Annotated in this window: 202 protein-coding genes, 1 tRNA gene, 1 other RNA gene and 1 riboswitch (1 of these 205 running past the window's edge); of the genes, 122 read left to right on the top strand and 82 right to left on the bottom strand. The window is 63.8% G+C overall.

The features are described 5' to 3' along the window. Nucleotides 1-394 precede the first annotated feature (394 nt). From hemA to IZU87_RS01245, 5 genes are all read left to right on the top strand, one after another. Complete coding sequence (gene hemA, locus IZU87_RS01265) at nt 395-1666, top strand: glutamyl-tRNA reductase (RefSeq protein ID WP_043335883.1); 1272 nt, start codon at nt 395-397, stop codon at nt 1664-1666. After that, a complete protein-coding gene (gene prfA, locus IZU87_RS01260; RefSeq protein ID WP_213113433.1) occupies nt 1663-2748 on the top strand; it encodes a peptide chain release factor 1 in 1086 nt (361 codons plus the stop codon). Before hemA ends, prfA begins: the two co-directional genes overlap by 4 nt. A gap of 1 nt (nt 2749) precedes the next feature. Further along, nucleotides 2750-3598 (top strand): peptide chain release factor N(5)-glutamine methyltransferase, encoded by an 849-nt coding sequence (prmC, locus tag IZU87_RS01255; protein WP_213113432.1) that lies wholly within the window; start codon nt 2750-2752, stop codon nt 3596-3598. Nucleotides 3599-3899: 301 nt separating this feature from the next. Then, nucleotides 3900-4400: an Lrp/AsnC ligand binding domain-containing protein gene (locus tag IZU87_RS01250; protein ID WP_043335877.1), complete on the top strand. Its 501-nt coding sequence runs from the start codon at nt 3900-3902 to the stop codon at nt 4398-4400. Nucleotides 4401-4472: 72 nt separating this feature from the next. After that, the gene (locus IZU87_RS01245) at nt 4473-5231 is read left to right on the top strand and encodes a HesA/MoeB/ThiF family protein (RefSeq protein ID WP_213113431.1); all 759 of its coding nucleotides are present in this window, start codon (nt 4473-4475) and stop codon (nt 5229-5231) included. Nucleotides 5232-5325: 94 nt separating this feature from the next. Here the strand turns inward: IZU87_RS01245 and gatB are convergent, their stop codons facing one another. The 3 genes from gatB to gatC form a co-directional block, all read right to left on the bottom strand. Further along, nucleotides 5326-6780, bottom strand: a complete 1455-nt coding sequence (gene gatB, locus IZU87_RS01240) for an Asp-tRNA(Asn)/Glu-tRNA(Gln) amidotransferase subunit GatB (RefSeq protein WP_043332582.1) — start codon at nt 6778-6780, stop codon at nt 5326-5328. After that, the gene (gatA, locus tag IZU87_RS01235; RefSeq protein ID WP_153635165.1) at nt 6780-8258 is read right to left on the bottom strand and encodes an Asp-tRNA(Asn)/Glu-tRNA(Gln) amidotransferase subunit GatA; all 1479 of its coding nucleotides are present in this window, start codon (nt 8256-8258) and stop codon (nt 6780-6782) included. The genes gatB and gatA overlap by 1 nt, the downstream gene beginning before the upstream one ends. A 130-nt stretch (nt 8259-8388) precedes the next feature. Continuing rightward, nucleotides 8389-8676, bottom strand: a complete 288-nt coding sequence (gene gatC / locus IZU87_RS01230; RefSeq protein ID WP_213113430.1) for an Asp-tRNA(Asn)/Glu-tRNA(Gln) amidotransferase subunit GatC — start codon at nt 8674-8676, stop codon at nt 8389-8391. Nucleotides 8677-9005: 329 nt separating this feature from the next. Here gatC and IZU87_RS01225 point away from each other — a divergent pair, with 329 nt between their 5' ends. From IZU87_RS01225 to tldD, 7 genes are all read left to right on the top strand, one after another. Next, a complete protein-coding gene (locus tag IZU87_RS01225; protein WP_043332576.1) occupies nt 9006-10043 on the top strand; it encodes a rod shape-determining protein in 1038 nt (345 codons plus the stop codon). A gap of 64 nt (nt 10044-10107) precedes the next feature. Further along, complete coding sequence (gene mreC / locus IZU87_RS01220; RefSeq protein ID WP_268750727.1) at nt 10108-11085, top strand: rod shape-determining protein MreC; 978 nt, start codon at nt 10108-10110, stop codon at nt 11083-11085. Then, nucleotides 11085-11567, top strand: a complete 483-nt coding sequence (mreD, locus tag IZU87_RS01215) for a rod shape-determining protein MreD (protein ID WP_043332574.1) — start codon at nt 11085-11087, stop codon at nt 11565-11567. The genes mreC and mreD overlap by 1 nt, the downstream gene beginning before the upstream one ends. A 209-nt stretch (nt 11568-11776) precedes the next feature. Further along, on the top strand, nt 11777-12442 hold the full coding sequence (locus tag IZU87_RS01210; protein WP_213113429.1) for a Maf family protein: 666 nt from the start codon (nt 11777-11779) through the stop codon (nt 12440-12442). 185 nt (nt 12443-12627) lie between these two features. After that, nucleotides 12628-14091, top strand: coding sequence for a ribonuclease G (rng, locus tag IZU87_RS01205; protein WP_043332570.1), 1464 nt, complete (start codon nt 12628-12630; stop codon nt 14089-14091). Between the two features lie 80 nt (nt 14092-14171). Then, nucleotides 14172-18455, top strand: a complete 4284-nt coding sequence (locus IZU87_RS18020; RefSeq protein WP_213113428.1) for a YhdP family phospholipid transporter — start codon at nt 14172-14174, stop codon at nt 18453-18455. Further along, nucleotides 18452-19912 carry a metalloprotease TldD gene (tldD, locus tag IZU87_RS01195; protein WP_153635168.1) on the top strand — a complete coding sequence of 487 codons (1461 nt, stop codon included), beginning with the start codon at nt 18452-18454 and terminating at the stop codon, nt 19910-19912. The genes IZU87_RS18020 and tldD overlap by 4 nt, the downstream gene beginning before the upstream one ends. Before the next feature lie 122 nt (nt 19913-20034). On the opposite strand, the gene yjgA is transcribed toward tldD, so the two are convergent. Then, entirely contained in the window at nt 20035-20538 is a 504-nt protein-coding gene (gene yjgA, locus IZU87_RS01190) for a ribosome biogenesis factor YjgA (RefSeq protein ID WP_043332563.1), read from the bottom strand. 76 nt (nt 20539-20614) lie between these two features. On the opposite strand from yjgA, the gene pmbA reads away from it, so the two are divergent. Next, nucleotides 20615-21985, top strand: a complete 1371-nt coding sequence (gene pmbA / locus IZU87_RS01185) for a metalloprotease PmbA (protein ID WP_213113427.1) — start codon at nt 20615-20617, stop codon at nt 21983-21985. A 106-nt stretch (nt 21986-22091) separates the two neighbouring features. On the opposite strand, the gene mgtE is transcribed toward pmbA, so the two are convergent. From mgtE to IZU87_RS01125, 12 genes are all read right to left on the bottom strand, one after another. Beyond that, on the bottom strand, nt 22092-23447 hold the full coding sequence (gene mgtE, locus IZU87_RS01180; protein WP_043332561.1) for a magnesium transporter: 1356 nt from the start codon (nt 23445-23447) through the stop codon (nt 22092-22094). Nucleotides 23448-23860: 413 nt separating this feature from the next. Beyond that, entirely contained in the window at nt 23861-24130 is a 270-nt protein-coding gene (locus tag IZU87_RS01175) for an HPr family phosphocarrier protein (protein WP_043332560.1), read from the bottom strand. After that, entirely contained in the window at nt 24117-25064 is a 948-nt protein-coding gene (gene rapZ, locus IZU87_RS01170; RefSeq protein WP_213113426.1) for an RNase adapter RapZ, read from the bottom strand. The genes IZU87_RS01175 and rapZ overlap by 14 nt, the downstream gene beginning before the upstream one ends. Before the next feature lie 137 nt (nt 25065-25201). Beyond that, the gene (locus IZU87_RS01165) at nt 25202-25672 is read right to left on the bottom strand and encodes a PTS sugar transporter subunit IIA (RefSeq protein WP_043332557.1); all 471 of its coding nucleotides are present in this window, start codon (nt 25670-25672) and stop codon (nt 25202-25204) included. Between the two features lie 9 nt (nt 25673-25681). After that, a complete protein-coding gene (gene hpf, locus IZU87_RS01160; RefSeq protein WP_043332555.1) occupies nt 25682-25990 on the bottom strand; it encodes a ribosome hibernation-promoting factor, HPF/YfiA family in 309 nt (102 codons plus the stop codon). 660 nt (nt 25991-26650) lie between these two features. Continuing rightward, complete coding sequence (locus IZU87_RS01155; protein WP_054555105.1) at nt 26651-28099, bottom strand: RNA polymerase factor sigma-54; 1449 nt, start codon at nt 28097-28099, stop codon at nt 26651-26653. Between the two features lie 233 nt (nt 28100-28332). Further along, the gene (lptB, locus tag IZU87_RS01150) at nt 28333-29073 is read right to left on the bottom strand and encodes an LPS export ABC transporter ATP-binding protein (RefSeq protein ID WP_043332551.1); all 741 of its coding nucleotides are present in this window, start codon (nt 29071-29073) and stop codon (nt 28333-28335) included. Nucleotides 29074-29076: 3 nt separating this feature from the next. Then, the gene (gene lptA, locus IZU87_RS01145; protein WP_225347607.1) at nt 29077-29655 is read right to left on the bottom strand and encodes a lipopolysaccharide transport periplasmic protein LptA; all 579 of its coding nucleotides are present in this window, start codon (nt 29653-29655) and stop codon (nt 29077-29079) included. Between the two features lie 108 nt (nt 29656-29763). Beyond that, nucleotides 29764-30447 (bottom strand): LPS export ABC transporter periplasmic protein LptC, encoded by a 684-nt coding sequence (lptC, locus tag IZU87_RS01140; RefSeq protein WP_213113425.1) that lies wholly within the window; start codon nt 30445-30447, stop codon nt 29764-29766. Then, entirely contained in the window at nt 30447-31016 is a 570-nt protein-coding gene (locus IZU87_RS01135) for a KdsC family phosphatase (protein ID WP_052384400.1), read from the bottom strand. Before IZU87_RS01135 ends, lptC begins: the two co-directional genes overlap by 1 nt. Nucleotides 31017-31142: 126 nt before the next feature. Continuing rightward, nucleotides 31143-32210, bottom strand: a complete 1068-nt coding sequence (locus IZU87_RS01130) for a KpsF/GutQ family sugar-phosphate isomerase (RefSeq protein WP_213113424.1) — start codon at nt 32208-32210, stop codon at nt 31143-31145. A gap of 99 nt (nt 32211-32309) precedes the next feature. Next, nucleotides 32310-33254, bottom strand: coding sequence for a calcium/sodium antiporter (locus IZU87_RS01125; RefSeq protein ID WP_043332549.1), 945 nt, complete (start codon nt 33252-33254; stop codon nt 32310-32312). Between the two features lie 315 nt (nt 33255-33569). Between IZU87_RS01125 and IZU87_RS01120 the strand changes: the two genes are divergently transcribed. The 9 genes from IZU87_RS01120 to hisD all read left to right on the top strand — a co-directional run bounded on the left by IZU87_RS01120 (nt 33570) and on the right by hisD (nt 40892). Further along, nucleotides 33570-34490 carry an ABC transporter ATP-binding protein gene (locus IZU87_RS01120; protein WP_082388135.1) on the top strand — a complete coding sequence of 307 codons (921 nt, stop codon included), beginning with the start codon at nt 33570-33572 and terminating at the stop codon, nt 34488-34490. After that, nucleotides 34487-35287 carry a lipid asymmetry maintenance ABC transporter permease subunit MlaE gene (mlaE, locus tag IZU87_RS01115; protein ID WP_043332547.1) on the top strand — a complete coding sequence of 267 codons (801 nt, stop codon included), beginning with the start codon at nt 34487-34489 and terminating at the stop codon, nt 35285-35287. The genes IZU87_RS01120 and mlaE overlap by 4 nt, the downstream gene beginning before the upstream one ends. Further along, the gene (mlaD, locus tag IZU87_RS01110) at nt 35287-35751 is read left to right on the top strand and encodes an outer membrane lipid asymmetry maintenance protein MlaD (RefSeq protein ID WP_043332545.1); all 465 of its coding nucleotides are present in this window, start codon (nt 35287-35289) and stop codon (nt 35749-35751) included. The genes mlaE and mlaD overlap by 1 nt, the downstream gene beginning before the upstream one ends. A gap of 124 nt (nt 35752-35875) precedes the next feature. Further along, nucleotides 35876-36538 carry an MlaC/ttg2D family ABC transporter substrate-binding protein gene (locus tag IZU87_RS01105; protein WP_213113423.1) on the top strand — a complete coding sequence of 221 codons (663 nt, stop codon included), beginning with the start codon at nt 35876-35878 and terminating at the stop codon, nt 36536-36538. 14 nt (nt 36539-36552) lie between these two features. After that, nucleotides 36553-36924, top strand: coding sequence for an STAS domain-containing protein (locus IZU87_RS01100; RefSeq protein WP_054555102.1), 372 nt, complete (start codon nt 36553-36555; stop codon nt 36922-36924). Nucleotides 36925-37147: 223 nt separating this feature from the next. Further along, on the top strand, nt 37148-37402 hold the full coding sequence (locus IZU87_RS01095; protein WP_043332541.1) for a BolA family protein: 255 nt from the start codon (nt 37148-37150) through the stop codon (nt 37400-37402). 12 nt (nt 37403-37414) lie between these two features. Continuing rightward, nucleotides 37415-38680, top strand: coding sequence for a UDP-N-acetylglucosamine 1-carboxyvinyltransferase (gene murA / locus IZU87_RS01090; protein ID WP_043332539.1), 1266 nt, complete (start codon nt 37415-37417; stop codon nt 38678-38680). Nucleotides 38681-38763: 83 nt separating this feature from the next. Next, nucleotides 38764-39408, top strand: a complete 645-nt coding sequence (gene hisG / locus IZU87_RS01085) for an ATP phosphoribosyltransferase (protein ID WP_043332537.1) — start codon at nt 38764-38766, stop codon at nt 39406-39408. Nucleotides 39409-39587: 179 nt separating this feature from the next. After that, a complete protein-coding gene (gene hisD / locus IZU87_RS01080; RefSeq protein WP_153635174.1) occupies nt 39588-40892 on the top strand; it encodes a histidinol dehydrogenase in 1305 nt (434 codons plus the stop codon). Nucleotides 40893-41027: 135 nt separating this feature from the next. Here hisD and IZU87_RS01075 read toward each other — a convergent pair whose 3' ends face one another. Further along, nucleotides 41028-42344 carry a S1C family serine protease gene (locus tag IZU87_RS01075; RefSeq protein ID WP_213113422.1) on the bottom strand — a complete coding sequence of 439 codons (1317 nt, stop codon included), beginning with the start codon at nt 42342-42344 and terminating at the stop codon, nt 41028-41030. Nucleotides 42345-42530: 186 nt separating this feature from the next. Between IZU87_RS01075 and IZU87_RS01070 the strand changes: the two genes are divergently transcribed. Then, nucleotides 42531-43298, top strand: a complete 768-nt coding sequence (locus tag IZU87_RS01070) for a Nif3-like dinuclear metal center hexameric protein (protein ID WP_213113421.1) — start codon at nt 42531-42533, stop codon at nt 43296-43298. A gap of 106 nt (nt 43299-43404) precedes the next feature. Here IZU87_RS01070 and IZU87_RS01065 read toward each other — a convergent pair whose 3' ends face one another. Beyond that, complete coding sequence (locus IZU87_RS01065) at nt 43405-43857, bottom strand: Z-ring associated ZapG family protein (RefSeq protein ID WP_043332529.1); 453 nt, start codon at nt 43855-43857, stop codon at nt 43405-43407. Between the two features lie 498 nt (nt 43858-44355). On the opposite strand from IZU87_RS01065, the gene zapE reads away from it, so the two are divergent. The 8 genes from zapE to IZU87_RS01025 all read left to right on the top strand — a co-directional run bounded on the left by zapE (nt 44356) and on the right by IZU87_RS01025 (nt 51087). Continuing rightward, a complete protein-coding gene (gene zapE / locus IZU87_RS01060) occupies nt 44356-45513 on the top strand; it encodes a cell division protein ZapE (RefSeq protein ID WP_043332526.1) in 1158 nt (385 codons plus the stop codon). 251 nt (nt 45514-45764) lie between these two features. Continuing rightward, a complete protein-coding gene (rplM, locus tag IZU87_RS01055; protein WP_043332524.1) occupies nt 45765-46193 on the top strand; it encodes a 50S ribosomal protein L13 in 429 nt (142 codons plus the stop codon). A gap of 13 nt (nt 46194-46206) precedes the next feature. Continuing rightward, nucleotides 46207-46596, top strand: coding sequence for a 30S ribosomal protein S9 (gene rpsI, locus IZU87_RS01050; RefSeq protein ID WP_043332522.1), 390 nt, complete (start codon nt 46207-46209; stop codon nt 46594-46596). Nucleotides 46597-46813: 217 nt separating this feature from the next. Next, the gene (gene petA / locus IZU87_RS01045) at nt 46814-47410 is read left to right on the top strand and encodes a ubiquinol-cytochrome c reductase iron-sulfur subunit (RefSeq protein ID WP_043332520.1); all 597 of its coding nucleotides are present in this window, start codon (nt 46814-46816) and stop codon (nt 47408-47410) included. Then, the gene (locus IZU87_RS01040) at nt 47410-48672 is read left to right on the top strand and encodes a cytochrome b (RefSeq protein WP_107335416.1); all 1263 of its coding nucleotides are present in this window, start codon (nt 47410-47412) and stop codon (nt 48670-48672) included. Before petA ends, IZU87_RS01040 begins: the two co-directional genes overlap by 1 nt. An 8-nt stretch (nt 48673-48680) precedes the next feature. Further along, entirely contained in the window at nt 48681-49481 is an 801-nt protein-coding gene (locus IZU87_RS01035; protein WP_213113420.1) for a cytochrome c1, read from the top strand. Nucleotides 49482-49696: 215 nt separating this feature from the next. Then, on the top strand, nt 49697-50323 hold the full coding sequence (gene sspA / locus IZU87_RS01030) for a stringent starvation protein SspA (protein WP_043332516.1): 627 nt from the start codon (nt 49697-49699) through the stop codon (nt 50321-50323). 167 nt (nt 50324-50490) lie between these two features. Continuing rightward, nucleotides 50491-51087, top strand: coding sequence for a ClpXP protease specificity-enhancing factor (locus tag IZU87_RS01025; RefSeq protein ID WP_213113419.1), 597 nt, complete (start codon nt 50491-50493; stop codon nt 51085-51087). Between the two features lie 208 nt (nt 51088-51295). Here the strand turns inward: IZU87_RS01025 and IZU87_RS01020 are convergent, their stop codons facing one another. The 4 genes from IZU87_RS01020 to IZU87_RS01005 are packed head-to-tail and all read right to left on the bottom strand — an operon-like array spanning nt 51296 to nt 54831. After that, nucleotides 51296-51874, bottom strand: coding sequence for a BON domain-containing protein (locus tag IZU87_RS01020; protein WP_054555092.1), 579 nt, complete (start codon nt 51872-51874; stop codon nt 51296-51298). Nucleotides 51875-51911: 37 nt separating this feature from the next. Next, nucleotides 51912-52505 (bottom strand): phosphoheptose isomerase, encoded by a 594-nt coding sequence (locus IZU87_RS01015; protein WP_043332512.1) that lies wholly within the window; start codon nt 52503-52505, stop codon nt 51912-51914. Between the two features lie 21 nt (nt 52506-52526). Next, nucleotides 52527-52928: a YraN family protein gene (locus tag IZU87_RS01010; protein WP_052384397.1), complete on the bottom strand. Its 402-nt coding sequence runs from the start codon at nt 52926-52928 to the stop codon at nt 52527-52529. Between the two features lies 1 nt (nt 52929). Continuing rightward, nucleotides 52930-54831, bottom strand: coding sequence for a penicillin-binding protein activator (locus IZU87_RS01005; protein WP_213113418.1), 1902 nt, complete (start codon nt 54829-54831; stop codon nt 52930-52932). Nucleotides 54832-55027: 196 nt separating this feature from the next. On the opposite strand from IZU87_RS01005, the gene rsmI reads away from it, so the two are divergent. The 17 genes from rsmI (at nt 55028) to lpxC (ending at nt 75428) form a co-directional block, all read left to right on the top strand. Further along, the gene (gene rsmI, locus IZU87_RS01000; RefSeq protein ID WP_213113417.1) at nt 55028-55891 is read left to right on the top strand and encodes a 16S rRNA (cytidine(1402)-2'-O)-methyltransferase; all 864 of its coding nucleotides are present in this window, start codon (nt 55028-55030) and stop codon (nt 55889-55891) included. Nucleotides 55892-55993: 102 nt separating this feature from the next. Next, an RNA gene (gene rnpB / locus IZU87_RS00995) (RNase P RNA component class A) lies at nt 55994-56346 on the top strand. 285 nt (nt 56347-56631) lie between these two features. Next, nucleotides 56632-57618 (top strand): 16S rRNA (cytosine(1402)-N(4))-methyltransferase RsmH, encoded by a 987-nt coding sequence (gene rsmH, locus IZU87_RS00990; RefSeq protein ID WP_213113416.1) that lies wholly within the window; start codon nt 56632-56634, stop codon nt 57616-57618. A 250-nt stretch (nt 57619-57868) separates the two neighbouring features. Then, nucleotides 57869-58189, top strand: coding sequence for a cell division protein FtsL (ftsL, locus tag IZU87_RS00985; RefSeq protein ID WP_043332508.1), 321 nt, complete (start codon nt 57869-57871; stop codon nt 58187-58189). A gap of 116 nt (nt 58190-58305) precedes the next feature. After that, nucleotides 58306-59967 carry a peptidoglycan D,D-transpeptidase FtsI family protein gene (locus tag IZU87_RS00980; RefSeq protein ID WP_213113453.1) on the top strand — a complete coding sequence of 554 codons (1662 nt, stop codon included), beginning with the start codon at nt 58306-58308 and terminating at the stop codon, nt 59965-59967. Nucleotides 59968-60072: 105 nt separating this feature from the next. After that, on the top strand, nt 60073-61671 hold the full coding sequence (locus IZU87_RS00975; RefSeq protein ID WP_249330362.1) for a UDP-N-acetylmuramoyl-L-alanyl-D-glutamate--2,6-diaminopimelate ligase: 1599 nt from the start codon (nt 60073-60075) through the stop codon (nt 61669-61671). After that, nucleotides 61668-63131: a UDP-N-acetylmuramoyl-tripeptide--D-alanyl-D-alanine ligase gene (locus IZU87_RS00970; protein WP_213113415.1), complete on the top strand. Its 1464-nt coding sequence runs from the start codon at nt 61668-61670 to the stop codon at nt 63129-63131. Before IZU87_RS00975 ends, IZU87_RS00970 begins: the two co-directional genes overlap by 4 nt. Nucleotides 63132-63140: 9 nt before the next feature. Then, nucleotides 63141-64223, top strand: a complete 1083-nt coding sequence (gene mraY, locus IZU87_RS00965; RefSeq protein ID WP_043332504.1) for a phospho-N-acetylmuramoyl-pentapeptide-transferase — start codon at nt 63141-63143, stop codon at nt 64221-64223. 13 nt (nt 64224-64236) lie between these two features. Next, nucleotides 64237-65748: a UDP-N-acetylmuramoyl-L-alanine--D-glutamate ligase gene (gene murD / locus IZU87_RS00960; protein ID WP_213113414.1), complete on the top strand. Its 1512-nt coding sequence runs from the start codon at nt 64237-64239 to the stop codon at nt 65746-65748. Beyond that, entirely contained in the window at nt 65741-66970 is a 1230-nt protein-coding gene (ftsW, locus tag IZU87_RS00955; protein ID WP_054555086.1) for a putative lipid II flippase FtsW, read from the top strand. The genes murD and ftsW overlap by 8 nt, the downstream gene beginning before the upstream one ends. Nucleotides 66971-67047: 77 nt before the next feature. Beyond that, nucleotides 67048-68124 (top strand): undecaprenyldiphospho-muramoylpentapeptide beta-N-acetylglucosaminyltransferase, encoded by a 1077-nt coding sequence (murG, locus tag IZU87_RS00950; protein ID WP_213113451.1) that lies wholly within the window; start codon nt 67048-67050, stop codon nt 68122-68124. 22 nt (nt 68125-68146) lie between these two features. Next, nucleotides 68147-69559, top strand: a complete 1413-nt coding sequence (gene murC, locus IZU87_RS00945) for a UDP-N-acetylmuramate--L-alanine ligase (protein WP_213113450.1) — start codon at nt 68147-68149, stop codon at nt 69557-69559. A 32-nt stretch (nt 69560-69591) separates the two neighbouring features. Further along, nucleotides 69592-70557, top strand: a complete 966-nt coding sequence (locus tag IZU87_RS00940; RefSeq protein ID WP_349305154.1) for a D-alanine--D-alanine ligase — start codon at nt 69592-69594, stop codon at nt 70555-70557. A gap of 3 nt (nt 70558-70560) precedes the next feature. Beyond that, entirely contained in the window at nt 70561-71289 is a 729-nt protein-coding gene (locus IZU87_RS00935; RefSeq protein WP_213113412.1) for a cell division protein FtsQ/DivIB, read from the top strand. Between the two features lie 289 nt (nt 71290-71578). Further along, a complete protein-coding gene (ftsA, locus tag IZU87_RS00930; protein WP_043332496.1) occupies nt 71579-72859 on the top strand; it encodes a cell division protein FtsA in 1281 nt (426 codons plus the stop codon). 40 nt (nt 72860-72899) lie between these two features. Next, nucleotides 72900-74066 carry a cell division protein FtsZ gene (gene ftsZ, locus IZU87_RS00925; protein ID WP_043332494.1) on the top strand — a complete coding sequence of 389 codons (1167 nt, stop codon included), beginning with the start codon at nt 72900-72902 and terminating at the stop codon, nt 74064-74066. A gap of 450 nt (nt 74067-74516) precedes the next feature. Further along, on the top strand, nt 74517-75428 hold the full coding sequence (gene lpxC, locus IZU87_RS00920; RefSeq protein WP_054555085.1) for a UDP-3-O-acyl-N-acetylglucosamine deacetylase: 912 nt from the start codon (nt 74517-74519) through the stop codon (nt 75426-75428). A 216-nt stretch (nt 75429-75644) separates the two neighbouring features. Here lpxC and IZU87_RS00915 read toward each other — a convergent pair whose 3' ends face one another. Then, nucleotides 75645-76124, bottom strand: coding sequence for a DUF721 domain-containing protein (locus tag IZU87_RS00915; RefSeq protein WP_213113411.1), 480 nt, complete (start codon nt 76122-76124; stop codon nt 75645-75647). Between the two features lie 62 nt (nt 76125-76186). Between IZU87_RS00915 and IZU87_RS00910 the strand changes: the two genes are divergently transcribed. The 4 genes from IZU87_RS00910 (at nt 76187) to IZU87_RS00895 (ending at nt 81880) form a co-directional block, all read left to right on the top strand. Beyond that, nucleotides 76187-76597, top strand: coding sequence for a hypothetical protein (locus IZU87_RS00910; protein ID WP_213113410.1), 411 nt, complete (start codon nt 76187-76189; stop codon nt 76595-76597). 146 nt (nt 76598-76743) lie between these two features. Beyond that, the gene (gene secA / locus IZU87_RS00905) at nt 76744-79506 is read left to right on the top strand and encodes a preprotein translocase subunit SecA (protein WP_213113409.1); all 2763 of its coding nucleotides are present in this window, start codon (nt 76744-76746) and stop codon (nt 79504-79506) included. 89 nt (nt 79507-79595) lie between these two features. Further along, complete coding sequence (gene argJ / locus IZU87_RS00900; protein ID WP_213113408.1) at nt 79596-80819, top strand: bifunctional glutamate N-acetyltransferase/amino-acid acetyltransferase ArgJ; 1224 nt, start codon at nt 79596-79598, stop codon at nt 80817-80819. 107 nt (nt 80820-80926) lie between these two features. After that, on the top strand, nt 80927-81880 hold the full coding sequence (locus IZU87_RS00895; RefSeq protein ID WP_043332483.1) for a Nudix family hydrolase: 954 nt from the start codon (nt 80927-80929) through the stop codon (nt 81878-81880). Nucleotides 81881-82044: 164 nt separating this feature from the next. On the opposite strand, the gene yacG is transcribed toward IZU87_RS00895, so the two are convergent. From yacG to pilB, 5 genes are all read right to left on the bottom strand, one after another. Further along, the gene (yacG, locus tag IZU87_RS00890; RefSeq protein ID WP_043332481.1) at nt 82045-82290 is read right to left on the bottom strand and encodes a DNA gyrase inhibitor YacG; all 246 of its coding nucleotides are present in this window, start codon (nt 82288-82290) and stop codon (nt 82045-82047) included. Beyond that, a complete protein-coding gene (gene coaE, locus IZU87_RS00885) occupies nt 82283-82933 on the bottom strand; it encodes a dephospho-CoA kinase (RefSeq protein WP_213113407.1) in 651 nt (216 codons plus the stop codon). The genes yacG and coaE overlap by 8 nt, the downstream gene beginning before the upstream one ends. After that, nucleotides 82930-83790, bottom strand: coding sequence for a prepilin peptidase (locus IZU87_RS00880; RefSeq protein ID WP_349305153.1), 861 nt, complete (start codon nt 83788-83790; stop codon nt 82930-82932). The genes coaE and IZU87_RS00880 overlap by 4 nt, the downstream gene beginning before the upstream one ends. Before the next feature lie 91 nt (nt 83791-83881). After that, nucleotides 83882-85120, bottom strand: a complete 1239-nt coding sequence (locus IZU87_RS00875; protein WP_213113406.1) for a type II secretion system F family protein — start codon at nt 85118-85120, stop codon at nt 83882-83884. Nucleotides 85121-85295: 175 nt separating this feature from the next. Continuing rightward, nucleotides 85296-87032: a type IV-A pilus assembly ATPase PilB gene (gene pilB, locus IZU87_RS00870; protein WP_213113405.1), complete on the bottom strand. Its 1737-nt coding sequence runs from the start codon at nt 87030-87032 to the stop codon at nt 85296-85298. Between the two features lie 572 nt (nt 87033-87604). Between pilB and IZU87_RS00865 the strand changes: the two genes are divergently transcribed. Then, complete coding sequence (locus IZU87_RS00865) at nt 87605-88069, top strand: pilin (RefSeq protein ID WP_213113404.1); 465 nt, start codon at nt 87605-87607, stop codon at nt 88067-88069. Nucleotides 88070-88116: 47 nt separating this feature from the next. On the opposite strand, the gene IZU87_RS00860 is transcribed toward IZU87_RS00865, so the two are convergent. The 6 genes from IZU87_RS00860 to IZU87_RS00835 all read right to left on the bottom strand — a co-directional run bounded on the left by IZU87_RS00860 (nt 88117) and on the right by IZU87_RS00835 (nt 94187). Next, nucleotides 88117-88419 carry a hypothetical protein gene (locus IZU87_RS00860; protein ID WP_043332474.1) on the bottom strand — a complete coding sequence of 101 codons (303 nt, stop codon included), beginning with the start codon at nt 88417-88419 and terminating at the stop codon, nt 88117-88119. A 170-nt stretch (nt 88420-88589) separates the two neighbouring features. Further along, nucleotides 88590-89876, bottom strand: coding sequence for a cation diffusion facilitator family transporter (locus IZU87_RS00855; RefSeq protein ID WP_213113403.1), 1287 nt, complete (start codon nt 89874-89876; stop codon nt 88590-88592). Between the two features lie 69 nt (nt 89877-89945). Further along, a complete protein-coding gene (locus tag IZU87_RS00850) occupies nt 89946-91505 on the bottom strand; it encodes an ABC transporter permease family protein (RefSeq protein ID WP_249330361.1) in 1560 nt (519 codons plus the stop codon). Continuing rightward, nucleotides 91495-92223, bottom strand: a complete 729-nt coding sequence (locus IZU87_RS00845) for an ATP-binding cassette domain-containing protein (protein WP_213113402.1) — start codon at nt 92221-92223, stop codon at nt 91495-91497. Before IZU87_RS00845 ends, IZU87_RS00850 begins: the two co-directional genes overlap by 11 nt. Before the next feature lie 4 nt (nt 92224-92227). Then, nucleotides 92228-93109 (bottom strand): putative selenate ABC transporter substrate-binding protein, encoded by an 882-nt coding sequence (locus IZU87_RS00840; RefSeq protein WP_213113401.1) that lies wholly within the window; start codon nt 93107-93109, stop codon nt 92228-92230. A 220-nt stretch (nt 93110-93329) separates the two neighbouring features. After that, the gene (locus IZU87_RS00835) at nt 93330-94187 is read right to left on the bottom strand and encodes a MurR/RpiR family transcriptional regulator (RefSeq protein ID WP_043332471.1); all 858 of its coding nucleotides are present in this window, start codon (nt 94185-94187) and stop codon (nt 93330-93332) included. 390 nt (nt 94188-94577) lie between these two features. Here IZU87_RS00835 and zwf point away from each other — a divergent pair, with 390 nt between their 5' ends. Genes zwf through IZU87_RS00820 form a run of 3 tightly spaced genes read left to right on the top strand, consistent with a single transcriptional unit; the run spans nt 94578 to nt 97481 of the window. Further along, nucleotides 94578-96068, top strand: coding sequence for a glucose-6-phosphate dehydrogenase (gene zwf, locus IZU87_RS00830; protein ID WP_213113400.1), 1491 nt, complete (start codon nt 94578-94580; stop codon nt 96066-96068). Between the two features lies 1 nt (nt 96069). Then, a complete protein-coding gene (gene pgl, locus IZU87_RS00825) occupies nt 96070-96762 on the top strand; it encodes a 6-phosphogluconolactonase (RefSeq protein ID WP_213113399.1) in 693 nt (230 codons plus the stop codon). A gap of 56 nt (nt 96763-96818) precedes the next feature. Beyond that, nucleotides 96819-97481: a bifunctional 4-hydroxy-2-oxoglutarate aldolase/2-dehydro-3-deoxy-phosphogluconate aldolase gene (locus IZU87_RS00820; protein WP_213113398.1), complete on the top strand. Its 663-nt coding sequence runs from the start codon at nt 96819-96821 to the stop codon at nt 97479-97481. 232 nt (nt 97482-97713) lie between these two features. On the opposite strand, the gene IZU87_RS00815 is transcribed toward IZU87_RS00820, so the two are convergent. The 3 genes from IZU87_RS00815 to IZU87_RS00805 form a co-directional block, all read right to left on the bottom strand. Then, a complete protein-coding gene (locus IZU87_RS00815) occupies nt 97714-98772 on the bottom strand; it encodes a ketopantoate reductase family protein (RefSeq protein ID WP_249330360.1) in 1059 nt (352 codons plus the stop codon). 86 nt (nt 98773-98858) lie between these two features. After that, the gene (locus IZU87_RS00810) at nt 98859-101006 is read right to left on the bottom strand and encodes a DNA topoisomerase III (protein WP_213113397.1); all 2148 of its coding nucleotides are present in this window, start codon (nt 101004-101006) and stop codon (nt 98859-98861) included. A 69-nt stretch (nt 101007-101075) separates the two neighbouring features. After that, the gene (locus IZU87_RS00805) at nt 101076-102983 is read right to left on the bottom strand and encodes a coiled-coil domain-containing protein (protein WP_043332458.1); all 1908 of its coding nucleotides are present in this window, start codon (nt 102981-102983) and stop codon (nt 101076-101078) included. 267 nt (nt 102984-103250) lie between these two features. Between IZU87_RS00805 and IZU87_RS00800 the strand changes: the two genes are divergently transcribed. Beyond that, entirely contained in the window at nt 103251-104189 is a 939-nt protein-coding gene (locus IZU87_RS00800) for a homocysteine S-methyltransferase family protein (RefSeq protein WP_249330359.1), read from the top strand. 155 nt (nt 104190-104344) lie between these two features. Beyond that, a complete protein-coding gene (locus IZU87_RS00795) occupies nt 104345-106171 on the top strand; it encodes an SEC-C domain-containing protein (RefSeq protein WP_213113396.1) in 1827 nt (608 codons plus the stop codon). Nucleotides 106172-106189: 18 nt separating this feature from the next. Here the strand turns inward: IZU87_RS00795 and IZU87_RS00790 are convergent, their stop codons facing one another. From IZU87_RS00790 to IZU87_RS00750, 9 genes are all read right to left on the bottom strand, one after another. Further along, complete coding sequence (locus IZU87_RS00790) at nt 106190-107554, bottom strand: glycosyltransferase family protein (protein WP_213113395.1); 1365 nt, start codon at nt 107552-107554, stop codon at nt 106190-106192. 70 nt (nt 107555-107624) lie between these two features. Then, nucleotides 107625-109079, bottom strand: a complete 1455-nt coding sequence (locus tag IZU87_RS00785; RefSeq protein ID WP_213113394.1) for a WecB/TagA/CpsF family glycosyltransferase — start codon at nt 109077-109079, stop codon at nt 107625-107627. Then, on the bottom strand, nt 109079-110161 hold the full coding sequence (locus IZU87_RS00780) for a glycosyltransferase family 2 protein (protein ID WP_213113393.1): 1083 nt from the start codon (nt 110159-110161) through the stop codon (nt 109079-109081). Before IZU87_RS00780 ends, IZU87_RS00785 begins: the two co-directional genes overlap by 1 nt. Then, nucleotides 110158-111543 (bottom strand): oligosaccharide flippase family protein, encoded by a 1386-nt coding sequence (locus IZU87_RS00775; protein WP_172978619.1) that lies wholly within the window; start codon nt 111541-111543, stop codon nt 110158-110160. The genes IZU87_RS00780 and IZU87_RS00775 overlap by 4 nt, the downstream gene beginning before the upstream one ends. Nucleotides 111544-111689: 146 nt before the next feature. Continuing rightward, nucleotides 111690-113063: an O-antigen ligase family protein gene (locus IZU87_RS00770; RefSeq protein WP_197738704.1), complete on the bottom strand. Its 1374-nt coding sequence runs from the start codon at nt 113061-113063 to the stop codon at nt 111690-111692. Nucleotides 113064-113070: 7 nt separating this feature from the next. Continuing rightward, on the bottom strand, nt 113071-114525 hold the full coding sequence (locus IZU87_RS00765) for a GumC family protein (RefSeq protein WP_131431398.1): 1455 nt from the start codon (nt 114523-114525) through the stop codon (nt 113071-113073). 58 nt (nt 114526-114583) lie between these two features. Then, the gene (locus IZU87_RS00760; protein WP_052384387.1) at nt 114584-115756 is read right to left on the bottom strand and encodes a polysaccharide biosynthesis/export family protein; all 1173 of its coding nucleotides are present in this window, start codon (nt 115754-115756) and stop codon (nt 114584-114586) included. Beyond that, nucleotides 115756-116115, bottom strand: coding sequence for an STAS domain-containing protein (locus tag IZU87_RS00755; RefSeq protein ID WP_043332452.1), 360 nt, complete (start codon nt 116113-116115; stop codon nt 115756-115758). Before IZU87_RS00755 ends, IZU87_RS00760 begins: the two co-directional genes overlap by 1 nt. A 225-nt stretch (nt 116116-116340) precedes the next feature. Continuing rightward, nucleotides 116341-117546 (bottom strand): AmpG family muropeptide MFS transporter, encoded by a 1206-nt coding sequence (locus IZU87_RS00750; RefSeq protein ID WP_082388128.1) that lies wholly within the window; start codon nt 117544-117546, stop codon nt 116341-116343. A 253-nt stretch (nt 117547-117799) separates the two neighbouring features. On the opposite strand from IZU87_RS00750, the gene rfaH reads away from it, so the two are divergent. Continuing rightward, nucleotides 117800-118327 (top strand): transcription/translation regulatory transformer protein RfaH, encoded by a 528-nt coding sequence (gene rfaH / locus IZU87_RS00745; protein ID WP_176676340.1) that lies wholly within the window; start codon nt 117800-117802, stop codon nt 118325-118327. A 68-nt stretch (nt 118328-118395) separates the two neighbouring features. After that, nucleotides 118396-118902 (top strand): FKBP-type peptidyl-prolyl cis-trans isomerase, encoded by a 507-nt coding sequence (locus tag IZU87_RS00740; RefSeq protein WP_043332448.1) that lies wholly within the window; start codon nt 118396-118398, stop codon nt 118900-118902. Between the two features lie 667 nt (nt 118903-119569). Here IZU87_RS00740 and IZU87_RS17860 read toward each other — a convergent pair. Then, a complete protein-coding gene (locus IZU87_RS17860; RefSeq protein ID WP_084589297.1) occupies nt 119570-120025 on the bottom strand; it encodes a ComEA family DNA-binding protein in 456 nt (151 codons plus the stop codon). 294 nt (nt 120026-120319) lie between these two features. Between IZU87_RS17860 and pyrF the strand changes: the two genes are divergently transcribed. Continuing rightward, nucleotides 120320-121021: an orotidine-5'-phosphate decarboxylase gene (gene pyrF, locus IZU87_RS00730; protein ID WP_213113392.1), complete on the top strand. Its 702-nt coding sequence runs from the start codon at nt 120320-120322 to the stop codon at nt 121019-121021. 120 nt (nt 121022-121141) lie between these two features. Here the strand turns inward: pyrF and IZU87_RS00725 are convergent, their stop codons facing one another. Continuing rightward, nucleotides 121142-121966, bottom strand: a complete 825-nt coding sequence (locus tag IZU87_RS00725) for an SIMPL domain-containing protein (protein WP_213113391.1) — start codon at nt 121964-121966, stop codon at nt 121142-121144. Between the two features lie 166 nt (nt 121967-122132). Between IZU87_RS00725 and IZU87_RS00720 the strand changes: the two genes are divergently transcribed. Beyond that, nucleotides 122133-122981 carry a helical backbone metal receptor gene (locus IZU87_RS00720; protein ID WP_213113390.1) on the top strand — a complete coding sequence of 283 codons (849 nt, stop codon included), beginning with the start codon at nt 122133-122135 and terminating at the stop codon, nt 122979-122981. 35 nt (nt 122982-123016) lie between these two features. Here IZU87_RS00720 and cobO read toward each other — a convergent pair whose 3' ends face one another. The 5 genes from cobO to IZU87_RS00695 form a co-directional block, all read right to left on the bottom strand. Then, nucleotides 123017-123616, bottom strand: coding sequence for a cob(I)yrinic acid a,c-diamide adenosyltransferase (gene cobO, locus IZU87_RS00715; RefSeq protein WP_043332442.1), 600 nt, complete (start codon nt 123614-123616; stop codon nt 123017-123019). 123 nt (nt 123617-123739) lie between these two features. Further along, a complete protein-coding gene (locus IZU87_RS00710) occupies nt 123740-125626 on the bottom strand; it encodes a TonB-dependent receptor domain-containing protein (protein ID WP_213113389.1) in 1887 nt (628 codons plus the stop codon). Nucleotides 125627-125758: 132 nt separating this feature from the next. Next, nucleotides 125759-126011, bottom strand: a riboswitch (cobalamin riboswitch). A gap of 251 nt (nt 126012-126262) precedes the next feature. After that, the gene (locus IZU87_RS00705; protein ID WP_043332439.1) at nt 126263-127504 is read right to left on the bottom strand and encodes a NupC/NupG family nucleoside CNT transporter; all 1242 of its coding nucleotides are present in this window, start codon (nt 127502-127504) and stop codon (nt 126263-126265) included. Nucleotides 127505-127767: 263 nt separating this feature from the next. After that, nucleotides 127768-129705 (bottom strand): cation:proton antiporter, encoded by a 1938-nt coding sequence (locus tag IZU87_RS00700; protein ID WP_082388126.1) that lies wholly within the window; start codon nt 129703-129705, stop codon nt 127768-127770. A gap of 281 nt (nt 129706-129986) precedes the next feature. Next, on the bottom strand, nt 129987-133244 hold the full coding sequence (locus tag IZU87_RS00695; RefSeq protein ID WP_213113388.1) for an FAD-binding and (Fe-S)-binding domain-containing protein: 3258 nt from the start codon (nt 133242-133244) through the stop codon (nt 129987-129989). A gap of 358 nt (nt 133245-133602) precedes the next feature. On the opposite strand from IZU87_RS00695, the gene IZU87_RS00690 reads away from it, so the two are divergent. The 5 genes from IZU87_RS00690 (at nt 133603) to IZU87_RS00670 (ending at nt 140120) form a co-directional block, all read left to right on the top strand. Continuing rightward, complete coding sequence (locus IZU87_RS00690; RefSeq protein ID WP_131431404.1) at nt 133603-134487, top strand: hypothetical protein; 885 nt, start codon at nt 133603-133605, stop codon at nt 134485-134487. Nucleotides 134488-134754: 267 nt separating this feature from the next. Next, entirely contained in the window at nt 134755-135120 is a 366-nt protein-coding gene (gene crcB, locus IZU87_RS00685; protein WP_197738705.1) for a fluoride efflux transporter CrcB, read from the top strand. A 131-nt stretch (nt 135121-135251) separates the two neighbouring features. Then, entirely contained in the window at nt 135252-136529 is a 1278-nt protein-coding gene (serS, locus tag IZU87_RS00680) for a serine--tRNA ligase (protein WP_043332430.1), read from the top strand. A 671-nt stretch (nt 136530-137200) separates the two neighbouring features. Beyond that, nucleotides 137201-137998, top strand: coding sequence for a uroporphyrinogen-III C-methyltransferase (cobA, locus tag IZU87_RS00675; protein ID WP_279831896.1), 798 nt, complete (start codon nt 137201-137203; stop codon nt 137996-137998). A gap of 292 nt (nt 137999-138290) precedes the next feature. After that, nucleotides 138291-140120, top strand: a complete 1830-nt coding sequence (locus tag IZU87_RS00670) for an acyl-CoA dehydrogenase C-terminal domain-containing protein (protein ID WP_213113387.1) — start codon at nt 138291-138293, stop codon at nt 140118-140120. 184 nt (nt 140121-140304) lie between these two features. On the opposite strand, the gene IZU87_RS00665 is transcribed toward IZU87_RS00670, so the two are convergent. Then, on the bottom strand, nt 140305-140850 hold the full coding sequence (locus IZU87_RS00665; protein WP_213113386.1) for an Mpo1 family 2-hydroxy fatty acid dioxygenase: 546 nt from the start codon (nt 140848-140850) through the stop codon (nt 140305-140307). Nucleotides 140851-141071: 221 nt separating this feature from the next. Beyond that, on the bottom strand, nt 141072-141524 hold the full coding sequence (locus IZU87_RS00660; RefSeq protein WP_153635215.1) for a GreA/GreB family elongation factor: 453 nt from the start codon (nt 141522-141524) through the stop codon (nt 141072-141074). A gap of 171 nt (nt 141525-141695) precedes the next feature. On the opposite strand from IZU87_RS00660, the gene IZU87_RS00655 reads away from it, so the two are divergent. Next, complete coding sequence (locus IZU87_RS00655; protein ID WP_249330358.1) at nt 141696-142082, top strand: YnfA family protein; 387 nt, start codon at nt 141696-141698, stop codon at nt 142080-142082. A gap of 134 nt (nt 142083-142216) precedes the next feature. Next, nucleotides 142217-142588 carry a hypothetical protein gene (locus IZU87_RS00650; protein WP_213113385.1) on the top strand — a complete coding sequence of 124 codons (372 nt, stop codon included), beginning with the start codon at nt 142217-142219 and terminating at the stop codon, nt 142586-142588. A gap of 270 nt (nt 142589-142858) precedes the next feature. Here the strand turns inward: IZU87_RS00650 and IZU87_RS00645 are convergent. The 6 genes from IZU87_RS00645 to bioB form a co-directional block, all read right to left on the bottom strand. Next, nucleotides 142859-142943: transfer RNA gene (locus tag IZU87_RS00645), tRNA-Leu, on the bottom strand. Nucleotides 142944-143042: 99 nt separating this feature from the next. Continuing rightward, nucleotides 143043-143831: a dethiobiotin synthase gene (bioD, locus tag IZU87_RS00640; protein ID WP_213113384.1), complete on the bottom strand. Its 789-nt coding sequence runs from the start codon at nt 143829-143831 to the stop codon at nt 143043-143045. Nucleotides 143832-143889: 58 nt separating this feature from the next. Beyond that, nucleotides 143890-144744: a methyltransferase domain-containing protein gene (locus tag IZU87_RS00635; protein WP_213113383.1), complete on the bottom strand. Its 855-nt coding sequence runs from the start codon at nt 144742-144744 to the stop codon at nt 143890-143892. A gap of 1 nt (nt 144745) precedes the next feature. Then, nucleotides 144746-145585: an alpha/beta hydrolase family protein gene (locus IZU87_RS00630; protein ID WP_213113382.1), complete on the bottom strand. Its 840-nt coding sequence runs from the start codon at nt 145583-145585 to the stop codon at nt 144746-144748. Continuing rightward, nucleotides 145582-146952, bottom strand: a complete 1371-nt coding sequence (locus tag IZU87_RS00625) for an aminotransferase class I/II-fold pyridoxal phosphate-dependent enzyme (RefSeq protein ID WP_502711600.1) — start codon at nt 146950-146952, stop codon at nt 145582-145584. Before IZU87_RS00625 ends, IZU87_RS00630 begins: the two co-directional genes overlap by 4 nt. Nucleotides 146953-146958: 6 nt before the next feature. After that, on the bottom strand, nt 146959-148137 hold the full coding sequence (gene bioB / locus IZU87_RS00620; protein ID WP_166019230.1) for a biotin synthase BioB: 1179 nt from the start codon (nt 148135-148137) through the stop codon (nt 146959-146961). A gap of 420 nt (nt 148138-148557) precedes the next feature. Between bioB and IZU87_RS00615 the strand changes: the two genes are divergently transcribed. The 6 genes from IZU87_RS00615 (at nt 148558) to IZU87_RS00590 (ending at nt 153849) form a co-directional block, all read left to right on the top strand. Continuing rightward, complete coding sequence (locus tag IZU87_RS00615; protein WP_213113381.1) at nt 148558-149169, top strand: ComF family protein; 612 nt, start codon at nt 148558-148560, stop codon at nt 149167-149169. 182 nt (nt 149170-149351) lie between these two features. Then, nucleotides 149352-150449 (top strand): serine/threonine protein kinase, encoded by a 1098-nt coding sequence (locus tag IZU87_RS00610; RefSeq protein WP_213113380.1) that lies wholly within the window; start codon nt 149352-149354, stop codon nt 150447-150449. A 315-nt stretch (nt 150450-150764) separates the two neighbouring features. Beyond that, nucleotides 150765-151316, top strand: a complete 552-nt coding sequence (folE, locus tag IZU87_RS00605; protein ID WP_043332418.1) for a GTP cyclohydrolase I FolE — start codon at nt 150765-150767, stop codon at nt 151314-151316. 86 nt (nt 151317-151402) lie between these two features. Beyond that, the gene (gene folX, locus IZU87_RS00600; RefSeq protein WP_043332416.1) at nt 151403-151807 is read left to right on the top strand and encodes a dihydroneopterin triphosphate 2'-epimerase; all 405 of its coding nucleotides are present in this window, start codon (nt 151403-151405) and stop codon (nt 151805-151807) included. A 141-nt stretch (nt 151808-151948) separates the two neighbouring features. Next, nucleotides 151949-152293, top strand: coding sequence for a hypothetical protein (locus tag IZU87_RS00595; RefSeq protein ID WP_213113379.1), 345 nt, complete (start codon nt 151949-151951; stop codon nt 152291-152293). Between the two features lie 98 nt (nt 152294-152391). Beyond that, on the top strand, nt 152392-153849 hold the full coding sequence (locus IZU87_RS00590) for an NAD-dependent succinate-semialdehyde dehydrogenase (protein ID WP_043332412.1): 1458 nt from the start codon (nt 152392-152394) through the stop codon (nt 153847-153849). Between the two features lie 624 nt (nt 153850-154473). On the opposite strand, the gene glsB is transcribed toward IZU87_RS00590, so the two are convergent. Continuing rightward, complete coding sequence (gene glsB, locus IZU87_RS00585) at nt 154474-155415, bottom strand: glutaminase B (RefSeq protein ID WP_054555045.1); 942 nt, start codon at nt 155413-155415, stop codon at nt 154474-154476. A gap of 350 nt (nt 155416-155765) precedes the next feature. Between glsB and IZU87_RS00580 the strand changes: the two genes are divergently transcribed. Both IZU87_RS00580 and IZU87_RS00575 read left to right on the top strand, forming a co-directional pair. Beyond that, a complete protein-coding gene (locus IZU87_RS00580) occupies nt 155766-156005 on the top strand; it encodes a DUF2061 domain-containing protein (protein ID WP_153635225.1) in 240 nt (79 codons plus the stop codon). Between the two features lie 61 nt (nt 156006-156066). Continuing rightward, nucleotides 156067-157158 (top strand): amidohydrolase family protein, encoded by a 1092-nt coding sequence (locus IZU87_RS00575; RefSeq protein WP_213113378.1) that lies wholly within the window; start codon nt 156067-156069, stop codon nt 157156-157158. Nucleotides 157159-157276: 118 nt separating this feature from the next. On the opposite strand, the gene purH is transcribed toward IZU87_RS00575, so the two are convergent. The 8 genes from purH to dsbD all read right to left on the bottom strand — a co-directional run bounded on the left by purH (nt 157277) and on the right by dsbD (nt 166196). Beyond that, nucleotides 157277-158854 (bottom strand): bifunctional phosphoribosylaminoimidazolecarboxamide formyltransferase/IMP cyclohydrolase, encoded by a 1578-nt coding sequence (purH, locus tag IZU87_RS00570; protein WP_107335370.1) that lies wholly within the window; start codon nt 158852-158854, stop codon nt 157277-157279. Nucleotides 158855-158916: 62 nt separating this feature from the next. Next, on the bottom strand, nt 158917-159213 hold the full coding sequence (gene fis / locus IZU87_RS00565) for a DNA-binding transcriptional regulator Fis (protein WP_043331993.1): 297 nt from the start codon (nt 159211-159213) through the stop codon (nt 158917-158919). After that, on the bottom strand, nt 159210-160244 hold the full coding sequence (dusB, locus tag IZU87_RS00560) for a tRNA dihydrouridine synthase DusB (protein ID WP_043331991.1): 1035 nt from the start codon (nt 160242-160244) through the stop codon (nt 159210-159212). Before dusB ends, fis begins: the two co-directional genes overlap by 4 nt. A 166-nt stretch (nt 160245-160410) precedes the next feature. Beyond that, complete coding sequence (prmA, locus tag IZU87_RS00555) at nt 160411-161325, bottom strand: 50S ribosomal protein L11 methyltransferase (RefSeq protein WP_213113377.1); 915 nt, start codon at nt 161323-161325, stop codon at nt 160411-160413. A gap of 124 nt (nt 161326-161449) precedes the next feature. Then, the gene (accC, locus tag IZU87_RS00550) at nt 161450-162790 is read right to left on the bottom strand and encodes an acetyl-CoA carboxylase biotin carboxylase subunit (protein ID WP_213113376.1); all 1341 of its coding nucleotides are present in this window, start codon (nt 162788-162790) and stop codon (nt 161450-161452) included. A gap of 19 nt (nt 162791-162809) precedes the next feature. After that, a complete protein-coding gene (gene accB, locus IZU87_RS00545; protein WP_213113375.1) occupies nt 162810-163292 on the bottom strand; it encodes an acetyl-CoA carboxylase biotin carboxyl carrier protein in 483 nt (160 codons plus the stop codon). Between the two features lie 173 nt (nt 163293-163465). Continuing rightward, entirely contained in the window at nt 163466-163906 is a 441-nt protein-coding gene (gene aroQ / locus IZU87_RS00540) for a type II 3-dehydroquinate dehydratase (RefSeq protein ID WP_043331983.1), read from the bottom strand. A gap of 256 nt (nt 163907-164162) precedes the next feature. Continuing rightward, entirely contained in the window at nt 164163-166196 is a 2034-nt protein-coding gene (gene dsbD, locus IZU87_RS00535) for a protein-disulfide reductase DsbD (RefSeq protein ID WP_249330357.1), read from the bottom strand. Between the two features lie 44 nt (nt 166197-166240). Between dsbD and IZU87_RS00530 the strand changes: the two genes are divergently transcribed. Next, complete coding sequence (locus IZU87_RS00530; RefSeq protein ID WP_213113374.1) at nt 166241-166381, top strand: hypothetical protein; 141 nt, start codon at nt 166241-166243, stop codon at nt 166379-166381. Between the two features lie 348 nt (nt 166382-166729). After that, on the top strand, nt 166730-167833 hold the full coding sequence (locus IZU87_RS00525; protein WP_043331981.1) for a DUF2333 family protein: 1104 nt from the start codon (nt 166730-166732) through the stop codon (nt 167831-167833). A gap of 134 nt (nt 167834-167967) precedes the next feature. Here IZU87_RS00525 and ppa read toward each other — a convergent pair whose 3' ends face one another. Then, complete coding sequence (gene ppa, locus IZU87_RS00520) at nt 167968-168498, bottom strand: inorganic diphosphatase (RefSeq protein ID WP_043331979.1); 531 nt, start codon at nt 168496-168498, stop codon at nt 167968-167970. A gap of 266 nt (nt 168499-168764) precedes the next feature. Between ppa and IZU87_RS00515 the strand changes: the two genes are divergently transcribed. Then, nucleotides 168765-170492, top strand: coding sequence for a bifunctional protein-serine/threonine kinase/phosphatase (locus IZU87_RS00515; protein WP_043331977.1), 1728 nt, complete (start codon nt 168765-168767; stop codon nt 170490-170492). A 47-nt stretch (nt 170493-170539) separates the two neighbouring features. Next, a complete protein-coding gene (locus tag IZU87_RS00510; RefSeq protein ID WP_213113373.1) occupies nt 170540-171190 on the top strand; it encodes an NAD(P)H-binding protein in 651 nt (216 codons plus the stop codon). A gap of 169 nt (nt 171191-171359) precedes the next feature. Here IZU87_RS00510 and IZU87_RS00505 read toward each other — a convergent pair whose 3' ends face one another. Next, nucleotides 171360-172622: a 6-phosphofructokinase gene (locus IZU87_RS00505; protein WP_213113372.1), complete on the bottom strand. Its 1263-nt coding sequence runs from the start codon at nt 172620-172622 to the stop codon at nt 171360-171362. A 194-nt stretch (nt 172623-172816) separates the two neighbouring features. Between IZU87_RS00505 and mpl the strand changes: the two genes are divergently transcribed. The 3 genes from mpl (at nt 172817) to IZU87_RS00490 (ending at nt 175624) form a co-directional block, all read left to right on the top strand. After that, entirely contained in the window at nt 172817-174259 is a 1443-nt protein-coding gene (mpl, locus tag IZU87_RS00500) for a UDP-N-acetylmuramate:L-alanyl-gamma-D-glutamyl-meso-diaminopimelate ligase (RefSeq protein ID WP_213113371.1), read from the top strand. After that, nucleotides 174256-174909, top strand: coding sequence for a flavin prenyltransferase UbiX (locus tag IZU87_RS00495; protein WP_213113370.1), 654 nt, complete (start codon nt 174256-174258; stop codon nt 174907-174909). Before mpl ends, IZU87_RS00495 begins: the two co-directional genes overlap by 4 nt. Nucleotides 174910-174994: 85 nt before the next feature. Further along, complete coding sequence (locus tag IZU87_RS00490) at nt 174995-175624, top strand: LysE family translocator (protein WP_213113369.1); 630 nt, start codon at nt 174995-174997, stop codon at nt 175622-175624. Nucleotides 175625-175767: 143 nt separating this feature from the next. Here the strand turns inward: IZU87_RS00490 and IZU87_RS00485 are convergent, their stop codons facing one another. From IZU87_RS00485 to IZU87_RS00470, 4 genes are all read right to left on the bottom strand, one after another. Beyond that, nucleotides 175768-176646, bottom strand: a complete 879-nt coding sequence (locus IZU87_RS00485) for a DMT family transporter (protein WP_213113368.1) — start codon at nt 176644-176646, stop codon at nt 175768-175770. Nucleotides 176647-176768: 122 nt separating this feature from the next. Beyond that, a complete protein-coding gene (locus tag IZU87_RS00480) occupies nt 176769-178241 on the bottom strand; it encodes a bifunctional DedA family/phosphatase PAP2 family protein (protein ID WP_249330356.1) in 1473 nt (490 codons plus the stop codon). Next, nucleotides 178238-179197: a diguanylate cyclase domain-containing protein gene (locus IZU87_RS00475; RefSeq protein ID WP_052384343.1), complete on the bottom strand. Its 960-nt coding sequence runs from the start codon at nt 179195-179197 to the stop codon at nt 178238-178240. Before IZU87_RS00475 ends, IZU87_RS00480 begins: the two co-directional genes overlap by 4 nt. Then, on the bottom strand, nt 179197-180243 hold the full coding sequence (locus IZU87_RS00470; RefSeq protein WP_213113367.1) for a hypothetical protein: 1047 nt from the start codon (nt 180241-180243) through the stop codon (nt 179197-179199). The genes IZU87_RS00475 and IZU87_RS00470 overlap by 1 nt, the downstream gene beginning before the upstream one ends. A gap of 322 nt (nt 180244-180565) precedes the next feature. Between IZU87_RS00470 and IZU87_RS00465 the strand changes: the two genes are divergently transcribed. The 12 genes from IZU87_RS00465 (at nt 180566) to lipA (ending at nt 192744) form a co-directional block, all read left to right on the top strand. After that, nucleotides 180566-181849, top strand: a complete 1284-nt coding sequence (locus tag IZU87_RS00465; RefSeq protein ID WP_213113366.1) for a glutamate-5-semialdehyde dehydrogenase — start codon at nt 180566-180568, stop codon at nt 181847-181849. A gap of 239 nt (nt 181850-182088) precedes the next feature. After that, entirely contained in the window at nt 182089-182724 is a 636-nt protein-coding gene (gene nadD / locus IZU87_RS00460; protein WP_054555178.1) for a nicotinate-nucleotide adenylyltransferase, read from the top strand. A gap of 213 nt (nt 182725-182937) precedes the next feature. Continuing rightward, nucleotides 182938-183297, top strand: coding sequence for a ribosome silencing factor (gene rsfS, locus IZU87_RS00455; protein ID WP_043331961.1), 360 nt, complete (start codon nt 182938-182940; stop codon nt 183295-183297). A gap of 145 nt (nt 183298-183442) precedes the next feature. Beyond that, complete coding sequence (rlmH, locus tag IZU87_RS00450) at nt 183443-183910, top strand: 23S rRNA (pseudouridine(1915)-N(3))-methyltransferase RlmH (RefSeq protein WP_043331959.1); 468 nt, start codon at nt 183443-183445, stop codon at nt 183908-183910. A 42-nt stretch (nt 183911-183952) separates the two neighbouring features. Further along, nucleotides 183953-185899 carry a penicillin-binding protein 2 gene (gene mrdA, locus IZU87_RS00445; protein ID WP_082388120.1) on the top strand — a complete coding sequence of 649 codons (1947 nt, stop codon included), beginning with the start codon at nt 183953-183955 and terminating at the stop codon, nt 185897-185899. Continuing rightward, the gene (gene rodA, locus IZU87_RS00440; protein WP_213113365.1) at nt 185889-187037 is read left to right on the top strand and encodes a rod shape-determining protein RodA; all 1149 of its coding nucleotides are present in this window, start codon (nt 185889-185891) and stop codon (nt 187035-187037) included. Before mrdA ends, rodA begins: the two co-directional genes overlap by 11 nt. A 71-nt stretch (nt 187038-187108) precedes the next feature. Next, nucleotides 187109-188152, top strand: a complete 1044-nt coding sequence (gene mltB / locus IZU87_RS00435) for a lytic murein transglycosylase B (protein ID WP_225347665.1) — start codon at nt 187109-187111, stop codon at nt 188150-188152. After that, nucleotides 188149-189180, top strand: coding sequence for a septal ring lytic transglycosylase RlpA family protein (locus IZU87_RS00430; protein WP_213113364.1), 1032 nt, complete (start codon nt 188149-188151; stop codon nt 189178-189180). Before mltB ends, IZU87_RS00430 begins: the two co-directional genes overlap by 4 nt. 102 nt (nt 189181-189282) lie before the next feature. Further along, complete coding sequence (locus IZU87_RS00425) at nt 189283-190485, top strand: D-alanyl-D-alanine carboxypeptidase family protein (RefSeq protein WP_054555032.1); 1203 nt, start codon at nt 189283-189285, stop codon at nt 190483-190485. Between the two features lie 196 nt (nt 190486-190681). Further along, nucleotides 190682-190969 carry an HP0495 family protein gene (locus IZU87_RS00420; RefSeq protein WP_043331948.1) on the top strand — a complete coding sequence of 96 codons (288 nt, stop codon included), beginning with the start codon at nt 190682-190684 and terminating at the stop codon, nt 190967-190969. 57 nt (nt 190970-191026) lie between these two features. Continuing rightward, nucleotides 191027-191752 (top strand): lipoyl(octanoyl) transferase LipB, encoded by a 726-nt coding sequence (gene lipB / locus IZU87_RS00415; protein WP_082388119.1) that lies wholly within the window; start codon nt 191027-191029, stop codon nt 191750-191752. Further along, nucleotides 191752-192744, top strand: coding sequence for a lipoyl synthase (lipA, locus tag IZU87_RS00410; RefSeq protein WP_213113363.1), 993 nt, complete (start codon nt 191752-191754; stop codon nt 192742-192744). Before lipB ends, lipA begins: the two co-directional genes overlap by 1 nt. 104 nt (nt 192745-192848) lie before the next feature. Here lipA and IZU87_RS00405 read toward each other — a convergent pair whose 3' ends face one another. Further along, on the bottom strand, nt 192849-193838 hold the full coding sequence (locus IZU87_RS00405) for a LysR family transcriptional regulator (protein WP_043331946.1): 990 nt from the start codon (nt 193836-193838) through the stop codon (nt 192849-192851). A 193-nt stretch (nt 193839-194031) separates the two neighbouring features. Here IZU87_RS00405 and IZU87_RS00400 point away from each other — a divergent pair, with 193 nt between their 5' ends. The 6 genes from IZU87_RS00400 to IZU87_RS00375 all read left to right on the top strand — a co-directional run bounded on the left by IZU87_RS00400 (nt 194032) and on the right by IZU87_RS00375 (nt 200734). Beyond that, nucleotides 194032-195447: an acetyl-CoA carboxylase biotin carboxylase subunit gene (locus IZU87_RS00400; RefSeq protein WP_043331944.1), complete on the top strand. Its 1416-nt coding sequence runs from the start codon at nt 194032-194034 to the stop codon at nt 195445-195447. 83 nt (nt 195448-195530) lie between these two features. Next, nucleotides 195531-197363, top strand: coding sequence for a sodium-extruding oxaloacetate decarboxylase subunit alpha (gene oadA / locus IZU87_RS00395; protein ID WP_213113362.1), 1833 nt, complete (start codon nt 195531-195533; stop codon nt 197361-197363). Between the two features lie 118 nt (nt 197364-197481). Next, nucleotides 197482-198033, top strand: coding sequence for a lactoylglutathione lyase (gene gloA, locus IZU87_RS00390; protein ID WP_166019255.1), 552 nt, complete (start codon nt 197482-197484; stop codon nt 198031-198033). Nucleotides 198034-198260: 227 nt separating this feature from the next. Beyond that, on the top strand, nt 198261-199013 hold the full coding sequence (locus IZU87_RS00385; protein WP_213113361.1) for an SDR family oxidoreductase: 753 nt from the start codon (nt 198261-198263) through the stop codon (nt 199011-199013). A 95-nt stretch (nt 199014-199108) separates the two neighbouring features. Then, nucleotides 199109-199816, top strand: coding sequence for a prephenate dehydratase domain-containing protein (locus IZU87_RS00380; protein ID WP_213113360.1), 708 nt, complete (start codon nt 199109-199111; stop codon nt 199814-199816). Nucleotides 199817-199879: 63 nt separating this feature from the next. Next, nucleotides 199880-200734 carry an isochorismatase family protein gene (locus tag IZU87_RS00375; RefSeq protein ID WP_213113359.1) on the top strand — a complete coding sequence of 285 codons (855 nt, stop codon included), beginning with the start codon at nt 199880-199882 and terminating at the stop codon, nt 200732-200734. Nucleotides 200735-200988: 254 nt separating this feature from the next. Here the strand turns inward: IZU87_RS00375 and IZU87_RS00370 are convergent, their stop codons facing one another. Further along, nucleotides 200989-201462 (bottom strand): methylglyoxal synthase, encoded by a 474-nt coding sequence (locus IZU87_RS00370; RefSeq protein ID WP_054555025.1) that lies wholly within the window; start codon nt 201460-201462, stop codon nt 200989-200991. Between the two features lie 79 nt (nt 201463-201541). Further along, a complete protein-coding gene (gene pyk / locus IZU87_RS00365) occupies nt 201542-203011 on the bottom strand; it encodes a pyruvate kinase (protein ID WP_043331933.1) in 1470 nt (489 codons plus the stop codon). Nucleotides 203012-203783: 772 nt separating this feature from the next. On the opposite strand from pyk, the gene topA reads away from it, so the two are divergent. From topA to IZU87_RS00350, 3 genes are all read left to right on the top strand, one after another. Beyond that, nucleotides 203784-206426, top strand: coding sequence for a type I DNA topoisomerase (gene topA, locus IZU87_RS00360; RefSeq protein ID WP_107335351.1), 2643 nt, complete (start codon nt 203784-203786; stop codon nt 206424-206426). Further along, nucleotides 206426-206905: a DUF6586 family protein gene (locus tag IZU87_RS00355; RefSeq protein WP_213113358.1), complete on the top strand. Its 480-nt coding sequence runs from the start codon at nt 206426-206428 to the stop codon at nt 206903-206905. The genes topA and IZU87_RS00355 overlap by 1 nt, the downstream gene beginning before the upstream one ends. 252 nt (nt 206906-207157) lie before the next feature. Further along, nucleotides 207158-207397 carry a hypothetical protein gene (locus IZU87_RS00350; protein WP_052384340.1) on the top strand — a complete coding sequence of 80 codons (240 nt, stop codon included), beginning with the start codon at nt 207158-207160 and terminating at the stop codon, nt 207395-207397. A gap of 118 nt (nt 207398-207515) precedes the next feature. On the opposite strand, the gene lexA is transcribed toward IZU87_RS00350, so the two are convergent. Further along, nucleotides 207516-208145 carry a transcriptional repressor LexA gene (gene lexA / locus IZU87_RS00345; RefSeq protein ID WP_166019261.1) on the bottom strand — a complete coding sequence of 210 codons (630 nt, stop codon included), beginning with the start codon at nt 208143-208145 and terminating at the stop codon, nt 207516-207518. 580 nt (nt 208146-208725) lie between these two features. On the opposite strand from lexA, the gene IZU87_RS00340 reads away from it, so the two are divergent. The 6 genes from IZU87_RS00340 to IZU87_RS00315 all read left to right on the top strand — a co-directional run bounded on the left by IZU87_RS00340 (nt 208726) and on the right by IZU87_RS00315 (nt 214315). Beyond that, nucleotides 208726-209403 (top strand): TetR/AcrR family transcriptional regulator, encoded by a 678-nt coding sequence (locus IZU87_RS00340; protein ID WP_213113357.1) that lies wholly within the window; start codon nt 208726-208728, stop codon nt 209401-209403. Further along, nucleotides 209403-209945 carry a L,D-transpeptidase gene (locus IZU87_RS00335; RefSeq protein ID WP_213113356.1) on the top strand — a complete coding sequence of 181 codons (543 nt, stop codon included), beginning with the start codon at nt 209403-209405 and terminating at the stop codon, nt 209943-209945. Before IZU87_RS00340 ends, IZU87_RS00335 begins: the two co-directional genes overlap by 1 nt. Before the next feature lie 259 nt (nt 209946-210204). Further along, a complete protein-coding gene (nagZ, locus tag IZU87_RS00330; protein WP_213113355.1) occupies nt 210205-211350 on the top strand; it encodes a beta-N-acetylhexosaminidase in 1146 nt (381 codons plus the stop codon). A 48-nt stretch (nt 211351-211398) separates the two neighbouring features. After that, nucleotides 211399-212745 carry a mechanosensitive ion channel family protein gene (locus tag IZU87_RS00325; protein ID WP_240916697.1) on the top strand — a complete coding sequence of 449 codons (1347 nt, stop codon included), beginning with the start codon at nt 211399-211401 and terminating at the stop codon, nt 212743-212745. After that, nucleotides 212726-213307, top strand: coding sequence for a hypoxanthine-guanine phosphoribosyltransferase (locus tag IZU87_RS00320; protein WP_043331927.1), 582 nt, complete (start codon nt 212726-212728; stop codon nt 213305-213307). The genes IZU87_RS00325 and IZU87_RS00320 overlap by 20 nt, the downstream gene beginning before the upstream one ends. Nucleotides 213308-213577: 270 nt before the next feature. Next, on the top strand, nt 213578-214315 hold the full coding sequence (locus tag IZU87_RS00315) for an S-methyl-5'-thioinosine phosphorylase (protein ID WP_213113354.1): 738 nt from the start codon (nt 213578-213580) through the stop codon (nt 214313-214315). Between the two features lie 230 nt (nt 214316-214545). On the opposite strand, the gene mfd is transcribed toward IZU87_RS00315, so the two are convergent. Further along, entirely contained in the window at nt 214546-218073 is a 3528-nt protein-coding gene (mfd, locus tag IZU87_RS00310) for a transcription-repair coupling factor (RefSeq protein WP_213113353.1), read from the bottom strand. A gap of 555 nt (nt 218074-218628) precedes the next feature. Here mfd and IZU87_RS00305 point away from each other — a divergent pair. The 11 genes from IZU87_RS00305 (at nt 218629) to IZU87_RS00255 (ending at nt 229868) form a co-directional block, all read left to right on the top strand. Next, nucleotides 218629-220077 (top strand): glyceraldehyde-3-phosphate dehydrogenase, encoded by a 1449-nt coding sequence (locus IZU87_RS00305; RefSeq protein WP_043331922.1) that lies wholly within the window; start codon nt 218629-218631, stop codon nt 220075-220077. 341 nt (nt 220078-220418) lie between these two features. Next, nucleotides 220419-221768: a Na(+)-translocating NADH-quinone reductase subunit A gene (locus IZU87_RS00300; RefSeq protein WP_054555019.1), complete on the top strand. Its 1350-nt coding sequence runs from the start codon at nt 220419-220421 to the stop codon at nt 221766-221768. Beyond that, nucleotides 221768-223000 (top strand): NADH:ubiquinone reductase (Na(+)-transporting) subunit B, encoded by a 1233-nt coding sequence (locus tag IZU87_RS00295; protein ID WP_043331920.1) that lies wholly within the window; start codon nt 221768-221770, stop codon nt 222998-223000. Before IZU87_RS00300 ends, IZU87_RS00295 begins: the two co-directional genes overlap by 1 nt. A gap of 1 nt (nt 223001) precedes the next feature. Then, the gene (locus tag IZU87_RS00290; protein WP_043331918.1) at nt 223002-223784 is read left to right on the top strand and encodes a Na(+)-translocating NADH-quinone reductase subunit C; all 783 of its coding nucleotides are present in this window, start codon (nt 223002-223004) and stop codon (nt 223782-223784) included. Between the two features lie 2 nt (nt 223785-223786). Then, nucleotides 223787-224455: an NADH:ubiquinone reductase (Na(+)-transporting) subunit D gene (locus tag IZU87_RS00285; RefSeq protein WP_043331917.1), complete on the top strand. Its 669-nt coding sequence runs from the start codon at nt 223787-223789 to the stop codon at nt 224453-224455. Nucleotide 224456: 1 nt separating this feature from the next. After that, nucleotides 224457-225077: an NADH:ubiquinone reductase (Na(+)-transporting) subunit E gene (gene nqrE, locus IZU87_RS00280; RefSeq protein WP_043331916.1), complete on the top strand. Its 621-nt coding sequence runs from the start codon at nt 224457-224459 to the stop codon at nt 225075-225077. 25 nt (nt 225078-225102) lie between these two features. Continuing rightward, on the top strand, nt 225103-226335 hold the full coding sequence (nqrF, locus tag IZU87_RS00275) for an NADH:ubiquinone reductase (Na(+)-transporting) subunit F (RefSeq protein WP_043331915.1): 1233 nt from the start codon (nt 225103-225105) through the stop codon (nt 226333-226335). A 3-nt stretch (nt 226336-226338) separates the two neighbouring features. Further along, nucleotides 226339-227412: an FAD:protein FMN transferase gene (locus tag IZU87_RS00270; RefSeq protein ID WP_249330355.1), complete on the top strand. Its 1074-nt coding sequence runs from the start codon at nt 226339-226341 to the stop codon at nt 227410-227412. Between the two features lie 218 nt (nt 227413-227630). After that, the gene (gene nqrM, locus IZU87_RS00265; protein ID WP_043331913.1) at nt 227631-227882 is read left to right on the top strand and encodes a (Na+)-NQR maturation NqrM; all 252 of its coding nucleotides are present in this window, start codon (nt 227631-227633) and stop codon (nt 227880-227882) included. 132 nt (nt 227883-228014) lie between these two features. Continuing rightward, nucleotides 228015-229406, top strand: a complete 1392-nt coding sequence (gene sthA, locus IZU87_RS00260) for a Si-specific NAD(P)(+) transhydrogenase (protein WP_043331912.1) — start codon at nt 228015-228017, stop codon at nt 229404-229406. A 129-nt stretch (nt 229407-229535) separates the two neighbouring features. Further along, nucleotides 229536-229868 carry a YrhK family protein gene (locus IZU87_RS00255; RefSeq protein ID WP_213113352.1) on the top strand — a complete coding sequence of 111 codons (333 nt, stop codon included), beginning with the start codon at nt 229536-229538 and terminating at the stop codon, nt 229866-229868. Between the two features lie 65 nt (nt 229869-229933). Here IZU87_RS00255 and IZU87_RS00250 read toward each other — a convergent pair whose 3' ends face one another. Continuing rightward, nucleotides 229934-230686 carry the 3' portion of a DNA replication terminus site-binding protein gene (locus tag IZU87_RS00250; RefSeq protein ID WP_213113351.1) on the bottom strand. Its footprint extends 117 nt past the window's final position, so only the last 753 of its 870 coding nucleotides appear in the window; the start codon falls outside the window, past its right edge; the stop codon is at nt 229934-229936.

Below are 230686 nucleotides of genomic sequence, written 5' to 3'. Positions count from 1 at the left end.
ATAACGGCTGGCGGCGAGCGGGGATAGCGTTGCCGATGCAAGCAAGTGGCATGACCCACCGGTCACCTCGTATGCCGACAGATACGCCGCGCGGGCTGATAGCGATAGCCTGCCAGCATCATGGAAAATCCTCATCGGCTGCGACATGCTGCGGGGTCGCGTGGTACAGACGCTGTGGTAGAATGAGCGCGCTAATATTACGATCTCAGCCGCTTCGGCAGCCCTGTGTGCCTTTATGTCAGCCGCCTTTGTCCCCATTGAGTCGACAGGTGTAAAGGCACCGAGCCTGCGCGGATTACCTGCTGTCCTGGCCTTGGCCTCGCGGCAGGCCAGCACCGAGAGCCGCCTGACATTGACGCCGATTCCTGCCGGCCAGACCCTGACGACTGACTCCATGACCCTTCTTGCCCTTGGCATCAATCACCGCACCGCCGCCGTTGACGTGCGCGAGCGCGTTGCTTTCACGCCTGCGCAGCTCGATGCCGCGCTGGGCGAATTGAAGCGCCTGCCGGCGGTCTCCGAAGCGGCGGTGCTGTCGACCTGCAACCGTACCGAGCTCTACTGCGTGACCAGCGATGGCGCCAAGTCGGTGCTCGAGTGGCTGGGGCGTTTTCATCGCCTGCCGGTGGAGGAGCTGTCGCGTTGCAGCTATCAGCACCTGGGAGAAGAGGCGGTACGCCACCTGATCCGTGTCGCGGTGGGGCTGGACTCGATGGTGCTGGGCGAGCCGCAGATTCTGGGCCAGCTCAAGGACGCCTATCAGTTCGCGCGCAACTCGGTGGGGCTGGGCGGTGAGCTCGAGCAGCTCTTCCAGCATATCTTCCAGGTCGCCAAGCAGGTACGTACCGAGACCGGTATCGGCGAGAACCCCGTCTCGGTGGCCTACGCCGCCGTCAGCATGGCCAGCCACATCTTCGATGACTTCTCGCGGGCCAATGCCCTGTTGATCGGTGCCGGCGAGACCATCGAACTCGTCGCGCGCCATCTCAAGGAAGCGGGCATCGCCAACCTGTGCATCGCCAACCGCACCGTATCGCGCGCCGAGCGTCTGGCCGATGAGCTGGGCGGGACCGCCATCGGCCTGGAAGGCATTCCGCATGCCCTCGAGAATGCCGATATCGTGATAGCCTCCACCGCTTCCCAGCTGCCGATTCTCGGCAAGGGCATGGTGGAACGCGCGCTCAAGAAGCGCCGCTACAAGCCGGTGTTCATGGTCGACATCGCCGTGCCGCGCGATATCGAGCCGCAGGTCGGTGACCTCGACGACGTCTTCCTCTATACGGTCGATGACCTGCAGGAAGTGATCGACGAGAATCGTCGCCACCGCGAGCTGGCCGCTGCCCAGGCAGAAGAGCTGATTCGCCAGGGCGTCAACGCCTGGTTGCACCTCAAGCGGGTGCGCAGTGGCGGCGAAGTCATCAAGCGCTACCGCAGCCATGGCGAGCAACTGCGCGCCGAATGCGAGGCGCAGGCGCTGGCGGAGCTCGATCAGGGACGCGACCCCCAGGAAGTGGTCGCGCAGCTGGCACGCCAGCTGGCCAATCGCTTCATGCATCACCCGACGCTGGCACTGCGCCAGGCCTCGGGAGACGATCGCCAGGATATTCTTCAGACGGCCCAGACGCTTCTGCTCGCGCCGGCTGATTCATCACAGGACCCTTCATGAAAGACAGCCTCATCACCAAGCTCGACACCTTCCATGACCGCTTCGAGGAGATCTCCGCACTGTTGTCGGAGCCCGAAGTGATCGGGAACCAGGCCAGGTTCCGCGACCTGTCGCGGGAGTATGCCGAGCTTGAGCCATTGATCGAGGCATGGCGCCGCCATCGCGGCCTGAACGAAGACCGTGACGCCGCGCTGGCGATGGTGGAGGACAGTGATCCCGAGATGCGCGACATGGCGCGAGAGGAAGTCCGCGATACCGATGCGGCGCTCGAGACGCTGGAAGCCGAGATCACCCAGCTGCTGATTCCGCGTGACCCGGATGACGGCGCCAACGTCTTCCTCGAGGTGCGCGCCGGTACGGGCGGTGACGAGGCGGCGCTGTTCGCCGGTGACCTGTTCAAGATGTATTCGCGCTACGCCGAGCTCAAGGGCTGGAAGGTCGAGACCGTCAGTGCCAGCCACGGCGAGCACGGCGGCTTCAAGGAAGTCATCGCCCGCGTGAAGGGCGAGGGCGTCTACTCGCGCCTCAAGTTCGAGTCCGGCGCGCACCGCGTGCAGCGCGTGCCCGCCACCGAATCCCAGGGGCGTATCCATACCTCGGCCTGCACCGTGGCGGTGATGCCCGAGGCCGATGAAGTCGGTGACGTCGACATCAATCCGGCCGACCTGCGCGTGGATACCTATCGCAGCTCCGGCGCCGGTGGTCAGCACGTCAATACTACCGACTCCGCGATTCGCATCACCCACCTGCCCACCGGCGTGGTGGTGGAGTGTCAGGACGAGCGCAGCCAGCACAAGAACCGTGCGCGCGCCATGTCACTGCTGGCGGCGCGCCTCAAGCAGGCCGCGGTGGACACCCAGGCACAGGCCACCTCCGATGCCCGTCGCAAGCTGGTCGGCTCCGGTGATCGCTCCGAGCGCATCCGGACCTACAACTTCCCGCAGGGGCGTCTGACCGATCACCGCATCAACCTGACGCTCTACAAGCTCAATGAAGTGATCGCCGGCCAGCTGGACGAAGTGATCGAGCCACTGGTGGTGGAATACCAGGCCGATCAGCTGACCGCACTGCAGGAGCAATAAGGTGAGAATCGATGTCACCCTGGCAGCCGCGACTGCCCGTCTGAGCGAGGCGGGCAGCGATTCTCCGCGTCTGGATGCCGAGTTGCTGCTGGGCGAGGTAATGGGACGAGAGCGCACCTGGTTCTACACCTGGGGCGATCGTGATCTCGAGAGCGAGGCCGGCGCCGAGGGCGTGGCACGTTTCGAGGCGCTGCTGGCGCGTCGCGCCGAGGGCCATCCCGTGGCACATCTGCTCGGGCGGCGTGAATTCTATGGCCTGACGCTGGCCTGTTCACCGGCCACACTGATTCCGCGCCCGGACACCGAGGTGATGGTGGAATGCGCGCTGGAACTGGCCGAGGCCACCAGCGGTAAGCTGCTGGATCTCGGCACCGGTACCGGTGCCATCGCGCTGGCCTTTGCGCGTCATCGCCCGCAGTGGCAGGTGCTGGGAGTCGATCTCATCGAGGAAGCCGTGCAGCTTGCACGCGACAATGCCGAGCGTCTGGCGATCGCCAATGCCGAATTCCGCCAAAGTGACTGGTTCAGTGCCGTCACCGAGAGCGGCTTTGCGCTGATTACCGCCAACCCCCCTTATCTGGCCGATGATGACCCGCATCTCGCGCTGGGCGATGTGCGCTTCGAGCCGCGCTCGGCGCTGGTCGCGGCCGAGGCAGGGCTGGCGGACTTCCTGCATCTGATCGCCACTGCGCCGCAGCACCTGGCCGCAGGCGGTCACCTGATGCTGGAGCATGGTCTCACCCAGGGCAATGAAGTGCGCGAGGCACTGCGTGCCGGCGGCTTCATCGACGTCGAGACCCTGGAAGACCTGGGCGGGCGCGAACGCATCACGCTGGGCAAGCTGACCTGATGCTCGCCGGGCACCGTCTAGCGGTGCCCGTGTAGTGGCGCCCGTGCGTGGTCCCCGCTGACATCCTCGCGCATGGCACCCCTGTAGTGCATTCCACCGTTTTCAGTGGAGTCTGCGTGGAATCCTCGTCACAGTGCCGCCAGTGAAGGCGTATCCCCTGTTGGCCGGGTATGATAGTAATGAACCTGCATGATTGGCATGGTCATCTGATAACCCCCTTGTTATCCGACGGCCTGACTGCACGGAAGCCAGGAGCACGGATGATCCTGCTGCAAGTCACCCTGCTGGGAAAACTATTACAATGAAAGCAAAATCACGCTCTCTGGACCGCATCGACCTCAAGATTCTGCGTTGCCTGCAAGAGAATGCTCGTATCTCCTATGTCGACCTCGCCTCGGAAGTCGGCCTTTCCACCACGCCGTGCCTGGAGCGCGTCAAACGCCTCGAGCGTGCCGGCGTCATCCGCGGTTACAAGGCGGTGCTCGACCCCAAGGCGCTCAAGGCCAATCTGTTGGTCTTCGTCGAGATCAGTCTCGAGACGCAGTCGCCGTCGGTGTTCGATGAATTCCGCCGCGCCGTCTCCAAGCTGCCGCAGATCCAGGAATGTCATCTGGTCTCTGGGCAGTTCGACTACATCCTCAAGTGCCGGATTCCGGAAATGTCCGCCTATCGTCAGCTGCTCGGCGATGTGGTGCTGACGCTGCCCGGCGTCAAGGAATCCAAGAGTTATGTGGTGATGGAAGAGGTCAAGGAGCAGTTCTCGCTGCATGTGCCCGATATCGAGGAGCTGGATGCCAAGTAATGGCAAGCCCTGCTGTTGCCAGGCAGGGCTCATGGCTTCTCACTTCATTTACCGATAGGCGGCTTTTCTCCCATGCAAGATTCGCAATTGCTGCGCTACTCGCGCCAGATCCTGCTCCCTCAGGTCGACATCGCCGGGCAGCAGCGCCTGTTGGCGGCGCGGGTTCTGGTGATCGGGGCGGGTGGCCTGGGCTGCCCTGCGGCGTTGTATCTGGCAGCCGCAGGGGTTGGCACCCTGGTGGTCGCCGATGATGATCATGTCGAGCTGTCCAATCTTCAGCGCCAGATCGCCCACGGCGATGCCGATATCGGTCAGTCCAAGTCAGCTTCATTGAAGGCGTCTGTTCTGGCGATCAATCCTGAGGTCGAGGTGATCGCATTGGCTGAGCGTCTCGAGGGTGAGGCACTGGCCGAGCAGGTCGCGGCGGCAGATGTGGTGCTTGATTGCACGGATCGCTTCAGTTCACGTTTCCCGATCAATGCCGCCTGCGTCACGGCAGGTACTCCGTTGGTCTCCGGCGCTGCCATTCGTTTCTCCGGTCAGCTGGCAGTCTTCGATCGCCGTGATCCAGAAGCGCCATGTTACGGCTGCCTGTATCCGCCTGATGAGCTGGGGGATGAGGAGCTGACCTGCGCTGAAAGTGGCGTCATCGCACCGCTGGTCGGCATCATCGGCGCCTTCCAGGCATTGGAGGCCCTCAAGCTGATCAGCGGTGCAGGCAGTGTGCATCGCGGCCTGGCGACCTTCGATGGTCTGACCGGTGAGTGGCGACGCATGGGCCTCAAGCGCGACCCCGGCTGCCAGGTGTGTGGCGGTGGTGAGCCTGCATAGGCGGCTGCTGATTGCCGTTCGATAGAGCATGAAAAAGCCCCCAGCGTCGTGATGACGGTGGGGGCTTTTTTCATTCAGCGACTGATGGACAGGCTCAGCTGAGGCTATCCAGCTTGTCTTTCAGCACCTTGTTGACCTGTTGCGGATTGGCGGTGCCGCGCGAGGCCTTCATCACCTGACCGACGAAGAAGCCGATCATCTTGCCACGCTTGTCCGGTTCGGCTTCCTGATACTGGGTCACCTGGGCCGGGTTGTCGGCGATCACCTGATCGACCACGGCTTCGATGGCACCGGTGTCGGTGACCTGCTTGAGGCCGCGTGACTCGATGATCTCGTCGGCGCTCTTGCCTTCGCCATCCCACAGTGCAGCGAACACCTGCTTGGCGGCCTTGCCGTTGATGGTCTCATCGACGATGCGCTTGATCAGGCCACCCAGCTGGGCCGCGGAGACCGGGCTGACGGTGATGTCGAGGTTTTCCTTGTTGAGACGACCGGCCAGCTCGCCCTGCACCCAGTTGGCGGCCTGCTTGGCGTCGCCGCAGACATCCTTCACTTCCTCGAAGAAGTCGGCCATCTCGCGGCTGGCGGACAGCACGCTGGCGTCATAGGCGGACAGGCCCAGTTCGCTTTCGAAACGGGCGCGTTTCTCGGCCGGCAGTTCCGGCAGGGTCTGGCGCAGGTGTTCGATGTAGGCCTCGTCCACTTCCACCGGCAGCAGGTCCGGGCACGGGAAGTAGCGGTAATCGTTGGCTTCTTCCTTGGTGCGCATGCTGCGCGTCTCGTCGGCGTCCGGATCATACAGGCGGGTTTCCTGCACGACCTTGCCGCCGTCCTCGATCAGCTCGATCTGACGCTCCACCTCGAAGTGGATGGCGCGCTCGATGAAGCGGAAGGAGTTGACGTTCTTGATCTCCGCGCGGGTGCCGAAGGCTTCCTGACCCTTGGGGCGCACCGAGACATTGACATCACAACGCAGGGAGCCTTCGGCCATGTTGCCGTCGGAGATGCCCAGGTAGGTGACGATGGCGTGGATCGCCTTCACGTAGGCCACCGCTTCCTTGGCGGAACGCATGTCCGGCTCGGAGACGATTTCCAGCAGCGGCGTGCCGGCACGGTTGAGGTCGATACCGGTCATGCCCTGGAAGTCTTCGTGCAGCGACTTGCCGGCATCTTCCTCGAGGTGGGCGTGGTGGATGCGGATCGACTTGCGCGTGCCATCTTCCAGAAGGATCTCGAGCACGCCAGGGCCGACGATGGGCTGATCCATCTGGCTGGTCTGGTAGCCCTTGGGCAGATCCGGGTAGAAGTAGTTCTTGCGCTCGAACACCGAACGGCCGGCCACGGCGGCATCGACGGCGAGGCCGAAGCGCACGGCCATGGCCACGGCCTGCTCGTTGAGCACCGGCAGGGTGCCCGGCAGGCCGAGGTCCACGGCGCTGGCCTGGGTGTTGGGCTCGGCACCGTAGGTGGTGGAAGAGCCGGAGAAGATCTTTGACTGGGTGGCGAGCTGAGCGTGAACCTCAAGCCCGATTACGACTTCCCATTGCATCAGGCTTGCTCCTGTCCGAATTCCGGGCGCTGGCGGTGCCAGTCGGTGATTTGCTGGAACTGGTGCGCGACGCCCAGCAGGGTCTGCTCACCGAAGTGCGGGCCGAGGATCTGCAGGCCCACCGGACGCTTGCCTGCCAGGCCGGCCGGCACGCTGATGCCCGGAATGCCCGCCAGGTTGATGGCGATGGTGTAGAGATCCTGCAGGTACATGGACAGCGGGTCCTTGTGCGCGCCGAGATCGAACGCCGGGGTCGGTGCCGCCGGGCCCATCAGTACATCGACCTGGTCGAAGGCATCGAGGAAGTCCTGGCGGATCAGGCGACGCACCTTCTGGGCCTTGATGTAGTAGGCATCGAAGAAGCCTTCGGACAGGGTGTGCGTGCCGATGATGATGCGACGCTTCACCTCGTCGCCGAAGCCTTCCTCGCGGGTGCGCTTGTAGAGGTCTTCCAGGTCCTGCGGGTCCTTGCAGCGATGGCCGAAGCGCACGCCGTCGTAACGCGACAGGTTGGAGGAGGCCTCGGCCGGTGCGATCACGTAGTAGGTCGGGATGGCCAGGTGGGTATGCGGCAGCGAGATTTCCTGCACGCTGGCACCGGCATCCTCGAAGACCTTGATCGCGGCACGCACGGAAGCTTCGACTTCCTCGGACAGGCCTTCGCCGAAGTATTCCTTCGGCAGGCCGATCTTCAGCCCCTTGAGGTTGTAGTCCAGTCCTTCGACGTAATCCGGCACGCCACGTACCACGCTGGTGGAGTCGCGCGGGTCGGCGCCGGCGATCACGTTCATCAGGCGCGCGCAGTCTTCGGCGGAGCGGGCCATCGGGCCGCCCTGATCGAGGCTGGAGGCGTAGGCGATCATGCCGTAACGCGAGACGCGACCGTAGGTCGGCTTGAGGCCGGTGATGCCACAGAAGGCGGCCGGCTGGCGGATGGAACCGCCGGTGTCGGTGCCAAGGGCGGCCGGCGCAAGGCCAGCGGCGACGGCGGCGGCACTGCCGCCGGAGCTGCCGCCCGGGACGGCGGACAGATCCCACGGGTTCTTGACGGCGCCGTAGTGGCTGTTCTCGTTCGAGGAGCCCATCGCGAACTCATCGAGGTTGGTCTTGCCGAGAATCACCACGCCTTCGGCCTTGAGCTTCTCGATCACGGTGGCGTCGTAGGGCGCGACGAAGTTGTCGAGCATCTTCGAGCCGCAGCTGGTGCGCACACCTTCGGTGCAGAAGATGTCCTTGATGGCCATCGGCACGCCGGTCAGCGCGGCGGCATTGCCAGCGGCACGGCGTGCATCGGCGGCATCCGCATCACGCAGCGCGTCTTCGCGGCACAGGGTGATGTAGCTGTTGAGCTCGCCGTCGAGGCGTTCGATACGGGCCAGGAAGGCTTCCGTCAGCTCGCGGCTGGTGTATTCGCCGGCCTCCAGGCCTTGCGCCAGCTCACTGAGCGTCTTGTCATGTAGTGCAATGGACGATGACATGTTCGATTCCATCAGTGCAGACGATGCGCCGGGCATCGTCCGCAGAAATTCCGGGGCGGACGGGGCGTGCCGCGTGACGTGGTATCCGATGGCAGCCGGTCACGATGCGTGAGCGACCTGCCAGGCGAGATCACTCGACGACGCGCGGAACCAGATACAGACCCTGCTCTGTGGCCGGGGCCACCTGCTGAAAACGCTCGCGCTGATTCGATTCGGTGATTTCGTCGGCGCGCAGGCGTTGCGTGGCTTCCAGCGGGTGTGCCAGCGGTGCGACGCCGTCGGTATCGACCTGTTGCAGCTGGTCGACCATGGCGAGAATCCGGTCGAGATCCTCGACGTAGGCTTCGGCATCCTGCGAGGCAAGACCCAGGCGTGCGAGGTGAGCGGCACGCAGCACATCTGAATGTTCAAGGGCCATTGAAGTTTCCCTGTCTTGGCTTCGAGAGGCTTGAGGTGACGGCAGGAGTCGGAGACGACCACGCGGAATCGGACTGGCGCGAGGTGCGCGAAAAGCCGAATTCGAAAATTGTGGTGTCCCGGCAAACCCGATGCCCGTTACCCTGTAAAACAGCGCGCTTTGCAGCGATGGAGCAATCTGTCGCCGAATGCGCCGTTACAGTGTGATTCGGCGTGAAATGTACCACATCTGCGTCGCTCTGGCAGGCGTGTCAGCTTGCCGCCATGGGGTGGCAATGGTACCGTTCGCGTCTGCACAGGGTTCCGGTCTGGACTAGGTGATCAACTTCCATGTTTAAACGTTTACGTGGGCTGTTCTCGAGCGATCTGTCGATCGATCTGGGTACTGCCAACACGCTTATTTATGTGCGCGGTCGCGGTATCGTGCTCGACGAGCCCTCAGTCGTGGCCATTCGCCAGTCCGGGAATGCCCGCAGTGTGGCGGCCGTCGGTGCCGATGCCAAGCGCATGCTGGGGCGTACCCCCGGCAATATCACGGCCATCCGTCCGATGAAGGACGGCGTCATCGCCGACTTCACCGTTACCGAACAGATGCTCCAGCATTTCATCCGCAAGGTGCATCAGAGCACCTTCCTGACACCCAGCCCTCGTGTGCTGGTGTGTGTGCCGTGCATGTCGACCCAGGTCGAGCGTCGCGCCATCAAGGAATCGGCCGAAGGGGCCGGCGCGCGTGAGGTCTACCTGATCGAGGAGCCGATGGCTGCCGCGATCGGTGCGGGCCTGCCGGTGGAAGAGGCGATGGGCTCCATGGTGGTCGATATCGGTGGTGGTACCACTGAAATCGCCATCATCTCGCTCAACGGCGTGGTCTATTCCGAATCCGTGCGTATCGGCGGTGACCGCTTCGACGAAGCCATCACCTCCTATGTGCGTCGCCATTACGGCAGCCTGATCGGTGAGGCGACGGCCGAGCGCATCAAGGAAGAGATCGGTTGTGCCTACCCGGGTGGCGAGCTGCGCGAGATCGACGTGCGCGGCCGCAACCTGGCCGAGGGCATTCCGCGTTCCTTCACGCTCAACTCCCACGAGATTCTCGATGCGCTGCAGGAACCGCTGGCGGCCATCGTCTCGGTGGTCAAGAGCGCGCTCGAGCAGTCTCCGCCGGAGCTGGCCTCCGACATCGCCGAGCGCGGCCTGGTGCTGACCGGTGGTGGTGCGCTGCTGCGTGACATCGACAAGCTGATCGCGGAAGAGACGGGCCTGCCGGTGATCATCGCCGAAGACCCGCTGACCTGCGTGGCGCGTGGTGGTGGCAAGGCGCTGGAAATGATCGATCAGCACACCTTCGAGCTGCTGTCGAGCGATTGACCTCGTCCGGGGCCGGGCATGCTGTGTGCTGTACGGCTGGTCCCGGCCTGTCGGAGGAAGTGCTATCAAACCCCTGTTCACGCGTGGCCCCGTGCCCGGCTACCGCATGCTGTTGTGCGCGGTGCTGTCACTCGCGCTGATGTTTGCCGAAGATCGCTTCAGCTGGATGGTCGATGTGCGCGCCAGCATGGCGACGCTGGTATCGCCCGTGCAGTGGGTCGTCAGCTTGCCGACGGAAGGCATCAGCTGGGGCGCGCTGGTGTTTGCCGACCAGCAGGAGCTGGCCGACGAGAATCGCGCGCTGCGCGAACAGCTGCTCAATCTGTCCAGCCGTGTGCAACGCATGGCGAGCCTGACCTCCGAGAATACGCGCCTGCGCGAATTGCTCAATGCCGGGCAGCGTAGCGACATCCCCTATATCACCTCCCAATTGCTGACCCTCGATGCTGACCCGTTCTCCCACCGCATGGTGGTGGACCGCGGCGAGCAGGATGGCGTGCGCATCGGCTTGCCGGTACTCGATGCCTATGGCCTCGTCGGCCAGGTCATCTCCACCTCGGCCTACAACAGTCGCGTGCTGATGATCAGTGATGCCAGCCACGCCGTGCCGGTGGAGATCAATCGCAATGGCCTGCGCTTCATCGCTCAGGGCAGCGGCAAGATCGATCAGGTCGATGTGCTGCATGTGCCGGACACCGCCGACATTCGTGTCGGTGATCTGCTGGTGACTTCCGGACTGGCGCTGCGCTTTCCGCGCGGCTTGCCGGTGGCACGTGTCACCGAGGTCTACCATGATCCCGGCAAGCCGTTCGCCCGCGTGAGTGCCGAGCCCATCGCGCAGCTGGAGCGTTCGCGCAACTTCCTGATCCAGATGCCGCCGCCGGTGGACACCGACAACCTGTATGTCGATGACAGCCTCGATGAGTTGCCGCGCGACAACCTGGCGGCGCCCAGACCCGAGGGTGACGACGCCGCACAAGGCTCCGCCGAGGATGCGGCAGACGCACAGGCACCCACCGATGCTGCCGGGGAGAACAACTGATGGCCTTTCGTCCCCAGACCACCTTGCTGTGCTGGTTCTCGCTGCTGCTGGCGCTGTGTCTGCAGGTCATGCCATTGCCGGATGTATGGCTGATCTGGCGGCCCCAGTGGCTGGGTCTGATGCTGGTCTACTGGTGCATCGTCTCGCCGCAGAGTGTCGGAGTCTTCCACGGCTTCCTGTTCGGGCTGGCGCTGGATGTCCTGCAGGGCGCACCGCTGGGGCACAACGCCCTGGTGCTGTCGCTGACAGCCTTCATGGGTGTGCTGCTCTATCAGCGCATTCGCGCCTACTCGCTGTTGCAGCAGGCGTTGCTGGTGATCGTGGTGCTGGGCATCGCGCAGTTGCTGGATCAATGGCTGCGCAGTCTGTTCGGTGCCGGCCCCGTCAGCCTGTCGTTCCTGCTCTCGGCGGTCATCGGCGGCGCACTGTGGCCGTGGCTCTATACTCTGCTGCAGATGCTGCGTCGGCGGGTCGCGGCCTGAGTGCCACTGGCACGTCGCTAGCGCTTCTTGTCAGCTTCCAAAAGCCGCCTACGGGCGGCTTTCTGGTACTTGTCAGCCATGTTTCTCTTCACGAGGTCTCCATGTCATCCAGTTCAAGGTCATCCACTTCCAGGCCATCCACACCTGACACCGCAAGCCCCACTTCCTCACTCTTTGCGAACTCTGACGCCGCGGGGCAGCGCAAAGTGATGTCTCAGGGCGTTGTTCAACAGGGCGTTGCTCAACAGGGCGCTGCTCATGCGGAATTGATTCTGGCCTCGGGGTCGCCGCGTCGTCGTGACCTGCTGGCCAGTATCGGCATCCAATGTGAGGTGGCGCCGGTGGATATCGATGAGACGCCGCAGGCCAATGAGTCGCCGGAGCATTACGTGCTGCGTCTGGCGCGGGAGAAGGCGCAGGCCGGTTTCGCGGCCCTGGCGCAGCGGACGGCAGGCCAGACGGCGGGGCGGCGAGTGCTCGGCGCGGATACCGCGCTGGCACTGGATGGGCGCATTCTCGGCAAGCCGCGTGATGAGGCCGATGCGCGCGAGATGCTGCTCAGCCTGTCGGGGCGCAGCCATCAGGTGCTCAGTGGCGTGGCGCTGTGTCATGGCGACGCCGGGCGCGACTTGCGCTGCGCGAGCGAGCTGGTCGAGAGCCGCGTGACTTTCCGCACCATCACCCCAGAGGAGGCTGCGCGCTACTGGGCGACCGGTGAGCCGGCTGACAAGGCGGGGGGCTACGCCATCCAGGGACTCGGCGCCGTCTTCGTCAGTCATCTCGAGGGCAGTTACAGCGCCGTGGTCGGGCTGCCGCTGCATGAGACCGCAGAGCTTCTGAGCAAGGCGGGCGTTCAGCCCTGGCAACCGCTCTGACGGGCGATGTTCTGCACTGCGTCAGTCGGGTGTCGAGACGGCACTCCAGCGCCATCGCGAAGGACGATGGCTTGCGTGCGTGGCACAAAATACCCGTTGCAGGAAATCCTTAGTCGATAGATCACAGCCGGGGGCTCCCTTGCTATGTCATAATCGCAAGCAACGACTTTACAAGGACTTGCGCTATGAGCGGCGAGGTATTGATCAACCTGACACCGATGGAGACCCGCGTGGCGGTGGTCGAGAACGGTGTCCTGCAGGAAGCCTTCATCGAACGCAGCGGGCGACGCGGCATCGTCGGCAACATCTACCGTGGCAAGGTGGTGAGAGTGTTGCCCGGCATGCAGGCGGCCTTCATCGACATCGGTCTCGAACGGGCCGCCTTCATCCATGCCCAGGAAGTCATGCCGGCGCATACGCCGCATGACGAGCAGCTCTCGATCCGCGAGCTGCTCAGCGAAGGCCAGCCACTGGTGGTGCAGGTCACCAAGGACCCCATCGGCACCAAGGGCGCCCGGCTGACCACGCATCTGTCGGTGCCGTCACGCTATCTGGTCTACATGCCGGACTCGCCGCATACCGGCGTGTCGCAGCGCATCGAGAGCGATGCCGAGCGTGACCGCCTCAAGGAGCTCACCGAGCAGTGCCTGACGGCGCTGGACCCCGAAGCCCCCGGCGGCTTCATTCTGCGCACGGCGGCCGAAGGCATCAGCGAGGCCGAGCTCAAGCAGGACATGCACTTCCTGCTGCGCCTGTGGCGCAAGGTCAGCGAGCGACGCCTGACCGCCGCCGTGCCCAGCGTGATCTATGATGATCTGCCACTGTTCATGCGCACGCTGCGCGACGTGATGCGTGACGAGATCGAGCGCGTGCGCATCGACTCGCGTGAGAACTTCATCCGGCTCAAGGAATTCGCCAGCGAGTTCATGCCGGACATGGAAGGGCGCATCGAGTATTACCCCGGCGAGCGGCCGATCTTCGATCTGTTCAGTGTCGAGGATGAGCTGCACAAGGCGATGGGCCGCAAGGTGCAGCTCAAGAGTGGCGGCTATCTGGTGATCGACCAGACCGAGGCGATGACCACCATCGACGTCAACACCGGCGGTTTCGTCGGCCATCGCAACCTCGAAGAGACCATCTTCAAGACCAACCTCGAGGCGGCGACCGCCATCGCGCGCCAGCTGCGCCTGCGCAATCTCGGCGGCATCATCATCATCGACTTCATCGACATGGAAGAGACCGAGCACCAGCGCCAGGTGCTGCGCGTGCTCGAGAAGTCGCTGGAGCGTGATCACGCCAAGAACAAGATGACCGGCGTGACCGAACTGGGCCTGGTGCAGCTGACGCGCAAGCGCACGCGCGAGAGCCTGGAGCAGGTGCTGTGCGAGGCCTGCCCTACCTGTCAGGGGCGCGGTACCCTCAAGACACCGGAGACGGTCTGCTACGAGATATTCCGCGAGATCATGCGCGAAGAGCGCGCCTACAGCCCGGATACCTACATGGTGCTGGCCTCACAGAACGTGGTCGATCGCCTGCTGGACGAGGAATCCGCGGCCGTGGCGGACCTCGAGAGCTTCATCGGCAAGACCATCCGCTTCCAGGTCGAGGCGCATTACACCCAGGAGCAGTACGATATTGTGCTCATGTGATCTGTCAGCCGCCGCGCCTGCGATGATGCCGGGAGTCGCGTTATCCACATCGTGAGTCAGTCCTGTTCGGAGAACCACCAGTGACCCGTTCTACCTCACAAGAGGCGGCACGTTCTACCTCGCAAGAGGCGGTGCAGGAGGGCGTCGAAGACGCCCCGTCTTCGTCAGCTGCGACGCCAGCGCCACCCTCGCGTGGGCGGCGCTGGGCGCGCGGGCTGTTGATGGCGCTCGCGGTGCTGCTGGCGGTGCTGGCCATCCTGATCGGGGGGCTGCGCTGGTGGTTGACCACGCTGGACTCGCGCAGTGAGTCCATCAGTGACTTCATTGCCACCCAGACCCACTCCAATGTGGGGATGTCATCGCTTGAAGGCCGCATGGATCACCTTGATCCGGCCATCAAGCTGTCGGGTCTCAACCTCTTTCGACCCAACGAGATGCAGGCGGCGCCGCTGTTGAGCGTGTCCCACCTGGAAACCCGTCTCGATGTGCTTTCCTCCCTGCGCCATCTGGCGCCTGTCTTTGATCGCGCCACCGCCACCGGCGTCATCGTGCACCTGTACCAGCGCGAAGATGGCAACTGGGGCTGGCCGGGGCCGCCGCGTCCTCCCGAAGCGCTCGAACCCGAAGGACAGATGAGCCTTGCGCAGACGGAGCAGGGGCTGGCGCTGCTGGCACGGCAGCGTGTGCGGCTCGAGGACGTGCGCCTGGTGCTGCATGGTCGCAACGATACCCTCAACCTGAATGCCGCCGAGCTGCTGCTGTCGGGAGAAGGCGATCGCGCGCATCTGGAGGGCCAGTTGCGGGTCGGGGAATCGCCTCAGGCCGGTGTCAGCGCCGTGCTGGAGGTGCTGCCGGGAGATGACGGCCTCGCCGACTACTCGGCCCAGCTGCAGGTGGAGCTGGACGCCGGAGCGCTGGCGAGTGTCGGGCGCCTGATGGGCGAGCGCGACAGCCTGATGCTGCGCGACGCCGATGGCAACGCGACGCTGTGGGCGCGCTGGCGTGATGCGCGACTGGAAGATGCTCGTCTGCGTCTCGATCTCAATCGCCTGACGCTGGATCACCATGGCGCCCAGCTGGCGCTCAAGGACATTCATGCGCGTGGCCAGTGGCTGCGCGACCTGGCGGGCAGTGATCGCTGGCAGGCCTGGCTCAATCAGATCTCGGTCGGCGCCACGCAACTCGATGACGCCCCGGCGGCCGGCGCCCCGGTGGCCGGCACTCCGGTGGCCGACAGTGACGGCCAGACGCCGCAAGCGGCGTCATCGCCAGAAGTCTCCGCGGCGCTTGCCAGTCTGCCCGAGCGTATTTCGCTGTCGGGGGATCTCGCCGAGGGCAGCGTGTCGCTGGTCACCAGCAGTTTCGATCTGGAGAAGGTGGCGCGCTGGCGCAACGTGCTGGCGCTCGGCGAGCTGGGCGATGTGCTCGAGTCTCTCGATCCGCGTGGCACGGCCACCGGCCTCTCCCTGTCGCTGGCCGGGATCGGCCTCGATACCCCGCTGACCATGAAGCTGGCGCTGGGCCTGACCGGCGCCGAGGTGGAACCCTGGCAGGGCGCTCCGGGACTCGGTCCCCTGGCGGCCTGGGTCACCGCGCAGAGCCTTGATGAAGGCGGCATCGCGAGCCGGATCGCGTTTCGTGGCGACCCGGGCATGCGCTTCCACTTCCCCGAGGTCTTCGGCGACGGCTGGCAGCTCGAGGCTGCCGACGGGGTGGTCGAGGTCAAGGTCGATGACAGTGGCAGCAGCGTCTCGGGGCATGACCTGCATATCCAGCGCGCTGGCGCCGATGTGACGGGCGGCTTCGGCCTGCAGATTCCCGCAAAGGACCATGATCGCTTCCAGCTGGATCTCGAGATGCGCGACGTGAATGCCCGCAGCATTCCGCTGGCCTCCTGGTTGCCGATGAAGGTACTGGACCCGGCGCTGAGCGAGTGGTTGACGCGCGATGTCGCGGGGCAGGTCTCCGAGGGCAGCCTGCATCTCACCCAGGTGTGGGATGACGATAATGGCGAAAATGGCTATGGCCCCGGCGATGCGATGGACCTTGAGCTTGCCATCGAGGATGGGCGACTCGGTTATGCCGAGGGCTGGCCTGCGCTGGAGGGCGTGAAGGGCAACCTCGCGCTGCATGACAACACGTTGAGTGCCACGGTCGCGGCGGCACACTCTCAGCCGGTCACGGCGCTGGGCAGTGCAGCGCCCCTGGCGGTGCGTCAGGCCGACGTCGACATGCAGGACAACACCTTGAAGATTCAGGGTGACGTGACCGGCAGCGTCGAGGCGCTGTTCGATCTGCTCTCGCATGCGCCGCTGGAAGATACCGCTGCGCTGATCGCCGAATGGCAGGGCAAGGGCTCGGTGGATGCGACGATGGATATCCGCGTGCCGCTGGAGGACGCTGAGCAGACGCACATCACGGCGGCGGGCAAGGTCGGCGAGCGCCAGGCAGCGACGCTGGCCTTCCCGGGGCCGGGCATCGAGGTTGACGGTATTCGCGGGCCGCTCGAGTTCGTGCATGACCCATCGCGCCCCGAGGGACGCCGTGAACAGTTGACCGGCAACCTCTCCGGCAAGCTGTTCGGCGGTGCGGTCAAGGCGGCGCTCAACATCGGGCAGGCAGATTCAAGCAGCAAGGGCGCGATCACCTTCGACGGCAAGGCACCATTGGCACCGGTGCTGGGCTGGCTGGGCGCGCCCGAGCACCTGATCGGCGATGCCGCCGAGAACACCCGGGCCGCCTTGCAGGACGGCGAGACGCCGCGCGCGCTGGGCGGCGAGTTCAACTACCAGGCGCGCCTGATGCTGCCGGATGACGGCGCCAGTCTGGCGCTCTCGAGTGACCTCAAGGGAGTCGCCATCAATCTGCCGGCACCCTTTGGCAAGACGCGCGATCAGGCGGCTCCGCTGGCGGTGGATATCGGGCTCGCGGAGGGTGGCGGCGATGTGCGCCTCGACAATCGCGCCCGCGCACGCTGGAAAGGCGGCAATACGCGAGACGATGGCAGCACGGTGCCGATGACGGGGCAGTTGTGGCTGGAACGTTGGCCGAGTGACCCGCAGTGGCCCACCCAGACCGGCTGGGACATCGCCTGGCGCACGCCGACCCTCGCCCCCGAGCTCTGGAAGCCGTGGGCGGGAGCGCTCTCCGGTGAAGGTGGCGCGAGTGGAGAGGGCAGCGCGAGTGGTGAGGGCAGCGACGCGGAGCAGAGCGACCCCCTGCGTGCCTTGTCACGCCTGCGCGTTGCCACCGATTGCCTGATGATCCAGTCCCGGTGTACGGGGCCGATGACGCTGGAGGCCGCGCCGCGCCAGAGCTCGCAGCAGCAAGGGCTGGGGCTGGCCGCGACGCTGGATGGTCAGCTCGCCAGTGGCGAGCTGGTGTGGCAGTCAGGCGCCGCGCGACCGCTGATTCTGGATCTGGACACCCTGAATCTCGATGCCCTGTGGCCCGCGGATGCCGAGCAGGAGACGCAGACCGCCAGTGCGCCAGGCAACTTTACCGAGGCTATCGATGTCGGCATCGAGCCGACGCCGTATCCCGCCGAGCTTGCCGACCTGCCCGCGGGCAGTCTGCGTCTGGCACACCTCATCTGGCGCGATCAGCAGCTGGGGCCGATCAGTGCCGACTGGACCGCCGACAGCCAGCAGCTGGTGGTGTTGCCGCTCTCCATCACGCTGGGCAATATCACCGCGGTGGGCAACATCACTTGGGAGGATGCCGGCGCCAACAGTCTGACGCGCGCTCGCCTGTCCGCCGATGGCAGTGATCTGGGCGGGTTGCTCGAGCGTCTCTCCCAGCCGCGCGGCATCGAGGCGGACCGCGCCCGGGCCGAGGTCAAGCTGGCCTGGCCCGGCGCGCCGCAGGACTTTGCCCTGTCGCGCTCCAATGGTCGCGTCGAGATCAAGCTGGATGACGGACGCTTCCTGAATCTGGGCTCGACCTCCGCCCGCCTGCTGGGGCTGGTCAATGTGGATAACCTGCTGCGCCGCCTGTCGCTGGACTTCTCTGACGTCACCGACAAGGGGACGGCCTTCGACAAGGTGCGCGGCGCAGCGACGCTCTTCGATGGGCGGCTGGAAAGCGATGGCCCCTTGCGTATCGAGGCGCCGTCCACCACCGTGACACTCAACGGGCAGGTCGATCTGCTTCGCGGTACCCTTGATCAACGCATGGCCATCACGGTGCCGGTCAGCCAGAACCTTCCGCTGGCCGCCGTGCTGGCAGGCGCACCCGCCGTGGGCGGGGCGCTGTTCGTGGCCGACAAGATCTTCGGCCGCTTCATCGACAAGGTGACGCAAATTCACTATCGGGTATCAGGCCCCTGGGGCGACCCGAACATTACTCTGGAAAGTGCCGAATGACGCAAAATGCGAGTTCCGGTCGCGTGCTCGACGATGCCGCGGCCCTGTTGCTGACCCCGGGCGGGCTCAGCCTGGATGATCTGGATGCTGGCCTGGCACATGCCATGGGCCCGGGCACCGACTATGCCGACCTCTACTTCCAGCGTATCTGGCAGGAGAGCTGGGTGCTGGAAGACGGCGTCGTCAAGGACGCCAGCTACAACATCGATGGTGGCGTGGGCGTACGCTCACTGGCGGGGGAAAAGACCGGCTTCGCGTACTCCAATCAGATCGATGCCGCCGCGCTTGCCGACACTGGCCGTACTGCAGCGGGTATCTCGCGCAGCGGCAGCAGCGGCACGGTCGCGCGCTCGATCATCACCGAGGCACCGTCCTTCTATGCGGGCATCGACCCGCTGAATGGCCTGAGCGCCGAGGACAAGGTCGCGATGCTCAAGGAAGCGGACCGCATCGCGCGCAGCCTTGACCCGTCCATCAGTCAGGTGTCGGCCTCGCTGTCGGCGCTTTACGAGGTGGTGATGGTGCGTGCCAGCGATGGCACCCTCGCCGCGGACCTGCGTCCGCTGGTGCGTTTCAACATCAGCGTGATCGCGGTGCGCAATGGCCGTCGCGAGCGTGGCAGTGCCGGTGGCGGTGGTCGTTTCCCGCTGACCCGTCTGCGCGATGAGAATGTCGCCGAGCGATACGCGCGTGAAGCCGTGCGCCAGGCGCTGGTCAATCTCGAGGCCATCGATGCACCGGCCGGTCAGATGCCGGTGGTGCTGGGCAACGGCTGGCCGGGCGTGCTGCTGCACGAGGCGGTCGGTCATGGTCTGGAAGGTGACTTCAACCGCAAGGGCAGCTCTGCCTTCTCGGGCCGCATGGGTGAGCAGGTCGCGGCACGCGGCGTCACCGTGGTCGATGATGCGACCCTGGCCGATCGCCGTGGCTCGCTGTCCGTCGATGACGAAGGCACCCCGGGGCAGTACACGCCGCTGATCGAGGACGGCATCCTCACCGGCTACATGCAGGACAAGCTCAATGCCCGCCTGATGGGCATGGCGCCGACGGGCAATGCGCGGCGTGAGTCCTTCGCGCACCTGCCGATGCCGCGCATGACCAATACCTACATGCTGGGTGGCGATCGCGATCCGCAGGAGATCATCAAGAGCGTCAAGCGTGGCATTTACGCGGTCAGCTTCGGCGGTGGTCAGGTCGACATCACCTCCGGGCGTTTCGTGTTCTCCGCCAGCGAAGCCTATCTGATCGAAGACGGCAAGGTGACCACGCCGGTCAAGGGCGCGACCCTGATCGGCAACGGGCCGGAAGCCATGGGCCGCGTCTCGATGATCGGCAACGACCTGGAGCTGGATACCGGTGTCGGCGTGTGTGGCAAGGACGGCCAGTCCGTGCCCGTCGGTGTCGGTCAGCCGACGCTGAAGCTCGATGAGCTGACGGTCGGCGGCACGCAATCCTGAGCGGGTCGCGTTCACAATGAAGCGATGAATACGATGACACCGCCATGGCAGGGCCATGGCGGTGTCGAGGAAGCGCTTGAGGATCAGCTCGTCAGAGCAGTGCGAAAGTGGCAGGACCCGTGTCAGAGGTCGAGTTCGGCCCGCAGCAGCTTGAAGAGCTTCTTGGCGCTGTTGGGCTGTTTGCCGGCGTCACGTTCGGCACGCGCATTGCGGATCAGCTGACGCAGGGCCTGACGGTCCACGTGAGGGTAATCCTCGACGAAGATCACGAAGGCTTCATCGTCGTCCAGCAGGCGATCGCGCCAGCGTTCGAGACGCTGGAAGGAAGCATCGCGACGCACGTTCTGCTGCTCCATGGCTTCGAAGACGGCACGCACGGCGTCCAGGTCTTCCTTGCGCATCAGCTTGCCGACGTACTGCATGTGGCGACGCAGGCCTTCGTGACTACGAATGCGATGGGTCTCCTCGATGGCGGCCAGCATGTCGTCAGAGAGCGGGAACTTGGCGCGCTGGCCTTCCGGCAGATCGATGATCTTCTTGCCCAGCGCCTGCAGCTCGATCATCTCGCGCTTCAACTGGGACTTGCTGGGGCGCTCGACGAGCTCCTCGGGTCTTTCTTTACGCATGCCAATTCCAATGAGTCGGGGAAATTTGCGGCAGTATAGCACTGCCGGGCCCCCGTCTCCTCAGAAGGAGAACAACATGAGCCAGGCCTTTGATGCCGTTGCTCAGCAACAACTGCTCGAGCGTCGCGTCAGCGAAGCTCTCGAGCTTGCCCGCAGCCTGGGTGCCGACGCCTGTGAGGTCGGTGCCAGCGTCGATCAGGGTGTCAGCATCTCGGTGCGTGACGGCGAAGTCGAGACTGTCGAACTGTCGCGTGACCAGGGCATCGGCGTGACCGTCTATCTCGGCAATCGCAAGGGCAGCGCGACATCTTCCGATGCCGGCAGCGACTCGATTCGTGCCGCGGTCGAGAAGGCGGTCTCCATCGCGCACTATACCGGCGAAGACAGTTTTGCCGGTCTGGCGCCGGCCGAGCTGATGGCCACCGACTTCCCTGATCTCAAGGCGCATCATCCCTGGGCGATCAGCGTCGATGAAGCGACTGACCTGGCGCTGGCCTGTGAGCGTGCCGGGCTGGAAGTGGAAGGCATCGCGCAGTCCGAAGGCGCCAGCTTCTCCAGTGGTGAAGGCGTGCAGGTCTATGGCAACAGCCATGGGTTCCTGGCCAGCCAGTGCGGCAGCCGCCACTCGATGTCGTGCATGCTGATCGCCAAGGATGCACAGGGCATGCAGCGTGACTATGACTACACCAGCGTGCGCAATCCGGCGGACCTGCGCTCCCCCGAGTCGGTGGGGCGTGAAGCCGCGCGCCGTACGCTGGCGCGTCTGAATGCGCGCAAGGTCGCGACGGGCCGCATGCCGGTGCTGTTCGACCCGCAGATGTCGGCCGGGCTGGTCGGTCACTACCTGTCTGCCATCGCCGGCGGCTCGCTGTACCGTGAGTCCAGCTTCCTGTGCGATAGCCTGGGGCAGCCGCTGTTCCCCGACTGGTTCACGCTGGGCGAGAAGCCGCGGGAAGTCGGTGGCATGTCCAGCGCCGCCTTCGACAACGATGGCGTCGCGACGCGTGACAATGTCTACTTTGCCGACGGCAAGGTGCAGAGCTACATGCTGAGCGCCTACAGCGCCCGTCGCCTGAACATGCAGACCACCGGCAACGCCGGCGGCGCGCGCAACGTGCGCATCACCGCGCCGCTGACCTCGCTCGATGAGATGCTCAAGCAGATGGGCACCGGCGTGCTGGTGACCGAGCTGATGGGCCAGGGCGTCAACGGCGTCACCGGTGACTACTCTCGTGGCGCCTCCGGTTTCTGGGTCGAGAACGGCGAGATCCAGCATGCGGTCGAGGAGTTCACCATTGCCGGCAACCTGCGCGACATGGCGGCCAATCTGCTGGCGGTCGGCGATGATGTCGATACGCGTGGCAGCATCCACAGCGGTAGCTGGCTGATCGATGGCATGACCGTTGCGGGCATGTCCGAAGGCGAAGACGAAGCGCTGGAAGGCTGATCGCTGAGGCTTCTCTGATCGCGCGACAGGCGAGATGCAACACGGCCGCTCCCGAGGGAGCGGCCGTGTTGTTTTCTGGAGCAGTCACTGGAACCCGTCGGGCGTATTACAGATAGAGCCAGGTCGCCAGCCCCAGGAAGGCCATGAAGCCGATCACGTCGGTCACGGTGGTCAATATCACGCTGCCGGAGAGGGCAGGGTCGATATTGAGCTTCTTGAGCAGTACCGGCAGCAGCGTACCCGTCACGGCGGCGATCAACAGGTTGATCATGATCGCGGCGCCGATGATGGCCCCCAGCTGGACATCCCCGAACCACACGATGGCGATGCCCGCCACCACCACGGCCCATAACAGGCCGTTGAGTCCCGCGACGATGACCTCGCGCTTGAGTAGCCAGCGGACATTGCCGCTCTTGACGTGCCCCAGCGCGATGCCGCGAATCAGGACGGTGAGTGCCTGAGAGCCCGCGATGCCGCCCATGCTGGCGACGATGGGCATCAGTACGGCCAGCGCGGTGATCTTCTGGATGGTGCCTTCGAACATGCCGATCACGGCGGAGGCCATGAAGGCGGTCAGCAGGTTGATGCCGAGCCAGACGGCGCGGCGCCATGAGGTTCGCATCACCGGAGAGAAGGTGTCTTCGTCCTCATCCATCCCCGCCATCGACATCACCTGGTGCTCGGCGTCGCCGCGGATGACGTCGACCACGTCATCGATGGTGATGCGACCCAGCAGGTTGCCATCGCCGCCGACCACGGGCGCCGAGATCAGGTCGTGCTTCTCGAACAGTGAGGCGACTTCGGTTTCCGGCATCAGGGCCGGAATCACCACGCTGTCGGTGTCCATCACTTCGCGCACCGTGACGCCGGGGTCCGAGACCAGCAGGCGATTGATGGGCAGCGCACCGATGAATTCATCACGGCGTGAGACGACCAGCAGGGTATCGGTGGAGTCGGGCAGGCGCTCGTGGCGGCGGATGTAGCGCAGCACCACATCCAGGGTGATGTCCGGACGAATGGTGATGGTGTCCGTGTTCATCAGGCCGCCGGCGGTGTCCTCCGGGAAGGACAGTACCGTTTCGACGCGCAGGCGCTCCTGCGCCTCCATGGAGTCGAGGACCTCGAGAATCACCGCATTCGGCAGGCGCTGCAGAATGTCGGCGACATCATCCGGTTCCAGGTTCTCGGTGGCGGCGAGAACGTCGACGGCGTCCATGTCCTTGAGGAAGTCGGTCTGGATGTCTTCGCCAAGGTATTGAAGGACATCGCCCTGCAGCTCGGCATCGACCAGCTCCCAGAGCAGATTACGCTCCTTGGGGGGCGAGGATTCCAGCAGGTGGGCCACGTCCACTGGCGCGAGGCCGCGATTGAGCATGCGTCTTGCCTGTTCCAGCTCGCCGCTTTCCAGCGCCTGTGACAGGCGATCAAGTCTTGGCTTGAGTTTACGAGACGTCTTGCTCATCTGTCGGCTTCCCCTGTCGACATGAAGGACAGCGCTGATTCTACCATTGGCGTAGGGGGGCGCGTCGACAAAAGAAAACAGTGTTTCTTATCGAAAGGACAATCCGCGTTCCGCTACTGGCGAAAAAGCAGCGTTGCATGGCTGCCAGGCGCAAGGATAGGTGTTGGGATTGGTACAAGGGTAGGCGCAAGGACAGGTGCAAGAACAGGCACAGACATCCTGCGTGAGCAGTGATGGAGCTGCCCAAGGAAGCTGCGCGAGGGGCTGACCGAAAAGGGGGAGGGCCTAAAGGAAGGCTGTGCGCAAAGGGTGAAAGGGGCAAGGAGGCGAGAGCCAGACGAATGAGCCGCGATGCACATCCCTGATGTACAGCGCTAACACACAGCGCAAATGCACAGCGCTGTCAGTGGCGGTTATTCGTCTTCCTCGAAACGCGCTTCGAACAGCGCCTCGATGGCCAGCATCGCCTCATCGGCCTGTTCGCCCTCGACATCGATCAGCAACGTGGTGCCGCAGGGGGCGGCCAGCATCAGCAATGCCATCACATTGGCTGCATTGGCGCGTCGCTCGCCATGGCTGACCATCACCGTCGCGCAATAGGGCGCACAGCAATTGACCAGCTTGGTGGCAGCGCGGGCGTGCAGCCCGCGGCGGTTGGTCAGCGTCAGCTCACGAGAGGCCATCGCGATGCTCCTGCTGATGCTCCTGCTGATGCTCTTGCTGATCACCTGTCTCACCCGCGTTGCTCAGCGCGGTATGGATGCCCAGCTCGCGGTGACGCAGGCGCACCTCAGGTAGGCGCTCGGCAAAGTAGCTCGCCAGCTGCTCGCACAGGTAGACGCTGCGATGCTGGCCGCCGGTGCAGCCCACGGATACCGTCAGGTAGCTGCGGTTGCTGTCCTGATAGGCGGGCAGCCAGCGTTCCAGCCAGCCAGCGATATCGTCATGCATCGCCTGGACGGTGGGGTAGCGCTGCAGGAATTCGGCCACGCTGTCATCGCGACCGGTATCGCCGCGCAGATTGATGTCCCAGTACGGGTTGGGCAGGCAGCGGGCATCGAACACCATGTCGGCATCGGTCGGCACGCCATGCTTGAAGCCGAAAGATTCAAAGGTCAGCGTCAGGTGGCGGGAGCTGTGCTGGGCGACCTGCTCGGTGATCCGCGAGCGCAGGTCGTGCACGCTCAGGTTGGTCGAGTCGATGACCAGATCGGCCTTCTGGCGGATGGGAGCGAGCGTCTTCTGCTCGATCTCGATGGCCTCGGCCAGGGTGTGGTCGTTGTCGCGCGTCAGAGGGTGACGACGACGGGTCGCCGAGTAGCGTTCCAGCAGCACCCGCGAATCGGTGGTCAGGTAGACGACCTGCACGTCCATGCCGCTCTGGCGGACGTTGTCGAGCAATTCGGGGAAGCGGGTCAAGGCTTCCGGCAGGTTGCGGGCATCGATGGAGACCGCGATGCGCCGGCGCGCCGGGCTGTCCTTTTCGAGCTGATCGACCAGTGGCGCCAGCAGCATGCCGGGCAGATTGTCGATGGCATAGTAGCCAATGTCTTCTAGCGCCTGGAGAGCGATGGATTTCCCGGAGCCGGAGCGGCCGCTGATGATCACGATCTTCATGAAGTGCTCTCCAAGGGCGAGGTCAACGTCGAAAGAATGCAGGGGTGGGGCAGAAGGCTGCCCGCTATCAGTGCGCTGTACGTCGGCCGATGGGAGGCCAGCAAGACGAAAGCCCGGACGATGTCCGGGCCTGTCATTCAGCGCGCCGGTAATTCGGCGATGGCTTGGGTCAATGCCTCAAAGAGTGCACGCTGGCTGTCTGCCTGGCGCAGGGCCGAGCGATTGGTCGGGGAATTGAGCAATTCCGCGACCTGCCCGAGCAGCGTCAGATGAGTTTCATCCGCTTCCTCAGGCACCAGCAGCACGAACAGCAGATCGATGGGTTCTCCGTCGATGGCATCGAAGTCGATGGGTTCACCGAGCTTCAGAAACGCAGCGATTGGCGTCTTGCAATGCGGGCTGCGTGCATGGGGCACGGCCACACCGTGGCCAATGCCGGTCGACCCCAGTCTCTCGCGCCCGATCAGGCGCGAGAAGACTTCCTGGCTATCCAGGCTGGGAATGTTCTGTGCGATGAAGGTGCTGAAGAATTCAAGCACCCGCTTCTTGCTCCCCCCGGGGACACCGTAAAGCGTGCGCTCGGGGGGAAGGATCTGATCAAGTGTCATGGCTGAAGGTCAACGGGTCCCGGTGCCCTGAGAGCGAGCCTGGGACTTTTCCTTGTGTTTGACCAGCTGGCGATCCAGCTTGTCGGCGAGCGCGTCGATGGCAGCGTACATGTTGGGGTCTTCTGCCAGGGCGTGGAGGTCAGCGCCTGCCGCGTGCAAGGTGCAGGCAGCCTGCTGGCGCTCCTTCTCGATCGACAGTGTCACCTGAACATTGGTGATGTTGTCGTAATGCCGTTCGAGGCGAGCGAGCTTCTCGTTGACGTAATCGCGGAGAGGATCGGTAAGTTCCACATGATGCCCGGTGATATTCACTTGCATGGACACGCTCCTTTATCCAGCGGGTTGCCATTCAATTGTAACCCTTTTTGACTACGAGCAAACCCTGATCGGACGCTCTGCAACAGGCTTGACGGCCACCGTCTGGCGATGTTTTCGCACCCTTGCCAGTGGCGTCAGATGTCGTGAGCGTCTGTACCGACAATGCCCAAGCTTTGCGCAAAGATCAACGCTGCGCTGCATCGTGGCTCAGTGCTTGTCTTCAACTCATTGAGGGGTAACGGAGTGGACTTCAAGGGCACGTCTGGTGGGTGGTGCGTGAAAGACGCGCAAGAAGGCGGGTTTTCGTCGCCAATGCCTGCATGTACGTCGCCTTTCAGGCGCTTCGATTGCGTGGAGCAAGCGGCGTTCCGGGAGGTTCTCCGGGTGTCATCCAGGTGCAATACGCGCAAAAGTGACTTTAAAAACATGCGATTGACGGTGAATGACGCTGCCGGAACGGCGGTTTTTTACCGTCATCCTGCGCGCCGTCATGGCCCATGACGGGCAATTGATGAGCGGTTGACGGCATGACCGAGCGCGCGACAGGCGTACCGCTGCCCGCGAAGTCAGAGGCTGATGAGCGGAAAATCCAGCGCTTGAGGTTGGCGGCGGCTGCCATTGTGGAGGTGAAAGCAGGGCATGGCAGCCGCAGGTGACGCCTCAGGCCAGACGCTTGCGCTCGCTGGAGGAGGGGATGCCCATCGCCTCGCGATACTTGGCCACGGTACGGCGTGCGACCTCGATGCCATCGCTGGCGAGCAGATCGACCAGCCGCGAGTCGGAGAGAGGCTTGCGGGCCGGCTCTTCCGCGATCAGCTTGCGGATGCGGGCACGAATGGCGGTGCTTGAGTGGGCGTCGCCACTGCCGCTGCCACCGACCTGGCTCGAGAAGAAGAACTTGAGCTCGAAGACGCCGCGCGGGGTGTGGATGTACTTCTGGGTCGTGACCCGCGAGATGGTCGATTCGTGCATCTCGACCACTTCGGCGATGTTGGCCAGAATCAGCGGCTTCATGCCTTCCTCGCCTTGCTCGAGGAAGTCGATCTGGCGCGCCATGATCTCGCGGCCGACCTTGAGCAGGGTGTCATTGCGTGATGACAGGCTCTTCATCAGCCAGCGCGCTTCCTGCAGGTTGTCCTTGAGGAAGGTGTTGTCGGCGGACTTGTCGGCACGCTTGATCAGCGCGGCGTATTCCGGCTGGATGCGCAGCTTGGGCAGCGCTTCCGGGTTGAGCTCGACCTGCCAGCCATGGCGGGTATGGCGCACCAGCAGATCAGGGATCACGTAATCGCTGGCGGGCTCGCCCCAGGCGGATGCCGGACGCGGATCGAGCGCGCGTACCAGGCGGATGACGTGATCCAGCTCGTCATCGTCAAGGCTCAGGCGGCGCTTGAGCAGCTTGCGGTCATCGTTGCCCAGTGCCTCGAGGAATTGACGTACCAGGCGGCGCGCCTGCGCCAGCAGCGGCAGGTCATCCGGCAGCAGTGCCAGTTGCAGCAGCAGGCATTCGCGCAGATCACGGGCGAAGACGCCGGTCGGGTCGAACTGCTGCAGACGCAGCAATACCTGCTCGAGTTCGGAGGCCTTGAGGCCGGGCAGGCCCTGGCCGCGCAGGCCATCGACCAGCTCATCGAGTGACAGACTCAGATAACCGGCACCGTCGACGGCATCGATCAGGCTCTCCGCCATCTGGCGTTCACGGCCATCGAGGTCGGTCATCGCCAGCTGCCAGCGCAGGTGGTCCTGCAGGCTCTCGACGCTGGTATTGCGATCGAAGTCCGGCCCTTCTTCGCTCCCGCTGCCACTGCCGGAGCTGGTCAGGCTACCGGCGTGGTCCTGGTAGAGGTCCGACCAGTCACTGTCGAGGGGGTATTCCTCGGGAATCTCGCTCGAGGAGTCGGCAGTGGAGATCTCGCTCGAATCCTGTGTCTCGACGACATCCAGCGACTCGTAGTCCTCGTCGAGCTCCAACATGGGGTTGGACTCGAGGGCTTGCTGAATCTCCTGACGCAGGTCGAGCGTCGACAGCTGCAGCAGCTGGATCGCTTGCTGGAGCTGCGGCGTCATGGTCAGCGAGGTGCCGAGGCGGAGTTGCAGGGTGGGTTTCATGGAGTCAGTCAATTCACGGCAAAGGAACGTGCTTACTACGCTATACCGTGACTCGGGGCACTGACAAGTGGTTGTCGTGAATATTCAAGCAACTTGCATGCCATGTTTCCACCAAGGTGGTATGGACGTCATGCATGCGTCTGATGTCAGACATGAAAAAGCCGCTACGCGATAAAATCACGCAGCGGCTTTCGAAGCTTTTACCTCGCGAGGACTCAGCGCAGCCGCTGACCCTAGAGCGTGAACTCGTGGCCCAGGTAGACGTCGCGCACCTGCTGGTTGGCCAGGATGGAGTCCGCGTCACCGTGGGCGATGATCTGGCCATCGCCGACGATATAGGCGGTGTCACAGATATCGAGCGTCTCGCGCACATTGTGGTCGGTGATCAGCACGCCGATGCCACGATCGCGCAGTTGGCGCACGATGCTCTTGATCTCGCCCACCGAGATGGGGTCGACGCCGGCGAAGGGCTCATCGAGCAATACGAAGTCCGGCTCGGTGGCCAGTGCACGGGCGATCTCGACCCGACGACGCTCGCCGCCGGACAGGCTCATGCCGGCGCTGGCGCGGATGTGCGTGATGCTGAATTCCTCGAGCAACTCTTCAAGGCGTGCCTTGCGGCCATTGCGATCCAGGTCCTTGCGGGTCTCCAGAATCGCCATGATGTTGTCGGCCACCGACAGCTTGCGGAAGATCGACGCCTCCTGCGGCAGATAGCCGATGCCGGCACGTGCACGCTGATGCATGGCGGCAGCGGAGAGGTCCTTGTCATCGATGGAGACGTTGCCGGCATCGGCGCGCACCAGCCCGACGATCATGTAGAACGAGGTAGTCTTGCCGGCGCCGTTGGGGCCCAGCAGGCCGACGATGTCGCCCTGGCGGATCTCCAGCGAGATGTCCTTGACCACCTTGCGGCCCTTGTAGGCCTTGGCCAGATGGCGAGCGCTCAGCGTACGCGGAGTAGCAGCAGTCATGACTCAGTTTTCCTTGCTGGCATTGGCGCCGCGCGGCGTCAGAGTCATGTGCACGCGACCGCCTTCGGTCTGCTGTGCCGTCTTGCTGTTGTTGGCGTTCACCTGGCGCTTGTCGAGGAAGTACTCCACGTAGCCGCCTTCGAAGGTGTCATCGCCTTTCTCGAGACGCGCATTGCCGACCAGTTCCACGCGGCGCTCCAGCGCATGGTAGCGGATGGTGTCGGCCCAGCCCTTGACCAGCTTCTCGTCGGGCGCGGGTTGCTGTTCCAGGTAGGCACGCTTGCCGGTGGCCTTGACCAGCGAGATCTCGCCGCTGCCGGCGCGGCTGATATCGACGCGGCTGGCATCGAGTTTCATGCTGCCCTGGCGCATTTCCACCTGGCCGGTGTAGGTGGCGGTACCGGCCTTGTCATCGAGCGACAGGGCGTCCGCGGCGATGTTGATCGGCTGGCTGGCATCGCTGTCCAGCGCCATGGCGGCCGGGGCGAAGGTGGACATGCCCAGTGCCAGGCAGAGCGCCATGACACCGCTGTTGAGGGTCTGGCGACAGGCCGTCAAGGGCTTGCGAGTCGTGGAAGTCATGGTGGCTCCTTGGCATGACGGGGTCGCCGCCCGAGCAATGATGCCATCGAGCGGCAGAGAAGAAGGTGTTGCGGCGCGGGTCATGGCGTGACGGCCAGCCCGGCGGGTTCATTCACCGCTGGCAGGCGCTGCCTCGAAGGTGCTGTTGACGCGCCCATCATCGGAGGTGGTGCTGTCGGTGCCCGAGTCGATGCGCTCGGCTTCCTTGCTGGCCTCGCTCTGGCCCGTGCCGGGTTGCAGGACGCTGCGAACACGGCCCTGCAGCACGGCGGAGTCCCGGGAGAGGTCGGCGCTGAAGCTGTCGCTTTCGACATGCTGGCCATTCTGGGTGATCACGACCGGCACGTCACTCCAGGCGCGATTCTGATCACGGCTGTAGTGCAGGACATCGGTATCGAGGGTCCAGCGGTCATCGGGCTGGCGCAGTCTGGCATTGCCCTCGAGGGTGAAGGTGTCGCCGCCGGCACTCAACACGCCACTGTCACCCGTGGCATACCAGCGGCGGTCTTCACTGTCGTTGGTGCGAATCTTCGGGGTCTGCGCCCGGGTCACGTCATCGCCTGGCGTGTGCTCGATGTGCGGCGAGGTCATGGACTGGATCGCCACGCCGCGCGCATCGAAGCGTGTCATGTCTGCCCCGTCGAGATAGTAATCCGGCTCACTGCTGTCGACCTCGACATTGACGGTCGATTCCAGGCTGTTGCGCTGCTCGATCAGCGCCAGCACGCCACCGACGAGCAGCAACAGCAGCATCAGCCAGAGACGTGGAGAAGGGCGGGGCAGACGTAACATCAGGGACGCGACTCCTGCAGGTAAGTATCCAGCACCGAGGCCCAGTGGCCCTGCGCCTTGAGCAGCAGATCACAGAGCTCGCGCACGGCGCCATCGCCGCCCTGGCGTGAGGTGACCCAGTTGGCCTCGCTCATCACGTAGGCCATGGCGTTGGGCACGCTGACGCCGAGACCGACACGACGAATGGCCTCGCGGTCCGGCAGGTCATCGCCACAATAGGCGACCTCTTCCAGCTCGATCCCGTGCTCGCGGCACAGGTCGGTCAGCGCGACCAGCTTGTCTTCACGGCCCTGGATGACATCCTGAATGCCCAGTTCCTTGGCGCGACGCTCGACCATCGGCGAGCTGCGGCCGGTGATCAGCGCGACGCGAACGCCACTGCGCAGCACCAGCTTGAGGCCATGGCCATCCTGGACGTGGAAGGACTTGGTCTCGACACCGTTGGCATCGTAGTGCAGACGGTTGTCGGTGAGCACGCCGTCGACATCCAGCGCCAGCAGACGCACACGGCGTGCGCGGTCGATGATGTCCTGCGGATATTCTTCGCTCAGGGAATTCGTGTCGCTCATGGTCTTTATCCTCGCACTCCGTGCATGCTTGACGCTGTCCTGTGAACGGCGCTGATGGGCGTTGAGCGGTAGCGTCTTGCCGGGACGATCTGCCGTCGAACAGAGACAGCGAACGCCCGCGGGAGTTCAGATCACGCCGCTGGCCAGCAGGCCGTGCATATGGATGGCTCCGATGGGGTGCTCATCCTCGTCACAGACTACCAGAACGCTGATGCGGTTTTCTTCCATGATGCGCACCGCTTCGGCGGCCAGCATGCTGGCGCGCACGGTCTTGCCGCCGCGGGTCATGACATCATCGACCTTCAGCGCGCGCAGATCGCCGTGCTGGTCGAGGGTGCGGCGCAGGTCACCATCGGTATAGACGCCGACCAGGTGGTCGTCATCATCGATCACGCAGGTGAAGCCCATGCCCTGACGCGTGATCTCGAGCAGTGCATCGCGCAGCGGGCTGCCGAGTGCCACGCGCGGCAGGGCGTCGCCATGATGCATCACGTCCTGGACACGCAGCAGCAGGCGTCGACCCAGGCTGCCGCCCGGGTGGGAAAGGGCGAATTCCTCGGCAGTGAAGCCGCGGGCCTCCAGCAGTGCCACCGCCAGGGCGTCGCCCATCACCAGCGCAGCGGTGGTCGAGGCGGTGGGTGCCAGATTCAGCGGGCAGGCTTCCTGGGCGACGCTGGTGTCCAGATGTGCCTCGGCGTCACGCGCCAGGGTCGAGCCGGGCTTGCCGGTCATCGAGACCAGCGGGGTGCCCATGCGCTTCAAGAGCGGCAGCAGCGCCGTGACTTCGGCGGTCTCTCCGGAATTGGACAGCGCCAGCACCACATCGGCCGGCGTGATCATGCCCAGGTCGCCATGGCTGGCTTCACCGGGGTGGACGAAGAAGGCCGGCGTGCCGGTGCTGGCCAGGGTGGCGGCGATCTTGCTGGCGACATGGCCGGATTTGCCCATGCCGGTGACGATGACGCGGCCCTTGGTCGCCAGCATCAGCTGACAGGCGCGGTCGAAGTCGTCATCGAGATGGCTTTCGAGCGCGGCGATGGCCGCTTCTTCAATGGCGAAGGTGCGGCGGGCGCTGGCGCGAAAATCCGCCTGGCTGGCCGGCGTCTCATCGGCGACGGACTGGCTGGCGGCGGTCTGACTTGACGCAGAAGTGCCAGGCGCGGTGGCGTGCGGGGTGCTGGAAGGCTCGGTCATGATCGAATTGTTGCCTGTGGTTGGCCAGGGCTCAAACCGCGCGGAAAGGGCGTGTCATTCCGCGCGGCGGCGTGGCAAACGATGATGAAGACGCTGCCGTCAGCGAGTCAGGCTGATGGCAAGCCAGGCCGTGTAGGCCAGATAGCAGGCGAGCAGGATAACACCTGGGCCGCGACCGATGCGCCCACGGCGCTGCCAGATGAGCAGCGCGGCCAGCAGCAGCGTCAGCCCCAGCATCACCGGATAGTCGCGGCTGATGGCGCTACCATCCACCGGGCCCGGCGCCAGCAGGCCCGGCACGGGCAGCACGGCGAGGATGTTGAACAGGTTGGAACCGATGACGTTGCCGATGGCGATGTCGTGATGGCGCTTGAGGGCGCTGGCCACGCTGGCGGCCAGCTCCGGCAGGCTGGTGCCGATGGCGATCACGGTCAGGCCGATGATCAATTCCGGCACGCCGAGTGCCTGGGCGATGTCGGTCGCTCCCCACACCAGCGCACGCGAGCTGGCGATCAGCACCGCCAGCCCGACCAGCAGCCAGAAGATGGCGCGTCCGGTGCTCATTTCGGGCACGTCATCCTGGCTTTCCGCCTCGCTCGGCGAATCGACCTTGAACAGCCACACCAGCGTGAAGACCAGCAGGGCCAGCAACAGGATGCCATCGAGACGCTCGAGCCCGCTGTTGGACAGCGCATAACCGCCCAGCGCCGTGGCCGCCAGCAGCAGCGGCAGCTCGCGGCGCACCAGCCCGAAATGCACCGGAATCGGGGCGATCAACGCCGTGACGCCGAGCACCAGGCCGATATTGGCGATGTTGGAGCCCAGCGCATTGCCGGTCGCGATATCCGGAGTGCCATCAAGAGAGGCCATGATGGAGACGACGATCTCGGGGGCAGAGGTGCCGACGGAGACGATCGTCATCCCGATCAGCAGTTTGCTCATCCCGGCGCGCCACGCAGTGGCCGCGGCTCCTTCGACGAAGCGATCAGCACTCCAGACAAGACCAATCAGGCCGATGACGACTGCAAGGATGGGATATAGCATCAGAACTCTCGGGGCAGGGGGCAGGGCGGTGGCGTATCGCCGGGAACCGCGCCATTAAACGCATCCCCCCAATCCTTTGCAAGACAGCGGCCATGTTCCCATTGTCGAGCGTGTTGCCGAGCGCTTTGTTGAGCGCGTCACCACCCGCGGCACGGCTCTGTTGCCTTGATGAGACTGGCGGCACAGGGGTGGGTTCGGATACGATGTTTGCTAACTAACTTGATCCTTGGATCCCATGACTCGGACATTCGACCTGTTCGCGAGCCGACTGCGTGTGGCTCGTCACGGCGAAGGTCCCTCACAGCGGATGCTTCTATGACTGATTTGCCCGGTCAGACCGCAACCCGGACGGGTGCGGACGGCCAGGATGCGCAGGCTTCTTCACGCGGCGCGGCAGGCGAGATCAATCTCGATGACGCCCTGATTCGTGTCGAAGGCCTGCGGTTCACCCGTGGAGAACGCGAGATATTCTCCGGCATCGACCTCAAGATCCCGCGCGGCAAGATAACCGCCATCATGGGGCCTTCCGGTACCGGCAAGACGACACTGCTCAAGTTGATCGGCGGCCAGTTGACGCCCTCGGCGGGGCGCGTCGAGATCGCCGGCTTGCACGTGCACGGCCTGTCGCGGCGCGAGCTGTTTCGCATGCGCCGTCGCATGGGCATGCTGTTTCAGAGCGGTGCCCTGTTCTCCGACCTGAGCGTGTTCGAGAACGTCGCCTTCCCGCTGCGCGTCCACACCGATCTCCCCGATGCGATGATTCGTGACATCGTGCTGATCAAGCTCGAGTCCGTCGGGCTGCGCGGCGCGCGTGAATTGATGCCGGCCGAACTCTCCGGCGGCATGACGCGGCGTGTCGCACTGGCGCGAGCCATCGCGCTGGACCCGGACCTCATCATGTACGACGAGCCCTTTGCCGGGCAGGACCCCATCTCGATGGGCGTGCTGGTCAATCTGATCCGGCGCCTCAATGATGCGCTGGGCATGACGGCGCTGGTGGTCTCGCACGACATCAAGGAAACGCTGACCATCGCCGATTACGTCTATGTGATCGCCGATGGCAAGGTGATGGCGCAGGGCACCCCCGAGGCGCTGAACGCCGAATCGGACCCGCGCGTGGCCCAGTTCATCCACGGCAAGCCGGATGGCCCGGTGCCCTTCCATTATCCCGCCCCGGACTTCGCCGGCGACATTCTCGATGGTCGCGAATCGGCAACCCGCAGGAGAGAGTCATGAGTGGTCTGAATCGTGGCCCGCTCGGGGCCATCACGTCACTGGGCCGCAGCAGCATCGACGTGATCGCGGCCATCGGGCGTGCCGGCATGCTGCTGGTACAGGCCGGCATCGGCATTCCGTCCCGTGAGGGCATCGGCCTGTGGGTGCGGCAGATGCACTTCGTCGGTGTGCTGTCGCTGGCCATCGTGCTGGTCTCGGGGCTGTTCATCGGCATGGTGCTGGCATTGCAGGGCTACACCATTCTGGTCGGTTTCGGCGCCGAGGAGGCGTTGGGGCAGATGGTGTCGCTGTCACTGCTGCGCGAGCTGGCGCCTGTGGTCGCGGCCTTGCTGTTTGCTGGTCGTGCAGGGTCGGCGCTGACGGCGGAGATCGGCCTGATGAAGGCCACCGAGCAGTTGACCAGCATGGAGATGATCGGTGTCGATCCGCTCAAGCGCATCGTCGCGCCGCGCCTGTGGGCCGGTTTCGTCTCGCTGCCACTGTTGACCATCGGCTTCAGTGTCGTCGGCATCTGGGGCGGCAAGCTGGTGGGGGTCGACTGGCTGGGCATCTACGAGGGCGCCTACTGGAGCAGCATGCAGTCGAACGTCGATTTCATCGGTGATGTCATGAACGGCGTCATCAAGTCACTGGTCTTCGGGCTGGTGGTCAGCTGGATCGCCGTCTTCCAGGGCTATGACCTGATCCCGACCTCGGAAGGCATTTCGCGCGCCACCACACGTACCGTGGTTTATTCATCTTTGGCGGTGCTGGGACTCGACTTTGTCCTCACGGCCGTCATGTTCGGAGAGATTTGATGAAACGTACCCGCATGCTCGAGTTCGGCGTGGGCCTGTTCATACTCGCTGGTTTCCTGGGAATGGTCTTCCTGGGGCTGCGTGTCAGCGGCGTCACGTTCCAGCAGGCCGATGACACCTTCGTGCTCAATGCCAACTTCTCAGGGATCGGAAGCCTCAAGGCGCGGTCAAAGGTCACGATGGCAGGCGTTGCCGTCGGCAGCGTCGAGAAGATCGAGCTGGACCCGAAGTGGTTTGACGCCCGTGTCACGATGAAGCTCGACAGCAGCCTGCGTGGCAAGCTGAGCAAGGACACCACCGCCGCCATCCTGACGTCCGGCCTGCTGGGCGAGCAGTACATCGGCCTGAGCACCGGGGGAGACCCGGACGTGCTGGAGGACGGCGACACCATTCGCGATACCCAGTCTGCACTGGTGCTGGAAGAGTTGATCCAGCAGTTCGTGTCCAATTTTTCGAAGAGCTGATTCTCGATGCGCTGTTCATCGCAGTGAAGGCACCCGGTGTACGCGTGTGATGCACCGAAAGACCTGACTCGGTGCCTGCGGTTTCACGTTCGAGCACGATGCACATTTTCAAGGAGCAACCCTGATGACCTCTAGCCTAAAGAAGCTGATTCGTCCGTTGAGCGTGCTGAGCCTGTCCGCCCTGATGGCGCTGAGCCCGCTGGCCATGGCCGCCCCGCAGGAGCCGGACGTGCTGCTGCGCGACACGGTCGAGGGCCTGACCACCAAGATCGATAGCCGCGAGAGCTACTACAAGGACAACGTCGACGATCTGGAAACCCTGGTGGATTCCGCGCTGAAGCCGGTGGTGGATTATCGCTACATCGCCGCCAGCGTGATGGGCAAGTACTTCAAGGGCGCCTCTCCTGAGCAGCGCACCGAATTCTCCAAGGTCTTCCATGACACCCTGATCGGCACCTATGCCAAGGGTCTGGTGAGCTTCGATTACGCCAGGCTGGACGTGAAGGACAGCGAAGGCGAGCGTCGCTATGAAGACCAGGACACCGTCTACATGGACGTGGTCGATACCAAGGGCAAGGTCTACCCGGTGGCCTATTCCATGCGTCTGCGCAACGACGAGTGGAAGGTGGTTAACGTGATCGTCAATGGCGTCAACCTGGGCCTGACCTTCCGCAACCAGTTCGACCAGGCCATGCGTGACAACGGCCGCGACATCGACGCCGTCATCAAGGGCTGGCAGCCGGATGTCGACCTCGAGAAGGGTGAGGGGGATCAGGGCAACAGCTGAGCCCTGTCGTCGCCATGACCATGAAAACTCTCTTCGATCGCGAGGGCGTCACGCTGGAAGCCGGTGACGCACGGCTGAGCCTGAGTGGCCAGCCGGATTTCGACAATGCCGCAGAGCTGGCGGATTCCGGCAGGAAATGGCTGGGGCGCCGCGAGGATGGGGTTTCCATCGATCTGTGCGGCGTGGATAGCGCCAGTACCGCCACCCTGAGCGTGCTGCTCGAGTGGCAGCGCCATCTGGCGGAGCATGGTGGGCATGTCGCTCACCTCGCGTTGTCTCCCGCATTGAGCCGACTGGCGGCAGTCTCCGGACTGGAAAACCTGCTGCCGGGGCTGAATGTCGCTGAGATCAGCGCCGAGCCCCCGCTGTCACTCGAGACGTCCTGAGTCAGCGGCGGCCTGACCGTCTGTCAGGCCGCACCGCTCTGCTGGACGCTCGAGGCTTGTCCGTATCGCCATTCATGCGCGCGGCAACGTGGAGGCAGCGATTGACTGCCAATCGCGTTCCCGCGCGCTTTTGATTACCATGTGCGGTCATATCGCATCGATCGTCGCGCAAGGATTCCCTGCCACGATCCCGACATGTACCGCGAAGGAGTCACCGCCCGTCATGCAACCGAATGATGTCAAGGCCCTGCTCGAGGCTCGTATCGAGAACGTCGATTTTCATATCCAGGGTGAGGGCTGCAATTTCCAGGTCGTCGCCGTGGGGGATGTCTTTGCCGAGCTGAGCCGCGTCAAGGCCCAGCAGCTGGTCTACTCCGCACTCAATGACGAGATACGCTCTGGCGCGCTGCATGCCATCAGCATTCGTACCTATACCCCGGCGCAGTTCGAAGCTGCCGCCGGCAACGCTCAGGGTTGACCGGAACATTTCATGGATAAGCTGATCATCACTGGCAACGGGCCGGTCAACGGGGAAGTCTGGGCCAGCGGCGCCAAGAATTCGGCACTGCCCATTCTGGCAGCCACGCTGCTGTCGGAAGGTCCCGTGACCATCAGCAACCTGCCGCATCTGCAGGACATCACGACCAGCCTCGAGCTGCTCGGGCGCATGGGCGTCGAGCCGGTGATGGGCGACAACATGACCGTGCAGCTGGATGGCTCCAAGGTCGAGCATTGTCACGCGCCCTATGACCTGGTCAAGAAGATGCGTGCCTCGATTCTGGTGCTGGGCCCGCTGCTGGCGCACTTCGGCAGTGCCGAAGTCTCGCTGCCGGGCGGCTGCGCCATCGGCTCGCGTCCGGTGGATCTGCACATCCGTGGCCTGGAGGCGATGGGGGCCGAGATCACGGTCGAGAATGGCTACATCCGCGCCAAGGCGCCGGGTGGCCGCCTGAAGGGCGCGCGCATCGTCTTTGACGTCGTGACCGTCACCGGCACCGAGAACCTGCTGATGGCCGCGACCCTGGCCGACGGCCGCACCGTGCTGGAAAACGCCGCGCGTGAGCCGGAAGTCGTCGATCTGGCAGAGTGTCTGATCGCGATGGGCGCCAGGATCACGGGCCAGGGCTCTGACACCATCGTCATCGACGGTGTCGAGAAGCTGCACGGCTGTGAATACTCCGTCATGCCGGACCGCATCGAGACCGGTACTTTCCTGGTCGCGGCGGCTGCCTCGCGCGGCAAGGTGCGTGTCACGCGTACGCGTGCCGACACCCTGGACGCCGTACTGGCCAAGCTGGAAGAAGCCGGCGCCACCATCACCACCGGTGATGACTGGATCGAGCTTGACATGCACGGCAAGCGCCCGAAGGCGGTCAATATCCGCACGGCGCCGTACCCGGCATTCCCCACCGACATGCAGGCCCAGTTCGTGGCGATGAATGCGGTCGCGGAAGGCACCAGCACCGTGATCGAGACCATCTTCGAGAACCGCTTCATGCACGTGCAGGAGCTCAACCGCATGGGCGCCCACATCGCCCTCGAGGGCAACACCGCGGTCGTGACCGGCACCGAGCGCCTGTCCGGTGCGCCGGTGATGGCGACGGACCTGCGCGCCTCTGCCTCGCTGGTGATCGCGGCGATCGTCGCCGACGGCGAGACCATGGTCGACCGCATCTATCACATCGACCGCGGTTACGAGTGCATCGAAGAGAAGCTGTCCGGGCTGAACGTGATCATCCGTCGCTCCGCCGGCTGATCAGTGTCCCACCTCGCGCTGTCGGCCTTGATTGACCGGCAGCGCGTGCCGAATTCCTACGTACAAGCACGGGCGAATACCCCATGAGCAAGCAACTGGTCGTCGCCCTCTCCAAGGGGCGTATCCTCAAGGAAACCCTGCCGCTGCTGGCTGACGCTGGCATCGAGCCGCTGGAAGATCTCGACAAGAGCCGCAAGCTGCTCTTCGATACCAATCTGCCGGACGTCAAGCTGGTCATCATCCGTGCCACCGACGTGCCGACCTACGTGCAGCTGGGCGCCGCCGATCTCGGTATCGCCGGCAAGGACGTCCTGCTCGAGCATGGTGCCGAAGGCCTGTACGAGCCGCTGGACCTGGAAATCGCCAAGTGCCGCCTGATGACCGCCGGTGTCGTCGGTCAGCAGCAGCAGGGCGCTCGCCGCCGTGTCGCGACCAAGTTCGTCGATGTCGCGCGTCGCTATTACGCCGAGCAGGGCATCCAGGCCGAAGTCATCAAGCTCTACGGCGCGATGGAACTGGCCCCGCTGATGAATCTGGCCGACGAGATCGTCGATATCGTCGACACCGGCAATACCCTGCGTGCCAACGGCATGGAGCCGCGTGAGCTGATCACCGACATCAGCACGCGCCTGGTAGTCAACAAGGCCGCCATGACCATGAAGCACGATCGCCTCAAGCCGCTGATCGATCGCCTGCGTCAGGCCGTGGAAGCCCGCCGCGAGGCGTGATGGCCGCGCGCTGTTGGCATCGACCCGCTGGATACCCAAGGTCGCATAGATGACCGTGGCAGAAGATGACTCTCGAAACGCCAGCTGGCGCCCGTGCTCATTACGATGATGCGGGCAGGCGCTGGACGAAGCCCGTCCGGTTCAGCCTTCTCTGCCAAGCAATGAGAAAAGAGGTTCGCATGGATACCTTGATCAACCGGCTTGATAGCCGTGATACCGATTTTACTGCCCGCCTGGACCGCTTGCTGTCATGGGAGGGCGTGTCCGATGCCGAGGTACAGCATCGTGTCACCGACATCCTCGCGCGCGTCAAGCAGGAAGGCGATGCGGCGCTGGTGGAGTTCTCCAACCGCTTCGACCGCCTGAATGTCTCTAGCATGGCCGAGCTGGTCATCGGTGCCGAGCGTCTGGCCCAGGCCTATGCCGACCTGCCGGCGGATCAGCGCGAGGCGCTGGCCGTGGCTGCCGAGCGTGTGCGTGTCTATCACGAGCATCAGAAGCCGGAAAGCTGGTCCTTCAAGGACGAGCACGGCAGCCTGCTGGGCCAGAAGGTCACGCCGCTGGACCGCGCCGGGATCTACGTGCCGGGCGGCAAGGCGGCCTATCCGTCTTCCGTGCTGATGAACGCGATTCCGGCGCATGTCGCGGGCGTGCGCGAGATCATCATGGTCGTGCCGACGCCGGACGGCGTGGTCAATGAGCTGGTGTTGGCCGCGGCGCACCTGGCGGGCATCGATCGTGTCTTCACCATCGGCGGTGCCCAGGCCGTGGCGGCACTGGCCTATGGCACCGAGACCGTGCCGCGCGTCGACAAGATCGTCGGCCCCGGCAACATCTACGTGGCGACTGCCAAGCGTGCGGTGTTCGGTCAGGTCGGTATCGACATGATCGCCGGGCCGTCCGAGATTCTGGTGGTCAGCGATGGCGTGACCGACCCGGACTGGCTGGCGATGGACCTGTTCTCCCAGGCCGAGCACGACGAAGATGCCCAGGCGATCCTGATCGGGTGGGACGACGAGCACCTGGCCGCCGTCGAGGCCGCCATCGAGCGCCTGGCGCCGACCATGGAGCGTGCCGAGATCATCCTGACCTCGCTGCGTGAGCGCGGTGCCCTGATTCGCGTCAGCGGACCGGAGCAGGCACTGGAGCTGACCAACCGCATCGCGCCGGAGCACCTGGAGCTCTCGGTGGCGAATCCCGAGGAGTGGGTCGAGGGCGTGCGTCACGCCGGTGCCATCTTCATGGGCTCGCACACCTCCGAGGCGCTGGGCGATTACTGCGCCGGGCCGAACCACGTGCTGCCGACCTCCGGCACCGCGCGCTTCTCCTCGCCGCTGGGCGTCTATGACTTCCAGAAGCGCTCCTCGCTGATCCAGTGCTCGCCGGAAGGCGCGTCGGTGCTTGGGCGTACCGCCTCGGTGCTGGCACGCGGCGAGTCACTGACGGCGCATGCGCGCAGTGCCGAGAATCGCATTCTCGACTGAGCCCGAGACTTAGGCTGAGACTGAGACTGAGCCTTGTCTGGTCAGTCAAAAAAGCCCCGCGACGGTCTCCGTCGCGGGGCTTCTTGTCATCATGGGGCGGGAGGGCTGCCCAAGGCGTTGCGCCGATGCTCCGCCTCAGCCCTTGTCCTGCAGGGATGGCTCGACGGCCGCCGGCGTGTTGTCGGGAATCGGGCGCTCGCCGACCTTGACGTCGATGTCCAGCGTCTTGCCGTCACGCAGCAGGCGCAACTCCAGCGCATTGCCGGGTTTGACGGCGGCGATGTCGGCCATCGCCAGGCGAGCATCCAGCAGGCGCTTGCCACCGATGGCAGTCAGGATGTCGCCCGGGCGCAGACCGGCACGCGCGGCAGGGCCATCACGCAGCACGGCGGCCACCACCACGCCTTGCGGGGCGCTCAGGCCGAAGGAGTGCGCCAGCGACGGCGTCAGCTCCTGCACTTCCAGTCCCAGCCAGCCACGAATCACGCGCCCGTGGTCGACCAGTGATTCGAGGATATCGCGCGCCAGGTTGGCGGGGATGGCGAAGCCGATGCCCTGCGAGCCGCCGGAGCGCGAATAGATGGCGGTATTGATGCCGACCAGTGAGCCGTCGGTGTTGATCAGCGCGCCGCCGGAGTTGCCGGGATTGATCGCGGCATCGGTCTGGATGAAGTCTTCATAGGCGTTCAGACCAAGATGGTTGCGTCCGGTGGCCGAGATGATACCCATGGTGACCGTCTGGCCGACCCCGAAGGGGTTGCCGATCGCCAGCGAGACATCGCCGACGTGGACCTGGGTGGAATCAGCGATCGCCACGGTGGGCAGGTTGTCGAGGTCGATCTTGAGCGCCGCGAGGTCGGATTCCGGGTCCACACCCACGACCTTGGCGAATGTCTCGCGGCCATCGCGCAGGGCGACCTGAATCTGGTCGGCGCCCTGGATGACGTGGTTGTTGGTCAGGATATAGCCGTCACTGGAGAGAATGACCCCAGAGCCCAGGCTCGACAGCATGCGCTGGCTGCGCAGGGCGTCTTCCCCGTAGAACTGGTTGAAGAAGGGGTCGGACATCAGCGGATGCTTGCTGTCGTCCTTGATCTCGCGCGAGGAGTAGATGTTGACCACCGCCGGTGCGGCGGCGTCCACCGCGGCCTGATAGCTGGCCGGGCCGCTGTTGCGTTGCAGCGGCGGTGCTTCACGCAGTACCGGGTCTGCCGACTCCTCGCGCTGCGCCGCTGACAGCGTCAGGCTCGGAGGCGGCAGCACCTGCTGATTGGCGGCAGAGTTCTGTGACGGGCTCGGGTAGGGGGTGTTGCCTGCCTGCTCGTTCTGCTGCGGGGCGGGCTCGCCCAGGCCCAGCGTCGGAAAGCGGTCCAGCACGACGACGGCCAGCAGGACGCCGGTGACGACGGGCCACAGTAGCGGGAGCAGTGTGCTGCGAAGAGAACGGGGCATCGGATTACCTGATAAAAAGTCCGCGCACCGACGCGATGCTGCGGACATGAAGATGAAAAGCCTGAAGATCCACGTGCCACGCGAAGGGATGGCCCCGGTCAAGGCGCGACACGCTTACATGGCGCCGATGCGCCGTTACAATGCTCGCCAGTGTAACACTCGATGACTCTGACTGCTGGAGGCCCAATGGCTGATCGTGACACGCTGATGAAGGCGCTGGATGGCTGTCTGGAGGCGCAGGCCTTCAAGGACTATACCGTCAATGGCTTGCAGGTGGAGGGGCGCCGTGAGGTGCGCCGCGTGATGACCGGCGTGACGGCCAGTCAGGCGCTGCTCGATGAGGCGCTCGCCTGGCAGGCCGACCTGGTGCTGGTGCATCACGGCTACTTCTGGAAGAACGAGCCGGCCCAGATCACCGGCATGAAGCGTCGGCGCCTCAAGACCTTGTTGGCCAATGACATCAATCTGGCGGCCTATCACCTGCCGTTGGATGCGCACCCGACCCTAGGCAACAATGCCCAGCTGGCCGAGCGTCTGGGGCTGGTCAGTGAAGGCTGTCTGGATGGCGTGCCCGGGCGTGGCCTGGTGCATGTCGGGCATCTGGCCGCTGAGGTGGAAGGGCTGGACAGCACCGCGCTGGGGGCCGAGTTCAGCCGGCGTCTCGGGCGTGAGGTGCTGGTCGTGGCCGGTCATGATCGCCCCATCAAGCGCATTGCCTGGTGCACCGGCGGCGCTCAGGACTATATCGGTCTGGCCATCGAGGCCGGTGTCGATGCCTTCCTCTCGGGCGAGATCTCCGAGCGCACCACGCATAGCGCCCGCGAAGAGGGAGTGACCTACTTCGCGGCGGGCCATCATGCGACCGAGCGTGACGGTGTGCGGGCCCTCGGCGAGTGGCTGGCCACCGAACATGGCGTGGAGCACCGCTTCGTGGATATCGACAACCCGGCGTGACATCTGATGCCGGAAACGACAACGGCCACCTCGAGAGGTGGCCGTTGTCGTTGTCGTTGTCGCTGTCGTTTTCAGATGCCGTGAGAGGTTCACGACAGCAGGGCGATCAGATACGCGGCGGGTTGGTGGCCGGTGTCTCGCCTTCACTCGGTTGCGGCTTGAGGCCGAAGTCCTCTGACAGGGTGCCACGGTTGTCGGCGTAATCACGCGGCAGGTCGACCTTGTCGGTCTCGCTGTCGTCCGGCGTGGTGTCAGTGTCCAGCAGGCGGCGCTTGAGCTGGCTGTCATCGCACAGCGCGGTGGCGCCAGTGGCCAGATGCTGGCGCAGCTCATTGCCGGCGCGCTGGATCTGGTCGGTCAGGTCGCTGGCCTTGGAAAAGTGGTCGTTGAGGGCATCGCGGAACTGGGTCAGCTCCAGCTCGCGCTCAGCCAGCTTCTGGCGGGTCTTCTGGTTGCGGGCCACGTTGGCATTCAGCAGGTGGTAGCACAAGGCGCCGATACCGATGCCAGCCAGAAAACAGGCAATGGCCAGGATCCAGTCAATGTTGCTCTCGTTCACGTCGCTCTCCTTGTGTCACGACTGCGGTGATCGTCACCGCTGGGGCATGGTAGCGCTGAGATACGATGCCGGTATTCTATGATGTTCCATCACGCCGATCTCGGGATCGGTCTGGTGTCCAGCAGGTCAGCGCCGCTTGCCGCTGTCCTTCTTGCGTCAGTCTGTCGTGCCGCTTGCGTTTCAAAAGCGTCCACGCGCCATTATATCGGTGTGGTGCAGCGATGCGTCAATTCACGCGGCGCGCGACCTTGGTCGCCTGTCGGCGCAGCCGGCGGGGTGTGGGCGGATGCCAGCTCACGCCCTGCGAGCAATGCGCGCGGCGAAAGCCACGTCGCGCAGCCGATTGCTGGTCGGTGAGTGGGTAAAGTGGCCATCAAGGCGTATAATGCCGCGCAATTTCGTCCTTGCCTGCCCGCCGTGTCGGGTCAGGCGTGATCTTGTTCCTTTCATGTCAGGCGTGCGCCAGTGCGTGACGCCTGACCTGCAGCGGGTTTCTCAATGCCAGCACCGACGCCTCTCGAGAAGTACCAGGCAGACCTCAAGCGTGATGACTTTGCCTACGATGCCGCCCAGGAAGATGCGGTCCGCCATCTGCAGCGTCTCTACGACGACCTCGTGCGCACGCCGCGTCAGACGCCCGACAAGGTGTCCGACGCGACGGGTGGCGGCGGGCTGGGCTCCAAGGTGCGTCGTCTGTTCGGCAAGCCGTCACGCACGGCGCCTGTCGATGAAGCGCCCGAGATCATGGGCCTCTACTTCTGGGGTGGCGTGGGGCGCGGCAAGACCTACCTCGTCGATACCTTCTACGAGAGCCTGCCGTTTGCCGACAAGATGCGCACGCATTTCCACCGATTCATGCAGCGTGTCCACAATGAACTCGGCCACTACAAGGGCGAGAAGAACCCGCTGACTCTGGTGGCGGCCAAGTTCGCCGTCGAGGCGCGCGTGATCTGCTTTGACGAATTCTTCGTCAAGGACATCACCGATGCGATGATTCTCGCCACCTTGTTCGAAGAGCTGTTCAAGCAGGGCGTGGTGCTGGTCGCGACCTCCAATATCGTGCCGGATGACCTCTACAAGGACGGCCTGCAGCGGGCGCGCTTCCTGCCGGCGATCGACCTGGTCAAGCGTCACTGCACGGTGGTCAATGTCGATTCCGGCATCGACTACCGCCTGCGCGCACTGGAGCACGCCGAGCTCTTCCATAGCCCGCTGGGCGACGACAGTGCCGCGCGGCTGGCGCGGGAATTCCGCTCCATCGCCGGTGCCGAAGGCCATGCCGATGAAGGCTTGAGCATCAATCATCGCGTGCTGCACGCCCTGCGTCGCCATGAAGACGTGGTGTGGTTCCACTTCGATGAGCTGTGTGATGGCCCGCGTAGCCAGAATGACTACATCGAGCTGGCACGTGAGTTCCACACCGTGCTGGTGTCCGAGGTGCCGCAGATGGGGCGCGACAGCGACGACCAGGTGCGTCGTTTCATCAACATGGTCGATGAGTTCTATGACCGTGGCGTCAAGCTGCTGATGAGCGCCGCGACGCCCGTCGAGGACCTCTATACCGGCGGCAACCTGGATTTCGAATTCCAGCGCACGCTGTCGCGTCTGCAGGAAATGCAATCGCGTGAGTATCTCGCGCTGCCGCACAAGCCGTGAGACATGCGGCAAGGGCAAAATAGCCTTTGTGGTAGGCGGGCATGACATGTACAATGCGCGCTCGCTCGAACTGTTGACCGGTTCTCGAGCCATCCTGAGTCATTCACTCCTGATGGGCGAGGGCAGTCTGGAGATGAGAGGACAGTGACTGCGCAAGCAGCACGCCGCTCGCTGCCAGACGTCGGACAACCAAGAAAAATAGGGATTGGTCGCGCACACAAGTGCAAGACCCGACTATAGGTGATTCATCCATGAAGACGTTTACTGCTAAGCCGCAGTCCGTCCAGCGTGACTGGTTCGTCGTCGACGCAGCCGGCAAGACGCTGGGCCGTATGGCTACCGAAATTGCTCGTCGCCTGCGCGGCAAGCATAAAGCCGAGTACACTCCGCACGTTGATACTGGCGATTACATCGTCGTCATCAATGCCGAGAAAGTCGCTGTGACTGGTCGCAAGGCAGAAGCCAAGACCTACTACCGTCACACCGGTTACCCGGGCGGCCTGCGCTCCATGAACTTCAACCAGATGATCGAGCACAAGCCTGAGCGCGTGATCGAACTGGCTGTCAAGGGCATGCTGCCGAAGGGCCCGCTGGGTCGTGCCATGCAGTCCAAGCTGAAAGTCTATGCTGGCTCCGAGCATCCGCACGCTGCGCAGCAGCCGCAAGAACTGAACATCTGAGGGAAGCATCGCCATGACACAGCAGCACTACGGTACCGGGCGCCGCAAGACTTCTACCGCGCGCGTCTTCCTGAAGCCGGGCACCGGCAAAATCACCGTCAACCAGCGTGACCTGAACGACTACTTCGGTCGTGTGACAGGCCGCATGGTTGTCCGTCAGCCGCTCGAGCTGACCGAAACTACCGAACAGTTCGACGTCTACGTCACTGTTGCTGGTGGTGGTGGTTCTGCTCAAGCCGGCGCTATCCGTCACGGCATCACTCGTGCCCTGATGGCTTACAACGAAGACTTCCGTCCGGCCCTCCGCGCCGCCGGTTACGTCACTCGTGACGCCCGTGAAGTCGAGCGTAAGAAAGTCGGCCTGCGCAAGGCCCGTCGTCGTCCGCAGTTCTCCAAGCGTTAAGAGAACTCGCGTCGACCACAAGAACGTCCAGTGCCCGCAAGGGTGCTGGACGTTTTTTTTGCGGTCTCGCTGCACGATTGACGAAAGCGGCTTTGGTCAAGGTGGCTTTCTTGAGTTGTGAGCGCTCTGTTCTTGCCCTTTAATACAAGCAAGCATCAAGTGCTCGGCAAGTGGATGGCCCAGCATCAAGCGGTAGTGTTTGGGAGATAACAATAAAATGTCAGATCAAGCTGTGAACCGAGGGCGACGCCGCTTCCTCGTCAGCGCAACCACCGTGGTCGGGGCGGTAGGGGTGGTCGGTATCGCAACGCCCTTCCTGGCGTCCTGGCAGCCAAGTGCGCGTGCCCGTGCGGCAGGCGCACCTGTAACGGCGGATATCTCGCGGCTGGCACCCGGCCAGCAGATGACCATCGAATGGCGCGGCAAACCGGTGTGGGTGGTGCGTCGCACCCCCGAGATGATCGCCGATATCCGCGCCATCCCCCCCGCAGAGCTGCAGGACCCCGAGTCGCTGCGTCCCCAGCAGCCCCCTTATGTCGATGCCGTGCTGCGCTCCATCAAGCCGGAATATGTGGTGTTGGTGGGTATCTGCACGCACCTGGGCTGCTCGCCTGGCTATCGTCCCGAGATCGGCGCGGCGGATCTCGGTGCGGACTGGCCGGGCGGCTATCTGTGTGCCTGTCATGGGTCCAAGTTCGATCTCGCCGGGCGAGTCTTCACCGGGGTGCCGGCGCCTTCGAATCTGGAGGTGCCGCCGCATCGCTACGAGAGTGAGCAGGTGCTGGTGGTGGGTGTCGACGAGGAGGCTGCCTGATGGGGAATCCAAACCGTGCCAAGGCGCCACGCGGCATCATGCGCTGGATCGATGATCGCCTGCCGGCCACCCAGTTTCTGCAGGACCACCTGACCGGCTACTACGCGCCGAAGAATTTCAACTTCTTCTACTTCTTCGGCTCGCTGGCCTTGCTGGTGCTGGTCAATCAGATATTGACCGGCATCTGGCTGACGATGAGCTATACGCCGAGCGCCGAGGAGGCCTTTGCCTCCATCGAGTACATCATGCGCGATGTGGAGTACGGCTGGCTGATCCGCTACATGCATTCCACCGGCGCCTCGGCCTTCTTCGTGGTCATCTATCTGCACATGTTCCGTGGCCTGCTGTATGGCTCCTACCGTGCGCCTCGCGAGCTGGTATGGATCTTTGGCATGTGCATCTATCTGGCGCTGATGGCCGAGGCCTTCATGGGCTATCTGCTGCCCTGGGGGCAGATGTCCTACTGGGGGGCGCAGGTGATCATCTCGCTGTTCACGGCGATTCCGGTCATCGGGGCAGACCTGGCGCAGATGATACGTGGCGACTACCTGATCTCGGGGATCACCCTGAACCGCTTCTTTGCGCTGCATGTCATTGCCTTGCCGCTGGTGATCGTCGGGCTGGTGGTGCTGCATCTGGTGGCGCTGCACGAGGTGGGCTCGAACAATCCCGATGGTATCGAGATCAAGGACAGGAAGGATGAGGCGGGGCAGCCGCTGGATGGCATTCCCTTCCATCCCTATTACACGGTGAAGGACCTCGTCGGCGTCGGTGTCTTCCTGTTCGTGTTCTGTGCGGTGATCTTCTACTTCCCTGAAGGCGGCGGTTACTTCCTGGAGACGCCGAACTTCGAGCCGGCCAATTCGCTGAAGACGCCCGAGCACATCGCGCCGGTGTGGTACTTCACGCCGTTCTACGCCATGTTGCGCGCGGTCAATTACCCGCTGTTCGGCGTGGATGCCAAGTTCTGGGGCGTGGTGGTCATGGGGCTGGCGATCGCCATCCTGTTCGTGCTGCCGTGGCTGGATCGCTCGGCGGTGCGCTCGATCCGCTACAAGGGCTGGCTATCGCGTATCGCTATCGTCATCTTCGTGGTCAGTTTCGTGACGCTGGGCGTGCTGGGGGTGATGCCGCCCACGCAGGAGCGCACGATCATCGCGCAGCTGGCGACCGTGGCATATTTCGCCTTCTTCATATTGATGCCGCTGTATACGCGCTTCGAGACGACGCGAGCGGTGCCTGACAGGGTGACGGGCCGATGAGCGCGCTGATGGGTGGGTCAAGGGAGTGGCTCAAACGCGGGCTGGCAGCAGGGTTGCTGGCCGTAGTGAGCCTGATGGGGTCGGGCATGGTGAGCGCGGCGAGCAGCGCGGTGCCGCTGGAGACGATGCAGCCGGATCTGCACGATCAGCCCTCGCTGCAGCGAGGCATGCAGCTTTACACCAACTACTGCCTCGGCTGTCATAGTCTGCAATATCAGCGTTACTCGCGTGCCGCAGAGGACCTGGGGATGCCCGAGGACCTGGTCGAGCAATATCTGATTCTCTCGCCAGCGCTCAAGATCAATGACACCATGCGCACGGGCATGCAGAAAGAAGACGCGGCCGGCTGGTTCGGCACGCCGCCACCGGATCTGTCGCTCGAGGCGCGTCTGCGCGGCACGGACTGGATCTACACCTATCTGAAGAGCTTCTATCGCGATGCGTCACGTCCGTGGGGCGTGAACAATGCGGTCTTCCCCCAGGTCGGCATGCCGCATGTGCTCGAATCGCTGCAGGGCGTGCAGGAAAAGGTCTGTGGGCAGAGTGACCTGGCGGTAGCGGGGGCGGAGATCGATCCCGACACGGGGCGTTATGCGTCCTGTGATATTCTAGAGATCACCCAGCCTGGCAGCATGACGGCAGGGGAGTTTGATCAGGCGATGTGGGATCTGACCAATTTTCTGGCCTATGTCGGCGAGCCTTCGCGACTCAAGGCTGAGAGCATGGCCCCCAAGGTGTTAATATTCATTCTGATCTTTACCTTGCTGGCGTATCTTCTCAAGAAGGAATACTGGCGCGACATTCATTGATGGCCCCCGGGGCGGGGTCTCAGTGATAATGGCGAGCCGGCAGTGACGGGCGCGCGGCTGATCAGTCGCGCGCCCGCTTGCGTCGCCTTGAGGTGGCGCAGGCTGACCCTCTGGCAGGGCCTGTTGTGACAAGGGCAGGCCAGAGGAAACTTATCCCCGTTTGTCAGGCCAAAAGCTGACACGGGCATGTCTCGAACAGATGCGAGGACAGTTTCATGGGTGTTGTGGCCAAGCGTTCATCGATGACCTTCTACTCCGGTGGTGACGACCACTTCAGCCACCGTGTACGGATCGTGCTGGCCGAGAAGGGTGTGGCAGTCGATATCATTGATGTGGATGATGACAGCCGTCCGGCCGAACTGGCCGACCTGAACCCGTACAACAGTGTGCCGACGCTGCTGGATCGCGACCTGGTGCTCTACGAGTCCAAGGTCATGATGGAATATCTGGACGAGCGTTTCCCGCATCCGCCGCTGTTGCCGGTGTATCCGGTGGCGCGCGCCCAGAGCCGTCTGTGGATGCATCGCATCGAGCGCGAATGGGTGCCGATGATGGAAACCATCCAGACAGGCACCAAGAAGGAAGCCGACAAGGCGCGCAAGGAATTGCGTGAAAGCCTGATCGGCATTTCCCCGATCTTCGACGACATGCCGTTCTTCATGAGCGACGAGTTCTCGCTGGTGGACACCTGCATTGCCCCGATCCTGTGGCGCTTGCCGACACTGGGAATCGAGCTGCCGGAGAAGCAGGTCAAGCCGCTGCTGACCTACATGGAGCGGTTGTTCGGGCGTGATGCCTTCAAGGCGTCGCTGTCCGAGGCCGAGCGCGAGATGCGCATCTGATCCGTGCGTGATCCTTCGGTCATTGATCGATCGGTCACGCATTCGGGCTTTCGCCCTCGCTCATCAGTCTGTGGATGATGGATATGAGCGATGTGCGGGGCGTTGGCCCGTTGGCGGAATGGGCTTCGGTCGTCGCTGACACTCATTGCAGTTCAAGAGGTTCTCCCATGCTTTCCAGTCGCCCTTATCTGGCACGCGCACTCTACGAGTGGCTGCTGGATAACGACAATACGCCGTACATCGTGGTGGACGCCGAGCAGGAAGGTGTCCAGGTACCGCGTCAACACGTCCAGAACGGCCAGATCGTGCTCAATATCGCACCCGGTGCGGTGCGTGATCTGTTGATCGCCAATGAAGGGGTCAGCTTCAATGCCCGCTTCGGTGGTCAGCCGATGCACGTCAGCGTGCCGACGGCGGCCCTGGTCGCGCTGTATTCGCGTGAAAACGGTGTCGGTATGGTCTTCGGTCACGAGCCGGTGATGCCGGGTGCCGATGAGATGACATTCGGTGAAGCCGCGCCAGATGCCGAGCCGGCCGCCGCAGCGCGCCCGACGCTGGCCAGTGTCGGCAGTGCGCCCGCCGAGGAAGAGGTGCCTGCCTCGGAATCAGCGGATGCGTCCGTCGAGCCAGGCTCAGGCGCTGATGCCGAAGTCGCCGGTGAAGAGCAGGCGTCGGACTCGGCCAGTGACGAGCAGGGTGCTGATGACAATGATCAGCCCAAGCCGCCGCGCAAGGGGCGTCCTTCGCTGCGCGTGATCAAGTAATCACGTCGGCAGGTGGGGGCGATGGGTGAGGGTTGGCCATTGTCCGCCTGATGTCGCTCCTGTCATGAAAAATGCCCCGCAGGCTTCGGCCTGCGGGGCATTTTTCATTCTGGGCACTATTTAATCAGGGTACGTTTCGTTCAGGGCGCTTTTCGTTCAGGGCGCTTTGCATGTCAGGCATGTCAGGCATGCAAGCGCGCCACCTCGATCAGTCGAGGTACTCGAAGACCTTGGCGATACGCTGGATGCCACCGACTTCAGAGACCTTGCTGACGATCTGGTCGGCTTCGGCGCGGGTCACGATACCCATCAGGTAGACGCTGGCATTCTCGGTGAGTACCAGGATGCGACCGGAGTCGATGTTGGCATCCGCCGCCAGCGTGGCCTTGACGCGCGTGGTCAGCCAGGTGTCCTGCACGCGCTGGCTGGCCGGGGCATTGGCGCTGATTTCCAGCGCGTTGTGCACCTGACGCACGCGACGCACATCCTTGGCGATGTCCGTGGCCTTCTGCTTCAGCTCGTCGCTGGCGACCTGGCCGGTCAGCAGCACCATGCCGTTGTAGGAGTTCACGTTGACGTGGGCATCATTGAAGCGAGCATCGGTCTTGCCGAGATTGACCTCGATCTTGGTCTCGATGCTCTCGTCTTCCACCTGGGCGCCCAGGGTGCGATCGCCATAGTCTTCGTCGATCGGGCCGCTGTTGGTCAGGTCGGCGACGGTGGTGCAGCCGGCTAGCGTCAGGAAGCCGGCGGTGGCCATGAGGGAAAGCAGATTCTTGGGCGTCATGCCGTTTTCTCCTGGTGAATGCCGTGGGGCGCGCGGATTACTCGTTGCTGCCGAACAGCTGATGATCAATCAGGTCGCACAGGCAGTGGATGGCCAGCAGATGGACTTCCTGGATGCGTGCCGTAGAGGTGGCGGGAACACGAATCTCGCAGTCTTCACTGCCCAGCAGTGACGCCATGTCGCCACCGTCGCGGCCGGTCAAGGCGACGACGCGCATGTCGCGGTCGTGAGCCGCCTGGATGGCCTGCACCACGTTGGCGGAGTTGCCGCTGGTGGAGATGGCCAGCAGGATGTCGCCGGGCTGACCCAGGGCGCGGATCTGCTTGGAGAACACCTCGTTGTAGCTGTAGTCGTTGGCGATGGACGTCAGCGTGGAGGTGTCGGTGGTCAGCGCGATGGCCGGCAGGCTCGGGCGCTCACGCTCGAAGCGGTTGAGCAGCTCGGAGGAGAAATGCTGGCTGTCGCCGGCGCTGCCGCCGTTGCCGCAGGCCAGGATCTTGCCGTCATTGACCAGGCTCTGGACCATCATCTGGCTGGCCGCTTCGATGAAGGGCGGCAGCACTTCGCTGGCGTAGGTCTTGGTGTCAATGCTGGCGTTGAAGTGGCCGAGAATACGCGATTGGAAATCCATGATGGCTCTTGGTCGTTGGCTTCAGAACGCTTCGAAGGCGTGGCGAATCCAGTGAATGGAACGAGGGGAGGTCCCCTCCACGCCTACCACGTCGAAGCGGCAGGAACATGATAGCCCGTGCTGGGCCAGATAAAAACGCGCGGCAGTGATCAGCCGGCGTTGCTTGGTATGGGTCACGCTTTCCAGTGCGCTGCCGAAGCGGGAGTTGGCCCGGTAGCGCACCTCGATGAAGACCAGGGTCTCGGCGTCACGCATGATCAGGTCGATCTCGCCGCCCTTGGCATGCTGGTTGCGCGTGACGGGTGTCAGGCCACGCGCTGCCAACCATTGTTCTACCTCCGCCTCGATGACGGCGCCGCGCGCTCGGGCGCGGCGCTGGGGAGGCGGGTGCGCCTTGCCTGAGGGCGAGTCGGCGCGTGTCATGTCAGGGCGTGTAGGCTTCGACGGTACGGCTGTTGGCGCCTTTCAGTGGCGGACGCGGTACGCCACCTCTGAATTCAGCCCAGGGCAGCGTGCGCTCGATGCGGCCATCGTGGCGCGGGAAGAGGCTGCCGGTGGCGCCGAAGAGTTCGCCGCCCGCACCGGCCAGCATCAGCGGTACGCGCTGGGCCAGACGATAGGCATCGACCCCCATGGCGTTGAGCTTGAGCATGCGCGGTGAAGCATCGGACAGAGCGCGGTAGGTGTCGACTTCCGGCAGGGACGCCTTGCCGCCGGAGGAGGCCTCCGGCACTTCCCAGGGAATGTCCACGAAGTCGACGCCATTGAGGTCGCCATCCTGATCGGGCTGCGGTGCGCCGTCGTAGAGATGGGAGGTGCCGTAGATCGGCAGGTCGCCCGCGTAGTAGAAGTCCAGCATCGGCGGCACCTGACGCGCATAGCTCGGCAGTGCCAGTAGGAAGATCATGTCGATGTTGCCGGAATGGGCGCGGCCGTATTTGCTGCCGGATTTCTTGGCGGACTTCATGCGCGCCTGGTCCTGGCTCGAGACCGACAGCAGGTCCTTGACGGCTGCGCTGACGGCGCCCTTGGGGTTGTAGCGCTCGACGGAGACGATGTCGCCGCCTTCCTGCTCGAAGCGGTCGCGGAAGGCGCTGTAGACGCGCTGGCCCCAAGCATTGTTGGGCACCAGCGCGGCGGCGCCACGATGGCCGTCGAGTGCGGCGCGCATGGCGACCTGGCGGGCTTCGTCCTCGGCGGACAGGCCGTACTGGAACAGGTTGTCGGCACGGTTGCTGTCATGGGTGCCGTAGTTGAGGGCCAGTGTCGGCAGCGGCAGGCTGTTCTGGGTCTCGAGCTGACTGACCAGCTTCTTGTCCAGCGGGCCGAGCACGACCTGGGCGCCATCCATGGTGGCACGGGCATACAGGGTCTTGAGGTCCGCGCTCGAGGTGTCATAGAAGCTCAGCTGCGGCGTGGCTTCGGCATTGTCGATGGCGCTGCGATGGCGTGCCTCGATGCCTTCACGGATGGCCTGGGCGATCCGCTTGAGCGAGCCGGACTCGGGCAGGAAGACGGCAATCTTGCGCACTTCCTGGCCGGAGAGCTCGCGCAGGTCGAGAATGCCCTGCGGCATCTGGCGTGCGGCGGGATGCTGCGGGTTGGCGTCCGACCAGTCGTTGATGGCGGAGAACATCTGGTCGATGTTGCCCCCGAAGCGACGCTGCAGGCGCAGCAGGTCCGTCCAGCCACTGGCGGTGGGGCTGGCACTGGCCAGCTCGTTGAGCTGACTGGGTGAGAGGCGCGTGAGCTGCTCCCACAGGGTGTCGTTGATGCTCAGGTCATCGCTGTCGGCCTGCAGGGCGATCAGGGTCTGGGCGCTGGCCAGGGGTTCGCCGACCATGCCGAGTGCCAGGCCGCGACGCTTGCGCAGTGTGCGCTGGTCATCGCTTGACATCTGGATGTTGTCCTCGAGCACCGAGGTGGCCAGGATCGTGTTCCAGCCGTCCTGCTGCTCAAGCGCGATACGCGATAGCAGCAGGGCCCATTGCACGCGTTCCTGCGGCTCGAGGCTTGTCGGGTCGATGTCGGATGCGATGGTGATCGCCTGCGCGTTGTCGCCGCTGCGTGCTAGGATGTCCGCAGCTTGCAGGCGCGTACTGGCCGCTTGCTGACCCTGTTGCTGCTCGGCCTGAGCGAGCAGGGCATCGGCACCGGGGCCGCTGGAAAGCGGTGACTGTCCGGCACACCCTGCCAGCAGCAGGGCGGAGGCGGCGAGGCCCGCCAGCGTGCGCAGGCCGGAACGTGAACGGCGCGCGGCCTCCTGCCGGATGGCTGACGAAGTGCCCAGCGTATTGGCTGATGCACGATTCCATGTCTGGCGCATGTACGACGGTCCCTTGGCTGATGGGCGATGTGGTCAGGACTGCATCGCCGCCTACTGTGATGAAGGGTGAAAGGCATCATGGCACTCGGTCGATCAGGGCCACGCATGCAGCGTCCTTCGGATGAAATGTCCCAAGGCAATCTGCCTGTGTCTGACGACCATTTCTACCATTGAGTTCAACGAGTCGAAGCATTGAATGTCCGAGTCTTCTGAAGGCGTATTGTACGTGGTCGCCACGCCGATTGGTAACCTCGATGATCTCAGTCCCCGCGCCGCGCGGGTGCTGGGAGAAGTGGACCTGATCGCAGCCGAGGATACCCGCCACAGCGCGCGGTTGCTGCGTCACCTGGGCCTGGAAGTGCCCATGATGTCCCTGCACGATCACAACGAACGTGGCCGTGTCGACCAGCTGTGTCAGGCGCTGGAGGCAGGCCGACGCGTCGCGCTGGTCTCCGATGCCGGCACGCCGCTGATCTCCGATCCCGGCTTCATCGTCGTGCGCGCCCTGCGCGAGCGTGGCTTCAAGGTAGTGCCGCTGCCGGGGCCGTGCGCGTTGATCACCGCCCTCAGTGCGGCGGGTCTGCCGACGGATCGCTTCACCTTCGAAGGCTTTCTGGCCCACAAGGGCGGCCCGCGTCAGGCACGCCTTGCCGCGCTGCGCGACGATAGCGCCACCCATGTGCTGTACGAGTCTCCGCACCGCATTCAGGCGCTGCTCGGCGATATTCGCGAGGTGCTGGGCGAGCGCCGGGTCGTGCTGGCCCGTGAGCTGACCAAGACCTTCGAGACCTTCCTCGATGGCACGGCGGCCGAGCTGCTGGCGCAGATGGACGCTGACAGTGATCAGACCCGCGGCGAGTTCGTGGTCATGATCGAAGGAGCGCCGGCACGTGACGGCGATGAGGCGGCCAGTGTCGAAGGCGATGCCCTGTTGCAGGTGCTGTTCGAAGAGGGCGTCGGCGTCAAGCAGATGGCCGCCATCGCCACGCGTCTGGTGGGCGGGCGCAAGAAAGCCTGGTATGCCAAGGCGCAAGCCATGAAGGACGCGGCAGGGGAATAAGCAAACCTCTGTCACGCCAGACTTTTTTGCCGCTGCCATTGTTCGGCCTGCGCGGGCTTCGTCTTGTGAAAGGCCCATGACACTGGTAGTCTTGCGCGCTTGGGAGACGGCCAGACAGTCGCCGCCAGCGCAAGCTGGGGGAGGAAAGTCCGGGCTCCATAGGGCAAGGTGCCAGATAACGTCTGGGCGGCGCGAGCCGACGGCAAGTGCAGCAGAGAGAAGACCGCCTACGTCAGCTTCGGCTGACCGGTAAGGGTGAAAGGGTGCGGTAAGAGCGCACCGCGCGGCTGGTAACAGTTCGCGGCGAGGTAAACCCCACCTGGAGCAAGACCAAATAGGCCCCCTATGCTGCTGCCCGCAGTGGGGGCGGGTTGGTTGCTTGAGCCCTGAAGTGATTCAGGGCCTAGATGAATGACTGTCCACGACAAGACCCGGCTTATCGGCCATCTCCCGCCTTATAACGTCAGTGTGCTGCCAGCCTTCGCGATGCGAGCGATGGCAGCACACCTTGAATTCGCATGACCGGCGCCGTCCGCTGCGTGTTTCGTGAATGACCATTGCAGTTGGATGGCAACGAACACGCTGCCGTGACAGGCGCCGGTTGTCGGTTATGGCACTTGAATTCGTGTTTCAGCCGCTTGCCTGCTGCACGCAGGCGCTGTCTCCGCTCTTATGCTGTCGGTGCCCTTTGCCACCGGCTTTCACTGCTCGCATCGCGTGCCAAGGTCCAGAGTTTCGTCATGTCCAAGCCCAGCGCTCCTTCCGTTACCGAGTCTGCCGATACCGAGTCCGTCGAAGTGGCTGATCGCTTCGCGCATGTCAGTGTCATGCTCGATGGCGCGGTCGATGGCCTGATTCAGGGCACGGCCGGCGTCTACTTCGACGGTACCTTCGGTCGCGGTGGCCATTCGCGTCTGATCCTGTCGCGCCTGGCGCCCGAGGGGCGTCTGATCGCCTGTGATCGTGACCCCCAGGCGCTGGCGGAAGCCGCGACCATCGACGACGAGCGCTTCAGTATCCATGCCGGTGAATTCGCGCGTCTTGGCGAATATGCCGAGCGTGAGGGCGTGCATGGCCAGCTGGATGGCATCCTGCTCGACATCGGCGTGTCATCCCCGCAGCTGGATGATGCCGAGCGTGGCTTCAGCTTCATGAATGATGGCCCGCTGGACATGCGCATGGACCCCACCAGTGGCGAGAGCGCCGCCGAGTGGCTGTCGCGGGCCAGTGCCGAGGACATGGCCTGGGTCTTCAAGACCTATGGTGAGGAGCGTTATGCCAAGCGCCTGGCGCGCGCCGTGGTGGAGCGTCGCGCCGAGCGACCCATCACGCGCACCGGCGACTTCGCCAGCCTGATCAAGGATGCCCACCCCAACTGGGAGAAGCACAAGCACCCGGCGACGCGTGTCTTCCAGGCGATCCGCATTCACATCAATGGTGAGCTGGATGAGCTGACCCGCGCGCTGGATGCCGGTCTCGAGGCGCTCAAGCCCGGCGGTCGTCTGGTCGTGATCAGCTTCCACTCGCTGGAAGACCGCATCGTCAAGCGCTTCATGCGTGACAAGGCGCGGGGGGATCAGGCGCCGCGTGGCATGCCGATCCGTGAAGACCAGCTCAACAAGCGTCTCAAGCTGGTGGGCAAGGCGCAGAAGGCTTCGCAAAGCGAAGTCGATGCCAATGTCCGTTCGCGCAGTGCCGTGATGCGCATTGCCGAAAAGCTCAAATAGCGTCAGTGCTCCCTCCGGGGAATCGTGCCTCTTTCTGCGCCTGCCTACCGGCAGGCGCGCGCGCAAGTGGGCTGTGGTGAAAGGACGACACAAGTGTTGCCGTGCTGCAACTCTTAGCGGCTAACGCCACTTGCTGACATAATGCGCCGGGCGCTTCAAACAAGTGAGCGAACATCGCGCCTGCACGTTGGCAGTCTGCAAGGATATTCGTGATGCGGGGCATCACGTTCAGAGTGATTAGGGAGTCGGCATGGCGGGACGGAGACAGGATGGCTGGACGGGTAACTGGCCGATCAAGGTGCAGATGCGTTGGCGTCACCTGTGTTTCGCGGTGCTGATGCTCAGTCTGCTCGGCTCTGCCGCTGCTGTCGTGATCAGCTCCCACCTCTCGCGTGGCCAATATGCCCAGCTGCAGAAGCTGGAAGCGGCGCGCGATGATGCGCGTGCACGCTGGGGCCGCCTGCTGCTGGAAGAAAGCGCCTGGTCGGCGCCGGCGCGTATCGAAAGCATCAGCATCGAGCGACTCGAGATGCGTGTCCCGGATGTCCACGATGTCGAGGTCATTCGCTGATGGCCACGCGTCGCCCGCCTTCGTCTCGCCCGCGCAACCCGCGCAAAGCCGCCGGCGCTGAGACGCCCGCTCGTACCAAGGCCGCAAGCGGTGCCCGCAAGAGCGCGCGCGCGGCCATGGGGCCAGCCCGCTATCGCATCATGCTCTTCATCGTGCTGGCCGGGCTTGTCGCTCTGGTCGGCCGCATCGGCTATCTCCAGCTCTTCGATCAGCAGTTCCTGCAGGATCAGGGCGACGCACGCACCCTGCGTGTCGACAGCATCAATGCTCACCGCGGCATGATCACCGATCGCACCGGTGAGCCGCTGGCGATCTCCACGCCGGTCATCACCCTGTGGGCCGACCCGCGCAAGGTGCCCGACGACCCCGTGCGGCTGTCATTGCTGGCGCGCGCGCTGGGGCAGAAGCCGGATGATCTGATCGCACGCGTCCGCCGCTATCGTGATGCCGGCAAGGGCTTCATGTACATCAAGCGCCAGATGACCCCGCCGCAGGCTCAGCCTGCCATTGACCTCGATATTCCGGGCGTCAGCCACAAGCAGGAATACAAGCGCTATTACCCCTCCGGAGAAGTCTCCGCCCAGTTGATCGGCGTGACCAACGTCGATGACAAGGGCCAGGAGGGGCTCGAGCTTGCCTACAATTCCTACCTTTCCGGTACGCCGGGCAAGCGGCGCGTGCTCAAGGACCGCAAGGGGCGCCTGGTGCGTGACCTGCACCTGATCAGCGAAGCCAAGCCCGGTGGCGACCTGACACTCTCCATCGACCTGGGTCTGCAATACATGGCCTACCGTGAGCTCAAGGCGGCCGTGGCGGAGCACCGCGCCGATGGCGGCACCCTGGTGATGATGGATGCGCGCACCGGCGAAGTGCTGGCGATGGTCAATCAGAAGTCCTATAACCCGAACAACCGTGCCGGGCTTGATCCCGCCGGGCTGCGTAACCGCGCGATCACCGATGCCTTCGAGCCCGGCTCGGTGATGAAGCCGCTGTCGATGAGCGCCGGCCTTGCCTCCAGCAAGTATCAGCCGGACTCGGTGATCGATACCACGCCGGGTTACATGCGGGTCGATCAGTTCACCATTCGTGACTTCCGCAACTACGGCAAGCTCGACATGGCGGGCATTCTCTATCATTCCTCGAATATCGGCATGAGCCGCATGGCGCTGAGTCTCGAGGATGATGCGGTCTGGAATCGCTACTATGAGCTGGGCCTCGGTCAGGCGCCGGGCACCGGTTTCCCGGGCGAGACCACCGGCGTGCTGCCGCCGCCGACCAACTGGTCGCGCAGCAAGCGGGCCTCCATCTCCTACGGTTACGGTATCAGCGTCTCGGCGCTGCAGCTGGCCAGCGCCTACACCGCGCTCGCCAATGACGGCCGTCGTGTGCCGCCGTCGCTGCTCAAGGTCAAGACGCCGCCGGTCGGTGACCAGGTGATCTCATCGGACAACGCGCACGCCTTGCTCGGCATGATGGAGAAGATCGTGCAGCCCAACGGGCCTGCCAAGCGGGCGGTGGTCGAAGGCTATCGCATCGCCGGCAAGACCGGCACCGTGCGCAAGGTGACGGCCGGTGGCTATCAGAAGACCGCGTATCGTTCGTTGTTCGCGGGTGTGGCACCGGTGTCTGATCCGCGTATCGTGACCGTGGTGATGATCGAGAACCCCAAAGGGGAAGAATATTACGGCGGTCTGGTGGCGGCGCCCGTGTTCGGGCGCGTGGTGGGCAAGGCTTTGCGCCTGCTGGATGTGCCGCCGGACAGCAAGGTCGGTGAGTAACGCTTTTCATGTGGCACAGTCGTCGGCCTCAGGCGGGCGACTGCGTCTTTTTTCTCATGTAGTGAATACGTTCCGGGACATCGGGAACAAGGAAGGTCTTCCGACATGACTTCACCGCACGATTCCAGGCGCCTGGGCGAGTTTCTGGCGCGCCCGCTGGCCACGGCGACAGACATGCTGGCAGCATTGCTGGCGCTGTGGCCAGGCGCCCTCAATGACGATTGCCGTGCACGGCTTGCCGCGCGCGATGACTGGCACCTGACGATCGACAGTCGCAGTGCCGCGCAGGGCTCCCTCTTCATCGCCATCCCCGGCATCGCCAGCGATGGCCGCGACTATATCGCCGCGGCGCTTGAGGGCGGTGCCGAGCTGGTGCTGGCCGAAAGACCCGCCGACGGGGATGCACGTCTCGCACTGCATTCAGACGATGCCAGAGTCGTCTGGCTCGAGAATCTGGGCGAGCAGCTCGGTGAGCTGGGCCGCCAGGCCTTCAGTGTGCCCGAGTCGCTGACGCTGGTCGGGGTCACGGGCACCAATGGCAAGTCTTCCGTCACCCATTACATCGCCGAGCTGGCCGAAGCGATGGGCACGCCCGCCGGCATGATCGGCACGCTCGGCATCGGGCGTCCCGGCGCGCTGGTCGCGGGCGAGCGCACCACGCCTGATGCCCTGGCCGTGCAGGCGGCGCTCAAGGGGCTGAGTCTGGCCGGTGCCGAGCTGATCGCGATGGAAGTCTCTTCCCATGCGCTGGATCAAGGGCGCGTCAATGGCTGTCGCTTCACCGTCGCGGGCTATACCAATCTTTCGCGAGACCACCTCGACTACCACGGCAGCATGGCGGCCTATGCGGCGGCCAAGGCGAAGCTGTTCAAGCGCCCCGAACTCAAGCTTGCGGTGCTCAATGCCGATGATGCGCTGGCGCGTCTGATGCTGGCCGGCATGCAGCGCGGCGTGCGCGTGCTGGCAATGGGGCGTGATGATGTCGCGACCCTGCGCGTGCTGGATGTCTTCCCCGAGCCGCTGGGGCAGGTTGCCGTGATCGCGACGCCGGATGGCGAGCGTGAGCTGGGCCTCAATCTGATGGGGCGCTTCAATCTCGACAACGCCTTGCTGGCAATGCTGATCCTGCATGGCCTCGACTATTCGTTCGAGGGGCTGTTTGCCGCCGCGCCGCGTCTGACGCCGGTACCGGGTCGCATGCAGCGCCTGAGCCGTGATGGCGCGCCGGTGGTGGTGGTCGACTACGCCCACACGCCGGAGGCCGTCGAGACGGCACTGACCGCGCTGCGTGCCCACCTGCCGGCGCGGGATGATGCGCGCCTGTGGTGTGTACTCGGCTGTGGTGGCGATCGCGACAGTGGCAAGCGCCCGCTGATGGCCACGGCCGCCGAACAGGGCGCCGACCGGGTCGTGATCACCGATGACAATCCGCGTAGCGAGGATGCCGCCGCCATCCGCCAGCAGATGATGACCGGCATCCATGCCCGCGAGCGCGTGCTGGATATCGCCGGGCGTGGCGAAGCCATTGCTCAGGTCATCCGCGATGCCGGCGAGCATGATGTCATCCTGATCGCCGGCAAGGGGCACGAGGACTATCAGGAAATCGACGGTCAGCGACTGCCGTTTTCCGATGTGGCCCATGCGGTCGCGGCGCTGGAGCGTCGTGAGCTCTCGATGCTGGAAGGTCAGGAGCGTGACGCATGAGTGCGCCTGAACAGCCCGTCGGTCTGAGTACCTTCGAGGAAGTGGCCGCGGTGCTCGGGGCGCAGCTGCCACAGGCATTGCGCGGTCAGGTGCTGGGCGCCATCGAGACGGACACCCGCAAGCTTGGCGAGCAGGCCGCACCGCTGTTCGTGGCGCTGAAGGGTGAGCGCTTCGATGCCCATGACTTCCTCGCTCAGGCTCGCGCCAATGGCGCCGTCGCGGCGCTGGTCGAGCGGGCAGTGGATGATCCGCTGCCGCAGATCGTCGTCGCGGATACCCGGCTGGCCTTCGGGCTGCTGGCGGCAGCGCGTCGCCGTGCCTGGGGGAGGCCGCTGATCGCGGTGACCGGCAACAGTGGCAAGACCAGCGTAAAGGGCCTGGTGCATGCCATCCTTGTGCGGGATGCCGCGCGTTTCGAGGCCGAAAGCCTCGCCAATCACGGCAACCTCAACAACGATTTCGGCCTGCCGATGACGTTGCTGCGCTTGAGCAACGCCCACCAGCACGGTGTGGTCGAACTGGGCGCCAATCATCTCGGCGAGATCGCCTGGACGACGGCCCTGGCGCGCCCGCAAGTGGCGGTGATCACCAATGTCACCGGCGCCCATGTCGGCGAATTCGGCGGCATGGGGCAGATCGCCCAGGCCAAGGGCGAGATTCTGGCGGGCTTGAGCCCGTTGGGAGGGCGACGTCCGGTCGCGGTGCTCAACCGTGATGACGCCTACTTCTCGCTATGGCAGGCGCTGGCCGCAACCGGCCAGGCGGTCGATGTCATCGACTTCAGCGTTGCGGATGGCGTTGTGGATGGCAGCGTGGATAGCGTTGATCGCCCGGCACGCCTGCAGGCGCGTGAGCTAGGCGCGGATGAACTCGGGCGTTATGCTTTCGCACTGACGTTTGATGGCCGCTCGCTCGGTCGTGTCCAGCTGGCGTTGCTGGGGCGTCACAACGTGGCCAATGCGCTGGCGGCTGCCGCGGCGTGCCTGGCACTGGGCATCGACAGTGATCTGGTGATCGCCGGGCTCGAGAGCGCCGAGAGCGTACCCGGCAGGCTGGGCGTCGTGGCAGGCATCAACGGTTCGCGTCTGCTGGATGACAGCTACAACGCCAACCCCGGTGCCATGCTGGCGGCGCTGGATCTGCTGGCGACACTGCCTGCGCCGCGCTGGTGCCTGATGGGCGCCATGGGCGAACTCGGAGCAGACGCCGAACGTCTGCATGCCGAGGTGGGCGATCACGCCCGCAAGCTGGGCATAGATTTCATTGCCACCTGCGGCGAGGGCGCTCAGGCGACTGCCGAGGCCTTCGGGGTCGGTGGCAAGCACTTTATCGAGCGGGCAGAGCTGGAAGCTTACGCCCGTAACCATCTACCCACCGGGGCCAGTGTTCTGGTCAAGGGGTCTCGCAGCGCTGGCATGGAGAATGTCGTTGCCGCGCTCAAGGTCGACGCATCAAGGTGAATGTGAGTCATGCTGCTGCTGCTTGCTGAGTTTCTGGCCCAATTCAATGGCGCCTTTACGGTTTTCAATTATCTGACCCTGCGCGTGGTATTGGCCACGTTGACGGCACTGTTGCTGTGTCTGTGGCTGGGTCCCTGGGTCATCCGCAAGCTCGTCGATGGCCAGATCGGCCAGGCCGTGCGCGACGATGGCCCCAAGTCTCACCTTTCCAAGGCCGGCACTCCGACCATGGGCGGCGTGATGATCCTGCTGTCGATGGCCGTCTCCACTCTGCTGTGGGGCGACCTGACCAACCTGTATGTCTGGGTGGTGCTGGCCGTCACGCTGGGCTTCGGTGCCGTCGGCTGGGTCGATGACTACCGCAAGGTGGTGGAGAAGAATCCGCGTGGCCTGCCGGCGCGCTGGAAGTACTTCTGGCAGTCGGTGGTGGGCATCGGCGCCGCCGTGGTGCTGTATCTGACGGCGAGCACGCCGGCCGAGACGGGCCTGCTGGTGCCGTTCTTCAAGGACGTCGTCATCCCGCTGGGCGTGTTCTACATGGTGCTGACCTACTTCGTGATCGTCGGCAGCTCCAATGCGGTCAATCTGACCGATGGCCTCGATGGTCTGGCGATCATGCCGACCGTGCTGGTCGCCATGGGCCTGGCCATCTTCGCCTACGCTTCGGGCAACCTGAAGTTCGCCGAGTATCTGCACATTCCGTTCATCGCCGGTTCCGGCGAGCTGGCCGTGTTCTGCGCCACCATCGCGGGTGCCGGCCTCGGTTTCCTGTGGTTCAACACCTATCCCGCCCAGGTCTTCATGGGCGATGTGGGCGCGCTGGCACTCGGCGCGGCACTGGGTGTCGTGGCGGTCATCGTGCGTCAGGAAATCGTGCTGTTCATCATGGGCGGCGTCTTCGTGATGGAAACCGTCTCGGTGATCCTGCAGGTCGGCTCCTACAAGCTGACCGGGCGACGCATCTTCCGCATGGCGCCGCTGCATCACCATTTCGAGCTGAAAGGCTGGCCGGAGCCGCGCGTCATCGTGCGCTTCTGGATCATCACCGTCGTGCTGGTGCTGCTTGGCCTGGCCACACTCAAGGTTCGCTGAGGACGCATTCGCGATGACCCTCTCTGTCACCTCCCAAGCACCGGCCTCGCCGGTGCCTGCCAAAGGACCGACCCTGGTGGTCGGTCTTGGTGTCTCCGGACAGGCGATCGCTCGCCATCTGAGTGATCGCGGCATCGACTTTGCCGTCGCCGATACCCGTAGCGCACCGCCGGGCCTCGAGAGCCTGCGCGAGCATGCGCCGCAGGCCGAGGTCCATCTTGGCCCACTGGAAGCGCTGGATCTGTCACGCTTCGGCGAGGTGGTGCTCAGTCCGGGCATCGACCCGCGTCAGGCGGTATTCGATGGGGTCCGCGAGCGGCTGGTCGGCGAGATCGCACTCTTCGTGCGTGCGCTGGATGAGCGTCAGGCCCGCGACGCGCAGGGCAAGCGGCCCACGCTGGTCGCGATCACCGGCTCGAACGCCAAGTCCACCGTGACCACGCTGATCGCGCAGATGGCCGCGCGTGCCGGCCGTGACGTGGCGGTCGGCGGCAATCTTGGCACCGCCGCGCTGACCTTGTTGCGTGAGCAGCCTGATGCCGAGCTCTACGTGCTGGAGCTGTCTTCCTTCCAGCTCGAGACCACACCTGAGCTCAAGGCCGATGTCGCCTGCTTCCTGAATCTCTCTGAAGATCACCTCGATCGCCACGATGGCATGCGCGGCTATCAGGCCGCCAAGCGCGGCATCTTCCGCGGCGCAGGCCTTGCGGTCATCAATGCCGATGACGCCTGGAGCTGGCCGGCCGAAGATGATGCGGTGGCGCGAGTCAGCTTCAGTGTGCAGCTCGGTGAGTCGGCCGATGAGTCGACCGATGAGGCTGCCAGGCAGGCGCAATGGTGCCTGGCGGAGCAGGGCGGCACGCTGTCGCTGTGTCACATCGAGTCTGGTCAGCTGCGCGACGTGATGCCTGCTGCGGAGGTGCGTCTTGCAGGCCGCCACAATCAGGCCAATGCGCTGGCGGCACTCGCGATGGGCACGGCGATCGGTCTCGACGAGACGGTGATGGTCGCCGAGCTAGCAAGCTTCGCGGGGCTGCCGCATCGCGGCGAGCTGATCGCCGAGGTGGCGGGCGTGCGCTGGATCAATGATTCCAAGGGCACCAATGTCGGGGCGACGCTGGCGGCGATCGCCGGTCTCGGCCCGACGCTCGAGGGCAAGCTGATATTGCTGGCCGGCGGTCAGGGCAAGGGCGCGGACTTCACGCCGCTGGCGGCGCCACTGGCCCGTTACGCCCGTGAGGCGGTGGTGTTCGGTCAGGATGCGCCGTTATTGATGCAAGCCCTGGCCGATGACGTCTCCGTGACGCCAGTCATGACGCTGTTGGAGGCCATGCGTCATGCTCGACAGATCGCTCAGGCGGGGGACTGCGTACTGCTGTCACCGGCCTGCGCCAGTCTCGATCAGTTCCCCAATTACATGGCGCGCGGCGACGCGTTCCGTGACTGGGTCACGCAGCACATCATGTCCGGTGCTGACTGCAATTCTGGCCCTGGCGGCAGCGACAAGGAAGCCTGCGATGCGTAACAAGGCTCGGCGAGTCCATGACACCCTGACGGCAGAGCGTCAGCCCGTCGACGGCTGGCTGCTGTTCTGCGCGCTGGCGATCCTGTGTATCGGCTGGGTGATGGTGACGTCTGCGTCCAGCGAGATCTCGAGCGAGCGCTTCGATGGCAATGCCTTCTACTACAGCATGCGTCACGGCATCTTCATCGTGATCGGCCTGGTGGCCGCGATCTGTACGCTGCGCGTGCCGATGTCCGCCTGGCAGCAGCGCAGCTTCGCGATGCTGATGCTGGGCTTCGTGCTGCTGGTGGTCGTGTTGGTGGTCGGGCGCGAGATCAACGGCGCCAAGCGCTGGATACCGCTGCCATTGGTCGGCGGGGTGCAGGCCTCCGAGATCGCCAAGCTGTGTCTGATGATCTGGCTGGCCGGCTATCTGGACCGCCGCCTCGACAAGGTGCGCGCCAGCGTCGTCAACGGCCTCATTCTGCCCTGCGTCCCCTTGTTGCTGATGATCGTGCTGCTGGCGCTGGAGCCTGACTTTGGCTCCATCGTGGTCATGGGCGGTGCCGTGATGGGCATGCTGCTGATGGCGGGCGTCGCCTGGTGGGGCTTCATCGTCTTGCTGGGCCTGGCCGGCGGCGGTGGTTGGCTGTTGGCGATCGCCGAACCCTATCGCTGGGAGCGTCTGACCACCTATACCGACCCGTGGGCCAACATGTATGACAGTGGCTACCAGCTGACCCAGGCGTTGATCGCCTTCGGTCGTGGCCACCTGAGCGGCATGGGGCTGGGCAACAGCGTGCAGAAGCTGTTCTATTTACCCGAAGCGCATACCGATTTCGTGTTCGCCGTGCTGGCCGAGGAACTGGGCTTGATCGGGGCGACGGCCGTGGTGGCGCTGTTCGGACTGCTGATCTACCGCGCCTTCAAGATCGGTCGCCGCGCTGAACTCGCCGGCTTGCCGTTCAGCGCCTACCTCGGCTACGGTATCGCCCTCGTGCTGGGGGCGCAGGCCTTCATCAACATCGGTGTGGCCAGCGGACTGCTGCCCACCAAGGGGCTGACTCTGCCCTTGATGAGTTATGGCGGTTCCAGCCTGATCGTCAGTTGCGTGCAGATCGCGATACTGCTGCGTATCGATGCGGAGACCCGCAAGCTGACCCGCACACCGACAGGAAATGCCGCCGCGCCCCGGCGCAAGGCCAAGAAGCCGACCGAGACACCGCAAGGAGCACAGGCATGACGTCATCTTCTTCTACCATCGCTCCCGAGGGGGCGGTTGACTCGGTAGACACTGTCTCCAAAGGCGTCGTGCTGATGATGGCCGGCGGCACGGGAGGGCATGTGATCCCGGCGCTGTCGCTGGCGCGTGCCCTCGCGGCGGCCGGTCACGAGATTCATTGGCTGGGCAGCCCGCGTGGCATCGAGAACCGTCTGGTGCCCGACGCCGGCTACCCGCTGCATCGGGTCGAGGTCGCGGGCCTGCGCGGCAAGGGGCTGGCGGGCTATGCGGCGATTCCGTTCCGTCTCGCGCGTGCCGTCCTGCAGGCACGGCGCGTGATTCGTGAGCTCAAGCCGGTGCTGGTGGTAGGCCTCGGTGGCTTCGCCAGTGGTCCGGGCGGGCTCGCGGCGCGCCTTGAAGGCATTCCGTTGATCATTCATGAGCAGAACGCCATCGCGGGCCTGACCAACAAGGTGCTGGCGCGGATGGCGACGCGTGTCTACGCCGCCTTCCCGGGCGCCTTCCCGCCGGCCCGCGGGGCTCAGGTGGTGGGCAATCCGGTGCGCGATGAGATCGCCGATGTCGGTGCCGCCGGGCATGCGTCCGAGTCTGCTGTCGAGACGGCAGGCGAGGCGCGTGCGTTGCATCTGCTGGTGATGGGCGGCTCGCTGGGCGCTCAGGCGCTCAACGAGACGCTCGCGCCGGCGCTGGCCCTGCTGCCGGAAGCCTCGCGCCCCGTGGTGCGCCATCAGGCCGGACGTGACAAGCAGGAGGCGACCCTCGTCGCCTATCAGGCAGCCGGTGTCACGGCTGAGGTCAGCGAGTTCATCGGTGACATGGCCGAGGCCTACGCCTGGGCAGACCTCGTGGTCTGTCGCGCCGGCGCCCTGACCGTGGCCGAGCTGGCCGCGGCAGGTCGGCCTGCGGTGCTGGTGCCGTTCCCCCACGCCGTGGATGACCACCAGACCGTCAATGCCGCGGTATTGGTCAAGGCGGATGCCGCGCGCCTGATTCCCCAGAATACGTTGACTGCCGAGCGCCTCGCCGAGACGCTGGCAGAATTGCTCGACCCCAAGATACTCACTGGCATGGCCGCTCGCGCCCGCAATAGTGCGGAACTCGATGCGGTAGCGACCATGCTGGCAGGCTGCATGGAGACTCGCCTTGAACGCTAGCAATTCTGATCGCGGTGCAGGTATGCGCCGCATCCGTCGTATCCACTTCGTCGGCATCGGCGGTGTGGGCATGTGTGGTATCGCCGAAGTACTGGGCAACATGGGCTATGAGGTCAGCGGCAGTGACCTCAAGGAATCCGCCGTCACGGCTCACCTGCGTGAGTGCGGCGTGCGTGTCGCCATCGGTCATGCGGCCATCAATGCCGAAGGCGCGGATGTGGTCGTGGTCTCGACCGCGGTGGACACCACCAACCCGGAAGTGGCCTGGGCGCGGGAGCATCGCATCCCCGTCGTGCGTCGCGCCGAGATGCTCGCCGAGCTGATGCGCTTCCGCCAGGGCATCGCGATTGCCGGCACGCACGGCAAGACCACCACCACCAGCCTGACCGCGACCCTGCTCGCGGAAGGTGGCATGGACCCGACCTTCGTCATCGGCGGCAAGCTGACCAGCGCGGGCACCAATGCCCGTCTGGGCGAGGGCGAGTATCTGGTCGCCGAGGCGGACGAGTCCGATGCCTCCTTCCTGCATCTGCAGCCGTTGATCTCGGTGGTGACCAACGTCGATGCCGATCACATGGCCACCTATGAGGGCGACTTCAATCGCCTCAAGGACACCTTCATCGAATTCCTGCACAACCTGCCGTTCTACGGTCTGGCGGTGCTGTGTATCGATGATGCCAACGTGCGTGAGCTGCTGCCGCGTGTTCAGCGTCAGTTCGTGACCTACGGCTTCAGCGACGATGCCGATTACCGTATCAGCGATTTCCGCCAGGGTGGCGGTCAGCTCAGCTTCACGGCGCTGCGTCCGGAAGGCCATGCACCACTCGAGATCACCCTGGCGATGCCGGGTGAGCACAATGCGCTCAATGCCCTGGCGGCGATCGCCATCGCCACCGATGTCGGTGTCAGCGACGAAGCCATCGCCCGCGCACTGGCAAGCTTTGCCGGTGTCGGTCGTCGCTTCCAGGTGCACGGAGAATTCGCGGCACCCAATGGTGAGCAGAGCGTGATGCTGGTGGACGATTATGGCCACCACCCGCGCGAAGTGGAGATGGTGATTCACGCCGTGCGCGCCGGCTGGCCGCAGCGCCGTCTGGTGATGGCCTACCAGCCGCACCGTTATTCACGCACCCATGATCTCTATGAAGACTTCGTGCGTGTGCTGTCCGAAGTCGATACGTTGTTGCTGCTGGATGTCTACAGCGCCGGGGAAGCGATGATTCCGGGCGCCGATGGCCGCTCGCTGGCGGGCTCGATCCGTCAACGCGGTCAGGTGGACCCGCTGTTCGTCGAGCACAAGCGTGCCTTGCCGGACCTGCTCAAGAACGTGCTGCGTCCGGGCGATATCCTGATTACCCAGGGGGCGGGCGATGTCGGTGGTATTGCGCTGGCACTGGCGGGGGCCGACCTCAAGCTTGACGAGGTGACGCTATGACCGTCTCTTCCTCCCCGTCCGGATCGACAGGCGTGAATCCTGAACTGGCCACGCGCTATGGGCGTGTCGTGGTGCTGTTCGGTGGCCTGAGCGCCGAGCGCGAGGTGTCGCTCAAGAGCGGTGCGGCGGTGCTGGCGGCCCTGCAGGGCGCAGGTGTCGATGTGCAGGGCTATGACATGGCGCATGGGCTGGCCGGTCTCGAGGCATTGCGTCCCGACCGTGTCTTCATCGCCATGCATGGTCGCGGCGGCGAAGATGGCACCTTGCAGGGTGCGCTGGAATTGCTGGGCATCCCCTACACCGGTAGCGGCGTGCTGGCCTCTGCACTGGGCATGGACAAGCTGCGTACCAAGAAGCTCTGGGATATCGAAGGCTTGCCGACGCCACGCTCCTGTCGCCTGGCGGCGGATACGGACTGGCAGTCGGTGCTCGAGACGCTCGGGACACCGGTGGTGGTCAAGCCGGTGCATGAGGGGTCGACACTCGGCATCCATGTCGTCGAGGACGCCCAGGCGCTTCAGGATGCCTGGACGGATGCCAGCCGCTTCGATGCGGTGGTGATGGCCGAGCGTTTCATCAAGGGGCCGGAATATACGGTGTCGGTATTGGACGGCGAAGTCCTGCCGGCCATTCGCATCGAAGCCGATAGCGGGTTCTATGATTACGATGCCAAATACATCGCCAATACCACGCGCTATCTGCTGCCTTGTGGTCTGGGCGCTGTGCGCGAGGCGGAATTGGCCGAGATCTCGCTCAAGGCATTCAACGTGCTGGGCTGCGAGGGTTGGGGTCGTGTCGATGTGATGGAAGATGCGGACGGCGCCTTCTGGCTGCTGGAAGTCAACACCTCGCCGGGCATGACCGATCACAGCCTGGTGCCGCAGTCCGCGGCGCATGTCGGGCTCGATTTCGCCACCCTGGTGCTGCGTATTCTCGACACGACTCTCGCCGAGCGGGACGCAAATGACGCGTCAGTCGCTCAGCCGAGTGGTCATTGATCGATGGCGGCGCGTAGCACTACCGGCGCAATCTTCGGCCTCGTTCTCGGTCTTGCGCTGCTGGTCGCGGGCGGACAGGCATTGTGGACCTGGCTTGACCGTCCCATTGAGCGAGTCACCATCAAGGGTGACTTCGATCATGTCAGTGCTGCCTACCTTCAGCGTCACATCGCGCCGTTGATTCGTGGCCAGAGCTGGCTCTCCGTCCCATTGGGCGAGGTTCGGCGTCGCGCGTTGGCGATCGATTGGCTGAGTGAAGTCAGCATCTCGCGTCGCTGGCCGGATACACTCGAATTCGAGCTGTTTGAACAACAGCCGGTGGCCTACTGGAATGATGGCGAATTGCTCAATGTGCGCGGTGATGCCTTCCAGGCGGGCCCGGTCACGCAGCTGGGCAATCTGCCCAATCTGGCGGGGCCCAGGGGCAGTGGATCCGAAGTGCTGGCCGAGCTTGACGCGCTGCAGAGCCAGTTGGGCGGGCTGGGGCTCAATGTCTCCCAGTTGCGATTGGAGCCACGCGGCGCCTGGCGCTTTCAGGTCAATGATTCGGTGTGGGTAATGCTGGGGCGCAATGATCGAGAGGCGCGTCTGGCGCGTTTCATGGCGGCCTGGCAGCGGCGTCTGGGTGATGAGGCGTCGCAGATCCGCTACATTGATCTGCGTTACCCCAACGGAGTGGCAGTGGCGTGGCATGGGGAGACGACGGCACCCGAAGAAGGCAAGGACAGTTGAGGCAAATGGCGACACTCACTACATGCTTCATTTGCGTGTGAGTATTAGCAAAATGGCGATATCGCCAGTTTCATTTGTCGTCAATCCCGCCTATTCTAGCGGGGATTTGCGCCCCTCGGTATTTTAGGCTGGTATGCCCCAAGTGGCTGCTCCTATACTGGGAAGTCAAATCCCTCTGTACGGGTTAAACGGAACGTAAACCCGTTTTGGGTGGTGCGGCAGACATGTTGTCTGTCAAAGCGCGCAATTATTTTCATGATGAACCAGAATCAAGGAGCTGGCCCGACCTATGGCAGGACATTCCAAATCACAGGATATGGTGGTCGGGCTGGACATCGGAACCTCCAAGGTAGTCGCGATCGTGGGTCAGCCGACCGATGATGGCGGTATCGAAATTGCGGGAATTGGCTCCCACCCTTCACGTGGCATGAAGAAGGGGGTGGTGATCAACATCGAATCGACCGTACAGTCGATTCAGCGCGCAGTGGAGGAGGCTGAGTTGATGGCCGGCTGCGATATCCACTCGGTGTATGTGGGCATCGCCGGCAGTCATATCAGTTCGATGAATTCCGATGGTGTCGTGGCGATCAAGGATCGCGAAGTGACGCCGTCTGATATCGAACGCGTGATCGACTCGGCGCGCGCTCGAGCGATTTCTGAAGGTCAGCGCATTCTTCACGTGCTGCCGCAGGAATATGCCATTGACCGTCAGGAAGGTATTCGCGAGCCGTTGGGCATGTCCGGGGTGCGTCTTGAGGCGCGCGTTCACCTGGTCACTGCCGCACTGAATGCCGTGCAGAATATCGAGAAGTGCGTGCGTCGCTGCGGGCTCGAAGTCGACGACATCATTCTCGAGCAGCTCGCCTCGAGTCATGCGGTTCTGACCGAGGATGAGCGTGAATTGGGTGTGTGCATGGTGGATATCGGCGGTGGTACCACGGATATCGCCGTCTTCACCGAAGGTGCCATTCGTCATACGGCTGTGATCCCCATCGCGGGTGATCAGGTCACGAATGACATCGCCATGGCGCTGCGCACACCGACGCAATATGCAGAAGAAATCAAGGTCAAGTATGCCTGTGCTCTGACCCAGCTGGCCTCCAGCGACGAGACGATCAAGGTGCCGAGTGTCGGTGACCGACCGGCACGTGATCTGTCCCGTCAAGCGTTGGCCGAAGTGGTCGAGCCCAGGTATGAGGAACTGTTCACCCTGGTCCGCGATGAATTGCGTCGCAGTGGCTATGAAGATCTCGTGGCTGCGGGCGTGGTTCTGACGGGTGGAACGTCACGCATGGAAGGTGTCGTTGAGCTGGCGGAGGAGATCTTCCACATGCCGGTTCGCATCGCTTGCCCGCAGAATGTGCGTGGACTGGCGGATGTGGTCCGCAATCCGATTTATTCCACGGGTGTGGGTTTGCTACATTATGGGATGAAACAGGAGCGGCACACGCCATCGTCGACGACCGTCGCGGTGCGCAGAGAGGAATCTGCCGCGCGACGCGTTCACGGCCAAGAGCACGACACCTCCACGCTGGAGCGGATCAAGGGCTGGTTCAAGGGAAATTTCTGACAGGGATTACAGAAAGACTGTGATCCAGGAGACAGGGCATATGTTCGAACTGGTAGATAACGCACCCTCCAGCAGCGCGGTCATCAAGGTGATCGGTGTTGGCGGCGGCGGTGGTAACGCCGTCAATCACATGGTCGAGAGCAACATCGAAGGCGTCGAGTTCATCTGCGCCAACACCGATGCTCAGGCGCTCAAGCGCGTGGCCGCCAAGACTGTCCTGCAGCTGGGCAGTGAAATCACCAAGGGGCTTGGCGCTGGCGCCAACCCGGAAGTGGGCCGCCAGGCGGCGATGGAAGACCGTGAGCGTATCGTCGAGCTGCTGCAAGGCGCCGACATGGTCTTCATCACGGCTGGCATGGGGGGGGGTACCGGTACCGGCGGTGCTCCTGTCGTGGCGCAGGTCGCCAAGGAACTGGGCATCCTGACCGTGGCCGTCGTCACGCGTCCGTTCCCGTTCGAAGGGCCGCGTCGTCAGAAGGCGGCAGAGCAGGGCATGAAGGAGCTCTCCGAGCACGTCGACTCCCTGATCACCATCCCCAACGAGAAGCTGCTGTCTGTGCTGGGCAAGAGCGCCAGCCTGCTGAGCGCCTTCAGCGCCGCCAACGACGTGTTGCTGGGTGCTGTGCAGGGGATCGCGGAGCTGATCACCAGCCCGGGCATCATCAACGTCGATTTCGCCGACGTGCGCACTGTCATGTCCGAGATGGGCATGGCGATGATGGGGACCGGTGACGCCATCGGCGAGAACCGTGCTCGTGAAGCCGCCGAGAAGGCCATTCGCAGCCCGCTGCTCGAAGACATCGATCTGCACGGCGCGCGCGGTATCCTGGTCAACATCACGGCGGGCCCGGACCTCTCCATCGGTGAATTCAACGATGTGGGTGCCACCGTGCAGGAGTTCGCTTCTCCGGACGCCACCATCGTGGTCGGGACCTCCATCGACATGGACATGACCGACGAGCTGCGTGTCACTGTCGTGGCGGCGGGTCTCGACGGTCGCGTCGAGAAGCCGGCGGCGCGTGAAACGGCACCGGCCAAGCGTACCGTCGAGAAGCCGGCGGACTACCGCAGCCTGCAGACGCCGACGGTCACCCGTCAGGCCAAGGAAGAGCAGGAAGCGGCAGCCAAGAAGTCTGAGCCGCGCAAGTCGCGTGATATGGATGACTATCTCGATATCCCGGCCTTCCTGCGTCGCCAGGCTGACTGATGCGCACTGACTGACACGTCATTGACGCTCATGTATCAGTCGGCATGAGTCTGAGATGACACGGCTCATCATGAGTCTGACTTCACCCATCCGGGGTTTCCCGGGTGGGTGAAGTCGTTTCCGGGGCAGACAAAAGGGCCTTTCGCCGCCGGCGCGGGGCGCTGCCTGTGCGTCACGGGTGCATCCGACAGTGCCGTGGGCGCGTAAGGAAGGAGGTCTTCAAGCTGTCTTGCACATTGATTATCGTTTTATGGCAGTGCGAGTGAGAACTGTTTGGTGATTGCGTGTTCATACTCAGCACGAGGCCAGCAGGCGCGCGGGTCAGCCTCAATGGTGCTCGAAAGGCAATGTTGAATTTCCCTAACAGCGGCAGGTGACAATTTGTTGAATTCCTGCATTGCTGTTATCATGAACACTGTTTCCAAATTCAGGCTGACTGGCTATCTCCCTATGATTCGACAAAAAACACTCCAGAATACGATCCGCGCCACAGGCGTTGGTCTGCACTCAGGTGACAAGGTTTACCTGACGCTGCGTCCCGCTCCGGTCAACACCGGCATCGTCTTCATCCGTACCGATCTCGAGCCGCAGGCTCATATCCGTGCCGATGCGATGAGCGTCCGTGACACCACCATGTGCACCGCCGTCTCCAACGGTGAAGCCAAGGTGACGACCGTCGAGCACCTGATGTCCGCCTTCGCAGGCCTGGGCATCGACAACTGCTTCGTCGAGCTGTCCGCGCCGGAAGTGCCGATCATGGACGGCAGCGCCGGTCCGTTCGTCTTCCTGATCCAGTCCGCTGGTATCCAGGAGCAGTCGTCGCTCAAGAAGTTCATCCGCATCAAGCGCGAGATCGAAGTGCGTGATGGCGACAAGGTCGCGACCTTCCTGCCGCACAACGGCTTCAAGGTGTCCTTCGCCATCGACTTCGATCACCCGGTGTTCGAGCAGCAGAAGCAGACCACCACGGTCGACTTCTCTACCACCTCCTTCGTCAAGGAAGTGTCTCGCGCGCGTACCTTCGGCTTCATGCGTGATCTCGAGTTCCTGCGCTCCCAGAACCTCGCGCTGGGCGGAAGCCTCGACAACGCCATCGTCGTCGATGACTATCGCATCCTCAACGATGAAGGCCTGCGTTACGACGATGAGTTCGTCAAGCACAAGGTGCTGGACGCCATCGGTGACCTCTACCAGCTGGGCCACAGCATTATCGGTGAGTTCCGTGGCTACAAGTCCGGTCATGGCCTCAACAACATGCTGTGCCGCGCGCTGCTGGAAAATGCCGACAGCTACGAGATCGTCACCTTCGAGAACTCCGATGCGATGCCGATTTCCTATGCCTCTCCGGCGCTTGCCGTCTGAGTCGAGGCCAGTGACATCTGCGAAAGCGGCAAGACGAGGTATTTCAGAAGAAAAGCACTCAGAGAGACAGTACGAGCAGAACACTGTGACCTAGCCCGTCCAGCCTGACAGCACTGCTCCGGCCTTAGCCAGCCGGAGATGGAAACGACAACAGCCGCGCCGCCCTTCTGGGCGGCGCGGCTGTTTGCATGCCAGACAAGAAAAACTTGAGTTGGCTCAGGACGTCTCGGTGTCGTCGCTCGAATCCGATGCGTGGGCCGCCAGACGCTCCAGGGCGAGGCGCAGCCGCTCGTCCCGGGTATGTGAGGCGCAATCCAGCAGATGTTCCGCGGCAGCCTCTGGCAGGTGGCGTGGTTGGCGTGCGGGCACGAAGGCCGGGCGAATCGGGCGGACCTTGAAGGCCAGGCGCGCGAGGGTGGCAAGCTCTGGCAGCTCGCGCAGCACACTGATCAGGCGACGCTGCTCATAGCGCAGCCAGGTCAGCCAGGAGGCGCGGCTGGTGATCAGCGTCAAGGTGTCATCGTGATAGCCGCCGACGAAGACCTGTTCCTGCATGTCCTTGGGCAGTGCAGCACGCAGGTGCAGCTGGGCCTGCTCGAGCATGCGCGCCTGGCGCATGACGCTGCCAAGTTGCCCCTTGCCGTTCAACAGGCGCGCCGCGGGCTGGGCGCGGAAACGCTTAGCCTTTATACTCATGGGCTTGCATGCCGGTTCAGAGATTTCCGGCAATCTATCATGAGCGGGAGTCCGGCAACAGTATGAGCCCTGTCGATGCCACAGCACGCCCTCGTACGTTACCGGATTCCGGTAGCGGCGCTTCGCGTCGCTGGTCGGTACGCACGGCGCCGCGCTGGCTGCTGGCAGGCCTGCTGCTCAGCTGTCTGTTCCCCGCTGGACTGAGCGCGGCGCAGGTCGAGCGCGTCAATCTGACGCTGGCCAGCATCCAGTTGCTGGCACCCGCGGTGATTCGTGCCGAGAGTCGCCGTCAGGGGCTGCGCTGCCTGCGCAAGCGGGTGCGTCGTGCGCCCCAGGCCAGTCCCAACCTCCCGCGCCAGCGCTCCTTCGTTTCCTGCACCCGCGTTCTGCTGCGTGGTCTCGTCAATGCCATCGCGCCGCGTGCGCCGCCCCTTCTGTCCTCACACCCCGTTCATCGTTCGCGTCACGGATGATGAGGTTCGTTTTCTCTTTCGAGCGTAATGCCTGATGGGCTCCGGGCCACATCGAGCTGCCCTGTCATCGCGTTTGGCGGCAGCGCTTGAGTGTCATGATATGTGAAGGCGTGACCCGACCCCCGGGTCACGTACAAGGACAGAATATGCTGGGTAAATTCCTGACCAAGGTAGTGGGTTCCAAGAACGATCGCGAAGTGAAGCGCCTGCGCAAGCGGGTCAACGCGATCAATGCGCTCGAGAGCGAGCTTGAACCGCTCTCCGATGAGGCGCTGACAGCCAAGACCGCGGAATTCCGCGAGCGTCTCGCGCAAGGGGAACACCTCGACAAGCTGCTGCCGGAAGCCTTCGCGACCGTGCGTGAGGCCAGCAAGCGCATCATGGGCATGCGTCACTTCGATACCCAGATGGTCGGCGGCATGGCGCTGCACGAAGGTCGCATCGCCGAGATGAAGACCGGTGAGGGCAAGACGCTGGTGGGGACGCTTGCGGTCTACCTGAACGCACTGACCGGCGAAGGCGTCCACGTGGTGACGGTCAACGACTATCTGGCCACCCGTGATGCCAACTGGATGCGTCCGCTGTATGAATTCCTCGGCCTGAGTGTCGGTGTCATCTACTCCGGCCAGCCCAACGAAGACAAGCGCGCCGCCTATCAGGCCGATATCACCTACGGCACCAACAACGAATACGGTTTCGATTACCTGCGCGACAACATGGCCTTCTCGCTGGAAGACAAGGTCCAGCGCAAGCTGCACTTCGCCATCATCGATGAGGTCGACTCCATCCTGATCGATGAGGCGCGCACGCCGCTGATCATCTCCGGTCCGGTGGAAGAGAATACCGACCTCTACAAGATCATCGATCGCATGGCGCGCGAGCTCGAGCAGTGCAGCGATGAGGAAGATCCGGAAAGCGGCGATTTCACCCTCGATGAGAAGCAGAAGCAGGTCGAGCTGACCGAGTTCGGTCACCAGAAGGTCGAGGCGCTGCTGCGTGCCCAGGAGCTGCTCGGGGAAGAGGATTCCCTGTATGCAGCCCAGAACCTGAGCCTGCTGCACCACGTGCACTCTGCGCTGCGTGCCCAGAACCTGTTCGTGCGTGACGTGGACTACATCGTCAACAACGGCGAAGTGGTCATCGTCGATGAGCACACCGGGCGTACCATGGTCGGTCGTCGCTGGTCTGAAGGCCTGCACCAGGCGGTCGAGGCCAAGGAAGGCGTTGCCATCCAGAAGGAAAGCCAGACGCTGGCATCCACGACCTTCCAGAATTACTTCCGTCTCTACGACAAGCTGTCCGGCATGACCGGTACGGCCGATACCGAGGCCTTCGAATTCCGTCAGATCTACAACCTCGACGTGATGGTCATCCCGACCAACAAGCCCATCGCGCGCAAGGACATGAATGATCTGGTCTATCTGACCGCGGAAGAGAAGTTCAACGCCATCATCGAGGACGCCCGCGAGAAGGTCGCGGAAGGTCGTCCGGTGCTGGTGGGTACCGCCTCGGTCGAGACCTCCGAGCTGCTGTCGCAGATGATGCACAAGGCGGGCGTCAAGCATCACGTCCTCAATGCCAAGCAGCACGTCAGCGAGGCCGCCATCATCGCCCAGGCGGGTCGTCCGGGCGCCGTGACCATCGCGACCAACATGGCCGGTCGTGGTACCGACATCATGCTGGGCGGCAACTGGGAAGCCGAGCTTGCCGAGCTGGAAGCGCCGACCGAAGAGCAGATCAACGAGATCAAGCATGGCTGGCAGGAGCGTCACGAAGCCGTGCTGGCGGCGGGCGGCCTGCACGTGATCGGCTCCGAGCGTCACGAATCACGCCGTATCGACAACCAGCTGCGCGGTCGTGCCGGTCGCCAGGGTGACCCGGGTTCCACGCGCTTCTTCCTGTCGCTGGAAGACAGCCTGATGCGCCTGTTCGGCTCTGACCGTGTTCAGCGTCTGATGGGCGCGCTGGGGCTCGAGAAGGGCGAAGCCATCGAGCACAAGATGGTCTCCAATGCCGTCGAGCGCGCGCAGAAGAAGGTCGAGGGTCGTAACTTCGACGTGCGCAAGCAGTTGCTCGAGTACGATGATGTCGCCAACGACCAGCGCAGCGTGATCTACGAGCAGCGCAACGACATCCTCGAAGCCGACGAGATCGCCGAGAACATCGCCGGCATCCGTCGCGAAGTGCTCGATGACGCCATCTCCCTGCGTGTGCCGCCGCAGAGCCTGCCGGAACAGTGGGACCTGCCGAGTCTCGAGAACGACCTCAAGACCGACTTCAACCTCGACCTGCCGCTGGTGCAGTGGGCGGAAGAGGACGAGCACTTCCATGAGGAAACGCTCCGCGAACGTCTGCAGGCCGCCCATGAAGCGCTTTACGCCGACAAGGTCGAGGCCGTTGGCCCTGAGCTGATGCGCCGCTTCGAGAAGCAGGTCATGCTTCAGGTGCTGGACACGCGCTGGAAGGAGCACCTGCAGGCGATGGACAACCTGCGTCGCGGTATCCACCTGCGCGGCTATGCCCAGAAGAATCCGAAGCAGGAATACAAGCGCGAAGCGTTCGAGCAGTTCCAGACGCTGCTGGTCAACATCAAGTCCGATGTGGTGCGCATTCTCAGCCACGTGCAGGTGCGTCGCCAGGAAGAGGTCGACACGCTCGAAGAAGAGCGTCGTGCCAACCTCGAGCGTGAGCAGGCCAGCGCCGAAACGCGCCGTGTCGATGAAGATGCGGTCAGTGAAGACGGTGTCCAGGCGGCCGAAGAGATCGTCGAGGCACAGTACGGTGCGCAGCCTCAGGCCCAGGGCGATGGCGAGCCGATGCGCCGCGATGTGCCCAAGGTCGGCCGCAACGACCCGTGCCCGTGCGGTTCCGGCAAGAAATACAAGCAGTGCCACGGCAAGCTGAGCTGACACTGCGCCAAACAGCCTCCCTGCGCGTCACGTCGATTCGGCTCGCAGGGGGCAGTTGTCACAGAACACCATGATTGGAGACGTGAACGATGGCGGTAGGGCCTTCCACTTTTCCCGCTGACATGCCGGCGATTGCCGGCTTTCAGATCGGGGTTGCTGAAGCCGGTATCAAGAAGCCGGGTCGTCGTGATCTGGTGATCATGGCCCTCGAGGCAGGGTCGCGTCTTGCAGGCACTTTTACCCGCAATGCCTTCTGTGCGGCACCGGTCCATGTCGCACGTGAGCACCTCACGGCAGGCGTCGAAGGGCCGCGTTATCTGGTGATCAACACCGGCAATGCCAATGCGGGGACCGGCGAGCAGGGCATGACCGATGCTCGCGCGACCTGCCAGGCCTTGGCGGAGATCGCCGGCTGCGATGCCCGGGCAGTGCTGCCGTTCTCGACCGGCGTGATCGGTGAACCGCTGCCGATGGATCGCCTGACGGCGGCGTTGCCGACAGCCTTTGCCAACCTGGGCAAGGGCGACTGGTCTGCCGCGGCGCATGGCATCATGACCACCGATACGCGGCCCAAGGGCAGCTGGCGGACGCTTGCGCTGAGCAATGGCGAGAGCGTGACGCTGGCCGGTGTCTCCAAGGGCTCCGGCATGATCTGCCCGAACATGGCGACCATGCTGGGCTTCGTGGCCACCGATGCTGATCTCGCCATCGATCAGGCGGCGCTCGACGCCATGCTGCGCCGGGTGGTGGTCAAGAGCTTCAACAGCATCACCGTCGATTCCGATACTTCCACCAATGACGCCTGCATGCTGGCTGTCACGGGGCAGGCCGGGCGTGTCGAGGGTGAAGACCTGATCGCGTTCGAGGCCGCTCTGGCGGAGGTCATGCTCGAGCTGGCTCAGGCCATCATTCGTGATGGCGAGGGGGCGACCAAGTTCGTCACCATCGAGGTCAGTGAGGCGCGTTCACAGGAAGAGGCGCGTGCCGTCGGCTTTACCGTCGCGCACTCGCCGCTGGTCAAGACAGCGCTCTATGCCAGCGACGCCAACTGGGGTCGCATTCTGGCGGCCGTCGGGCGTGCGCCGCTGGAAGAGCTGGACGTCACGGGTGTCGCGATCACGCTCAATGGCGTCACCATCGTCGAACAGGGCGGTCGTGCCGACAGCTACACCGAAGCCGCCGGCAGTGCCGCCATGGCCGAGGAAGAGCTGGTGATCGGCATCCGCCTGGGACGTGGACAGCAGGAAGCTCGCATCTGGACATCGGATCTGTCCCACGATTACGTCTCGATCAACGCTGATTATCGTAGCTGACGCCCCAGGGCGGAGGCTTGTGCTGAAACGGTAATGCAATATCTCCCGCAGGCTTCGCCTCTCGAGGCGGAGTCGGATGTACAACGCGAGTCAAAGGTACAGGCATCATGCCGAAGCGAAGGGTTCACGTGGCGGCTGCCGCCATCTTAAACGAACAGGGCCAGGTCCTGATTGCACGTCGTCCCTCGACGGTGGATCAGGGCGGCTTGTGGGAGTTTCCGGGTGGCAAGCTGGCGCCTTACGAAACCGGTCTGGAAGCGCTCAAGCGTGAGCTGTGCGAAGAGCTGGGCATCGAGATCATTCGTGCTCAGCCGCTGATCCGTATTCATCACGAATACCCGGACAAGCACATCCTGCTGGATGTGTGGGAAACGCGTCAGTTCACTGGCGAGCCCTTTGGCCGTGAAGGGCAGGCAGTGCGCTGGGTCGAGATCGAGGATCTCTACAAGTACGCCTTCCCGGCGGCGAATCTGCCGATTCTGCGGGCGGTCTCGCTGCCGCGCGAGTACCTGATCACGCCGGAAGAGGCCGATGAGGACGTCTTCGAGACGCGTCTGACGCGTGCGCTGGATGAGGACGGGGTGCGTCTGGTCCAGCTGCGCGCCAAGGAGCTGGATGAAGCGGCCTATATCGCGCGTGCCGAGAAGGCGCTGGCGATCTGTCATGCGCGTGGTGCTCGTCTGCTGCTCAACGCCGAACCGTCCATGCTCGGCAAGGTCGATGCGGATGGTATCCACCTGACCAGCGTGCGTCTGGCGGAGCTGGCGGAAAAGGGCGAGCGCCCGATTGCCGCCAACAAGTGGCTGTCTGCCTCTACCCATGATCAGCAGCAGCTGGACCAGGCCGGTCGTGTGGCGTGTGACTTCGTGTCACTGTCGCCGCTGCGTGTGACGCCGTCGCACCCGGAGCGTCCGCCGCTGGGCTGGCATGACTTCCAGGGGCTGGTCGAGCAGGCGTGCATGCCGGTCTATGCGCTGGGTGGCATGTCCCGCTATGACAGCGATCACGCACGCGCCGTCGGTGCCCAGGGTATCGCATCGATCCGTGATTTCTGGAAGTGATGATCGCGCGTTGATGGCAGTTGCCTGAACGAAAAAAGACCCTCGAGGCTAGCCTCGAGGGTCTTTTTTGTTGCCGAGCACTTTTGTTGCCGAACATCTTGGCTGTCGAGCGTCTTGAGTACCGAGCTTTGTATCAGCCTGAACCAGCAGGACTCTGTCGAGCGCTACTGCTGATGCATGTCGCGCTCCATGCGCGCCACCATCTCGTCGATGCTGGTCTCATCCATGGCGGGCTCACCGGCGATGCTGTGGGATTCGTCAGCCCAGGCGCCAAGATCCAGCAGTTGGCAGCGTTTGCTGCAGAAGGGGCGAAACTCGCTGGCGGCACTCCATACCACGTCGGTACGGCATTGCGGGCAGGCGACGGTCAATGGTGTCTTGCCATTGTGGGAAGCGGTGGCATCAGACATGAGGGGTGTCCTGAAACGGTGTATGGGGGGCGCTCAGTGATCGATAGTAGGCATCCATGGCCGCTACCTGTTCACGAAGATGCGCCTGGCTTCCGTCATTGTCGATGACATCGTCGGCCTTGGCCAGTCGTGTCTCACGTGGCAGCTGGGCGGCGAGGATGGCGCGTACCTGCGCTTCGCTGACACCATCGCGGCTCAGCGTGCGCGCCAGCTGGATATCCTGGCTGACATCCACCACCAGGGTGCGTGAGACGAGGCTGTCCTGGCCGGACTCGAACAACAGCGGAGAAACCAGCAGGCGATAGGGGCTAGTCATGGCCGCCAGGTGCTGCACGATCCGCTCCCGGATACGCGGATGGGTGCAGCGCTCCAGCCATTGGCGCTCCTCGGGGGCAGCAAAGATCCGCTCGCGCAGTGCGGCGCGATCAAGCTCGCCCTGCGCCGTGACGATCGACTCGCCGAAGTGGGTAATGATCTCGGCCAGTGCGGTTTCGCCGGGGCGCACGATCTCGCGCGAGACATCATCGGCATCCACCCACTGGATGCCCAGCTCGCCGAACAGCCGCGCGACGCTCGATTTGCCGCTGCCGATACCGCCGGTGACACCGATGATGGGGCCTTGGGTTGGAGAGGACGTCGTCATGCGCCGATCACGCTCAGGTAGAGGCTCATCAATGGCGTGCCAAACAGCAGAGCGATCCAGCCGGCAACCGCCAGGTAAGGCCCGAAGGGCATCGGTGCGCCGCGCAGACGCGGTACCAGCAGTTGCAGCAGGATACCCAGAATGGCCCCGAGACCGGCGGACAGAATCAGCAGCAGCGGCAACCACTGCCAGCCGAGCCAGGCCCCTAACGCGGCGAGCAACTTGAAATCACCGTAGCCCATGCCTTCCTTGCCGGTGACCAGCTTGAATAGCCAGTAGAAGCTCCACAGCACCAGATAGCCCGCCATCGCGCCGATGACGGCACTGGGCAGCATCAGAGTCTGGAACAGCAACTGATAGGCGAGGCCTGCCCACAGTAGTGGCAGGGTGATGGCATCTGGCAGCAACTGGGTGCGGAAGTCGATGACTGACAGCACCAGCAGGGTCAGACAGGCACCGAAGATCCACAGGCTCTGTACCTCCAGTCCGTAGATCAACGCGATGGACGCGCCGAGCGCGCCACCGGCCAGTTCCACCAGCGGGTACTGCGCGCTGATACGCGTATTGCAGCTGGCGCAGCGGCCACGGCGTTTCAGCCAGCCGAGAATGGGGAGGTTATCGTGCCACTTGATCGGCGTGTCACAGCCCGGGCAGCGTGATGCGGGCACCAGCAGATTGAAGCGCGGTGTGTCTTCGGCTTCCAGCTCCAATGCCTCGCGGGCCTCGGCGCGCCATTGGCGCATCATCATCACGGGCAGGCGAGTGATGACGACATTCAGAAAGCTGCCGATCAGCAAACCAAATATACCGGCCAGACAGGCCTGCAGTGTGGGGGAGAGTTGGGCGAGTGATTCCACGAGTCGTCCTTGTCAGTAAATGACACGGCCGCGTCCCTTTGGTGGCGCGGCCGCTTGGCATGAAAACTTCTTCCGAGATACCGGTCGCGTTCTAGATCGCGTTGCCCATTTCGAATATTGGGAGATACATTGAAATTACTAGTCCACCCACTAATGTGCCTAGCACTACGATAATAAAAGGCTCGAGTAGTGAGGTCAGTGCGTCCACCTTATTATCAACATCCTCTTCATAGAAATCGGCGACCTTGTTGAGCATGGCATCCAGTGCGCCGGATTCTTCACCGATCGCTACCATCTGTACCGCAAGTGTTGGGAATAGTTGAGTATTTCGCATCGCAAAATTAAGTTGTTGTCCGGTGGAGACATCTTCTTTTATCTGGGCGATAGCGCGTTCGTAGACCTTGCTACCAGTGGCACCAGCTGCAGTGTCAAGAGACTCAATTAATGGTACCCCCGCTTGAAAGGTGGTAGCTAGTGTTCTTGAGTATCTTGCGACAGAAGACTTGTCAAGAATATCGCCTAGAACCGGAATTTTTAGCATGAAGCGATGCATGGCATAAGCAAAGTTATCAGATCTCTTCATACCTTGCGAAATAGAGATTACTGCAATAATTACAGTAGCTATGGCTATATACCAATAAGCTTGAGCGTATTCTGAAAGCCTTAGTGTAAGCTGAGTGAACGCAGGTAATTCAGCACCGAAACCCTTAAAAAGAGTTTCGAATTGAGGTACAACTTTTATCAATAGAATAGCAGTCACACCGAAGCCGACACATATCACCGCAGCGGGGTAATACAAGGCTTTCTTTACACGAGCCTTGAGTGAGTCGATCTTTTCTTTGTATGTAGCGACCCGGTCCAGCATCTTGTCCAAGGCGCCGGCCTGTTCTCCGGCAGCAACAAGATTGGTGAACAGGTTATCGAAGTGCTGCGGGTGTTTGCGCAATGCTTCCGAGAAGCTGGCACCAGCGCCCACCTCGCTCATCATATCCTCAACCAGATGGCGCATGCCTGGACTCTTCATGCTCTCGGCAACGATGCCAAATGCCTGAAGTACCGGTACGCCGGCGCGAATCATGGTTGCCATCTGACGCGCGAACATGGTGACATCCTTGCCGCTGACTTTCTTGCTGCTACCAAATAGCGATGACTTCTTGCGCAGACGCTTGACTACGATTCCCTGATTAATCAGCGTGCTCTTGACCTGATCGACGTTAGCCGACATCAACTCGCCCTTGACGTTTTCGCCGCGCGAGTTCTTGCCAGTCCATTGCCAGGTCTCAATGCCCGGCTTTTTCTTGTCTTGCTTGGCAGTTCTGGGAGTTGCCATGTCAGTTATCGTTCCCTGATAAATGGGGAGCAGGCATTGTAGGTCGAGCCATGATCAATGCCTGGGTCATCTTGTCTTCAATGTGCCTGATGACTGAGCAAAAGTCAGCTATCTGGCGTATTGATCACTGTCGCCAGCATGGACAACCATTACATGCTCCGCCTGCAGCAGCGACTCAGTCCTTGGTGATGCGATTGACTTCTTCCAGCGAGGTCATGCCCGACATCACCTTGCGCAAGCCGCTACGCCTCAGGTCTGAAAGCCCTTCCTTGCGCGCTTGGTCTGCCAGCTCGATGGCGGTGCCCTCACGCATGATCAAGCGGCTCATCTCATCCGAGATCGGCATGACTTCATAGATGCCGACTCGCCCCTTGTACCCCAGCGTGCACTGGCTGCAACCGACGGGGCGGAATATGGTTGCGGCCTCGAGTTCTTCTGCACTGAAGCCATTGTCTTCACTGAAGCCCATCGAGGCCATCGCCTCGGGCGGAATTTCCGCGGGCTGACGGCAGTGGGTGCACAGGCGGCGAGCAAGGCGCTGAGCGATGATCAACGAGACGGAACTCGCGATGTTGAAGGGGGCGATTCCCATGTTGCTCAGGCGTGTCAGTGTCTCGGGGGCAGAATTGGTGTGCAAGGTAGAAAGTACCAGGTGACCGGTCTGTGCCGCCTTGACGGCAATCTCGGCGGTTTCCTTGTCACGAATTTCCCCCACCATCACCACATCGGGATCCTGGCGCAGGAAGGCGCGCAGGGCCGAGGCGAAGTCCAGGCCGATCTTGGGCAGTACGTTGACCTGATTGACGCCTTCTACCTTGAGCTCGACCGGGTCTTCCGCCGTCGAGATATTGCGCTCCGGTGTATTGAGGATATTCAGGCCTGTGTAGAGCGTCACGGTCTTGCCGCTACCGGTAGGCCCGGTGACCAGAATCATGCCCTGTGGCTGATCCAGCGTCTTCTCGAACATGGCGCGCTGTTCAGGTTCGAAACCCAACGCCTCGATGCCCATCTTGGCAGAACTGGGGTCGAGGATACGCAGTACCAGCTTCTCGCCATACACGGTGGGCAGTGTGTTGACACGGAAGTCGATGGAGCGCGACTTGGACAGGCGCAGTTTGATCGCACCATCCTGCGGTAAACGACGCTCGGAAATGTCCATGCGCGACATGACTTTCAGGCGCGCCGAGATACGATTGCGCATATTGAAGGGCGGGCGGGTATTCTCGATCAACATGCCATCGATACGAAAACGAATGCGATAGGTGGATTCGTAGGGCTCGAAGTGGATATCCGAGGCGCCGCGCTTGATGGCATCCAGTAGTACCTTGTGAACGAAGCGCACCACTGGTGCATCGTCACTGCTGGCTGTGATAGCCAGATCGTTGTTGTTATCCTCCTCTCCCTCGAACTCCAAGCCATCGAGGGCTTCACCTTCGCCCCCAAGCATATCCATGGCGCTCTCTTCGCCGGCTTCCAGATACTGCTCCAATGCCGGCGTCAGCTGGTCGGCAGCGACCAGGACACTCTCGATCGACAAGCCCGTGGCAAATTGCAGTTCATCAAGATGCGTGAGCGTCGAGGGGGAGGGTACGCCGACGGTCAGGCGATGCTCACGGCGATAGAGTGGCAATACCCCTAGCTTACGAAGGACCTTCTCAGGCAGTTCATCAATGGCGGGCAGTGAGTCGATACGAAGGGCATCGAGATCCACATACGGTAAGCCGTATTCCCAAGCCGCTGCCAATGTCGCGTCACGTGCCGGTACCAGGCCGTGCGCGATGATATGCAGCAGCAGGCTTTCCCCTGCCTCATTGGCTTCCTGTTCAGCCAGCTGTGCCGCCTGTGGTTCGAGCAGGCCAGAGTTGACCAGTCGTGCAGCAAATCCTTTTAGCGTGTGTTCTGACTGGGGCATGACACTCTTCCTGTTGCAGTTGCCAATGGGCCTACTCTCGCTGCTTCAAACATGAAGCAGGCACTGATGCGCTGTGCGCGAACTATGGAGCGGCAAGCCATCGTATTACAAACATCGTCTTGCAGAAGAGTGTAGCTGGATTGCCCAGTGCTAGGAATGGTGCATTCGTGACATGAGAAGGGGATAGAGTTTGTGGAGGGAGGTAGCCAAACGCTGCTGGATCGGGAGTAACGTTGAAGAGGGCCTAGATCTCGATCACAAAGTTTTTGTGTTCGTTGCTTGCAATGTCACCGAGTGTAATCTATTGTAACAACCAAGCAGCCGTCAGCGCCGCCAAGCAAGCATCTTGCGACATGGCAATGGCACCTGGTCTGTGGCTGTGGTATCACTCGTCCCGTCCGGTCGACACCCCGTGATATCAAGATGTTATGCTGATGAAGATGTTGTTGGGAATATTAGAATCAAACGCCCATACTGACATTCTTCTGTAACATCCTGCTGGTCAGGGAAGGTAACCGGGGTTTCAGGACGTACGACCTGATCTCACTACGCAAATGCAAGGGAGTCACACCATGACACGCAAGCAACAAGCTGGTTTTACATTGATCGAGCTGATGATCGTTGTGGCGATTATCGGTATTCTGGCGGCCATCGCGATTCCGCGTTATCAAGACTATGTGGCTCGCTCTGAAGCTGCATCCGGCTTGGCTACCCTTCGCGGTGCTCAAACTGCTGCAGAAGATGTGATTCTTCGTGGTGGAACAATTACTACTGCAGCAAGCGCTCAAGATGGCACCGCTAATTCGGGATATATTGGTATCGGTAAGGACTCTGCTGGTGACTTGGGCGATGTAACAGTTGTTCAGGAAACTACTGGCGCTGCTTATCTGCAATTTGAATTTGATAATGCTAATCCCAAGATTAAAGGGAAAAAAATCCAACTTCAGAGAAGCGCAGAAGGTGGTTGGGAATGTGCTACTAACGTAGAGGCCACATATGCGCCGAAAGGATGTCCTACAGGTGGTACGTTACAGTAATGGTGACATGATAAAAAACCGCCCCTCGGGGCGGTTTTTTATTGCATTCAATAAAGCGCTTCTTCTTCCTCTACCACATCCTTCAGCAGCTCCAGGAATAGTTTGTCCGCATCGGAGTGCTCTGCCGGATCTTCCGGGATATGGATGCTGGTAGTGTCAGAAATCTCGTTGGCGATGATAGCCAGCACCGCTTGCTCATTCTTTCCTTGTTCTGCCCCTTCCTTGAGGCGCGCTCGCGCCACGACCAGTGACTGCTCGAGAATCTTAGGGTCTTGCAGCAGCTTGCGGATGAAGCCTTTCAGCTCACTGATGATGCGTGTCTTGTGCATTTCGCCGGATGCGTTGCTCATGGCGTGCTCCTTGTCTGGTGGATGTCTGTCTTTGTTCGAGGGTGAATTCTGGTCTTGATGACGATGCCTGGAACGCCTTTGAGCGCTCTTGGACAATGAGGGGCCAGCCCAAGCCTGTCTCTGAAATTCATGAAACCATGTCTGCCTTTGCCTGCAGTGTAACCCACACGTCAGCGCTGGTGGATATGTGACATCACGCCAATCTCCAGCTTGCCAAACCACTCAAGACTCGCTGCGAGGCGTTCCATCTCGGCGATTGATGCGTTGCGTGATTCAGCGTCGTGGTTACATTGCTGAGCCGTTTCTGAGGCGGCTTCCATAGCACAACCCGGCAACTCCAGCAGGATATCTACATGCGGGGCCGACAAGTCGGTGCCAGCAGGGGTGGTGGCATGGTTGACATAATGCAGTGTGAGGCCGCTGCGCGCCTGCCAGAGGGGTGACTGCTGCCAGCATTCATCGAGTGCGGCGATGATGTCACTACGCAGGGGCAGCGGCTGCTTCAGCGTGGGCTGCGCCTGGCTGGCCTGGCCGAGATGCGAGTCGTCTTCAGGGTCGATGTGATAGAGCACATCACTGAGCTGGGGGAATTCGGTCTTGAGGCGAGCCACTGCGTGGTGGCCGATGGCATGGCCTTCCGAGACGCTGATGCGTGGCGCGACCAGCAGGTGGACTTCCAGCACGATACGGCCGGCCAGCGTGCGGCTGCGCAAGTCATGTGCGCCACGCACCTCGGGCAGTGACAGCAAGCACTCACGCATGGCGTGTTGTTGTTCACGTGGCAGGGCGGTGTCGATCAGTTCGCGTGAGGCCTCCCAGGCCAATGAGGCGCCGATCTTGCCCACCATCACGCCAACGATGACCGCCGCGATGCCATCCAGCCAGCTGGCTCCCAGCTGGGTACCGATCAGGCCTATCAGCACCGCCACGGTGGAGAGCGCATCGCTGCGCGAGTGCCAGGCATTGGCCTCCAGCAGCTTGGATTTCTGCTTGCGCGCGACCTTCAGCGTGGCGCGAAAGATACCTTCCTTGCCGAGCAGCGAGATGATCGCGATGCCGATACCCAGCGCGCCGGGCAGCGGAATGGTCAGTGAGCCGAACATCAGCTCCCAGCTGCGCAAAATGCCTTCCCAGCCAATGGCGCCCGCCACGGCCAGCAGCAGGCTGCCGAGCACCAGGGTGCCGAGCGTCTCGATGCGCTCATGCCCCCATGGATGTGAGCGATCCGGCGCCTGGCGGCCGTAGTGAGTCGCCACCAACACGAAGGCATCCGTCACGAGGTCTGACAGGGAATGGATGCCATCGGCGATCAGTGCCTGCGAGCCGACCAGCTTGCCGATAACGAGCTTCGCGACACCCAGCACGCCATCCAGCGCCGCTCCGATCAAGGTGATGCGCTGTGCTTCACGCTTGGCGCTTGCCGTGCTGGCGGCATCTGCGGGTGACGATTGAGGCATGGGAAGGCTCGCTCAAAGGGGAGTCGGGTGCGTCATGAAGTCAGCGCTTACTCCTGCGCAGGGCAGGAGTCAGCGCACGCAGCTGTCTTCAGAGATCTCGCCGCTGGGGCGCAGGCGCCGCGCGAGGCTGTCAACGCCGATATTGAGTATGGCGGTGAGCACCAGCAAGGCAAATGCCTGATCAAACATCAGGTATTCGAAGCTCGAGTCGATGTGGAAGCCCAGCGTTACCACCCCCAGCATGCCGAGAATGGCCGTCTCGCGAATGATGGTCTCGGCGCGGTAGAGCAGCAATGCGAACATGCCGGGAGCGACACGCGGGTTGAGCTCATAGAGCCAGCATTCGAACTTGCCCTGCGGGCGACTGGGCGGCAGCTGAATCTGGTTGGCATGGCGAGCACACAGGAAGGCGATGATCGCGCCGTTATGCAGTGCCAGCGCCAGCCAGGCGGGCAGCAGCGAGGGCCCCAACAGCAACAGCAGGATGAAGGCCAGTATCAACTCCGGCGTGGTGCGCAGGAAGATCAGCAGGCCGTTGGTCGAGTGCTGTGAGAGGCGGTTGCCCACATGGCGGCTGGCCAGCGGCCACAGCAGCATGGCGATCAGCAGACTACCGGCGGTGCCCAGCAGGCCGAGCAGCAAGGTATTACCGATGGCGGGCAGCAGATCGGGCAGGTGGCTGGCCCACTGCAGCAGGCCTGTCGCGAGCTCGCCCGAGACCAGCGACTCGAATGATGCATTGACCAGCGGCGCCGGCCAGATGTCATGGCTGATGAAGCGCCACAGCAGGGTCGGGCTGACATCGGGCCATGGCCCCAGCCACCAGAGGCTGGCGATGGCCAGTACCGGCAATACCCGACGGTGCCCCCACCATGGGAGCGTGGCGATCAGCAGATAGAAGATCCACAGCAGAGCGCCCGCCTCGGCGTAACGGCCCTCGCGAAAGGCGCTTTCCAGATAGAAGCCCAGCGTGGGCAAGCCGACGAAACCCAGCAGAACACTGGCGCGCAGTCCGCATTCGAAGCGATAGCGGGTATAGCTGGCCATGCGCCGCCACGCCATCGGCAGTTCAGCATACACAAAGCGCATCGCGCGCGAGCTGGCATAGGGCAGTGCCTTGAGTGGCGCCTGCGGCAGTTGTTCGAGAATCTCGGCATAGACCTTGGCGAAGGTCGCGGCATAGGGAATCGTGATCGCCGCCAATGCCGTGGCGGCCGACAGCCCGAACACCTGCAGCAACAGCAGCGCCCAGAACAGCTCATGTACCGCACGCAGCCCGGCACAGATGCCCCGCAGCAAGCGTGAGCGAGAATAGACCAATGCCAGCGGCAGCCCGATCAGCGCGCCCAGCAGGGTGCCCCACAGCGCGAAGGCGATGGTCAGGATCAGAGCGTGCAGCGGGGATTCCAGCGCGCCGGGAGCCGGCGATACCAGGCCCGCCAGCATGCGGCCCAATTCCTGCCAAGGGTCGCGCGAGGTAACGGAGAGATCGGCGAAGGGCACCAGCACCAGCATCGCGATGACCAGACCACCACCGAGGCGCAACAGGCGCGCACCGTCACTGCGTGCTTGCCACCAGCGAGGGGGATGGCGCAGCTTTGCCGTCATGGTGGAGGGGTCAGCTGACATCGGATGACTCGCGTGTCGCCGCAGCGGGGTACAGGAAGTCCAGGTCGCCAGGCGTCAGTCCGTCGGTCGCGACATCCAGCAGCACGTGCCCCTGGCCGTCAGCCTGTTTGCCAAGCCCGATCACGCGCGTGAAGTGAGTAAGCGCCAACTCACGCTGATGAAGCGCCACCACACTGGTGACGTGACGGGCATGTATCAGCTGGATCAACTGACTGGCTTGATGTGGGTCCACGCTTGCGACGGGCTCGTCACCGAGGAACAGATCATGGCCCTGATAGAGCGCACGTGCGATCGCGACACGCTGGCGCTGACCGCCGGAAAGCGCCTCGACGGAGCGCTCCATCAGGCCGGCGATACCCAGCGGTTCGCACAGCGTGGCGACCGTCTGCCAGTGGGCCGGTTTCGGGCGCAGCAGATTGAGCAGGTTGGTCAGCCGTGAGTGCTGGTCCAACCGGCCCATGAAGATGTTGTGGTAGACCGACAATTGCGGCACCAAGCCCTGGCGTTGAGGGCACCAGGCGGCCGCTACGTCGCGCTGTTGCAGCGCGGCGCGCAGGGCTTCCAGCAGCGTGGACTTGCCTGCGCCACTGGCACCGAGCAGGGCGATGCGCTCACCCGGCAGGAGGCGAATATCCAGATCACGCAGGACCACCTCGGCGCCATGGCCGAGGTGGTCCTGCGAAAGGTGCAGCAGTGGAGAGGGTGTTTCCTGGGTCATGAGCTCAGCGCAGCAGACCGAGCTGTTCACCGACGATCTTGATCGGCGCGTAGTCATCGTTGCTGGCCGGAATGAAGCCGGAGCGCGGGAAGCTCTCGAGCAGGTCCGGATCCTTCATGTCCAGCAGGGCCGTGGTGACATGGGCGGTGAAGTCCGCGCCGAAGTGGCTGTCGGCATCGCCACGAATGGTCCACTGATAATCCGGGTAGGCTGGCGTCTGCCACAGCACCTGCACCTTGCTCGGGTCGACCTTGCCGTCCTTGACGGCCGCTTCCCACACCGCGAAGTTGACCGCGCCCACGTCGTAGGTGCCGGCCGCGACCAGTGCGATGGTGCGTGAGTGGTCGCCGGAGAAACCGACGCGGCTGAACAGGGCGTCCGGTGCCTGCTGGAACTGCTCGCGCAGATAGTATTCCGGCATCAGGCGGCCCGAAGTGGAGGTCTTGGCGCCGAAGGTGAAGGAGTGGCCTTCGAGGGAGTCGGGCAGGGCGTCCAGCGGCTCGGCGGCATCGCCGGCCAGCTTGAGGTCGCGACGCGCGATGAAGTAGCTGCGGAAGGCAGCGTCTTCCACGCCCTGGGCGATGGCGACGGAGCCCGGCACCATCTGACGCGCCTGAACACCAGTCAGGCCGCCGAACCAGGCCATCTGGATCTGATCATTGCGGAAGGCGCTGACGGCGGCGCTGTAGGATTTGACCGGCACATACTCGACATCGACGCCCAGCTTCTCTTCCAGATAGTCGGCGACCTTGTCGAAGCGCTCGACCAGGCGTGACTCGTCTTCATCCGGAATTGCCGTGAACTTGAAGGTGTCGGCCTGAGCCAGACTCATGGTCACGGGAAGGGCGGAAATCAGGGTCAGAGCAGCAGTGGCCAGCCAGCGCATGGGAAGCATCCTCAGGATTCACGACATGAGACACCATGCGGCGAGCACCGCATGTCAGGGGGTATGGCGCGTATTGTTGTGTCTTGATCACGCGGGTGCAAGCCCCGCGCCATGCCTGAAGGATCGCTCAAGTGATGCTGAAGAGTCAGTAGCGCGTTGAATGGCTGCGCAGGAAGAGCTCATTTGCCGTGGCTGGGGCTGATGACTTGGTGGCTAGTGCTCAAGACTCCGGTGGAAAACGGGTGTCCTTCAAGCTGTCCTTGATCTTCTTGAGGTGCTGCTGGAAGTCTTCTCCGCGGCGCAGCGTCACGCCGGTGGCCAGCACGTCGATCAGGGCCAGGTGGATCATGCGTGAGGTCATCGGCATATAGATATCGGTGTCTTCCGGCGCCATGACTTCCAGCACCTCGGTGCACTCGCGCGCCAGCGGAGAGTCCGGTGCGGTGATGCCCAGTACCGCGGCGCCATTGCTGCGTGCGAGCTTGGCGATATCGACCAGCTCGCGGGTGCGTCCGGTGTAGGAGATGATCACGATCACGTCGCCGGTATGGCAGGCGGCGGCCACCATGCGCTGCATGAGCACATCTTCATAGGCCATGACCGGCAGGTTGAAGCGGAAGAACTTGTGCTGGGCATCCGCCGCGACCGGACCTGAGGCGCCAAGGCCAAAGAAGCAGATCTGCTTGGCCTGGCTCAGGTAGTCGACGGCGCGCTCGATGCGTCTGGGGTCCAGTGCGCGACGGGCATCGTCGAGCGCGGCCACGGTGGCGCCGAGAATCTTGTCGCCATAGGCGGCGGCATCATCGTTCTGATCGACACTGCGTGACACATAGGGCGTGCCGCCGGCCAGACTCTGGGCCAGCTTGATCTTGAAGTCGGGGAAGCCCTTGGCATCGAAGTTGCGACAGAAGCGGTTGACGGTCGGCTCACTGACCAGTGAGGCCTGAGCGAGCGCCGCGATGCTCATGCCGGTGGCCGCAGCCGGGTCCGCCAGAATGACGTCGGCGACCTTGCGCTCGGAGCGATTGAGCTCGTCGAGACGTTCACGGATGCGATTGATGAGGTCGTGTACTGCCATTCGCCTGTTACCCTGCCATTGTGTAGTGAAATAACTACGTAATCTGGGCATCCTAGCCTCACTCGTCTGGTAGGCCAAGCATCTCTTTGGGTCACTTGCTGATCCAGGGGCGCGAAGGACGAGGTGAAAGCGAAAGCGCCGCTGACTACCACTTTTAGGTAAGTTTACCTATTTGTGGGGCGAATTGTCTTGAGTGACAGCGGCGTTATCGCTACATTTGTTGTTAATATAACCAGCCATGTATCGCCAACGCCTTCCCGGTGCCGTGTGTCATTCGAGCCTCTCCTCGCCGCGCCAGCCTGCGCAGCCTTCCAGGAAGCGGGTTCGAAGTCGCCCACCTTGTCGGTCATTTCGGCATACAGGGCAGTTTCGACGGGAGAAATCGGCGGCATGAGTTCCGACATCATTCCGGGCGTGGATATTGCCCTGTTCGGCGCCTTGGGCGACCTCGCCAAGCGCAAGCTATATCCAGCCCTCTATCACCTCGACCGTGACGGTCTGCTCGAGAAGGCAACTCGCCTGATCGGTCTGGCGCGTCAGGATGTCAGCCTCGAATCCTTCAAGGACACCGTGCAGGCGGCGCTCAAGGAGCGCGTCAAGCCGGAACACCTCGAGAAGGAATGCATCGAGCGCTTCCTCTCTCGCATCAGCTATGCGGCGCTGGACTTCAGCACCGTGGAAGGCTATTCCGCGATCGCCGATTGGCGTGTGGATGAAAAGGGCAAGCCGTCGCCGCGCCCGCTGATGATCTATCTTTCCGTACCGTCGCGTATCTACGGCGACATCAGCAGCAATCTGCAGGCGGCTGGCTGCCTCGACGAGCACTCGCGTGTCGTGGTCGAGAAGCCGATCGGTTCTGATCTGGAGAGCTCGCGCGTCGTCAACGACGCGATCGGCGCCGTCTTCCACGAATCCCAGATCTATCGAATCGATCACTATCTGGGCAAGGAAACCGTCCAGAACCTGATCGCGCTACGCTTCGCCAACCCGATGTTCGGCAATCAGTGGAATCAGAACCAGATTTCCCACGTCGAGATCACCGTGGCGGAGAAGGTCGGCATCGAAGGGCGCTGGGGCTACTTCGATCAGGCCGGTCAGCTGCGTGACATGGTGCAGAACCACCTGCTGCAGCTGCTGTGTCTGATCGCGATGGACCCGCCGTCCAACCTGGATGCAGACGCCATTCGTGACGAGAAGGTCAAGGTGCTCAAGGCGTTGCGCCCGATCACCGGCGAGCGTCTCAATACGGATCTGGTGCGTGGTCAGTACATCGCGGGTGCCGTCGATGGCCAGCACGTGCCGGGCTACCTCGATGAAGAGGGTGCCAACACCGAATCCCAGACCGAGACCTTCGTGGCCTTCAAGACCGAAGTCTCCAACTGGCGCTGGGCCGGTGTGCCGTTCTACCTGCGGACCGGCAAGCGCATGCCGGAAAAGCTGTCACAGATCGTGATCCACTTCCGTCAGCAGCCGCACTACATCTTCGATCCGGACCAGCGCTCGCTGGCGGCCAACAAGCTGATCATTCGTCTTCAGCCGTCCGAAGGCATCTCCCTGCAGGTGCTGACCAAGGACTCCGGTCTCGACAAGGGCATGCGTCTGCGTCCGGGCCCGCTGGATCTCGACTTCAACAGCGCCTTCCCCAAGCGCCGTATTCCGGAAGCTTACGAACGTCTGCTGCTGGAGGTCATCAAGGGCCAGCAGTATCTGTTCGTGCGTCGTGACGAGATCGAACACGCCTGGCGCTGGGTCGATACCCTCATCGATGGCTGGGAATCCCGCGCCGCCACGCCGCGCCGTTACCCGGCCGGCTCCTGGGGGCCCGTCTCCTCGATCGCGATGATCACGCGCGATGGTCGCAGCTGGTATGAGGAGTATTGAGATGAGCGCCACCGTGACTGAGCAGGACCCGCGCGTACAGACCGCACACTCTCTCGCCGAGTATCTGGCCGCTGCCTTGCGTGCTGATCTCGACGTTGATCCGTCAGCGCGTGCGCTGCTGGTGGTTTCCGGCGGCTCCACGCCCAAGCCGCTGTTTGCCGCGCTGCGCGACAAGCCGCTGGATTGGTCGCGGGTCGATATCACCCTCGCCGATGAGCGTTGGGTAAGCGAAGACGCCGATGACAGCAATGCACGCTTCGTGCGTGAGCACCTGCTGAGCGGTGCGGCCAGTGCCGCCACCTTCCATCCGCTGACCAATGCCGAGGCAGAGCCGGAGGACGGTTGCGCAGAAGTGAGTGCTCGCATCGCGGCGCTCCCCTGGCCGGCTTCCGCGCTGATTCTCGGCATGGGCGGCGATGGCCACACGGCCTCGCTGTTCCCGGATGGTGACCGTCTGCAGGAAGCGCTGACCAGTGCGGATTGCTGTGTCCCGATGCGTGCACCCAGCGTGCCGCAGGCGCGTATCACGCTGTCTCTCGAGCGTCTGCGCCAGACGCGTCGTACCGTGCTTCATCTCACGGGGACCGACAAGCAGGCCGTGCTGTCGCGCGCGCTGAGCGACGTCGAGGCGGTCAGTGAACTGCCGATTCGTGCCTTCCTGTTCGCGCCGCTGGCGCTTTACTGGGCCCCCTGATCACATCGGCCGCGGCCAGCCACAAGGGAGGCTGGCCGCGGCACAAGGAGAACGCCATGAGCTTTGAAAAACAGCTTCCGTCGACTCGCACCACCGAGATCGACAGCATCTGCCAGAAAGCCTCCGTGCTGCCGGTGATCGCCGTCGAGCGCATCGAGGACGCCGTACCGCTGGGCAAGGCCCTTTACGAAGGTGGCCTGACCGTACTGGAAGTCACGCTGCGTACCGACTGCGCGCTGGAAGCCATCCGCCTGATGCGTGAAGCGCTGCCCAACGCCAGCATCGGTGCCGGCACCGTGCTGACGCCGGAACAGTATCGCCAGGTGGAAGGGCTGGGTGTCGACTTCATCGTCACGCCGGGCACCACCGAAGCGCTGTACCAATACGGCGTGACCAGCAGCGTACCGATGCTGCCGGGTGTCGCGACCGTCTCGGAGCTGATGACGGGCTGGCAGTACGGTTACCGTCGCTTCAAGTTCTTCCCGGCGGAAGCCGCGGGCGGCGTCAATGCGATCAAGTCCTTCGGTGGCCCGATCAGCGAAGCTCGCTTCTGCCCGACTGGCGGCATTTCCCTGAGCAACGCCGCTGACTACCTCGCGCTCAAGAACGTGATGTGTGTCGGTGGTAGCTGGGTCGCGCCGCAGAAACTGATCGATGCGGGTGACTGGGATGGTATCCGCGAGCTGGCGCGTGAAGCCTCAGAGCGTTTCCACCGCTGAAGCCTGATATCTGGATGAGTGCTGGCCACTGATCCAGCGGTTGCCTGCCAACGTCATGCACGCCCTCGTGCTTGAGGCTGACAGGCTGCCAGTACTGCTCTCTCTCGACAGCTTGGCTGTTGCTTGTGACCCGTCTCTCGCGAGGCGGGTCTTTTTTTATGCGCGTCATCTGGGGAGAGAGGCGAGGCTAACTTGTCTGGCTGGAGTCGCTGGGATGGTTGTGTTGCCGGTTTCAGCGCTGCGGCGTGCTCAGCTGACAGTAGAGGTCATTCAGCAAGGGCAGGGCCAGCCCATGTCGGGCGGCGGTGTTGCGCAATGGGCCAAGGATCGCCTCGACCTCGGTAGGGCGACCGGCGAGCACATCCTGCAGCATCGAGGCGCGATTGTTGGCGGTCGCACGGATGACCTGCTCGACCAGCGCCTGCCAGCCTTCCCTTGGGGCAGGGATGCCTTCGCTATCCAGTACCGTGCTGATCTCCTCGACCGCCTGGCGCACCATCGGGGCAAATGGCCGGTCGCGCAGCTGGCCATTGCGAATGCGATAGCGTGCCACCAGGGGATTGATCGCCGCATTGATCGCCAGCTTGTGCCACAGGCGAGTCTGGATGTCCGGTGTCTGCTCGCACGCAAACCCTGCAGCCTTGAGCCAGTCACCTTGCAGGAGAGCGGCCTGATTGGACTGGCTGTCGTGATCGCCGTCACCGTCGCCATCACCGTCACTCTGCCATGCGCCCAGCCAGGTGTGGCCGCGTCCGGCGTGTTGCACGCCAAGGTGCTGGAGGTCATCCGCGGTTGAGTCAGCGTCAGGCGTCGGGCTTGCACCAGGCTCGGCTGGCAGCCAGGCGCCTTCGGTGGTGCTGGCGCATAGCAGGTTGGCGTGGCGTTCGGCCAGCCACGGCTGAGCACTCAGGCCATTCTGCCAGCAGGTCACGGGAGTCTCGGGCGTGATATGTGGTGCCAATTGCTGCCAGACGGCAGGTACGCCGTGGGCCTTGGTCGTCAGCCAGATGGCAGAAGGCTTTCTAGATGACGAGCCTTGCAGTGTGTCAATTGTTGAATGATTTATCCTTGCGCTAACAATGAGCGATTCCGGCGTGGTCATGTCGAGCACGACCGCTTGCCCCGACATTGCCTGACGCCCCAGCAGCAAGACACGCGGTAGCGCGGATGTTCCCTGCTCACGCAGCTCTCGCTGGCGTGCCGCCATCAGCGATGCCGCCAGCAGACGCCCGATGGCACCCGGGCCAATGATCCACAGCCAGTTATCTTCCGGATCAGTCATTGTGTGCATATCTGTCATCTTGTCATGGAGAGCAGGGCAGAGCAGAGCAGTGCGTGAGCGCGGGAAAGGCCGGTTGTACTTCACCTGACCCGCTGTCAGCTATCGGTCTTGCGCCGTGTCCCAGTCGCTCGCTTGCGGGGGCTCCTGGTGGAAGCACTTTTACGAGAAGCGCCGTCAGAAGTGCTGCCAGAAGCGGTCTTGCCTGAAGAGCTGCCAGAGGCGCGCTTCTTGTAGGACGTGGCCTTGCGACGCGAGCCGCCCTTGCCGCCGCCCTTGCGCGGCGCGGGTGTTGCACCGCCGACGCTGGCCAGTGCCGTGCTCAGACGGCTGGCGGAGCTATCGGCGAGCAGCGCACGCAGATCCACGATCAATTCGCTCAAGAAGGGCGCCGCCGGGTCGCCTTGCTCGTGGATCAGGCTCAGGCGTTGCTCCCACTGTGCGGTGCGCTCCGGGCGCGACACGGCGGGCGGCAGCGCATGAATCAGCGCGCGACCGATACGCGTCGAGCGCATCGCCTGGCCTTCGCGCACCAGATAGCCGCGATTGATCAGCGTCTCGAGCATGCCGGCGCGTGTCGCCTCGGTGCCCAGGCCATCCACATCGCGCAGCGTGCGTCGCACCGCTTCATCTTCGACGTAGCGTGCGATGTTCATCATCGCCTGGATCAGGCTGGCGTCATTGAAGGGCTCCGGCGGACGGGTCTCTTTCTCCTCGATACCACAGTCGAGCACGCAGGCCGGTTCGCCTTCCGTCAGGGCGGGCAGCGGCGGTGGGGTCTTGTCATCGGTGGCTGCGTTCTTGTCTGAGGCCTTCTTGTCAGCGATATCTTTGTCAGCAGCCTCTCTGACCTCCGCAGCGCGCTGGAACAGCACCTTCCAACCCTCGTCGATGACGCTGCGGCCACTGGCGCGGAAGGGCTCCTTGGCGAAGCGCAGCTCGACCTTGACCTCGCGATAGCGATAGGCCGGATAGAACTGGGCCAGCACGTTGCGCGTGATCATGCGGTAGAGGTTGGCTTCATCGCGCGAGAGACGCGCATAGTCCGGCTCGCGTCCGGTCGGCGCCAAGGCGTGGTGCGCGCTGACCTTGCTGTCATTGAAGGCGCGCGAGCGCAGGCTGAAATCGGCGCCGCCACTGTAACGTTCAAGCTCGCGGTCCCCCACGCAGGCGCTGATCATCAGATTGGCCATGCCGGCGTGATGTTCGCGCGGCAGGTAGCGGCAGTCGGAGCGCGGATAGGTGATCAGCTGATGACGCTCGTAAAGCGCCTGACAGGTGTCGAGTACCTTCTGGGCGGGCAGACGAAAACGGCGCGCGGCATCGACCTGCAGCGCCGAGAGTGAATAGGGCAGCGGCGCGGGCTGTGACTTGTCGCTGGCCTCGACACTTTCGACATGGCCATCGCCGAGGGTGGTCAAGGTCGCGAGATGGCGGGCGAGGCGCTCGGCGGGACGGCTATCCAGCAGGCGCCCCTTGTCATCGAGTGGCAGCGGGGTGCCCTTGTCCGCCAGGCGTTGCAGCCAGGGCGAGCTGGGCGCATGCCACCAGGCCTTGAAGCTGCCCGCCGCCACGCCAGCCTCGATCCACAGCGGGAAGAAGGCGCGGGGCTCGAAGGCCTCGATTTCCTCGTCACGGCGCACGACCAGCCCCAGCAGCGGCGTCTGCACGCGTCCCACTGACAGCACGCCGTCGTGGCCGGCCTGACGCCCGGTCAATGTCCAGGCGCGGGTCAGGTTCATGCCATACAGCCAGTCGGCGCGCTGGCGCGCCAGCGCGGCTTCATAGAGCGGCTGCCAGCGCTGATTGTCGTCCAGCTTGTTGAGGGCACGGCTGACGGCGGGGCGGTTCATGTCACTGATCAGCAGGCGTTTGACCGGTCCGCGCCAGCGCATGTGCTCCAGCACTTCCTGCACCAGCAGCTGGCCTTCACGGTCGGGGTCACCGGCATGCACGACCTCATCGGCCAGCTTGAGCTGCTCGCGGATGGTCTTGAGCTGACCGCGCGCCTGGCTGCGTGGCTTGAGCTTCCATTGCTCGGGGATGATCGGCAGGTGATCCAGCGACCAGCGCTTGAAGCGCTCGTCGTAGTCATCCGGCGGGGCCTGCTCCAGCAGGTGGCCGATGCACCAGGTGACACGGGTGTCACCGGCATCGATATAGCCGTCGCGCTTGCTTGAGCGTCCGGGCAGCGCCTCGGCAATGGCGCGGGCGAGGCTGGGCTTTTCGGCGATGATCAGGCGCATCGGGCATCCTGCGGTCAAAGGCTATCGATATGATGATCCATACAGTATGCCGTTGGCCCGAGGCGGGGATCAATCGTCGTCGAGCGCGCGACGTGCCTGGACGAGGGCGCGATACCAGTCGCGGTTGGCGGTCTGGATCAGCGGGGGGCGATTGGAAAGATAGCTGACAGGGTGATGGTCGGCGGGCTGATAGTTGCTGAGCATGTTGAGCGTCGCTTCACGGGCGCCGAAGGTATCGCGCAGGAACTCGATGGCCAGCGGCTCCAGCTCGACGCGGTAGTGGCGCACCAGCGCGATGGCCAGGGATTCGGCGGTGCGCGACAGGTCATCATCGATCTCGCGCACCATGGCGCTGCCCAGGGCCGCCTTGGCCGCCGCGGACTGATTGGGCTCCAGCTGGCCGAAATAGGCGGCATTGGAGCCATTGATGGCGCGCTGCACGGCCGGGCGTGACAGGTGTATGTGGGGCTCCAGCGCGAGGGCGATCTCGACCGCCATCGCCTTGGCCTTGTCGACACCGACGCGCAGCACCGTCTCGCGCGCCTGGTAGGCGATCTCGCTGTCGACGCGCTTGATGCGGCTCTCGTTCAAGTGATCGGCCAGATGCTTGCAGACCTCCGCCTTGGCTTCATCGTCCAGCGCGATGGTCTTTTCCTGGATGCGCAGACCACGACGGCCCGGACCGACCCGCAGGCGGGTGGCGTCATCGGACATCTGCGAGGCGATGTTCTCCCAGCGCTTGGACATCTTGAGGAAGACGGCGTGGCTGCGCCCGACCTGCTCGTAGGCATTGGTCACCGTCTTGTAGAGGCGGATGGCGTTGGTGAGGATGTCGGCACGCGAGCGCAGCGCGGCGCGGTGTTCACGATCGCCCTCATTGACCGCGATCGCCAGATGCGTCACCTGTTCGGCAAGGGCGTCCATCGCCTGGGTGGAGCGCTCCAGCAGTACCTCGGCGCGCAGGCCGGAGGCGGCATCCTCCACCAGGGTGCCGGACTGCTCGGCCAGATAGACCGTCAGCGCCTTGAGGCGTGACAGGCCGGTGGCCTGACGTATGCGATAGCGCGAGCGGGCATGCTCGAGGTTGTCCAGCGCGCGCGCCAGCTTCCAGCGGCCACGGTATTCGAAGGTCAGCAGCGGAATCTTGCGCCCGCTGATCAGCTCGAAGGCCAGAATCAGCATCTCCTCCACGTCCTGCAGGGTCATCAGCAGGTCGTTGTCCTGCTCGATGGCCGCCAGCACACGCTCGATGAAGTTCTCGTCACGCGGCACGCCGCTGTGTAGATCGGGCGCGCGCCCTTCGAAGCGCTCACGCAGCAGACCGATGGCCTCGGGGGCCAGCTCGGCCAGCTCATTGAACTGGGGCTCGAGCCATTCGCGGTTGAGGCTGTTCATGTCGCGGATACGCGCATGCAGGCCCACGCGACGGTAGACGTCGATCTGGCTGATGATGCGCGCGGCATCACGGTCATCGAGCAGCTCCAGCGCCGCCAGCTCGACCCCCTCCGGCGCCAGATCCTGCTTGCGCAGCAGCATGGCCGCCGCTTCACGCCGGCGGGCATCGCCTTCCAGGCTCTCGACGATCAGGTTGCGCGTGGCGAGGATCAGCTCCGGCACGGTGTCGATGACGCGCTCGATCTTGGCTTCGGTGCGGTCATAGCGTCGTGAGCTGGTCAGGTTGTGGGCGATATTGGCCACGATGCCCGCGACACCGGTGATGACGGTGTAGGAGATGAAGAAGATGTAGTTCTCGAAGGTCGGTTCCTTGCCGTAACCGAGCAGATAGCCGCCCCAGGCGCCGATCAGCGTCACCGGGCCTGCGGTCCACAGGATCTGCATCAGGCTAACCGACCAGGGCACACGCTCCACGGCCTGGGTAATGCGGCGAATCTCGTCGCGGCCCTCACGCTCCAGACGCACCTGGGGCGCGTCGTTGGCAGTGTTGGCTCGGGGACGAAAGGGGCTCGGCAACAGCAAGGCAGGCTTCCTTGATTGAACGGGGTGGGGCTTCTGGCACGACTTGGGCTGCCGAGAGGTTCGTGAGCACGAGCCTCGAGCGCAGCGCGGGGCAAAGGGTGTCGTCAACAGTAGCATTGGGCAGCCTTTTGGCTCCAGTGAGCAAGGGCCGCAAGCGGGTCGAGCGTGGTAGAATTTCGCCCGCCACTGACTGGCCAGCGGGTCTCGCCAGGTCGTCAGGCTCACGCTAGGACATCAAAAAGCTCTGGAGGTTGTGTGGAACGAGACTTGGAAGCAGGAAAGGGTGCAGGTGACGGGGCTGAAGTCGTGTTGCTGGACGGCGGCATGGGCCAGGAACTGGTGCGTCGTAGCGGTCGTGAGCCGACGCCGCTGTGGTCGTCTCAGGTGATGCTGGACCAGCCTGAGCTGGTGCGTGACCTGCACCTGGATTTCATACGTGCCGGCGCGCGCGTCATCACGCTCAATACCTACACGGCCACGCCGCAGCGTCTGGGCCTGGCGGGTGTCGGCGAGTCGATCGCGGCCATTCATGCCGCCGCCGGCAAGGCCGCGCGGGATGCCATCGCCCTGAGTGGCGAGGCGGATGTGCGCGTGGCAGGCTGCCTGCCGCCGCTGGTCGCCACCTATCGCCCCGATGTCGCGCCGAGTGCTGACGAATCCCTGTCCAGCTATCGCCGGCTGGTGGAATTGCAGGCACCGCTGGTCGATGTCCTGCTGTGTGAGGCGCTGTCTTCCTGCGTCGAGGCTCGCGCCGCTGCCACCGCCGCACTCGAGAGCGGCTTGCCGGTGTGGGTCTCGCTGACGGTGAAGGATGACCTGACCGCGACCCTGCGCAGTGGTGAGCCGCTGGCCGACGCGATCAGCATGCTGCAAGCGATGGGCGTGGACGCGATCCTGATCAATTGCAGCGCGCCGGAAGCCATTCAGGGTAGTCTGGAAAATCTGCTGGCCAGCCCGCTGCCGACCGGTGCCTATGCCAACGGCTTCACCTCCATCGCGGAGCTCAATCCCGGCGGCACCGTCAAGGACCTCAAGGCACGCGAAGACCTGGGGCCTAAGCAGTACGCGGCGCATGCGCTGGGGTGGGTCAATGCCGGCATTCGTATCGTCGGCGGTTGCTGTGAGGTGGGCCCGGCGCATATCGCCTGCCTGGCCGAACAGCTCAGGTCAGCAGGTTATCGCTGCGTCAGCCGCTTGAGTGAGTGAACGATGAGGGGCGAGGCTTCCTCGTGATAGACTCCGCCCCTTGATTCGCAGGTTCTGACGGGCATCGCGCCTGAGGAAACGCCGAGGTGAACGCCGAGGCGACGATCGGGATGCGGTGTCTGCAGGACTGTGAAACGCTTTTTTAGGGAGATGCCATGCTTGCCGAGTGGGTCGAACGGCTCTTGAGTTACGCCAGTGGGGCACTTGATGCCATCCGCGCCGATGAATCCTTTCCTGCCTTCATGCAGTGGGCGCATTCGGAGGGCGTGAACTACAGCGGTGGCGACGAAGCGCTGGCGGTAGCGCTGGCGCCGGTGCTGTGGAGCCAGACTCCGCTGGTGCGACTCGACTTCGCGCGCGAGTCGTTGGCACCGCCCGGACGCAACGAGCCTTGCTGGTGTGACTCGGGTCGCAAGTACAAGCAGTGCTGCGACAAGGTGCAGCTGCCGGCGATACCAGACCACCTGATGTGGATGCTGTCGCTGCGCGAGTTCAAGGGTGAACAGCTCAAGGCGGCGCTGGCCTCTGGTCTCGCGCCGGCGCAGGCGCTGCTCGAGGCGGGGCTGATCAGCGCCGAGAGCGGCAATCGTGGTCGGGCTCAGCAGATCATGGAGGCGCTGTTCGATACCAGCGACTGGTCGCGTCTGCCCGAGCAGGCCGAGCCTGGCTTCGAGCTGCTGCTGGACCTCTATCAGGAGCGCGGCTTCACCCGCAAGAAGGCGCTGCTGCTCGATGAGGTGCTGGAGCGTGGTCCTGCCTTCCTGCGCGGCGTCGCTCTGGAGCACCAATGTCTGCTGCATCTGGACAGCGATGATCTGGGCTCGGCGCGCGCCGCCTTCATTCGTGCCCAGCAGACGCTGCCCGATTCGCCGACGCTGGCGTATATCGAAGCCATGTTGCTGCTGCACGAGGGCCAGCCCGAAGAGGCGCAGGATCGTGCGCGCTTCTGGTGGCGTCGTCTGTCCAAGCAGAAGGACATCGAGCCCGGTCAGCTGGAATTCCTGGCGGATCTGGCCGAAAACCCGCGTGCCACGCTTGCCGAGCAGATGGTCAATTCCGATGAGTCACTGTCGGATTCACTGGCCGCCCTGCAGGCGCTGTTCGAGGTGATCGAGCATCCGCCGCGTCTGGCGCTGGAAACGCAGAACGATGGCAGTCTGCTGTTCCGTCAGAATGCGGAGCAGGCCGTGACACTGGGCCTCTGGGAGGCGGTCTTCCCGGCGCGTATCGAGGAAGAGGCGGCGCTGGCGCTGGATATCGATCCCTGGGATGTCCAGGACCCCAACGAGTGGCTGCAGCAGCTATGCGCCAGCCCCGAATGGCTTGACGTTCCGGCGGTGTGTCAGGGGCTGATCCTGGCACTGGCCAGTCGCTTCGGTAGCCTGCCGTGGATGTCGGACACCTTCTTCGTGCCGCTGGCACAGCGCTTCGATCATTGGCTCGATCAGATCGAACAGGCCGGCGGCCTGTTGCGCTGGGAAGATGGCGACAACGCCCAGTTGCTGCGCTGTGGATTGGGGCTGGTGATCGGCATGGAGCGCGGTGAGCGCGAGCGTTCGCGCCAGCTGGCGGAGCGCCTGCTCAAGCTCGACGAGGAAGACAGTCTCGGCCTGCGTGAGCTGGTGCTGGATCAGTTGCTGCGCGAAGGTCGCAATGACGAGGCCGTGACCCTCGCCGAACATGATATCGAGCGACGTGCCGTCGATGAGGAAATGCCGCTGTTGGGCATCCTGATGGGCCAGGTGCTGGCGCTCTATCGACTGGGGCGCGACAAGGACGCCGAGCAGGCACTCGAGATCGTGCGGGAAGCCAATTCGCATCTGATAAGCCTGCTGCTGGCGGAGCATCCGCGGCCGGTGAGTCTGGCGGTGGAAGCGCCGGAACCCGGCACGCGTGGTGAGGCCTGGCAGTACCGCACCCTGATGCGCGACCAGTGGAAGCGCAGCGAAGGCGCGCTTGCCTGGCTGGCCAAGCATCGCTGAGCCGGTGTCAAAGGCCGCTCATGCTGCCTGACGAGTGATCGCAAGAGCCAGTTTGTAAAAACCCCGCAGTGCCATGGCACTGCGGGGTTTTTTTGTGTCTCGTCTTGCATCGCGAGGCGGGCTCAGGGGGAAGCGTGAACGGGGGCGCTCACTGCTGCTTGCCTTGTTGGCGCAGTCGCCAGGCTTCTCGAATGGCGCTGCGTAGCCCCGGCGTCTGGCCGACCTGGATGGCCTCCAGCGTCGCGGCGAAGGCATCCGGTGTGGCGCGCCAATCCGGGGGCTGGATGGCACCTGCACTGCTGATGCCGACCCTGTCCAGTGGCGGTGGAGAGCGCTCGGGCAGTGCCCCGAAAAGCCGCATGCGGCTGTCCTGCACCTGGCGCAGGCCTCCTTGTAGCGTGAGCCGAAGGGGCGTGTGGCCAGGGTGATCAGGGCCGCCAGAATCCGCTCTTGCCATTCAGGGCGTGCCGGATTGCGGTAGGCGACGCCGCGTTGCGAGGCGGCACCTGCCTGGCGGCGGTCCTTGAGCCAGTGCGGGGCCGTCCTGTCGAGCGCCTCGCCTTCGAACAGGATGCCGGCGTTGACCTGCTGGCCACCGTGCACGCGGGTGAAGGGCAGGATGACGCAGTCCTCGAGCATGGCGCCTTCTTCCACGTAGCTGCCCTGTTCGAGGCAGCAGTGTCCCTTGAGCAGCACGCCGGGCTCCACATGGGTGGTGATGCCGGCGAAGCCACCAGTGAGGCGCGATTCATCCAGGCGGGTCGCGCCGGCGGCGTAGTAGACGTGGTGCAGGTCCTGCTCGCCGGGCAATACTCCGCGCTCGCCATGTGGTGTCAGGCCTGAGTCATCGGCATCCAGTGCCTGCATCACCAGGGCGTGATAGTGCGACAGCGAGGCCAGCAGGGCTGGCCCAAGCCCGGGATTGTCGCGCAGCTCCGGCCAGTGCAGGCGAGCGAGCGACGGGTCTGCCACGCTGGCCGGATGGCAGACCGGTGCACCCGACGCCATGGCCTGCTCGCTTATCGCGAGGCTGTCATCCTTGAACCACTCCGGCATCAGCAGCACATCGGCGCGCAGCACCGGGGCGGGCAGGGCGGCCATGGCGCCGAGTCGCTTGATCTGCTCGCGCGGATCTCGCTCGCCGGGCATCGGCAGAATGTCGAGATCGATGCCCCAGCGTGAGCCATCGGCGATACGCGCCCGGAACCACTCGGGGTCACGGGCGATGATCAGGCTGATATGCGTCACGCCTCGCCCGACCAGCAGGTCGAGGTTGCGCTCCAGCACGCTGCGGCCAGCAATCGGCAGCAGGGCCGGCGAGTAACGGCGGTCAATCGGCGCGACTTCCTGGCCGAGGCGGTCCGCCAACAGGATCACATGCATTGCACACCTCCTTGGCATGAGTCGTGATATTGGCGCAGCGCAGCACGAATGAGAGAGGGAGTCTCACGCATCAGTAGGCTCCACGGCTGGTCAGAACGGCAGGAATCGTACGCAACAGCAGCTTGATGTCTTCCTTGATGCCCTGACGATGCAGGTAGAAGAGATCCAGATGGATCTGTTGCTCGAAGGAGAGGTCCGAGCGGCCCGACACCTGCCACAGCCCGGTCAACCCCGGGGTGGCATCCAGACGCATGCGCGCGCGCGCCTCGTAGAGAGCCACCTCGCGGGCGAGGGCGGGGCGTGGCCCGACCAGCGCCATCTCGCCGCGCAGCACGTTCCACAGCTGCGGCAATTCATCGATGGACAGCTTGCGGATGATACGGCCCACCCGCGTGATGCGCGGGTCCTGCTTCATCTTGAACAGCACCCCACCCTCGCTCTCGTTGGCGGCCTGCAGTTCGCGCAGACGCTCTTCGGCGTCGATGTACATGGAGCGGAACTTCCACAGCTTGAACGGCTTGCCGTGACGCCCGATACGCTCCTGGCCGAACAGCACCGGGCCTGGCGATTCCAGGCGGATGGCCAGCACGGTGCCCAGCAGCAGCGGTGACAGCACCAGCAGCACGCCGCTGGCACCGACGATATCCATGGCGCGGCGCGCGCGCGGGGTCAGCCAGTTGCTCACTCGCCATCGAAAGTGGCGCCAGTTGGAGCGTGACTTCATCCACAGGCCGCGGCCGGGAATCGCCTCTTCCCCATACTTGCGCACGCTCATCAGAAAGCTCGGGTTGCCAAGCACGTAGCGCTTGAACATGCGGCGTGGCTCCATCAGCAGCCGCCAGGCCCATTCCATGCCCAGTCTGCGCACGACGCCCGGCGCACGCGGGATGCGCTGGGAATAGAAGTCGAACAGACCGCCGACGCCCATGACCACCGGCACCTCGAGTCGCTCACGGTAGGTCGAGATCCACTTCTCCTGGACCGGCACGCCCATCGCCACCAGCAACAGGTCAGTGCCCTGATTGATCTGCGCCAGCACGTCGTCGATGATTTCCGGGCCGATGAAGCCGTGATGCACGCCACTGATCTCGAGCGTCGGCCATTGCTCGCGGAGCTTGTCGGCCATCCTGTCGGCCACACCCGGCGCGGCGCCGAGCAGGAACAGGCGCTTGTTCTCCGCCACCAGCATGTCGCACAGGTGGGGCAGCAGGTCGGTGCCATTGAGGTTGGCCTCAAGCTCCTGGCCGAGCATGCGGCAGGCCATCTTGACGCCGCTGCCATCGGGCAGCAGCAGGTCGCTGTCATGCAGCACCTGCATGTAATAGCGATCGACCTGGGCCACGTTCAGGCAGTGTGCATTGACGAAATTGACGGTGCGCGGCTGCGGGTCGCTGATCCAGCTCTTGAGCAGGCTCAGGCAGGTGTCGAGACTGGTGTTGACGAAGGGCACCCCCAGCACCTTGACGTGTGGCAGCGTCTTGACGCGCTCAGTGGTGAAGAGGGCTTGATCCAATGGCTGGCTCATCATGGCGACTCCACTTCATGAGCGTCCTGCTGTTGATTCGGTCTGGCCGACTGCGTGCGCGGCGCATTGTCGATCTTCTTCTTCTGCGCCTTGCCGATGACCCCCTGGGCGAGCCCTTCACAACGCAGATAGAGACTCTTGGGCATCACGCGCAACATCAGGGCGGCCCCTGCCGTGGCAGCGGTGCGCCCGAATTCCGCCTTCCAGATGCCCGGCCATGCCTTGACGGCGCGGCGGCAATACGCCCAGGCAGCATCCCCGTCACGCAGGCGAATCGCCTGACGAGACAGGTAGCGCAGTTGGTAGGCCTGGGCGCGGGGATACCATTGTTCGATGAAGTCAGGCGCGTAGGCGCGCGTCAGCTCGACGATCGCAAGCCAGCTCTGGTACTGGCGCTCCAGTTGTGCCGAAAGCCCGCCTTCATTGAGCCGGTAGCGGGTCAGCGGCTCGGGGATGCCTTCCACCGTGGTGCCTGTCTTGAGGGCGATGCGTGTCCAGCACTCGATGTCTTCGCTCTGGCGCAGACTCTCATCGAAATAACAGGGCAGCACGCCGCCCCCCTTGACCTCACAGTCGAAGGCGATGGCCTCGAGAATCTCGCGGCGGATGACCGGCGCCGAGCCATTGCCCACCGGGTTGCGACAGAACAGCAGCCCCGGCGTGATGTCGGTCAGGCTTGGCATCTGGTAGTAGTCCAGCGGTTCGCCGTCGGCATCGATGAAGGCCGAGCGCGAGAAGGACAGACCTACCTCGGGGCGTGCCTCGAGGTGTTCGCGGTGGCGCGTCAGTTTGGCGGGCTCCCAGATGTCATCGGAGTCCAGGAAGGCCAGATAGCGGCCCTGAGCGGCACGCACGCCCGTGTTGCGGGCCCCGGCCAGGCCGCGATTGACCGGATGCGTGATCAGCGTGAGGCGCGGGTCGTCGTAGGCCTCGCAGATCGCCCGGCTGCCATCGGGGGAGCAGTCATCGATGATGAGCAGTTCAAGATCGCCGTCCTCCTGCGCCAGCACGCTGTCGATGGCGGCCGCGACGAAACGTTCGACGTTGTAGATCGGCATGATGACCGAAAAGGTCGGGGTCATGGTCTGGCCTCCTGGACGTCCCTGTCTGGGGAAAGCGATGCGGTGGATGCTGCGTGAGGTGTGTCTGGTGTGTCTGGCGAGTCTGGTGGCGGCGCATCTGTCACCCGGCCGTCCTGAGCGAGGATCAGCCGGCGCGTCCACAGGTAGCCGGGTAGCGCGGCCAGGCTGATGCCGACCAGAATGCCGGCCGCGACGCCATTGATGCCGAAGGGCACGCCGGCGAACATGCCGGCGCCGAGCATCAGCGTCATGAAGATCTGCAGCTTGAGGTCTGCCCCGGGCATGCCCTGGGCGCGCAGCAACTGGCCGCAACTGTCGAGCAGGATGCGCGGCAGGGCGGAGAGGCAGATCAGGATCAGGATCGGCAGGGCGCCACGCTCGACCCAGGCCTCCCCGAACAGGATCGGCACATACCAGGGCGCCAGCAGGCTCTGGGCGATGATGGCGGGCACGGCGACCAGCGCGAACAGGCGCATGCCGTGGTGCATGCGTGCCAGTCGCTCGCGAGACGTCATGTCGCCGCACAGCTGGGGGAAGATGGCGGTGGAGTAGGCGCGCAAGAGGCCAAGGCTGATGCCGAGCCCGGCATTGAAGGCAAAGAAGTAGACGCCGAGCACGTCCATGGCGAACAGGGCGCCGACCAGCAGGTAATCCATCTGCTGGCGCAGCACCGAGACCACCTCGACGCCCATCATCGGGCGCGCGAAGCTCATCAGCGGCCGCGACCACAGCGTGGAGGGGCGCTCATCGATGCGCCATGACTCGCACCAGCGGTAGGTCAGGGTCCAGATGGGCGTCACGATCAGCTTGGGCAGGATCAAGGCCCAGAACCCGGCACCCATGGCGGCCAGCAGCATCACGCCGACGGCCTCGCCGATGCTCTGGCCCATCTCGATGCGCGCCGTGATGTGCAGGCGGTTGCTGCGCAGAATTCGCGCCGCGTTGATGGCGGCGGGGGGCAGCATCGGGAAGATCAGCGCCAGCGCTATCAGCGGCAGGGTCAGATCGGGAGCGTCATAGAGGTAGGCCAGCAGCGGGGCCAGTGCCATTTGCAGCACCATCAGGCCAAGACATACCACCCAATTGAACCAGTAGGCATCGCGGCACAGGCGTTCATATCCCTCGCGCCCGGCCTGCACCAGGGCGGGTACCACGGCGGCATTGGAGATGGCGTGCATGATCTCGTGCGCGGTAAGCACGATGGCGGCGATACCGAAGGACTCCGGCGCGATCATGCGCGCCGCCACCAGGGTCGCGCCCAATCGCGCGATGCGGTGCACCCCTTGCGACATGCCCATCCAGGCCAGATTGCGGATCAGACGGCCATTGCCACCGTCTCCGCCACCTGTCAGACGTGTCTTGAGTCGCGTGATCACACCCATCGCCTGGCTCCCTGGCTTGTCGTGCCTTTCCAGGCATCTGGTCTTGTCAGTCATGCTTTTGAACGGCTGGTGTAGCCACTCTAGCGCAATGTAGTGATGAATTGGCGTGATCTGGCGCAGCCTTGTTCCACTATCCCGTGAACGGGCTAGGTTGCCGTGTCGCTGCTGCCGGTATCGGCGGAGGCGGGCGCTGCCCTTGAAAGCGGCTTCTCCACATCCACCGGCCCCATGTTGTGGATATGCCCTTCGCTGGCGGGCAGGCCCGCCAGCTGGTGCGCCTTGCCGATCAGGATCAGGCCTGGCCAGATCAGGTAGGCCAGAATCTCCAGGTTCTCGCCGAAGGAGTAGACGAACAGCAGGCCGACCATGATCAAGCCCAGCTGCACGACAGGGCGGCCGACCACGAAGCGCAGCAGATGCAGCAGGCTGACCAGCATCGGCACCAACAGCGCGAACAGGCCGAAGATGCCCTTGACGAACAGCAGCCCATACCAGCTGTGGTGTGAGCCGATCGGCATGTACTCCACCAGGTGCGGGCCGCGTTCGACGATGCCGTGGCCGAACCACGGCGCCTCGTTGCGCCAGCGATCCACCGCGATGCGCCCCAGCGCGGCTCGCACTCGGGTTGAGTCCGCCCGCGAGCCCTTGAAGGCGGCGATGAAGTTGTCGATGGCTTCCAGGATCGGCGCGCCGAGAAAGCCACCGATCAGGCTGACGCCGGAAAAGCTGAACCATAGCCACGGCTTGTGCAGACGCTTGAGCAGGAACATCCCGGCGCTGATCAACACCAGCGACACCAGCGCCATGCGCGAGCCGGACATCAGGATCATCAGCACGCTGCCGCCGATGCCGATCGCCTTCCACAAGGGATGTTTCTCGAGCAGGGCACAGGCGAAATAGATGCTGGCGACAAAGCCCACCGCCGGCGCCCAGGGCGTGAACAGGCGCCAGCGCGGCATGCCGCTGCCGGGGTCAATCTCATAGAGCGAGACGGCGAAGAATTCCGGCCCCGGCCCGCCGATGGCCTGCAGCGGCGAGACGAAGGGCACCTGGGGCAGCCCCGCCAGCCAGGCGCCGACGAATACCGGCAGCAACAGCATGGTGTGCAGGCAGACATGCATGGCCGCGCGGATGATCACCGCCGGGCGGATCGCCAGACAGCCGATGATCGGGAAGACCGCCAGCAGCGCCCAGCCCTTGGCCCAGCCGATGGAGGACTTGATCAGCTTGCCGGTGCCGAGGTTCTCGATCAGGTGGCCGGCCAGCAATGAGAACTCCATCACGATCATGCCGATGATCCATACCCATAGCGGCCAGGGCAGGCGCGGAAAACGCTGGCGGCCCTTGAGGTGCAGCCAGGCGGCACGCATCACCAATGACCATGCCAGCACCGGTGCCAGCACATAGAGGCCGCCGACCAGATAGAACAGGTAGGTCGCGGTGATCGAGAACCAGATGATGCGTTCTTCCGGGGTCTCGGGGCGGACATCCGCCTCTGGCCCCGCCTTCAGGGAAAACATCGGCGGCTCACACGCTTTGCTGCAGACGCAGCAGGTAGGGTTTTCTGATCCACAGGAGAATCAGGCCGATGATACTGAAGACGCTCGCGGCAAGCGCGCCGACGATGGCCAGCTTGATGCCCAGCGAATCCGCCTTCTCGGGCAGTGGCGGCGGATCGAGAATCTGCAGCATCGGGTAGCTGGCGAAGGGGTCGATCTGACCGATGTCGATCTTGGCCAGCGCCGTGGTGTAGACCGCCGTGGCGACCTGTTGCTCGCGCAGCAGGTCCTGCAGCTGGGCGGCCTTGGCGACGCTGTTGTCCAGCCGCTGCTGGCGGGCCGCCAGATTGGCCCGCCCGGTGGCAAGCTCGCTGATCACGCCGCGCCGCTGGGTATCCAGGGTGATCAGCTCGCCGACCAGGGTGTCCTGATTGGCATGGCCGGACGCGGCACGCAGGGCATTCTGGTTGCGCGAGGACTGACGGGGCAGCAACTGGCGCATGCGTGAGGCCAGCGAGCGCTCGAGGGAATCAAGCCCCGCGGCCAGATTGATGACTTCCGGATTGCGCTCGCCCCATTTGCCGCGCGCTTCATCGAGACTGGCCGCCTGCTCCGCCGCCTGCGTCAGCAGCGCCTGATAGCGGGCGTCGCGCTGCAGGGCGATCACGCCACCGGCCTGGCCGGCGTCCAGTCCCAGGCGACTGGACAGGGTGGCGAGCCGGGCATTGAGGGCCGACAGCTCGCCATCACGCGTCTCGAGTGTGTCCTTGAGCGCCTCGACACTCAGCGTCAGTTCCTTGAACTGCTCCATGGAAACCAGCCCAGAGGTGGACTGGAACTCGAGCAGCTTGCGCTGGGTTTCCTTGAGCGTGCGATCGTAGGTCTCGAGCGAGCGGCGGATGACGGCTTCGCGGCGCGCCTGCTCATCATTGCGCAGCTGTTCGATCACCTCATTGAAGGCATCGATGTGCGCATTGGCACGTGCAAGCGCGGCCTTGGCGCTCGGCGCGCTGGTCTGGAAGGCGATCAGCGCGGTCTGGTCGGTCAGCTTGATCTTGGGCTTGCCGTAATCGTCGGGATGCATGTCGACCGTGCTGGCGGCACGCTCGAGCACGGCAGGGCTCTCGGCGATGGCGCGATAGTTGACCTTGGGGTCCAGCGAGGAGCTGGAGTAGGAAGAGTTGGCGCTGGTGCTGGCCTGGCCGATGCTCTCGAAGTTCACCGACAGGCCGGAGCCGGTGCCCGGCAGGATCATCGTCCAGCTGGTGGTGTAGGTGACAGGTGCCACGGCGATGAAGGCGATGGTCAACCCCCAGATGACACTCAGGATGGCGGTCGCCAGCAACAGGTAGGCAGCGCGGCGGGTGCGCGGGCGCATGCTGGAGCCACGCGCCGCCCAGCCCAGCAGGACGCCCAGGAGTCGGCGCCCCAGTGAGGGCTTGGCTGCGTCTTGTGGTGTGTCGGGTGAGCGGGACTCTGTCATGCACATCCTTGTCGCGTGGTAGTGATCAGTCGCATTCCATCAACGGACAGGCGATGGGTTACAGCAGAGTGGCCGGCGTCAGCAGGTCAGTCAGTGTGCGGGCGATATCACGGATGTTGGTGACACCGGAGTCATAGCAGCCGACCACATCTTCGGGCATCAGATAGGGATTGACGCCCACATCCGCCGGATTGGCCAGCAGGGCATCGATACCGCGATCGACCACGACCGGCTGATGCGTCATCGGGTTGGTACTGATCAGCACCGCGCGGCGCGAGCCGGAGGTCGCCTGGATGCCGCCGACGCAGTTGGCATTGATCACGCCCTGCAGCATGCGCACGCCGTAGGGTACCTGCGAGCGCAACACCGTGTAATTGCTGACGTTGTTGTTGTTGGCAGGGGTGGTCAGGTTGGAGGCATAGATGACGATGCCCGGCGCGGTGAGCGGCGAGGGGCGCATCAGCGCGGCCTGGAAGGCGCCGCTGGAGGGCACGTGGATGCGGTCCCCCACACGTAGCCAGGGATTGGCGGCATACTCGCCGTCGATCAGGCCGCGCATGTCGAGAATCTGTGTCTGGCCGTCGCGAATCAGCTCGATATGGCTCAGGTCCGCGTCGGGGCGGATGCCGCCGGCCGTGGTCAAGGCCGCCGACAGACGACGCTGTTGACTGGCATCGCCGCCGGCGAAATCGCGGCGCACCATGCGCTCTTCGGGCAGGCGGGTATTGATGACCGCCTCGCCCGGGAAGAACACCGCGCCGGACACCGCAACGGCCAACGGCGCCCATTCCTCGAGCCGGATGCTGACATGCGCCAGACCCGGGCGAATCAGCTCTTCCTGCACCAGACGCCGGGTGATCTCATCCGCCAGGGCATCGATGGTCTTGTTGGAGGCCTCGACCGGCGAGAGCCACGGCAGGCGCAGGCGTCCGTCATGATCCACCTCGTAGCTGCCATCGAAGAGTTCGCTGCCGGCGACCCTGACGCTCAGACGATCGCCCGCCGCCAACCGCTGGTCATCGCCCGCGGGCAGTTGCATGAAGCGATCATCGGCATGAGGGGCAGGCAGCTCCAGCGGCCAGTGGGTCGCCTGTTGCCAGTGATCTTCGGCGGGGGTGTCGTCCAGCATGATCGGCGTACAGCCGCCCATCAGCCCGGCCGTGATCGCGACGCCCAGCAGGCGTCGAAGAGAGCGGAAAAGGGAGCTGGGCCGAGTCAGGTCGCGTTTCATCAGGCTACCTCACGAGAAGGCCCTGTCCGCGTGTCACCGCTCGACTCCAGCAGCGGGTCGCGCTGATAGTAGATATCGAAGAGCTCGAACAGGCGCACGCGCTCCAGCTCTGTCTGCATGACCGGAGAGGGTTCGACCACCACCAGCGCCGCCGGGGACAGCGCATCATGCAGACTGACCAGCACCGAGAGCCCATCGGCATCGATGGCCTCGACATGGCTGAGGTCCACCGCCAGCGTGCCGGTGTGCTCAGGAATCATCGCCAGCATCTCCTGACGGAAATAGCGCGCGAGCTCGCCTGTCAGCTGGGCAGGCGGCGTGATCATGATGCCTTCGTGAATCCGGGTGGTGATGGGCATGACGGGCTCCCTGTGCTTTATGTCACCGCCTGGCGCCAGCTGGGCCTGCGGTGCAGCTTGTTATCTTTATGCACTATGCCGCATAAGCATCGTTTACCTGCTGTTACAGTGTCAACGACGCCGACTGACTTGCCTCATTCTTTCTTGCTGGGTTTCGTGGTGTTACCTGCTGTTTTCGAGCTCTCCTGCTGTCTTCGGGCTCTCCAGGTTGCCTGCGCGGCGTTGTCACTCGCCCGACATGGCGGGTGACTTGTGTGGCGTGGCCAGCATCGCGCCCCAGTGGCGGAAGCGTAGCAACAGCAACAGGCCCGGTATGGCGGCCAGCGTGCAGATCCAGAAGAAGCTGTCCCAGCCGGCCGCATCGGCCAGATAGCCGGAGGGCGCGGCGATCACTACGCGCGGCAGGCCCATGATCGATGAGAGCATCGCGTACTGGCCGGCGGTGAAGCGCTTGTCGGTCAGCGCGCCCATGAAGGCGATGAAGGCGGCGCTGCCCATGCCGGCCGCCAGGTTCTCGAAGGCGACCACCGCCGCGAGCCACGCCAGCGAATCACCGACGTGATGCAGCCAGACGAAGCCGGCAGTCGACACCATCTGCAGGATGCCGAACCACCAGAGCGCCCGATAGATGCCGATGCGCATGATCATCAGGCCGCCGAAGAAGGTGCCGGCCAGCAAAGGCCACAGGCCGAACAGCTTCACGGTCGCGCCGATCTGGGAGTTGCTGAAGCCGATGTCCTTGTAGAAGGGCGTGGTCAGATTGCCCGCCACGGAATCGCCTAGCTTGTAGAGCAGGATGAACAGCAGCAGCCAGATGGCACCATCGCGCTTCATGAAGTGGCGGATGGGGTCCCACAGGATCTCATGCAGATGATGGGCGCGCGGCGCGGCCTGAGCCTCGGGTTCCGGTGCCAGCAGGGTCACCAGCATGCAGGCGCCCAGGGTCGCGGCCATGATCAGGTAGGTCACGCGGAAGCCGATCATGTCGGCCAGCACCAGGCCACCGGCCGAGGCCATCAGCATGCCGATGCGGTAGCCATAGACATAGAAGCTGGAGCCCAGCCCCAGCTCGTTGTCCGGCAGATGCTCGCGGCGATAGGCGTCGATCACGATGTCCTGGGTGGCGCTGAAGAAGCTGACCGCCAGCGCGATGGCGCCCATGGTCAGCGGCGACATGTGCGGGTCCTGCAGGGCTAGCAACGCGATCAGTGCGGTCAGGGCCAGCTGGGCGATCATCAACCAGCCACGGCGCCGACCGAGTACCGGCGGCATGATGCGGTCCAGCAATGGCGCCCACAGAAACTTGAGGGTATAGGGCAGGCCGACGAGCGCGAGCAGGCCCACGGCGTCCAGTGAGACACCGGCATCCGTCATCCAGGCCTGCAGCACGCTACCGGTCAGCAGCAGTGGCAGCCCGGAGGCGAAGCCCATCAGGAACGTGATACCATGACGGCCAACGAGTAAGCGTAAATCCTTTGAAGTCAAAGCCTTGCCTGTCCATGCAGAGGGTGTGGCCGCGCGTGTCACACGCACGGTGAGCGGCTATCTGCCGCTTGCGTCATTCATGGCCGGATTGTCGCACTGCCTGAGGGCAAGAGCCATGCATTGTCCTGCCGGTCAGCCGACAGGCATGATGCAGGTCGAGACACGCATGAGTGGGGCAGGCAGGCAATGAGAGGTCATCATGAGTGAAGCCCGAGAAGCTGCCAAGGCGCATTGGTATCTGATCCAGTGCAAGGGCGGGGAATCCTTCCGTGCGGCGGAGAACCTCACCAATCAGGGATTTCACGTCTTCCACCCCCTGTTGGAGGTGGAAAAGAAGCGCGGCGGCAAGCTGCGTTGGGTCGAAGAGCCGCTCTTCCCCTATTACCTGTTCATACGCCTTGATCAGATGGATGACAACTGGCGGCCGATTCGCTCGACCCGTGGCGTGCTCAAGCTGGTCAGCTTCGGCAACACGCCGACGGCGGTGCCGACGCCCCTGGTGGAAGCCTTGATCGCCAGCGGCGAGCAACGCCAGGAGCAACCGCCGGAGAATGTCTATTTCCGGGCCGGCGAGCAGGTCGAGATCATCGATGGCCCCTTGAGTTCGCTCAGTGGCGTCTTCGAGAGCGCGAAGGGCGATGAGCGCGTCATCGTGTTGCTCAATCTGATCAATCAGCAACAGCGTGTCGAGCTGTCCAGTCGTCAGCTGCGGCGTAGTGAAAGCTGAGCTGCCGACCTGCCTCATCCGACTTGATCCGCGAGACTGCATTGCACCTTTCTTCTGGAGTGGTTCCCATGGCGATTACTTCCCAGCAGGTCGTCAGCCTGCATTACACCCTGCGCACCGCTGATGGCACTGTGCTGGATAGCTCCCTTGAGCGAGAGCCGATGGATTACCTGCATGGCCACGACAATATTCTGGCAGCGCTCGAGAGTGCGCTTGAGGGCTGCGATGTCGGCGACCGCAAGGTCGTCAATCTGACGCCAGCCGAAGGCTTCGGTGAGCGGGATGAAGGCCTGGTGCAGTACTTCGGGCGTGATGCCTTCGGCCCGGGCGAGATCAACGCCGGTATGCGCTTTCAGGCCCGCACCCCGGAAGGCCAGCGGTCGGTCACGGTGCTGGAAGTCGGTGAGCAGCAGGTCAAGGTCGATGCCAATCATCCGCTGGCAGGTCAGGCGCTGAGCTGGGAAGTCGAGGTGCTGGAAGTGCGCGATGCCACGCGTGCCGAACTTTCGGCCGGTCATCCGCTCGGTCTCGATGTCAGCCATACCGAGATCGAAGACAAGAAGGTGCGTCGCTGAAGTAGGCATTGCGGGTGGGTTTGACGCTCAAGCTCATCGTTGCAGCCCCTCTACAACAACAGACAGCCCCGCTGCCGGAATCCTCGGCAGCGGGGCTGTCTGTTGTTGCGGTCTGTAGCGATGGAGAAAATTGATATGGATCAGTCGTCTGCGCGCCAGTCGCAAGGATCGAGCCGTGAAGCCTTCAGGACTTGATGCAGATCAGATTCGCGCGGGGCGTGGAGGGGTAGAGTGTCTCTGTCGAGGCCGCAGCAGGCCGACACAGGCGGAAGAGCTATCGATGTCGGAGCTATTGATATCAGAGCTATCGATATCAGAGCTATCGATATCAGAGCTATTGATGTCAGAAGCAGAGGTGTCAGCTGCCGACAGAGGCTGGCATTCAGGGAGCCCCTTGGGGAAGGGGCAGGCCAGGATGGCCGCTGTCAGAATCGGGCTATTTGCAGGTGCCGATTCGCCGTCAGGGGAGGGGGAAACCCCGCTAGCCGACCTTCGGGTCGGCTTTTTTGGTTGTGGGGTTCAGAGGGGGGATGGCTAGCACCGCGTTTGCATGACGCTGGCTTGTCTGCGGGCTGCTTGAAAGCTTTTGCCAGTTCTCTGAGAGGAAGAGAGTCGCTGGACAGGCAACCCCACAACTGGCACGAGGTTGCCTGCCCGGCGAGACGGCTCAACTATTGTTGCTGGCAGTCTTGAGGCTCTCGACTTCCTTGTGGGAGTCGACGGCCTTACCGGTGGTGGTCTTGTCGATGCTCTGACTTTTCTTGACAGCCTGGCTTTTCTTGACAGTCTGGCTCTTCTGGATAGCCCCGTCTTGCTTGACCGACGGGCTCTTCGTGTTGATGGCCGAGGTCGTCTTGCCCGGCTCGCCCAGCGTCAATGTCGTGTTCATGCGCTTGAGCGTATTGGGGCCGATTCCCTTGATTTCGGTCAACTGTGCCACGTCGGTGAAGGGCCCGTTCGCCTTGCGCCACTCGATGATGGCCTGGGCCTTCTTGCCACCGATGCCCTTGAGCTCGGTCAGTTGTGCGGCAGTGGCGGTGTTGATGTTCATGTCTGCGGCCTGGCTGGTCGGTGACAGTACCAGCAGGCTGGTCACGAGAAGTGTTCCTAGCAGGGTTTTCATGGTCGCTTCCTATGCTCACATCAGGGCGGTCGGTTGGAAGTGCGCGGGGCGACCACCCGAGGCCCTGCGCGAGAAATACTCTGGCTCAGGTATTGGATTTGTAGTCATTTAGATTTAAACGGTTTCTCATCCTTGCGCGGCTTTCTGCGCTCAACGCAAGAAAGCACTACGAGCGTTAGCCTGCTGATTCGATTCGTCTTTCCCTGGGCATACAACGACAGAGCCGGGCGCTATAATGTTGCCCCGAGCCCATGACCTCCTGTCATTGCGCCTGCCACATCGCCTGGAGCCCGGATGCCTGCCACGACTTCCCCCCTGATCATCGCCCTCGACTACCCGGACATGAGTGCTGCGCTTGCCATGGCAGACCAGCTGGATCCTGCGCGCTGTCGCGTCAAGGTGGGCAAGGAGCTGTTCACGCGTGTGGGCCCCGAGATTCTCAAGGCATTGCATCAACGCGGCTTCGAGGTCTTTCTCGATCTCAAATTCCATGACATCCCCAACACCACCGCCCAGGCCGTGCTGGCGGCAGCGGAGCACGGCGTGTGGATGACCAATGTCCACGCCTCTGGTGGTGCGCGCATGATGCAGGCCGCCGCAGAAGCCCTTTCGACTCACGGCCTCGATACCCAGTTGATCGCCGTCACGGTGCTGACCAGCATGGAACAGGCCGATCTGGCCGGTATCGGGCTGGATGTCACGCCGCTTGCGCAGGTCGAGCGGCTGGCGGCTCTCGCCCAGCAGAGCGGCATGCATGGTGTGGTGTGCTCCGCACGTGAGACCCCGAGCCTCAAGGCGCTGTGTGGTCCGGAGTTTCTCAAGGTGACGCCGGGTATTCGCCCGAGCTTCGCGCAGGCCGGTGATCAGCGGCGCACCATGACGCCCGGTGAAGCCATGGCAGCCGGTAGCACCCATCTGGTGATCGGGCGTCCTGTCACCCAGGCGGAGGATCCGCTGGCGGCGCTGGCGCTGATCGAGCAGGAGTTGGGCGCCTGATCGGCTGATTGTCTGCCTCATGGGCAAAAAAATACGCCAGTCGCAGACTCTGCGGCTGGCGTATTTTTCATGGCAGTGATCACTGCTGCTGATCACTCGCTCACGTTTTGCGCGACTGCCTCAATCGGCAGACTTGATATGCCAGCTGACCTGAACGCTGCTCTCGAGGCTCAGCTCGCCGGGGCGGTATTCGCTGCCGCTGCTCTTGGCCTCTGCCATGTCGGCACGCATTGCCATCATCTGCGGGCGCGGGCTGTGTGAGGACTCATTGATCGACTGCACGCTGCCCAGGGTCGCGCCGAGGGTCTCGGCCATCAGTTGTGCCTTGTGGCGTGCCTTGGTCAAGGCTTCCTGCAATACCTTGTCTTCCAGGGCGTCCCGTTCACTGATCTGATACTGCACACCGGCCAGTTGATTGACGCCAGCGCCCAGCAGCAGGTCGATGACTTCCGGTACCTTGTCCAGGTCATCGAGAGAGAGGCTGATCGGGCGTTCGAGGTGTGTACGGCGCCATTGCTGGGGCTGCTGCTGACCATTGTTGCGCTCGTAGTACTGTTCAGGGCGCAGGTTGAGGCTGCCGGCGCTGATCTGACGGCTGTCGATGCCCGCTTTCTCCAGTGCCTGAATCAGTGTCGTCATGCGTGATTCCAGTGACTCGCGTGCCTTGCGGGCCGCCTGACCCTCGGCCTTGCTGTCGGGAGCCTTGTCATCCACCTTGCGCGCGGGCGTCTTCTCCCACAGGCGTGCCTGGATGGTTGCCTTGTCGGGCGCCGCCTCCAGGCTGGCACTGGCGCTGACATGCACCAGTGCCGGTGCGGGCGTCTGGTCGGCGCGGGCCAGGTGTGTGGCGCTGGCGGTGCAGAGCGCCAGGCCGCACAGCATGGCGGTACGACGCAGGCGCTGGGCGAGGGGGGCGGGGCCTCTGGTGGCGTGGTTCATCAGCATGGGAAATCCCTTGTGTAAAGTGGCAACATTGTTGCCTGGCGCTTGGTGAGGGGCATGAATGCGGGTGCGATAGGCTTGAAAGTATCAGCAATGAGGGCGATGCGTGAAGGTACACGAGAGACTGCGCTCTATACGTGGCGCTGCACTGGTAGTGTCGGTGCTCGTCATGTCATCACTGATGGCGCTGCCTGCCTTGGCCGCAGAGCGTGAGGTGATCGATGATGCAGGCGACGTCGTGGCACTGTCACAGCCGGCGCAGCGGGTGGTCACGCTGGCCCCACACGCGGCGGAGCTGGTGGCGGCGGCGGGAGGCTTGCCGGCCTTGATCGGCGTGAGTCAGGGCAGTGATTTCCCCCCTGCGGTCAGCGAGCTGCCGCGCCTGGCCAGCTATCACGGGCCCAACCTGGAGGCACTGCTCAGTGCGCGGCCTGACCTGATCGTGGCATGGGGCAGTGGGCTTTCCGATGAGATGCATGAGCGTCTGACAACGTTGGGGATGCCCGTCTTCGTCAGCGAGCCCGCGACACTCGACGACGTGCTGTCCAATATCGCTCGGCTTGGCGCCTTGCTGGGCACCCGCGATATCGCGGATACGCGTGTGGCGGCGCTCGCAGCGCGAATCGAGCAGTTGGAGCGCTCCCGCGACAGCGCCCCCTTGCCGGTCTTCTTCCAGCTGGGGGAGAGCCCGATGACGACATTGGGTGGCAATCACCTGGTCAATGAGCTGATTCGGCGCTGCGGCGGTGAGCCGCTGCTGACGGACTCGCCCGCCGTGGTGCCGCAGATCAATCGGGAAGCCTTGTGGCTGGCCAGACCGCACCTGATGCTGCATCCGGTCGCGAAGGGGCCGGCGCGCGAGGAGTGGATTGCCGCCTGGCGTGCAGATGAGGGGCCACTTTCCGAGGTGGCACTGGCGGGTCTGACTCCTGACCTGATCAGTCGTCCCGGCCCGCGCAGTGTCGAGGCGATGGCAGAGGTCTGCGCTGCCATCGCGAAGGTGCAGGCGTCGGACTGAGGGCGGCGGAGTCAGGGCGGCTTCGTGCAGGATGCTCAGAAATCGATGCCGCGCCGCGCCTTGAGACCATGATTGAAGCCGTGGCGAATCTCGGTCATCTCGGTGACGGTATCGGCACAGGCAACGATCTCACGATTGGCATTGCGCCCGGTGATGATGACGGTCTGCTCCGCAGGACGATTCTCGAGTGCCGTCATCACTTCCTCCAGCGGCAGATAGCCGAACTTGACCATGTAGGTCAGCTCGTCGAGCACCACCAGATAGACGCTGTCATCGCGCATCAGGCGCTGCGCTTGCTGCCACACGGCCTGGCAGGCGGCGGTATCGGCCTCACGATTCTGGGTGTCCCAGGTGAAGCCGGTGGTCATGGCATGCACTTCGAGATTGGCATCCTCGGCGAGCCGTTCGCGCTCGCCGCATTCCCAAAGCCCCTTGATGAACTGGATGACACCGACCTTGTAGCCATAGCCCAGCGCACGGGTGATGGTGCCCCAGGCGGCGGTCGTCTTGCCCTTGCCATTGCCGGTGAACACCAGCAGCTGGCCGCGCTCCTCAGTGGCCTGCGCCACCTTGTCATCGACATGCGACTTGAGCTTTTCCATCGCGGCCTTGTGGCGGGTATTGCGATCCGTCATGCGTATGCTCCGTGAGTCAAAGGCACAGCACCGACCCGGGGGACGGTGCTGTGATCGGTGCTGTGGTATGTGTGGCTGCTTGTCGCCCGAGGCACTTCAAACGAGGCATCCCGGGAAAGCCGATCAGAAGAAGAAGGTGACGCCGCCTTCCACATAACGGCCCTGGGTGTTGTAGCCATTGACCAGCTGATATTCGCGATCGAAGACGTTATCCAGCTTGGCTCTCAACTTGACGTTCGGCATCACCTGCCAGCTGGTGCGCAGATCGACCACGCCATAGCCGGCAGTGCGCGTGTCAGTGTAGGTGTCTGCGTCAGTATCGCTGCGGCTGGCGCTGCCACGCAGCGTGGCACCGAAGCTCCAGTCGTCGAGTGCGTAATCGGCGTCCAGGCGCGCAAAGCGCTGGGCGCGGCGCTTCAATTGCTCACCGGTATCGCGGTCCTCCGGGTCCTGCCAGGTCATGGCAAGGTTCACGCTCAGTGCCTCGCCTTGCCAGCCACTGCTCAGCTCGACGCCACGGATGCGTGAGCGATCGATATTGATCGGTAAGAAGTCGGCTCCCTCGTAGCTGATCAGATTGTCGATATCGGTCTGGAAGGCATTCAGGCCCAGATGCCAGTGATGTCGCTGCAGGCGCCAGAACAGTTCGGCCGTGGTGGAGGTCTCGGCATCGAGGTCCGGATTGCCGGAGCCGTAGGGGCTGTAGAGGTCGATCAGGTTCGGTGCCTTGAATGCGCTGGAATAGCTGGCCCCGAGCTGTTGCGCGGCCGTCAGATCATAGGCGTAGCTGGAGCCGCCCGTCATCTGATGTCCATAACGATTGTCGTCGTCGTAACGCAGGCTGGTCGTGACGTGGTGACGCTGTTGCTGAAGGTGCCAGCTGCCGTAGACGCCGGTGGCATAGCGGCTATCGACGCTGTAGCCCTCGGCGGTGAAGTAGGGGCCATCGGCATCCAGGCTTTCCTCGCGATGGTCCACCCCCAGACTGAGCGTGCCGAGGTCGGTGTAGAAGTCGTGGCGCAGGCCGACCTCGTTGCGGGTGCTGGCGACACGCCCGGCATCGCTGCCGGCTTCGGTGTTCTCGTACTCATCCCGCGTGCGCGCCACGCTGACCGTCATGTCCCAGTTCGGGTTCAGGTGCGTCAGCAGGCTGGCATCCAATACCATCTGGCTGCCTTCGCCGTGGCAGTCTTCCGAGGTACTGAAGCTGCTGTCGTAGCAGTCGTCATAGTCGTAATCGGTCTCGGTGTTGGCGACGCCGAGGCTGAGCGTGGCCTGCTGACCGAAGTCGTGGCCAAGACGCAGTTCGGCGCCCGTGGCCTCGTAGCCATCATCTTCACTGCCGGTATCGCGGGCCGAGAAGCCATCGCTCTCATCATGATGGAGATTGGCCGAGAGGCGCGTGTCGTCTTCCACCGAGCTGAACTGGGCGTTCTGGCGGAAGGTGCCATCGCTGCCGGCACGCAGGGTGACTTCTGCATGCTGACCGACTTCGCTGCCGCCACGCGTGATCAGGTTGATCACACCGCCGATGGCATCGGCGCCGTAGACGCTGGCACGCGGGCCACGCACGATCTCGACACGCTCGACGGCGGCGAGTGGCAGGAATTCGAAATGCGCCAGGCCATCGGCACTGTTGGCGACACGCTGCCCATTGATCAGAATCAAGGTGTGGTCGGACTCGGTACCGCGCATGAAGAGGCTGGTCTGGCTGCCCATGGGGCCGCTGCGGGCGACCTCGATGCCATTGCGTGATTGCAGCAGATCGACCAGCGAATTGGCCTGCAGGCGATCGATCTCGTCACGCGTGATGACGTCGGTGCTGGCCAGCACGTCATTCTGCAGCTGCGGAATGCGATTGGCGGTGACCTGGACGGTGTCCAGGTCCTCGGATGAATCGGTGGTCAGCGCATCAGCAGCGACGGCGGGCGGGGTCAGCAGCAGCAGGCTACCGACGAGGGTGAAGCTGGCCTGCGCAGATGCACGACCACGAGTGTTGTTGTGTTTCATGAATGATCCTCAAGCGTCAGACGCAATGAGGAGGACAGCGTGACAGGGTGCGCGAGCACACGTCCCCCGCGCGCGCCCTGATCAAGCAGGCCCGTCGCGGGAGACTTGCCACTGGTGAGGCCCTCCGCATCAACCAGTGTGGAAGCGAGGGCCGGTCTCCGGACTGACGCCTGGTGGACTCCAATGGCAGGAGCCTCACCCCCTCATGCGCCTTCCCACCTCCTTCCCTTGGGGGAGGCCCGAATGACAGGTCCTCCCGGAGGCAGTGGCTGGCCGTGTCGATCTTGTCGATCGTGGTCGACCTGCATGAGCGTTGCGATCACCGTTGCGGGGGCAGTACGGGGTTTTCACCCGTTTCCCGAACACCCAGGCTTCAACGTGAACCATTGTCTGGGGCGGGGGTGAGGGAGTCAATCGGCAAACCGGCGTTGCGCTGGCTGCCACCCAGGGCCGCTCAGGTGCGGTCATTCAGGGGGAGAAGTCAGAGGGCAAGTCTCAGGTTGTGCCAGATACGACAACGCCCGCACGGGGCGGGCGTTGTCGAGATGACGGTCTGGCCAGATGGCGGTATCTGCTCGATGGAAGCTCGTGCTACAGAAGCCAGCTCTCTGGAGACTGGCTCACAAGCGAGCGTCTCTAGAGAGACAGGAACAGACCGGCGAGACTCGCTGACATCAGGTTGGAGAGGGTGCCGGCGAGAATCGCCTTCATGCCCATCTGCGCGATGTCGCCGCGACGGTTCGGAGCCATCAGCCCCAGGCCGCCCATCAGGATGGCGACGGAGGACAGGTTGGCGAAGCCGCACAGTGCGAAGATGATGATGGCTTCAGAGTGCTCGGACAGCTTGATCTGGTGGCTGGCGAGGTCGGCGAAGGCGACGAACTCGTTGAGCACCAGCTTCTGACCGATGAAGCTACCCGCCTGGATGGCTTCGTGCCACGGCACGCCGATGACCCAGGCCACCGGGGCGAAGGCATAGCCCAGCAGCAGCTGCAGCGTGATGTCTTCATAGCCGAACAGGCCGCTGACCCAGCCGACGATGATGTTGCCCAGCGCGATCAACGCGATGAAGGCCAGCAGCATGCCGCCGACATTGATCGCCAGCTGCACGCCAGAGGCCGCGCCTGAGGCGGCGGCGTCGATGACGTTGGTCGGGCGATCGATGTCCTTGCCCAGCGCTTCTTCGACGCTCTGGGTCTTGGTCTCGGTCTCCGGGATCAGCATCTTGGCCATCAGCAGGCCACCCGGCGCCGCCATGAAGGAGGCTGCCAGCAGGTACTTGAGGTCGATGCCCAGCGAGGCATAGCCCACCAGCACGGAACCGGCCACCGAGGCCAGGCCACCGGTCATCACGGCGAACAGCTCCGAGCGGGTCATGCCGGCGATGAACGGGCGCACGACCAGCGGGGCTTCGGTCTGGCCGACGAAGATGTTGGCGGCCGCGGACAGGGACTCCGGACGGCTGGTGCCGAGCACCTTCGACAGGCCGCCGCCGAGCACGCTGATCACGACGTTCATCACGCGCAGGTGATAGAGCACCGCGATCAGTGACGAGAAGAACACGATGATCGGCAGTACGCGCAGCGCGAACACGAAGCCGCCGCCGCCGAAGACTTCGAACATCTTGTCGCTGACCAGGCCGCCGAACAGGAAGTCCATGCCGACGTTGGCACTGGACATTACGGCCTGTACACCTTCGCTGAGCCCAAGCAGCATGCTCTTGCCGGCAGGCACGTAGAGCACGAAGATCCCCAGCATCGCCTGGATGGCAAAGGCACCCAGTACGGTGCGCAGGCTGATGGCGCGTCGGTTTTCAGAGAGAAGGAAGGCAATCCCCAGCAGGGCGAAGACGCCCACCAGGCCCATGACGATCTGCATCAAGCAGCTCCTGAATGCGTAGGTGTTACGTTGAGGACAAGGCAATAGCGCTGGCCACAGGACGGTATGGCCAAAACTGGCGCGTACTCTACCAGTATTTTTGCCCTCTGTCGGAGTCTGCCACTAACGTTTGACGCATTTTTTGTGAATCGCGCGAGACGTACCTGCGTCAACACGCACGAGGCCCGCCATGGGCGAGCCGCGTGTTTTCCGCCTTGCTGTACCGTCGTGATGTTCCGACATGATGCTGAGTCTGCCCGCTGTCAGGTGCCGGCGCCCGGCAGGCGACTAGCCGGCAGGGGGCCTGACCCCGAACCCGGCGGCGTCTGTGATGACTTGCTGCCCGCGCCCTTGTCGGCCTGGGGAGCTTCGGCCTTGTCGGTCCTGGGCTGGGAAGACTTGTTCAGCTCCGGCGAGTCGGCATGGATCAGGCTGATCAGCGTCTCGCCGGCCTTGGGCTCCAGCGCCACGGCCGTGTTGGCGATCCGGATGCGGCCCTGACTGCTGATGCAGAACAGCGGCAGCAGGCGCTCTTCATGAATCTTGCGGTAATCCTCGAGGCTGAAGCTCTCGGTGATGCGGGCGCGTCGGAACTGTGCGCCCTGAGAGAGCAGGCTCGCCAGCTTGGCATAGGTGATCTTGCCATCGAACAGCAGCGGCAGATGCCCCAGCGCCTGGTCCTGCTGACGCTTGGCGTTCTTGCCATTGTCCTCGGCGAGTCGGAAGACACGCCCATGACCCAGGATGTGCTCGAAGTGCAGCGCGGCCAGGCTATTGAGTTCGCGATAGGGCGACAGCGGCATCAGGTGGCCGATACCGGTCAGCTCGAGATGCTGGGCGGCATGTTCAGACAGCGGATTGCCGTAGTAGACCGGCAGGCCCGCCATGCGCGCTTCCTGCACGGCGTCCCAGTTGGTGTCGGTCAGGCGTACCGAGAAGCCGGCATCGACCAGCTCGCGGGCGACCTGGCGCGACACCGAGTTGGCGCCCAGGATCAGGAACCCCGAGGGCGGTGGCTCGCCGACGCCCAGCACCTTGACGATGGGACGCGACAGCAGGCTCTGGACCACCACGGTGCCGATGATGACCAGGAAGGTCATCGGCACCAGCATCTCGGCGCCTTCGATGCCCTGGGATTCGAGCTTGAGGGCGAACAGCGAGGCGACTGCCGCAGCGACGATGCCGCGCGGCGAGAGCCAGGCCAGCAGGGCCTTCTCGCGCAGCGTCAGCCCGCTGCCCAGGGTGCACAGCCAGACCGTCAGGGGGCGTGCGACCCACATCAACACCGCCAGGAAGATCCACGCCGGCCACGACAGCAGGGACAGCTGCTCGACGGTCAGGCGCCCCGCCAGCAAAAGGAACAGTCCCGAGATCAGCAGAACCGTCAGGGTCTCCTTGAACTCGATGATCTGCTGGGTCGGCACGCCGCGCATGTTGGCCAGCCACACGCCCATCACTGTGACGGTCAGCAGGCCGGATTCATGGAACAGGGTGTTGGAGATGGCGAACAGCCCCAGCATCACCATCAGGGTGCCGAAGTTGTGCAGCTTCTGCGGCAGCCAGAAATGACGCAGCACCAGCCCCCAGCACCAGCCACCCAGTGCCCCCATGCCGAGCCCAAGGCCCACCGTCTGGGCGAACAGCAACAGGGTATGCGAGGCCGCATTGCCGGTCATGCCGAGCGCGACGTACTCATAGACCAGCACGGCCAGCAGCGCGCCGACCGGGTCGATCATGATGCCTTCCCAGCGCAGGATCTGGGTCAGGTTGCCGCGCGCGCGCAGCGTCTGCAGCAATGGCATCACCACCGTCGGGCCTGTCACCACCAGCAGGGCACCGAGCACGGCGGCCATCTCCCAGCGCATGTCGAGCAGATAGTGGGCGGCCACGGTGCCGATCACGCCGGTGATCACCACGCCGGTGGTGACCAGCCGCCTGACGATATGGCCATGGCCGCGCAGGTCCTTGAAGTCCAGCGTCAGGCTGCCCTCGAACAGGATGACCGCCACCGCCAGCGACACCAGCGGGAACAAGAGATCGCCGAGCAGCTCATCCGGCTTCAGCCAGCCCGTGACGGGGCCGGCGAGGATGCCGACGATCAACAGCGGCAGGATGGCGGGCAGACGCATGCGCCAGGCCAGCCACTGGCAGCCGAGGGCCATCAGACCGATCAGGGTCAGGGCCAGAGCAGGTTCGGTCATCGGGTGTCTTCCTTGGAGTCAGCGAAAATGAGCGGTGCCACTGTTGCGGTCACCGCTCATCGTTTCGTTGTGTCTCAGCCGTCTGCCAGTGGCCCTTGTCCCTGCTGGTCTGTACAGGCTTGAAGCAGGGGGCAGGCGCCACTCAGCTGCCGCGCGGCAGGCCGAAAGGGCGCAGCCTAGCGATTGATTCCGTGGTATGCAACGTCGCGTTGCCTTATCGCGCTCTCCTCATTTCCTTTCTCTGTCGTGCCCGCGTGATGGCGTCGGGCAGATGCGATCACTCATTGGGCGCGACGCAGCAGCGGCAGCAATGCCTGCAGCGGATGCGGCAACTGGCTGCCGGAGAAGCGCTTGCTCTGACTGCGGCACGAGTAGCCACTGGCGACCAGCTTGCCCTGATTGGCGTCGTCTTCGACCACGGCCTTCCACGACAGGTCATAGATGGCACGCGAGGTCTCGAGATTGCGCGCTTCGTGGCCGTAGGTACCGGACATGCCGCAGCAGCCGGTGGCGATGGTCTCGAGCTTGAGGCCGAAGGCGGAGTAGACCTGCTGCCAGGCCTTGGCCGAGCCCGGGGCATTGGTGCTCTCGGTGCAGTGGCTCAGAAGCTTCATGCCCGGGTCCATCTTGCCCAGCACCGTCTTGGTGACGCCGACCGGCAGCAGCTTGCGCAGGCTGATCAGCCATTCCTGCAGCAGCAGGACATCGGGCACCGCGTCCGGGCCGAGGGTCTTCACGTACTCCTGACGATAGGTCAGGGTCATCGCCGGGTCGATGCCGACCAGCGGCACGCCGAAGTCGGCGATCGCCTTGAGACGCTCGGCCTGGGCACGCGCGGTACGCTGGAAGGCGCCGCTGAAGCCCTGCACCTGCAGCGGCTTGCCGTTGGGGGCAAAGGGCGCGACGAAGACATGGATGTCGAGCCGCGACAGCAGCTCGATGATGTCGATCACCAGCTGGGCCTCGAAGTGACTGGTGAAGGCGTCCTGCACCAGGATCACGCTTCTGGCCTTCTGGGACTCGGTCAGGCGGCCCAGCTGGGTCGGCGTCGCCTCGGACACGCCCCAGCTCTTGAGCTGTCTGCGCAGGCTGGCACGTGACAGGCGCGGCGCATCGACCATGCCGATCGGGCCTTCCAGCAGACGACTGACCAGCTTGTTGGCCAGCAGGCCGTTATAGAGCGGCGTGACGCGCTCGGCCCACGGCAGCACGAATTCGAGGCTGCCGATCAGGTAATCGCGCAGCGGACGCTGATAACGATGGTGATAGACCTCAAGGAAGCGGCTGCGGAAATCGGGCACGTTGACCTTGATCGGGCACTGGCCCGCGCAGGACTTGCACGCCAGGCAGCCGGACATGGCGTCGTAGACCTGCTGGTCGAAGTTGGCGTCAGACTGACCCTCAGTCTGTGCGGTGCCGGCACGGCGTGCCTTGAGCGAGGCGCTGATGCGCGCCGGCAGACGCGCCAGCCACATGCCGGTGCCCTTGAGGCCCGGGGTACGCGCAGCCTGGGCTTCGGCGATCACGTCGCGTCCGGCGTTGCCTTCCAGGCGCAGCCATTCACGCATCAGACTGGCACGCCCCTTGGGCGAGTGGATGCGCTGGCGAGTCGCCTTCCACGACGGGCACATGGCGTCGTTGGGGTCGTAGTTGTAGCAGGCGCCATTGCCGTTGCAGTAGACGGCGCTGGCGTATTCCTGCCACACGCGCTCATCGATCTGACGGTCGAGATCGCCGCGCATGGTCACGTCATCGATGCGCATCAAGCGGGGATCGAAGGCCTCGACGGCGCTGTCAGCGTGATCACGCTTGTCGCTCTCGCTGCCCTCTTCGCTGCCCCCTTCGCTGCCCCCTTCGCTGGCGCCCGCGTCACTCGTGCTTGCGTCGTCGACCAGCGCCACTGACAGGCGCGGGGAGGCGATCTTGCCCGGATTGAGCTGGTTGTGCGGGTCAAAGGCCGCCTTCACATCCTGCAGCGCGCCGTAGAGGCTGCCGAAGAAGCGTGGCGAGTACTCGGAGCGCACGCCCTTGCCGTGCTCGCCCCACAGCAGACCACCGTACTTGTGGGTGAGGGCGGCGACCTCATCGGAGATCTCGCGGATCATCGCCTGCTGGGCGGGGTCCTTCATGTCCAACGCCGGGCGCACGTGCAGCACGCCGGCATCGACATGACCGAACATGCCATAGCGCAGGCCACGGGCATCCAGCGCGGCGCGGAATTCGGCGATGTAATCGGCCAGATGCTCCGGCGGGACGGCGGTGTCCTCGACGAAGGGCAGCGGGCGGGCTTCGCCGTCGACATTGCCCAGCAGGCCCACCGAGCGCTTGCGCATGCCATAGACACGACCGATCTGCGCGCGACCACGGGCTTCGGTGAAGCCGAGACGCTCGACGCTGGTATCGCTGGCCAGGTGCTCGCTGAAGGCGCGGACCTTGGCATCCAGCACCTCTTCGCTGTCGGCATTGAATTCGATCAGGTTGATGCCGCCGATGGCCGGGGTGCCTTCGGCGCTGGCCGGGAAGAATTCCTCGACGCTGTCCCACACGAAGTCCTGCATGGCGAGGTTGAGCACGGTGTCATCCACCGTCTCGATGGAGGTCGGGCGATTGCCCTCGACCGCCATCAGTGCCTTGGCGTCGCGCAGTGCGTCCATGAAGCTTGCGTAGCGCAGGTTGATCAGCGTCGAGCAGGGCGCGATGGGCAGCGCATTCAGCTCGGCCTCGACCACGAAGCCCAGCGTGCCCTCGGCGCCGCACAGCAGGCTGTTGAGGTTGAAACGCCCATCGGCCTCGCGCAGGTGGGCGAGGTCGTAGCCGGTCAGGCAGCGGTTGAGCGGCGGGAAGATGTCGGCGATTTCCTCGGCGCGCTCATCGGCGATCGCACGTGCGGTGCGGTAGACCTCACCAACGCGATCCTCACGTGCACACAGTGTCTCGAGCTCGGCATCATCGATGGCATGGCTCGACAGTCGTGTCCCGTCGAGCAGAACGCTGTCGAGCGCCAGCACGTGGTCACGCGTCTTGCCGTATTCGCAGCTGCCCTGACCGGAGGCATCGGTATTGATCATGCCGCCAATGGTGGCGCGGTTGGAGGTCGAGAGCTCCGGGGCGAAGAACAGGCCATGCGGCTTGAGCGCGGCATTCAGTTGGTCCTTCACCACGCCGGCCTCGACGCGCACGCGGCGGTTCTCGACATCGATCTCGAGAATGCGGTTCATGTGCCGCGAGACATCCACCAGCACGCCGTCATTGAGCGACTGGCCATTGGTGCCGGTACCGCCGCCGCGTGGCGCCAGGGTGACGCCCGAAAAGCGTGGCTCGTGGGAGAGGCGCGCGATGCGCTGGACATCCTCGGCATGGCGCGGGTAGACCACGGCCTGAGGCAGCACCTGATAGAGCGAGTTGTCGGTCGACAACACGGTGCGGTTGGCGTAGTCCGGACTGATGTCACCGGCAAAGCCTGCATCTCGCAGGGCAGCCAGGAAGTCCAGATAGAGGGAATCGACGGGGGCGGGCATATCCAGCAGGCGTTCGGTCATGATCTCGCTCGGGCAGTGAGTCGCGTCAGGCAGGCATCCAGGGCCAATGGGCCTAAGCTTACCTGAGCTGGGCGTGTGGCCCCAGCCCAGCGCGGCATTGCGTCACTCGCGAGACGGGAATTCAGGTGAAAGGAGTGAGGAATGACTACGCTGTGAGGAGTCATCAAACCAAGGCGTGTGCGCCCGAATGCAAGCAACAAGGGGGATGATGTGCACATGCTGCGGGCGATTGTCAGGCGTCAGTCGCCGCTTCAGTGGTACCGTCAGCCATCGCAAGGCAGGCCGTCATGGCGTATCCCCTCCGTTTCTTCCCTTGAAGCTGTCTTCCCTCTTCCGCTGAGTCATCAGGAGTTAGCTCATGGCATCGTCCACCTATTCCTCGACCTCCACCTGTCATCGCGAGTCTCGCCAGCCGCCCACGCGATTGGGAGTGCTGGGGGTGGGGGAGTTGGCGGAGTCATTGCTGGTCGCGTTGGCGCGCGGTTGTCAGCGCGAAGGCCGCTCGCGGCATGATCTGGAATTCCACCTCTCACCGCGCAACGACGTGCGCAGTCACCGTCTGGGCTGGCGTTTCGGTGCCATCCGCCACGTAAGCAATGTCGCGGTGTGTGAATCGAGCCTGTGCCTGCTGGTCGGGGTGCGACCAGAGCAGCTCGAGGCGCTGGCAAGTGAGCTGCGTGAAAGCCACGCACTGAGCAAGGACCATCACCTGATGGTGCTGGCGGCCGGCGTGCCACTGCAGCAGCTGCAGCGCTGGTTCGCGCCGGCGCGAGTGGTGCGGGTGATGACGGGGCTGGCGGTCTGTGAAGGGCAGAGCGCCCTCACGCTCTATCCGGAAGACCCGCTGACGCGCGACCTGCTCGGGCCGGCGGTCCGGCAGATCATCGCCTTCGATGATGAAGCGGCCTTCGAGGCCAGCATGCTGGCGGTCTGCGTGAATGCCTGGCAGATGGCGCAACAGCAGGCGTTGCTCGACTGGTTCCAGACGGTGCCCGGCATGAGCGGCCCCCAGGCGCGCCTGTTGCTGATGGCGCAGTTGCGTGATGCGCTGGCCTTGATGGAAGCCCACCCCGATACCCCGCCCGGCGAGCTTGCCTCGCGTATCGGCACCCCCGGCACCTGGACGGCACGTGGCCTGGAGCAGTTGGGGGGCAAGGAGGGCGCACACCGCCAATGGCAGCATGTGCTGGAGCAACTGCGCGCGGAGATCGAGCAGGGCAGTGCGTCACCCGGCAGTGAATGAGTCGCTCTTCCGCCTGATGCCTTCCGCTCTCAGCCACCCTCAGACACCCGCGATGCCCATTGGTCAGGAGGCGCATCGCGGGTGTCGTGCTTTGTTCAACCTGCCTTTCGAGAGTCGTGGATTCCCCGTGGCTGGCGATTTTCCTACAATGGAGCGCTAGGCGGCACCCTCGGGTGCCAGAGTGGCTGGCGGCCGATCCATGGCGTAGCGCAGCACTCAACTCGCATTGAATCGAGCACGGGGCATACAAGGCACATGGGAACCTGGTTGGCAGTAGCAGCGGGCGGCGCCATCGGGGCGCTGGGACGGTATCTTGTCAGTGGTTGGATCGTCGGCGCCGCCGGGCGCGGTTTCCCGTGGGGGACCCTCGGCGTCAATCTGATCGGCAGCTGTTTGATGGGGTTCCTGTTCATCTGGGTGACCCAGGAGCTCAAGCTGGCTCCCGTCTGGCAGGCGATCATGGTGGCCGGCTTCACCGGCGCCTTCACCACCTTCTCCACCTTTGCCCTCGAGGCGCTCAATCTGATGATGAGCGGACGCATGCTGGCGGGGCTGGTCTATGTCGCCGTCAGTGTGGTGGCGTGTCTGGGCATGGTCGCGCTGGGCATGAAGATCGCACGCGTCCTGCTGTGATTCTCGCGCCCGGGCGCGTCCTCCTGTCGCCTGGGCGGCTGCGAAGCAGGGCATGGCTGAGGTAGACTAGTGCGCATAACCTTTCCGCGCCGCGATGCGGCCTGAGTGATCCGACGAGAGAGCCTTCCCACATGCTGGACCCGAAACTTCTGCGCGCTGATCTTGAAGCGACTGCCGAGCGCCTCGCACGTCGTGGCTATCAGCTGGATACCGAAGCCTTTGCCGCGCTGGAAGCGCGCCGCCGTGACCTGCAGGTCGAGACGGAATCCCTGCAGAACGAGCGCAACACCCGCTCCAAGTCCATCGGTAATGCCAAGGCACGCGGCGAAGACATCGCGCCGCTGCTGGCGGAAGTCAGTGATCTGGGCGAGCGTCTCGACGCCGCCAAGTCCGAGCTCAATGAGCTGCAGGCCAAGGCCGACGCCATGGCGGCCAGCCTGCCGAACCTGCCGGACGCCGAAGTGCCGGAAGGCGCTGACGAAAGCGACAACGTCGAGCTGCACCGCTGGGGCACGCCGCGTGAATTCGATTTCGACGTGCGTGACCATGTCGACCTCGGTGAGCTCAAGGGCCAGCTGGACTTCGAACTGGCGGTCAAGATCACCGGTTCACGCTTCGCCGTGATGCATGGCTCCATCGCGCGCCTGCATCGTGCGCTGGTGCAGTTCATGCTCGACAAGCAGACGCTGGAGCATGGCTACGAAGAATATTACGTGCCCTATATCGTCAACCGCGATTCCCTGATGGGCACCAGCCAGCTGCCCAAGTTCGAGGAAGACCTGTTCAAGCTCAACGACGATCGTGATTTCTTCCTGATCCCGACCGCCGAAGTACCGCTGACCAACATGGTGCGCGACGAGATCATCGACGCCGGCAGTCTGCCGCTCAAGTTCACCGCCCATACCCCGTGCTTCCGCAGTGAAGCCGGTGCCTATGGCCGGGATACCCGCGGCATGATTCGCCAGCACCAGTTCGACAAGGTCGAGATGGTGCAGGTCGTCGCGGCGGAGAAGAGCGACGAAGCCCTCGAAGAGATGCGCGGCCACGCCGAAGCCATCCTGCAGGCGCTGGAACTGCCGTACCGTGCCGTGACCCTGTGCACCGGCGACATGGGCTTTGCCGCCGCCAAGACCTATGACCTGGAAGTCTGGCTGCCGAGTCAGGCGACCTACCGCGAGATCTCCTCCATCTCCAACTGCCGTGACTTCCAGGCGCGCCGCATGCAGGCGCGTGTGCGTGTCGAAGGCCAGAAGAAGCCGCAGCTGGTGCATACCCTGAATGGGTCCGGTCTGGCCGTGGGTCGCTGCCTGGTCGCCGTGCTGGAAAACCATCAGAACGCCGATGGCTCCATCACTGTGCCGCAGGCGCTGCGTGGCTACATGGGCGGGGTGGAAACCATCAACGTCTGAGGTGCGTGAATCGCCGTAGTGGATTCGCGTAGTCAAGGCCCCCGCTTTCCCATGGAAGCGGGGGCCTTCGTTTATCGCGGAGACAGAGGCCCCGCCCGATCGCACCACTCGTTATTCCCTCACTCGTTATTTCCTCTGCGTGACTACAACGTAGCGCCAGGGTTGTTATTCTTATTGGTTATTTTAGAGAGTGGTTCTTATGCTCTAAAATGCGACCCATCGAAGGCTGCTCCCCAGCCTCGCCGCGTTTGTGGATGTGCCCCATGGAATTTCTCAATCTCTCCTGTGACCCCTCACGTCTCCAGCTGTGCCTGATCGGTGGCGGCCAGGAGGCTGTCGCGCTGGCCGAGCGTTTCGCCGGCCTCGGTGCAGACCTGTGTGTCTACGGCGATGCCCGCATGCCGATGCTGGAGACCCTGTGTGGTCGTGAAGGTTGGGAGGTTGCCGATACCCTGTTGCCCGTGCCGGCCCCCGGCCAGCTATGGCTGGTCGCCACCGGCAGCGAAGGGCGCGATCGCGGCATCCTGCGTCATGCGCGCGAGCAGCACGTGATGGTGTTCGCGCCGAGCCACCCCCGGGACTCCAGCGTGCGCCTGCCGCCGCGTCTGGTGGCAGGGGAGGCGGTGTTGCCCGTGAAGGAGGAGGACCGCTTCACGGGCACGCATGGCCAGGTGGCGTTGGTCAGCGCGGGGCCGGGTGATCCGGAGCTGCTGACGCTCAAGGCGCTGCGCCATCTGCAGCAGGCCGATGTCATCATTCACGATCGCCTGGTCAGTCACGAGATTCTGGCGCTGGCCAATCCGGAGGCGCGTCGCCTGTATGTCGGCAAGGCGCGCAGCGATCACAGTGTGCCGCAGGAAGGCATCAATCAGGCGCTGGTGGATTACGCCCGCGCCGGGCATCGCGTGGTGCGCTTGAAGGGCGGTGACGCCTTCATCTTCGGGCGCGGCGGGGAAGAGCTCGAGACCCTGGCCGGCGCCGGCATCAGCTTCGAGGTGGTGCCGGGCATCACGGCGGCTTCCGGTTGCGCGGCTTACGCGGGTATCCCGTTGACTCATCGCGACCACGCCCAGTCGGTGCGCTTCGTCACCGGCCACTTGAAGGATGGCAGCTGTGACCTGGATTGGGAGGCGCTGGCGCGTCCGGCCCAGACGCTGGTCTTCTACATGGGGCTCGGCAGCCTGGGACTGATCTGCGAGCAGTTGATCGCCAATGGTCTGGCGGCGTCCACGCCGATCGCGCTGGTCGAGCAGGGCACCACCGCGCGTCAGCGTGTGCATGTGGCAACGCTGGCGGACATGCCGGCGCAGATCGCCGGTCAGGGCCTCAAGCCGCCGACGCTGATCATCGTCGGGGATGTGGTCAAGCTGCACGATTCGCTCAAGTGGTTCTCGCCGAATGCCAACAGCAGCCTGGGGTGGGAAGATGGCAAGCACCCGACGCCACTGGCCAATGTGGTATCGGTCTAGAGCGACCGTAGCGAAAGCGCTAAAAGCAGCGACATGAGCAGTGACCAGACGCCGCCTCGGTAACCCCGGGCGGCGTCTTGCGTTGTTGGACGGGTTGTCGCGGGCCTGATCATCGTGCTGGCGCATGGCCGGGCGGCTCTTGGGCCAAGGTCGAGATGACGTGGCATCTGATTGCGCCTATTGTTTCAAGCAATCGTTTGAATTCTGCTGAGCGAAGCCCGTCGTTCATCACGGGGTGAGAGGCAAGTCTTTCGCGAAAGCCCTTAGCACATGAGTCAGTGAGGACAGTGATATGGCCAAGTATCAGGCGCCACTCAAGGATGCACGCTTCATTCTCGATGAGGTGTTCGCCGCCGAGCAGGAATGGGCGGGCATGGCAGCCACCGAAGAGGTGAATGTCGAGCTGGCCGAGGCGATTCTCGAGGAAGGTGCGCGCGTGACCCAGGCCGAGCTGCTGCCGCTCAACCTGAGTGGTGACGCCGAGGGCGCGCGTTTCGAGAATGGCCACGTCACGACACCCAAGGGCTTCAAGGAGGCCTATCGGGTGCTCGCCGAAGGCGGCTGGATGGGACTGGGCGGCAATCCTGAATACGGTGGCCAGGGCATGCCCAAGATGCTCACCGTGGCGTTTGAAGAGATGCTCTACGCCACCAATACCAGCTTCGCGCTCTATCCGGCACTGAATGCCGGTGCCTGCCTGGCGGTGGATAGCCACGCGCCGGAGTCCGTCAAGCAGGTGTTTCTGCCGCGCATGTATGCCGGCGACTGGCTGGGCACCATGTGTCTGACCGAGCCGCATTGCGGCACGGACCTCGGCCTGATTCGCACCCGTGCCGAACCCATCGAAGGCGATGACCCGCTGTTGGGACTGCCGCGCTATCGCCTCACCGGCACCAAGATCTGGATCACCGGCGGCGAGCACGACATGGTCGACAACATCGTGCATCTGGTGCTTGCCAAGCTGCCGGATGCGCCGCCGGGCACGCGCGGCATCTCACTGTTTCTGGTCTCCAAGCATTTGCTTGATGCCGACGGCCAGCCGACGACACCGAATGCGGTCAGCTGTGGCTCCATCGAACACAAGATGGGCATCAAGGGCAGCGCGACCTGCGTGATGAACTTCGACGGCGCCGAAGGCGTGCTGATCGGCGAGCCGCATCAGGGGCTGGCGGCGATGTTCACCATGATGAACTACGAGCGTCTCTCCATCGGTCTGCAGGGGCTGGGGCTGGGCGAGGTGGCCTATCAGAGCGCGATGGACTTCGCCGCCGAGCGTCTGCAGAGCCGGGCACCGACAGGCGCCAAGGCGCCCGACAAGCCGGCCGACCCGATTCTGGTGCATCCTGACGTGCGCCGCATGGCGCTTGAGGTGCGCGTCTGGAACGAGACCGGGCGGGCCTTTGCCGTCTTCGTGGGCCAGCAGCTGGACCGCGTCAAATATCACGCCGATGACGCGGTGAAGGCCGACGCGGATGCGCTGGTGCAATTTATGACGCCGATCGCCAAGGCGCTGCTGACCGACCGTGGCTTCGATGCCACCGTCATGGCGCAGCAGCTCTATGGTGGCAATGGCTACTGCGTGGAGTGGGGCGCCGAGCAGTACGTGCGCGATGCACGCATCGCGATGATCTACGAAGGCACCAACGGCATTCAGGCGATGGATCTGGTCGGGCGCAAGCTCTACCGCAATCGTGGTGCCCATGTGGCGAGCTTTGCCGCCCTGGTGCGAGCCGAGCTTGAGCGTCAGGCCGACGACGCCCAGACCCGCCCGTTCGCCGAGGCCTGCAAGACGGAGCTTGCGCGCCTGGAACGAGTGTCGGAGCAGTTGCTGGCCCGCGCCGATGACAACCCGGAAGAGCTGGGCGCGGCGGCTTGTGACTACCTCAATCTGGCAGGGCTGTGTGTCTACAGCTATCTGTGGCTGCGCATGGCGCGTGCTGCGGCGCGTGGACTGGCGCAAGCAGGTGCCAGCGGTGAGGGCTTCTATCGCCGCAAGCTGGCGCTCGGGGAGTACTTCGTGGCACGCGTGCTGCCGCGCGCCGTCGCCCTGGAAGCCCAGATCAGCGCTGGTGCCGCGCCATTGATGGCCTTCAGCCTCGAGGATTTCGCGCCGGAGCAATGACGCAAGCCACAAGACACAAGTCACAAGTCACAAGTCACAAGTCACAAGTCACAAGATACCGTGACCGTCAGTAGCGCCATAGGAAAAGCCCAGCGACCGTGTCAGGTCGCTGGGCTTTTTTGTGTGTTGTCTGAGTTCCTGTCCATCGGGCCGTGTCGGCAAGCTTGCATGCTTACAGGCCCGCTCATGACCGCTCGCTTGGCTCATCCTGCTTCAGCAGCCAGTCACGCATGGCGGGGAACAGCTCGACCAGCACGAACAGCGGGCCGATCAGCAGCTGACGCAGGTCATCGAGGAAGGCCGGTTTGCGGCCCTCGATCCGATGGCCGACGACCTGACCGATCCAGGCGACCACGAAGGCTGCCAGCATCATCGGTGTCACCGGCCAGTTGAGCCCGAGCATCACGAACATCAGCGCCAGGCTTGCCAGGGCCCAGGCGGCCATCACGCCAAGTACCCTGAGGGAGAAGCGCGCATAGACGGCCAGGACCGCCAGGGTGACCACGCCACCGGGCAACATCCACACACCCAGCCCCGGTTCACTCGATAGCCCCTGCCCCCCGAGCAGTCTCCACAGCAGGATCAAGCTGGCAGTGAAGATGACAGGCACGCAGACAAGATGCATGCGGATGTTCTCACGATGCTGATGACTGGCCGCGTAGTGCTCGAGAGCTTCATGCAGGCGCCGGTGAGCGGCTGTCTTGATATGAGGGTGCGATAATATACCCATGAGGCATTCTCCAGACAGACATTGAAAATGCCCGCATGCGCAGGTGCGCAGCGGGATCGATGGCGTGTTATGTCAAGGAGCAATGGCGTGAGCCAGCAGGGTCCGGCAACCCTGCTGGCTCCTGTCAGCGTAGCGTATTGCCACGCGGACAGCCTGTGTCAGCACAGGGCTGACTGTCGAACCCGGCACTTTTCAGGCGTGGATCAAGTGGCCCTGGCCCTTCAGAGATGGAACTGACCGCAGGCTTCCGGCTGATGCAGGATGGCTTCCAGACGGATGACGTCACTCTGGCCATCTTCCCGGGGCAGCGTGATCTGCTCGCCGACCGCCATTCCCAGCAGCGCGATGCCCAGTGGCGACATGATGCACAGCGCCAGTGAGGTCTCTTGCTCTTCGGGTTGCGGCAGGTGGCTGCGCAGCGACATGCACTCACCATCCTCCGGGGTAGGGTAGTGCAGTGTCAGCTCGCTATCGCCGGAGCGCGACCCCTTGAGGCGCAGGCGGCTGCGCATGCTGACGCGGTCTTCGGGGAAGTCATCGGGGGGCACGATCTCTGCCTGGATCAGGCGGCTTTCGAGGCGAAGGGACAGCTCATCATCGTGTTGCTGAGCGTCGATCAGGCGCTGGAGGCGGTCAGCATCCAGGCGGTTGATGATCAGTCGTTGCCGAGTCATCGTGGGGTTCCTTGTTATCGAGTCACTGCGCGATATCATGCGCAGCAAGACGGCGCCAATCCTGGCTTGGTCAATACGGAGAGACGGACAGGGAATCCATCGGCCGTGATTGTCCATGGATTGTCCGCTAATTAATCCTAGCGGCTTTTGACGGGGTGCGGGAGTCGTCTGATGCCGACAACTTTCATGGCGCTGTCATCCAGGGCTGCCAACCTCACGCGAGACTCATCGATGTCGATTCTCTGGATATATCCGCTGGCGGCGCTCGCCGAGATCGCCGGCTGCTTCAGTTTCTGGGCCTGGTGGAAACTGGAACGCAGCCCCGGCTGGCTGATTCCCGGCATACTCAGTCTGGCGCTGTTCGCCTGGCTGCTTTCACTGGTCGACGTCAGTCACGCCGGGCGCGCCTTTGCCGTCTATGGCGGCGTCTATATCGCCGCGTCAGTGGCCTGGCTGTGGCTGATCGAGCAGCAGTTGCCCAGTCGCTGGGACCTGCTGGGGACACTGGTCTGCCTGGCGGGCAGCGCCATCATCGTGCTGGGCGCCCGTGCGCAATGAGCGCAAATGTCTTGTTTATTAGTATTTTATTAAATATGTCGGGCGTTGAGCATGAGGGCGCTCATTGTTGGGTATACTGCGCCAGGATGAGGCAATGACCCTCGGGATTCGATCTGACGCAATGAGGCACCAGCATGCAGTGGGAATGGTTATGGGGGCTGGGCGGCCTTGGCATCGGCGGTTTCATCGGCTTCTGGCTCGGTCGCTGGCGGCCGCGCAGAGAGGAATGGAATCAGGCCGTGCATCCACTGCTATCGGCATTGGTGGAGGCGGAGCCAGGCGTTGCGCGTGGTGAGCGGCTGGCACTTGATCCCTCGCTGCTCGACGCCTTTCGCCAGGTGGCCTCGCGTCGCGAGTTCTATCGTTTCACCAGTGGAATCGAATACGTGAACCTGCAACTCGCCGCGGCGCATGCCGCACATCATGACCGTGAAGAGCGCCAGCTGTTGCTGGATCAGGCGCGTGTCAGCCTGGCCAATCTGCAGGACAGCCTAAGACGACGCTGAGGTTCGTCCAGACGCGCGAATGCCGCACCGCAGATCGACCGGGGGCGCAAGGCAGAGGAACGTAAAGCAGGAGAGCGTAGAGCAGGTTGTTTGCAAAGCAGCGTAACGCAGAGAGCGGGAAAGACGCGGGTCCAGCAACCGACGGGAAGGCACTGACAATGATGATGGGAGCAGAAGGCATCAGATGACACGACGCATGCACGACAGACAAAAGCGGGAGGACTTGCTGACTGCGCGAGGCAGCTGGGGAGCATCAGCAGAGTATGCTGATGGTGCGGAAGGGGGGACTCGAACCCCCACACCTTGCGGCACCAGAACCTAAATCTGGCGTGTCTACCAATTCCACCACTTCCGCGAGAAGCAGGGCTGCATTTTACCTGTGACGCCTTTCAAGTCAATCGCTTGTGTCGATTATCCCCTGAAATTCCCCGCCTTGTGCTGCGCCTTCAGCGCCTCACTCCTGTACGACATGCACGCTGCGTGATTCCAGCCCGCAGGGCAGTTGCAGATAGCTGGCGGCGCGCTCGGCGGCGTGGCGTGTATTGGAGAGATCTTCATCGCACATCCACGGAACGACCCCCAGGCAGGGGGCTCGCAGCGTGCGTGACAAGGTTGCCATGTTGTCTTCGCTGACCTCGATATCCGCTTCCAGATGGTTGATGACGTAGCCGGCGATCTCCAGCCCATCGCGCTCGATGGCCTCAAGCGTCAGGCGCGCATGATTGATGCAGCCCAGGCGTAGCCCGACGACCAGAATCACCGGCAAGCCCAGCTCGATGGCCAGGTCCGAGAAATCCTCATCGTCATTCAGCGGTACCCGCCAGCCGCCAGCGCCTTCCACCAGCAGCAGGTCGCGCGGTGCGCTTGTCTGCTGGCCCCGCACATGCGCCGCGATCTTCGCCACCTCGAGACTGACACCCACCTGACGCGCGGCAATGTGCGGCGCGATGGCCGGCGCGAAGCGCCAGGGATTGATGCTTTCATACTCCGCTTCCGGTTCGCACTGCGCCTGCAATGACAGGGCGTCGGCGTTGACCAGACCATCGTGATTCTCGAAGCAGTCAGAGGCCACGGGCTTGAGGCCCAGCGTGGTCAGGCCGCGCAGGCGAGCACGTGCCAGCAGGGCGCTGGCGATGAAGGTCTTGCCGATTTCGGTATCGGTACCGGTCACGAAGGCGGCGATGCCATGTTCGGCTCGCGCAGGCAAAGCAGTGTCCCGTGACGAGCTGTCCGCGGTTTTCATATCAGTTTTCATTGTATCCGAGCGAGGCAGGTAATTGCCTTCAAGCAAAGTATCAGTGTTATCCGTACGCAATTCTGAACGGTTTTTCGAGCACAAGTTCAATGACTTGATAGCTTACAGGCAATCCCTTCGCGGTACGCAACGTTTCATGCCGCGCCTTGGCCTGCTGCACCTCGGCACGTGTCAGACGCCGGCCAGTGGCGGTCTGTGCCCCGATGCCCTTGATCGAGGCCATGACCGCGGCGACATCGGGATAGTGAAATATCCGCGGGCGTAACTGCCAGTGGCAGCGCAATCCGGCGGCTTCTGCATGGCGTGCAAGATGGGCGGCGCTGGGGAAGTGACGCACGGAATCATCCGCGCGCTGCCAGGCATGGCGTACTTCCTTGAGGGTGCCGGGCCCCAAGGTGTTGATGTGCGCTCGAGCGCCGGGTTTCAAGGTGCGTGACAATTCCGCGAGCCATTGCCGAGGGCTGTCGCACCATTGCACGGCGAGGCTCGAGAACACCAGGTCCAGACTCGCATCGGCCAGTGGCAGGCGCTCGGCATCGGCGCGTAGCCAGTGCAGGCGTTCAGGGCTGCCACTCGCAAGCTCGCTCGTCTGGTGTGCGGCTTCACGCAGCATCTCAAGCGAGAGATCCAGCCCCATGCAGCAAGCCCCAGAGTAGCGCTGCGCCAGTTCGAGGGTCCAATGTCCGGGCCCACAACCGAGATCGAGCACACGGGCATCGGCCGGCAGCCGCTCAGGGAGCGAGGCGAACAGGGTGGCCGCCATGGCGTGCTGCGCCTGCGCCAGCGTGAGGTAGTCGGCAGCGCCGCGATCAAAGGCGCGGGCAACCTGCTGACGGCTCGTGGCAGGCGTGAGCGGGGGCGTTGCAAGCTCTGCGGGCGGCACGCTGACGGCAATCGACATCTCAGGCATCCTCGCTGATGTGCGTGACGTGGGTGGCGAGGCCCATGCGCGTGAGCAGGGCATCGGCAAGCGCCTCGGTCGCGCTCAATGGCAGGCAGTGGCCGCCCTCGAATTCCGCGACCGCCTGGCCCTGTGCGCGCAGCGCCGCACTCAGGCCCGGTGCCAGTAGCGGGTCCTGCTTGCCGAGCCAGAATTCGAGCGGTAACTCTGATTGAGGTGCCAGCGACATCTGGCGGCTGGCCAGTTCCGCCAGTCCTGTCGCCAGCACCGCTTCGCGACTGACGGGGTGACGACCGATCAGTTCGCGCAATTGTCTGAGGCAGTCACGCGCAGAGGCCTCACCACTGGCCTGCCAGCGCAGAAAGTGTTGCCAGCTGGCGGCAGGGTTGCGCGCGAAGGCTGCGCGGAAGTCCTCCAGCACCTCTGGTGCCAGGGCGGGAATCATCTGCTCCGCTGCGGCCTGGTCGATGAAGCTTGGCCCCATGGCCAGCGAGACAAGGGCGGCCGGCGCCTGCTTCTTCGCCAGCGCCTCGGCCCGCAGGGCACCCAGCGACCAGCCCAGCCACAGGGTATCGGGGCCGCCCAGTGAGGAGTGCGAGGCAGTCGGTTCTGAGCCTGCCCGTGAATCGGCCTGCGGGCCTTCTTCTGGCCAGTCAGGTGCGATGATCTCCAGCGGGCGACTCTTTGCCTTGTCAGCTGCCTCATTATCTGCCCCGTCATCTGCCTGCTCATCTGTCTCAGTGACGTGAGCGAGGCGTGCATGCAGGCAGGCGATCAAGGGCTGCCAGATGCGCGCATCGATGCCCCAGCCGCTGAACAGCACCAGACGAGTCAGCGTCATGGCGTGACTCCTTCTGGGCTGATGGTTGGGGAAGCCGAGCGGGACTGGGCCTTTTCCGCTGCCAGTACCGCTTCGAGAGCCTCGAGCAGTGTCGCGATATCCTCGGCAGTGTGCTCGGCGGAGAAGGTGAAGCGCAGGCGCGAGCTGCCGGCGGGCACCGTGGGCGGGCGGATGGCCGAGACCAGTACGCCACGCTCGCGCAGTGCCGCGCTCCAGGCCAAGGCCCGCGCTTCGCTGCCCAGAATCAGCGGCTGAATCGGGGTCAACGGCTGGATCGGGGTCAGCGCGGCAGAGGATGCTTCCCTGTCGGCTGGCGTCAGCCCGAGCGCGAGCCCACTGCTCGCCAGCAGATGCGTACAACCCTCACGGAACTGCTGCACGCGGGCCTGCAACTGCTCACGGCGCTGCGGCTCGCGCGCGACGATCTCCAGCGCCGCCAGGGTAGCGGAGGCGACATGCGGCGGTTGGGCGGTGGTGTAGATGTAAGGGCGCGCCAGCTGGATCAGGCTCTCGATCAGCGCTTCGTTGCCGGCGACGAAGGCGCCGCTGCTGCCGAGCGCCTTGCCCAGGGTACCGACCAATACCGGCACATCAGCCAGCGGGGTATCGCGCCCGACCAGGCCTTCGCCATGCTCGCCCAGTACGCCCAGTCCGTGGGCATCGTCGATCATCAGCCAGGCGCCGTGCCGGGCGCAGGCCTGGCTCAGGCCCGCGATATCGGCGCAGTCGCCATCCATGCTGAACACGCCATCGCTGATCACCAGCTTGTCATCGGCCCGGGAGCGCGTCAGCTGGCGCTCGAGGTCCTCAAGATCGCGATGATGGAAGCGACGCGAGCGAACGGCAGTGGTGCCAGAGGACGCCAGGCGCGCGCCGTCGAGGAGGCTGGCGTGATTGAGGCGATCATGGAAGATCTCGAGGCTGCGACCGGCCTCGCGCGAGGCGCTCGCCAGCGCATCGATCACGCCCAGATTGGCCATGAAACCGGTGGAGAACAGCAACGCGCGCGGCCGCCCGGTCAACTCGGCCAGGCGAGCCTCCAGCTGGTGGTGAGCGCTCTGGTGGCCATTGACCAGGTGGGCGCTGCCGCTGCCGACACCGAATTCACGCGCCGCGCGACAGCCGGCCTCGACTAGCGCCGGGTGGTTGGCCAGCCCCAGATAGTCGTTGGCGGTTAAGTTGAGCAGCGGGCGCATTCCTGCATCGGCAGCCTGCCCGGCGAGGCTGACGTGGGGGCCCTGGGGGGAATCCAGCGTCAGGCGCCGGCGATAACGGCCGACCCGCTCACGCTGAGTGAGCAGGTCCTCCAGATGCGTGAAGCTGGCGTTGGACTGGGAGCTGGAGCGCGCGGGCGTATCGGTGGCCACGAGCGATCAGACCACCAGGCCGCAGGGCTTGCGTTCGCGCACCTGGCCTTCGCTGCTGGCGGGCGTCGCCTCGCGCGTGGCGTCATAGAACAGGCTGCCCTCGACATTGGCGCGTGCCTTTTCTTCCATGGCGGCCTTCAGGGCGGCTTCGCGCACTTCGTCGCTGGCGACTTCCTGGCGGGTCTCCGGGTGCAGGCCGAGGCGCTCGAACAGCTCGCGGTCACGGTTGGCCTGCGGGTTGCCGGTGGTCAGCAGACGCTCGCCATAGAAGATGGAGTTGGCGCCGGCGAGGAAGGCCAGTGCCTGGGTGGAATCGTCCATCTGCTCGCGGCCGGCGGACAGGCGCACGTGGCTCTTCGGCATCATGATGCGTGCTACGGCGATGGCGCGGATGAACTCGATGGGATCGAGGTCATCGACATTCTCCAGCGGCGTGCCCGCCACCTTGACCAGCATGTTGATCGGCACCGATTCCGGCTGCGGCTCCAGATTGGCCAGCTGACGCAGAAGGCCGGCGCGGTCGGTGGTGGTCTCGCCCATGCCGAGGATGCCGCCGGAGCACACCTTCATGCCGGCTTCGCGCACGCTGGCCAGGGTATCCAGGCGCTCGCTGTAGCTGCGCGTGGTGATGATCTCGCCGTAGTACTCCGGTGAGGTGTCCAGATTGTGGTTGTAGTAGTCGAGGCCGGCATCCGCGAGCTTTCTGGCCTGATCGGTATCGACCATGCCCAGTGTCATGCAGGTCTCGAGTCCCAACGACTTCACCTGACGCACCATCTCGGTGACCACTTCGAGGTCGCGCTCACGCGGGCTCTTCCAGGCCGCGCCCATGCAGAAGCGGCTGGCGCCGGCGTCCTTGGCGGCACGTGCCTGCTCGACCACCTTCTCGATCTCCATCAGCTTTTCCTTGCCAAGACCGGTGTTGTAGTGGCCGGACTGCGGGCAGTACTTGCAGTCTTCCGGGCAGGCGCCGGTCTTGATCGACAGCAGGGTGGAGACCTGTACCGCATTCGGATCGAAGTGCTGGCGGTGCACCTGCTGGGCACGGAACAGCAGGTCATTGAAGGGCAGGGCGAACAGCGCCTCGATTTCCGCGACGCTCCAGTCATGGCGTACCACGCTGTCATCGGCAGGCGCAGGGATATTCGTGGCTTGTGTGGTCACGCGGGAGGCTTCTACGGTCATGAGCTTGAGGTCCTTCATCAGGCGGGCAGAGCGAGAGCGCGCTGAGCCGGTCATCCGTGGGTGAGTCCGGGAGTCGGCAGCCGAGCTGGCAAGTGGCCAGTCAACGCATCGAGTAAGGTCAGGTTAACTGAGATGATAGAGTTTCCGCGGGCGCTGTCAACGATGAGAACTCTGCTGGTTGACCACTGGCAGCTGTCGCGACCCTGCGCCTTCTGTCAGCGTCAGCTGACGACAGCCATGCCCGGCGCGACCGAACGGCAGAGCGCTTCAGTTTCACCTCCCCCTTCATTTCCCTCTCTACCGACACGCTCGCCTGATGAGCGAGAGCTGACATCGCGCCGCGAGTGGTGCGACGCCTGCGAGGCGAGAATCGCGCGCAATCAGCATGCCTGTCCGCATTGTGCTGAGCCTGTCGCCTCATTGGCATTGAGTCAGCAGGCCTGTGCGCGGTGCCTGTCGTCACCACCCGCCTTTGCGCGCTGCTTTGCGCCGCTGCGTTATGAAGGGCTGCTGGCGGGGCTGTTCCAGCGCTACAAGGACCAGCATCAGCGCCGCGCTGGGCGACTGTTGCGCCAACTCATGCAGCTGGAGCTTGCGCACTTCTGCCGCGAGTGGCGCCAGACACATCCTCACGGTGCAGTGCTGCTGGTACCGGCAGATGCCTATCGTCGTCGCCAGCGCGGCCATGATGCGCTGGCAGAGCTGTGTCGCGGGCTGAGCCCCGCCATCGCCGGCCATCCGCGGGATATGGCGCGGGTGCGCGGCAGGCGCATGCCGCACGAGGCGTCAGTCGCGGTGGCCAGGGCGGCGCCGGATCAGCGCCTGCGGGATAGGCGCGGGCGTCTGAAGGCCCAGCGTGGGCGTTATGACATTGACGGCCTCTTGCCCGAGCACGTGCTGCTGATCGATGACGTCATGACCAGCGGTGCGACGCTCGACAGTCTTGCTCAGGCCTGCCTGCGAGCCGGTGCCCGTGAGGTCGATGCCTGCGTGCTGGCGCGGACTCCCCTGGCCTTGCGCGGGGCGCTGTGACCCGCAAACGCGACACGAAGTAGAGCTGCCCGACACATGCCGCCGGGGCTGAGCCTCGAAACGGGCGTTGAACTCAGCGGGCAGGCGGGGTCAATCAGGGAGAAGACTGGCGTGCAGAGGGTCTAATCTCATAGCATGCAAGGTCCGGCAGCCGTTTGCTGGTCCATGCCCGAGGAATTGCCATGCCTATTGATCCTGTTTCCCCCGATGACTCGCAATCTTCCGGCACCTCGCGCGAGTTGGATGCGCGCTCCAATGGCAACACCTGGTCGACGACATCCGCGCCAGAGGGTCACGGAGACACGCGTTTTCATCCCTTCGATGCTCTCGCGCCGGACCGTGTCGTGGCCGCTGTCGAATCGCTGGGCTTCTGGTTGCCCGGCGAGCCGTTCGCGCTGAACAGTTACGAGAATCGTGTCTACCATCTCGCCGATGATGACCGACGCCGCTGGGTGGCCAAGTTCTATCGCCCCGAGCGCTGGAGCCGTGCCCAGATTCTCGAGGAGCACGCCTTCCTGGCCGAGCTGGATGAGGCCGGTGTCCCGGGGGCGCCCGCGTGGGCGAACGAGGTCGGCGAGACGCTGCATCGATTCGAGGGCTTCGACTTCGCTCTCTTCCCGCATGTGGTGGGGCGCGCGCCGGAGCTTGAATCTGCCGAGCACCTCTATCAGCTGGGTGAGCTGATCGGTCGCGTGCACGCGGTGGGGCGCAAGAGCGCGTTCCGCGAGCGGGAGACGCTCTCGCCGCTGCGGATTCTCGAAGAGAGCTGCGCCAGCGTGCTGGCCTCCGACTGGCTGAGTGAGCGCCAGCGCGACAGCTACCAGCGCGTCATCGAGGCATTGCGCCCGTTGGTCGCAGAGCAGAGCTGGCCGGAAAGCGCCCTGATCCGTACCCACGGCGACTGCCACATCGGCAACATGCTGGGGCGTGATGACAGCTTCGCGCTGGTCGACTTCGATGACTGCCTGAGCGCCCCGGCGGTGCAGGACCTGTGGATGCTGTTGACCGGTCAGAGCGACCCGGAGCTGCACATGCAGCTGTCCGAGGTGCTGGAGGGCTACGAGCAGCATTGTGAGTTCAATCGCAGTGAGCTCAAGTGGATCGAGACCCTGCGCACACTGCGCATGGTGCGTCACAGCGCCTGGGTGGTGCGGCGCTGGTCGGACCCCGCCTTCCCGCAGGCCTTCTCGCATGTGGCGAGCCTGGGCTACTGGGACGACCACATTCGCAGCCTGGAACAGCAGCGCGTCGCGCTGTCTGCGCCGCGTTGGCTGGCCTAGCGGTCGCGACATGAGCTGGCAGTCGTGACATGACCTGAAGGTCGTCGCGAGGCCTGAGCCCCTTTGGCGAAGTGAGTGACATCGCCCCTTCATGCGCCCCCATCGGTTACCGATGGGGGCGCATGTGTTGCATGGATACGACAATCGCGTGAACAGACCTGCGTTGACGGCATGCCTGAGGTAGAATCTGGCCCTGACATTGAACACGAAGTTATACGATTTCTTGCCATCTGATCGCTTGTGTATGACTTTTGTGCTTTACCCCTGCTATGCGTGCGCTAGTGCGCGCCCCTGACCGATACCATAGGCAAACGGATGACCGAAGAGATTGCCAACCACTACCGCCAGATCATCACCGCGTTGGGTGAGGATCCAGAGCGTGAGGGCCTGCTGGATACGCCCAAGCGCGCGGCCAAGGCCATGCAGTACCTGACTCATGGCTATCAACAGTCGTTGGAGGAGATCGTCAACGGCGCTGTCTTCACCTCCGATACGGACGAGATGGTACTGGTCAAGGACATCGAGCTTTACTCGATGTGCGAGCATCACCTGCTGCCGTTCATCGGCAAGTGCCACATCGCCTATCTGCCGTCTGGCAAGGTGCTCGGTCTGTCCAAGTTCGCGCGTATCGTCGACATGTATTCGCGTCGCATGCAGATCCAGGAAAACCTCACCAAGCAGATCGCCGAGGCCGTTCAGCAGGTCACCGGTGCACGTGGTGTGGCCGTCGTGGTCGAAGCGCGTCACATGTGCATGATGATGCGTGGGGTGGAAAAGCAGAATTCCAGCATGAAGACGTCCGTGATGCTGGGCGCCTTCCGCGACAATCAGCCGACCCGTCAGGAATTCCTGACGTTGATCAGCTGACAGCAGAGTGAAGACGCCGCCTTTCGAGGCGGCGTTCTTGTCTGGGAGTCATCTCGCGCGTTTCCCTTGATCAGGAGTCCCTGCCGATGCCGATGCATGCCTTGCACGATGAACATCTCGATCACGATCTCGCCACCATTCGCATCAAGAATCTGCGCCTGAGAACCTATATCGGGATCAATGAAGACGAGATCCAGAACCGCCAGGATGTCGTGATCAACGTGGTGATCCGCTATCGCGCGGCACGCGCCGTGCAGTTCAATCACATCAGTGAAGCGCTCAATTACCGCACCATCACCAAGCAGTTGATCCGTCATGTCGAGGAAGGGCGCTTCGCGCTGCTCGAACGCATGACCCGTGAGGTGCTGGATATCGTGATGGCGCACGAACAGGTGCTGACGGCGCAGGTCGAGATCGACAAGCCGCATGCCTTGCGCTTCTCTGACTCGGTGTCCATCACCCTGTCGGACAGTCGCGAAGCGCATGACTAGTCAGCCGGGGCAGGCGTTGAGAAGCTCAGGTGTCGAGAAAGTCAGATGTGGAGAAGCTCAGATGTCGAGAAAGTCAGATGTCGAGAAGATCAGATATCGAGAAAGTCAGGCGCAGAAGCCTGAAGAGTCGGGAGACATGATGTGATCGGGGAAATCATCCATTTCGATGATGCAGAACAGCAGGGCACCATTCGGGACGAGAAGGGCGGTGAGCACGCCTTCGATCTGGTCGGCTGGCGTGGGCGTGGCTTGCCGGGGCCGGGACTGGCGGTGGACTTCGAGCTTCGCGACGGGCGTGCAGTGCAGGTCTTCAATGTGCGAATCAAGCAGCAGAAGGCGCGGCGAGTCGTCTCGATGCCGCCCGAGAGCGAGGCCGGCGAGGCGCCCGGGCCCAAGGCCGACGCCGCCAGGCCGGCAACGCGCAAGCGCTGGTGGCTCGCCGGGCTGGCCATCGTGGTACTAGTACTGGCAGGGTTGTGGATCTAGCGCCACGCCCGCATCTAGGCTATATCAGGTCAGTCTTGAGTAGTCTCGGTTAGCCGGGAATCACTGCCTTGACCCACAAGCACGCCTCGGGAGTCTTCATGGAACATCTCAACGATACCAGTCTGTTTCGTCCATTTGCCTATATCGACGGTGGCTGGGTAGCCGCGGATTCCGGCGAGCAGATCGAGGTCGACAATCCTGCCACCGGCGAGATCATCGGCCGCGTGCCTCGGCTGGGTTACGCCGAGACCGAACGCGCCATCGAGGCGGCGCAGCACTCCTTCGCGGACTGGAAGGAGACGCCGGCGCTGGAGCGCGCTGACATCCTGATGAAGTGGTACGCCTTGATGCTGGAGCACAAGGATGATCTGGCGCAGATCATGACGCTGGAGCAGGGCAAGCCCCTCGCCGAAGCCGCCGGTGAAATCCAGTACGCGGCCAGCTTCCTGCGCTGGTTCGCCGAAGAAGGACAGCGCGTGTATGGCGATACCATCCCGGCCGCCAAGCGTGACCAGCGCATCCTGGTGCTCAAGCAGCCGGTCGGGGTAGTGGGGGCGATCACGCCGTGGAACTTCCCGGCCTCGATGATTACCCGCAAGGCGGGCGCCGCGCTGGCCGCGGGCTGTCCGATCGTGGTCAAGCCGGCCAGCCAGACGCCGTTCTCGGCGCTGGCGCTGGCGGTGCTGGCGGAACGCGCTGGCGTGCCGCGCGGCGTCTTCAATGTCGTGCCGGGCTCGGCCAAGGACATCGCCAAGGCGATGACCGATTCCAGCATCGTACGCAAGGTGACCTTCACCGGCTCCACGGAAGTCGGGCGTGGCCTGATGGCAAATGCCGCGCAGCATATCCAGAAGATCTCGCTGGAGCTTGGCGGCAATGCGCCCTTCCTGGTGTTCGAAGACGCCGATCTCGATGCGGCGGTGGAAGGCGCGATGGCAGCCAAGTTCCGCAATGCCGGTCAGACCTGCGTCTGCACCAATCGCTTCCTGGTGCAGTCCAGCGTGGTCAATGCCTTCAGCGAGAAGCTGGCCGCCGCCATGAACGCCGAGCTGACCGTGGGCAATGGCCTGGAAGAGGGCGTCAAGGTCGGCCCGTTGATCGATGGCGACGCCGTCGAGAAGGTCACCGAGCACGTGCAGGATGCCCTCGACAAGGGTGCCGAACTGCTGCTGGGCGGCCATCCGCATCCGCTGGGGGGCAGCTTCTTCACGCCGACCCTGATCTCGCAGGTGACGCCGGAGATGAAGGTCGCCCGTGAGGAAACCTTCGGTCCGCTGGCGGCGATCTTCCCCTTCGAGAGCGAGGAAGAGGCGATCGAGATGGCCAACGACACCGAATTCGGCCTGGCCAGTTACTTCTACAGCAGCGACCTCAAGCGTGTCTGGCGCGTCTCGGAAGGTCTGGACTACGGCATGGTCGGTATCAATACCGGGCTGATCTCCAACGCCGCGGCGCCCTTCGGTGGCACCAAGGCATCGGGGCTGGGTCGTGAAGGCTCCAAGTATGGCCTCGAGGAATACATGGAAACCAAGTATCTGTGCCTTTCACTTGGCTGATCCATCGTCATCGGGTCTGCGCTGTCGATCTTTGCTTGATCCTTGCATCCTTGAGCTTTGCCTCCTGGAACTTTGCCTCTTGGAACGTTGCATCGCTGATTGATGGCCAACGCTCAAGGCAATGATCGGACACGCCATCAGCTGGCAAAAAGCCCGCCCGGGAAACCGAGCGGGCTTTTTCATGCCATGCATTTATCCCACCTGTCTGCGCCGAGTGTGCCTGCAATTTGTCTATGGAATTTTCGCTGCTGATGAGAGCGATCTTTTTGCTTCTGATGAGAGAACGGCATGCGCGTCGCGACAAGAGGCGCATGAGTCATTGGTCGTAGAGATGGAGCGTCTCTCGCAGCACGTGTCAGACCAAAGCGGTATATCGTGGTCTTTTGGCGCAGATCAGGGCCAAAGACAGCTGTGCTTTGTCGGCATTCTCTTACTTGTGCATATGCTTATTTACGCTACAGTCAAAGAGCGGGACCTGTGGTGATAGTCTTCAAGGATTGAAGACAGGGCGAGTGGCGTGGCGGACGCGACTCGCCCTTTTTTATTGCCGGAACTCGGCTCTCATGCCGCAACGCCCACTTCTCAACCCTCCCATCTCAGGCCTCACTTCTCGGCTCGCAGGTCTCACCCCAGTGGCGAAAGCCCCATGCCCGCCACCAGGCCTTCCAGTGCATGCCGCCCGGCAATCGAGTTGCCGTAGCCGTCCAGGCGTGGTGACCAGACGCAGATGCTCATCTGTCCCGGCAGGATGGCGATGATGCCACCGCCGACGCCACTCTTGCCCGGCAGGCCCACTCGCCAGGCGAAGTCGCCTGCCGCATCGTAAAGCCCGCAGGTCAGCAACAACGCATTGAGCTGGCGTGTCTCCAGCGGCGAGACCACTTCCTTGCCATCCAGCGGGTTGACGCCGCGATTGGCCAGGAAGGCGAAGCTGCGCGCCAGTTCCACGCAGTTCATCGACACCGAGCAGCTGTGGAAGTAGGTATCCAGCAGGTCATCCACATCGGAATGCACATTGCCGTAGGCCTGCATCAGGTAGGCCAGCGAGGCATTGCGCGCCTTGTGGTCCATTTCCGAGCGCGCGACCTTTTCATCGAAGCCAATATCGTCGCTGCCGGACAGACGCCTGAGCTGCTCACGCAGGGTGTTCTGGATCGAGACGATGCGCGATACCAGCAGGTCGGTGATCAGCAGGGCACCGGCATTGATGAAGGGGTTGCGCGGGATGCCGTTCTCGACCTCCAGCTGCATGATCGAGTTGAAGGCCTGGCCGGAAGGCTCACGGCCGACACGCGACCAGATCTCGTCGCTCTCAAGACGCTGCATCGCCAGTACCAGCGCATGCACCTTGGAGATCGACTGGATCGAGAAGCGGGTATGCGCGCTGCCGGCGTACTGGACACGGCCATCCACATGGCAGACGGCGATGCCGAACTGGTCAGGGTCGACCTGCGCCAGGGCCGGGATATAGTCCGCGACCTTGCCCTCGTTGAAGCAGCGGCTGGCATCATCGGACAGGCGTTCGAGCAGTGTCTGGAGAGCATCGGGGTCGAGTGGCGGCGTCATGGCAACCTTGAAGCAGCGGTAGAGGGAAAAGGGCGCGTAGCTGGCCGAGCCATCGTGACGACGGCGCCATCGGGCATCAGGCCGAGAGTGGCGCGAGGGGCCGGCAGGGCATTCTAGCGGATATGACCGCAGCTGGCGCGCTCGATGCCGCTGGCAGGGTGTACCGTCAGGCCGGCTCAATCGCGTGATAGTTGACGCTTATCAGCCAGGTAGTGCAAAGTGATTTCTACATGCAGTTGAGAATCGTTATTATTGCTTCATCATGGCAGCACGCAGTTGCCTGACCCCATGACATGCGACGCGCTGAGGCTCAGCGTCTCGCTGAGTAGACCGCCCGGAGGGCAGCCAACATGATCAAGACATTGACCTTTGCCAGCATGCACTTCTCCATCGCCTTCGGTGTCACCTACCTGCTGACCGGCGATATCGTGGTCGGTGGCCTGGTCGCCATCGTCGAGCCGGCGGTCAACACCGTCGCCTTCTTCTTCCACGAGAAGGTCTGGAACCGTGTCACCGCGCGCCGCCAGCAGGCTGCTGAGCAGCAGGCGAATTCGCGAAACGCCATGAGCGGGGCGGCACTGGCGGGCTGAGGCTGCTTGCGCGTGGCAGGGATGCGCCGCAGAATCGAGCGACCTTTTCCCGGAGCTCCCCATGCTGAAGCTTGCCCCTCGCATCGTCCGTGCCTCTCTTCCTGCCCGCGCCCGCCAACGTCCTCTCGTCCAGGGGGCGTTGGCGTTGCTGCTGGGGCTTGCCGGCAGCCTGGCTGGCCTCGAGGCCGTGGCAGCCGACGAGACACGCGATTATCACTACAGCGACGCCCATCTGCACTTCGTGGACTTCTTCCAGCAGGGTGATGGTCTGGGGGCCTTGCTGGATGCCATGGACGAGGCGCAGGTCGATCACGCCCTGGTCACGGGCATCGGCGTCGCCAAGAAGTGGCAGCAGGACGCACCCAAGAAGCCACGTTACTACATGGGCGATGATGCGCCGGTCTACTGGTATTCCGGTACCGACTACATCCTGGCCGAGGCGCTGACTCGCGCGCCCGAGCCGGTACAGGCGCGTTTCTCGCCGTTCATCACCGGCTTCAACCCCACCGATCTGAACGCTGCCGACGAGATTCGCCAGTTGATGGCGATCTATCCCGGCTTCTGGAAGGGCATCGGGGAGGTCTTCACGCGCCATGACGACCTGACGCGCCTGACCGAAGGCGAGACGCCGCGCGCCAATCATCCGGCCTTGATGAAGGTCTATGCGCTGGCGGCGGAGAAGGGGCTGCCGGTGATGGTGCATTCCAACATCACCAGCAAGCGGGAAGGGCATGAGGGCCTGTATCTCGAGGAATTCGAGAGTGCGGTGCGCGACAATCCGGACACGACCTTCATCTGGGCACACGCCGGGACCAGTGCTGAGCTCAATCGTCGTCTGGGGCGCATGACCTGGCTGCACGGCGAGATCGAGCGCATGCTGGAAACCTATCCCAACCTGAATATCGACCTGTCCTGGTCGGTGCTGGAACCCTACCTGCTGGATGATGAAGGGCAGCCGCGCTCGCGTTGGGTGGCGCTGGTCGAGCGCTTCCCACAGCGCTTCGTGCTCGGCAGTGATGTGGTCGGGCGCTTCGGCTCGGTGGGCGATATCCTCGCCAGCTATACGCCCTTCCTCGATGCGCTGTCGCCACCGGCAGCGCGCAATGTCGCGCGCGACAACTTCCTGCGCTGGGTCAACCTGCCGGTCGAATGACCGCGTTTCTTGTCAGATGCGCATGAAAAAGCCCCCGCCAGCATGTCGCTGGCGGGGGCTTCTGCGTGAGCGCTACTCTAGACACCTCTGCAGGGCAGCGATGTCCGGCGATCTCTGATCAGTGACGGAAGTGACGCATGCCGGTGAAGACCATGGCGATGCCGGCTTCGTTGGCCGCATCGATGACTTCCTGATCGCGCATGGAGCCACCCGGCTGGATGACGGCAGTGATGCCGGCCGCCGCAGCGGCGTCGATACCGTCGCGGAACGGGAAGAAGGCATCGGAGGCCATCACGGAACCCGGCACTTCCAGACCTTCATCGGCGGCCTTGATGCCGGCGATCTTGGCGGAGTACACACGGCTCATCTGGCCGGCGCCCACACCGATGGTCTGGCCATCCTTGATGTAGACGATGGCGTTGGACTTGACGAACTTGGCCACTTTCCAGGCGAAGGTCAGGTCGTTGAGTTCCTGCTCGCTCGGCGCACGCTCGGTGACGACCTTGAGCTCATCGCGGCCGACCATGCCCTGGTCGCGGTCCTGGACCAGCAGGCCGCCGGTGACACGCTTGAAGTCGTGACCGCCGGTACGTTCGGCCGCCCAGGCATCCGCGACGTCGAGCAGGCGCACATTGGCCTTGGTGGCGACGATGGCCGCCGCTTCTTCGCTGATGCCCGGGGCGATGATCACCTCGACAAACTGACGCGAGACGATCGCCTGCGCGGTCTCGGCGTCCAGCGGCACGTTGAAGGCGATGATGCCGCCGAAGGCGCTGGTCGGGTCGGTCTGGAAGGCACGCTCGTAGGCGGCCAGGGCAGACTCGCCGATGGCGACGCCACACGGGTTGGCGTGCTTGACGATGACACAGGCGGTCTCGTCGAATGCCTTGACGCACTCGAAGGCGGCATCGGTGTCGGCGACGTTGTTGTAGGACAACGCCTTGCCCTGCACCTGCACGGCCGTGGCGACGCTGGCCTCGGTGGCACCGTCCTCGACGTAGAAGGCCGCCTTCTGGTGCGGGTTCTCGCCGTAACGCATGTCCTGCTTCTTGCTCAGGCTGACGTTGTACTGACGCGGCAGGCCTTCGCTGCCGCCTTCGACACGCTGGCCCAGCCAGTTGGCGATGGCGCCATCGTAGGCGGCGGTGTGCTCAAAGGCGGCCACGGCCAGATCGAAGCGCGCGCCATCGCTGACGGCGTTGTCGTTGGCATCCATCTCGGCGATCACGCGATCATAATCCGAGGCGTTGACGACGATGGTGGTGTGGGCGTGGTTCTTGGCGCAGGAACGCACCATGGTCGGGCCGCCGATATCGATGTTCTCGATGGCGTCTTCCAGCGAGCAATCCGGGTTGGCCACGGTAGCGGCGAACGGGTACAGATTGACGATGACCATGTCGATGGGGTCGATGCCGTGCTCGGCCATCACTGCATCATCCTGGCCGCGACGGCCGAGAATGCCACCGTGGATCTTCGGGTGCAGGGTCTTGACCCGGCCATCCATCATTTCCGGGAAACCGGTGTGCTCGGACACTTCCGTCACGGCAAGGCCGTTGTCCTTGAGCAGGCGGAAGGTACCGCCAGTGGACAGCAGGGCGACGCCGCGGGCGTCCAGGGCACGAGCGAATTCGACGATTCCAGTCTTGTCGGAAACACTCAGGAGGGCGCGACGGATGGCTTGGGGCTTGGCTTGCATGATGCTCCACTCGTGGATCAACAAAAAGACGCCGGGGCACCTGTAAAGGTGCCCCGGCGGGGTCAGATCAGATCAAACTGCTTGAGCTTCTTGCGCAGTGTGCCTCGGTTGAGGCCCAGCATGTCGGCGGCGCGGGTCTGGTTGCCCTGCGCGTGGGCCATCACCGCCTCCAGCAGCGGCGCCTCGACCTCGGCCATCACCATGGCATGCAGGTCGGTGACCTGCTCGCCATCCAGGTGGGCGAAGTAGCGCGCCATGGAGTGCTCGACGGCCTCGCGCAGGGTCTGATGGTGCCGCACGGGCGTCATCAGGGTGGCCTGGCTTGCGTCGTCGGGTGAAAGAGGGTGCCTGCTGGTCATGCTGCGTGACTTCCTTGCGTCTCGGTGCGGGCGATGCCTTCCGGCTCGCCGAACAGGCGGGTCAGGAACTGGCGCTGTTGTTCCGGCTCCTCGAGGGGATTGAAGTGGCGCTTGAGCTCACTGCCATCCTCCCGCGTCGCCAGATACCAGCCCACATGCTTGCGCGCGATGCGCGTTCCCATGTAGTCACCGTAGAATTCGTACAGGGCCTCGAGGTGGGTGCGCATCACGAGGGCGCGCTCCGCATCGCTGGGGCCACAGGCTACCTGGCCGGTGGCCAGGTAGTGATTGATCTCGCGGAAGATCCAGGGATTGCCCTGGGCCGCACGGCCGATCATCACGGCGTCGGCGCCCGTATAGTCAAGCACATGTCGCGCCTTCTCGCCGCTGTCGATATCGCCATTGGCGAAGACCGGAATCGACACCGCGGCCTTCACGGCGGCGATGGTGTCGTATTCGGCCTCGCCGGTATATTTCTGCTGGCGAGTGCGACCATGCACGGACAGCGCCTGGATGCCGGCGCTTTCGGCCATGCGCGCGATGGCAATGGCGTTGCGCGTCTCTTCGCACCAGCCGGTGCGCATCTTGAGCGTGACTGGCACGTCCACGGCGCGCACCACGGCATCGAGAATCTCGCCGACGAGCTTCTCGTCGCGCATCAGGGCAGAACCGGCGGCCTTGTTGCAGACCTTCTTGGCCGGGCAGCCCATGTTGATGTCGATGATCTCGGCGCCCATCTCGGCGTTGAGCGCCGCGGCCTCGGCCAGCATGGCGGCATCACCGCCGGCGATCTGCACGGCACGCGGGCCGGGTTCGCCGGCATGATTCATGCGCGTACGTGACTTGACGGTATTCCACAGCCGCTTGTCACTGGTCACCATCTCCGATACCACCAGCCCGGCGCCCAGCTCACGACATTGCTGTCGGAACGGGCGATCGGTGACACCGGCCATCGGGGCCAGAATCACGCGATTGGGAAGCTGATGTACGCCGATGCGGGGCAGGTCGGCGGGAAGCGGGGTATCGGTCATGGGTCTCGTGTCATGCGAGTGGTGTCAGGCGCGCGAGCCGCTGTCGTGTCAGGGATTCGCGGGGGCGTCATGATACCTAGAGCGCCGCAGGGTTTGAAGGGCTATTTCATCCACAATGCATCGCGGATGCGTTCTCCCTGCGCGGCTGCGGCGCTCATGGCGTGGCTCAGCCCATCAGTGGACGCTGACCATTGAGGCGTACCCAGCCATCGCGCTCGGTGGGCTCTTCCATGATCAGGCCGGCCTCACGATAGGCGTCGAGCACCTCTCCCGCCTGGGGCGCGAGAATGCCGGAGAGCGCCAACAGGCCACCCGGGGCGACGCTGCCCGCGATCTGCGGAGCCAGTTCGACCAGCGGGCCGGCCAGGATGTTGGCGACCACGATCTGATAGCCCGCGTCCGGCAGGCGGTCCGGGTAGCACAGGGTCAGCTGGTCGCTGATGTCATTGCGCTGGGCGTTCTCACGCGAGGCCTGCAGCGCCTGCGGGTCGATATCGGTGCCCAGCGCATCCACCGCGCCGAGCTTGAGCGCGGCGATGGCGAGAATGCCGGAGCCGCAACCGAAGTCGAGCACGCTGTGCTGGGCGAGCTTGCCATCGACGGCCAGCCCATCGAGCCATTCCAGGCACAGGGCGGTGGTCGGGTGGGTGCCGGTGCCGAAGGCCAGGCCCGGGTCGAGCATCAGGTTGACGGCGTCCTGCTCCGGCGCATCGTGCCAGCTGGGCACGATCCACAGGCGCTGGCCCATCTTGAGCGGCTCGAAACCGTCCATCCATTCACGGGCCCAGTCACGGTCCTCGAGGATCTCGACCTCGATCTCCGGGCAGGGCTCATCGGGAATCAGCGCCGCCCAGCCGGCCTTGACCCGCTCGCGCATGGCCTCGATGCCTTCGGTGCCATCCCACAGGCCAGTGAGGACTGTCTCGCTCCACAGCGGCGTGCTGCCGAGGTCCGGTTCGAACAGCGGTTGGTCTTCAGCATCCTGCAGCGTGATGGCGCAGGCGCCTTCTTCCATCAGCAGATGCTCGAGAATCTCGGCGTGGTCGGGGGCGATACGCGCCTTGAGTTGCAGCCAGGACATGGTGACTCCTGTCGATGGGCGAAAAGAAAGGGGAGGAGGGCACAGACGACAGAAGGGCAGCCGAGGCCACCCTTCTGTCGTGCGTCTATCGGCAACACGCGTCACCGATCTCAAGCGGGGCGTCTTACAGGCCCAGCTTCTTCTCCAGATAATGGATGTTGACGCCACCTTCCTGGAAGCCGGCATCACGCACCAGATCCTTCTGCAGGTCAGTGTTGGTCTTGATACCTTCCACCAGCAGCTCGTCGAGGGCATTGCGCATGCGCGTCAGTGCGATCTCGCGGCTCTCGCCCCAGGTGATCAGCTTGCCGATCAGGGAGTCGTAGTGCGGCGGAACGGTGTAGCCGGAGTACAGGTGCGAGTCCATGCGCACGCCCAGACCGCCCGGCGCGTGATAGAGCTCGACCTTGCCCGGAGACGGCATGAAGGTGCGCGAATCCTCGGCATTGATGCGGCACTCGAAGGCGTGACCGCGCAGCTCGATATCTTCCTGCTTCACGGACAGCGGCAGGCCGGAGGCGATGCGCAGCTGTTCCTTGACGATATCGATGCCAGTGACCATTTCGGTCACCGGGTGCTCGACCTGAACACGAGTGTTCATCTCGATGAAGTAGAAGCCGCCGTTCTCGTACAGGAACTCGAAGGTGCCGGCGCCACGGTAGCCGATCTCGATGCAGGCATCGGTGCACGACTTGAGTACCTTGGCACGCGCTTCTTCGTCCAGCTGCGGCGCCGGTGCTTCTTCCAGCACCTTCTGGTGACGACGCTGCAGGGAGCAGTCGCGGTCATACAGATGGATGGCGTTGCCCTGGCCATCGGCCAGTACCTGGACTTCGACGTGACGCGGGTTCTGGAGGAATTTCTCCATGTACACCGTGCCGTCGCCGAAGGCCGCGGCCGCTTCACCCTGGGTGATGCTCACCGAGGACAGCAGGTTGGCCTTGGAGTGCACCACGCGCATGCCGCGACCACCACCGCCAGCGGCGGCCTTGATGATCACCGGATAGCCGATGCGCTCGGCGATGGCGTACATCTCGTCTTCGTCTTCCGGCACCGGGCCGTCGGAACCCGGCACGGTCGGAACGCCGGCCAGCTTCATCGCCTCGATGGCCGCGACCTTGTCACCCATCATGCGGATGGTGTCAGCGCGCGGGCCGATGAAGGCGAAGCCGGAACGTTCGACCTGTTCGGCGAAGTTGGCATTTTCCGACAGGAAGCCGTAGCCCGGGTGGATGGCGTCGGCGTCCGTCACCTCGGCGGCTGCGATCAGCGCCGGGATGTGGAGATAGGATTTGGCAGAGGAGGCCGGGCCGATGCACACAGCTTCATCCGCCAGGCGGACGTGCATCAGGTCGCGGTCGGCCTTGGAGTGCACCGCTACCGTCTTGATGCCCAGTTCCTTGCAGGCGCGAAGGATGCGAAGGGCGATCTCGCCGCGGTTGGCAATCAGTACCTTGTCGAGCATGGTGACGTGTCCGTTGGGATCAGGAAATGACGATCATGGGCTGGTCGAATTCAACCGGCTCGCCGTCTTCGATCAGAATGGCTTCGACGACGCCATCCTTGTCGGCTTCGATCTGGTTCATCATCTTCATGGCTTCGACGATGCAGACGGTATCACCTTTCTTGACGCTCTGGCCGACTTCGATGAAGGCCTTGGAGCCCGGCGCCGGAGAACGGTAGAAGGAGCCGACCATCGGGGAATTGATGGTGTGACCCTGCGGCGCAGCCGGTGCTGCCGGTGCTGCCGGAGCGGCCGGTGCTTCAGCGGCGCCAGCGGCTGCCGGAGCGGCCTGCTGCATCGGCTGCTGCTGCATCATCATCGGGGCCTGCATCATCGGCTGCTGGGCGAAGCCCTGCGGATGGCGGCTGATGCGAACGGACTCTTCGCCTTCCTGGATCTCGATTTCGCTGATGTTGGACTCTTCGAGCAGCTCGATCAGCTTCTTGACCTTGCGGATATCCATGAAATTAATCCCGATGTAAATGTGGCTGGAAATGGGGGTGTGCAGCCGTGATAGCGGCGGCTGCGGGCGACAGCCCCGACGGCTGTCCCGACCATGGCGATGGCCGGTGAATCCTGGTATCAGGCAGTGATGAGGCCTGATGGCGGTGCGTGAACACCGCTCTGGACGTGCCCTTACTGCGCGAGATCGTCCAGGGCGGCGTCAAGCGCCATGTCATAGCTTCGAGCGCCAAAGCCCATGATCACGCCGCGTGCCACATCGGAAAGATACGAATGGTGGCGGAACGGCTCGCGGGCATGGGTGTTGGAAAGGTGCAGCTCGATGAACGGGAGTGCGACGCCGAGTAGCGCATCGCGCAGCGCAACGCTGGTATGGGTAAAGGCCGCCGGATTGATCAGGATGATGGCGGTGCCATCTTCACGGGCAAGGTGGATACGCTCGATCAGCACATGCTCGGCGTTGGACTGCAGCCAGTCCAGCTGATGGCCGGCCGCGCTGGCGCGCTGGACCAGACGCTGGTGGATATCCTCCAGCGTGGTGGTGCCATACACCTCGGGTTCACGGGTCCCCAGAAGATTGAGATTGGGGCCGTTGAGTACCAGGATGCGCGCCATGAAAGTCCCTTGTGTCAGCCGTGCTCGAGCACCAGGCTCATTGAGCTGTTAACCCATGAAGAAAATGCAAAGATACCGTCACTATCCACGACGTTTACCTATTGAGCGTAGGCTGTTGCCGTAGTGACGCGGATTCTGCCGAAATTCTCGAACGCTGTCCAGTTTGGCACTGAACCGAAGATTTTGCCGCATTCTTCGTCCTCGCGTGCGTCTCGGCAGCAACTGCCCCGCGCCGGGCGTGTGGCAGGCACACCTTTCAGTTGGCGCGCTTTGACGTGCCACGCAGCTGATCCAGCACCGCTGTCAGGTGCTGGCCGAGCTGACTGGCGTCGACTTCCCCCTGAATGCGCGCCGCCGTGAGCTCGCGTTCATCGGCGAAGAACAGCAGGCTAGGAGGGCCGAACAGGCCGAATTGCTTGAGCAGTGCCTGGGTCGCGGCCCCGGTACTGGTGACGTCGGCGCGAATCAGGTGGAACTGGCGCAACTGGCTGGCGACGTTGGGGAAGACCTCGCGCTCCATCACCTTGCAGGAGATGCACCAGTCGGCGTAGTAGTCGACGAAGACCGGCTGGCCGCGGCTGGCGGCCAGTGCCAGTTCTCGCTCGAGCTCGCTCATGTCGCTGACGGTGGTGAAGTCCAGTGACGTCTCGGTAGCCTGCCCGGATGATGTGCCGCCAGTGAAGGGCGCCAGCGGGCGCAGCGGGTCGCTTGCGCCGCCTGCCACGCCCAGCAGGCTGATCATGCCCCAGCCCAGCGCGACCAGTCCCAGTGCCTGACGGGCACGCGCCCAGCCTCGGGTCTGTGTGCTGAGCGCCCCCAGCGCCACGCCGGTGCCGATGGCCAGAATGGCCCAGCCCAGCACTGCCAGTGAGGCCGGCAGCAAGCGCTCTACCAGCCACAGCGCCACCCCCAGCAGCAGGATACCGAAGGCCTGCTTGATGCCCTCCATCCAGCCGCCGGCCCTGGGCAGCAGGCTGGCGCCGAAGGTGCCGACCAGAATCAACGGCACGCCCATGCCGAGTCCCAGCGCGAAGAGTGCCAGCCCGCCGGTCATGGCATCGCCACTGGCGGAAAGATAGACCAGTGCCCCGGCCAGAGGTGCCGAGACGCAGGGCGATACCACGAGTACCGATAACGCGCCTGCCAGCGCCAGGCCGCCGGGGCCGGCGTTCATCAGGCGCCCTTGCAGCGCGTCGAGCCGTGAGTGCATGCCGCTGGGCAGTCGCATATTGAAGGCACCGAACATGGCCAGCGCGAACAGCACGAACAAGGCAGCGAAGGGAATCAGTACGGCCGGTGCCTGCAGATGCGCCTGCAGGTTGAGCCCCGCGCCGAACAGGCCCATCAAGGTGCCGGCCGCGGCGTAGGTCAGGGCCATGCCCAGGGCGTAGCTCGTGGAGAGCAGCAAGGCGCGCGGGCGGCTGGGGCGCTGGCCGACGATGACCGAACTCAGGATCGGAATCATCGGCAGCACGCAGGGCGTGAAGGTCAGCCCGAGACCGGCGAGGAAGAACAGCCCCAGAGCCGTCAGCAGGCTGGCATCCGCGAACAGTGCGCTGAAGCCGGCATCGGTGCCGCTGATCGGGGCTGTTGTAGTGCGACGTTCCGTCGACGCCGTCGTATCGCTCGGCTGGCTGGCGGACGGCATCAGCTGCGCGAAGGGGGCAGGGGCACTCTGCTCACCGGCCTGTAGCGTGACGGTCTCCGGCGGATAGCAGAGCCCGGCATCGGCGCAGCCCTGGAAGGTGATGGAGAGCGGGATCGGGCCGCTGGCCGGTGTGTCGTCATGCACTGCCTTGCCAGAGGAGGCGCTCATCAGCGGGATGCGAATGACCAGCGCATCGTGGAAGACATGCACCTCGCCCATGTAGGGGTCGTTCTTCAGCTCTCCCGGCGGCAGGTCGGCGTCGCCCAGCACGACCTGGTCGCTGTTGGTCGCGAAGCTGAACTGATGCCGATAGAGGTAATAGCCTTCGGCGCTAGTGAAGCCGACATACAGGGTGTCGTCCTCGCGCCAGCTGCGCGGCTTGAAGGCTTCACTGACCGGCAGGAAATCGCCCTGATTGCCGCCGCCGAACAGGCTGGACGCCGCACTGCTGGAGCCGCTGCCGGCGTTTGAACTTGAGCCTGAACTTGAGCCTGAGTCTGAGCTGAACAGGCCGGCATTGGCGGGCAGCGCCGTCATCGCCTGCGCGACCACCAGCGCGATTGCCAGCAGGGTTGCCAGCAATGCAGGGCCCAGCAGGCGTGAGAACGCGGAGGGGCGTGCGCGGCCCGTTGGCAGCGCCATGCTGACTTTCAAGAACGAACGAAGCACGAAAGCATCCTTATACAGTGCCGAAAGAACATCCTGCAGGCCTCAAGGCACCGCAGTGTCGCGCCGCCATCATCCTGCTCGGCGGCGAGCGCTGGATCGAGAGCAAGCCCATCATCGCCGCGCACGACTTGCACGCGGATGAATGTGCCACCATGTAGCAGACATCCGCTCGTGTGAGGGCGTGTGAGGACGTATCGGGCTCGAGTGGTGAAGCCGCCTGCGCGGGTGGCAGTCTGGCACTCGGCTCGGCTCAGTCCGCGGCTCGGTCCACGACCAGGCCCGTGGCTCGGTCCACGACCAGGCCCGCAATCCGGAGCGCATCGCACCTTGCCACAGAACCGGCACTTCACCGAGTGCGACTGGCACGTGCAGGGGCGCATGATAGGATAGGACGTACGTCATGAGTACCGGCGCTGGATGCATCGGCGCGGCTCACATCCGTTCAGGCAGGTCTGACTCGTCTCTCACACGGCTTTTTCTACAAGGCTTCATACAAGGAAGAACGCATGGCCCTATTCGGTAAAGGCAGCAAGCGCGGCGCCAATCGCGATGTGCTGGAAACGCCTCAGTATGGCTGGATCTGGAAACCACTGATCGGGCTGTTCGTCATTTACCTGCTGGTCTGCGTTGGCCTTGGTATCTACTGGAGCAGTGAACCGGACGAGTTCAACATCGATCAGGCCACGCGCACCGAACTGGCTCGCGTGCATGGTCTGGCCGCGCCGGTGGCCAAGGTCGAGGGCGAAGAGCCGGCACCGGCTTTCGAGACCCTGCCGACAGGCACCGCGACCGTCGCCACCCTGATGAAACTCAACGATACCCTGCTGCACAAGCCGGGTGGCTATCTCAAGAATGATGTGGCGCCGCCGGGGCTGATGCTCGACAACATGCCCAACTGGGAATATGGCGTGCTGGTGCAGGTACGTGACATGACGCGTGAACTGCGCAAGGAATTCAGCCGCTCGCAGTCCCAGTCCAGCGATGACAAGGCGCTGGGCAAGGCCGAATCCCTGCTGTTCATCGATGCCAATGCCTGGATGCTGCCGGAAGCCGAGCACGAATATGCCGACGCCAACCGTGAGCTGGGCGACTACCTCAAGCGTCTGAGCGATGACACCCAGAACAACGGCCAGTTCTACGCGCGTGCCGACAACCTGGTGGCATGGCTGTCGGATGTCGAGAATCGCCTCGGTTCCCTGTCCCAGCGTCTGTCGGCGAGTGTCGGCAAGTCGCAGCTCAACCTGAGCCTGGCCGGTGACAAGAGTGCCACCTCGGCCAAGAGCACCCAGACGGAAGAAGAGATCAAGACGCCGTGGCTCGAGATCGACGACGTCTTCTATCAGGCACGCGGCACCTCCTGGGCGCTGATCCATCTGCTCAAGGCAGTGCGTCATGACTTCCAGGGCGTGCTGGAAGACAAGAACGCGCTGACCTCCATCGACCAGATCATCCGTGAGCTGGAAGCGACCCAGACCGATATCGGCAGCCCGATCATCCTCAATGGCTCCGGCTTCGGCTTCTTCGCCAACCATTCGCTGGTGATGGCCAACTACGTCGCGCGTGCCAACTCCGCGATCAGTGACCTGCGCAGCCTGCTCGAGAAGGGCTGATCCCGTGACGCCCGATGCCGCCTGAGGGTTCTCCTCACCGGTGTCGGGCGTGAGCCGGAAACGAAAAAGCCCCCGTCAATGACGGGGGCTTTTTTGCATCGTGATGCCTGAATCGCGCATCACATCAGAAGGACTCAGTCTTTCTGATAGGCAGCGGCTGCCTTCTCGATCGCGGCACGGGCGGCATCAGCACCGTCCCAGGAATCGATCTTGACCCACTTGCCTTTCTCGAGATCCTTGTAGTTCTCGAAGAAGTGCGCGATCTGCTGACGCAGCAGTTCCGGCAGATCAGTGACTTCCTGGACGTCGTCGTACAGGGAGGTCAGCTTCTGGTGCGGGACGCAGACCAGCTTGGCGTCTTCACCGGCTTCGTCGCTCATGTTGAGCACGCCGACCGGACGCGCACGGATGACGCTGCCCGGTGCGACCGGATACGGGGTCACGACCAGCGCGTCGAGGGCATCGCCATCGTCGGCCAGGGTGTTCGGGATGTAGCCGTAGTTGGCCGGGTAGAACATCGGGGTGGCCATGAAACGATCCACCATGAGCGCATCGATGTCCTTGTCGATCTCGTACTTGATCGGCGCGTGATTGGCCGGAATCTCGATCGCTACGTAGACGTCGTTCGGCAATTCCTTGCCAGCGGGGATCTTGTCGAAACTCATTGTCGAGTCCTTGGGTTTGCGGGTTGAAGGCCTGCGGGTCAAAATTCCGCTGAATTATACGAACTGGCAGACCGTTTTGCCATTATGCCACGCTCGATCGCCTTGCGTTGCACCAACGAGTGGTGGCACTGCAGGCTGACTCGGGTAACACTTGGGGCCGTCCAGCGCGGCGCAACGGCGATTGCGTGTTTCAGCGTCGGGCTGGCGCAGCGTCACCACCGCATGCATGAAACGTAACGGCAGGATCGAGACGCAAGGAGACCGCCTTGGCGGATGCAGAGCTTTCACTCAGTTACGGTCAGGCCTTCGTGGCTCCCGACCGCAAGCGTCATCGCAGCTCGATGTCGCTGGAGATACCGCTGGAGCGCGGCCCGCTGGCGGCCAAGGGCGGCTGTGCGCTGATCGCCGACACCACCAGCAAGAATGCGATTGCCAAGCAGGCCGGCGACCTTGCCGTGCGTGGCTTTCTGGCCGATTACTTCGCCACGCCCGACAACTGGAGCGTCAAGTATTCCGCGACCCGCGTGCTGCGGGCGCTGAACAGCTGGTGTTACAGCCAGAGCCGCTTCGTGCGGGGCGGCAGTTACGTGACCTCGATTTCCGCCGTCGTCTTCCGGGGCCAGTCGGCGCATCTGTTCCATGCCGGCGACACGGTGGTCTTCCGGCTGCGTGGCGGCGAGTTCGAGCAGATCTCGCGCGATCATGTCACCGATCTCGGCGGCTATCGTTATCCGTCGCGGGCGCTGGGCATGGATGTCAGCCTCGACATCGACTACATCGAGCTGCCGCTCAAGCAGGGCGATATCTTCCTGTTCACCACCCAGGCGGTGCGCGGCACCCTGCTGCCTTCCGATTTCGTGTCACTGATTCGCGATGACGTCTCGGATCTCGATGCCGCCAGTGAGCGCCTGGCGCATGCCGCGGCGGACCGCGCCGATGAGCGCGGCTACACGGCCGACCAGTTCTGCTTCCAGCTGGTGCGCATCGATCGCCTGGCGACTGCCTCTGACGATACGCCGGGGCGCGTCTATGGCGACCTGCCGGTGCCGCGTGAGCTGGAGCCGGGCGACCGCATCGATGGCCTGGAAGTGATGGAGGTCATGTCGCGCAGTGCGCGGGTACGCGTCTACAAGGTGCGTGACCTCAAGAGCCGGCGCGTGATGGTGATGAAGGCGCCCAGCCCGGAGCTGTCGCTCAAGAATGCCTATCTCGAGCACTTCCTGCTCCAGCAGTGGGTGGTGGACCGCGTCAGCTCGCCCTTCGTGGTCAAGGTGGTGGAGCCGTCACGCCCGCGTGATCATCTCTACTATCTGCTCGAGCATCTGGAGGCGCAGACACTGACCGAATGGGCGCGCATGCACCCGCAGGCCAATCTCGAGCAGCGTCTCGATATCGCGCGCCAACTTGGCAAGGCCGTGCATGCCCTCAATCGTCGTGAGGTGCTGCACCAGCTGATTCACCCCGACAACGTGATGATCGACCGTCATGGCAAGGTGGTGCTGGTCGATTTCGGTGCCTGCCATCTGCGTGAAGGGGATGGCCATGAGAGCGCCGGTCCGCTGGCGCGTCAGGTCGGCCTCACCGAACACAGCGCGCCGGAATATGCCCTTGGTGCCGATGTCAGTCGACGCAGCGATCAATACGGCCTGGCCTCGGTGATCTACTGGCTGCTGACCGGCATGCAGCCCTACGCCCAGTCGATGGAGCAGCTGCGCACCCACACCGACCTCGAACTGCTGGAATATCAGCCAGCCCGCATGCGCAATCCCCAGGTGCCACAGATCCTGGACGATGCCCTCAGGCGCGCCCTGGACCCGCAGCGCACCCTGCGCTATCGCCGCCTGTCTGAGCTGCTCTACGCGCTGCGCCTGCCGCAGCAGGACCCCGGCAAGGCGCTGACGCCCTCGGAGGCGATACGTGAGCCGGCCAATTTCTGGCAGGGCGTCGCCGGCATCCTGCTGTTGCTGCTGGTGCTGTCCTGGCTGCTCAAGTGAGCGCAGAGCCTGATGGGGCTCAAGGCCATGGTGGGAGGAAGAGGTGTATGGGGCAGACCGCGATCGTGATCGGGGCGACCGGCGTGGTGGGGCGCGAGGTGGTGGCTGAACTCATCGCCTGCGAGGCCATCGCCCGAGTCGTCACGCTGACGCGCCGGCCGGCGCTTGGCGACTCTGACAAGGTCGAGAACCATGTGGTCGACTTCGCGCGCCTGGAAGACTGGACCCACTGTTTCCAGGCGGACCTGCTGTTCTCGTGCCTGGGCACCACGCTCAAGCAGGCAGGCTCGCTCGAGGCCCAGCGGCGTGTCGATATCGATCATCAACTGAGTGCCGCCCGGCTGGCGGCCGCCCAGGGAGTGACGCACTACCTGCTGGTCTCCTCCAGCGGTGCCAATCATGTGAGCCGCAATGGCTATCTCAGGATGAAGGGCGAGCTGGAAATGGCCACCAAGGCGCTGCCTTTTGCGCGTATCAGTATCTTCCAGCCGTCATTGCTGGTGGGGGAGCGCAGCGAGTTCCGCCTGGGCGAGTCGCTGGCGCGCTATCTGTTGCCAGCGCTCACCCGCTTGCCGGGCTTGCAGCGCTATCGACCGATCCGTGGCGCTCAGGTAGCGGCGCGTATGGTCGAGGTCAGCCAGCGTCAGCAGCAGGCGCATGCGGTGTACCGGTTGGAGGAGGTGTTTCCCCCTGCATGACAACTGACAGCCATCAAAAAGCCCCGCACAGTTGTCTGTGCGGGGCTTTTTTGACACTCGCTTCACTGTCATGACCGGCTCTGTCAACGACCGGGACAGTCAGCTATCGGTACTGTCAGCAACTGGCTGTGTCAGCGACGAACCGCTCAGGCGCATCAACGCGAGGCGATCAGATCGTGAACGGTGTCAGCTTCTTCTCGACCTTGGTCAGCGTGAGCCTGGCGACCGCCGGCAGACCATTGACGAACGGCGGGAAGTCCTCACCCTGGATCAGCGGCGACAGATATTCGCGGCAGGCATCGGTGATGTAGAAGCCATCTTCGGTGATGAACTCCAGCGGCATGAACTTCTCGTGGTTGGCGATCTGCTCCAGCGGCGCCTCGATGATGTCCCAGGCGTAGTCAGCGCCATCGCCGAGGCGACGGATCGCCGGCATCACGGCATTCTTGCCGGCCAGCGCCATCTCGACGGCGGCACGGCCAGTGGCGTAGGCCTGCTCGACGTCGGTCCTGGAGGCGATGTGACGCGCTGCGCGCTGCAGGTAGTCGGCCACCGCCCAGTGGTACTTGTAGCCCAGGTCCTGCTTGACCATGCCGGCCAGTGTCGGCGCGACGCCGCCCAGCTGACGGTGGCCGAAGGCATCGGTGTTGCCGGCATCGGCCAGGAAGGTGCCATCTTCGTAACGCGCACCTTCGGAGACCACGACCACGCAGTAGCCGTGTTCCTTGACGCAGGCATCGACGCGCGCCATGAATTCCTTGCGGTGGAAGGCGACTTCCGGGAAGACGACGATGTGCGGCGGCTGGGTGGCATCTTCACCGGCCAGGGCGCCGGCAGCGGCGATCCAGCCCGCGTGACGACCCATGACTTCCAGGATGAACACCTTGGTGGAGGTGGCGCACATGGAGGCGATGTCGAGACCGGCTTCACGGGTGGAGGTGGCGATGTACTTGGCCACGCTGCCGAAGCCCGGCGAGTTGTCGGTGATCGGCAGGTCGTTGTCCACGGTCTTCGGCACGTGGATGGCCTGGATCGGGTAGCCCATGGTCTCGGCCAGCTGGGAGACCTTCAGGCAGGTATCGGCGCTGTCGCCGCCACCGTTGTAGAAGAAGTAACGGATGTCGTGGGCCTTGAACACCTCGATCAGACGCTCGTACTGGGTACGGTGGTCCTCGATGCTCTTGAGCTTGTAGCGGCAGGAGCCGAAGGCACCGCCCGGCGTGTGGCGCAGCGCGGCGATGTTCTCGTCGCTTTCCTGGCTGACGTCGATCAGGTCTTCGGTCAGGGCACCGATGATGCCGTTGTGACCGGCATACAGCTTGCCGATCTGGTCGCCGTTTTCACGAGCGGCTTCGATGACGCCACAGGCACTGGCGTTGATGACGGCGGTAACGCCACCGGACTGGGCGTAGAAGGCATTGTGCTGGGGCATGGGCTTCTCGTCTCTGCTTCCTTGTCATGGTCTTGAACGGGCTGGCGCTTACCCGCCGCATCATATCCGAAAGACATGACCCCTGCACGACGCCCGAATGCCACTGGGGGTGTCGTCCATCCCTGACAGGCCGCGCGCTACTCGCCGCCTGGCGGGCATGCTAGGCTGCTCGGGCTTCCGGATTGGAGAAACAGATGCACCTTCACGTCATCGGTATTTGCGGTACCTTCATGGGCTCTCTGGCGCTGCTGGCGCGCGCACGCGGTCATCGCGTCACGGGGAGCGATGCCAACGTCTATCCGCCCATGAGCACACAGCTGGCCGAGGCCGGTATCACCCTGATGGAAGGCTATGCGGCCGACAATCTCGTCCCCGCGCCTGACCTTACGGTGGTCGGCAATGCCGTCTCGCGCGGCAACCCCGAAGTCGAGGCGCTGCTCGAGCGTGGGCTGGCCTATACCTCCGGCCCGCAATGGCTGTGTGACGAGGTGCTGACCGGCCGTCCGGTGATCGCCATCGCCGGCACCCACGGCAAGACCACCACCGCGACCATGACTGCCTGGATTCTCGAATGCGCGGGCCTCGCGCCGGGCTATCTGATCGGTGGCGTGCCGCCGCAGCTGGGTGATTCCGCGCGTATCGGCGACCCCCAGGCGCCCTTCGTGGTCGAGGCCGATGAATACGACACGGCCTTCTTCGACAAGCGTTCCAAGTTCGTGCATTACCGTCCGCGCATCGCCGTGCTCAACAATCTTGAGTTCGATCACGCCGACATCTTCCCGGATCTCGCCGCCATCGAACGTCAGTTCCACCACCTGGTGCGCACCGTGCCGGCTGGCGGCAAGCTGGTGGTCGCGGCGGACGCCGTCGCCGGTGCCGAGGCGCTGGAGCGCGTGCTGGATCAAGGCTGCTGGACGCCGGTGACGCGCTTCGGCGATGAGAGCGGCATCGAGAATGCCGGTGGCGACTGGCGCTATCGCCTGATCAGTGCCGATGGCAGCCACTTTGCGCTGGCACCGCCGTTTGATGATTCAGGCGAGGCGGACCGCTTCGTCGAGTGCCAGTGGGCGATGCGCGGACGCCACAACGTGGCCAATGCCTGCGCCGCCGTGGCCGCGGCCGTCGAATGCGGCGTGAGTCTCGCGGTGGCACTGGAGGCGCTCGCGCGTTTCGCGCCACCCAGGCGTCGCCAGGAGCTGCGAGGTGAGGTGGCAGGCGTCAAGGTCATCGATGACTTCGCGCACCACCCGACCGCCATCGCCACCACGCTTGAAGGCCTGGCGCCGGGCGTGGCGGCCGAAGGGCAGGGCGGTCGCCTGTGGGCGGTGATCGAACCGCGCTCCAATACCATGAAGCTCGGTACCATGAAGGCGCGTCTGCCGGCTTCAGTGACCGCGGCCGACCGCGTCAGCTGGTTCGCGGGCCCCAGCCTTGGCTGGTCATTGGAGGAGACGGTCAGCGAGTGCCGCGCGCTCGGCGTGGAGGCGGAGGTCGAGCAGGACCTCGACACCCTGATCGCGAAGATCGCCAATCAATCCCGCGCCGGCGACTGGGTGGTGGTGATGTCCAACGGCGGCTTCGGCGGTATCCACGAGCGCCTTCTGTCGGCGCTGGCAGCACGTGAAGGTGAAGCATGAAGACGCAAGCGACAGCCCCAGAGGGCGAGTTCAAGTCGGCGGTCACCGTCGCGCTGACCGGGGCCTCCGGCGCGCAGTACGGCCTGCGCCTGATCGAGTGTCTGGTCGCGGCCGGTCATGAAGTGATGGTGATGGTCTCCAAGGCGGCGCACATGGTGATCGCCACCGAGACCGACGAGGAGCTGCCGGCGCGCCCGGCGCGTCTCACCGAGGTGCTCACGCAGCGCTACGCCGCCAGACCCGGCCAGATTCGCTGCTTCGGACGCGAGGACTGGATGGCCCCGGTGGCCTCCGGCTCCGGCGCGCCGAGCGCCATGGTGGTGTGCCCGTGTTCCACCGGTTCGCTGTCCGCGATCGCGACCGGGGCCAGCAACAACCTGATCGAGCGCGCCGCCGATGTGGCTCTCAAGGAGCGCCGCACGCTGATTCTGGTGCCGCGCGAGACGCCGTTCTCGGCCATCCATCTCGAACACATGCTGAGTCTGACGCGCATGGGCGCCGTCATCCTGCCCGCCGCGCCCGGCTTCTATCATCGCCCGCAGACCCTCGATGACATGATCGATTTCATCGTCGCGCGCATTCTCAACCAGCTGGGAGTCTCGCATGCGCTGATGCCGCGCTGGGGCGAGGGGCATGTCAGCGGCGATTGAAGGGCGGTCAGTCGATCCGCTCGGGTGAGAGCTTGTCAGAGGCATCCCTCTGGCACTGCATCAGACTGTGCAAGGAGAGCAGGGAATGCTGAATTGGTCATTGTTGTCGGTGTTCGTGCCGACGTTCTTTCTGGTCTCGCTGACGCCGGGCATGTGCATGACGCTGGCGATGACTCTGGGCATGACCCAGGGCGTCAAGCGCACCCTGTGGATGATGGTGGGCGAACTGCTGGGCGTCGGGCTGGTGGCGGTGTCGGCGGTGATCGGCGTCGCGACCATCATGCTGCGCTATCCGATGGTGTTCTCGGCCTTCAAGCTGGCGGGGGGCGCCTACCTGGCCTGGTTGGGGATCCAGATGTGGCGCTCACGTGGCCGCCTGGCCCTGGGGGTAGCAGGGGAGGATGCGGCGGCACCGCGCGCCTCGCGCCGTGAACTGGCGGTTCAGGGGTTCGTGACGGCGATTGCCAACCCCAAGGGCTGGGCGTTCTTCATCGCGCTGTTGCCGCCATTCCTGGATGCCAGCCTGCCGCTGGCGCCGCAGCTGATCGCGCTGGTCGGCATCATCCTGACGCTGGAATTCACCTGCCTGTTGCTCTACGCCGGCGGTGGCAGCAGCCTGGCGCGCTGGCTGGGGCGTGGCTCGCGTGTGCGCCTGATGAACCGCGTGGCCGGCACGCTGATGATCGGCGTGGGAATCTGGCTCGCGACCGGTTGATGTCGGCATGACTGAGCCAGGCATTGCAGCTTGTAAATACATCAAGGCCCGCCATTGGCGGGCCTTGATGTATTCAGGGGCGCGGCTTTGGTTTAGCTGCGGCGCTGATTCAACTGCGACTTCGGTTCAGCTGTGACTTCGATTCAGCTACGACGCAGTGTCTCAAGTGCTGCCGCCGCCACGATGAAGCTGCCGCCGACCAGCGTCAGCCAGGTGGGCGCCTCGCCGAGAATCAACCATGCCAGCAGCACGCCGTAGACGGGTTGCAGGCAGCCGATCATGCCGACGGTCTTGGCCTTGAGGCCGCCGAGGGCGAAGGTCATCAGTGCATGCGGCGCTGCCGTGAAGACGATGGCCAGCACCAGCATGGCGATCCCCGTCGAGGGGCTGGCATCCATGATCTCGCCGGAGACGAATGGCAGCGTCAGCACCACGACACCCAGCGCCTGCAGGCTCATCGACAGCACCGGATTGAGGTGGCTGAGACGGTAGCGCACCAGCAGATTGCGCGCCGCGAACAACAGGCCCGAGAACACGCCCCATAACACTCCCGCCAGGCTGTCGCCCTGCGCACTGCTGTCGCCGCCGGGGACGAGCAGCCAGACGCCGATACAGACCAGTCCCGCTGCCGCCAGGTCCTTCGCTTTCAGGCGCGTGCCTTCCACCCAGGGCTCCAGCAGCACGATGAAGATGGGATAGGTGAACAGCGCCAGCATGCCGGTGGCCACGGAAGACACCTGCATCGAGTGAAAGTAGCTCACCCAGTGCGCGGCCATCAGCGCGGCGGCGATGCCCAGCAAGGCCCAGTCGCGCCCGCTCAGGCGCAGCGAAACATGCCATTTCAGGCGCGCCAGCCACAGCAGGAACAGCCCCGCCAGCAGGCTGCGCCAGGTGGTGATATCGAGCGCCGAGAGAGGCACGCCTTTCGAGAACAGCGCCGTACCGCCGAGCAGCGCGATGCCGAGATGAATCGACATCAGCGCCTGGGGCTGGTTGGAGGGAGGGGCAGCAGGGCCGGGCATGAGGTTCCTCGTCATCAGGGGGTAGTGAAAAAGCCGCCATCTCAGGCGGCTCATCGGTTTACAGCGCTATCACGGCAACGTTATCGCGACGGCCTGAGCGGTAGCAGTCTGATCGCGACAGGCTAGAGCGGCAGCCAGACGAAGCGTGCCGCCAACAGCAGCAGGCTCGCCATGCTCAACCACAGCAGCGGAGCTGGCGAGTCGAGGGGGGCAGAGGGCTGACGTACGAAAGCGGGATAGCTGATGCGCACCAGCGCACAGACCAGCAGGCCCAGGCAGGCACCGCCCAGCACATCGCTGAGGTAATGGACGCCAAGCGTGATGCGTGACAGGCCGACGAGCGTACAGGCGGCGATGGCTGCCCAGTAGATCCAGCGACGTCGCGAGGAGGGCTGGCGCTCGGCGATGAAGGCGGCGGCCAGCCCGAACACCGCCACGCTGCCGGCGGCATGGGCGCTGGGAAACGACATCGACCCTTCCAGGAAGGCGGGGGTATCCGGACGCGGGCGCTGGATCAGGTGCTTGAGCACGGTATTGGCGCTGGCGATGCCCAGCCAGGCGGCCGTCAGATGCAACCACACCGCGTGGCGACCCTTGAGCAGCAGCCACACCAGCCATGGAGCCACGAGTGCCGCCAGGCCGGTGCCATCGGCGAGGCGAGACAGCACGAGGCTTGCCTCGCGCAGCCAGTCCTCGGGCATCAGTGAGGTGAGGCTTGCGGCCAGCGAGGCGGCCACGCGGTCGATCCACCACGGCTCGGGATGGGCCAGCACCGCCAGGCTCATGGCGGGCACGCTGATCACCGCGAAGATCAGCAGCGCCATCGAGGCGAGCGGAAACTCGCCCTCGGGGTCGGGATGGCGCAGCTGCCACCACAGACGCCGCCCGGAAGGGCTGCGACGCATGCGACGAGCCAGCCAATGATAGAGGCGGCCCTCGCGGCCCAGCTGGCGGCGCAGGAAGGAGAAGGCGAAGGCACAGGCGATCAGGCCGCTGGCCAGGCCGACCAGCAGGCCATCGGCCCCTTCCGGCAGGGTGAACAGTGACTGCCAGGTCTGGCCCAGCAGATAGCCCGGCAGCAGGTAGGCCGGTGCCCAGGCCAGCGCCGAGAGGCCATTGACCAGGAAGAAGCGCGCCGGCGGCATGTCGAGCATGCCGGCGACCAGCGGGATGATCGGGCGCACCGGGCCGACGAAGCGTCCGAAGGCGATCGACCAGCTGCCGTGGCGATGAAAGAACTGCTGACCGTGCTCGATCCACTCGGGATGGCGCGAGAAGGGCCAGCGGCCGGGCAGTTGATCACGATAGCGGATGCCCAGCCAGAAGCTCACGCCATCGCCGATGATGGCGCCCAGCGCCCCGGCGGCCAGCAGTATCGGCAGCGAGAGTTCGAGATGGCCGGCCAGGGAGGCGCCGGCGGTGAGAATGACCACGCCCGGCACCAGCAGGCCGATGATGGCGAGAGATTCAAGCAGTGAGACCAGGCCGATGACGGCGACAAGGGCTGCCGGGTGATCGCTCAGCGTGGTCATCAGGGTGTCGATCATCACACTGGGGTTCAGCCAATGCAGCAGTGACGCAAGGGTGTCGCTCATTCATTGAGATCCATCAGGGCAAGCTGGCTGGCCAGCAGGCGTTGCTCGAGTTTCTGGGTGGTGTCATCGGCCTTGTACGTCACCAGGCGCGCGCGGGCAATGATGGAGCCGGTTTCCGGCTGTGTGGCCGCTGCCAGCGCCGCGGTCAGGCGCTCGCGCATGATCAGCGCTCCCGCCTCGCCGGTATTGGGCAGCATCAGCCAGAAGGACGACTTGTCGCTGCGACACAGCAGGTCGCCCTGGCGCGAGACCTCCTGCATCACGTCGCAGGCCATCGCCAGGCATTCGACGCGCCTGTCTTCGCCGAACTGCTCGCCGAGCATGTCCAGTTGCGGCAGATAGACGACCAGAATGCTGAACGGTTGGTCCAGTGCCCGCGCACGCGCCGCCTCACTGATCAGTCGTTGCTGACCGGTGCGGGCATTGAAGGCATTGCACTCGGTTTCCTCGCTGGCGGTCAGGCTCATGACACCTGCCTGCAGGCTGTTGATGACGAACGGTTGGCTGGCCACCAGCAGCAGACATAGGTAGCGCAGTATCTCGCCGAAGTTGTCTTCCTGCTGGCCCAATAGCCATAGCCACAGCGGTGCCAGCACCAGATTGAGCAGCATCGCCGGTGCCAGGGGCAACAGCAGCAGTGTCAGCACGCTGGGCAGTCCCAGCCACAGCGACATGCCCGGGTAGGTGCCCGGCGCCTCGAGTGCCAGCATCAGATAGCTGGCGATCAGCGTCAGATAGGAAGGCAGCGGCTGCTCATCATCGAGGTGATTGAGGCCGGCGGCAATCGCCATCAGCAAGGTGGCCAGCACCGGCGTCAGGATATGCTCGAAATCGCCCACCAGGTAGCGCCACAGGGCGTAGGTGGCGATCACCGCGGCGGCCAGCAGCATGATCAGAGTCTTGCGATTGGCGAGTTCGCGCCGCTCGCGATGAGCCAGGCTGTGCAGAGGAGACATCAGTGATCATTCCCCCGCGACGGTGCCACGGCGACCTTGTCTGCCGCGCTGGCCGGTTTGAGGGTGTCTCGCCCATGGTCTGACAGGGCATCGTCTGACGGGGCGTTGTCTGTCGAGGCGTTGTCTGAAAAAGCCTCAGCATCGGCAGGCTTGCGAGGCAGGGGCGGCAGCAGGGTGATCGGCTGCGGTTCATCGCTCAGGTGGGCGCTGAGGCGCTTGAGGTCCAGCGCATTGGGGTCGCTGTCGTTGAGAGGCTGCACGCGGGCGCGGATCGGCATCGCGAGATGCTCGATCAACTGGCGACGGCGCAGACTGGCCATGCGCTCGCCGCGGGTGACCAGCAGTACGGCCAGTGCTCCGTCATCGAGCTGGTAGCGGGTCTCATGCGGCAGCGCGGCACTGTCGAGGGTGTTCATCAGGCGACGATTGGCCAGACGACCGGTATTGACCGGTGCCAGCAGGATCAATTCGATATGGATGTCCTCGCGATCGGCACGGGCAATTTCCCGCGGCAGGTCGCGCATCAGCTGGTATTGTGACCAGATCGCGCGGTTGGAATCACGCCGACCACGCCGCTCCAGCTGCATCCAGACCTGCTGCTGGCGTCGCCCACCGATGGCACCGAGCGCCATCAGGGTCGCGGTGATGCCGATGCCCAGACTCAGCCAGTCGCTGCCCAGCTGAGCGAGCGCCAGCCAGGTGGTGACCAGCCCGATCAGTGCGCAGGCCGGTGCCAGCCAGCGCGGGCGCGGATAGAGCAGCAGGACGGCAAAGCCCCACAGCCACATCAGGTGCTGTTGCGGGGCCAGCAGTACCAGCGCACTCATGATCAGCGCGACGCTGAGCATCACCAGCGTGCGGAACCAGCGCAGGGTGAACAGCTCGTGGGCGAGAGAGACCACCAGCAACATCGTGCCGCCCACCGCCAGCAACAGGGCAGTGAGCGTCAGGCCGATACTGATCTGTCGTGCCGCTTCCAGCAGCAGCAATACAGAGCCGAGCAGACAGACGAACTGACTGATACGGACTTTGAACTTGATCTCCATGGTGACTTATATTGGCACCTTTGCCGTGGATGGCGCGAAATCGGCCGAATTCCCTGGCCGAACGGTCTGTGACGTGGGCATTGCCTGCACGTTTGCAAGATGCGACGGTGCTCCGATCATGCAACGTCGTCTGCAATAATGGCAGCATACCCCAAACGGCGAGTGACAAAAGTGTCTACGCCTCTGAGGCCTTCACATCAGGCCTTCACGTCGGGCTGTACGTCAGGGCTTCATGTCGAGGCTTCTCTGGGGAATGCCCTCGCGGGGCCCGGCCGATGATGAAATGAGCACGTGGACACTGACAACCAGCGAGATTAGGCACATGAATGAGCAGGGCAAGCACGACACCACGGACGTCGTGGCGTACATGAATCGTCTGGGGCACGCAGCGCGCGCGGCAAGCGTCGTGATGCGTCGCGTCGACAGCGGCATCAAGAATCGTGCTCTGCAGACCATGGCGCGTCTGATCGATGAGCGTCGCGAGACACTGGCAGAGGCCAACGCCGAGGACCTGGCGCGTGCACGCGCCAATGGGCTCTCGGAGGCGATGGTCGATCGTCTCGCGCTGAAACCGGCGCGTATCGACGGCATGATCGAAGGGCTCGAGCAGGTCGCGGCGCTGCCGGACCCGGTCGGCGAGGTCGATGGGCTGCGCTCGCGTCCGAGCGGCATTCAGGTCGGCCACATGCGCGTGCCGCTGGGCGTGATCGGCATCATCTTCGAGTCACGCCCCAACGTGACCATCGAGGCGGCCAGCCTGTGTCTGAAGTCCGGCAATGCCTGCATCCTGCGCGGTGGCTCCGAGGCCGCGTCCAGCAACCGTGCGCTGAGCGAGATCATCAGCGAGGCGTTGGTGCTCTCCGAACTGCCGGCCACGGCAGTGCAGGTCGTCGCCACCACGGACCGCGCCGCGGTCGGTGAGCTGATCGCGATGCCCGAGCTCGTCGACGTCATCATTCCGCGCGGTGGCAAGAGCCTCATCTCGCGTATCTCGCGTGATGCGCGCGTGCCGGTCATCAAGCACCTCGATGGCATCTGCCACGTCTATATCGATGCCACGGCTGACCTGGCGATGGCGGTCCGGATCGCCGAGAACGCCAAGACCCACCGCTACGGCACCTGCAACACCATGGAGACCCTGCTGGTCGATGCACCGGTTGCCGCCGAGGTCCTGCCGCGTATCGCCGAACGTCTGGCGGCACATGAGGTCGAGATTCGCGGTTGCGAGCGCACCTGCGCAGTGCTGCCGCAGGCCGTGGCCGCCAGTGCGGAAGACTGGGATACCGAATACCTGGCGCCGATTCTGGCGATTCGCGTCGTGGATGGCGTCGATGAGGCGATGGCGCATATCGAGCGTCACAGCTCCGGGCACACCGAGGCCATCATCACCGAGAACTATGCGCTGGCGCGTCGCTTCATGGCGGAAGTCGATTCCAGCTCGGTGATGGTCAACGCCTCCACCCGCTTCGCCGATGGCTTCGAATATGGCCTGGGCGCCGAGATCGGCATCTCCACCGACAAGCTGCATGCGCGTGGCCCGGTCGGGCTTGAGGGCCTGACGACCCGCAAGTACATCGTGTTCGGTGATGGGCAGATTCGCCAGTGAAGGACCAGGTCTCACCCGCCAAGGGTCAGGTTGCGTCCGAGCAGACCTTGACGAACGAGCAGGCCCTGTCGCCCGAGGCGCTGGAGGATACCCAGCGCCCCTTGAATGCCGATGGTCTCGCGCAGGAGCGTGAGGCCGTGCATCACGGCACCGAGTCGGCACATGACTCACGCTCAAGGACTGACACGGCAGCGGAGCCGGGCTTTGAGGGCTGTCTCGGCCCGGTACCGCGTGTCGCCATGCTCGGCGGTACCTTCGATCCCATCCATCACGGCCATCTGCGCAGTGCCATCGAGCTGCGCGAAGCGCTGGGGCTGGACCATGTGCTGCTGGTGCCTTCGCATCAGCCGCCGCATCGCGCCGCGCCCGGCGTCAGCAGTGACCAGCGTCTGGCGATGCTGGAAGCCGCGATAGACGCAGAGCCGGGCCTCAAGGCCGATGGGCGTGAGCTGCTGCGCGATGGGCCGTCCTACAGTGCCGACACCCTGGCCAGTCTGCGCGCCGAATACGGCCCGCAGGCGCGGCTGGTGATGGCCATCGGCCATGACGCCTTCCTCAAGCTCGGGGAATGGCATGCCGCCGACCGTCTGTTCGATGATGCCCACGTGGTGGTGATCGAGCGGCCGGACCATGATGCACCGCTGCCCCGGGCGCTCGAAGCGTTGATCCAGGGGCGCGAGGTCGACTCGGTGGCGGCCTTGATGGCGCGCCCGGGTGGCCACCTGTTGCGCTTGTCGCTGCCGACGCGCATGGCCATCAGTGCCACCTTCGTGCGCGAGCGCCTCGCGCTGGGTGACAGCGTGCGCTATCTGCTGCCGGAAGCGGTGATCCGTCATATCGAGGCGCATGGCCTCTATTGTCCGTCATCGAGCTGAGCTCATCATCAGCCTGAGCCCATCATCGAGCTGAGCGTTGTGGCTCTGAACGTCTTGTCGCGTGCGAGCGTGGCATCATGAGAGGGGCGTCACTGCCGCGATCCCGCATCGCCGTGCGTGGCGCCCCTTTGGCGAGTAAATGACGATGCCCATAGGCGCGCGCATCGCCAACGGGTAGAATGCGCCCCCTGCCGAACAAACTCCCGAGGAATCATGCAGACCGAAGCTCTTAAAAACCTGGTTGTCGACGCCCTTGAAGAACTCAAGGCCCAGGAAATCAGCGAGATCAATGTCTCCAAGCTGACCAGCGTCACCGATGTGATGGTGATCGCGACCGGTACGTCCAGCCGGCATATCTCCGCGCTGGCCAACAACGTGCAGGTCACCGTGAAAGAAGCCGGCGTCAAGCCGCTGGGCTGTGAAGGCGACAACGGCTCCGACTGGGTGCTGCTGGATCTGGGCGATGTCGTCGTCCACGTCATGCTGGCCGAAACCCGTGCCCTGTACGACCTCGAGCGCCTGTGGAGCGATCTGCCCCGCGAAACGCGTGAAGAGTACGAGCAGAGCCACTGATCCTGCCAGCCTGACCCGACGGGTTGCTCGTCGGGACATGCCAACCGCGCGTTACGTCCTTGCCGGTCGCGATGTCGCGGGCAGGGAGTATCCGATGGAAGGACTGCGGGCTTGCCCGTCGTTCTGACACAGCACGGGACAGGACATGAAGATCCGAGTTTTGGCGGTCGGGCAGAAGATGCCGGACTGGGTGGAGAAGGGTAGCCGGGAATATCTCAAGCGCATGCCGCGGGATTTTTCGCTTGAGTTCATCGAGCTGGCGCCCGGCAATCGCGGCAAGAATGCGGACATCGCCCGTGCCATGGCCAGTGAAGGCGACCGGATGCTTGAAAAACTCAAGGGAAATGAACATGTTGTCGCCCTTGATGTCCTAGGTAAGGCCTGGAGTACCGAGCAGCTTGCCCAGCATGCCGATGATTGGCGGCTGGGAGGGCGAGACGTGGCCATCCTCATCGGTGGTCCGGATGGGCTCGACCCACGCCTGCTGGCACGTGCCGATCAGCGCTGGTCGCTCTCGGCACTGACGCTGCCGCACCCCTTGGTGCGCATCGTGCTGGCGGAACAGCTTTACCGCGCCTGGACATTGCTGGTCGGGCACCCCTATCACCGGTAAGCGCCTGCCGCTTGCGACACGACACTGGTTGCGAGACCCGCCATGCGCCAACGCCGGGCGACGATAAAGAATCCTCAACAAGAAGTGCGGATCTTTCGCCTTCGCAGCATCGTGGCTGCCGGCCTTGTGCTGGTGCTGGCCGGATGTCTGCTGGCGCGGCTGCTCTTCCTGCAGGTCGTGGAACACGACATCTATACGACGCGCTCGGACAAGAACCGTGTGCGTGTCGAGCCCTTGCCGCCTACGCGCGGCTTGATCTATGACCGCAATGGTCAGCTGCTCGCCGAAAACCGTCCCAACTACAATCTCACCATCGTGCGCGAACGCGCCGGTGATCTCGAGACGACGCTTGAGCGCCTGGTCGAGATTCTCGATCTGCCGCCCGATGAAGTCGAAGACTTCAAGGAACGCTCGCGTCAGCGTCAACGCCCCTACCAGCCCGCCCTGTTGATGAGTGAATTGAGTCAGGAGCAGATCGCGCGTCTGGCCGTCAATCGCTATCGTCTGCCCGGCGTCGAGGTCGAGGCGCAGCTGCTGCGCTACTACCCGGACGCCAAGCCGCTGTCGCATACCCTGGGATACGTGGGGCGCATCAATCAGGCCGAGCTCAAGACCCTCGACAAGGGCAACTATTCGGGCACCCACTTCATCGGCAAGACCGGCATCGAGCGCTTCTATGAAGAGGAGCTGCACGGTCAGGCGGGCCTGCGCAAGGTGGAAACCAATGCGCGGGGTCGTGTGCTGCGTGAGCTGTCGCGGATCGACCCGGTGCCGGGCAAGGACCTGACGCTGACCATCGACCGCGGCCTGCAGGATCTCGCCTATCGGCTGCTCAAGGGGCGACGTGGCGCCATCGTGGCCATCGAGCCCGAGACGGGCGACATCCTGGCGATGGCCTCCGTGCCGGGCTTCAACTCCAATGAGTTCGTCACCGGCATCAGCGTCAAGAGCTATCGCGCGCTGCAGAATGATATCGACCTGCCGCTGTTCAATCGTGCCATTCGCGGCCAGTACCCGCCGGCCTCGACCGTGAAGCCCTTCATGTCGCTGGCGGGGCTGGAGAACGGTGCCATCACCACCAGCACCACCTTCTACGACCCCGGCTATTTCCAGCTGCCCAATGACAGCCACAAGTATCGCAACTGGCTGCGCTGGGGGCATGGGCGCGTCAACATGCGGCGTGGCATCGCGGTGTCCAATGACACCTTCTTCTACAACGTCGCCTACCGCCTGGGGATCGACCGCATCAGCGAGTACATGCACAAGTTCGGCTTCGGTGAGCAGACGGCGCTGGACGTGCAGGGCGCGCTGCCCGGCCTGATGCCGTCCAAGGAATGGAAGCGCAATCGCTACGACAAGCCCTGGTACCCCGGCGAGACCATCTCCATCGGTATCGGTCAGGGCTACTGGCTTGCCACGCCGTTGCAGCTCGCCTCGGCGGAGGCCGTGCTGGCCAATCGCGGCAGGCACGTGACGCCTCACCTGGCCAAACGCATCGGCGACGAGACGGTGTTGCTGCCCCGTAGCGAGGAGAAGCCGGATGTGGTGCTGGACAATCCGGCGTGGTGGGACGATGTCATCGCCGCCCTCGAGGACGTGGTCAGCGGGCGAGAAGGCACGGCGCGCAAGTATGTCGGGCCCGGCCTCAAGTACCGCATGGCCGGCAAGTCCGGTACCGCGCAGGTCTTCACCCTCGGGCAGGACCAGAAATACAACGGCAAGGAGCTCGCGGAGCGTCTGCGTGACCACGCCCTGTTCGCCGCCTTTGCGCCGGTCGAGCACCCGGAGATAGCCGTCTCCGTGGTGATCGAGAACGGCCAGGGCGGCAGCTCCGTGGCGGGCCCGATGGCGCGCGCCGTGACCGATTACTGGCTGTTGCCGCGCATTGACCCCGAGGCGCGTGAGGCGGCGCTCACGCTGGCTGCCGCTCTGGCGCCGCCGGAGGCACCGGCGGGCGAGGGTGAGCAAGGAGAGAACGATGCCGACTGATTATCAGCGCTCGATGCGTGGTGTAGGCGGGGACCTCAGTCATCGCCGCCGCACCAGCCTGTGGGAGCGTATCCACCTCGACCCCTGGCTGTTGCTGTTGCTGCTGGCCGTGCTCGGCTGCGGGCTGATCGTGCTCTACAGCGCCAGTGGCCAGGATATCGACTTCACGCTGCGCCAGGCCTCACGCCAGGCGCTGGCACTGGTGATCATGATCGGGCTCGCCCAGCTGTCACCCGCGACCCTTTACCGCTGGGCGCCGGTCGCCTATGGCGCCGGCTTCCTGATGCTGGTGGCGGTGGAGGTGTTGGGGGATGTCGGCATGGGCGCCCAGCGCTGGCTGGTCATCCCCGGGGTGGTGCGCTTCCAGCCCTCTGAGCTGATGAAGCTGGCGATGCCGATGATGGTGGCCTGCTGGCTCGGTCAGCGCCCGCTGCCCCCTCGCTGGCGAGATCTGGCCATCTGCGCCGTGATCATCGTCGCGCCGGTGCTGCTGATCGCGCGCCAGCCGGACCTCGGTACCTCGTTGCTGGTCGCTGCGGCGGGCGTGTTCGTGATCCTGCTGGCGGGGCTTTCCTGGAAGCTGATCGCCTTCTTCGGCGCCTTGATCGCCTCGGCATTGCCGCTTCTGTGGATGGTGATGCACGACTATCAACGCCGCCGTGTGCTGATATTCCTCAATCCGGAGTCTGACCCGCTCGGCGCGGGCTGGAACATCATCCAGTCCAAGACGGCCATCGGCTCGGGCGGCATCTTCGGCAAGGGCTATACCCTGGGGACCCAGTCCCAGCTCGAGTTTCTGCCGGAGCGCCATACCGACTTCATCGTCGCGGTCATCGGGGAGGAATTTGGCCTGATCGGCATGAGCTTCTTCCTGGGGCTCTACGTGCTGATCGTGCTGCGCGGGCTGGTGATGTCCAACAATGGCCAGGACAGTTTTGCACGGCTGACGGGGGGCGCGATCATCCTGACGTTCTTCGTCTACGTCTTCGTCAACATCGGCATGGTATCGGGTATCTTGCCGGTCGTTGGCGTCCCGTTGCCGCTGGTCAGTTATGGTGGGACCTCCAGCGTGACCTTGCTGGCAGGCTTCGGTATTCTCATGAGCATTCATACCCACCGGCGCCTATTGTCGCGATGACGTGGCGGCCAGTTGCCGAGTGGCAAGGACATTCGCGAGCCCAAGCTCGCAGACAGGCAAGGAGAGAGTCGATGACGGTGATCAATGCGCGTGGGCGACGTCTGAAGCACTGGGGCGCAGCCCTGGTGATGGTGGCACCGCTGCTGGGAATGTCAGGCGTGGCCAAGGCGGCGCCTGATGGCTTCGCCCCGGCGACTCACCCGGAAACGGCCAAGCTGGTCGACGAGCTGGTGGCCAAGGGGCTGGATCGCGATCGCGTGACCGAGCTGATGAATCAGGCCGATTACAGCCAGAAAGTGCTGGATGCCATGTCGCGTCCGGCGGAAGGTCATCTGCGCTGGGACCAGTACCGCGCCATCTTCATGAAGCAATCACGCATCGAAGCTGGTGTGAAGTTCATCGCCGAGCATCGTGAAACCTTCGATCGCGCCCAGGCCGAGTATGGCGTGCCGCCGGAAGTCATCGCCGCCATCATCGGTGTCGAGACCTTCTTCGGCAAGCACACCGGCACTCACCGCGTGATCGATTCACTGTCCACGCTGGCCTTCGATCACCCGCGTCGCGGCAAGTTCTTCCGTGGCGAGCTGGCGGCCTTCCTGCAGCTGACGATTGAGCAGGGCATTGACCCGCTCTCCATCAAGGGTTCCTACGCCGGCGCGATGGGCTATCCGCAGTTCATCCCGACCAGCTATCAGGCCTATGCGGTCGATTTCGATGGCGATGGCGTGCGTGATCTGTGGCACAACCCGGTCGATGCCATCGGCAGCGTCGGCAACTACTTCGCGCGTCATGGCTGGAAGGCCGGTGCGCCGGTGGTCAGCGCCGCGGATGGCCCCGGGACGCCGCCGTCCTCCGTCACCTTCAACAAGACCAAAAAGCCGTATATGAGCGTTTCCGCGCTCGAGGCGGCCGGTGTCCAGGTGGCAGACGACGTGGCCGGCAATACCCAGGTGATTCCGTTGGCGCTGGACCTGAAACAGGGCTATCGCTACGCCGTCGGCTACGACAACTTCTACGTCATCACGCGCTACAACCACAGCCACATGTATGCGATGGCCGTGGATGAGCTCTCCCGGGCGATCAAGCGTCGTCTCGAGGACGGAGGTGCGGGATGAGCTGGTCACGTGCGCTACCGCTGACCCTCGCGCTTGCCCTGCTGGCCGGCTGTGCCAGCAGTGGGGGTGGCACCCAGGTCAGTGATGGTGCCTCGGCGAGCACCGGCAAGAAGGCGGGCAAGAACAGCCGCTACGAGATGGACAGCGATGCCTATCCCGATGATGCGCCGGATGTCTCGGCGGTGCCCGATGAGGTGCCACGTGTCGAACCCTATACCCGCAGCGGCAATCGCAGCGAGTACGAGGTATGGGGCAAGACCTATCACGTGATGGATGATCCGCGCGGTTACGTGGCCGAGGGCACTGCTTCCTGGTATGGCAAGAAGTTTCATGGCTACGCCACCGCCAGTGGCGAGATCTATGACATGTACACCATGACGGCGGCCCACAAGTCGCTGCCATTGCCGACCTATGCGCGTGTCACCAATCTGGACAATGGCAAGCAGGTCATCGTCAAGGTCAACGACCGCGGCCCCTTCCATGAAGACCGCCTGATCGACCTGTCCTACAGCGCTGCGTGGCGCCTGGATATGCTGGGCCATGGCACCGGGCACGTGCGTGTCGAGACCCTCGACGCCACGACCTGGAAGCCGGGCCCGAGCCCGACCCAGGGCACGGCAGAGTCCGAGCGTCTGCTGGCGCGCAGCCAGGCGGTACGCCGCGAGCAGGGCATTGCCGGCCTTGACGCGATGCAGGCAACCGGTGGTTCCGTGGCCTCGAGCGCTTCCGGCGCGAGCGTTGCCGCCAAGCCCGTGGTAGCCTCTGCTGCGCCGAGCAGCACGTCCTCCGTGGCGAACGGGGAAGCCACCTTCCTGCAGGTCGCGGCGGTCAGTGATCTGAGCAAGGCCGACAGCATTCGTGCCAGTGTCAGCTCCCGTCTGGGACGACCGACTCGTGTGCTGGGCAGCGGCGACCTCTACAAGGTTCAGGTCGGCCCGCTGGAAGACAATGTCCGTATTGAATCGCTCAAGTCGGCGCTGGCCGATGCTGGCTATGCCGGGGCCTTCAGCGTCACGGCAGAGCGATAAGGGCCGCAGGCCCGTTTTCATCCATCATGCGCTTCGTGAAGAGGCGCAACCTGGCCGAGGCGCAAGCCTCGGCTTATGCATGAGTGTCAAAGAGATTCCAACATGTCCCTGAAAGCCCGACTTCTTCCTCTTCGGCGTCGATTCTCCGCGCTGATGGCGGCCAGCGGCATTGCGCTGTTCGCAGGCGTTGCCGCCACCCCGGCCCATGCCATCGAGACGGATACCCTGATTCCGGCGGCGCCGCAGCTTGCGGCTTCTTCCTGGATCCTGATGGACGCCAATTCCGGGCGCATCCTGGTCGAGCACAATGCCGACAAGCGCCTGCCGCCGGCCAGCCTGACCAAGATGATGACGGCCTACCTGGTCGAGAGCGAGATGGACGACGGCAAGCTGAGCCCGGACGAGAAGGTCCGCATCAGCGTCAATGCCTGGAAGACGGGTGGCTCGCGCATGTTCATCCGCGAAGGCACCAGCGTCACCGTCGATGACCTGCTGCACGGTGTCATCATCCAGTCCGGCAACGACGCCAGCGTCGCGCTGGCCGAGCGTATCGGCGGCAGCGAAGGTTCCTTCGCCGACCTGATGAACCAGCACGCCAAGCGTCTGGGCATGAAGAACACCCACTACATGAACGCCACTGGCCTGCCGCACGCGGAGCATTACTCCACGGCGCACGACCTGGCGATTCTGGCGCGTCGCATCATCAAGGACTACCCGGATCACTACGAGATCTATTCCCAGAAGTACTTCACCTGGAATGGCATCAAGCAGCCGAACCGCAACAAGCTGCTGTGGCGTGACAAGGATGTCGATGGCCTCAAGACCGGCCACACCGAAGAAGCCGGCTACTGCCTGGTGGCATCCGCCAAGAAGGAAGATACCCGCCTGATCAGTGTCGTGATGGGCACCAAGTCCGAAGAGGCGCGTGCGCAGGAATCCCAGAAGCTGTTGACCTACGGCTTCCGCTACTTCGAGAGCAAGAAGCTCTATGACAAGGGCGCGGTGCTCAACCAGGCGCGTGTCTGGGGTGGTGAGAAGGACCAGGTGCGTCTGGGCATGGCTCAGGACGTCTTCCTGACCGTGCCGAGTGGTCAGGCTGACAAGCTGACCGCGCGTCTTGATCTCAAGGACACCATCAAGGCTCCGGTTCAGGCCGGCGAGCAGTACGGTACCCTGCAGATCAAGCTGGACGACAAGGTGCTGGCCGAAGAACCGCTGGTCGCACTGGAGCCGGTGGAGCAGGGCGGCCTGTTCAAGCGTCTGTGGGATGCCCTGATGCTGTTCTTCCACGGTCTGTTCAACTGAGTCAGTCGTCTGGCTGTGTGAAGTGACGCGGCCGATGACATGATTCAGTGATGGCAGTGGGGCGCGCGTGCTGGCGGTGCCAGGCGCGCGCCCCTGAATATCGCGGTCGTGTACTCAACAAAGGGCGATCCGGCTGACGGATCGCCCTTTGTTGAGTAGAATGGTCGGAAATAGAGTTACCTGAAGGGCTATCCCCATGGCCAAGACGCCAGCAGCTGGTGGGCAGACGCCCCCGAAGATTGAATTCCCGTGTGATTTCTCCCTCAAGATCGTCGGAACCGCCGCAGAAGATCTCGTCGAAGTGGTCTGCAATATCCTGGAAGTGCATGCGCCGGGCTTCGATGCGACGGCCATCACCTGGCAGGACAGCAAGAACGGCAACTACCGCAGCATCCGTGTGGTGATCCGTGCCACCGGTACCGATCAGCTGGATGCGCTGCACCGTGACCTCAAGGCCACCGGTCGCATCCATATGGTGCTGTGATCCAGGCATGAAACGCTGGATTTCCTTGTCTTGCGCCTTGATGACAGGAGCGCATGCATGAACACGATTCACGTCTACCACCTCGGCCTCAAGGCCTATGATGAGGTGTGGTCGGCCATGCGCCACTTCACCGATACGCGTGCGGCCGATGCGCCGGACGAGCTGTGGGTGGTGGAGCACCCGCCGGTCTTTACCCAGGGCCAGGCAGGCAAGCCGGAGCATCTGTTGATGCCGGGCGACATTCCGGTGGTGCAGACCGACCGTGGCGGCCAGGTGACCTATCATGGGCCCGGCCAGCTGGTGCTCTACCCGCTGCTCAACGTCAAGCGGGGCGGCATCGGCGTTCGCCAGCTGGTGACGGCGCTGGAAGAGACGGTGGTGGCGGCGATGGCCGAGCATGGCATCGAGGCCTATCCGCGTCCGGACGCGCCTGGCGTCTATGTGAAGAAGTCGGCGCAGCGTGGCGATGACCCGCGTCGTTCGATGGAAGAGGCCAAGATCGCCTCGCTGGGACTGCGCATCCGGCGTGGTTGCAGTTTCCATGGCGTGGCGATCAATCTGGACATGGACCTCGCGCCCTTCGGGCGCATCAATCCCTGCGGCTATGCCGGCATGGCGATGACCCAGCTGCGCGATCTCGTTCGCGCACCGGTGGATCTTGCCAGCGAGCGTGACCGCCTGGTGCGTTGTCTGGGCGCAAGCCTGGGCGATGTGACCCTGACTCCGGTGAGCGGCCTGCCCGCGGCACTGGCTGACATTTCTCGAACAGCAGGACAGAACTGATGACCGAGACCATCGCTACCACGAAGCCCGCTCCCTCCGCTGCTCCTGCCCGCAAGGAGCGTGGCGTGAAGCTGCGCGGCGCCGAGAAGGTTGCCCGCATTCCGGTCAAGGTGATTCCCACCGAGACCTTGCCCAAGAAGCCGGACTGGCTGCGTGTGCGCATGCCGGCCTCGCCGGAAGTCACGCGCATCAAGCAGACGCTGCGCAAGCACGGCCTGCACACGGTCTGTGAAGAAGCCTCCTGCCCGAACCTGGGCGAGTGCTTCAGCGGCGGCACCGCGACCTTCATGATCATGGGTGACATCTGCACCCGTCGTTGCCCGTTCTGCGACGTGGCGCACGGTCGCCCCAGCGCGCTGAACGCCGACGAGCCGCGCGAGCTGGCCGAGGCCATCGCCGAGATGCGCCTGAATTACGTCGTCGTGACCTCCGTCGACCGTGATGACCTGCGCGACGGTGGCTCCAACCACATCGCCGAGTGCATCCGCGAGATTCGCGAGAAGTGCGACGGCACCGAGATCGAAGTGCTGGTGCCGGACTTCCGTGGCCGCATGCAGGTCGCGCTGGACGTGCTCGAGCAGACGCCGCCGGACGTCTTCAACCACAACCTGGAAACCGTGCCGAGCCTTTACCGTCGCGTGCGTCCGGGCGCCGACTACCAGTGGTCACTTGACCTGCTCAAGGGCTACAAGGAGCGTCGTCCGGAAGTGAAGACCAAGTCCGGCCTGATGCTGGGTGTCGGTGAGACTGACGAGCAGGTGCTCGAGGTCATGCAGGACCTGCGCAACCACGGTGTCGACATGCTGACCCTGGGTCAGTACATGCAGCCGTCGCGCAATCACCTGCCCATCGACCGCTGGGTGCACCCGGATACCTTCGATTGGCTCGGCCAGAAGGCGCGCGAGATGGGCTTCTCGCATGTCGCCTCTGGCCCGCTGGTGCGCTCTTCCTATCACGCCGACAAGCAGGCGCACGGTGTGGAAGTGAAGTAAGCCGCACTGCTGACATGCCGTCAGTTGCCTGAACGAAAAAACCGCCATGGAGCTTGTCTCCATGGCGGTTTTTTCATGTGGCTTGCGTCATCAGGACGCTATGTTCATTGCTCGGTCGCCAGCGGCAGGCAGGCCACGCTGTGCCCGGGGATGGGCTCCATCGGCGCGCTGAAGTGAGCATTGAGCTCCGGCAGCAGCTCGCGCACGAAGCGCAGGAACAGCTCGGTGACCGGCGTGGGGTAGCGGTCCTTGGGGTAGACGGTGCACCAGCTGCGTCTGAGCGGGAAGCCCGGCAGTGAGGGCGAGGCCAGCAGGCCTGAGGCCAGCTCGAGCTGAACCGACAGTCGCGGCAGGATCGCCACGCCCAGGTGCGCCATCACGCCTTGCTTGATGGCCTCATTGGAGCCCAACTCCAGCGTATGGCGCAGCGAGACGCGCTCGCGTGCGGCGAACTCCTCGAAGGCGGTGCGTGTGCCGGAACCGGGTTCACGCATCAGCATGTAGTACTGCGCGAGGTCTTCCAGGGTGATGCCCTTGACCTCCAGCAGCGGATGACCGGGCCAGACGACGGGGATCAGCTCGTTGTCGAGAATCGGCATGAAGGCGAGGTTGGCGTCATCCGGCACCATGCCCATGATCACCAGATCATCGCGCCGCTCGGCGAGGCGCTCGAGCGCCTGACCGCGATTGCAGACGCGCAGACGCACCGAGACTTCCGGATACCGCGCCCGGAAGCGCGCCAGAATATGCGGCACCACGTACTGAGCGGTGGACACGGCCGCCAGATTGAGCTCGCCGCGGATGGTGCCAGCGATCTCCGACAGCTCCATCTGCAGGCTCGAGACCTCGCCGAAGATCGACTGCACCGAGTTCGCCAGGGCGTCAGCCGCCGGCAGGATATGCAGCGTCTTGCCGGCATATTTGAACAGCGATTGCTCGAGTGCCTGCTCCAATTGGCGAATCTGGGCACTGACGGCGGGTTGCGTCAGGCCAAGTTGCTCGGCCGCACGGGAGTAGGACTGTTGGCGATGAACCGCTTGGAACACCTGTAACTGTCTGAAAGTTAAGCGATTCAACAAGTTTGGACGCGACATGACACACCCAGTCATAAGGTTTTACTTATAGATTGGCAAAAAAATATCAACTTTTCTATTGGTCTCTCGCTGGGTAGCGTGGAACGCATGCTACCTCGTGTCTGTCAGCGCCGTTGTCGCGTCTGGCGGTCAATGACAAGCGCACGACCAGAGCACCACAACAAGATCACGCGTCACGTCCGGGAGAGTCACCATGTTTCGCAAGTTGCTGATTGCCAACCGAGGGGAAATCGCAGTGCGCATTGTACGCGCCTGTGCCGAGATGGACATCCGCTCAGTCGCTGTCTACACCGAACCTGATCGTTTCTCCTTGCACGTCAAACGCGCCGATGAAGCGCATTTCATCGGCGAAGACCCGCTGGCCGGCTATCTGGATGCCCGCCGCCTGGTCGATCTCGCGCGCGAGACCGGCTGTGACGCCATCCATCCGGGCTACGGATTCCTGTCGGAGAACGCCGAATTCGCGGCCATCTGTGAAGCGGCGGGTATCGCCTTCGTGGGGCCGGCCAGCAGTGTCATCGCCCGCATGGGTGACAAGACCCAGGCCCGCGATGCCATGAAGGCGGCCGGCGTGCCGGTGACGCCGGGCTCGGCCGGCAATCTGGCCGATGTCGAGGAGGCGCTGAGTGTCGCCGAGCAGGTCGGCTACCCTGTCATGCTCAAGGCTACCTCAGGCGGTGGGGGGCGCGGTATCCGGCGTTGTGATGATGCTCATCAGCTCGAGCAGGCCTGGGGGCGCGTGATCTCGGAAGCCACCAAGGCCTTCGGCAGTGCCGATGTGTTCCTCGAGCGTTGCGTGGTCGACCCGCTGCATATCGAGGTGCAGATCCTGGCCGACAATCACGACAACGTGATTCATCTGTTCGAGCGTGACTGCTCCATCCAGCGTCGCAACCAGAAGCTGATCGAGATCGCCCCCAGTCCGCAGCTGACACCGGAGCAGCGCTCCTACGTCGGCGAGATGGCGGTACGTGCCGCCCGCGCCGTCGGCTATCGCAACGCCGGTACCGTGGAGTTTCTGGTCAAGGGCAACGAGATCTACTTCATGGAGATGAACACTCGCGTGCAGGTGGAACACACCATCAGCGAGGCCATCACCGGCGTGGACATCGTGCGCGAGCAGATCCGCATCGCCTGGGGCCACAAGCTGGCCTTCCGTCAGGAAGACATTCGCCATCACGGCTATGCGATCCAGTTCCGCATCAACGCCGAGGACCCCAAGAACGACTTCCTGCCAAGCTTCGGGCGCATCACGCGCTACTACGCGCCGGGCGGGCCTGGCGTGCGTACCGATACCGCGATCTATACCGGCTACACCATTCCGCCGTATTTCGATTCCATGTGTCTGAAGCTCATCGTGTGGGGGCTGACCTGGGAAGAGGTCATCAATCGTGGCTCACGTGCCCTCAATGACATGCGTCTGCAGGGCGTCAAGACCACGGCGCCTTACTATCAGGAAATCCTCAAGCACCCTGATTTCCGCAACGCGCACTTCGATACCGGCTTCGTGGCCGCCCACCCGGAATTGACCCAGTACTCGGTCAAGCGCCTGCCGGAACAGACAGCGCTGGCGATCGCGGCGGCCATCGCGGCTCACGCCGGTCTCTGATGCGCACCTGATGCCCCTGATGTCGTGAATCTACCCTGAGCTTCCCCCGGTTCACGTAGCCAACAATTAGAAGGACCCCAGACATGACAGCTGCAACCCCCAACACCCCCGCCGTCGATCACGCCGAGCGCGTCAAGGTCACCGAAGTCGTGCTGCGCGATGGCCACCAGTCATTGATCGCGACCCGCATGCGCACCGAGGACATGCTGCCGATCGCCGCGCGCCTCGATCAGGCCGGTTTCTACAGTCTCGAAGTGTGGGGCGGCGCGACCTTCGATGCCTGCGTGCGCTTTTTGAAGGAAGACCCCTGGGCGCGTCTGAAGGCGCTCAAGGAAGCCATGCCCAATACCCCGCTGCAGATGCTGCTGCGCGGCCAGAACCTGCTCGGCTATCGTCACTATGCCGATGACGTGGTGGAGGCCTTCGTCGAGCGCGCCGCGGCAGGTGGCATCGATATCTTCCGTGTCTTCGATGCCCTGAATGACCTGCGCAACATGGAAACCGCCATGCGCGCGGTCAAGAAGGCCGGCAAGCACGCCCAGGGCACCATCTGCTACACCGTGAGTCCGGTGCATACGCTGGAGATGTACGTCGAGCAGGCGCGCAAACTGGTCGAGATGGGAGCCGATTCCATCGCCATCAAGGACATGGCCGGCCTGCTGACGCCGTACGCCACCTACGACCTGGTCAGCGCGCTGGTCGAGGCGGTCGAGGTGCCGGTCCATCTGCACAGCCACGCCACGGCAGGCCTGGCGCCGCAATGCCAGATCAAGGCCGTCGAGGCGGGCTGTCGCCACATTGATACCTGCATCTCGGCCTTCGCCGGCGGCACCAGCCATCCGGCCACCGAATCCTTCGTGGCCTCGCTGCGCGGCACCCAGTGGGATACCGGCCTTGAGCTGGAGTCGCTGCGCGAGATCGGCGATTACTTCCACGAGGTGCGCAGCAAGTACTCATCCTTCGAGAGCGAATTCACCCGCGAGGATGTCTCGGTCCAGATCAGCCAGATTCCCGGTGGCATGATGTCCAACCTGGCCAGCCAGCTGAAGGAGCAGAATGCCCTGGAGCGCATCCGCGAGGTGTTCGATGAGATCCCGCGTGTGCGTGCCGATCTCGGCTATCCGCCGCTGGTCACCCCGACCTCGCAGATCGTCGGCACCCAGGCGGTGCTCAACGTGCTGACCGGCGAGCGCTACAAGAGCATCACCAACGAGGTGAAGCGCTATCTGCAGGGCGGCTATGGCCAGGCGCCGGCACCGGTCAACGAAGAGGTGCGCTCGCGTGCCATCGGCAACGCGCCGGTGGAAGTCGGGCGCCCGGCTGACCTGCTCGCGCCGGAGATGACGCGCCTCACCGAGGAGCTGGGCGAGCTGGCCGAGTCCCCCGAGGACGTGCTGACCTTCGCCATGTTCCCGGAGCTGGGACGTGACTTCCTCAACGAGCGCCGCGCCGGCACGCTCACACCGGAAATCATCCCCCAGGGCGAGGCGGAACGTCCGGTGACCTCTGGCGTGCCGACCGAATTCGTCATCGACGTGCACGGCGAGTCCTACGCGGTGCAGATCACCGGCGTCGGCGGCGCCAAGGGCAGCAAGCGTCACGTCTATCTGACCCTGGACGGCATGCCGGAAGAGGTGGTGTTCGAGGCCAAGGACGATTACGTGGCGGGCGGCCAGAGCGGCGGACGTGCCAGCGCCTCGGCGCCGGGCCATGTCACCACCGCGATGCCGGGCAACATCGTCGAGGTGCTGGTCGCGGTCGGTGACAGCGTCACCGCGGGCCAGTCGGTGCTGATCAGTGAGGCGATGAAGATGGAGACCGAGATCGCCGCGCGTGTCGACGGTACCGTCAAGGCCATTCATGTGACGCGTGGCGATCGTGTCACGCCGGGGGAAGTGCTGATCGAGATCGCGTGATGCCAGCGGCGGCGAGGTTGCAAAATCTGACCGCCGTCACCATCTGACAGCTATACGATCACCAGGGGCGGCCGGGCATCTTCGAGGCTCTGCCGTCCTTTCCTGTGGAAGGACCAACATGGCAACACATTTCGAGCAGGTTCCCGGCCTGAGTGAGCAGATCGACCCGGCCACCCGTGGCTACGTCTTCAACCAGACCATGCTGCGCATCAAGGACCCCGAGCGCAGCCTGGATTTCTACACCCGCGTGCTGGGCATGCGTCTGGTGCGCAAGCTCGACTTCCCGGAAATGCAGTTCAGCCTCTATTTCCTCGCCTACCTGGATGACGACCAGGCCAGTGAAGTGCCCGGTGATGACCTGAAGCGCACCACCTACACCTTCGGGCGTGAGGCGATGCTGGAGCTGACCCATAACTGGGGCACCGAGAATGACCCGGACTTCGCCTACCATGACGGCAACGCCCAACCGCAGGGCTTCGGCCATATCGGGGTCAGCGTGCCGGATGTCTATGCGGCTGCCGAGCGTTTCGAGTCGCTGGGCGTCGAGTTCGTCAAGCGCCCCGACGATGGCAAGATGAAGGGTCTGGCCTTCGTGAAGGACCCCGATGGCTACTGGATCGAGATCCTGCGCGCCGATACCTTCGAGCGTCAGGCCAACGGCGAAGCCTGAGGCAGGCCGCCGCTGTAAAGAACCGCCACCACCGGCATGCCCGGGGTGGCGGTTTTTCGTTTATGCGAAACTCCGCGTTGTAGGGGTGTCAGCGGCATTCGCTTGCTGCAATGATGATGTCTGACTGACACTCGCAAGGCGCTCATTATTGATGGTCCTTGAGATCGATGGACCTCGAGAGGGACGGCCCTTGAGATCGATCGCCCATGACGAAAGAGGAGACAGCTATGTCGGAGAATGCACAGCGGTTGAGCGGCAAGGTGGCGGTAGTCAGTGGAGCTTCACGCGGGATCGGCGCCGGGATCGCGCAGCGCCTGGCGGCGGACGGCGCTCACGTCATCGTCAACTATCGCAGCGACAGTGATGGCGCCTTGCAGGTCGTGACGGATATCGAGTCGCGGGGCGGCAAGGCGATCGCCGTTCAGGCCGATGTCGGTGTCAGCAGCGACGCGGCACAATTGTTCACCGAAGCCCGGCGCGTGTACGGCGGGGTGGATATCCTGGTCAACAATGCCGGCATGAGCATCTACAAACCCATCGCCGATTTCACGGATGACGACTTCGCCAACCTGATGCAGGCCAATCTGACCGGCTCCTTCAATCTGATGCGTGAGGCGGCGCGGCATCTGCGTGATGGCGGACGCGTGATCAACATGTCCACCTCGGTGACGCGGCAGATGTTCGCGACCTACGGGCCCTATGCGGCTTCCAAGGCCGCGGTGGACCAGCTGACGCGGGTGCTGGCCAAGGAAGTCGGCGAGCGAGGCATCACGGTCAATGCCGTGGCACCGGGCCCGACGGACACCGGCCTGTTTCGTCACGGCAAGAGTGAAGTGACCATCGAGCGCCTCAAGGGCATGGCGGCGCTGGGGCGCATTGCGGACCCGCAGGATGTCGCAGCCGTCGTGGCCTGGCTTGCCAGCGAAGATGCCGGCTGGGTGAGTGGCCAGGTCATCGGTGCCAATGGCGGCTTTGCCTGAGGTCACCGAGGTGGGTTTTGCCTAACACCGCCCATGTTTGCGGCTATGCTGTTGTCAGGATGAGGTTTGTTCAGACATTGGCATGAGGGGCTGGTATGAAGGTGACAGCTAGCGAAGTCCACGGCGATATCTCGCCGCAGGGCGTGATCCCGGCTCCCGATGGTTTGCGCGTGGGCTATCCCGGGCACCTTGGGGGTTACTCGCGCGAGTGCGCGCTCAAGCTCTATGCCAACGACGCCCAGCTCAAGGCTTACGCAGGCATCGATGAGGTCATCAGGGCGCTGGCGGAAGGCGAGATCGATACCGCCGTGGTGCCCTGGTCGCGTGGGCATCAGCGTCCGGTGCGCACCACGCATCAGGCGCTGGCATTCTGGACGGGCATCTGCGTCGAGCGGCGCGTCTTCCGTGCCATCAGTCTCAGTCTGCTCGGGCCGCCCGGGGCTTCGCCGTCGGCGGTGAGGCGTATCGTGGCACGCGAGGCCCTGTTCGAAGAGTGCGATGTCTGGTTGCAGCAGAACCTGCCGGAGGTCGAGCGGGTGGAGTGTCTGCACATGGCGGATGCGCTGGACATGGCAGAGAGTCGCAGCGATACGCTGGCCATCGCGCCGCCATCGCTGGCGCGCCGCCCGGGGCTTGTGTGCCTCGCCCAGCGCATCGAGGATGATCCCGGCCGTGTGGCGCAATTCGCGGTACTGAGGCGTGATCACGCGCGGGTGCGCGGCCAGTGCTTTTCCTGTGATGCCACGGTGGATGAAGGGCAGGGCAACGCCGTGCTGTCCGGTGCCAGCGAGCCCGCCGGGTGAGGGTCGCCGCTCGGCCCTGAGTTCCGTTATGCTGAAGGCCATTCGTCATCAGAGGCCTTTTGCATGGTGTCTTCCGACCAGCGCTCATCTACATCCTCCGCATCCTCTACACCAGAGACGCAGGACGCCGCGACTTCATCCGATGTCGCGGCGTCCAGTGTGGTGCAACGCATTCCTGCCGCTCCCGCCGAGTGGAAGGCCCCCGGCGAGCTTGATGCCCGCCTGCCGGTGCGGCCGGCCGTGGTGCCGGTCTCGCTGCCGACGGCCGGGCTGATCATCGTCGATGAGATCAACGGCTTCTGTCAGGTCGCAGGCGGTGCGCTGGCGCCTCAGGCGCCCAATGCCCAGGTCAGCAGGATGGTCGCCCTCAGCGATACGCTGGCGCGAACCTTCAGTGAGCGCAATCGCCCCTTGCTGGCCTTCATTGATTCTCATGCGCCGGGCAAGCCGGAGCCGCCTTATCCCGCCCATTGTGAGCAGGGCAGCGGCGAGGATGAGCTGGTGGCGGAACTTGCCTGGCTAGAGGAGGAGCCGCAGGCCACCTTGGTGCGCAAGGACTGCATCAATGGTTATGTCGGCGCGATTGATCCCCATACCCAGGTCAATGCGCTGCAGGAGTGGGTGAGCGACGAAGGACTGGAAACCTTGGTCGTGGTAGGCATCTGTACCGATATCTGCGTGATGGACCTGGTATTGACGTTGCTATCGGCGCGCAATCACGGCCTGCTGGGCAAGGTGCGTGACATCGTGGTGCTGGAGCCCGGCTGTGCCACCTACGACCTGCCGGCCGAGGTGGTCGCGCAGCTGGGGCTCCCCGATACGGCGACGCATCCCCAGGCAGACAGTCATCACATCGGGCTTTACTGCATGGCGGCGCGTGGTGCGGTGATCGCCAGTCAGCTTGAGCTGACTTCTTGAGCTGACCTGTTGAGCGGATGTCGTGAGCTGTTGTTGCGGTCTGCTGCTGTGGGCTGCTGTTACGGCATGAACCGCAGCGTCCCCAGAGAGAGGAAGAGCAGGGGTGGTGGTAGGAAGGCAGAAATTTCGTCAGAGGCCGCGCAGGCAATACTGCCCGTCTGCGCAAAAGGTAGTTTGATTACAACATCTGGCCATGAAAACGCCGCCTCTCTTGCGAGCAGGCGGCGTTTTCATGGGGCGACATCCAGCGTCATTCAGGCGCGGGTGCTGACCCAGTCATTGGCGTCCGGCACGGCCACTTCGACTTCCTCGGAGATCAACTTCGAGTGGAAGAGGAAGTCCGCGCTGGCCGCATTGCTGGCGACCGGCACGTTCCACAATGCCGCCAGGCGCAGCAGCGCCTTGACGTCAGGGTCGTGCGGCATCGGCGCGAACGGGTCCCACAGGAAGACCAGCAGGTCCAGATTGCCTTCGGCGATGCGCGCGCCGATCTGCTGATCACCGCCCAGCGGGCCGCTCAGCAGGCCCTCGACCTCGAGGCCCAGCTCCTTGCTGATGCGGCGGGCTGTGGTGCCCGTGCCCAGCAGCTGGTGGCGGGACAGCTCATCGCGCCAGCGATTGGCCCACGCCAGCATTTCATCCTTCTTGCCATCGTGCGCCACCAGCGCAATGCGCTTGCGTGCTGGCAGGGTGCGCCGTGCCTGGCGCTTGGGTCGTTGTTCGCTCATTCCCTGACCTCCTGAGGATGGGGCAATGTCGCTGGCCTCCCTCCCTGAAAGGCCCGGGGCGGGAGGCCAGCGAGGCCGATCAGTCGATGGTGCTGCCGACAGTGACGATCTTCATGGTGTTGGTGCCGCCATGTGCGTTCATCTGGTCGCCACGGGTCAGGATCACCAGGTCACCGCGAGTCGCGATGCCGCGGGCTTCCAGCTCCGCGATGGCGCGACGATTGATTTCCGCCGCCGGCAATTCGCTGGAATCGAAGGGCAGTGACACCACGCCGCGGTAGAGGGCCATGCGACGCTGGGTCTTCTGGTCCTGCGCCAGGCCGACGATGGGCAGACCGGAGCGGATGCGCGAGGCGATCAGCGGGGTATAGCCGGATTCCGTCATGCACACGATGGCCACGACACCGGTCAGGTGGTTGGCGGCATACATCGCGGACAGCGCGATGGTCTCGTCGGTCTTGCTGAAGCCTTCGTGGATGCGGTGCTGGGATTCCTGCGCGGCACGCTCACGTTCGGCGCCCAGGCAGACGCGATCCATGGTCTCGATGGTCTCGACCGGGAAGTCGCCGGCGGCGGTCTCGGCCGACAGCATCACGGCGTCGGTGCCGTCGAGCACGGCATTGGCGACGTCGAAGACTTCGGCGCGGGTCGGCAGCGGCGCGCTGATCATGGATTCCATCATCTGGGTGGCCGTGATGACCACGCGATTGAGGCTGCGCGCGCGGCGGATCATGCGCTTCTGCACGCCGATCAGCTGAGCATCGCCAATCTCGACGCCCAGATCGCCACGCGCCACCATCACGCCTTCACTGGCGAGGATGATGCCATCCAGCACGGCGTCGTCGGCCACGGCTTCGGCGCGCTCGACCTTGGCGATCAGGCCGATGTCACGACCTTCCTCGCCCAGCAGTTCACGTGCCAGCTGCATGTCGGCGCCGCTGCGCGGGAAGGACACGGCCAGATAGTCGACGCCGATATCGATGGCGGTCTTCAGGTCAGCCTTGTCCTTGTCGGTCAGGGCTTCGGCAGACAGGCCGCCGCCTTGCTTGTTGATGCCCTTGTTGTTGGACAGCTTGCCGCCGACCTTGACGGTGGTGTGGATCTCGTTGCCCTTGAGCTCATTGACCTCAAGCACCACACGGCCATCGTCGAGCAGCAGCACGTCGCCCGCGACCACGTCATCGGCCAGTTCCTGGTAGTCACAGCCGACACGCTCGACGGTACCTTCATCACGGCCCAGGCCGATATCGAGGATGAACGGCTGGCCTTCGCTCAGCTTGACGGCGGTATCCTTGAAGCGCGCGATGCGGATCTTCGGACCCTGCAGGTCGCCCAGCACGGCGACGCTGCGGCCCTGGGCGGCGGCGGCCTGACGTACGGCCTCGGCGCGCATGCGGTGATCTTCGGGGCTACCGTGGGAGAAGTTGAGGCGTACCACATCGACTCCGGCACGAATCATCGCGTCGAGCACACCCGGCTTGTCACTGGCAGGGCCGAGAGTGGCGACAATCTTGGTGCGGCGGATCGGGCCGTTGAACGCGTGCGGCATGAAAGCATACTCCTTGAACACTGGCGTGATGGACTGGCTGAAAACGCAAACCAGGTTGTTGTCATTTTACTACATTGAAGGCTGAAAGGGAGCCTGTCGAGTATCGTCGGCTGTCGTTGTCCATTCTCGTGATCACGATCGGGACTGCAAGGGGTGACGTGAAGTATGCCGAGCGATTGTTGCGAATACGTTGTCGCGGGTACGCGGACATGGGCTGGGGCGCTAGGGTATGCCGCGCTGCGCCATGCGGGCGCGGCCCGTCATTTCGACGCCTGACGGCCAGGCGTCGCATGCTCTCTGCGGCAGCGTCGTGGTGACCGCCCCGTCACGCCAATGTCCGCCGGCTGGCTTTCACTGACAGCCATTCCAGTGCTACCTATATAGTGGCAATACCCTGCTGGGCGAAATTTCCGCGCATCGGCCCAGCGCAGACCGTGCACCGGCCCCATGTATCGGGCCCGTTGACCGCTGCCATGCGCTGATGACCTATGCTCAAACCCGGCTCGGATGCCGGATTGCCACGACCACATGCCTGATGGCTGTCGATGTCATTCGGCGCAAGCCGCACGCTGACATGGCGGGTGGCATGGCAGGTCTCGAGGTTGTCGCAGAGGCGACCTGTCGAGCCGCCTTGTCGAGGCGTCAGTCTCAACATTGCTGGTCAGCGCTGAAATGCTGGGGTAGGGTAGGCGCATTTTTCGGCTGGGACAAAACCCAGCGCGACGAGTCATTCGCCGGCGCAATCAGCGCCGGCCAGGAGATGCGAGCAACCATGGGCAAGTCACTGGTGATCGTCGAGTCGCCCGCCAAGGCCAAGACCATCAACAAGTATCTCGGCAACGACTTCGTGGTGAAGTCGAGTGTCGGGCACATCCGCGACCTGCCGACCAGCGGTAGCGGCAAGCAGGCCACCGACCCCAAGGAACGTGCCCGTCAGGCGGCGGAGACTCGCAAGATGTCGCCCGAGGTCAAGGCGGCTCACAAGGCGCAGAAGGCCAAGACCCAGTTGATCCGCCGCATGGGGGTCGACCCGGAGAATGGCTGGGAGGCGCATTACGAGATCCTGCCCGGCAAGGAAAAGGTCGTTTCCGAGCTGACGCGTCTGGCCGAGAAAGCCGACACCATCTATCTCGCGACGGATCTGGACCGCGAAGGTGAGGCGATTGCCTGGCACCTGCGCGAGACCATCGGTGGCGACGATTCGCGTTACAAGCGCGTGGTGTTCAACGAGATCACCAAGAAGGCGATCACGGCGGCCTTCGATGAGCCGGGCGAGCTGAAGATGGATCGCGTGCATGCCCAGCAGGCACGCCGCTATCTGGATCGCGTCGTCGGCTTCATGGTCTCGCCGCTGCTGTGGGCCAAGGTCGCTCGTGGTCTGTCCGCCGGGCGTGTGCAGTCGGTTGCCGTGCGTCTGATCGTCGAGCGTGAGCGCGAGATCCGCGCCTTCATCCCCGAAGAGTTCTGGGATGTCCACGCTGAGCTGGCCGCCGCCAGTGGTGAAGCGATCCGTTTCGAGCTGGCGCGTCAGGATGGCAAGGCCTTCCGTCCGACCAGCGAGAAGGAGACGATGGACCGCATCGCGGCGCTGCGCACGGCCAAGCTCGCGATCACCAATCGTGAAGACAAGCCGACGCGCTCCAAGCCGAACGCGCCGTTCATCACCTCGACCCTGCAGCAGGCGGCCAGTGGTCGTCTCGGCTTCTCGGTCAAGAAGACCATGATGATGGCCCAGCGTCTCTACGAGGCGGGTTACATCACCTACATGCGTACCGACTCGACCAATCTGTCGGCGGACGCGGTGGCCACGGCGCGCGACTTCATCAGCGAAGAATACGGCAGCAACTACCTGCCGGAAGCGGCCAACGTCTACTCCAGCAAGGAAGGCGCCCAGGAAGCGCACGAAGCGATTCGTCCTTCCGAAGTGTCGCGCCGCGCCACCGATCTCGCCGGCATGGAGCGTGACGCCGAGCGCCTGTATGAGCTGATCTGGCGTCAGTTCGTGGCCTGTCAGATGCTGCCGGCCGAATACCTGTCCTCCACGCTGACCATCGAAGTGGATGGCTACGAGCTGCGCGCCAAGGGCCGTGTGCTCAAGTTCGACGGTTACACGCGTGTCATGAAGCCGATGGGCAAGAAGGAAGAGGACCAGTCGCTGCCGGACCTCGCCATCGGTGAGAAGCTGGACCTGGTCGAGCTGCAGCCGCTGCAGCACTTCACCAAGCCCACGGCGCGTTACACCGAGGCCAGCCTGGTCAAGGAGCTGGAGAAGCGCGGTATCGGTCGTCCGTCCACCTATGCCGCCATCATCTCCACCATCCAGGACCGTGGCTACGTGGCGCTGGAAAACCGTCGCTTCTATGCCGAGAAGCTGGGCGATATCGTCACCGATCGCCTCAGCGAGTCCTTCAAGGACCTGATGGACTTCGGCTTCACGGCGCGCATGGAAGACTATCTCGATGAGGTGGCCAACGGCGGGCGCAACTGGCGCGAGCTGCTGGACACCTTCTACGCCGAGTTCAAGGCCGAGCTGGACCACGCCCAGTCCGAAGAGGGCATGCGTCCCAACCAGCCGGTGCCGACGGACATCGCCTGCCCGACCTGTGGGCGTGAGATGCAGATTCGTACCGCCTCGACCGGGGTCTTCCTGGGCTGTTCCGGCTACAACCTGCCGCCCAAGGAGCGCTGCAAGACTACCATCGATCTGCTGCCGGGCGATGAAGCCGTGGCGGCCGATGCCGGTGAAGATGCCGAGACGGATGCGCTGCGCGCCAAGCGTCGCTGCCCGATCTGCGCCACCGCGATGGACAGCTACCTGATCGATGAGCAGCGCAAGCTGCACGTCTGCGGCAATAGCCCGGACTGTGTCGGTCATGAGGTCGAGGAAGGTCAGTTCCGCATCAAGGGCTACGATGGCCCGGTGATCGAGTGCGACAAGTGCGGCTCCGACATGCAGCTCAAGACCGGGCGTTTCGGCAAGTACTTCGGCTGCACCAACGAGAATTGCAAGAATACCCGCAAGCTGCTCAAGTCCGGTGAGGTGGCGCCGCCGAAGATGGACCCGATTCCGATGCCGGAACTTGCCTGCGTCAAGGTCGAGGACCACTACGTGCTGCGCGATGGCGCCAGTGGCCTGTTCCTGGCGGCCAGTCAGTTCCCCAAGAATCGCGAGACGCGTCCGCCGCTGGTCAAGGAGCTCAAGGCGCACGCCGACGAGCTGCCGGAGAAGTATCACTTCATTCTCGAGGCCCCGGATCAGGACCCGGACGGACGTCCGGCGCAGATTCGCTTCTCGCGCAAGGTCAAGGCTCAGTACGTCATGACCGATGAGGAAGGCAAGGCGACCGGTTGGAAGGCGACCTACGACAACGGCCGCTGGGTCGTCGAGGACAAGCGCAAGGGAGCCAAGAGCTGATGAGCCAGCGTGCCCGTACCAATCAGCTGCTGTATCAGGCTGAGTTGCTGCTGGCCCAGTCAGCAGCCTCTGGCGACGATGAGCATGCCGTGGCGCGTCGCATGGCCGGTGAAGAGGGCGCGCTCGCCCTGCTGGAGCTGGCGCTGGCGTCATTGCTGGAAGAATGTGCCGTGACGGCGCGCTGGCCGCAGGGTAGCTGGCGCGAGCGCCTGGCGTCGCCGCCGACGCCCATCGCCGAGGTCGAGCAGCTGCGCAGCCTGCTGGAGCGCCCCGACAGCTGGTTGTCTGAGCTGGTCGCGGATGTGACCCGCCTGCATGAAGAGGGCGGCGTCGCTCGCCGCGAGGAATCGCGTTCGCGTGGTGATGGTCTGATCATCGCGGCAGCCTCGAGCGCCTCGCTGGCCGAGCGTCTCAGCGCCGCCATCACGGCATTCAAGGCGCTGCTGCCGCAGCTGCGCGAGTCGAGTGTCGAGTGGTAGGTCAAGGCGTTGATCTGGTGCTGCACGCTGGTGATGACTGGCGCATGGCAATCGGGTGACGTTTCGCCTTCACGGGTGCTAGACTGATCGCATTGTGGCAAGCCCTGCATTCTCCGGTACGACCATGGCTCTGGCTGTGGTCGTACTTTTTTCTGCGTCGCTGATGGCAACGCGGTGCCGGGCTTGCCAGCCGTCGCGCTGACGATTACAACGACGCCGGTATCTCGCGAGATGCCGTGCAGGAGGAATGACGTGTCCGATCCCGCCGTACTTGAAATTGTGCAAATGGAAGATGGTGAAGTGATTCTGCGCGCCGCGGAAAGCGAAGGTGAGCCGCTGCTCAGCATTCGCATTTCGGACGAGGCTGCTGATCTGCTGCGTGACAATCGTTTCGAGGTCGCGCGTGAGATGATCGACCACGCCATCACCCGGACTCGCCTCTGGGATGGCGAAGAAGACGAGGACGAGCAGTCAGAAGGCATCGTGCACTGATTCATCGCTCGTGCTTCGCGCACAAAAAAACCCGCCTCGAGGCGGGTTTTTTTTGTGCAATGCGTGCGGCTTTTCTGCTGCTCAGAACTCTGCGAGAAAAGCGCTGCTGGTCAAGGCCTCAGTGCAGGCCACCATCGCGGATGACGCCCACCCCGAGACCCTCTATCTCCAGGCTGTCCGTGCGCAGGTCGACCTTGATCGGCGAGAAATCCTCGTTCTCGGCTTCCAGCCACACGTAGTGCCCGTCACGGCGGAAGCGCTTGACGGTGACCTCATCCCCCAGACGTGCCACCACGATCTGCCCGTCACGCACGCTGGTGGTGCGGTGCACGGCCAGCAGGTCGCCTTCCAGAATCCCCACATCCTTCATCGACACGCCGCGCACACGCAGCAGGTAGTCGGCAGCCGGCGAGAAGTAGTCGCTCGGCAGCGGACAATGACGGTCGATATGCTCGCTGGCAAGAATCGGGCTGCCGGCGGCCACTTCCCCGATCACCGGCAGGCCATCGTTGGCGCTGTCGTCGACGTCAGCCAGCGACGGCACGCGAATGCCGCGTGAGGTGCCTGGCACCATCTCGATGGCGCCCTTGCGCTTGAGGGCGCGCAGATGCTCCTCGGCGGCATTCGGCGAGCGGAAGCCCAGCGCCTGGGCGATTTCGGCCCGCGTCGGCGGGTAGCCAGAGGACTTGATGGTCTTGATGATGAAGTCGAAGACATCCTGCTGGCGCGGAGTAAGCGGCTGGGTCATGGCATTGCCTTTGGCCTGGGCGGCATCTTGAGCTGACGGCACGGGGTGTGCATCCATACAACTGTCATTGTATCCAGTCATGGCGGTCATGCAAGGCATCGTGGCTTGCGTGGTGGCCTCAAAGGGCAGGTAGTCGCCGGCTTATCGCTGCCTGGCGACTTTTCGTGCCGATATCCGAGGCATTCTTTCTTGAAGGGAATGTCTGGAAGTGAATGCCTGGAGGTGAATGTCTGGAGATGAATGTCTGGAGATGAATGTCTGGAGATGAACCCGGCCTGGCTCTGGCGGGGTGGTCAGTCACCGAGCATGACGAGCCCTTGAATCGGGATGGTCAGCGCTGAGGGAATATCAGGCTTGGCTAAACCTCTGGCGTTTGAAACGCGAGAGAATTGTCAGTCATGGCATGGCGCGCTAGAATCAAAGCGTTTCAAACGAATGTTCGCCGATGGTAGTGCTCACGGGTGTCATGATCGAACGCGCCTTGCGGTGAACCTGCACCACCTCATGAGAGAGTCGCCGCGCGGGGCTTGCGCCGTGACCTACGACTCCAGTCCTTTTCTACCTGACAAGGGTTCCGCCCATGGCCCAGACCGATACCGTTACCCGCATCCTCGATACTGCCGAGGTGCTGTTCGCCGAGCGCGGCTTCGCCGAGACCTCACTGCGTAACATCACCAGCAAGGCCAAGGTCAATCTGGCGGCGGTGAACTACCACTTCGGCTCCAAGAAATCGCTGATCCAGGCGGTCTTCGCACGCTATCTCGACCCGTTCAGTGAGCGTTTCCACGCGGCACTCGACAGCGTCGAGCAGCAATGCGCCGGGCGCCAGGTGCCGCTGGAGGTCCTGCTGGAGGTGATGGCGCGTACCGTGCTGGAGGTGCCGGCCGAGCGCAATAGCCTGCGTACCTTCATGCGCCTGCTCGGGCTTGCCTATACCCAGGGTCAGGGCCACATGCGGCGCTATATCCGCGAGCATTACGGCACGGTCTTCAGCCGCTTCGCCGAGCTTCTGAAGCTGGCGACGCCTGATCTGCCGGACAACGAGCGCTTCTGGCGTCTGCACTTCATGCTCGGCAGCGTGATATTCACCTTCTCGGGCCTGGATGCGCTGCGCGATATCGAGGAGGCCGAGTACGGCCATCACACCACGGTGCGCGAGCTGATCCAGCACATGCGGCCGGTGGTGGTCGCGGCGATGGCAGCGCCGTTGCCGGCCACGCTCGGAGATGGTGAGGCGGTCACCCAGGCGGCCAGCTGATGGCCTGCTGGGTAGCGGTGGATCTCTCGCGCCAGAGCCTTGAGATACGCAATGACGCGCCGAGTGGCAGTCGTGATGCGCCGCCCCCCGCGGCTGACCCTGACGCGCTGGTGCATGCCTGCGCGATCTCCAGCGGCCTCAACGGTATCGGCGAGCTCGACGGCAGCGGTTGCACGCCAACCGGCTGGCATGTGATTCGTGCCGCCATCGGGGCGGGCAATCCGCGTGGCGCCGTCTATCGCGGCCGGCGCTTCACGGGCGAGGTGTTCACGCCCGAGCTTGCCTTAGAGCATCCTGAGCGTGACTGGATCCTGACGCGCATTCTGTGGCTCAGCGGCCGCGAGCCCGGCGTCAATCGTGGTCGCAATGCCCGCGGCGAGCGGGTCGATAGCCTGCGCCGCTACATCTATTTTCATGGCACGCCCAGCACGGAGCCCATGGGGGTAGCGGCGTCCCACGGCTGCATTCGCTTGCGTGATGACGACCTGCTGCGACTCTTTGCCGAGGCTGTGCCCGGCACCCCGGTGCTGCTGCATGCCTGAAGGCGTTGGTGCCCGAGTCTGATACCCTCCATGAGCTGTCACCGGAACCTGGGTGACAGCCCCTTGCCGGGGCGCAGCTGGCCGCGACTGTTCGATAGGGGTTCAGTCGGCTAGAATTGCGCCTTTCCTCGCGCTGGCAGCCTGATTCATCACGTTTCTTCCAGGCTGCCGAGCCCCGTAAAAGACATGAAGTCCTGGCGGTCGTGATTCCTCTCTTCACGGGACATCACTGCCGCAGGCCATGGACAGGAAGGATGACATGACACAGCCACTGGGCTCCGTAATGGTCGATGTTGCGGGGCTGACCCTCGCCCGCGACGAACGTGAACTGCTGGCACGCCCTGCCGTCGGGGGCGTCATCCTGTTTGCGCGCAATTGCGCCTCTCCCGAGCAGGTACAGGAGCTGAGCCGCGAGATTCGCAGCGTCAATCCGCACCTGCTGATCGCCATCGATCAGGAGGGCGGGCGCGTCCAGCGTCTGCGCGAGGGCGTGACACGCCTGCCATCGATGCGCAGCCTGGCACAGTGCTGTCTCGGCCGTGACTGTGATGGCTGCGGCGAAGACGCCCAGGCCGCAGGCCTGGGTCTGGCACGCGATGCCGGCTGGCTGCTGGGCATGGAGATGGCAGCCATCGGCTGTGATATCACCTTTGCGCCGGTACTGGATATCGATGTGGCGGGCTCGACCATCATTGGCGATCGCAGCTTCGGCGCCACGCCGGAAGACGTCATCGCGGTGGGCGGCGCCTTCATCGACGGGCTGCAGGAGGCGGGCATGTCGGCCGTCGGCAAGCATTACCCGGGGCATGGTGGCATCTCGGCAGATACCCATCTGGAGCGCGTGGTCGATCCGCGGCCGTTCCGCGAGCTGCGCGAGCATGACCTCAAGCCCTTCGCGGCTCTCGCCGAGCGTCTGGGCGGCGTGATGCCGGCGCATGTGATCTATCCGGATTTCGATGCACGTCCCGCGGGCTTCTCGCCCAGCTGGTTGGGCCTGCTGCGCGAAGAGTTCGGCTTCAAGGGCGCCATCTTCTCCGATGATCTCGGCATGGCGGCGGCCGTCGCGGAAGGTGGCCCGGCAGAGCGTGCGCGCCTGGCGCTGGACGCCGGCTGCGACATGGCGCTGGTCTGCAATGACCCGGCCGCCGCGCGCGAAGTGCTCGACAGCCTCGATGACGATGAGCAGCGCCACCGTGGCAAGCGCCAGGCGCGGCTGCGCTATGCGCGAGCTCGCCCGACGCTTGATGGCCTGGTGGGGCTGGCACGCTGGCGGCGCACCCACGCGCGGCTCGAATCGATGGCGGCCAGTCAGGCATCACAGCAGGCTGCCATGCCCTCGGGCACGCTAGGCGCCGCTGACGCGTCTGACGCACGGTCGGCCTCTGAGTCCGGTAGCGCGCAATAATCAGGCACGCGGTGCCTTTTTCGAGTCGAAGACTGGCAAGGAATTCCCATGGCTGAGCAATCCGCCACCGAGGCTGCTGCCGACAAGCTGGCAGCGCCTGCCGAAGAGATGATCAATCAATGGGTCGAGCCGCTGCGCCAATGGGTCGAGCAGACCTTTGGTCTGCCGCTGTGGGGCATCAATCTCGCTCTGTTGCTGTTGGCGGTGCTGTTGCTGCACCTCATCGAGCGAGTGGTGCTCACCCGCCTGGCGGCGCATGCCGAGAAGAGCCGCAACCTGTGGGATGACGCCCTGGTGCATGGTCTGCGTCATCCCTTGTCATTCTGGCTCTACAGCATGGGGGTGTTGCTGGCGCTCGGCATCATCGCCGGCCAGTTCAGCCTCGGCGGGGCCGAGAAGTACCTGGGCACGGCGCGCCAGATCGTGACCCTGCTGGCGCTGGCCTGGGCGTTGATCCGCATGGTCAAGCGCTTCGAGGCGCTGCGCACCATGCCGCCGCCCGGCACCAACGTCAACGCGATGGATGCCACCACGGCCTCGGCGATCAGCAAGCTGCTGCGGGCGGTCGTGGTCGTGCTGGTGGGGCTGGCCATCCTGCAGAACCTCGGCGTCTCGCTGTCCGGGGTGCTGGCCTTCGGGGGTGTCGGCGGTATCGCGGTCGGCTTTGCGGCGCGGGATCTGCTGGCCAACTTCTTCGGTGCCCTGATGATCCATCTCGACCGGCCCTTCAAGGTCGGCGACTGGATCCGCTCACCGGACCGCGAGATCGAGGGCACCGTCGAGGATATCGGTTGGCGCCTGACGCGCATCCGCACCTTCGACATGCGGCCCCTCTACGTGCCGAACGCCATCTTCACCAGCATCTCGGTGGAGAATCCGTCGCGCATGTACAATCGCCGCATCTTCGAGACCGTGGGGCTGCGCTATGAGGATGCCGCCCAGGTCGGCCCCATCGTTGCCGCGGTACGCGAGATGCTGGAAGGCCATGACGAGATCGACCAGACGCGCACCCAGATCGTCAACTTCACCACCTACGGTGAGCATTCGCTGAACTTCTTCGTCTATGTCTTCACGCGCACCACCGACTGGGTGAAGTACCACGCGATCAAGCAGGATGTCCTGCTCAAGGTGCACGACATCATCCGTGAGCATGATGCCCAGGTGGCGCTGCCGGGGCAGCGTCTGCACTTTGCCGATGTACTGTCCTTCGAAGGACGCCACCATGAACACGACGCCGAGGCTGAGAATGCCGCGGCGTCATCAGACACGCAGACGCGCGGGTCCCGCCGCCGTTCTGATTCAACCGCCGCTGCTACATCCTCCTCTGCGCCCGTCCGGCGTGGAGATGAGGCCAGTGACACCCAGGAAACTCCCGATGCTGACTCCGACGCCTGAGACCCTCACCGCCCTGCATGACGAAATGCGTGAGGTGATGGACAACGCCGATTGCCTGATCCCGCAAGCTGACCTTGAAGTGGCACTCGACCGCATGGCCGTTGAGCTGACGGAACGCCTCGGCGATCGCATGCCGATCTTCTATTGCGTGATGAACGGCGGCCTGATCACCGCCGGCCAGCTGTTGACTCGCCTCGACTTCCCGCTGGAAGTCGATTATCTGCACGCCACTCGCTACCGTGGCGCGATGCGCGGCGGCGAGCTGTTCTGGCGCGTCAACCCGGAGCTGCCGATGGCCGGTCGCGACGTGGTGATCGTCGATGACATCCTCGATGAGGGTGGCACCCTGGCCGCGATCCTCGAGTACTGCCGTGAAGCCGGTGCACGCAGCGTGTCCAGCTGTGTGCTGGTCGACAAGAAGCATGACCGCAAGGCCTACCCGGGCTTCAAGGCCGATTTCTGTGGTCTCGACGTCGAAGACCGCTTCCTGTTCGGCTTCGGCATGGACTACAAGGGCTACTGGCGTAACGCGCCGGGCATCTACGCGCCCAAGGGGCTGTAACCCAAGGGCTTTAACCCAAGTGTCTGTGACATGAGCCGCCGGATGGCAGTCGCCATCGCGTGCGATAGCCATCGTCAACGCTGGCATTCCTTCACCACCTGCCCGGGCAACCGCGGCGGGTGGTGTCGTTTTCGGGGTCTTTTCTTTTCTCCTGGCGCAGAGCGTGACGATTGTGCTTGTCGTCGCCGGTTGGCTCGGAGTAGCGTTCGCTGAGGATCGGAGTGTCCGGTCCCGAGAGATTCCTGCACATGGGTGGCAAGGAGGCGGGCGATGCTGGCGGTGATCGGTGGGACGGGGTTCGGCAGTTGGGCAGGCATGGAAGTGCTCAGGCGCGGCGGGCAGGAAACGCCCCTGGGGGCGGCCTCCTGTGGCGTCGTGGAAGGGCGACTGAATGGGCAGTCGCTGCTGTTTCTGGCCCGTCATGGTCAACCGCACAAGGTGCCGCCGCATCGCATCAACTATCGCGCCAATCTGTGGGCGCTCAAACAGGCGGGCGCGACCCATGTGGTGGGGGTCAACTGCGTGTCCGGCATCGACCCGACGCTGGCCCCGGGCACGCTGGTGGTGCCGGACCAGCTGATCGATTACACCACCGGCCGCGAGGGCTCATTCTTCGATGGGCGTTTCAAGCTGTTCCAGCATGTGTCGTTCGCCTGGCCGTATCATCGGGGCTGGCGTGAGGAGCTGCATGCGGCCGCCGCCGAGGCGGGGCTGCCCCTCACGGCCGGCGGGGTGCTGGGCGTGGTGCAGGGGCCGCGGCTGGAGACCGCCGCCGAGATCCGCCTGATGGCGCGTGATGGCAATACGCTGGTCGGCATGACGGGCATGCCCGAGGCCGTGCTGGCCCGTGAGCTCGAGATGGAATACGCCAGCCTGTGTCTGGTGATCAGCCATGCCGCAGGCGTCGGTGAAGAGGAGCCGACCCGCGCGGGCACGGAATCCGTGATCGAGGCCGGCATGCCCAGGGTGCAGCGCTTGCTGGCGACGCTGTTGGCGCGCCATGCCTGAGCTGCCTGACCTCAGGAGGAGAGTGGGGGAGGCGGTGGTTGTAGGTAGGCGGTGGTGTAGGGAGGGCGTGTAGAGGGTGTAGAGGGTATGCCCGCACGAAAAAAACGGCCTGCATCCGCGATGCAGGCCGTTTTCATTTTCCGCTCACGCTCACGCTCACGCTCACGCTCACGCTCACGCTCAAGTTCATGCCCAAGTTCGAGCCCAGGCGCCTGGCAGCGCAGGGCGCGTCAGGCCGCCTTGGTCTTGGCGTTGAGCAGGTCCAGCAGGGTCTCGCAGAAGCTGAAGCGCTTCTCGGCGTCATCCATGTCGGTGGCGAAGCGCAGCGTGTCGGCGCCTTCCAGCTTGTAGACATCCGATTGGCGCTGGATCAGGTTGACCAGCGTCAGCGGGTCGACCGGCGTCTGGGCGCCGAAGATGATGCGACCACGTCCGGCGCCGGCCTCCAGCTTGATGATGCCCAATGCCTGGGCGCGCTGGCGCAGCTGGGTCTGGCGGAACAGCGTCTTGACCGGTTCCGGCAGCAGGCCGAAGCGGTCGATCATCTCGACCTGCAGTTCGCGCAGGTCGCTTGCGTTCTCGGCGTTGCTGATGCGCTTGTACATCATCAGGCGCTGCTGGACGTCATGCAGATAATCGGCCGGAATCAGTGCCGGCAGATTCAGGCTGACCTCGACGCCTTCATCCAGCGGCGACTCGATATTGGGCGTCTTGCCCGCCTTGATGGCCTTCACGGCGCGATCCAGCATCTCCATGTACAGCGAGTAGCCGATGGTTTCCATCTGGCCGGACTGCTCGTCACCCAACAGCTCACCCGCACCGCGGATCTCCATGTCATGGGAGGCCAGCGTGAAGCCGGCACCGAGGTCCTGGGATTCGCTGATCGCCTCCAGGCGCTTGACCGCATCGCGGGTCATCGCCTTGGGGTGCGGGGTCAGCAGGTAGGCGTAGGCCTGGTGATGCGAGCGCCCGACGCGGCCACGCAGCTGGTGCAGCTGGGCCAGGCCGAACTTGTCGGCGCGCTCGATGATGATGGTGTTGGCGCTCGGGATATCGATGCCGGTCTCGATGATGGTCGAGCACACCAGCACGTTGAAGCGCTTGTGATAGAAGTCCGACATGCGCCGCTCCAGGCTGCGCTCCGGCAGCTGGCCGTGGGCGACGCCGACATTGGCTTCCGGCACCAGCTCCGCGATGCGCGCGGCGCTCTCCTCGATGGTCTTGACCTCATTGTGCAGCACGTAGACCTGCCCGCCGCGCAGCAGCTCGCGCAGGATGGCTTCCTTGACCACGCCGTCGTTGCGCTGCTGGACGAAGGTCTTCACCGACAGGCGGCGCGCCGGCGGCGTGGCGATGATGGACAGGTCGCGGATGCCGCTCATCGCCATGTTCAGCGTGCGCGGAATCGGCGTGGCGGTCAGGGTCAGGATGTCGACCTCGGCGCGCAGGCTCTTGAGGCGCTCCTTCTGGGAGACGCCGAAGCGGTGCTCCTCATCGATGATCAACAGCCCCATGTTGGGCAGCTCCAGCGATTTGGAGAGCAGCTTGTGAGTGCCGATCACGATATCGGCCTGGCCGTTTCTGATGCGCTCGAGCGAGGCTTCCTGGCCCTTGCCGCTGGTGAAACGCGACAGCAGGGCGATCTCCACCGCGGTGTCGGCGAAGCGATCGCGGAAGTTGTCGTAGTGCTGCTGGGCGAGCAGGGTGGTGGGCACCAGCACCACCACCTGACGGCCGGAGTTGACGGCGAGGAAGGCGGCGCGCATCGCGACTTCCGTCTTGCCGAAGCCGACATCGCCACATACCACGCGGTCCATCGGCTGGGGCGCGCACATGTCCTGGATCACCGCGCCGATGGTCTGCGCCTGGTCCGGCGTTTCCTCGAAGGGGAAACTGGCCGCGAAGCGTGCGTAGTCCTCGGCGGGGAAGTCACAGGCATGGCCGACACGCGCCTCGCGGCGTGCATAGACATCCAGCAGCTCGGCGGCGGTATCGCGGATCTTCTCGGCCGCCTTGCGCTTGGCCTTCTCCCATTGCTCGGAGCCCAGCTTGTGCAGCGGTGCCAGCTCGTCACTGGCCCCGGAATAGCGCGAGATCAGGTGCAGGCTGTCCACCGGCACGTAGAGCTTGGCGCCATCGGCGTATTCGAGCGCGAGGAACTCGGCCTCCTGACCCCCGGCGTTGATGGTCTCCAGCCCCAGATAGCGGCCAACGCCGTGGGTGTGGTGTACCACCGGCGCACCTTCACGCAGCTCCGAGAGGTGACGCACGGCCAGCTCGTTGTCATCGGTGGCGCGCGCCTGGCGGCGGCTCTGACGTACCACTTCGCCGTAGAGCTCGGTCTCGGTGATGACCACCAGCCCCTTGTGGCTGTCGGTGTCATCGCTGGACAGCGCATCTTCTGCCTGCGCGCTGGCCACCCAGGTGCCATGCGTCAGGCCACCGACGGTCAGGCCGACGGCGGCTGGGCTATCCACGAAGTGCTCGAAGCTTGCGAAGTCATCCAGGCTGCGCAGCCCGAAGCCGCGCAGCAGCGGGGTGAGCTGCTCCTCGACGACTTCGCGGCGGCCCTGGGTCTCGGCGACGAACAGCACGCGCTGGGCATGCTCGCCGTTCAGGCGCTGCTTGAGGAAGCTGGCCAGGGCCTGGGTCGGGTCGGCGCTGCGCGCATCGATGGCCAGGCTCGGCAGGGTCTGGTGGCCGAACTCGATGGCGTGGGCATTGGGTTCACGTACCAGCTCGATGCGCTCATGCTGTTTGATCAGGCCCAGCAGCTCATTGACCGGCACGAAGGCGCGGTGTGGTGGCAGCAGCGGGCGTGTCGGGTCGACGCCCAGATTGGCGTAGCGGGTGGTGATGGCGTCCCAGTGGCTCTCGGCCGCTTCGCGCACGCCGGGCAGCATGGCGATGCGCAGCTCGTCGCCCATGTGATCGAACAGCGTCGCGGTCTCGTCGAAGAACAGCGGCAGGTACTGCTCGAGCCCCGGCGAGGGAATGCCCTTGATGGCGTCGTTGTAGAGAATGCACTGGCGCGGGTCGACATCGAACAGTGTCTCGAAGCCCTCGCGGAAGCAGGCGATGGCGCCACGCGTCAGCGGGTATTCATGCGCGGGCAGAATCTCGATCGCCTCGACCTTGTCGCCACTGCGCTGGGTGTCAGGGTCGAAGGCACGCAGGGTGTCGATCTCGTCATCGAACAGGTCGATGCGCAGCGGTTGTTCGCTGCCCATGGGGAACAGGTCGATCAATGCGCCGCGCAGGGCGTATTCGCCCGGCTCGTAGACCGTCTCCACCGCGCGGTAACCGGCTCGCGACAGGCGTGAGCGGAAGTCTTCGCGATTGAGGATGTCGCCCTTGGCGAGACTGAAGACCTGGCCTGCGATGTAATCCACCGGCGCGAGGCGCTGCATCAGGGTGTTGACCGGTACCGGCACGATGGCGCGGCGGCTGGTCTGCAGGGTGCGCAGGGTGCGCAGACGCTCCGAGACGATGTCCTGGTGCGGCGAGAAGCTGTCGTAGGGCAGCGTTTCCCAATCGGGGAAGGGCAGCAGGCGCTCGGGGTGGCGCGTATAGAAGCGCAGGTCGGCTTCCAGGCGCTGGGCGCTGGCGGTGTCCGGCGTGATGACCATCAGCGGCGCTTCATCGGCATCGGCCAGTCGCGCCAGCGCCAGCGCCGCGGCGCTGGGGTCATTGAGCATCCAGAAGGTGGTTTCGCGGCGCGAGCGCGGCAACGGGGGCGTCAGCGGAGTCTCGAACATGGGCTCTGGTGTCTTGTGTCCTGGGCTTGGGCGCAACGCCTTGCGGCGTTCACGGCACGGGATGACGTCACGGGCAGGGCCCGAGTGAATAAGGTGCTGGGTCAGTCGCTCGCGGTGAGCGGCCCACGCATGCAGATGACGCTGAGCGACTCATGGGCGCAAGGCAGCCTCTCGGGTGTACGGCACATTCAAAAGCGCGCGGAATACTCCGGAGAGCAACAAGGCAGGCGCGCTTCAACGCAAGCTGTCGCAGCGCAAGGGGCTGCAACGTCAGTCGCCGCCATGAAAGGAGTCGCGCTTGATCATAGCAAGTCAGTCGCTATATGGGGGCAAGTGATGCGCTTTTCAGCACCGTGGACACAGATGGCCGAGCGCGGGATGAGGGAAACGCTTTTGTAGTCAAATCGTTGATTCTGTAGCACTACTACCCTGCGTGCGACCATCCTTTCATTGTGGTGCATAGCCGCGTTACGCATACTCAGCTGGCCTTGTCCGGCGTCGCCAAACGCTCGGTGACGACCATCATTATTTGCCCGCACGTGAGAGGATGCACCCGTGAGCCAAGAGAATCTCGAAGCCTGTTTCAAGCAGTGGCAGGACAATGAAGCCCTCGCGGAGCAGATGATCCCGCTGTTGGGAGATCTCTACCGCCGCTTCAACGTTGTGCCCTCCATCTACGGGCGTTCGCTGATCAATCGCTCGATGGTGCGCATCCTCAAGAACCACCGTTGGGTGCGCAAGGCCGAAGGCGTCGAGCTGTCAGTGGAAGACACCTTCCCGCTGGTGCGCGCGATGATCGAGCTCAACCTGGGCCCGGCCCACGTCGACATCGGCAAGCTGGCCGTCGCCTTCAAGCGCTCTGACGAGACGGACATCACCGCCTTCCTCAAGCGTGAGCTGGCCGACATCGTCGGTGGCTACGTCGAAGGCGGCATGGGCGGCGACCCGAAGGACGTCGTCCTGTATGGCTTCGGGCGTATCGGCCGCCTGTTGGCGCGCATCATGATCGAGAAGGCTGGCGGCGGTAACCTGCTGCGTCTGCGCGCCATCGTGGTGCGTGGCAGCAAGGATGACCTGGAGAAGCGGGCCAGCCTGCTGCGTCGCGACTCGGTGCACGGTCCCTTCGAGGGCAGCATCACCGTCGATGAGGAAAACTCGGCGCTGATCGTCAACGGCAACTACATCAAGATCATCTACGCCAATTCGCCCACCGAGATCGATTACACCGCGCACGGCATCGACAACGCCATCGTGGTCGACAACACCGGCAAGTGGCGTGACGAAGCGGGCCTGGGTCAGCACCTGGAGTGCAAGGGCGTGGCCAAGGTGCTGCTGACGGCGCCGGGCAAGGGCGATCTCAAGAACATCGTCTACGGCGTCAACCACACCGACATCAGCGATGATGACCGCATCATCTCCGCGGCCTCCTGTACCACCAACGCCATCGTGCCGGTGCTGAAGGTGCTGCACGACGAGTACGGTGTCAGTCAGGGTCACGTCGAGACGGTGCACTCCTACACCAATGACCAGAACCTGATCGACAACTTCCACAGTGGTGATCGTCGTGGCCGTGCCGCGGCCCTCAACATGGTGTTGACCGAGACCGGTGCCGCCAAGGCCGTCGCCAAGGCGCTGCCGGAGCTTTCCGGCAAGCTGACCGGCAACGCGATCCGCGTGCCGACGCCCAATGTCTCGATGGCGATCCTCAATCTGACCCTGAACACCGCAAGCGACGCCGAGCGCATGAACGACTTCCTGCGCACCGCCTCGCTGCATTCCTCGCTGCAGAAGCAGATCGACTACGTCGATTCCTGTGAAGTGGTGTCCTCGGACTTCGTCGGCAACCGTCATTCCGGCATCGTCGATGGCCAGGCGACCATCGTCACCGACAAGCAGGCCGTCGTGTACGTGTGGTACGACAACGAGTTCGGTTACAGCTGTCAGGTGGTGCGTATTCTGCAGCACATGTCCAACGTGCGTTTCAGCTACTTCCCGACGCGCTGAGTCAATGCGCCGCGTCTGTGGCGTGACTTGCGAAAAATTGAAATAAATACCTGCTGTTACAACGCCCCCGCCCTCAATGATGGCGGGGGCGTTGGCGTTTTCGGCGTGTGCACCACTTTAGTGTCGTATGGTCTTTCCGGCCTCGCATCTTTATAATGAGCCGGATTTTTTTGGGCCGGTCCAATCTCTGGGCTACACCTCCAACCGTCTGATAAGAAAAGCATTCACATTGCCTGATACGCGAAAATCGCGAGGTTGCCTGGTCAATTATCGGCCTCGAGGCGTATCTACGATGGGTGATCTTTCCTGAACAACATCAGATCCGACAATTGGGCGAGTCTATGATCGAAGTCAAACGTGGCCTGGATCTCCCCATCGCCGGGGCGCCGGAGCAGCGTATCGAGGATGCGCAGCCCGTTCGTCGCGTAGCGATCCTGGGTGTTGACTACGTCGGCATGAAGCCGACGATGGAAGTCCGTGAAGGGGACAAGGTGAAGCAGGGGCAACTCCTGTTCACTGACAAGAAGACCCCGGGCGTCCGTTACACCGCGCCTGCTGCCGGTACTGTGGTCGAGATCAATCGTGGCGAGAAGCGCAAGCTTCTGTCCGTGGTCATCGAGATCGACGCGCAGGGCGAAGCTGTGGAATTCACTGCACATGGCGATGCCGCCATTGCAGGTCTCGAACGTCAGGTCGTGGTCGACCAGCTGGTCGAGTCCGGCTTGTGGACGGCGCTGCGTACCCGCCCGTTCTCGCGCGTGCCGGCGCTGGATGCCAAGCCGGCAGCCATCTTCGTCACCGCCATCGATACCCACCCGCTGTCTGCGGATCCGGCCGTGGTGCTCAAGGGCCAGGAAGCCGCTTTCCGTCAGGGGCTCGTCGCACTGACGCGTCTGACCGAAGGCAAGGTGTTCCTGTGCCAGGCACCGGGTGCTGATATCCCGGGTGGCGACGTCTCCGGTGTGGTCAGCGAGTCCTTCAAGGGCCCGCACCCGGCGGGTCTGCCGGGCACGCACATCCATCACCTCGCACCGGTCAGCCTGCAGCGTCAGGTCTGGCATGTCGGTTATCAGGATGTGGTCGCCATCGGTACGCTGCTGGCGGAAGGTCGCCTGGACACCACGCGCGTCATCGCCGTCGGTGGCCCGCGTGCCACCAAGCCGCGTCTGCTGCGCACCCGTCTGGGCGCCAGCACCGAAGAGCTGCTCAAGGGCGAAGTCGAGCAGCCGGAAGATACGCGTGTCATCTCCGGTTCGGTGTTCTCCGGCCTGACCTGTGAAGGGGCGCTGCGTTTCGTCAGCCGCTACCACAATCAGGTGAGCCTGCTCGAGGAAGGCAACAAGCGTGCCTTCATGGGCTGGCTGTCGATGGGCGCCAAGCGTCACTCGGTGCTGGGTATCTACCTGTCGAAGCTGACCGGTCTGACCGACTACCGCCCGAACACCTCCACCAACGGCTCCGAGCGTGCCATGGTGCCGGTGGGCGCGTACGAGGCGGTCATGCCGCTGGACATTCTGCCGACGCAGCTGCTGCGTTCGCTGATCGTGGGTGATATCGAGACCGGCATGCAGCTTGGCTGCCTGGAGCTTGATGAAGAGGACCTCGCGCTGTGCACCTACGTGTGCCCGGGCAAGTACGAGTACGGTCCCATCCTGCGTGACAACCTCACCACGATCGAGAAAGAGGTCTGATGATGGGCATTCGACAGACTCTGGATAACCTGGAGCCGCACTTCCACAAAGGTGGCAAGTACGAGAAGTTCTACGCGCTCTACGAAGCCGTGGACACCATTTTCTATGCGCCGGCGAGCGTCACGCGCAGCACCACCCACGTGCGTGATGGCATCGACCTGAAGCGCATCATGATCACGGTCTGGATGTGTACCTTCCCGGCCATGTTCTTCGGCATGTACAACGCCGGTCTGCAGGCCAACGAGGCCATCGCTGGCGGTTACAGCGCACTGGGCGGCTGGCGTGAAGCCATCGTCATGCTGCTGGCGGGTAGCCACGATGCCGGCAGCGTGTGGGCCAACTTCATCCTGGGGGCCACCTACTTCCTGCCCATCTATCTGGTGACCTTCGCGGTCGGCGGGTTCTGGGAAGTGCTGTTCGCGATGCGTCGCGGCCACGAGGTCAACGAAGGCTTCTTCGTCACCTCGGTGCTGTTCGCCCTGACACTGCCGGCGACCATTCCGCTGTGGCAGGTCGCGCTCGGTATCACCTTCGGTGTGGTGATCGGCAAGGAAGTCTTCGGCGGTACCGGCAAGAACTTCCTCAACCCGGCACTCTCCGGCCGTGCCTTCCTGTACTTCGCCTACCCGGCCAGCATTTCCGGCGACGCGGTATGGGTGCCGGCAGACGGCTTCACCGGTGCGACCGCGCTCTCCACTGCCGCGCAGGACGGCATGGGTGCCCTGATGCAGCAGATGAGCTGGACCGACGCCTTCCTCGGCTTCATTCCGGGCTCGGTGGGTGAGGTCTCCACACTGGCGATCTTCCTCGGTGCCGCAGTGCTGCTGTGGACGCGTATCGCCTCGTGGCGAATCATGCTGGGCGTCCTGCTGGGCATGATCGCGACCTCGGCACTGTTCAATGCCATCGGCAGCGACACCAATGCCATGTTCGAGATGCCGTGGTACTGGCACATGGTCATCGGCGGCTTCGCCTTCGGCATGGTCTTCATGGCCACCGATCCGGTCTCCGCGTCCATGACCAACAAGGGCAAGCTGGTATTCGGTGCACTGATCGGCGTGATGACCGTGCTGATCCGTGTCGCCAACCCGGCCTTCCCGGAGGGCATCATGCTGGCGATCCTGTTCGCCAACCTGTTCGCTCCGCTGATCGACCACTTCGTCGTGCAGGCCAACATCAAGCGCCGCGTCAAGCGCGAGACTGCCGGCATCGCGAACGAGGAGACCGTCTGACATGGCCAGCAACAACTCCATCAAGAAAACCCTCGGCGTCGCGCTCGGGCTGTGCATCGTCTGCTCGGTGGTGGTTTCCACCGCAGCGGTCGTGCTGCGTCCGATGCAGATGACCAATGCCGAGCTGGACCGCAAGAGCAACATCCTCGCGGTCGCCGAGCTGCTGCAACCGGGTGAGGACATCGGTCAGCAGTTCCGGGACAAGGTCACCGCCAAGGTGGTGGACCTGGATTCCGGTGAATACGTCGACGACATCGACCCGGAGAAGTACGACCAGGCAAAGATGTCCAAGGACCCGGCTACCTCACGCACCCTGTCTGGCGACGAAGACCTGCCGGGCATCAAGCGTCGTGAGCAGTACTCCGTGGTCTACCTGGTCGGCGATGTCGAGCAGCCGGACGAGATCATCGTCCCGGTGCGCGGCAACGGCCTGTGGTCAATGATGTACGGCTATCTGGCACTGAAGGGTGACGGCAACACCGTGGTCGGTCTCTCCTTCTACCAGCAGGGCGAAACTCCGGGGCTTGGCGGCGAAGTCGACAACCCGAAGTGGAAGGCCCAGTGGGATGGCAAGAAGATCTATCCCGAAGGCAGCATGGACCCGGAAGTGCACCTGAAGAAGGGCGGCGTGAATCCGTCTTCTCCGGATGCCAAGTACCAGGTCGATGCGCTGTCAGGGGCTACCCTGACCAGCAACGGCGTGACCAACCTGTTGCAGTTCTGGATGGGTGAGAATGGCTTCGCCAAGTACCTGACCCAGTTCCGTGACGTCAAAGGAGCGTAATGATGGCAGCCGAAACTCCTAAAGGTGTCCTGACGACGCCGATCTTCAAGAACAACCCCATCGCGCTGCAGATCCTCGGTATCTGCTCCGCGCTGGCGGTGACCAACTCGATGAACACCGCCCTGATCATGGGTATCGCGGTATGCCTGGTGACAGCGTTCTCCAGCATGTTCATCTCGTTGATCCGCAATCACATCCCGTCGTCCATCCGCATCATCGTGCAGATGACGATCATTGCCTCGCTGGTCATCGTGGTCGACCAGTCGCTGAAGGCCTTCGCCTTCGAGACGTCCAAGCAGCTGTCGGTCTTCGTCGGTCTGATCATCACCAACTGCATCGTGATGGGTCGCGCTGAAGCCTACGCCATGCAGAATGGCCCGACGATGAGCTTCATCGACGGTATCGGCAACGGTCTCGGCTACACCGTGATCCTGCTGGTGGTCGGCTTCGTGCGTGAGCTGTTCGGTTCCGGCTCCCTGTTCGGCGTGACCATCCTGCAGACCGTCAACGACGGTGGCTGGTACATCCCGAACGGCCTGATGCTGCTGCCGCCGTCCGCGTTCTTCGTCATCGGTCTGTTCATCTGGGTGCTGCGCAGCATCTACCCGGAGCAGGTCGAGAAGGCGGAGTACAAGATTACCGCCAACACCAAGATCAAGGAGGCTGTGTAACATGTTCGAACACTATCTGAGCCTGTTCATCAAGGCCGTGTTCGTCGAGAACATGGCACTGGCCTTCTTCCTGGGCATGTGTACCTTCCTGGCGGTGTCCAAGAAGATCCAGTCCGCGATCGGTTTGGGCGTGGCCGTCATCGTCGTGCTGGCGGTGACCGTTCCGGTCAACAACCTGATCCTGAACTACCTGCTGCGTGAAGGCGCACTGACCTGGACGGGGCTGGAAGGGGCGGAGAGCATCGACCTGTCCTTCCTGGGCTACCTGTCCTACATCGGCGTCATCGCGGCGATCGTCCAGATCCTCGAGATGTTCCTCGACAAGTTCGTGCCGGCGCTCTACAACGCGCTGGGCGTGTTCCTGCCGCTGATCACGGTCAACTGCGCCATCCTCGGTGCGGCCCTGTTCATGGTGCAGCGTGACTACACCTTCGGTGAGTCCGTCATCTATGGCGTGGGTGCCGGCTTCGGTTGGGCACTGGCCATCGCTGCACTGGCCGGTATCCGCGAGAAGCTCAAGTACTCTGACGTGCCGGCTGGCCTGCAGGGTCTGGGCATCACCTTCATCACCGTTGGCCTGATGTCGCTGGGCTTCATGTCCTTCTCCGGCGTCCAGCTGTAACGCAACCGAGCATAAGGAAATCGAAATGGTAGATACCTCCATCATCGTGCTCGGCGTCGTCATGTTCACCGTGGTCGTTATCGGCCTGGTGCTCGTGATTCTCGCGGCACGCAGCAAGCTGGTCTCGAGTGGTGACGTCCAGATCGAGATCAACAACGACCCCGCCAACACCCTGACGACCCAGGCCGGCGGCAAGCTGCTGCAGACCCTGGCCGCCAACGGCATCTTCCTGTCCTCCGCCTGTGGTGGCGGTGGCTCCTGTGCCCAGTGCAAGTGCCGGATCTCGGAAGGCGGCGGTTCCATCCTGCCGACCGAAGAATCCCACTTCACCATGGGTGAGAAAAAGGAAGGCTGGCGCCTGTCGTGCCAGGTCCCGGTCAAGCAGGACATGAAGATCGAAGTGCCGGAAGAGATCTTCGGCGTGAAGAAGTGGGAAACCACCGTCACCGCCAACCCGAACGTCGCGACCTTCATCAAGGAGCTGAACCTGCAGCTGCCGGAAGGCGAGGAAGTCAACTTCCGCGCCGGTGGTTACGTGCAGCTGGAAGCGCCGGCCTACGACATCAAGTTCTCCGACTTCGACATCGAAGAAGAGTATCGTGGTGACTGGGAGAAGTTCGGTCTGTTCAACGTTCAGCACAAGAACGAAGAGCCGGTCATCCGTGCTTACTCCATGGCGAACTATCCGGAAGAGTACGGCATCCTGAAGTTCAACATCCGTATCGCCACTCCGCCGCCGAATTCCCAGCATCCGCCGGGTCTGATGTCCACCTACGTCTTCTCGCTGAAGCCGGGTGACAAGGTGACCGTGATGGGGCCGTTCGGTGAGTTCTTCGCCAAGGACACCGACGCCGAGATGGTCTTCATCGGTGGTGGTGCCGGCATGGCGCCGATGCGCAGCCATATCTTCGATCAGCTCAAGCGTCTGAATTCCAAGCGCAAGATGTCGTTCTGGTACGGTGCGCGCTCCATGCGCGAGTCGTTCTACAACGAGGAATACGACAAGCTGGCCGAAGAGAACGAGAACTTCGAATGGCACCTGGCGCTGTCCGATCCGCAGCCTGAGGACAACTGGGAAGGCCCGACGGGCTTCATCCACAATGTCCTGTACGAAAACTACCTCAAGGACCACCCGGCGCCTGAGGATTGCGAGTACTACATGTGCGGGCCGCCCATGATGAACGCCGCCGTAGTCAAGATGCTCACCGACATGGGTGTAGAGCCGGAGAACATCCTGCTCGATGACTTCGGTGGTTGATCGATGATGTCACGCGTCGCAAGACGACTGGCAGGGCCGGCCCTCATGGGGCTGGCCCTGCTGGTTGCAGGCTGTGAAAATTCCAGCAACCCTGAGTTGCATCGCTTCGCCGGCCCCATCTTCGGCACCGGGTTCCATGTCACGGTGGCTGCGGATCTGGATGCCGATGAGGTGGCGTCGCTCAAGCAGGCGAGCCTCGAGGCGCTCGACAAGGTCGACTGGCAGATGTCGACCTACAAGGACGCCTCGGAGCTCTCGAAGCTCAATCAGGCGCCGCTGGATACGCCGATCACGCTGTCGGATGGCCTGGCGCAGGTGCTGGCCGAGTCGCAGGATATCGGCAAGCGCTCCGACGGGGCCTTCGATATCACCGTCGGCCCGGCCGTCAATCTGTGGGGCTTCGGCCCGGATGAGCGTCTCGACAAGGCGCCGAGCGATGAACAGATCGCGCGGGCGCTGGAGAAGGTCGATCATCTGGCGCTGGAGCTCGATGGCAATACGGTGATCAGGCGCAAGCCGGTGTATGCCGACCTGTCGGGGATCGCCAAGGGTTATGGGGTGGACAGAGTCGCCGATGTGCTCGAAGCCAATGGCATCGAGAACTATCTGGTCGAAGTCGGTGGCGAGATTCGCGTCAAGGGTGAGAAGCCCGGCCACAAGCCGTGGCGGATCGCCATCGAAGCGCCGAAGTCCTTCGAGCGCTCGGTGCAGCGGGTCATCGATCCCGGCAATGCTGCGGTTGCCACCTCCGGTGATTACCGCAACTATTTCGAGCAGGACGGCGTACGTTACTCGCACACGATCGATCCACGTACCGGTCGACCGATCCAGCACAGTCTGGCTTCGGTGACCGTGATCACGCCGGATTGCGCGAGTGCGGACGCCTGGGCCACGGCACTCAATGTGCTGGGCGCCGAGAAGGCAATGACGATCGCAATTCGCGAGAACATTGCCGCCTATTTCATTGTCAAAACGGATGATGGCTTCAAACAGTCCTGGAGTCCGGCATTCGCGCCCTACCTGAAGGACGCGCCGGCGACAGGCGACATGAAGCCCGCAGATGAAGCCGGCGCCTGAGCCCGGCCTATCGAGAGCCGGTCTGCCGAGAGGTAGCCGGCCGGGCTTTCTCATCTGCCATCTGTCGAGACACGCCTCCGACAGGGTCGGAAGCTCGGATTGCATGGCATCTTCTGGATGCTGTCCTGGATGATCCACAGGATCGACAGGGTGCAAGCTGCGCTGGAGCCGACCCGCGCGAGAGGTTCACATTGGGGCCATGCCCCGGGAGGAATGACATGACGATCTGGTTACTGGTATTCGCCGCGATGTTGCTGCTGATTGGCGTGATGGCCGTCGGTGTCCTGATGGGCCGCAAGCCGATCGCCGGCTCCTGCGGTGGTCTCAACAACCTCGGGCTCAAGGATGGCTGTGACATCTGTGGCGGCAAGGACGAGGAGTGCGAGAAGGAGCAGGATCGCCAGCGTCTGATGGCAGAGAGTGGCGGCAAGCCGGCCAGCGATCTGGCCTACGACGCCGCACGTCGCTGATTTCTGCTCTGATGGCTCAGAGCCCGCCGGCCGCAAGGCCTGCTACCGGCCCTGACATGGCAGTGTCACCGCGAGGTGAGACCGTACGTGTCAGGGCCGGTCTACGAACAATCAAGGAGCAAAGCGAGTCTCATGGCAGTCTATAACTACGATGTCGTCGTGATCGGTACCGGTCCGGCAGGGGAAAGCGCGGCAGTCAACGCGGCCAAGCATGGCAAGCGTGTCGCCGTGATCGAGGCTCAGTCTTCCGTGGGCGGCAACTGCACCCACAAGGGCACCATCCCTTCCAAGGCGCTGCGCCACGCGGTCAAGCAGATCATCGAGTTCAACACCAATCGCATGTTCCGCGATATCGGCGAGCCGCGCTGGTTCTCCTTCCCCAAGGTGCTGGAGCGTTCACGCCGCACCATCGAGCAGCAGGTCGAGATGCGTACGCGCTTCTACGCCCGCAATCGCATCGATGTGTTCTTCGGTACCGCGCGCTTCAAGGACGAGCACACCGTCGTGGTGCGCGATGCCCATGAAGGGGTCGAGGAGCTGCACGCGGAGAAGGTCGTGATCGCCACCGGCTCGCGTCCCTACCGCCCGGCGGACGTCAACTTCCGCCACCCGCGCATCTACTGCTCCGACACCATCCTGGGGCTGTCACACACGCCGCGCACGCTGATCATCTACGGCGCCGGTGTCATCGGCTCCGAGTACGCCTCGATCTTCTCCGGCCTTGGCGTCAAGGTCGACCTGATCGATACGCGTGATCGTCTGCTGTCCTTCCTGGATAACGAGATTTCCGACGCGCTGTCCTATCACCTGCGCAACAACGGCGTGCTGGTGCGTCACAACGAGGAATACGATCGCATCGAGGGCGATGAGTCCGGCGTGGTCGTGCACCTCAAGTCCGGCAAGAAGCTGCGTGCTGACGCCTTCCTGTGGGCCAACGGCCGTACCGGCAACACCGATAGCCTCGGTCTCGAGAATGTCGGCCTGCAGGCCAACGGCCGCGGTCAGCTGACCGTCGATGATCAGTACCGCACCGAGCTGGACCACGTCTATGCGGTGGGCGATGTGATCGGCTGGCCGAGCCTGGCATCCGCCGCCTACGATCAGGGCCGCTTCGCGTCGGCCAACCTGCTGGGGGAAGAGTTCAAGTTCGTCAATGAGGTGCCGACCGGCATCTATACCATCCCCGAGATCAGCTCGGTGGGGCGTGGCGAGTCCGAACTGACCGAGGCGCGCATCCCCTACGAAGTGGGGCAGGCGTTCTTCAAGGACACCGCCCGCGCCCAGATTACCGGCGATACCGTCGGCATGCTCAAGATCCTGTTCCATCGCGATACGCTGGAAATCCTCGGCATCCACTGCTTCGGTGACCAGGCGTCCGAGATCGTGCACATCGGTCAGGCCATCATGCAGCAGAAGGGTGAGGCGAATACGCTCAAGTACTTCGTCAACACCACCTTCAACTACCCGACCATGGCGGAAGCCTATCGGGTCGCGGCCATGAATGGACTCAACCGTCTGTTCTGAGCGGCACGGGCCTCGCGCCCGCTGACTTGAAGGCACACCACAAGGCCCCGACATCATTGATGTCGGGGCCTTATGGTTGTCGGGCTCCCAACTGGGAAACCTTGTTGATGAGCCTTGAGGAAATGACGCATGCAGGATGATCAACAGCAACACGACACTCGCCAGTCGGGCACGCAGTCACGCGAGACCCTGCAGGATGATCCGACCTCGGACCTCACGCTGCGGCTTGGCCATGAGGAGCTGATCATCCACCGCCGTTATGAGCTGGCCAGCATCATCAATGAGCTGGTGCTGGGCCTGCTGTTCACTATCGGCAGCGTGTGCTTCTTCTGGGAAGAGTGGATGACACTGGGAATCTGGCTGTTCGTGATCGGCTCGCTGCAGCTGACGCTCAAGCCGGTGATTCGCCTGGCGCGCCGCATGCACCTCAAGCGGATGCCCGAATCGGCGCTGGACCTCTAGCAGGCGGCTTCACGGCCTGACTGTCTCTCAGGCTCTCAGGCTCTCAGGCTCTCTTGCTCTAGGGATCAGCGATAGCGATGCACACGCAGACTCTTGAGGAAGGGCGTGTCCTCGATGCGCACGTCGCCGCGGCGGGCGCGGGTGCGTTCGGTGGGCGGCGTCGGGCTTGGCTGGTTGAGAGCGGGCAGGCGCAGGTCATCATGCGGCAGGAAAAGCGGCAGAGAGACATTCAGCGCGCGGCGCGTGCGTAGCTCGCCGTCTTCGCGCATCACCGGCTCACGATAGAACAGGTTGGCGCGCATCAGCGGTGCCTGGGGCTGGATGCGGGCCAGAATCTCATCCGATGGCAAGCCAGCGAGCAGCTTGAGCTGCAGGCGTACGTGCTCGGCCTCGGTATCCAGTTTCATCAGCAAGGCTTCACACTCCGCCACGCTGACGCGCTGGATCGAGCGCCCAGAGCTGTACCAGGCGAAGCGCACTCGCGCCACCGGTGCCTCTGCCACCGGCACCCGCCGCCAGCACTGCTTGAGATGCAGCCGCGCCAGTCCATCGCCCCTCAGGTGCTGGTTCAGCCCCGGATGGCGGAAGGGCAGAATTGCCTTCAGCTCGGCCAGCTGGTCGGGATACTTCTCGCGCAGCTCGGCGAAGAGCTCCGCTAGCTGCTCCTTGGCCGCGTTGAGCGCCGCAACGCGCTCGATCACCGTCGGGCCTGCCGCGACCACGCCCAGATAGGGGCGGGTGACTCGGCCGTCCTGGCCATCCTGATACCACACGTCCTGCAACGCCTGGTTGAGCCATTCGCTATCGGCACTGACGCC

This window comes from Cobetia sp. MC34 (genome assembly GCF_018340035.1).
GTDB classification, from domain to species: Bacteria; Pseudomonadota; Gammaproteobacteria; order Pseudomonadales; family Halomonadaceae; genus Cobetia; species Cobetia amphilecti.
This window is presented reverse-complemented; position numbering and strand designations above follow the sequence as displayed.

Coding starts and splice junctions, on each gene's coding strand:
- hemA (WP_043335883.1), top strand. CDS start 395: ATGACCCTTCTTGCCCTTGGCATCAATCACCGCACCGCCGCCGTTGAC.
- prfA (WP_213113433.1), top strand. CDS start 1,663: ATGAAAGACAGCCTCATCACCAAGCTCGACACCTTCCATGACCGCTTC.
- IZU87_RS01250 (WP_043335877.1), top strand. CDS start 3,900: ATGAAAGCAAAATCACGCTCTCTGGACCGCATCGACCTCAAGATTCTG.
- IZU87_RS01245 (WP_213113431.1), top strand. CDS start 4,473: ATGCAAGATTCGCAATTGCTGCGCTACTCGCGCCAGATCCTGCTCCCT.
- gatB (WP_043332582.1), bottom strand. CDS start 6,780: ATGCAATGGGAAGTCGTAATCGGGCTTGAGGTTCACGCTCAGCTCGCC.
- gatA (WP_153635165.1), bottom strand. CDS start 8,258: ATGTCATCGTCCATTGCACTACATGACAAGACGCTCAGTGAGCTGGCG.
- gatC (WP_213113430.1), bottom strand. CDS start 8,676: ATGGCCCTTGAACATTCAGATGTGCTGCGTGCCGCTCACCTCGCACGC.
- IZU87_RS01225 (WP_043332576.1), top strand. CDS start 9,006: ATGTTTAAACGTTTACGTGGGCTGTTCTCGAGCGATCTGTCGATCGAT.
- mreD (WP_043332574.1), top strand. CDS start 11,085: ATGGCCTTTCGTCCCCAGACCACCTTGCTGTGCTGGTTCTCGCTGCTG.
- IZU87_RS01210 (WP_213113429.1), top strand. CDS start 11,777: ATGTCTCAGGGCGTTGTTCAACAGGGCGTTGCTCAACAGGGCGCTGCT.
- rng (WP_043332570.1), top strand. CDS start 12,628: ATGAGCGGCGAGGTATTGATCAACCTGACACCGATGGAGACCCGCGTG.
- tldD (WP_153635168.1), top strand. CDS start 18,452: ATGACGCAAAATGCGAGTTCCGGTCGCGTGCTCGACGATGCCGCGGCC.
- yjgA (WP_043332563.1), bottom strand. CDS start 20,538: ATGCGTAAAGAAAGACCCGAGGAGCTCGTCGAGCGCCCCAGCAAGTCC.
- pmbA (WP_213113427.1), top strand. CDS start 20,615: ATGAGCCAGGCCTTTGATGCCGTTGCTCAGCAACAACTGCTCGAGCGT.
- mgtE (WP_043332561.1), bottom strand. CDS start 23,447: ATGAGCAAGACGTCTCGTAAACTCAAGCCAAGACTTGATCGCCTGTCA.
- IZU87_RS01175 (WP_043332560.1), bottom strand. CDS start 24,130: ATGGCCTCTCGTGAGCTGACGCTGACCAACCGCCGCGGGCTGCACGCC.
- rapZ (WP_213113426.1), bottom strand. CDS start 25,064: ATGAAGATCGTGATCATCAGCGGCCGCTCCGGCTCCGGGAAATCCATC.
- IZU87_RS01165 (WP_043332557.1), bottom strand. CDS start 25,672: ATGACACTTGATCAGATCCTTCCCCCCGAGCGCACGCTTTACGGTGTC.
- hpf (WP_043332555.1), bottom strand. CDS start 25,990: ATGCAAGTGAATATCACCGGGCATCATGTGGAACTTACCGATCCTCTC.
- IZU87_RS01155 (WP_054555105.1), bottom strand. CDS start 28,099: ATGAAACCCACCCTGCAACTCCGCCTCGGCACCTCGCTGACCATGACG.
- lptB (WP_043332551.1), bottom strand. CDS start 29,073: ATGACTGCTGCTACTCCGCGTACGCTGAGCGCTCGCCATCTGGCCAAG.
- lptA (WP_225347607.1), bottom strand. CDS start 29,655: ATGACTTCCACGACTCGCAAGCCCTTGACGGCCTGTCGCCAGACCCTC.
- lptC (WP_213113425.1), bottom strand. CDS start 30,447: ATGTTACGTCTGCCCCGCCCTTCTCCACGTCTCTGGCTGATGCTGCTG.
- IZU87_RS01135 (WP_052384400.1), bottom strand. CDS start 31,016: ATGAGCGACACGAATTCCCTGAGCGAAGAATATCCGCAGGACATCATC.
- IZU87_RS01130 (WP_213113424.1), bottom strand. CDS start 32,210: ATGACCGAGCCTTCCAGCACCCCGCACGCCACCGCGCCTGGCACTTCT.
- IZU87_RS01125 (WP_043332549.1), bottom strand. CDS start 33,254: ATGCTATATCCCATCCTTGCAGTCGTCATCGGCCTGATTGGTCTTGTC.
- IZU87_RS01120 (WP_082388135.1), top strand. CDS start 33,570: ATGACTGATTTGCCCGGTCAGACCGCAACCCGGACGGGTGCGGACGGC.
- mlaE (WP_043332547.1), top strand. CDS start 34,487: ATGAGTGGTCTGAATCGTGGCCCGCTCGGGGCCATCACGTCACTGGGC.
- mlaD (WP_043332545.1), top strand. CDS start 35,287: ATGAAACGTACCCGCATGCTCGAGTTCGGCGTGGGCCTGTTCATACTC.
- IZU87_RS01105 (WP_213113423.1), top strand. CDS start 35,876: ATGACCTCTAGCCTAAAGAAGCTGATTCGTCCGTTGAGCGTGCTGAGC.
- IZU87_RS01100 (WP_054555102.1), top strand. CDS start 36,553: ATGACCATGAAAACTCTCTTCGATCGCGAGGGCGTCACGCTGGAAGCC.
- IZU87_RS01095 (WP_043332541.1), top strand. CDS start 37,148: ATGCAACCGAATGATGTCAAGGCCCTGCTCGAGGCTCGTATCGAGAAC.
- murA (WP_043332539.1), top strand. CDS start 37,415: ATGGATAAGCTGATCATCACTGGCAACGGGCCGGTCAACGGGGAAGTC.
- hisG (WP_043332537.1), top strand. CDS start 38,764: ATGAGCAAGCAACTGGTCGTCGCCCTCTCCAAGGGGCGTATCCTCAAG.
- hisD (WP_153635174.1), top strand. CDS start 39,588: ATGGATACCTTGATCAACCGGCTTGATAGCCGTGATACCGATTTTACT.
- IZU87_RS01075 (WP_213113422.1), bottom strand. CDS start 42,344: ATGCCCCGTTCTCTTCGCAGCACACTGCTCCCGCTACTGTGGCCCGTC.
- IZU87_RS01070 (WP_213113421.1), top strand. CDS start 42,531: ATGGCTGATCGTGACACGCTGATGAAGGCGCTGGATGGCTGTCTGGAG.
- zapE (WP_043332526.1), top strand. CDS start 44,356: ATGCCAGCACCGACGCCTCTCGAGAAGTACCAGGCAGACCTCAAGCGT.
- rplM (WP_043332524.1), top strand. CDS start 45,765: ATGAAGACGTTTACTGCTAAGCCGCAGTCCGTCCAGCGTGACTGGTTC.
- rpsI (WP_043332522.1), top strand. CDS start 46,207: ATGACACAGCAGCACTACGGTACCGGGCGCCGCAAGACTTCTACCGCG.
- petA (WP_043332520.1), top strand. CDS start 46,814: ATGTCAGATCAAGCTGTGAACCGAGGGCGACGCCGCTTCCTCGTCAGC.
- IZU87_RS01040 (WP_107335416.1), top strand. CDS start 47,410: ATGGGGAATCCAAACCGTGCCAAGGCGCCACGCGGCATCATGCGCTGG.
- IZU87_RS01035 (WP_213113420.1), top strand. CDS start 48,681: ATGGGTGGGTCAAGGGAGTGGCTCAAACGCGGGCTGGCAGCAGGGTTG.
- sspA (WP_043332516.1), top strand. CDS start 49,697: ATGGGTGTTGTGGCCAAGCGTTCATCGATGACCTTCTACTCCGGTGGT.
- IZU87_RS01025 (WP_213113419.1), top strand. CDS start 50,491: ATGCTTTCCAGTCGCCCTTATCTGGCACGCGCACTCTACGAGTGGCTG.
- IZU87_RS01020 (WP_054555092.1), bottom strand. CDS start 51,874: ATGACGCCCAAGAATCTGCTTTCCCTCATGGCCACCGCCGGCTTCCTG.
- IZU87_RS01015 (WP_043332512.1), bottom strand. CDS start 52,505: ATGGATTTCCAATCGCGTATTCTCGGCCACTTCAACGCCAGCATTGAC.
- IZU87_RS01010 (WP_052384397.1), bottom strand. CDS start 52,928: ATGACACGCGCCGACTCGCCCTCAGGCAAGGCGCACCCGCCTCCCCAG.
- IZU87_RS01005 (WP_213113418.1), bottom strand. CDS start 54,831: ATGCGCCAGACATGGAATCGTGCATCAGCCAATACGCTGGGCACTTCG.
- rsmI (WP_213113417.1), top strand. CDS start 55,028: ATGTCCGAGTCTTCTGAAGGCGTATTGTACGTGGTCGCCACGCCGATT.
- rsmH (WP_213113416.1), top strand. CDS start 56,632: ATGTCCAAGCCCAGCGCTCCTTCCGTTACCGAGTCTGCCGATACCGAG.
- ftsL (WP_043332508.1), top strand. CDS start 57,869: ATGGCGGGACGGAGACAGGATGGCTGGACGGGTAACTGGCCGATCAAG.
- IZU87_RS00980 (WP_213113453.1), top strand. CDS start 58,306: ATGGGGCCAGCCCGCTATCGCATCATGCTCTTCATCGTGCTGGCCGGG.
- IZU87_RS00975 (WP_249330362.1), top strand. CDS start 60,073: ATGACTTCACCGCACGATTCCAGGCGCCTGGGCGAGTTTCTGGCGCGC.
- IZU87_RS00970 (WP_213113415.1), top strand. CDS start 61,668: ATGAGTGCGCCTGAACAGCCCGTCGGTCTGAGTACCTTCGAGGAAGTG.
- mraY (WP_043332504.1), top strand. CDS start 63,141: ATGCTGCTGCTGCTTGCTGAGTTTCTGGCCCAATTCAATGGCGCCTTT.
- murD (WP_213113414.1), top strand. CDS start 64,237: ATGACCCTCTCTGTCACCTCCCAAGCACCGGCCTCGCCGGTGCCTGCC.
- ftsW (WP_054555086.1), top strand. CDS start 65,741: ATGCGTAACAAGGCTCGGCGAGTCCATGACACCCTGACGGCAGAGCGT.
- murG (WP_213113451.1), top strand. CDS start 67,048: ATGGCCGGCGGCACGGGAGGGCATGTGATCCCGGCGCTGTCGCTGGCG.
- murC (WP_213113450.1), top strand. CDS start 68,147: ATGCGCCGCATCCGTCGTATCCACTTCGTCGGCATCGGCGGTGTGGGC.
- IZU87_RS00935 (WP_213113412.1), top strand. CDS start 70,561: ATGGCGGCGCGTAGCACTACCGGCGCAATCTTCGGCCTCGTTCTCGGT.
- ftsA (WP_043332496.1), top strand. CDS start 71,579: ATGGCAGGACATTCCAAATCACAGGATATGGTGGTCGGGCTGGACATC.
- ftsZ (WP_043332494.1), top strand. CDS start 72,900: ATGTTCGAACTGGTAGATAACGCACCCTCCAGCAGCGCGGTCATCAAG.
- lpxC (WP_054555085.1), top strand. CDS start 74,517: ATGATTCGACAAAAAACACTCCAGAATACGATCCGCGCCACAGGCGTT.
- IZU87_RS00915 (WP_213113411.1), bottom strand. CDS start 76,124: ATGAGTATAAAGGCTAAGCGTTTCCGCGCCCAGCCCGCGGCGCGCCTG.
- IZU87_RS00910 (WP_213113410.1), top strand. CDS start 76,187: ATGAGCCCTGTCGATGCCACAGCACGCCCTCGTACGTTACCGGATTCC.
- secA (WP_213113409.1), top strand. CDS start 76,744: ATGCTGGGTAAATTCCTGACCAAGGTAGTGGGTTCCAAGAACGATCGC.
- argJ (WP_213113408.1), top strand. CDS start 79,596: ATGGCGGTAGGGCCTTCCACTTTTCCCGCTGACATGCCGGCGATTGCC.
- IZU87_RS00895 (WP_043332483.1), top strand. CDS start 80,927: ATGCCGAAGCGAAGGGTTCACGTGGCGGCTGCCGCCATCTTAAACGAA.
- yacG (WP_043332481.1), bottom strand. CDS start 82,290: ATGTCTGATGCCACCGCTTCCCACAATGGCAAGACACCATTGACCGTC.
- coaE (WP_213113407.1), bottom strand. CDS start 82,933: ATGACGACGTCCTCTCCAACCCAAGGCCCCATCATCGGTGTCACCGGC.
- IZU87_RS00875 (WP_213113406.1), bottom strand. CDS start 85,120: ATGGCAACTCCCAGAACTGCCAAGCAAGACAAGAAAAAGCCGGGCATT.
- pilB (WP_213113405.1), bottom strand. CDS start 87,032: ATGCCCCAGTCAGAACACACGCTAAAAGGATTTGCTGCACGACTGGTC.
- IZU87_RS00865 (WP_213113404.1), top strand. CDS start 87,605: ATGACACGCAAGCAACAAGCTGGTTTTACATTGATCGAGCTGATGATC.
- IZU87_RS00860 (WP_043332474.1), bottom strand. CDS start 88,419: ATGAGCAACGCATCCGGCGAAATGCACAAGACACGCATCATCAGTGAG.
- IZU87_RS00855 (WP_213113403.1), bottom strand. CDS start 89,876: ATGCCTCAATCGTCACCCGCAGATGCCGCCAGCACGGCAAGCGCCAAG.
- IZU87_RS00850 (WP_249330361.1), bottom strand. CDS start 91,505: ATGTCAGCTGACCCCTCCACCATGACGGCAAAGCTGCGCCATCCCCCT.
- IZU87_RS00845 (WP_213113402.1), bottom strand. CDS start 92,223: ATGACCCAGGAAACACCCTCTCCACTGCTGCACCTTTCGCAGGACCAC.
- IZU87_RS00840 (WP_213113401.1), bottom strand. CDS start 93,109: ATGCGCTGGCTGGCCACTGCTGCTCTGACCCTGATTTCCGCCCTTCCC.
- IZU87_RS00835 (WP_043332471.1), bottom strand. CDS start 94,187: ATGGCAGTACACGACCTCATCAATCGCATCCGTGAACGTCTCGACGAG.
- zwf (WP_213113400.1), top strand. CDS start 94,578: ATGAGTTCCGACATCATTCCGGGCGTGGATATTGCCCTGTTCGGCGCC.
- pgl (WP_213113399.1), top strand. CDS start 96,070: ATGAGCGCCACCGTGACTGAGCAGGACCCGCGCGTACAGACCGCACAC.
- IZU87_RS00820 (WP_213113398.1), top strand. CDS start 96,819: ATGAGCTTTGAAAAACAGCTTCCGTCGACTCGCACCACCGAGATCGAC.
- IZU87_RS00815 (WP_249330360.1), bottom strand. CDS start 98,772: ATGCACACAATGACTGATCCGGAAGATAACTGGCTGTGGATCATTGGC.
- IZU87_RS00810 (WP_213113397.1), bottom strand. CDS start 101,006: ATGCGCCTGATCATCGCCGAAAAGCCCAGCCTCGCCCGCGCCATTGCC.
- IZU87_RS00795 (WP_213113396.1), top strand. CDS start 104,345: ATGCTTGCCGAGTGGGTCGAACGGCTCTTGAGTTACGCCAGTGGGGCA.
- IZU87_RS00790 (WP_213113395.1), bottom strand. CDS start 107,554: ATGCATGTGATCCTGTTGGCGGACCGCCTCGGCCAGGAAGTCGCGCCG.
- IZU87_RS00785 (WP_213113394.1), bottom strand. CDS start 109,079: ATGAGCCAGCCATTGGATCAAGCCCTCTTCACCACTGAGCGCGTCAAG.
- IZU87_RS00780 (WP_213113393.1), bottom strand. CDS start 110,161: ATGACCCCGACCTTTTCGGTCATCATGCCGATCTACAACGTCGAACGT.
- IZU87_RS00775 (WP_172978619.1), bottom strand. CDS start 111,543: ATGGGTGTGATCACGCGACTCAAGACACGTCTGACAGGTGGCGGAGAC.
- IZU87_RS00770 (WP_197738704.1), bottom strand. CDS start 113,063: ATGTTTTCCCTGAAGGCGGGGCCAGAGGCGGATGTCCGCCCCGAGACC.
- IZU87_RS00765 (WP_131431398.1), bottom strand. CDS start 114,525: ATGACAGAGTCCCGCTCACCCGACACACCACAAGACGCAGCCAAGCCC.
- IZU87_RS00760 (WP_052384387.1), bottom strand. CDS start 115,756: ATGAAACGCGACCTGACTCGGCCCAGCTCCCTTTTCCGCTCTCTTCGA.
- IZU87_RS00755 (WP_043332452.1), bottom strand. CDS start 116,115: ATGCCCATCACCACCCGGATTCACGAAGGCATCATGATCACGCCGCCT.
- IZU87_RS00750 (WP_082388128.1), bottom strand. CDS start 117,546: ATGGGCTTCGCCTCCGGGCTGCCACTGCTGCTGACCGGTAGCGTGCTG.
- rfaH (WP_176676340.1), top strand. CDS start 117,800: ATGAGTGAAGCCCGAGAAGCTGCCAAGGCGCATTGGTATCTGATCCAG.
- IZU87_RS00740 (WP_043332448.1), top strand. CDS start 118,396: ATGGCGATTACTTCCCAGCAGGTCGTCAGCCTGCATTACACCCTGCGC.
- IZU87_RS17860 (WP_084589297.1), bottom strand. CDS start 120,025: ATGAAAACCCTGCTAGGAACACTTCTCGTGACCAGCCTGCTGGTACTG.
- pyrF (WP_213113392.1), top strand. CDS start 120,320: ATGCCTGCCACGACTTCCCCCCTGATCATCGCCCTCGACTACCCGGAC.
- IZU87_RS00725 (WP_213113391.1), bottom strand. CDS start 121,966: ATGCTGATGAACCACGCCACCAGAGGCCCCGCCCCCCTCGCCCAGCGC.
- IZU87_RS00720 (WP_213113390.1), top strand. CDS start 122,133: ATGTCATCACTGATGGCGCTGCCTGCCTTGGCCGCAGAGCGTGAGGTG.
- cobO (WP_043332442.1), bottom strand. CDS start 123,616: ATGACGGATCGCAATACCCGCCACAAGGCCGCGATGGAAAAGCTCAAG.
- IZU87_RS00710 (WP_213113389.1), bottom strand. CDS start 125,626: ATGAAACACAACAACACTCGTGGTCGTGCATCTGCGCAGGCCAGCTTC.
- IZU87_RS00705 (WP_043332439.1), bottom strand. CDS start 127,504: ATGCAGATCGTCATGGGCCTGGTGGGCGTCTTCGCCCTGCTGGGGATT.
- IZU87_RS00700 (WP_082388126.1), bottom strand. CDS start 129,705: ATGACCGAACCTGCTCTGGCCCTGACCCTGATCGGTCTGATGGCCCTC.
- IZU87_RS00695 (WP_213113388.1), bottom strand. CDS start 133,244: ATGACCGAACGCCTGCTGGATATGCCCGCCCCCGTCGATTCCCTCTAT.
- IZU87_RS00690 (WP_131431404.1), top strand. CDS start 133,603: ATGGCATCGTCCACCTATTCCTCGACCTCCACCTGTCATCGCGAGTCT.
- serS (WP_043332430.1), top strand. CDS start 135,252: ATGCTGGACCCGAAACTTCTGCGCGCTGATCTTGAAGCGACTGCCGAG.
- IZU87_RS00670 (WP_213113387.1), top strand. CDS start 138,291: ATGGCCAAGTATCAGGCGCCACTCAAGGATGCACGCTTCATTCTCGAT.
- IZU87_RS00665 (WP_213113386.1), bottom strand. CDS start 140,850: ATGGGTATATTATCGCACCCTCATATCAAGACAGCCGCTCACCGGCGC.
- IZU87_RS00660 (WP_153635215.1), bottom strand. CDS start 141,524: ATGACTCGGCAACGACTGATCATCAACCGCCTGGATGCTGACCGCCTC.
- IZU87_RS00655 (WP_249330358.1), top strand. CDS start 141,696: ATGCCGACAACTTTCATGGCGCTGTCATCCAGGGCTGCCAACCTCACG.
- IZU87_RS00650 (WP_213113385.1), top strand. CDS start 142,217: ATGCAGTGGGAATGGTTATGGGGGCTGGGCGGCCTTGGCATCGGCGGT.
- bioD (WP_213113384.1), bottom strand. CDS start 143,831: ATGAAAACCGCGGACAGCTCGTCACGGGACACTGCTTTGCCTGCGCGA.
- IZU87_RS00635 (WP_213113383.1), bottom strand. CDS start 144,744: ATGTCGATTGCCGTCAGCGTGCCGCCCGCAGAGCTTGCAACGCCCCCG.
- IZU87_RS00630 (WP_213113382.1), bottom strand. CDS start 145,585: ATGACGCTGACTCGTCTGGTGCTGTTCAGCGGCTGGGGCATCGATGCG.
- bioB (WP_166019230.1), bottom strand. CDS start 148,137: ATGACCGTAGAAGCCTCCCGCGTGACCACACAAGCCACGAATATCCCT.
- IZU87_RS00610 (WP_213113380.1), top strand. CDS start 149,352: ATGCCTATTGATCCTGTTTCCCCCGATGACTCGCAATCTTCCGGCACC.
- folE (WP_043332418.1), top strand. CDS start 150,765: ATGACCGAAGAGATTGCCAACCACTACCGCCAGATCATCACCGCGTTG.
- folX (WP_043332416.1), top strand. CDS start 151,403: ATGCCGATGCATGCCTTGCACGATGAACATCTCGATCACGATCTCGCC.
- IZU87_RS00590 (WP_043332412.1), top strand. CDS start 152,392: ATGGAACATCTCAACGATACCAGTCTGTTTCGTCCATTTGCCTATATC.
- glsB (WP_054555045.1), bottom strand. CDS start 155,415: ATGACGCCGCCACTCGACCCCGATGCTCTCCAGACACTGCTCGAACGC.
- IZU87_RS00580 (WP_153635225.1), top strand. CDS start 155,766: ATGATCAAGACATTGACCTTTGCCAGCATGCACTTCTCCATCGCCTTC.
- IZU87_RS00575 (WP_213113378.1), top strand. CDS start 156,067: ATGCTGAAGCTTGCCCCTCGCATCGTCCGTGCCTCTCTTCCTGCCCGC.
- purH (WP_107335370.1), bottom strand. CDS start 158,854: ATGCAAGCCAAGCCCCAAGCCATCCGTCGCGCCCTCCTGAGTGTTTCC.
- fis (WP_043331993.1), bottom strand. CDS start 159,213: ATGACCAGCAGGCACCCTCTTTCACCCGACGACGCAAGCCAGGCCACC.
- dusB (WP_043331991.1), bottom strand. CDS start 160,244: ATGACCGATACCCCGCTTCCCGCCGACCTGCCCCGCATCGGCGTACAT.
- prmA (WP_213113377.1), bottom strand. CDS start 161,325: ATGTCCTGGCTGCAACTCAAGGCGCGTATCGCCCCCGACCACGCCGAG.
- accC (WP_213113376.1), bottom strand. CDS start 162,790: ATGCTCGACAAGGTACTGATTGCCAACCGCGGCGAGATCGCCCTTCGC.
- accB (WP_213113375.1), bottom strand. CDS start 163,292: ATGGATATCCGCAAGGTCAAGAAGCTGATCGAGCTGCTCGAAGAGTCC.
- aroQ (WP_043331983.1), bottom strand. CDS start 163,906: ATGGCGCGCATCCTGGTACTCAACGGCCCCAATCTCAATCTTCTGGGG.
- dsbD (WP_249330357.1), bottom strand. CDS start 166,196: ATGGCGCTGCCAACGGGCCGCGCACGCCCCTCCGCGTTCTCACGCCTG.
- IZU87_RS00525 (WP_043331981.1), top strand. CDS start 166,730: ATGGCCCTATTCGGTAAAGGCAGCAAGCGCGGCGCCAATCGCGATGTG.
- ppa (WP_043331979.1), bottom strand. CDS start 168,498: ATGAGTTTCGACAAGATCCCCGCTGGCAAGGAATTGCCGAACGACGTC.
- IZU87_RS00510 (WP_213113373.1), top strand. CDS start 170,540: ATGGGGCAGACCGCGATCGTGATCGGGGCGACCGGCGTGGTGGGGCGC.
- IZU87_RS00505 (WP_213113372.1), bottom strand. CDS start 172,622: ATGCCCCAGCACAATGCCTTCTACGCCCAGTCCGGTGGCGTTACCGCC.
- mpl (WP_213113371.1), top strand. CDS start 172,817: ATGCACCTTCACGTCATCGGTATTTGCGGTACCTTCATGGGCTCTCTG.
- IZU87_RS00495 (WP_213113370.1), top strand. CDS start 174,256: ATGAAGACGCAAGCGACAGCCCCAGAGGGCGAGTTCAAGTCGGCGGTC.
- IZU87_RS00490 (WP_213113369.1), top strand. CDS start 174,995: ATGCTGAATTGGTCATTGTTGTCGGTGTTCGTGCCGACGTTCTTTCTG.
- IZU87_RS00485 (WP_213113368.1), bottom strand. CDS start 176,646: ATGCCCGGCCCTGCTGCCCCTCCCTCCAACCAGCCCCAGGCGCTGATG.
- IZU87_RS00480 (WP_249330356.1), bottom strand. CDS start 178,241: ATGAGCGACACCCTTGCGTCACTGCTGCATTGGCTGAACCCCAGTGTG.
- IZU87_RS00475 (WP_052384343.1), bottom strand. CDS start 179,197: ATGTCTCCTCTGCACAGCCTGGCTCATCGCGAGCGGCGCGAACTCGCC.
- IZU87_RS00470 (WP_213113367.1), bottom strand. CDS start 180,243: ATGGAGATCAAGTTCAAAGTCCGTATCAGTCAGTTCGTCTGTCTGCTC.
- IZU87_RS00465 (WP_213113366.1), top strand. CDS start 180,566: ATGAATGAGCAGGGCAAGCACGACACCACGGACGTCGTGGCGTACATG.
- nadD (WP_054555178.1), top strand. CDS start 182,089: ATGCTCGGCGGTACCTTCGATCCCATCCATCACGGCCATCTGCGCAGT.
- rsfS (WP_043331961.1), top strand. CDS start 182,938: ATGCAGACCGAAGCTCTTAAAAACCTGGTTGTCGACGCCCTTGAAGAA.
- rlmH (WP_043331959.1), top strand. CDS start 183,443: ATGAAGATCCGAGTTTTGGCGGTCGGGCAGAAGATGCCGGACTGGGTG.
- mrdA (WP_082388120.1), top strand. CDS start 183,953: ATGCGCCAACGCCGGGCGACGATAAAGAATCCTCAACAAGAAGTGCGG.
- rodA (WP_213113365.1), top strand. CDS start 185,889: ATGCCGACTGATTATCAGCGCTCGATGCGTGGTGTAGGCGGGGACCTC.
- mltB (WP_225347665.1), top strand. CDS start 187,109: ATGACGGTGATCAATGCGCGTGGGCGACGTCTGAAGCACTGGGGCGCA.
- IZU87_RS00430 (WP_213113364.1), top strand. CDS start 188,149: ATGAGCTGGTCACGTGCGCTACCGCTGACCCTCGCGCTTGCCCTGCTG.
- IZU87_RS00425 (WP_054555032.1), top strand. CDS start 189,283: ATGTCCCTGAAAGCCCGACTTCTTCCTCTTCGGCGTCGATTCTCCGCG.
- IZU87_RS00420 (WP_043331948.1), top strand. CDS start 190,682: ATGGCCAAGACGCCAGCAGCTGGTGGGCAGACGCCCCCGAAGATTGAA.
- lipB (WP_082388119.1), top strand. CDS start 191,027: ATGAACACGATTCACGTCTACCACCTCGGCCTCAAGGCCTATGATGAG.
- lipA (WP_213113363.1), top strand. CDS start 191,752: ATGACCGAGACCATCGCTACCACGAAGCCCGCTCCCTCCGCTGCTCCT.
- IZU87_RS00405 (WP_043331946.1), bottom strand. CDS start 193,838: ATGTCGCGTCCAAACTTGTTGAATCGCTTAACTTTCAGACAGTTACAG.
- IZU87_RS00400 (WP_043331944.1), top strand. CDS start 194,032: ATGTTTCGCAAGTTGCTGATTGCCAACCGAGGGGAAATCGCAGTGCGC.
- oadA (WP_213113362.1), top strand. CDS start 195,531: ATGACAGCTGCAACCCCCAACACCCCCGCCGTCGATCACGCCGAGCGC.
- gloA (WP_166019255.1), top strand. CDS start 197,482: ATGGCAACACATTTCGAGCAGGTTCCCGGCCTGAGTGAGCAGATCGAC.
- IZU87_RS00385 (WP_213113361.1), top strand. CDS start 198,261: ATGTCGGAGAATGCACAGCGGTTGAGCGGCAAGGTGGCGGTAGTCAGT.
- IZU87_RS00380 (WP_213113360.1), top strand. CDS start 199,109: ATGAAGGTGACAGCTAGCGAAGTCCACGGCGATATCTCGCCGCAGGGC.
- IZU87_RS00375 (WP_213113359.1), top strand. CDS start 199,880: ATGGTGTCTTCCGACCAGCGCTCATCTACATCCTCCGCATCCTCTACA.
- IZU87_RS00370 (WP_054555025.1), bottom strand. CDS start 201,462: ATGAGCGAACAACGACCCAAGCGCCAGGCACGGCGCACCCTGCCAGCA.
- pyk (WP_043331933.1), bottom strand. CDS start 203,011: ATGCCGCACGCGTTCAACGGCCCGATCCGCCGCACCAAGATTGTCGCC.
- topA (WP_107335351.1), top strand. CDS start 203,784: ATGGGCAAGTCACTGGTGATCGTCGAGTCGCCCGCCAAGGCCAAGACC.
- IZU87_RS00355 (WP_213113358.1), top strand. CDS start 206,426: ATGAGCCAGCGTGCCCGTACCAATCAGCTGCTGTATCAGGCTGAGTTG.
- lexA (WP_166019261.1), bottom strand. CDS start 208,145: ATGACCCAGCCGCTTACTCCGCGCCAGCAGGATGTCTTCGACTTCATC.
- IZU87_RS00340 (WP_213113357.1), top strand. CDS start 208,726: ATGGCCCAGACCGATACCGTTACCCGCATCCTCGATACTGCCGAGGTG.
- IZU87_RS00335 (WP_213113356.1), top strand. CDS start 209,403: ATGGCCTGCTGGGTAGCGGTGGATCTCTCGCGCCAGAGCCTTGAGATA.
- nagZ (WP_213113355.1), top strand. CDS start 210,205: ATGACACAGCCACTGGGCTCCGTAATGGTCGATGTTGCGGGGCTGACC.
- IZU87_RS00325 (WP_240916697.1), top strand. CDS start 211,399: ATGGCTGAGCAATCCGCCACCGAGGCTGCTGCCGACAAGCTGGCAGCG.
- IZU87_RS00320 (WP_043331927.1), top strand. CDS start 212,726: ATGCTGACTCCGACGCCTGAGACCCTCACCGCCCTGCATGACGAAATG.
- IZU87_RS00315 (WP_213113354.1), top strand. CDS start 213,578: ATGCTGGCGGTGATCGGTGGGACGGGGTTCGGCAGTTGGGCAGGCATG.
- mfd (WP_213113353.1), bottom strand. CDS start 218,073: ATGTTCGAGACTCCGCTGACGCCCCCGTTGCCGCGCTCGCGCCGCGAA.
- IZU87_RS00300 (WP_054555019.1), top strand. CDS start 220,419: ATGATCGAAGTCAAACGTGGCCTGGATCTCCCCATCGCCGGGGCGCCG.
- IZU87_RS00295 (WP_043331920.1), top strand. CDS start 221,768: ATGATGGGCATTCGACAGACTCTGGATAACCTGGAGCCGCACTTCCAC.
- IZU87_RS00290 (WP_043331918.1), top strand. CDS start 223,002: ATGGCCAGCAACAACTCCATCAAGAAAACCCTCGGCGTCGCGCTCGGG.
- IZU87_RS00285 (WP_043331917.1), top strand. CDS start 223,787: ATGGCAGCCGAAACTCCTAAAGGTGTCCTGACGACGCCGATCTTCAAG.
- nqrE (WP_043331916.1), top strand. CDS start 224,457: ATGTTCGAACACTATCTGAGCCTGTTCATCAAGGCCGTGTTCGTCGAG.
- nqrF (WP_043331915.1), top strand. CDS start 225,103: ATGGTAGATACCTCCATCATCGTGCTCGGCGTCGTCATGTTCACCGTG.
- IZU87_RS00270 (WP_249330355.1), top strand. CDS start 226,339: ATGATGTCACGCGTCGCAAGACGACTGGCAGGGCCGGCCCTCATGGGG.
- nqrM (WP_043331913.1), top strand. CDS start 227,631: ATGACGATCTGGTTACTGGTATTCGCCGCGATGTTGCTGCTGATTGGC.
- sthA (WP_043331912.1), top strand. CDS start 228,015: ATGGCAGTCTATAACTACGATGTCGTCGTGATCGGTACCGGTCCGGCA.
- IZU87_RS00255 (WP_213113352.1), top strand. CDS start 229,536: ATGCAGGATGATCAACAGCAACACGACACTCGCCAGTCGGGCACGCAG.